This window comes from Achromobacter insolitus (assembly GCF_002209555.1).
GTDB lineage: Bacteria > Pseudomonadota > Gammaproteobacteria > Burkholderiales > Burkholderiaceae_B > Achromobacter > Achromobacter insolitus.
This window is the reverse complement of the sequence record NZ_NJIF01000002.1, coordinates 112,629-339,531: the sequence shown is the minus strand read 5'-3', so window position 1 is coordinate 339,531 and position 226,903 is coordinate 112,629. Positions and strand designations below refer to the sequence as shown.

General features: G+C 65.1%; 211 protein-coding genes, 2 tRNA genes and 1 pseudogene (2 of these 214 only partly in view). 126 read left to right on the top strand and 88 right to left on the bottom strand.

Going from position 1 to position 226,903, the window contains the following annotated elements; translation table 11 throughout:
• On the top strand, window positions 1-1,042 hold the 3' portion of the coding sequence (locus tag CEY08_RS07060; protein WP_042795643.1) for an S-(hydroxymethyl)glutathione dehydrogenase/class III alcohol dehydrogenase. The gene continues 68 nt to the left of window position 1, outside the view; 1,042 of the gene's 1,110 nt are visible here — the last part of the coding sequence; the start codon falls outside the window, past its left edge; it ends in the stop codon at window positions 1,040-1,042.
• Window positions 1,043-1,206: 164 nt separating this feature from the next.
• Window positions 1,207-3,129, top strand: a complete 1,923-nt coding sequence (locus CEY08_RS07055) for a bifunctional metallophosphatase/5'-nucleotidase (RefSeq protein WP_076817058.1) — start codon at window positions 1,207-1,209, stop codon at window positions 3,127-3,129.
• A gap of 22 nt (window positions 3,130-3,151) precedes the next feature.
• On the opposite strand, the gene CEY08_RS07050 is transcribed toward CEY08_RS07055, so the two are convergent.
• Together CEY08_RS07050 and CEY08_RS07045 are read right to left on the bottom strand one after the other, a co-directional pair.
• On the bottom strand, window positions 3,152-4,276 hold the full coding sequence (locus CEY08_RS07050) for a glycosyltransferase family 4 protein (RefSeq protein ID WP_076817055.1): 1,125 nt from the start codon (window positions 4,274-4,276) through the stop codon (window positions 3,152-3,154).
• Entirely contained in the window at window positions 4,273-5,265 is a 993-nt protein-coding gene (locus CEY08_RS07045; protein WP_042795646.1) for a hypothetical protein, read from the bottom strand. Before CEY08_RS07045 ends, CEY08_RS07050 begins: the two co-directional genes overlap by 4 nt.
• Window positions 5,266-5,608: 343 nt before the next feature.
• Between CEY08_RS07045 and panB the strand changes: the two genes are divergently transcribed.
• The 3 genes from panB (at window position 5,609) to CEY08_RS07030 (ending at window position 8,027) form a co-directional block, all read left to right on the top strand.
• Complete coding sequence (panB, locus tag CEY08_RS07040) at window positions 5,609-6,460, top strand: 3-methyl-2-oxobutanoate hydroxymethyltransferase (protein WP_042795648.1); 852 nt, start codon at window positions 5,609-5,611, stop codon at window positions 6,458-6,460.
• A 55-nt stretch (window positions 6,461-6,515) separates the two neighbouring features.
• Window positions 6,516-7,625 carry a YcjF family protein gene (locus tag CEY08_RS07035; RefSeq protein ID WP_063639249.1) on the top strand — a complete coding sequence of 370 codons (1,110 nt, stop codon included), beginning with the start codon at window positions 6,516-6,518 and terminating at the stop codon, window positions 7,623-7,625.
• 189 nt (window positions 7,626-7,814) lie between these two features.
• Window positions 7,815-8,027, top strand: a complete 213-nt coding sequence (locus tag CEY08_RS07030; protein ID WP_042795650.1) for a DUF1059 domain-containing protein — start codon at window positions 7,815-7,817, stop codon at window positions 8,025-8,027.
• A 94-nt stretch (window positions 8,028-8,121) separates the two neighbouring features.
• Here CEY08_RS07030 and CEY08_RS07025 read toward each other — a convergent pair whose 3' ends face one another.
• The gene (locus CEY08_RS07025) at window positions 8,122-9,162 is read right to left on the bottom strand and encodes an ornithine cyclodeaminase (RefSeq protein WP_063961300.1); all 1,041 of its coding nucleotides are present in this window, start codon (window positions 9,160-9,162) and stop codon (window positions 8,122-8,124) included.
• 124 nt (window positions 9,163-9,286) lie between these two features.
• Here CEY08_RS07025 and CEY08_RS07020 point away from each other — a divergent pair, with 124 nt between their 5' ends.
• From CEY08_RS07020 to lhpI, 3 genes are all read left to right on the top strand, one after another.
• Window positions 9,287-9,712, top strand: coding sequence for an Lrp/AsnC family transcriptional regulator (locus CEY08_RS07020; RefSeq protein WP_042795652.1), 426 nt, complete (start codon window positions 9,287-9,289; stop codon window positions 9,710-9,712).
• Window positions 9,713-9,966: 254 nt separating this feature from the next.
• Window positions 9,967-10,899, top strand: a complete 933-nt coding sequence (locus CEY08_RS07015) for an N-carbamoyl-D-amino-acid hydrolase (protein ID WP_170946319.1) — start codon at window positions 9,967-9,969, stop codon at window positions 10,897-10,899.
• Window positions 10,900-10,997: 98 nt separating this feature from the next.
• On the top strand, window positions 10,998-11,948 hold the full coding sequence (gene lhpI, locus CEY08_RS07010; RefSeq protein WP_063639247.1) for a bifunctional Delta(1)-pyrroline-2-carboxylate/Delta(1)-piperideine-2-carboxylate reductase: 951 nt from the start codon (window positions 10,998-11,000) through the stop codon (window positions 11,946-11,948).
• Between the two features lie 34 nt (window positions 11,949-11,982).
• Here the strand turns inward: lhpI and CEY08_RS07005 are convergent.
• Window positions 11,983-12,639: pseudogene (locus CEY08_RS07005) on the bottom strand (hypothetical protein).
• A 180-nt stretch (window positions 12,640-12,819) separates the two neighbouring features.
• On the opposite strand from CEY08_RS07005, the gene dkgB reads away from it, so the two are divergent.
• The 6 genes from dkgB to CEY08_RS06980 all read left to right on the top strand — a co-directional run bounded on the left by dkgB (window position 12,820) and on the right by CEY08_RS06980 (window position 21,903).
• Window positions 12,820-13,623: a 2,5-didehydrogluconate reductase DkgB gene (gene dkgB / locus CEY08_RS07000; RefSeq protein WP_076817053.1), complete on the top strand. Its 804-nt coding sequence runs from the start codon at window positions 12,820-12,822 to the stop codon at window positions 13,621-13,623.
• Between the two features lie 395 nt (window positions 13,624-14,018).
• A complete protein-coding gene (locus CEY08_RS06995) occupies window positions 14,019-16,022 on the top strand; it encodes a C1 family peptidase (protein WP_076817050.1) in 2,004 nt (667 codons plus the stop codon).
• Window positions 16,023-16,068: 46 nt separating this feature from the next.
• Window positions 16,069-17,640, top strand: a complete 1,572-nt coding sequence (locus tag CEY08_RS30130; RefSeq protein WP_076817048.1) for a PAS domain-containing protein — start codon at window positions 16,069-16,071, stop codon at window positions 17,638-17,640.
• Entirely contained in the window at window positions 17,637-18,896 is a 1,260-nt protein-coding gene (locus tag CEY08_RS30125; RefSeq protein ID WP_076817046.1) for a hypothetical protein, read from the top strand. Before CEY08_RS30130 ends, CEY08_RS30125 begins: the two co-directional genes overlap by 4 nt.
• A 12-nt stretch (window positions 18,897-18,908) precedes the next feature.
• On the top strand, window positions 18,909-20,540 hold the full coding sequence (locus CEY08_RS06985; protein WP_042795658.1) for a CHAT domain-containing protein: 1,632 nt from the start codon (window positions 18,909-18,911) through the stop codon (window positions 20,538-20,540).
• 22 nt (window positions 20,541-20,562) lie between these two features.
• Window positions 20,563-21,903: a hypothetical protein gene (locus CEY08_RS06980; protein ID WP_076817043.1), complete on the top strand. Its 1,341-nt coding sequence runs from the start codon at window positions 20,563-20,565 to the stop codon at window positions 21,901-21,903.
• Between the two features lie 21 nt (window positions 21,904-21,924).
• Here CEY08_RS06980 and CEY08_RS06975 read toward each other — a convergent pair whose 3' ends face one another.
• The 9 genes from CEY08_RS06975 to CEY08_RS06935 all read right to left on the bottom strand — a co-directional run bounded on the left by CEY08_RS06975 (window position 21,925) and on the right by CEY08_RS06935 (window position 29,324).
• Window positions 21,925-22,575, bottom strand: a complete 651-nt coding sequence (locus tag CEY08_RS06975; RefSeq protein WP_088607619.1) for a DUF799 domain-containing protein — start codon at window positions 22,573-22,575, stop codon at window positions 21,925-21,927.
• Window positions 22,572-23,060 carry a DUF4810 domain-containing protein gene (locus tag CEY08_RS06970; RefSeq protein WP_063639240.1) on the bottom strand — a complete coding sequence of 163 codons (489 nt, stop codon included), beginning with the start codon at window positions 23,058-23,060 and terminating at the stop codon, window positions 22,572-22,574. Before CEY08_RS06970 ends, CEY08_RS06975 begins: the two co-directional genes overlap by 4 nt.
• Before the next feature lie 10 nt (window positions 23,061-23,070).
• A complete protein-coding gene (locus CEY08_RS06965) occupies window positions 23,071-23,748 on the bottom strand; it encodes a CsgG/HfaB family protein (protein WP_042795660.1) in 678 nt (225 codons plus the stop codon).
• A gap of 172 nt (window positions 23,749-23,920) precedes the next feature.
• Entirely contained in the window at window positions 23,921-24,688 is a 768-nt protein-coding gene (locus tag CEY08_RS06960) for a fused MFS/spermidine synthase (protein WP_076817041.1), read from the bottom strand.
• Between the two features lie 108 nt (window positions 24,689-24,796).
• Complete coding sequence (locus tag CEY08_RS06955; protein ID WP_076817039.1) at window positions 24,797-25,216, bottom strand: universal stress protein; 420 nt, start codon at window positions 25,214-25,216, stop codon at window positions 24,797-24,799.
• Between the two features lie 23 nt (window positions 25,217-25,239).
• Complete coding sequence (locus CEY08_RS06950) at window positions 25,240-26,223, bottom strand: TerC family protein (RefSeq protein WP_076817037.1); 984 nt, start codon at window positions 26,221-26,223, stop codon at window positions 25,240-25,242.
• Between the two features lie 169 nt (window positions 26,224-26,392).
• On the bottom strand, window positions 26,393-27,169 hold the full coding sequence (locus tag CEY08_RS06945; RefSeq protein ID WP_042795663.1) for an SDR family oxidoreductase: 777 nt from the start codon (window positions 27,167-27,169) through the stop codon (window positions 26,393-26,395).
• A 12-nt stretch (window positions 27,170-27,181) separates the two neighbouring features.
• Entirely contained in the window at window positions 27,182-28,096 is a 915-nt protein-coding gene (locus tag CEY08_RS06940; protein WP_063639236.1) for a beta-keto acid cleavage family enzyme, read from the bottom strand.
• A gap of 4 nt (window positions 28,097-28,100) precedes the next feature.
• Window positions 28,101-29,324 (bottom strand): ABC transporter substrate-binding protein, encoded by a 1,224-nt coding sequence (locus tag CEY08_RS06935; RefSeq protein ID WP_372341481.1) that lies wholly within the window; start codon window positions 29,322-29,324, stop codon window positions 28,101-28,103.
• Between the two features lie 139 nt (window positions 29,325-29,463).
• Between CEY08_RS06935 and CEY08_RS06930 the strand changes: the two genes are divergently transcribed.
• Window positions 29,464-30,213, top strand: a complete 750-nt coding sequence (locus CEY08_RS06930; RefSeq protein ID WP_088607618.1) for a Crp/Fnr family transcriptional regulator — start codon at window positions 29,464-29,466, stop codon at window positions 30,211-30,213.
• Here the strand turns inward: CEY08_RS06930 and CEY08_RS06925 are convergent.
• Window positions 30,210-31,409 (bottom strand): MFS transporter, encoded by a 1,200-nt coding sequence (locus CEY08_RS06925; RefSeq protein ID WP_232033779.1) that lies wholly within the window; start codon window positions 31,407-31,409, stop codon window positions 30,210-30,212. The genes CEY08_RS06930 and CEY08_RS06925 overlap by 4 nt on opposite strands.
• Window positions 31,410-31,423: 14 nt before the next feature.
• Here CEY08_RS06925 and CEY08_RS06920 point away from each other — a divergent pair, with 14 nt between their 5' ends.
• Window positions 31,424-32,191 carry an AraC family transcriptional regulator gene (locus tag CEY08_RS06920; protein ID WP_042795664.1) on the top strand — a complete coding sequence of 256 codons (768 nt, stop codon included), beginning with the start codon at window positions 31,424-31,426 and terminating at the stop codon, window positions 32,189-32,191.
• A 30-nt stretch (window positions 32,192-32,221) separates the two neighbouring features.
• Here CEY08_RS06920 and CEY08_RS06915 read toward each other — a convergent pair whose 3' ends face one another.
• The 12 genes from CEY08_RS06915 to glmS form a co-directional block, all read right to left on the bottom strand.
• Window positions 32,222-33,574, bottom strand: a complete 1,353-nt coding sequence (locus tag CEY08_RS06915) for a type II toxin-antitoxin system HipA family toxin (RefSeq protein WP_076817034.1) — start codon at window positions 33,572-33,574, stop codon at window positions 32,222-32,224.
• Between the two features lie 4 nt (window positions 33,575-33,578).
• Window positions 33,579-33,836 carry a helix-turn-helix domain-containing protein gene (locus CEY08_RS06910; RefSeq protein ID WP_042795666.1) on the bottom strand — a complete coding sequence of 86 codons (258 nt, stop codon included), beginning with the start codon at window positions 33,834-33,836 and terminating at the stop codon, window positions 33,579-33,581.
• A 188-nt stretch (window positions 33,837-34,024) separates the two neighbouring features.
• Window positions 34,025-35,245 carry a pectate lyase family protein gene (locus CEY08_RS06905; RefSeq protein WP_042795667.1) on the bottom strand — a complete coding sequence of 407 codons (1,221 nt, stop codon included), beginning with the start codon at window positions 35,243-35,245 and terminating at the stop codon, window positions 34,025-34,027.
• Between the two features lie 12 nt (window positions 35,246-35,257).
• Window positions 35,258-37,162 (bottom strand): tetratricopeptide repeat protein, encoded by a 1,905-nt coding sequence (locus tag CEY08_RS06900; protein ID WP_076817032.1) that lies wholly within the window; start codon window positions 37,160-37,162, stop codon window positions 35,258-35,260.
• A complete protein-coding gene (locus CEY08_RS06895) occupies window positions 37,155-38,186 on the bottom strand; it encodes a KpsE/RkpR family capsule polysaccharide export protein (protein ID WP_042797454.1) in 1,032 nt (343 codons plus the stop codon). The genes CEY08_RS06900 and CEY08_RS06895 overlap by 8 nt, the downstream gene beginning before the upstream one ends.
• 121 nt (window positions 38,187-38,307) lie before the next feature.
• A complete protein-coding gene (locus CEY08_RS06890) occupies window positions 38,308-39,027 on the bottom strand; it encodes a P-loop NTPase family protein (protein ID WP_063639232.1) in 720 nt (239 codons plus the stop codon).
• A 9-nt stretch (window positions 39,028-39,036) separates the two neighbouring features.
• Window positions 39,037-40,377, bottom strand: coding sequence for an ABC transporter permease (locus CEY08_RS06885; RefSeq protein ID WP_063639231.1), 1,341 nt, complete (start codon window positions 40,375-40,377; stop codon window positions 39,037-39,039).
• Window positions 40,378-40,384: 7 nt separating this feature from the next.
• A complete protein-coding gene (locus tag CEY08_RS06880; RefSeq protein ID WP_042795673.1) occupies window positions 40,385-41,539 on the bottom strand; it encodes a polysaccharide biosynthesis/export family protein in 1,155 nt (384 codons plus the stop codon).
• A 41-nt stretch (window positions 41,540-41,580) separates the two neighbouring features.
• Window positions 41,581-43,635, bottom strand: coding sequence for a glycosyltransferase (locus tag CEY08_RS06875; protein WP_076817030.1), 2,055 nt, complete (start codon window positions 43,633-43,635; stop codon window positions 41,581-41,583).
• A complete protein-coding gene (locus CEY08_RS06870) occupies window positions 43,632-46,112 on the bottom strand; it encodes a hypothetical protein (protein ID WP_076817027.1) in 2,481 nt (826 codons plus the stop codon). The genes CEY08_RS06875 and CEY08_RS06870 overlap by 4 nt, the downstream gene beginning before the upstream one ends.
• A 39-nt stretch (window positions 46,113-46,151) precedes the next feature.
• Complete coding sequence (locus CEY08_RS06865; RefSeq protein WP_042795676.1) at window positions 46,152-47,411, bottom strand: nucleotide sugar dehydrogenase; 1,260 nt, start codon at window positions 47,409-47,411, stop codon at window positions 46,152-46,154.
• Window positions 47,412-47,993: 582 nt separating this feature from the next.
• A complete protein-coding gene (gene glmS, locus CEY08_RS06860) occupies window positions 47,994-49,826 on the bottom strand; it encodes a glutamine--fructose-6-phosphate transaminase (isomerizing) (RefSeq protein ID WP_042795677.1) in 1,833 nt (610 codons plus the stop codon).
• 152 nt (window positions 49,827-49,978) lie between these two features.
• On the opposite strand from glmS, the gene CEY08_RS06855 reads away from it, so the two are divergent.
• Window positions 49,979-50,467, top strand: coding sequence for an Lrp/AsnC family transcriptional regulator (locus tag CEY08_RS06855; protein WP_076817025.1), 489 nt, complete (start codon window positions 49,979-49,981; stop codon window positions 50,465-50,467).
• An 18-nt stretch (window positions 50,468-50,485) separates the two neighbouring features.
• Here the strand turns inward: CEY08_RS06855 and CEY08_RS06850 are convergent, their stop codons facing one another.
• The 6 genes from CEY08_RS06850 to CEY08_RS06825 all read right to left on the bottom strand — a co-directional run bounded on the left by CEY08_RS06850 (window position 50,486) and on the right by CEY08_RS06825 (window position 57,322).
• Window positions 50,486-51,544 (bottom strand): glycosyltransferase family 4 protein, encoded by a 1,059-nt coding sequence (locus CEY08_RS06850; RefSeq protein WP_042795679.1) that lies wholly within the window; start codon window positions 51,542-51,544, stop codon window positions 50,486-50,488.
• Window positions 51,541-52,863, bottom strand: coding sequence for a UDP-glucose dehydrogenase family protein (locus CEY08_RS06845; RefSeq protein WP_076817023.1), 1,323 nt, complete (start codon window positions 52,861-52,863; stop codon window positions 51,541-51,543). Before CEY08_RS06845 ends, CEY08_RS06850 begins: the two co-directional genes overlap by 4 nt.
• Window positions 52,864-53,010: 147 nt before the next feature.
• Complete coding sequence (locus CEY08_RS06840; RefSeq protein ID WP_076817021.1) at window positions 53,011-54,423, bottom strand: MFS transporter; 1,413 nt, start codon at window positions 54,421-54,423, stop codon at window positions 53,011-53,013.
• Entirely contained in the window at window positions 54,396-55,769 is a 1,374-nt protein-coding gene (gene glmU / locus CEY08_RS06835; protein ID WP_042795681.1) for a bifunctional UDP-N-acetylglucosamine diphosphorylase/glucosamine-1-phosphate N-acetyltransferase GlmU, read from the bottom strand. The genes CEY08_RS06840 and glmU overlap by 28 nt, the downstream gene beginning before the upstream one ends.
• A 75-nt stretch (window positions 55,770-55,844) precedes the next feature.
• Complete coding sequence (locus CEY08_RS06830) at window positions 55,845-56,615, bottom strand: PhaM family polyhydroxyalkanoate granule multifunctional regulatory protein (protein WP_063639226.1); 771 nt, start codon at window positions 56,613-56,615, stop codon at window positions 55,845-55,847.
• A 44-nt stretch (window positions 56,616-56,659) separates the two neighbouring features.
• Window positions 56,660-57,322 carry a glycine zipper 2TM domain-containing protein gene (locus CEY08_RS06825; RefSeq protein ID WP_063639225.1) on the bottom strand — a complete coding sequence of 221 codons (663 nt, stop codon included), beginning with the start codon at window positions 57,320-57,322 and terminating at the stop codon, window positions 56,660-56,662.
• A 131-nt stretch (window positions 57,323-57,453) separates the two neighbouring features.
• Between CEY08_RS06825 and CEY08_RS06820 the strand changes: the two genes are divergently transcribed.
• Window positions 57,454-57,672 (top strand): DUF3717 domain-containing protein, encoded by a 219-nt coding sequence (locus tag CEY08_RS06820; protein WP_042795684.1) that lies wholly within the window; start codon window positions 57,454-57,456, stop codon window positions 57,670-57,672.
• Between the two features lie 35 nt (window positions 57,673-57,707).
• On the opposite strand, the gene CEY08_RS06815 is transcribed toward CEY08_RS06820, so the two are convergent.
• From CEY08_RS06815 to CEY08_RS06795, 5 genes are all read right to left on the bottom strand, one after another.
• The gene (locus CEY08_RS06815) at window positions 57,708-58,313 is read right to left on the bottom strand and encodes an SCO family protein (RefSeq protein ID WP_042795685.1); all 606 of its coding nucleotides are present in this window, start codon (window positions 58,311-58,313) and stop codon (window positions 57,708-57,710) included.
• A gap of 17 nt (window positions 58,314-58,330) precedes the next feature.
• Window positions 58,331-59,224, bottom strand: coding sequence for a heme o synthase (gene cyoE, locus CEY08_RS06810; RefSeq protein WP_042795686.1), 894 nt, complete (start codon window positions 59,222-59,224; stop codon window positions 58,331-58,333).
• Window positions 59,225-59,237: 13 nt separating this feature from the next.
• The gene (locus tag CEY08_RS06805; protein WP_076818074.1) at window positions 59,238-60,272 is read right to left on the bottom strand and encodes a COX15/CtaA family protein; all 1,035 of its coding nucleotides are present in this window, start codon (window positions 60,270-60,272) and stop codon (window positions 59,238-59,240) included.
• Window positions 60,273-60,494: 222 nt separating this feature from the next.
• Window positions 60,495-61,076 carry an SCO family protein gene (locus CEY08_RS06800; RefSeq protein WP_076817019.1) on the bottom strand — a complete coding sequence of 194 codons (582 nt, stop codon included), beginning with the start codon at window positions 61,074-61,076 and terminating at the stop codon, window positions 60,495-60,497.
• Window positions 61,077-61,166: 90 nt separating this feature from the next.
• Window positions 61,167-61,973, bottom strand: coding sequence for an SURF1 family protein (locus tag CEY08_RS06795; RefSeq protein WP_063639223.1), 807 nt, complete (start codon window positions 61,971-61,973; stop codon window positions 61,167-61,169).
• Window positions 61,974-62,012: 39 nt separating this feature from the next.
• Here CEY08_RS06795 and CEY08_RS06790 point away from each other — a divergent pair, with 39 nt between their 5' ends.
• On the top strand, window positions 62,013-62,213 hold the full coding sequence (locus tag CEY08_RS06790; protein ID WP_006224570.1) for a twin transmembrane helix small protein: 201 nt from the start codon (window positions 62,013-62,015) through the stop codon (window positions 62,211-62,213).
• A 104-nt stretch (window positions 62,214-62,317) separates the two neighbouring features.
• Here the strand turns inward: CEY08_RS06790 and CEY08_RS06785 are convergent, their stop codons facing one another.
• The 5 genes from CEY08_RS06785 to coxB all read right to left on the bottom strand — a co-directional run bounded on the left by CEY08_RS06785 (window position 62,318) and on the right by coxB (window position 66,492).
• Window positions 62,318-63,193 (bottom strand): cytochrome c oxidase subunit 3, encoded by an 876-nt coding sequence (locus tag CEY08_RS06785; protein ID WP_042795688.1) that lies wholly within the window; start codon window positions 63,191-63,193, stop codon window positions 62,318-62,320.
• A gap of 38 nt (window positions 63,194-63,231) precedes the next feature.
• The gene (locus tag CEY08_RS06780; RefSeq protein WP_013390978.1) at window positions 63,232-63,456 is read right to left on the bottom strand and encodes a DUF2970 domain-containing protein; all 225 of its coding nucleotides are present in this window, start codon (window positions 63,454-63,456) and stop codon (window positions 63,232-63,234) included.
• Between the two features lie 9 nt (window positions 63,457-63,465).
• Complete coding sequence (locus CEY08_RS30060; RefSeq protein ID WP_042795689.1) at window positions 63,466-63,591, bottom strand: cytochrome oxidase small assembly protein; 126 nt, start codon at window positions 63,589-63,591, stop codon at window positions 63,466-63,468.
• 31 nt (window positions 63,592-63,622) lie between these two features.
• A complete protein-coding gene (gene ctaD / locus CEY08_RS06775) occupies window positions 63,623-65,230 on the bottom strand; it encodes a cytochrome c oxidase subunit I (RefSeq protein WP_042795690.1) in 1,608 nt (535 codons plus the stop codon).
• 104 nt (window positions 65,231-65,334) lie between these two features.
• Window positions 65,335-66,492 (bottom strand): cytochrome c oxidase subunit II, encoded by a 1,158-nt coding sequence (gene coxB, locus CEY08_RS06770; RefSeq protein WP_042795691.1) that lies wholly within the window; start codon window positions 66,490-66,492, stop codon window positions 65,335-65,337.
• 289 nt (window positions 66,493-66,781) lie between these two features.
• Between coxB and CEY08_RS06765 the strand changes: the two genes are divergently transcribed.
• Window positions 66,782-67,594: an NUDIX hydrolase gene (locus CEY08_RS06765; RefSeq protein WP_042795692.1), complete on the top strand. Its 813-nt coding sequence runs from the start codon at window positions 66,782-66,784 to the stop codon at window positions 67,592-67,594.
• On the opposite strand, the gene CEY08_RS06760 is transcribed toward CEY08_RS06765, so the two are convergent.
• The gene (locus CEY08_RS06760; protein WP_076817016.1) at window positions 67,591-70,281 is read right to left on the bottom strand and encodes a cation:proton antiporter; all 2,691 of its coding nucleotides are present in this window, start codon (window positions 70,279-70,281) and stop codon (window positions 67,591-67,593) included. The genes CEY08_RS06765 and CEY08_RS06760 overlap by 4 nt on opposite strands.
• A gap of 184 nt (window positions 70,282-70,465) precedes the next feature.
• Between CEY08_RS06760 and cpdA the strand changes: the two genes are divergently transcribed.
• Window positions 70,466-71,305, top strand: a complete 840-nt coding sequence (cpdA, locus tag CEY08_RS06755) for a 3',5'-cyclic-AMP phosphodiesterase (protein ID WP_042795694.1) — start codon at window positions 70,466-70,468, stop codon at window positions 71,303-71,305.
• A 445-nt stretch (window positions 71,306-71,750) separates the two neighbouring features.
• On the opposite strand, the gene rpoH is transcribed toward cpdA, so the two are convergent.
• The 3 genes from rpoH to fghA form a co-directional block, all read right to left on the bottom strand.
• Window positions 71,751-72,635, bottom strand: coding sequence for an RNA polymerase sigma factor RpoH (gene rpoH / locus CEY08_RS06750; protein ID WP_042795695.1), 885 nt, complete (start codon window positions 72,633-72,635; stop codon window positions 71,751-71,753).
• 168 nt (window positions 72,636-72,803) lie between these two features.
• On the bottom strand, window positions 72,804-73,493 hold the full coding sequence (locus CEY08_RS06745) for a hypothetical protein (protein WP_088607617.1): 690 nt from the start codon (window positions 73,491-73,493) through the stop codon (window positions 72,804-72,806).
• Between the two features lie 96 nt (window positions 73,494-73,589).
• Window positions 73,590-74,456, bottom strand: a complete 867-nt coding sequence (gene fghA / locus CEY08_RS06740; protein ID WP_076817014.1) for an S-formylglutathione hydrolase — start codon at window positions 74,454-74,456, stop codon at window positions 73,590-73,592.
• 232 nt (window positions 74,457-74,688) lie between these two features.
• On the opposite strand from fghA, the gene CEY08_RS06735 reads away from it, so the two are divergent.
• The 4 genes from CEY08_RS06735 to CEY08_RS06720 all read left to right on the top strand — a co-directional run bounded on the left by CEY08_RS06735 (window position 74,689) and on the right by CEY08_RS06720 (window position 82,864).
• Window positions 74,689-75,453 (top strand): hypothetical protein, encoded by a 765-nt coding sequence (locus CEY08_RS06735; protein WP_076817012.1) that lies wholly within the window; start codon window positions 74,689-74,691, stop codon window positions 75,451-75,453.
• Between the two features lie 347 nt (window positions 75,454-75,800).
• Entirely contained in the window at window positions 75,801-80,540 is a 4,740-nt protein-coding gene (locus CEY08_RS06730) for a glutamate synthase-related protein (protein WP_042795697.1), read from the top strand.
• An 8-nt stretch (window positions 80,541-80,548) separates the two neighbouring features.
• Complete coding sequence (locus CEY08_RS06725) at window positions 80,549-82,015, top strand: glutamate synthase subunit beta (protein WP_063639216.1); 1,467 nt, start codon at window positions 80,549-80,551, stop codon at window positions 82,013-82,015.
• A gap of 210 nt (window positions 82,016-82,225) precedes the next feature.
• The gene (locus CEY08_RS06720) at window positions 82,226-82,864 is read left to right on the top strand and encodes an OmpW/AlkL family protein (protein WP_063639215.1); all 639 of its coding nucleotides are present in this window, start codon (window positions 82,226-82,228) and stop codon (window positions 82,862-82,864) included.
• Between the two features lie 39 nt (window positions 82,865-82,903).
• On the opposite strand, the gene CEY08_RS06715 is transcribed toward CEY08_RS06720, so the two are convergent.
• Window positions 82,904-83,776, bottom strand: a complete 873-nt coding sequence (locus CEY08_RS06715; protein WP_042795698.1) for a LysR family transcriptional regulator — start codon at window positions 83,774-83,776, stop codon at window positions 82,904-82,906.
• A gap of 65 nt (window positions 83,777-83,841) precedes the next feature.
• On the opposite strand from CEY08_RS06715, the gene CEY08_RS06710 reads away from it, so the two are divergent.
• From CEY08_RS06710 to CEY08_RS06585, 26 genes are all read left to right on the top strand, one after another.
• Window positions 83,842-85,086: a YbfB/YjiJ family MFS transporter gene (locus tag CEY08_RS06710; protein WP_076817010.1), complete on the top strand. Its 1,245-nt coding sequence runs from the start codon at window positions 83,842-83,844 to the stop codon at window positions 85,084-85,086.
• Window positions 85,087-85,101: 15 nt separating this feature from the next.
• Window positions 85,102-86,079, top strand: coding sequence for a Bug family tripartite tricarboxylate transporter substrate binding protein (locus CEY08_RS06705; protein WP_063639213.1), 978 nt, complete (start codon window positions 85,102-85,104; stop codon window positions 86,077-86,079).
• 18 nt (window positions 86,080-86,097) lie between these two features.
• A complete protein-coding gene (locus tag CEY08_RS06700) occupies window positions 86,098-87,159 on the top strand; it encodes an NAD(P)H-dependent flavin oxidoreductase (protein ID WP_076817008.1) in 1,062 nt (353 codons plus the stop codon).
• 242 nt (window positions 87,160-87,401) lie between these two features.
• The gene (locus tag CEY08_RS06695) at window positions 87,402-88,238 is read left to right on the top strand and encodes an ABC transporter ATP-binding protein (protein ID WP_042795699.1); all 837 of its coding nucleotides are present in this window, start codon (window positions 87,402-87,404) and stop codon (window positions 88,236-88,238) included.
• Complete coding sequence (gene mlaE / locus CEY08_RS06690) at window positions 88,235-89,023, top strand: lipid asymmetry maintenance ABC transporter permease subunit MlaE (RefSeq protein WP_042795700.1); 789 nt, start codon at window positions 88,235-88,237, stop codon at window positions 89,021-89,023. The genes CEY08_RS06695 and mlaE overlap by 4 nt, the downstream gene beginning before the upstream one ends.
• Before the next feature lie 12 nt (window positions 89,024-89,035).
• Window positions 89,036-89,533 carry an outer membrane lipid asymmetry maintenance protein MlaD gene (gene mlaD / locus CEY08_RS06685; RefSeq protein WP_042795701.1) on the top strand — a complete coding sequence of 166 codons (498 nt, stop codon included), beginning with the start codon at window positions 89,036-89,038 and terminating at the stop codon, window positions 89,531-89,533.
• A gap of 81 nt (window positions 89,534-89,614) precedes the next feature.
• Window positions 89,615-90,433: an MlaA family lipoprotein gene (locus tag CEY08_RS06680; protein ID WP_042795702.1), complete on the top strand. Its 819-nt coding sequence runs from the start codon at window positions 89,615-89,617 to the stop codon at window positions 90,431-90,433.
• Between the two features lie 39 nt (window positions 90,434-90,472).
• Window positions 90,473-91,102: an MlaC/ttg2D family ABC transporter substrate-binding protein gene (locus CEY08_RS06675; protein ID WP_063639211.1), complete on the top strand. Its 630-nt coding sequence runs from the start codon at window positions 90,473-90,475 to the stop codon at window positions 91,100-91,102.
• Between the two features lie 169 nt (window positions 91,103-91,271).
• Window positions 91,272-92,084: an ABC transporter ATP-binding protein gene (locus CEY08_RS06670; RefSeq protein WP_063639210.1), complete on the top strand. Its 813-nt coding sequence runs from the start codon at window positions 91,272-91,274 to the stop codon at window positions 92,082-92,084.
• The gene (locus CEY08_RS06665) at window positions 92,081-92,893 is read left to right on the top strand and encodes an ABC transporter permease (protein WP_042795704.1); all 813 of its coding nucleotides are present in this window, start codon (window positions 92,081-92,083) and stop codon (window positions 92,891-92,893) included. Before CEY08_RS06670 ends, CEY08_RS06665 begins: the two co-directional genes overlap by 4 nt.
• A 5-nt stretch (window positions 92,894-92,898) precedes the next feature.
• Window positions 92,899-93,144, top strand: coding sequence for a BolA family protein (locus CEY08_RS06660; RefSeq protein WP_013390953.1), 246 nt, complete (start codon window positions 92,899-92,901; stop codon window positions 93,142-93,144).
• Window positions 93,144-94,412 carry a UDP-N-acetylglucosamine 1-carboxyvinyltransferase gene (gene murA / locus CEY08_RS06655; protein WP_076817006.1) on the top strand — a complete coding sequence of 423 codons (1,269 nt, stop codon included), beginning with the start codon at window positions 93,144-93,146 and terminating at the stop codon, window positions 94,410-94,412. Before CEY08_RS06660 ends, murA begins: the two co-directional genes overlap by 1 nt.
• 76 nt (window positions 94,413-94,488) lie before the next feature.
• Window positions 94,489-95,166, top strand: a complete 678-nt coding sequence (gene hisG / locus CEY08_RS06650; protein WP_042795705.1) for an ATP phosphoribosyltransferase — start codon at window positions 94,489-94,491, stop codon at window positions 95,164-95,166.
• Between the two features lie 52 nt (window positions 95,167-95,218).
• Window positions 95,219-96,523, top strand: a complete 1,305-nt coding sequence (hisD, locus tag CEY08_RS06645; protein ID WP_063639208.1) for a histidinol dehydrogenase — start codon at window positions 95,219-95,221, stop codon at window positions 96,521-96,523.
• Window positions 96,520-97,686 (top strand): histidinol-phosphate transaminase, encoded by a 1,167-nt coding sequence (gene hisC / locus CEY08_RS06640; RefSeq protein ID WP_232033778.1) that lies wholly within the window; start codon window positions 96,520-96,522, stop codon window positions 97,684-97,686. The genes hisD and hisC overlap by 4 nt, the downstream gene beginning before the upstream one ends.
• A 1-nt stretch (window position 97,687) precedes the next feature.
• Window positions 97,688-98,275 carry an imidazoleglycerol-phosphate dehydratase HisB gene (hisB, locus tag CEY08_RS06635; protein WP_042795706.1) on the top strand — a complete coding sequence of 196 codons (588 nt, stop codon included), beginning with the start codon at window positions 97,688-97,690 and terminating at the stop codon, window positions 98,273-98,275.
• Between the two features lie 34 nt (window positions 98,276-98,309).
• Window positions 98,310-99,005 carry an imidazole glycerol phosphate synthase subunit HisH gene (hisH, locus tag CEY08_RS06630; RefSeq protein ID WP_076817001.1) on the top strand — a complete coding sequence of 232 codons (696 nt, stop codon included), beginning with the start codon at window positions 98,310-98,312 and terminating at the stop codon, window positions 99,003-99,005.
• 56 nt (window positions 99,006-99,061) lie between these two features.
• A complete protein-coding gene (hisA, locus tag CEY08_RS06625) occupies window positions 99,062-99,802 on the top strand; it encodes a 1-(5-phosphoribosyl)-5-[(5-phosphoribosylamino)methylideneamino]imidazole-4-carboxamide isomerase (RefSeq protein WP_008160451.1) in 741 nt (246 codons plus the stop codon).
• Complete coding sequence (hisF, locus tag CEY08_RS06620; protein ID WP_076816999.1) at window positions 99,799-100,617, top strand: imidazole glycerol phosphate synthase subunit HisF; 819 nt, start codon at window positions 99,799-99,801, stop codon at window positions 100,615-100,617. Before hisA ends, hisF begins: the two co-directional genes overlap by 4 nt.
• Window positions 100,618-100,899: 282 nt before the next feature.
• On the top strand, window positions 100,900-101,304 hold the full coding sequence (gene hisI, locus CEY08_RS06615) for a phosphoribosyl-AMP cyclohydrolase (RefSeq protein WP_042795709.1): 405 nt from the start codon (window positions 100,900-100,902) through the stop codon (window positions 101,302-101,304).
• Window positions 101,301-101,651: a phosphoribosyl-ATP diphosphatase gene (locus CEY08_RS06610; protein WP_042795710.1), complete on the top strand. Its 351-nt coding sequence runs from the start codon at window positions 101,301-101,303 to the stop codon at window positions 101,649-101,651. Before hisI ends, CEY08_RS06610 begins: the two co-directional genes overlap by 4 nt.
• A gap of 17 nt (window positions 101,652-101,668) precedes the next feature.
• The gene (locus CEY08_RS06605) at window positions 101,669-102,037 is read left to right on the top strand and encodes a histidine triad nucleotide-binding protein (RefSeq protein WP_042795711.1); all 369 of its coding nucleotides are present in this window, start codon (window positions 101,669-101,671) and stop codon (window positions 102,035-102,037) included.
• A 14-nt stretch (window positions 102,038-102,051) separates the two neighbouring features.
• A complete protein-coding gene (tatA, locus tag CEY08_RS06600) occupies window positions 102,052-102,279 on the top strand; it encodes a Sec-independent protein translocase subunit TatA (protein WP_042795712.1) in 228 nt (75 codons plus the stop codon).
• A gap of 71 nt (window positions 102,280-102,350) precedes the next feature.
• Complete coding sequence (gene tatB / locus CEY08_RS06595) at window positions 102,351-102,875, top strand: Sec-independent protein translocase protein TatB (RefSeq protein ID WP_076816997.1); 525 nt, start codon at window positions 102,351-102,353, stop codon at window positions 102,873-102,875.
• The gene (gene tatC, locus CEY08_RS06590) at window positions 102,872-103,663 is read left to right on the top strand and encodes a twin-arginine translocase subunit TatC (RefSeq protein ID WP_042795714.1); all 792 of its coding nucleotides are present in this window, start codon (window positions 102,872-102,874) and stop codon (window positions 103,661-103,663) included. Before tatB ends, tatC begins: the two co-directional genes overlap by 4 nt.
• Window positions 103,664-103,740: 77 nt before the next feature.
• Window positions 103,741-104,130, top strand: coding sequence for a helix-turn-helix domain-containing protein (locus tag CEY08_RS06585; RefSeq protein ID WP_076816995.1), 390 nt, complete (start codon window positions 103,741-103,743; stop codon window positions 104,128-104,130).
• Here the strand turns inward: CEY08_RS06585 and CEY08_RS06580 are convergent.
• Window positions 104,127-105,287 (bottom strand): trypsin-like peptidase domain-containing protein, encoded by a 1,161-nt coding sequence (locus CEY08_RS06580; RefSeq protein ID WP_076816993.1) that lies wholly within the window; start codon window positions 105,285-105,287, stop codon window positions 104,127-104,129. The genes CEY08_RS06585 and CEY08_RS06580 overlap by 4 nt on opposite strands.
• A gap of 19 nt (window positions 105,288-105,306) precedes the next feature.
• Here CEY08_RS06580 and CEY08_RS06575 point away from each other — a divergent pair, with 19 nt between their 5' ends.
• The 3 genes from CEY08_RS06575 to CEY08_RS06565 all read left to right on the top strand — a co-directional run bounded on the left by CEY08_RS06575 (window position 105,307) and on the right by CEY08_RS06565 (window position 108,365).
• A complete protein-coding gene (locus tag CEY08_RS06575; RefSeq protein ID WP_076816991.1) occupies window positions 105,307-106,083 on the top strand; it encodes a Nif3-like dinuclear metal center hexameric protein in 777 nt (258 codons plus the stop codon).
• A gap of 274 nt (window positions 106,084-106,357) precedes the next feature.
• The gene (locus tag CEY08_RS06570; RefSeq protein ID WP_076816990.1) at window positions 106,358-106,984 is read left to right on the top strand and encodes a glutathione S-transferase family protein; all 627 of its coding nucleotides are present in this window, start codon (window positions 106,358-106,360) and stop codon (window positions 106,982-106,984) included.
• A gap of 49 nt (window positions 106,985-107,033) precedes the next feature.
• Complete coding sequence (locus CEY08_RS06565) at window positions 107,034-108,365, top strand: MFS transporter (protein WP_076816988.1); 1,332 nt, start codon at window positions 107,034-107,036, stop codon at window positions 108,363-108,365.
• 35 nt (window positions 108,366-108,400) lie between these two features.
• Here the strand turns inward: CEY08_RS06565 and CEY08_RS06560 are convergent, their stop codons facing one another.
• Window positions 108,401-109,423: a helix-turn-helix transcriptional regulator gene (locus CEY08_RS06560; protein ID WP_076816986.1), complete on the bottom strand. Its 1,023-nt coding sequence runs from the start codon at window positions 109,421-109,423 to the stop codon at window positions 108,401-108,403.
• A 145-nt stretch (window positions 109,424-109,568) separates the two neighbouring features.
• Here CEY08_RS06560 and CEY08_RS06555 point away from each other — a divergent pair, with 145 nt between their 5' ends.
• Entirely contained in the window at window positions 109,569-110,336 is a 768-nt protein-coding gene (locus tag CEY08_RS06555) for an aldolase (RefSeq protein WP_076816983.1), read from the top strand.
• 122 nt (window positions 110,337-110,458) lie between these two features.
• Here CEY08_RS06555 and mscL read toward each other — a convergent pair whose 3' ends face one another.
• On the bottom strand, window positions 110,459-110,905 hold the full coding sequence (gene mscL / locus CEY08_RS06550; protein WP_076816981.1) for a large conductance mechanosensitive channel protein MscL: 447 nt from the start codon (window positions 110,903-110,905) through the stop codon (window positions 110,459-110,461).
• Window positions 110,906-111,045: 140 nt separating this feature from the next.
• Between mscL and petA the strand changes: the two genes are divergently transcribed.
• The 6 genes from petA to CEY08_RS06520 all read left to right on the top strand — a co-directional run bounded on the left by petA (window position 111,046) and on the right by CEY08_RS06520 (window position 115,392).
• Window positions 111,046-111,681 (top strand): ubiquinol-cytochrome c reductase iron-sulfur subunit, encoded by a 636-nt coding sequence (petA, locus tag CEY08_RS06545; RefSeq protein WP_042795721.1) that lies wholly within the window; start codon window positions 111,046-111,048, stop codon window positions 111,679-111,681.
• A 74-nt stretch (window positions 111,682-111,755) separates the two neighbouring features.
• Entirely contained in the window at window positions 111,756-113,144 is a 1,389-nt protein-coding gene (locus CEY08_RS06540) for a cytochrome b (protein WP_042795722.1), read from the top strand.
• Between the two features lie 23 nt (window positions 113,145-113,167).
• Complete coding sequence (locus CEY08_RS06535; RefSeq protein WP_042795723.1) at window positions 113,168-114,019, top strand: cytochrome c1; 852 nt, start codon at window positions 113,168-113,170, stop codon at window positions 114,017-114,019.
• A gap of 154 nt (window positions 114,020-114,173) precedes the next feature.
• On the top strand, window positions 114,174-114,785 hold the full coding sequence (locus tag CEY08_RS06530; protein ID WP_006388039.1) for a glutathione S-transferase N-terminal domain-containing protein: 612 nt from the start codon (window positions 114,174-114,176) through the stop codon (window positions 114,783-114,785).
• A gap of 13 nt (window positions 114,786-114,798) precedes the next feature.
• Entirely contained in the window at window positions 114,799-115,248 is a 450-nt protein-coding gene (locus CEY08_RS06525) for a ClpXP protease specificity-enhancing factor (RefSeq protein ID WP_042795724.1), read from the top strand.
• A 68-nt stretch (window positions 115,249-115,316) separates the two neighbouring features.
• Window positions 115,317-115,392, top strand: a tRNA-Thr gene (locus CEY08_RS06520).
• 62 nt (window positions 115,393-115,454) lie between these two features.
• On the opposite strand, the gene CEY08_RS06515 is transcribed toward CEY08_RS06520, so the two are convergent.
• Both CEY08_RS06515 and CEY08_RS06510 read right to left on the bottom strand, forming a co-directional pair.
• The gene (locus CEY08_RS06515; protein WP_042795725.1) at window positions 115,455-116,420 is read right to left on the bottom strand and encodes a Bug family tripartite tricarboxylate transporter substrate binding protein; all 966 of its coding nucleotides are present in this window, start codon (window positions 116,418-116,420) and stop codon (window positions 115,455-115,457) included.
• 31 nt (window positions 116,421-116,451) lie between these two features.
• Complete coding sequence (locus CEY08_RS06510) at window positions 116,452-117,873, bottom strand: amidase (protein WP_063639544.1); 1,422 nt, start codon at window positions 117,871-117,873, stop codon at window positions 116,452-116,454.
• Window positions 117,874-118,019: 146 nt separating this feature from the next.
• On the opposite strand from CEY08_RS06510, the gene CEY08_RS06505 reads away from it, so the two are divergent.
• The 5 genes from CEY08_RS06505 to CEY08_RS06485 all read left to right on the top strand — a co-directional run bounded on the left by CEY08_RS06505 (window position 118,020) and on the right by CEY08_RS06485 (window position 121,806).
• The gene (locus CEY08_RS06505) at window positions 118,020-118,841 is read left to right on the top strand and encodes an IclR family transcriptional regulator (protein ID WP_076816979.1); all 822 of its coding nucleotides are present in this window, start codon (window positions 118,020-118,022) and stop codon (window positions 118,839-118,841) included.
• Between the two features lie 66 nt (window positions 118,842-118,907).
• A tRNA-Asn gene (locus CEY08_RS06500) sits at window positions 118,908-118,983 on the top strand.
• 129 nt (window positions 118,984-119,112) lie between these two features.
• Window positions 119,113-120,021, top strand: a complete 909-nt coding sequence (gene gcvA / locus CEY08_RS06495; protein ID WP_063961242.1) for a transcriptional regulator GcvA — start codon at window positions 119,113-119,115, stop codon at window positions 120,019-120,021.
• Between the two features lie 97 nt (window positions 120,022-120,118).
• Complete coding sequence (locus CEY08_RS06490) at window positions 120,119-120,592, top strand: RidA family protein (protein ID WP_063639200.1); 474 nt, start codon at window positions 120,119-120,121, stop codon at window positions 120,590-120,592.
• Window positions 120,593-120,609: 17 nt separating this feature from the next.
• Window positions 120,610-121,806 carry an aminotransferase class V-fold PLP-dependent enzyme gene (locus CEY08_RS06485; protein WP_076816977.1) on the top strand — a complete coding sequence of 399 codons (1,197 nt, stop codon included), beginning with the start codon at window positions 120,610-120,612 and terminating at the stop codon, window positions 121,804-121,806.
• Between the two features lie 11 nt (window positions 121,807-121,817).
• Here the strand turns inward: CEY08_RS06485 and CEY08_RS06480 are convergent, their stop codons facing one another.
• Entirely contained in the window at window positions 121,818-122,720 is a 903-nt protein-coding gene (locus CEY08_RS06480; RefSeq protein ID WP_042797459.1) for a DMT family transporter, read from the bottom strand.
• A gap of 143 nt (window positions 122,721-122,863) precedes the next feature.
• Here CEY08_RS06480 and CEY08_RS06475 point away from each other — a divergent pair, with 143 nt between their 5' ends.
• From CEY08_RS06475 to CEY08_RS06440, 8 genes are all read left to right on the top strand, one after another.
• On the top strand, window positions 122,864-123,754 hold the full coding sequence (locus CEY08_RS06475) for an AraC family transcriptional regulator (RefSeq protein ID WP_076816975.1): 891 nt from the start codon (window positions 122,864-122,866) through the stop codon (window positions 123,752-123,754).
• Window positions 123,755-123,841: 87 nt separating this feature from the next.
• Entirely contained in the window at window positions 123,842-125,284 is a 1,443-nt protein-coding gene (locus tag CEY08_RS06470; protein WP_076816973.1) for a DUF2868 domain-containing protein, read from the top strand.
• Window positions 125,277-126,665 carry a GTPase/DUF3482 domain-containing protein gene (locus CEY08_RS06465; protein WP_063639196.1) on the top strand — a complete coding sequence of 463 codons (1,389 nt, stop codon included), beginning with the start codon at window positions 125,277-125,279 and terminating at the stop codon, window positions 126,663-126,665. Before CEY08_RS06470 ends, CEY08_RS06465 begins: the two co-directional genes overlap by 8 nt.
• 358 nt (window positions 126,666-127,023) lie before the next feature.
• Complete coding sequence (locus tag CEY08_RS06460; protein WP_042795732.1) at window positions 127,024-128,631, top strand: ABC transporter substrate-binding protein; 1,608 nt, start codon at window positions 127,024-127,026, stop codon at window positions 128,629-128,631.
• Window positions 128,632-128,750: 119 nt separating this feature from the next.
• Window positions 128,751-129,722: an ABC transporter permease gene (locus CEY08_RS06455; RefSeq protein WP_042795733.1), complete on the top strand. Its 972-nt coding sequence runs from the start codon at window positions 128,751-128,753 to the stop codon at window positions 129,720-129,722.
• Window positions 129,723-129,813: 91 nt separating this feature from the next.
• A complete protein-coding gene (locus CEY08_RS06450; RefSeq protein WP_042795734.1) occupies window positions 129,814-130,740 on the top strand; it encodes an ABC transporter permease in 927 nt (308 codons plus the stop codon).
• Between the two features lie 7 nt (window positions 130,741-130,747).
• The gene (locus CEY08_RS06445) at window positions 130,748-132,475 is read left to right on the top strand and encodes an ABC transporter ATP-binding protein (protein ID WP_076816971.1); all 1,728 of its coding nucleotides are present in this window, start codon (window positions 130,748-130,750) and stop codon (window positions 132,473-132,475) included.
• A 25-nt stretch (window positions 132,476-132,500) separates the two neighbouring features.
• On the top strand, window positions 132,501-133,709 hold the full coding sequence (locus CEY08_RS06440; protein WP_063639194.1) for a metal-dependent hydrolase family protein: 1,209 nt from the start codon (window positions 132,501-132,503) through the stop codon (window positions 133,707-133,709).
• 94 nt (window positions 133,710-133,803) lie between these two features.
• On the opposite strand, the gene CEY08_RS06435 is transcribed toward CEY08_RS06440, so the two are convergent.
• Entirely contained in the window at window positions 133,804-135,276 is a 1,473-nt protein-coding gene (locus tag CEY08_RS06435; RefSeq protein ID WP_042795738.1) for a YdgA family protein, read from the bottom strand.
• A gap of 303 nt (window positions 135,277-135,579) precedes the next feature.
• Here CEY08_RS06435 and CEY08_RS06430 point away from each other — a divergent pair, with 303 nt between their 5' ends.
• From CEY08_RS06430 to CEY08_RS06415, 4 genes are all read left to right on the top strand, one after another.
• Window positions 135,580-137,106 carry a DEAD/DEAH box helicase gene (locus CEY08_RS06430; RefSeq protein WP_063639193.1) on the top strand — a complete coding sequence of 509 codons (1,527 nt, stop codon included), beginning with the start codon at window positions 135,580-135,582 and terminating at the stop codon, window positions 137,104-137,106.
• A gap of 32 nt (window positions 137,107-137,138) precedes the next feature.
• A complete protein-coding gene (locus CEY08_RS06425) occupies window positions 137,139-137,768 on the top strand; it encodes a LysE family translocator (RefSeq protein WP_042797460.1) in 630 nt (209 codons plus the stop codon).
• A gap of 109 nt (window positions 137,769-137,877) precedes the next feature.
• Complete coding sequence (locus CEY08_RS06420) at window positions 137,878-139,485, top strand: peptide chain release factor 3 (protein ID WP_042795739.1); 1,608 nt, start codon at window positions 137,878-137,880, stop codon at window positions 139,483-139,485.
• Window positions 139,486-139,509: 24 nt separating this feature from the next.
• A complete protein-coding gene (locus CEY08_RS06415) occupies window positions 139,510-140,193 on the top strand; it encodes a hypothetical protein (protein WP_170946311.1) in 684 nt (227 codons plus the stop codon).
• Window positions 140,194-140,269: 76 nt separating this feature from the next.
• Here the strand turns inward: CEY08_RS06415 and bfr are convergent, their stop codons facing one another.
• Together bfr and CEY08_RS06405 are read right to left on the bottom strand one after the other, a co-directional pair.
• Complete coding sequence (bfr, locus tag CEY08_RS06410) at window positions 140,270-140,746, bottom strand: bacterioferritin (protein WP_042795741.1); 477 nt, start codon at window positions 140,744-140,746, stop codon at window positions 140,270-140,272.
• Between the two features lie 375 nt (window positions 140,747-141,121).
• A complete protein-coding gene (locus CEY08_RS06405) occupies window positions 141,122-142,036 on the bottom strand; it encodes a DMT family transporter (protein ID WP_042795742.1) in 915 nt (304 codons plus the stop codon).
• A 130-nt stretch (window positions 142,037-142,166) separates the two neighbouring features.
• On the opposite strand from CEY08_RS06405, the gene CEY08_RS06400 reads away from it, so the two are divergent.
• Window positions 142,167-143,024 (top strand): LysR substrate-binding domain-containing protein, encoded by an 858-nt coding sequence (locus CEY08_RS06400; RefSeq protein ID WP_042795744.1) that lies wholly within the window; start codon window positions 142,167-142,169, stop codon window positions 143,022-143,024.
• Window positions 143,025-143,054: 30 nt separating this feature from the next.
• On the opposite strand, the gene CEY08_RS06395 is transcribed toward CEY08_RS06400, so the two are convergent.
• Together CEY08_RS06395 and rpoN are read right to left on the bottom strand one after the other, a co-directional pair.
• A complete protein-coding gene (locus tag CEY08_RS06395) occupies window positions 143,055-143,336 on the bottom strand; it encodes a (2Fe-2S)-binding protein (protein ID WP_042795745.1) in 282 nt (93 codons plus the stop codon).
• A gap of 133 nt (window positions 143,337-143,469) precedes the next feature.
• Window positions 143,470-144,897, bottom strand: a complete 1,428-nt coding sequence (gene rpoN / locus CEY08_RS06390) for an RNA polymerase factor sigma-54 (protein WP_456298154.1) — start codon at window positions 144,895-144,897, stop codon at window positions 143,470-143,472.
• Window positions 144,898-144,913: 16 nt separating this feature from the next.
• Here rpoN and CEY08_RS06385 point away from each other — a divergent pair, with 16 nt between their 5' ends.
• Both CEY08_RS06385 and leuA read left to right on the top strand, forming a co-directional pair.
• On the top strand, window positions 144,914-145,543 hold the full coding sequence (locus CEY08_RS06385; protein ID WP_042795747.1) for a hypothetical protein: 630 nt from the start codon (window positions 144,914-144,916) through the stop codon (window positions 145,541-145,543).
• Between the two features lie 508 nt (window positions 145,544-146,051).
• Entirely contained in the window at window positions 146,052-147,764 is a 1,713-nt protein-coding gene (leuA, locus tag CEY08_RS06380) for a 2-isopropylmalate synthase (RefSeq protein ID WP_042795748.1), read from the top strand.
• Window positions 147,765-147,867: 103 nt separating this feature from the next.
• Here the strand turns inward: leuA and CEY08_RS06375 are convergent, their stop codons facing one another.
• The gene (locus CEY08_RS06375) at window positions 147,868-149,196 is read right to left on the bottom strand and encodes an amidase (protein ID WP_042795749.1); all 1,329 of its coding nucleotides are present in this window, start codon (window positions 149,194-149,196) and stop codon (window positions 147,868-147,870) included.
• A 316-nt stretch (window positions 149,197-149,512) separates the two neighbouring features.
• Here CEY08_RS06375 and CEY08_RS06370 point away from each other — a divergent pair, with 316 nt between their 5' ends.
• From CEY08_RS06370 to CEY08_RS06345, 6 genes are all read left to right on the top strand, one after another.
• Window positions 149,513-150,526, top strand: a complete 1,014-nt coding sequence (locus CEY08_RS06370; RefSeq protein ID WP_042795750.1) for a LacI family DNA-binding transcriptional regulator — start codon at window positions 149,513-149,515, stop codon at window positions 150,524-150,526.
• A 40-nt stretch (window positions 150,527-150,566) separates the two neighbouring features.
• The gene (locus CEY08_RS06365) at window positions 150,567-151,364 is read left to right on the top strand and encodes a phosphodiesterase (RefSeq protein ID WP_063639188.1); all 798 of its coding nucleotides are present in this window, start codon (window positions 150,567-150,569) and stop codon (window positions 151,362-151,364) included.
• 116 nt (window positions 151,365-151,480) lie between these two features.
• Complete coding sequence (locus tag CEY08_RS06360) at window positions 151,481-152,536, top strand: ABC transporter ATP-binding protein (RefSeq protein WP_042795752.1); 1,056 nt, start codon at window positions 151,481-151,483, stop codon at window positions 152,534-152,536.
• Window positions 152,537-152,563: 27 nt separating this feature from the next.
• Window positions 152,564-153,859, top strand: coding sequence for an ABC transporter substrate-binding protein (locus CEY08_RS06355; protein WP_042795753.1), 1,296 nt, complete (start codon window positions 152,564-152,566; stop codon window positions 153,857-153,859).
• Window positions 153,860-153,875: 16 nt separating this feature from the next.
• Complete coding sequence (locus CEY08_RS06350) at window positions 153,876-154,751, top strand: carbohydrate ABC transporter permease (RefSeq protein ID WP_063639187.1); 876 nt, start codon at window positions 153,876-153,878, stop codon at window positions 154,749-154,751.
• Window positions 154,748-155,548 carry a carbohydrate ABC transporter permease gene (locus CEY08_RS06345; protein WP_042795754.1) on the top strand — a complete coding sequence of 267 codons (801 nt, stop codon included), beginning with the start codon at window positions 154,748-154,750 and terminating at the stop codon, window positions 155,546-155,548. Before CEY08_RS06350 ends, CEY08_RS06345 begins: the two co-directional genes overlap by 4 nt.
• 76 nt (window positions 155,549-155,624) lie before the next feature.
• On the opposite strand, the gene CEY08_RS06340 is transcribed toward CEY08_RS06345, so the two are convergent.
• Window positions 155,625-155,942: a hypothetical protein gene (locus CEY08_RS06340; protein WP_042795755.1), complete on the bottom strand. Its 318-nt coding sequence runs from the start codon at window positions 155,940-155,942 to the stop codon at window positions 155,625-155,627.
• Window positions 155,943-156,032: 90 nt separating this feature from the next.
• Window positions 156,033-156,380, bottom strand: a complete 348-nt coding sequence (locus tag CEY08_RS06335) for a DUF1840 domain-containing protein (protein ID WP_042795756.1) — start codon at window positions 156,378-156,380, stop codon at window positions 156,033-156,035.
• Window positions 156,381-156,714: 334 nt separating this feature from the next.
• On the opposite strand from CEY08_RS06335, the gene argS reads away from it, so the two are divergent.
• From argS to CEY08_RS06310, 5 genes are all read left to right on the top strand, one after another.
• Window positions 156,715-158,412, top strand: a complete 1,698-nt coding sequence (argS, locus tag CEY08_RS06330; RefSeq protein ID WP_042795757.1) for an arginine--tRNA ligase — start codon at window positions 156,715-156,717, stop codon at window positions 158,410-158,412.
• A 9-nt stretch (window positions 158,413-158,421) separates the two neighbouring features.
• Entirely contained in the window at window positions 158,422-159,174 is a 753-nt protein-coding gene (locus CEY08_RS06325) for an SPOR domain-containing protein (RefSeq protein ID WP_076816966.1), read from the top strand.
• Between the two features lie 81 nt (window positions 159,175-159,255).
• On the top strand, window positions 159,256-159,885 hold the full coding sequence (locus tag CEY08_RS06320) for a thiol:disulfide interchange protein DsbA/DsbL (RefSeq protein ID WP_042795759.1): 630 nt from the start codon (window positions 159,256-159,258) through the stop codon (window positions 159,883-159,885).
• A gap of 136 nt (window positions 159,886-160,021) precedes the next feature.
• Window positions 160,022-161,233: an ABC transporter substrate-binding protein gene (locus tag CEY08_RS06315; protein WP_076816964.1), complete on the top strand. Its 1,212-nt coding sequence runs from the start codon at window positions 160,022-160,024 to the stop codon at window positions 161,231-161,233.
• Entirely contained in the window at window positions 161,212-162,177 is a 966-nt protein-coding gene (locus CEY08_RS06310; RefSeq protein WP_076816962.1) for an alpha/beta hydrolase, read from the top strand. Before CEY08_RS06315 ends, CEY08_RS06310 begins: the two co-directional genes overlap by 22 nt.
• 22 nt (window positions 162,178-162,199) lie before the next feature.
• Here CEY08_RS06310 and metC read toward each other — a convergent pair whose 3' ends face one another.
• Together metC and CEY08_RS06300 are read right to left on the bottom strand one after the other, a co-directional pair.
• Complete coding sequence (metC, locus tag CEY08_RS06305) at window positions 162,200-163,393, bottom strand: cystathionine beta-lyase (protein WP_042795762.1); 1,194 nt, start codon at window positions 163,391-163,393, stop codon at window positions 162,200-162,202.
• An 82-nt stretch (window positions 163,394-163,475) separates the two neighbouring features.
• On the bottom strand, window positions 163,476-164,201 hold the full coding sequence (locus CEY08_RS06300; protein WP_076816960.1) for a nitroreductase: 726 nt from the start codon (window positions 164,199-164,201) through the stop codon (window positions 163,476-163,478).
• A 137-nt stretch (window positions 164,202-164,338) separates the two neighbouring features.
• On the opposite strand from CEY08_RS06300, the gene CEY08_RS06295 reads away from it, so the two are divergent.
• Window positions 164,339-164,965 carry a LysE family translocator gene (locus CEY08_RS06295; protein ID WP_042795763.1) on the top strand — a complete coding sequence of 209 codons (627 nt, stop codon included), beginning with the start codon at window positions 164,339-164,341 and terminating at the stop codon, window positions 164,963-164,965.
• Window positions 164,966-165,035: 70 nt separating this feature from the next.
• Here the strand turns inward: CEY08_RS06295 and CEY08_RS06290 are convergent, their stop codons facing one another.
• Window positions 165,036-166,103 (bottom strand): MBL fold metallo-hydrolase, encoded by a 1,068-nt coding sequence (locus CEY08_RS06290; protein WP_042795764.1) that lies wholly within the window; start codon window positions 166,101-166,103, stop codon window positions 165,036-165,038.
• A gap of 72 nt (window positions 166,104-166,175) precedes the next feature.
• On the opposite strand from CEY08_RS06290, the gene CEY08_RS06285 reads away from it, so the two are divergent.
• Both CEY08_RS06285 and CEY08_RS06280 read left to right on the top strand, forming a co-directional pair.
• Window positions 166,176-166,556, top strand: a complete 381-nt coding sequence (locus CEY08_RS06285) for a MerR family transcriptional regulator (RefSeq protein ID WP_076816958.1) — start codon at window positions 166,176-166,178, stop codon at window positions 166,554-166,556.
• Between the two features lie 10 nt (window positions 166,557-166,566).
• Complete coding sequence (locus CEY08_RS06280) at window positions 166,567-166,899, top strand: YnfA family protein (RefSeq protein ID WP_076816956.1); 333 nt, start codon at window positions 166,567-166,569, stop codon at window positions 166,897-166,899.
• Between the two features lie 395 nt (window positions 166,900-167,294).
• Here the strand turns inward: CEY08_RS06280 and CEY08_RS06275 are convergent, their stop codons facing one another.
• Window positions 167,295-168,266 carry a Bug family tripartite tricarboxylate transporter substrate binding protein gene (locus CEY08_RS06275; protein ID WP_076816954.1) on the bottom strand — a complete coding sequence of 324 codons (972 nt, stop codon included), beginning with the start codon at window positions 168,264-168,266 and terminating at the stop codon, window positions 167,295-167,297.
• A gap of 58 nt (window positions 168,267-168,324) precedes the next feature.
• Window positions 168,325-169,500 carry a M20 aminoacylase family protein gene (locus tag CEY08_RS06270; RefSeq protein ID WP_084738690.1) on the bottom strand — a complete coding sequence of 392 codons (1,176 nt, stop codon included), beginning with the start codon at window positions 169,498-169,500 and terminating at the stop codon, window positions 168,325-168,327.
• A 246-nt stretch (window positions 169,501-169,746) separates the two neighbouring features.
• Here CEY08_RS06270 and CEY08_RS06265 point away from each other — a divergent pair, with 246 nt between their 5' ends.
• The 10 genes from CEY08_RS06265 (at window position 169,747) to CEY08_RS06220 (ending at window position 182,617) form a co-directional block, all read left to right on the top strand.
• Window positions 169,747-170,925 carry an isovaleryl-CoA dehydrogenase gene (locus CEY08_RS06265; RefSeq protein WP_042795767.1) on the top strand — a complete coding sequence of 393 codons (1,179 nt, stop codon included), beginning with the start codon at window positions 169,747-169,749 and terminating at the stop codon, window positions 170,923-170,925.
• A gap of 9 nt (window positions 170,926-170,934) precedes the next feature.
• A complete protein-coding gene (gene aceK, locus CEY08_RS06260; RefSeq protein ID WP_042795768.1) occupies window positions 170,935-172,791 on the top strand; it encodes a bifunctional isocitrate dehydrogenase kinase/phosphatase in 1,857 nt (618 codons plus the stop codon).
• 35 nt (window positions 172,792-172,826) lie between these two features.
• The gene (locus CEY08_RS06255; RefSeq protein ID WP_042795769.1) at window positions 172,827-174,008 is read left to right on the top strand and encodes an acetyl-CoA C-acetyltransferase; all 1,182 of its coding nucleotides are present in this window, start codon (window positions 172,827-172,829) and stop codon (window positions 174,006-174,008) included.
• Window positions 174,009-174,222: 214 nt separating this feature from the next.
• The gene (locus CEY08_RS06250; protein WP_042795770.1) at window positions 174,223-175,830 is read left to right on the top strand and encodes a carboxyl transferase domain-containing protein; all 1,608 of its coding nucleotides are present in this window, start codon (window positions 174,223-174,225) and stop codon (window positions 175,828-175,830) included.
• 56 nt (window positions 175,831-175,886) lie between these two features.
• On the top strand, window positions 175,887-177,911 hold the full coding sequence (locus CEY08_RS06245; RefSeq protein WP_088607615.1) for an acetyl/propionyl/methylcrotonyl-CoA carboxylase subunit alpha: 2,025 nt from the start codon (window positions 175,887-175,889) through the stop codon (window positions 177,909-177,911).
• Between the two features lie 87 nt (window positions 177,912-177,998).
• The gene (locus tag CEY08_RS06240) at window positions 177,999-178,415 is read left to right on the top strand and encodes a VOC family protein (protein ID WP_042795772.1); all 417 of its coding nucleotides are present in this window, start codon (window positions 177,999-178,001) and stop codon (window positions 178,413-178,415) included.
• 133 nt (window positions 178,416-178,548) lie between these two features.
• Window positions 178,549-179,661, top strand: a complete 1,113-nt coding sequence (locus tag CEY08_RS06235; protein ID WP_042795773.1) for a hypothetical protein — start codon at window positions 178,549-178,551, stop codon at window positions 179,659-179,661.
• 30 nt (window positions 179,662-179,691) lie between these two features.
• On the top strand, window positions 179,692-180,270 hold the full coding sequence (locus CEY08_RS06230) for a UGSC family (seleno)protein (protein WP_042795774.1): 579 nt from the start codon (window positions 179,692-179,694) through the stop codon (window positions 180,268-180,270).
• Between the two features lie 59 nt (window positions 180,271-180,329).
• Window positions 180,330-181,562 carry a CaiB/BaiF CoA transferase family protein gene (locus CEY08_RS06225; protein WP_042795775.1) on the top strand — a complete coding sequence of 411 codons (1,233 nt, stop codon included), beginning with the start codon at window positions 180,330-180,332 and terminating at the stop codon, window positions 181,560-181,562.
• A 38-nt stretch (window positions 181,563-181,600) separates the two neighbouring features.
• Complete coding sequence (locus CEY08_RS06220) at window positions 181,601-182,617, top strand: Bug family tripartite tricarboxylate transporter substrate binding protein (protein WP_076816947.1); 1,017 nt, start codon at window positions 181,601-181,603, stop codon at window positions 182,615-182,617.
• A 3-nt stretch (window positions 182,618-182,620) separates the two neighbouring features.
• Here CEY08_RS06220 and CEY08_RS06215 read toward each other — a convergent pair whose 3' ends face one another.
• Window positions 182,621-183,553: a LysR family transcriptional regulator gene (locus CEY08_RS06215; protein ID WP_063961203.1), complete on the bottom strand. Its 933-nt coding sequence runs from the start codon at window positions 183,551-183,553 to the stop codon at window positions 182,621-182,623.
• Window positions 183,554-183,733: 180 nt separating this feature from the next.
• Here CEY08_RS06215 and CEY08_RS06210 point away from each other — a divergent pair, with 180 nt between their 5' ends.
• Entirely contained in the window at window positions 183,734-184,954 is a 1,221-nt protein-coding gene (locus tag CEY08_RS06210; RefSeq protein ID WP_063639176.1) for an MFS transporter, read from the top strand.
• A gap of 22 nt (window positions 184,955-184,976) precedes the next feature.
• Here CEY08_RS06210 and CEY08_RS06205 read toward each other — a convergent pair whose 3' ends face one another.
• The 5 genes from CEY08_RS06205 to CEY08_RS06185 form a co-directional block, all read right to left on the bottom strand.
• Window positions 184,977-186,293 (bottom strand): NAD(P)/FAD-dependent oxidoreductase, encoded by a 1,317-nt coding sequence (locus tag CEY08_RS06205; protein WP_076816945.1) that lies wholly within the window; start codon window positions 186,291-186,293, stop codon window positions 184,977-184,979.
• A gap of 27 nt (window positions 186,294-186,320) precedes the next feature.
• Window positions 186,321-187,091, bottom strand: coding sequence for an ABC transporter ATP-binding protein (locus CEY08_RS06200; RefSeq protein ID WP_372341639.1), 771 nt, complete (start codon window positions 187,089-187,091; stop codon window positions 186,321-186,323).
• A gap of 20 nt (window positions 187,092-187,111) precedes the next feature.
• Window positions 187,112-187,882, bottom strand: a complete 771-nt coding sequence (locus CEY08_RS06195) for an ABC transporter permease (protein WP_042795779.1) — start codon at window positions 187,880-187,882, stop codon at window positions 187,112-187,114.
• 74 nt (window positions 187,883-187,956) lie between these two features.
• The gene (locus CEY08_RS06190; RefSeq protein WP_042795780.1) at window positions 187,957-188,958 is read right to left on the bottom strand and encodes an ABC transporter substrate-binding protein; all 1,002 of its coding nucleotides are present in this window, start codon (window positions 188,956-188,958) and stop codon (window positions 187,957-187,959) included.
• Between the two features lie 20 nt (window positions 188,959-188,978).
• The gene (locus CEY08_RS06185) at window positions 188,979-189,950 is read right to left on the bottom strand and encodes a LysR family transcriptional regulator (protein WP_042795781.1); all 972 of its coding nucleotides are present in this window, start codon (window positions 189,948-189,950) and stop codon (window positions 188,979-188,981) included.
• Between the two features lie 264 nt (window positions 189,951-190,214).
• On the opposite strand from CEY08_RS06185, the gene CEY08_RS06180 reads away from it, so the two are divergent.
• The 3 genes from CEY08_RS06180 (at window position 190,215) to CEY08_RS06170 (ending at window position 194,261) form a co-directional block, all read left to right on the top strand.
• The gene (locus tag CEY08_RS06180) at window positions 190,215-190,760 is read left to right on the top strand and encodes an RNA polymerase sigma factor (RefSeq protein WP_063639540.1); all 546 of its coding nucleotides are present in this window, start codon (window positions 190,215-190,217) and stop codon (window positions 190,758-190,760) included.
• On the top strand, window positions 190,757-191,734 hold the full coding sequence (locus CEY08_RS06175; protein ID WP_082884464.1) for a FecR family protein: 978 nt from the start codon (window positions 190,757-190,759) through the stop codon (window positions 191,732-191,734). The genes CEY08_RS06180 and CEY08_RS06175 overlap by 4 nt, the downstream gene beginning before the upstream one ends.
• A gap of 100 nt (window positions 191,735-191,834) precedes the next feature.
• Window positions 191,835-194,261, top strand: a complete 2,427-nt coding sequence (locus CEY08_RS06170; protein ID WP_076816943.1) for a TonB-dependent siderophore receptor — start codon at window positions 191,835-191,837, stop codon at window positions 194,259-194,261.
• 35 nt (window positions 194,262-194,296) lie between these two features.
• Here CEY08_RS06170 and CEY08_RS06165 read toward each other — a convergent pair whose 3' ends face one another.
• Window positions 194,297-195,688 carry an MFS transporter gene (locus tag CEY08_RS06165; protein WP_076816941.1) on the bottom strand — a complete coding sequence of 464 codons (1,392 nt, stop codon included), beginning with the start codon at window positions 195,686-195,688 and terminating at the stop codon, window positions 194,297-194,299.
• Between the two features lie 218 nt (window positions 195,689-195,906).
• On the opposite strand from CEY08_RS06165, the gene CEY08_RS06160 reads away from it, so the two are divergent.
• The gene (locus CEY08_RS06160) at window positions 195,907-196,812 is read left to right on the top strand and encodes a hypothetical protein (RefSeq protein ID WP_082900629.1); all 906 of its coding nucleotides are present in this window, start codon (window positions 195,907-195,909) and stop codon (window positions 196,810-196,812) included.
• A 2-nt stretch (window positions 196,813-196,814) separates the two neighbouring features.
• Here CEY08_RS06160 and CEY08_RS06155 read toward each other — a convergent pair whose 3' ends face one another.
• The gene (locus CEY08_RS06155) at window positions 196,815-196,913 is read right to left on the bottom strand and encodes a short-chain dehydrogenase/reductase SDR (RefSeq protein ID WP_076816938.1); all 99 of its coding nucleotides are present in this window, start codon (window positions 196,911-196,913) and stop codon (window positions 196,815-196,817) included.
• A 152-nt stretch (window positions 196,914-197,065) separates the two neighbouring features.
• Between CEY08_RS06155 and CEY08_RS06150 the strand changes: the two genes are divergently transcribed.
• Both CEY08_RS06150 and CEY08_RS06145 read left to right on the top strand, forming a co-directional pair.
• On the top strand, window positions 197,066-197,641 hold the full coding sequence (locus CEY08_RS06150; protein WP_076816936.1) for a cysteine hydrolase family protein: 576 nt from the start codon (window positions 197,066-197,068) through the stop codon (window positions 197,639-197,641).
• Window positions 197,642-197,700: 59 nt separating this feature from the next.
• Window positions 197,701-198,186, top strand: a complete 486-nt coding sequence (locus CEY08_RS06145) for a hypothetical protein (RefSeq protein ID WP_232033777.1) — start codon at window positions 197,701-197,703, stop codon at window positions 198,184-198,186.
• Between the two features lie 28 nt (window positions 198,187-198,214).
• Here CEY08_RS06145 and CEY08_RS30365 read toward each other — a convergent pair whose 3' ends face one another.
• Window positions 198,215-198,529, bottom strand: a complete 315-nt coding sequence (locus tag CEY08_RS30365) for a YdcA family protein (RefSeq protein WP_076816933.1) — start codon at window positions 198,527-198,529, stop codon at window positions 198,215-198,217.
• A gap of 144 nt (window positions 198,530-198,673) precedes the next feature.
• Between CEY08_RS30365 and CEY08_RS06135 the strand changes: the two genes are divergently transcribed.
• On the top strand, window positions 198,674-199,396 hold the full coding sequence (locus CEY08_RS06135; RefSeq protein ID WP_076816931.1) for a hypothetical protein: 723 nt from the start codon (window positions 198,674-198,676) through the stop codon (window positions 199,394-199,396).
• 15 nt (window positions 199,397-199,411) lie between these two features.
• On the opposite strand, the gene CEY08_RS06130 is transcribed toward CEY08_RS06135, so the two are convergent.
• The 3 genes from CEY08_RS06130 to CEY08_RS06120 form a co-directional block, all read right to left on the bottom strand.
• Entirely contained in the window at window positions 199,412-199,807 is a 396-nt protein-coding gene (locus CEY08_RS06130) for a YkvA family protein (RefSeq protein WP_042795787.1), read from the bottom strand.
• A gap of 80 nt (window positions 199,808-199,887) precedes the next feature.
• Window positions 199,888-200,370, bottom strand: coding sequence for a hypothetical protein (locus CEY08_RS06125; protein ID WP_232033776.1), 483 nt, complete (start codon window positions 200,368-200,370; stop codon window positions 199,888-199,890).
• 21 nt (window positions 200,371-200,391) lie between these two features.
• Window positions 200,392-201,054: a hypothetical protein gene (locus CEY08_RS06120; protein ID WP_076816927.1), complete on the bottom strand. Its 663-nt coding sequence runs from the start codon at window positions 201,052-201,054 to the stop codon at window positions 200,392-200,394.
• Window positions 201,055-201,261: 207 nt separating this feature from the next.
• Here CEY08_RS06120 and CEY08_RS06115 point away from each other — a divergent pair, with 207 nt between their 5' ends.
• The 4 genes from CEY08_RS06115 to CEY08_RS06100 all read left to right on the top strand — a co-directional run bounded on the left by CEY08_RS06115 (window position 201,262) and on the right by CEY08_RS06100 (window position 206,676).
• A complete protein-coding gene (locus CEY08_RS06115) occupies window positions 201,262-201,762 on the top strand; it encodes a sigma-70 family RNA polymerase sigma factor (RefSeq protein ID WP_042795790.1) in 501 nt (166 codons plus the stop codon).
• A complete protein-coding gene (locus CEY08_RS06110) occupies window positions 201,759-202,703 on the top strand; it encodes a FecR family protein (RefSeq protein ID WP_076816925.1) in 945 nt (314 codons plus the stop codon). The genes CEY08_RS06115 and CEY08_RS06110 overlap by 4 nt, the downstream gene beginning before the upstream one ends.
• A gap of 83 nt (window positions 202,704-202,786) precedes the next feature.
• Entirely contained in the window at window positions 202,787-205,150 is a 2,364-nt protein-coding gene (locus tag CEY08_RS06105; protein WP_076816923.1) for a TonB-dependent siderophore receptor, read from the top strand.
• A 155-nt stretch (window positions 205,151-205,305) separates the two neighbouring features.
• Entirely contained in the window at window positions 205,306-206,676 is a 1,371-nt protein-coding gene (locus CEY08_RS06100; RefSeq protein WP_076816921.1) for a Fic family protein, read from the top strand.
• Window positions 206,677-206,699: 23 nt separating this feature from the next.
• Here the strand turns inward: CEY08_RS06100 and CEY08_RS06095 are convergent, their stop codons facing one another.
• Entirely contained in the window at window positions 206,700-207,668 is a 969-nt protein-coding gene (locus CEY08_RS06095) for a Bug family tripartite tricarboxylate transporter substrate binding protein (RefSeq protein ID WP_076816919.1), read from the bottom strand.
• Between the two features lie 12 nt (window positions 207,669-207,680).
• Window positions 207,681-208,202 (bottom strand): GAF domain-containing protein, encoded by a 522-nt coding sequence (locus CEY08_RS06090; protein ID WP_232033775.1) that lies wholly within the window; start codon window positions 208,200-208,202, stop codon window positions 207,681-207,683.
• 91 nt (window positions 208,203-208,293) lie between these two features.
• Here CEY08_RS06090 and CEY08_RS06085 point away from each other — a divergent pair, with 91 nt between their 5' ends.
• Window positions 208,294-209,259, top strand: a complete 966-nt coding sequence (locus tag CEY08_RS06085; RefSeq protein ID WP_076816914.1) for a LysR substrate-binding domain-containing protein — start codon at window positions 208,294-208,296, stop codon at window positions 209,257-209,259.
• Here the strand turns inward: CEY08_RS06085 and CEY08_RS06080 are convergent.
• From CEY08_RS06080 to CEY08_RS06065, 4 genes are all read right to left on the bottom strand, one after another.
• A complete protein-coding gene (locus CEY08_RS06080; RefSeq protein WP_076816912.1) occupies window positions 209,252-210,442 on the bottom strand; it encodes a M24 family metallopeptidase in 1,191 nt (396 codons plus the stop codon). The genes CEY08_RS06085 and CEY08_RS06080 overlap by 8 nt on opposite strands.
• 22 nt (window positions 210,443-210,464) lie before the next feature.
• Window positions 210,465-211,451 (bottom strand): Bug family tripartite tricarboxylate transporter substrate binding protein, encoded by a 987-nt coding sequence (locus CEY08_RS06075; RefSeq protein ID WP_063639162.1) that lies wholly within the window; start codon window positions 211,449-211,451, stop codon window positions 210,465-210,467.
• 243 nt (window positions 211,452-211,694) lie between these two features.
• Complete coding sequence (locus tag CEY08_RS06070; RefSeq protein WP_076816910.1) at window positions 211,695-212,045, bottom strand: helix-turn-helix domain-containing protein; 351 nt, start codon at window positions 212,043-212,045, stop codon at window positions 211,695-211,697.
• 260 nt (window positions 212,046-212,305) lie between these two features.
• Complete coding sequence (locus CEY08_RS06065; RefSeq protein WP_063962565.1) at window positions 212,306-213,499, bottom strand: acetylornithine transaminase; 1,194 nt, start codon at window positions 213,497-213,499, stop codon at window positions 212,306-212,308.
• 210 nt (window positions 213,500-213,709) lie between these two features.
• Here CEY08_RS06065 and CEY08_RS06060 point away from each other — a divergent pair, with 210 nt between their 5' ends.
• Window positions 213,710-214,675, top strand: coding sequence for a Bug family tripartite tricarboxylate transporter substrate binding protein (locus CEY08_RS06060; RefSeq protein ID WP_042795801.1), 966 nt, complete (start codon window positions 213,710-213,712; stop codon window positions 214,673-214,675).
• Window positions 214,676-214,829: 154 nt separating this feature from the next.
• On the opposite strand, the gene CEY08_RS06055 is transcribed toward CEY08_RS06060, so the two are convergent.
• Window positions 214,830-215,105: a hypothetical protein gene (locus CEY08_RS06055; protein ID WP_076816908.1), complete on the bottom strand. Its 276-nt coding sequence runs from the start codon at window positions 215,103-215,105 to the stop codon at window positions 214,830-214,832.
• A gap of 155 nt (window positions 215,106-215,260) precedes the next feature.
• Here CEY08_RS06055 and CEY08_RS06050 point away from each other — a divergent pair, with 155 nt between their 5' ends.
• From CEY08_RS06050 to CEY08_RS06040, 3 genes are all read left to right on the top strand, one after another.
• Entirely contained in the window at window positions 215,261-216,808 is a 1,548-nt protein-coding gene (locus CEY08_RS06050; RefSeq protein WP_076816905.1) for a helix-turn-helix transcriptional regulator, read from the top strand.
• A gap of 140 nt (window positions 216,809-216,948) precedes the next feature.
• Complete coding sequence (locus CEY08_RS06045; RefSeq protein WP_042795802.1) at window positions 216,949-217,134, top strand: CsbD family protein; 186 nt, start codon at window positions 216,949-216,951, stop codon at window positions 217,132-217,134.
• Between the two features lie 54 nt (window positions 217,135-217,188).
• Window positions 217,189-217,317, top strand: a complete 129-nt coding sequence (locus CEY08_RS06040; RefSeq protein WP_042795803.1) for an entericidin A/B family lipoprotein — start codon at window positions 217,189-217,191, stop codon at window positions 217,315-217,317.
• A gap of 89 nt (window positions 217,318-217,406) precedes the next feature.
• Here CEY08_RS06040 and CEY08_RS06035 read toward each other — a convergent pair whose 3' ends face one another.
• Window positions 217,407-218,786, bottom strand: a complete 1,380-nt coding sequence (locus tag CEY08_RS06035) for a DUF6630 family protein (RefSeq protein WP_076816903.1) — start codon at window positions 218,784-218,786, stop codon at window positions 217,407-217,409.
• A gap of 6 nt (window positions 218,787-218,792) precedes the next feature.
• Window positions 218,793-219,932 (bottom strand): DSD1 family PLP-dependent enzyme, encoded by a 1,140-nt coding sequence (locus CEY08_RS06030; RefSeq protein WP_063639156.1) that lies wholly within the window; start codon window positions 219,930-219,932, stop codon window positions 218,793-218,795.
• A 254-nt stretch (window positions 219,933-220,186) separates the two neighbouring features.
• On the opposite strand from CEY08_RS06030, the gene CEY08_RS06025 reads away from it, so the two are divergent.
• The 4 genes from CEY08_RS06025 to gluQRS all read left to right on the top strand — a co-directional run bounded on the left by CEY08_RS06025 (window position 220,187) and on the right by gluQRS (window position 225,051).
• Window positions 220,187-221,149 (top strand): TAXI family TRAP transporter solute-binding subunit, encoded by a 963-nt coding sequence (locus tag CEY08_RS06025; protein ID WP_063961590.1) that lies wholly within the window; start codon window positions 220,187-220,189, stop codon window positions 221,147-221,149.
• Between the two features lie 215 nt (window positions 221,150-221,364).
• Complete coding sequence (locus tag CEY08_RS06020; RefSeq protein ID WP_076816901.1) at window positions 221,365-223,389, top strand: TRAP transporter permease; 2,025 nt, start codon at window positions 221,365-221,367, stop codon at window positions 223,387-223,389.
• 240 nt (window positions 223,390-223,629) lie between these two features.
• Window positions 223,630-224,088, top strand: a complete 459-nt coding sequence (locus CEY08_RS06015; protein WP_042795808.1) for a Smg family protein — start codon at window positions 223,630-223,632, stop codon at window positions 224,086-224,088.
• 45 nt (window positions 224,089-224,133) lie between these two features.
• Complete coding sequence (gene gluQRS, locus CEY08_RS06010; protein WP_076816899.1) at window positions 224,134-225,051, top strand: tRNA glutamyl-Q(34) synthetase GluQRS; 918 nt, start codon at window positions 224,134-224,136, stop codon at window positions 225,049-225,051.
• On the opposite strand, the gene CEY08_RS06005 is transcribed toward gluQRS, so the two are convergent.
• Window positions 225,038-226,903 carry the 3' portion of a GDYXXLXY domain-containing protein gene (locus tag CEY08_RS06005; RefSeq protein ID WP_063639153.1) on the bottom strand. The gene runs 765 nt beyond the window's last position, so only the last 1,866 of its 2,631 coding nucleotides appear in the window; its start codon lies off the right edge, out of view — the gene reads right to left on this strand; its stop codon occupies window positions 225,038-225,040. The genes gluQRS and CEY08_RS06005 overlap by 14 nt on opposite strands.

Below are 226,903 nucleotides of genomic sequence, written 5' to 3'. Positions count from 1 at the left end.
GCCGCCGCAACGCGGCGAAGTGCTGGTGAAGATCACGCACACCGGCGTCTGCCACACCGACGCGTTCACCCTCAGCGGCGACGACCCTGAAGGCCTGTTCCCCGCAGTGCTGGGCCACGAAGGCGCCGGCGTCGTGGTGGAAGTCGGCGAAGGCGTCACCTCGCTGAAACCGGGCGACCACGTCATTCCGCTCTACACGGCCGAATGCCGTGAATGCAAGTTCTGCCTGTCCGGCAAGACCAACCTGTGCCAGAAAGTGCGTGCCACGCAGGGCAAGGGCGTCATGCCCGACGGCACCTCGCGCTTCAGCTACGAAGGCAAGCCGCTCTACCACTACATGGGGTGCTCGACCTTCAGCGAATACACGGTCGTCAACGAGATCTCACTGGCCAAGATCAACCCGGCCGCTCCGCATGAAAAGGTCTGCCTGCTGGGCTGCGGCGTCACGACTGGCCTGGGCGCGGTGCATAACACCGCCAAGGTCAAGGAAGGCGATACCGTCGCCGTGTTCGGCCTGGGCGGCATTGGCCTGGCCGTGATCCAGGGCGCGGTGCAGGCCAAGGCCGGCCGCATCATCGCCGTGGACACCAACCCCAACAAGTTCGTGCTGGCCAGCGCCATGGGCGCCACCGACTGCATCAACCCCAAGGACTACGACAAGCCCATCCAGGACGTCATCGTCGAAATGACGGACGGCGGCGTGGACTTCTCCTTCGAGTGCATCGGCAACGTGCACGTGATGCGCGCCGCGCTGGAATGCTGCCACAAGGGCTGGGGCGAGAGCATCATCATAGGCGTGGCCGGGGCTGGCCAGGAAATCAGCACCCGTCCGTTCCAACTGGTTACCGGCCGCGTCTGGCGTGGCTCCGCCTTTGGCGGCGTGAAGGGCCGCACGCAACTGCCCGGCATGGTCGAAGACGCCATGAGCGGCAAGATCGACCTGGATCCGTTCGTGACGCACACGCTGCCGCTGGAGCGCATCAACGAAGCCTTCGACCTGATGCACGAAGGAAAATCGATCCGCACCGTCATCCACTTCTAAGAGCCCAGTAGCAAACACGGGCCCGGCGCGGCATGCGCCGGGCCCGTTGCGTTTGCATGACAGGCGTGCGACATGTCGCACGCGACATGACAGCACTGTCATTCATTTCTGCGTCATCTTGACCCGCGACCATTCGCCCTCCGATGACAGAGGGACACACGCGAATGAACACGTGGAAGAGGAACGCGGGCGCGGCCATGCTGAGCGCCCTGACGCTTTTGGCTGGCTGCGGCGGCAGTGACGATGACGACGACACGCCAGTCGAGCAACCCGAGCAGCCGGCGCCCGGCCGGCCGATGGAACTGACGATCCTGCACATCAACGATCATCATTCCAACCTGGACAGCAAGAAAAAAGACCTGAAGCTCAAGACCGCTTCCGGCTCGCGCGTCGCCGTGAATGCCGATACCGGCGGTTTTCCGCGTGTGACCGGCGCGATCAACGCGCTGGCGGCGCAGTCGGCCAACGTCCTCAAGCTGCACGCGGGCGACGCCACCACCGGCACGCTGTACTTCAACCGCGCCGGCGAGCCGGGAGAGGCCGACGCGGCGATGATGAACACGGTCTGCTTCGACGCCATGACCTTGGGCAACCATGAGTTCGACAAGGGCGATAGCGGCCTGAAGCGCTTCATTGACCTGCTGCACACGGGCGCCTGCCAGACACCCGTGCTTAGCGCCAATGTCACGTTCGCCGCCAACTCCGCACTGAATCCGGCGCGCGCGCCCGGCATGGTCAAGCCGGCCGTGATCCTGAAGCGCGACGGCCAGGACATCGGCCTGGTCGGCCTGACCATCGCCGCCAAGACCCAGCAGTCGTCCAGCCCGGACACCGGCACCGTGTTCTCGGACGAAACGGCGGCGGCGCAACAACAGATCGATGCGCTGCGCGCGCAGGGCGTGAACAAGATCGTGGTGATGAGCCACATCGGCTACGACTACGACAAGCAGGTGATTGCGCAACTGAGCGGCGTAGACGTCGTCGTGGGTGGCGACTCTCACACCCTGCTGGGTCCCGCCTCCATGGCGGACTATGGCGTGGGCACGCCCGCAGGCGCCTACCCCACCGTGCTGCAGGACAAGGATGGCAAGCGTGTATGCCTGGTGCAGGCCTGGGAGTATTCGCAGGTAGTCGGCGAGCTTAAGGTGAGCTTCGACGCCAACGGCGACGTCACCGCCTGCGCGGGTACGCCTCATGTACTGATGGACGGCCCGCTGAAAGTGGCCGGCGTCGCGCCCTCGGCAGCCGACGAAGCCGCGATCCAGGCCGACGTACAGGCCAGCGGCTTCCTGCGCATGCAGACGCCGGACGCGCCGTCCATGGCCGTGCTGCAACCTTTCAAGGCCAAGGTCGATCAGTTCAGCCGCAGCCTGGTTGCGTCAGTGCCGCAGGAGCTATGCTCCCGCCGCGTGCCGGGCGGCCCCGGTTCGCGCGACTACAGCCGCTCCAGCGCGGCCTGCAACACCCTGGGCAGCGTCAGCCTGCGCGGCGGCGACATCCAGCAACTGGTGGCCCAGGCCTACCTGGACGTGGCCAACGCCAGCTATGGCGGAGCCGACATCTCGCTGCAAAGCGGGGGTGGCGTCCGCGTGCCGCTGCTGGGCAACGTGACCGCGGCCAACGTGATCGAGGTGGTGCCATTCGGCAACATGCTCTGGCGCCTGGACGTGACCGGCGCCGAGGTCAAGAGCATGCTTGAAGACGGCATGCAGGCCGTCTATGGCGCAGGCGGTTCCACCGGCCCGTATCCGTATGCTGGCGGCCTGCGTTGGGACGTGAACGCGGCTCAGGCCCAAGGCAACCGCGTGTCGAACGTCGAGGTCCGGGACCAGGCCAGCGGCAACTGGGTGCCGCTGGACGCGAGCCGCAGCTACAAGCTGTTCGTGCTGAGCTTCAATGCCACCGGCGGCGATGGCTACAAGACCCTGGCCAACGTTCCGGCCTCGCGCCGGCAGGATATCGGCGTGCTGGACGCCGACGTGCTCCAGGCCTATATCGACAAACAGGCCAAAGATCCGGTCAGCGGGTTGCCGGTGCTGAACCTGCTGCCCACCAGCCTGTACAGCACCAAGACGTACAGCGAATAGCGGTGAACGCCGGGCGCGGCGGCTAGGCCGGCTGCGCCCCGCTTTCCCGGTAGACGCGTTCCGTCTTGCCGACGAACGTCGTCAACGAGAACTCGCGCAGCGCCGTGCTGCGCGCTTCGGCGCCCATGACGCGCAAGACCTCGCGGTTTTCCAGGATCTTCGACAAGGCCTGCACCAGGCTGTCCACCGAAGCCGGCGGCACCACCCAGCCATCGCGGCCATCGGTGACGTTTTCGGGCAATCCGCCCACGGCGCTGACGATCACGGGCTTGCCGGCCGCCATCATCTCGCGGCAGGCGAAGGATATCGTCTCCAGCCTTGACGACAGCACGAAGCCTACGTCCAGCGCCGACAGGAAGGGTCCGACGTCGTCCAGCAACCCGGTGAATACCACATGGTCCGACATGCCGAGCTCGGCGACCCGCCGCAACTGGTCCGCATCCGGCAGCTTGCCCGCGATCAACACCACCACTTGCCGCCGCTGGCTTTCAGGCAACATGGACACGGCGGTCACCATGTCCAGCCAATTCTTGTAGACGGCCGTGCCGGCATTGCTGCCGATGACCAACCGGCCCTGCATGCCGTCGGGAAGCAGGCTGTCGCGCGCTTGCGTCGCCTCTCGGCGCGAAGCCGGACTGCACTTTTCCGTATCCACGCCGTTGTGGACCATGCGCAGGTCTTCGTTGCGAAAGACGGACTGCTTCATGCGTCGGAATGTATGGCTGCACACGCAGATGACGCGGTTCGTACCCCATTTGGCGCGGACCCTCGCACCCAGGCTGTTGGCGCTGCGGTCATTATGCTGGGTGTAGACCATGAAAGGGCGCTTGGCGCCCATTCCCACTGTTGCCAGCATGCATAGGCGGTGATCGGCTGAGCCATTGGCGTGGACCACGTCGAAGTGCTCCTCTCGCAACAATGCGCGCAAGCGGCGCAGCGCGCGCAGCTGCTGCAGCAGACGGCCCTTGAACTCCAGGGCCAGCGTGCGCACGCCGGGCAGAGCGGCGGCCTCGGCCAGCAAGCGGCTGCTGGCAGGCGCGGCGACGGTCACTTGCGACTTTTCGCACAGGATGCGCGCCAGAGACATCACGTAGGTGGTGTGGCCACCGCCGTCGCCTTGGTGGAAATTGGTGTACAGAATCTTCATAGAGTCACATTCGAAATCTGCTGCGCGGGCAGCAGGCAGCTCCAGTCGCGCTTCTCGAACACGTCGTCTCCCAGCCGGCTGGCGGAAGACAGGTTGTAGACCTTGACCCCGCGTTCGCCCAGCAGCTTGCTGGCTTGCCGAAACGCAGGTTCTATGTGTCCAGAGAATTGCCGGTCCAGCGCGGTGGATAGCTGCGATGCCGCGCTTTCATAAAATCGGGGTCCCGCAGAAGCCGTCAGGTCCAGGCCGTGCAGGTAAATGGTCTTCGCGCCCAGCCACGCCAGCAGCTGCAAGCCCGTGTAGGCTACGGTGCCGCCGCCAAACAGCCCGCGCGGCGGATCCAGGCTGAAGCCGTGCGCATGCACGGGATTGCGCGCGTCAAACAGCACCAGTTCCGGATCGCCTGCCAGCCGCGCCTCCAGCTCCTCGGGACGCGCGCGGGGCTGCAGCGCGCGCTGGTGCACTTCCTCGAATAGCGCGATGCGGCAGCGCACGGCCCTGCTGTCGAACAGAAAGCCGATCCAGCGGTAGACCTCGGGTGTGACGAACAACGTCAGATCCTGCGCCAGCACTTCCGCCACCAGCTCGCGCCTGCGGTTGACGAAACCCGCATCCAGCATCGCGTAGTAGTCGAAGCGCAAGGACGGATGCTGCCGCCGCAGCGCGATCGAGCCATTGACTCCCATCGTCACGTCCAGCCGGCAACGCGCATAGTCGATCTGGGCGACGGAAGGGCCGCTGAGTATCAGGTGGGCGTCGCCGGCAATGCCGCGCGGCAATTGTTCAAGCGGAGTAGTCCCAGGTCCCTGCACCCCGCGCAGTTCGCAACCCGCGAGCCGCTCCTGCGAATCACGCTGCACGGTCACGAAAGGCCACAGCGTTTCGTTGTGTCGGTATGCTGCGGGCCGCGTGTGCCGATAGAAGTAGCGCAGGCCCTTGGTCAGCGGGCGAGAACGCAGCAAGCGTGGAATGAGCCCGGGACTATGCATGAGCAATGTTGCGCGGAAGCCGCGAAATAACCTGATGAGCGGCAAATTCTACGCAGTGCATTCGTCCGAAAACGCGATAGAACCCGTGAAGATGTAACGCTTTTGCGGACACTGCAAAACGTCCCCAAATACATTGAACGCAGTTTCCACAGAGCGCGGCGCAATGTGCCCTCCAGATTCCGATTACGTTTTGCGGCAAAGGTTAGAGCCTGTTCACACTAAAAGCGGCCGTTTGGTGCCTGCGTCCACGACGCCTTGCGGCCGCGCGCCGGGCTTCCGCTACGATGCGGGTATCGCAATATCCCGATTCAAGTACTGCAACCCCTGGATAGGAAGGATTTCGATGTCTACGACCGCCACCCTGAACGCCGCCGCGGCTACGGGCAGCCCGCCCCGCCTGACGGTGCCCGCCTTCCGGGCCCGCAAGCGCCAGGAACCCCTGGTGATGCTGACGGCCTACACGGCGCGCATGGCTGAATTGCTGGATCCGCATTGCGACGCCCTGTTGGTGGGCGACAGCCTGGCGCAGACGGTCTACGGCCTGCCTTCCACCGTGCCCGTCACGCTGGACATGATGATCGCGCACGGCGCCGCAGTGGTACGCGGGGCGCGCCGCGCGCTGATCGTCGTCGACATGCCCTTCGGCAGTTATGAGGAAAGCCCCGAGCAGGCCTTCCGTTCGGCGGCGCGCATCATGAAGGAGACGGGCGCGGGCGCAGTCAAGCTGGAAGGCGGCCAGAGCATGGCGCCGACCGTCGCGTACCTGTCTGCGCGCGGCATTCCGGTCATGGGCCACGTGGGCCTGACGCCGCAGGCCGTGAACATACTCGGCGGCTATGGCGCACGCGGCCGCGGTGAAGCCGAGTACGCCCGCATCGCCGCGGATGCCGAGGCGATCGCCAATGCGGGCGCGTTCTCTCTGGTAATCGAAGGCGTGGTCGAACCCCTGGCGGCCTCGATCACCGAGGCGGTCGCCTGCCCGACCATAGGCATAGGTGCCTCGGGCCGCTGCGACGGCCAGGTGCTGGTGGTGGACGACATGCTGGGCATGTTCGAACGCACGGCGCGCTTCGTGAAACGCTATGACGATCTGGCGGGCCGCATCCAGCAGGCGGCACAAACCTATGCGGGAGAGGTCCGGACGCGGGCGTTCCCCGAATCGGGCCATCTTTACGGCGTGACCGGCGGCGTCTGATGGCAGCCCGCATTTCTCGCTAGAATCGTCCCATGCCTTTCTTCCCACATACCTCATGAGCACACCCCGCATGGACACGCCCCAGTTGCAGGACGCCATCGCGGACGCCATCAGCACCGCCACGCGCGGCGCGGGCCGCGTGAACATCCTGGTTGCGGGCAAGACAGGCGTGGGCAAGAGCACGCTGATCAACGCCGTGTTCCGGGGCGACCTGGCCAAGACGGGCGCAGGCAAACCCGTCACCCAGAGCACCCAGGAATTCACCCGCGCCGGCCACCCGCTCACCATTATCGACACGCGGGGCCTGGAAGTGGGCGACTACGAGCGTTCGCGCCAGCAACTGGCCGACCTCATCCAGGAACGCTCCGCCTCCGACGACCAGGACAGGCATCTGCATGTGGCCTGGCTCTGCATCCAGGACAGCAGCCATCGCGTCGAAGACGCGGAAATCGAACTGTGCGACATGTTGTCCAACGCCGGTATCCCCGTCGTCGCGGTGCTCACCAAGGCGCGCAAGAACAGTCCCTTTGTCGACGAAGCGCGCAAGCTGCTGCCGCGCGCCAAGCAGGTGGTCGCCGTGCGCGCGCTGCCGGAATGGATCGAAGAACTGGACGCGGAATTGCCGCCCATGGGGCTGGACAACCTGATCGAAGCCACTGCCCTGCACATTCCCGAGGCGCAGCAACGCGCCTACGCCAACGCTTTGTCCACGCGCAACAAGAAAGCCCTGGAAGTAAAAAAAAAGCGGGCTGAAATAGAGGTCAACGTGGCCGCCGGTCTGGCCGCCTCGGCCGCCGCCGCACCCATTCCATTCTCGGACGCCTTTGCGCTGGTGCCCATCCAGGTCGGCATGATCGCCAAGATCGGCATCACCTTCGGCATGGAACTGGACACCACCGCCATCACCACGCTGGTCACCTCCACGTTGGGCGCGTCCGCCGCCACGCTGATTGGGCGATCGGTCGTCTCGGGACTGCTGAAGTTCATTCCGGGAGCCGGCAGCGCGGTGGGCGGCACCATCGCCGCCACCACCGCAGGCACCATCACCAAGCTGCTGGGCAACGCCTACGTCGCCGTGCTGTACGACTTCTGCCTGAAAAACCCGGGCAAGGACATCGACATCGCGATGATCGCCAAGGCGCTGAAGCAGCGCGTCACCTTCTGAAGCGCCTGCGCACCAGTGCCTGCGTACTAGTGCGCGCCGCGGCGTGCGATTTGCGCCGCAACCGCCGCGCCAGATCTATACTTTTCAGACCGCCCCCGCCGCTGCGACGCGCCAACGGCCTGGACGTCCCGCGCCGCGCGCCGGATGCTCTTGCGCAGGCACTGACCGCCTGCGCGCAGGGAGACCCTTATGACTCGCAAATACATCGATTGCCGCGAGTACCCCAGCGAGATGAACTGCTCGGTAGCGCTGGCGGCGGATTCCGAAAACGAACTGCTGGAAGCTGCCGTGCAGCACGCCACCACGGTGCACAAGCACGCCGACACGCCCGAGCTGCGCTCGCAACTGAAGTCGCTGTTCCGCGACGGCACGCCTCCGGTTGAAACGCCAAGCCGCGCCTGACGATGGCTGCCGGCGCTTGCGCAGCCGGCATCGGAAAAGCGCCGGCGCGGTCCGCCGCGCCGGCGCCAGCAACCGGAGAAGCGGCGCAGGGACGCTAGACCCGCGCCAGCATGGGTTGCGCCGCGCGCACCACCTCGAAGAGGTTTTTCGGATCCTGCGATTGCGGAGCGACCTCGATACGGGTGCCGACACCGTGGCGACCGGCGGCATCGCGCAGCCAGCGCAGAGCCGAAAAATCCTCCAGCGCGAAGCCCACTGAATCGAAGATCGTCACCTCTTCGGCCCTCTGGCGGCCGGCGGATTGGCCCGTCAGCACGCGCCACAATTCCGTCACGGCGAAGTCCGGCGGCATCTGCTGCAGATCGCCTTCGATGCGCGTCTGCGGTTCGTATTCGACGAATACCGGTCCGGCGCGCAGCACATCCGCGTGCAACTCCGTCTTGCCCGGGCAGTCGCCCCCGACCGCATTGATGTGCATGCCCGGCTCCACCATGTCGGCGGTCAGGATGGTCGCGTAGGTTTTGTCCGCGGTGACGGTCGTGACGATATCCGTGCCCTGGACGGCATCCGCCGCACTGTCGAAGCGCACCACGCGCAAGCCGGGCACTGAAGCCAGATTGCTTTCAAGCTTGCGTGTGGCGCCTGCGTCCACGTCATAGACGTGCAGCGTGTCGATGCCCAGGATGTAATGGAACGCCAGCGCCTGGAACTCGCTTTGCGCGCCGTTGCCGATCAACGCCATCTTGCGCGAGTCTGGCCGCGCCAGTGCGCGGGCCGCCAGTGCGGACGTCACGGCCGTGCGCAAGGCGGTGGTCAGGGTCAGTTCGCTGATCAGCAGCGGCTCGCCCGTGCTGACCTGCGCCAGCGCGCCAAACGCCATCACGGTGGACAGGCCGGCCAGCGGATTGCCGGGATGGCCGTTCACGTACTTGAAGGTGTAGAACTCGCTATCGGCGGTGGGCATCAATTCGATCACCCCGGTCGCCGAGTGGCTGGCGACCCGCGCGCTCTTGTCGAATTCCTGCCATCGAAGAAAGTCCGACAGCAGATAGTCCAGCATGCCGGCAAAGACCTGTTGCGGGCCTTGCAAGGCCACGATCTTCGCCACGTCGGAAGTTGAAAGCAGCGTCGTCAATTTGTTCTCCCCGAGTTATGGAATAGAAATTCTGGGGGATGGGCAAACCAATTAATAGTGACAATAATCCACACAAAACGCTAAGATTCTGCCATTCTGACAGCCGAAATTAGCACTTTTAACAATGGACACGCTCGATCAGAACCTGCTGGGGCTGTTGCGCGCCGATGCCCGCATGTCGGTTGCCACGCTGGCCAAGAAGCTGGATGTCTCGCGCGGCACCATCGACAACCGCATCCGGAAACTGGAAGAGCGGGGCATCATTCTGGGCTACACCGTGCGGCTGCGTCCGGAAGTGGAAACCGAGGACATCGTCGCCTGGATGAGCATCGCCGTCGAAGGCCATGAAACCCGCAAGATCGTAAGCCTGTTGATGGGCGAGCCCAGCGTGGCGGGCCTGCACGACACCAACGGACGCTGGGACCTCCTGGCCGAACTCCGTGTGCCCACGATCGACCAGCTGTCCGAAGTCCTGGACCGCCTGCGCACGCTCAAAGGCATCGCCGCTACCGAAACCAGTATCCATCTCAAGACCTTCAAGGCTCTCTGAGCGCGGGCATACGGGGAAACCCGATATAAAACTTTGCATGGACTCCATGACGCCTCGTTATGCATGGCGCCCGCATGCTGACTGCGTGGCTGGCCGAATGTCCCGCTGAATCATGGCTTTAGCAAAAAAAAGCCAGCTTGGCGCTGCCTGCGGCCCCGGCTCCGTCCGCGGTTCCGGATTTCAGTCCGCGCGTGCATGCTTGCGGCTTCAGCCTGGAGATCCACATCGTGAGTAATGCATACCCCGCCCGCAAGATGGGCCTGGCGGTCGCCCAGATGGGCGCAGTGAACCTTGCCGATTCGCGTGCGGCCGTGGTGCGCCGCCTGGTCGAAATGATGCGCGAAGCCGCCGCGCGCCGCGCGGAGTTCGTCGTCTTTCCCGAGCTGGCGCTCACCACCTTCTTCCCGCGCTACTGGATGGACGACGCCGAAGCCGTGGAGCGCTACTTTGAAAAAAGCATGCCCAACGCAGACGTGCAGCCGCTGTTCGATACCGCGCGCGAACTGGGCATAGGCTTCTACCTGGGTTATGCCGAACTGACACCGGAAGGCCGCCAATTCAACACCGCCATCCTGGTTGACCGCAGCGCCAGGATCATCGGCAAGTACCGCAAGATCCATCTGCCAGGCCATTCGGACCACAAGATCGGCGCACCGTTCCAACACCTGGAGAAAAAGTTCTTCGAAGTCGGCGACCTGGGATTCGGCGTGTGGGAAGCCAATGACGTGAAGATCGGCATGTGCCTGTGCAACGATCGCCGTTGGCCGGAGACCTATCGCGTCATGTCGCTGCAAAGCGCCGAATTGATCGTGCTGGGATACAACACGCCGTCCCTGAACATCCACTGGAACGAACCTGCGCACCTGCGCACCACCACGCACGAGATCGTGCTGCAGGCCAGCGCCTACCAGAATGCGGTCTGGGTCGGCGCCGCGGCAAAGTGCGGCCACGAGGACGACCACCACATGATCGGCAGTTCCATGATCGTCGCGCCGTCGGGCGAGATCGTGGCGCGCTCCAGCGGCGAAGAAGACGAAGTAATCACCGCCCGCATCGATCTGGCCATGGGCCAGGCCTTCCGCGATCACGTGTTCAATTTCGCCAAGCACCGCAACCCGCAGCACTACAAGCTGATCGTCGAGCGGACCGGGGCGGGCGATCCGCTGCCCACGGGGGCCATCGACTAAGACGCATGCCTGTCCGCGGCGGCGCGGGCAGGCGCCGCCTGCGCTGCTAGACTGCCTGCTGGCCCCCAGATCGACCGAACCGCCGCAGGCAAGAACCCATGCGCTTTATCGACACCGAACAGACCCGCAACGCCCTGTCCTTCGACGCCGTCATTCCCGCCCTGCGGGAGGCCTTCCGCGGCAGCGCCACCGTGCCACCCCGGCATGTCCACGCCATCCAGTCCGGCAATGCGCACGGCACCTCGCTGATCATGCCGGCCTGGAGCGACCGCGGCTACTTCGGCGTGAAGATCATCAATATCTTCCCCGAAAACACCCATCAGGGTCTGCCGGGCCTGCACGCCACCTATAACCTGTACAGCGCCACCACCGGCGTGCCCATTGCCCAGGTCGATGGCGACGTCGTCACGGTCTACCGCACGGCGGGCGCGGCTGCGCTGGGCGCGGATTACCTGGCGCGGGCCGATGCCAGTACGCTGCTCATCGTGGGCTCTGGCCGCATCGCCGGCCTGGTGGCGCAAGCCATGCGCGCGGTGCGCCCGATCCGGCGCGTGCTGGTGTGGAACGTGCGCCCGGCCGGCGCCGAAAAGCTGGCCGGCGAACTGCGCACCCTGGGCTTCGACGCCCAAGCCGCCGCCGACCTGGAAAGCGCCGCTCGCCAGGCCGACATCATCAGCTGCGCCACCCTGTCCACGGTGCCCCTGATCCACGGCGCCTGGCTGCGCCCCGGTGTGCACCTGGACCTGATCGGCAGCTTCAAACCCGAAATGCGCGAAACGGACGCGGCCTGCTTCGACGGCACTTCCGTCTACGTGGACACCGGCGAGGCGCCCACCAAATCCGGCGACCTGCTGGCCGCCTTCGAGGCCGGCACGCTCAAGCGCGAGGACATCCGCGGCGACCTGCACCAGCTGGCCGCGGGCCAACTGCCTGGTCGCCGCGACGACCAGGAAATCACCGTATTCAAGGCAGTGGGCAGCGCGCTGGAAGACCTGACGCTGGCCACGCTGGTGTATGAATCGGTGAACGGCACCGGCCCCGCATCGTAGATCGGACGGGCTTGCCGCAAGCGCCTCGTTTGTCCTACGGGTGCCGGTCCTCGCCCAGGCCCAGGCCCATCATCACGCCGCCGCCACCGGCGCCGCCTTCTCCGCCGCCTGCGCCCGATTTCGCGCCGCCTTAGCCCTTGCCGCGCGCCGATGAAGACGGCCGCGCCGGGCCTTGCCGGGGAATATCCAGCGTGGGCGGCACCGGCTCCAGGTCCAGCACCCGGCGGATGAATTCACGCAACGACACCACCAGCTCGGCCGTGTGCACCGGGCGTCCTTCGACCAGGTCGCTCGCCGCCTTGGCTGCCAGGCGAACCTGCTCTTCGGTACCCAGCAGAATGATGTCGGAGAGCGCGGCCTCGGTGGCGTCGCGCATGCGGCGCGCGCGGTCCCCGCTGGGCCGCAGCGGCACGGGCCCACTGCCTTCGGCGGCCGCCGCCTCCTCGCGTTTCAGGTCACGCAGATGCCTGGGATCCACCGCCAGATTGCCGGTGAACGACCCGCCCAGTGTCTTGTACGCCGCGATCAGAGTTCGCAGGCGTTCGTTGATCTGCCGGTTCTCGCGGGCGCGGCGCTGCTGGATGGTCTGCATGACCAGCAGGCGCACACCGACGCCGATCAAGGTAATCAGCGCCAACCCCAGCAACGTGGAGAGCAGGCCCTGCCAGGAAGTGAAATCCAGATTGCGCATGCGACGAACCCCTTTTACTCGAATCCGCGGACCTGCATTTCGTCGAGTGTCGTCTTCATTTTTGCATGTATATCAAAAGTCTTTCATGCATATCGGCCTTTTTCCGCAAGTATCCGACGGGCACACTGCATGCATTCCCGGGCGCCATTGCCCGGACCCATGACCCCAAAGGAGTTTCACATGAGCATCCCCACTTTCGGCGTCGGCACCTTCCGCCTGCAGGGCCAGACCGTCGTCGATTCCGTGCGCAACGCGCTGGACCTGGGCTACCGCGCCATCGACACCGCGCAGATCTACGAAAACGAAGCCGAGGTCGGACAGGCGATCGCCGAATCCGGCGTGCGTCGCGACGACCTGTTCGTCACGACCAAGATCTGGGTCCCCAACTACGCGCACGGCAAGCTCATTCCCAGCCTGAAGGATAGCCTGGCCAAGCTGCGCAGCGACTATGTCGACCTGACCCTGATCCACTGGCCAGCCCCCGGCAACGGCGTTTCCATCGACGAATTCATGACCGCGCTGGCCGAGGCCAAGACGCAGGGGCTGACCCGCCAGATCGGGATTTCCAACTTCCCCATCGCTGAAACCCGCGCCGCCATCGCCGCCGTGGGCCGCGAACAGATCGCCACCAACCAGATCGAACTCAGCCCCTACCTGCAGAACCGCAAGCTCACCGCCTTCCTGCAGGAGCAGGGCATCCAGGTCACGTCATACATGACGCTGGCCTACGGCAAGGTGCTGAAGGATCCGGTCATCGGCCAGATCGCGCAACGCCACGACGTCACGCCTGCGCAGGTCGCGCTGGCCTGGGCCTTGCAACTGGGCTACGCCGTGATTCCGTCCTCGACCAAACGCGAAAACCTGGCCAGCAACCTGCTTGCCCAGGACCTGCGCCTGACGGACGAAGACATGGCGCAAATCGCGGCGTTGGAATGCGACGGCCGCGAAGTCAATCCCCAAGGGCTGGCGGCGGCATGGGACTAAGCCTTCAATAGTGCTCATGCACTATTGCAAGTTCACGGAGTAGTCCTTTCGGATACTAGCGATCTGGTTTAGGCGCGCCTATATATCGCAGCTACGGGCGCAATCATCACTGTCGTCATGTCGTCTTGCCTGGAAAACGCCGCCCGTTTCGAGGATACAAGCAATGGCACGGTGTCCGTTCGCGACTTGGCGACCCCTCTCCGGACCTCCCGGACCGCATCTGGGCGGCCCCCATAAGATCGTCCATCACGCCATGGAAGGCAGCAGCGCCCACGGCGCGATGGCTGCCTTCCGGCAGAACCGCTCCGCCCCGCACTTCATCGTCGACGGGAGCGCCCTCTACCAGCATGTCGATACCGCGGAAGGGTTGAAAGCCCTCCCCATTGGAGTACGCCATGGCTGCAAAGAAGCAAGCAGGGCGTGCCGCCCCGGCACGCAAGACGTCGGCAAAGCGGCCGGCCGCGGCATCGGAGCCCCGGCCGGCTGCGGCGCGCAAAAGCCGCAAGCAGCCCCCCGTACTGCCATTTCGCCGCACGGCCAAGCCGGACGCGTTCGATGGCCGGGACATCCCGTTCCATCCCAACATCTCGGTCACGCCCAAGACCGAAATGATTCCGGCAATGGGATTGACCGTGAAGCATCAGGAAGACACCTCGGCCTGCACCGGCTTCGCCCTGTCCACCGTGGTCGAATACCTGCTGCGCAAATCGGAGCGCGAACCGCGCCCGGCCATCTCGCCATTCATGCTGTACTCCATGGCCAGGCGCTACGACGAGTTTCCCGGATCCGTCGATGACAACGGATCCAGCCTGCGCGGTGCGCTCAAGGGCTGGTTCAAGCATGGCGCATGCGCCCAGGAACTGTTTCCGACCCTGACCATGCCGGCGGCAGCCAACGACACTGCCGACGACTGGTGGCTGGATGCCGTCAAACGCCCGCTGGGAGCCTACTACCGCATCGACACGCGCAACATCGTCGAAATGCACGCGGCGCTCAACGAGGTCGGCATCCTCTATGCCAGCGCGGGCTGCCACACCGGCTGGGACGAGGGCCACGGCGTCACCCCGCTGAAGGCGCCGTCCACACCTGGCGCCCAGCCCTTCTGGATCATTCCACCCGACAAACAGGACACCGCAACGGACGGCCATGCCTTCGTCATCGTCGGCTACACCCAGGACGGTTTCCTGATCCAGAATTCCTGGGGCGAGGAATGGGGCACCCACGGCATGGCGGTGCTGACCTATGACGACTGGATGCGCAACGCCATGGATTGCTGGGTGGTCCAGCTGGGCGTGGTCACGCATGAGCACACCAAGATCTCGAACAGCATCACGCTGCGCACCGAGGGAAAAAGAGTCACCCTGGCCGCGGGAACAGTGCTGCGCAACCGCGAGATCTCTCCCTTCATCGTCAATGTGGGCAACAACGGCAAGCTCAGCAACAGCGGCGCGTTCCGGACCACGCCCGATGATCTGCGCGCCATCGTGGACGTGCACATGCAAGCCGCGCGCGAGAAGTGGGGCCTGAAAGACAAACCCATGGACGTATGCGTCTATGCGCACGGTGGACTGGTCGGCGAAGAGGACGCGGCAGAGGCCGCCGCCGAATGGATACCGCTGCTCTATGAAAAGCAGATATTCCCGGTCTTCCTGATGTGGGAGACGGATTTCATCACCACGGTGAAGAACATCATCCAGGATGCCGCCCACAGTGTTCCGCGCACCACCGGCGGCCTGGGCGAGCGGCTGGAGCGCTGGTGGAACCAGCGCCTGGAACGCTGGCTGGCGCGGCCCGGCACGGTGATCTGGGGAGAAATGAAGCAGAACGCCCAGGCCATGAGCGAGCCCGCCCCCAAGGGCATGGCGCAGGAAGAGGCGGCCATGATCATGCTGTACAAGCATTTCAAGGCGCACGTCAGCCAGGGACACGTGCGCTTGCACATCGTCGCCCATTCGGCGGGCGCCATCGTCGCCAGCCACTTCGTGCACCGGCTGGCGGCCGATGGCGGCGAACTGGAATCGCTCAACCTGATGGCGCCGGCAGTCACCTTGGAGACCTTCCGCAGACTGGTCGTTCCAAACCTGAAGACCCGGGTAAAGCGCTATCAGCAATTCCATCTGTCCGACCGGGCCGAGGAAGACGATCCCACCTGCGGCCCGTACCGCCGTTCGTTGCTATACCTGGTGAGCGAGTCCTTCGAAGGGGGCACCACCACGCCGCTGCTGGGGATGGAGCGGTATTTCCGCGACGCCGGTCTTCCTTGCGATGCCGTGCACGTCTCGCCCGCTGGCAGTGCGTTGCCCGGATCCGCCAGCCCGCCAGTGGCCGCCAGCACGCACGGCGGCTTCGACAACGACAAAGGCACCCAGCAGCAGATCATTGCGTTCATCAAGCGTTGAGCCGGCAGCCGCGCCATGCACGGCGGCAGGCAGGGAGGGCTTCGATATGTTTGAGATTCCGCAGGCACAAACAGACCTGGAGAATGGCAAGCAAGTGCGCGTGCCGACGTCCGGTTCAATTCCGGGTGACCCGGCAGAAATGCTGCAGTTGATGTCTCGAGCGGGCGTGCCATGCCTTCTGCTGGACCGGGGCGGAGAAATTCTCGGCGTCAGCGATACCCTCGCCCCCAGCGCCCAGGAGTTTCGCGGCCGCAGCGCCTCCGAGGCCTACGGCCTGGGCGAGCCGCTGACGATGGGCCGCGGCGCGGTGGGTGGCATCTACCAGGCCAGGGACGGCGCGCCCGTGCCGGCACAACTGGTGCCATTGTGCGAAATGGAAAACGGCGAACTCGTTGTGCTGGTCAACGACGGCACGCCTTTCAGGAAAGCGGAGTCACGCCGATTCGAACGCACGCCCTATGCCGTCTTCCGACTGGATCTTGAAGGCGTGGTGCGGTTCGCCAACCGCGAAGCGGCGCGCGCATTGGGCCAGAAACTCGATGAAGTTTGCGGCGAGCCGCTGGCCCGCCATTTCCGCAAGAGCGATGCGCCCCGCATCGCCGATGCCATCCGGTGCTGCGCCCGCAACCAGGAAGGCGATTCCATGGTGGCCGTGATCGTCGCCATGCCAGGCCTGGGCGGCGAAGAAAGGCTATTCCAGCTGGTGATGACGCCAGATCCCGCACCCAATGGCGAATTGCTGGGCGTGATTGCCATCATCCAGTCGCGGGCGTTGGAATCAGCCCGCGAAGAAATCCGGCGCATCGCGCTGGACCCCGCCATCGCTGGCTGGCGTGCAAAACTCGATGCCATCCTCGAGCAGATCCGCCCGCTGGTGCCATTCGAGCATGCCGTGTTCGGCATCTACGATCGACAGGTGTCGCTGTTCCGCGCCATCGCGGTACGCCCGGAAGGGGTGGAACTGTGGCCGGCGCGCTGGATGAAACTGCCGCCCACGATCCGATCCTTCCTGGATTCCGGACAGACCTGGATCGAGGACATGAACCGCTTCGTCAGCGACCAGGAATTTGATCCCGCAAACGAGGTGGTGCGTCGCTACCGCGACATGGGCATGCAGGCCAGCGTGACCCTGCCCATCACCCGTCAGGGCGGCTACAGTTCGGCGCTGAGCCTGTGTTCGCGCCAGGCGGCGCAATATGGCCAGCACCACCTGGAAATACTGCGCGCCCTGGACCTGGAGCCGGTGCTGATGCGCTTCGAGAAGGAGCGCGATGACGAGCGCGCCGCGTTCGCGGAATCATTGCGGCAGACGATCATGACGGCCGCTTCCTTGCGCAAGGCCGCGGAGGACATCGTGCCCAGACTGGCGCAGTTCTTCTCCTGGGATTACGTGGCGCTTTTCCGGGTGAACCGCAAGGAAAGCCGCTACGAGATCGTGACACAACACAGCCTGGCGCCGGAGTTCGCCCTGCCTGCAGGCTACCTGCAACCCATCGAACGCGGCATGCTCGGCCAGACATTGCGGCAACGGCAACTGCTGTCCCTGGACGATGTGGGTGATCCCGCGGTCCCAGGAATGACTACACCGGGCCGCCCCGGCCGCTACGTTCGGCCATGACGGTGCCGATCCGCCTTAACGGCAGGATCCGCTGGCTGCTGGACGTGGAGTCTTCCGTGTCGCATGCGTTCAAAGGTCCCGACGCCGACGATCTCCTGGAAATCATCGCATCGTTGGAAGAGGGACTGGATCAGCATCTGCTCAGGCAGACCAAGCAGAGCCTGATGGCCGAAACCGAACAGGCCGTCGTGTTCGTGGGCCGCGAAGGCTCCATCATCGAAATGAACCGCGTCGCGGCCGACATGCTGGGCGCCGAACCCGGCCGCTGCCTCGAAGGCGAAACGCCGGTGTCTATCACAGCGTTCGCGCTGCCTGACGACGCGGCGGCGCACGCGCTGCTGACTTCGGAAACCGCTGTGCGGCGGGAACGCATCGAGCTGCGTGGCGTGGGCGGACAACCCCGTTCAGTGCTGGCCACCCGGACGGACCTGGATCCCAGCCTGGACATGGCGATCTGGTTCTTCACCGACATCGCGGACATGAAATGGGCGCGCGATATGCGCTTCCTGCGCGAAACCGTGGCCGAGATCGCCGACCAGACCCGGACGTCGCTGGCGCTGGCCTGCAGCCTGACCACGCAGACGGCGCTGCTGCACGAGGATGCCGCGCGTGGCGAACAGCCCGAGGCCATCGTTACCCGGGCCCACGCGCTCAGCCAACGCATCGTGGCGGAGATCGGCAAGGCGGACATTACGTTCGAGCGGCTGGCCAGCGCCAGCGAGGCGCGCCGCCAGGCCCCTCCCGAGCATGCCCGCCTGGCATTGCAGGAACTGCTGACGCGGGTCATCGCGGCGTTCCCGCAACGGGATCAGGACCGCATCGCGTCCTTGGGTCAGGCTCGCGCCGGCGGCGGTCCCATGGTGCATGCCGATAGCGAGGCGCTGTCCACCGCATTCCGATCCATTCTTGCCTATCTGCTGCGATGCCGCTCCGACGAGGCTCGCGTGGAAATCGTCATCAGCGATGATCCCGACGGATGCTCGGTACGCCTCGGCCTGAGCGCCGAACAACATTGGGACACAGAGCAGCGCGCGTACGCGGTGCCCGACGACGCCTTGCTGAACGCGGAGCGCGCGGCACACGACGGCGCCGGCCTGGCCATCGAGCAGATCGTGCGCACCATGCAGGCCCATGGCGGCACATTGGCCACGGAGCCTTCGCTGGCGGAATCCTCCGCGGCTCCCTCCGAGGCATACGAATCGGTCCTGCCGCCATGGCGCTCGTTCACCATGCGCTTTCCTTCCCGTTCGGGGTAAAGGAGACATACGATGGAACAGGCAGCACAGAACAGCAACTGGATCCTGCTTGCGGGTGGAGACGATTCCGACGAGGAATGCTGGGCCGACCGTATTCAACAATTGCGCCGGCACGAGCAGAAGCTCCCGCGGATCAAACCTTTCGTCAGCGCCCCGTTCCGGCACGTCTTTGATGTAGAGAACGCGCGACAGGAAATCGAGCGGTATGGAACCCCGCCGGGTCTGATCATCGTGGACGCCAAGCCGCCCCCGACCCCCGGAAAGAAAAAGAGCGGCGCGGCGGTCGTCGAGCTCCTGAACTGGTTGGCCGAGCACGCTCCCGTGCCCGTGCTGGTCGTGACGGAGAATCCATCCGAGGCTGTACAACGCTGTGTGCTGGAACGGCCCGAGCGCCTCATGTGGAGCAACGAGATCGGAAAAAAGCGCGACGGCGGCGCAGACCTCGCCCTGGTGCTGGACAGCGTGGCTGCGGCGACCCAACGCCGCCGCCTCGTCATAGAAGTCGCCGAAAAAGCAGTCCGATACCGGATCCAGTTTGGCCCACATGAATTCAAGTCGCCGGAAATGCCCTACAAGCGGCAATCCGACATCGAATCGTTGCTGATACGCGTGGCCAAATTCTCGCCTTATCTCGACAATCAGAAGGTGGCCGATTGGCTGGAGTCGCTCAGCGAAATGGGCAGGCAGGCGTTCGACGTCATGGTGGCTGAAACGGTTGGCCCGCCTATCGCGACGCTGATCCAGCGCGCACGCGACCAGGACGGCGTCTTGCCCGGCGACGGCTTGGCCTGGATGGACTTGCGATTCGATTTCAACGTATCGGACCGCCAGAGCGCGGCCTTCTTCAGCCTGCCGTTCGAGTTGAGCTGCAACACCAACCTCACTGCCAGCGACCGGCGCTACCTGTGCCAGCGGATTCCCATGGCCAGGCGCCTGCACATAGATGGCATGGACTCCGCCAGCGATTGGAGCCAGCCGGAGCCGCGCCCGGCGGCTCCCCTGCGCCTGCTGTTCATCGGCGCAAACTTCAGCGGCACGATTTCATTCCAGCCCGAAGACGGCAACGACGACATGCCGAACGTCACGCTGCCGCCCCTGGAATCCGTCGCCGATGAACTCGCGAATCTGCAAACCCTGGCCAAGCGCCTGGACGGGCGGCTGGTGGTCGAGGACGTCCCGCCGCTGACTGGCTACGCGCTGCAAGACTACCTGGAAGACAAGGTTACGGGCGGCGGCTATGACATCCTGCATTTCTCGGGCCATTCCCATTCGATCCGCGACAGCACCATGCTGGTGTTGCCAGGGGAGGAAGAGGGCGAAGGCCTGCAATTGTCGATACGTCTGGTCGGCCGCTGGATGAAGGCCGGCAACTGCAAACTGCTGGTGCTTTCCTCATGCAGCGGCGCATCGGTGCGAACCGCGCTGGAAGTCATGCGGGCCGGCGCCATGGGCGTGCTGGCCTTCCGCTGGCAAGTCGAGGAAAAAACCTGCGCCCGCTTCATCAGGCGCTTCTATGCGGCCTACTTCGACGCCTCCAACACCCAGGGATTCGCGGAAGCTTACCGGCGCGCCTGCGCCGGCTCGCACGATGAGTCAAGGGGATCTCCCACCTGGGCTTCCGCACTGGCAGTCGTGCGTGACTGACTGCGACCAAGGATCGGACACCATGGCTTCATTATTCGGCATGCTGCGCAAGATTGGAGATCTGGGCACCTCCACGGATGGCGTGGGCGCATTGATGGCGACGGTGCCCGCAGGGCGCAACTACTACGCCGAGATCGATCCGCCGCCCGCCGGCGCGGCCCCGGTCGTGCGCGGGCTCAACGGCGAAGCCTTCGTCCCCGGGCAGTGCTATTTCAGCGTGCGCGTGGTCGAAATGCGCCTGACCGATGCGGGCAACTACATCGCGGCCTTCCTGCCCCTGTGCGCCTTCTTCTTGCGCTATACCGAGGCGGGCACGCAGCGCGAGATTCCGTATGTCGTGGGCTATGACGCAATCCAGCAGGCGATGGGAGCGGCGGCACCCCAATCAGGCGGGGGCAGGGTGATGTTCCGCGACGTTTATATCGCGCGCAACGTACCCTACAACAGCGACGGCCTGGAAATGTTTGCGGCGCTTTGCCGCTTCAGTGACAGCAGCCTCACTCGCGGCATACTCGACTTCGTCGCAACTACCGTCAGCATGTTCGGCGGCGCGGTGGGCGGCGCCGTCGTCAAGGCAGGCGAAGGCCTGCTCAAGCCCCTGAGCAAGCTCTTCGGCACCGATGGCGTCAGCATCCGTTTTGGCATCTTCGACGGCGCGGCGCTACGGCGCAGCGGCTATCGCGTGCTGGCCGGCGCCGACTCTCAGGACAAGCTGCAGGGCCTGCAGCTGGTGGACGGCGTACTGCACCGCCAGAATGGCAGCGGCGCCCTGGAGCCCGTAAACGACGTGGATTACCTGGTGCTGGCTTTCGAGCAACGCCCCACATTGGGAGAGGACATGTTCAGCGCCGCCGCGGCACTGCCATTCCACCGCAAATGGACCGAGACGACCACCGCGCTGCTGAGCGACAACGCCGTGGCCGCGCGCGCCGCATTCCAGTCCCTGGCCGTAGATATCGCGGGTTCGCCTTTGCTGATCGAACGCGACCGCTTCGCGTTGCTGGCGGCCTATTCAAGCGAAAGGGAAAAATGGAAGGCCAGGAAAAAGTCCCTGAAGTCAGCCGGCGCCAATAGCAAGGGTCCGGACCTGATGTCCGCCATCGCGGACCGCATCAAAGCCGCTGCCGGCACAAACAACCCGGCCGCGGAACCACTGGAAGCCGCAAAGCGGCTCCTGGCGAAAGCGGCGGGCACGGGCATAGGCAAACCCGTGCCGCAATCCGACGCATCGCTGACCCAGGCATTCTCGTCGCTGATCGACTCGCTGGAGCCCGCCGGGAAAGGCAAGGCTCCAGCCGCGCCCACAGCCTTGTCCGGCGCATCGCGGGAGATGCTGTCGGCGATCCTGCGGGAGACGTCGTAGCGGCCGCCAGCCGGGGCCGGCTTACTGCGTGTCGTACCGTGGCGAACGCGGCCCGTACAACATGCCGCCAGGCTGTCCAGCGCTGAGCAGCAAATTGTTTGTCATGCCTGCCACGCCGTAGCTGCGGTCGGAGAGCGTATTGACGACCTGATCCACCACCGCCTGGATCAGCATGCCAAGCAAGCCGCCGCTGCTGCTGCTGGCCTGTACCACCTGCTTGCTGCCGCTCCACAATTTGGCGCCGTTGCGCAGGTCAATCAGTTCGGCGTCCACCGCCACCGTCACCGAGCTGGACACCACGGCGTAGGTCGATCCGTACTGCTTTACGGTCATGTAAAGCGCGGCGTCCGCCCCGAAGATGTCGCGCAGCTTGGCCGCCGGCAGCTCCTGGATCTCGTCTGCGGAACTCAAGCCGTTCTGCTTGAAGGTCTCGTCCATCACAGCCACGGGCACGACGTAATAGCCGGATTCAGCCAGCGGCAGCGTGGCCTGGGACAGCACGGCCGCGGTAGCGGCCACGTCCACCGACGTGTTCACGGGCGGCAAGACCAGGATGGACGCCGGCTTGCTTTCCCGGAAAGCGGTGTAGTCGACATTCTGCTGCGGGACTGCGCAGCCTGCCAACAGCGCGACGGCCGCCAGCATGCCCATTCGAAATAAGCTGGACATCATGATCCTTTCTTCGACGTGAGAGTTTCCGTGGGAGCCGCGGGCTGCGCGGCAGGCGCCTGGGCGGCGGGCGCAGCGCTCAGTTGCTGCCCGGCCGGCGGCTTGCCAGCATTGCGCATCAGGAAATCCATGAACGGCGCCGATTCGGGGAAAGCCACCTTCTCGCCTTGCAATTGCTCCAAGGCCTTGTCGCCGTCGCCTATCTTCAGGTACAGCATGCCCAGATGCGCACGAAAGCCTGGAGGAAGCTCCGTGCTGGCGGCACGCGCGGTTTCGACGTTCTTCTCCAGCGCCTGGGCTTGCACCGCATAGTCCGCGCCATCGTCCTTCAAATACGCGTAGACGGACGGCTGGTAGGCCTGCCAGCTATACATGGGCTTGGGCTGCTGCACGCACGCGCCCAGCAGCCCCGCGCTGGCGCCGATCACCAGGCAGCGGAAAACACGCGCGGGAATGCGCCCGGAACGCCGGGTCCGAGAATTCGACATGACGCTCTCCTCAATTGGCCGACGGTTGCCAGGCGCCTTGCTCGATACCGTCGACCAGGCGGTCGACGGCTTCCCGGATGGCCAGGTCCAGGACCTTGCCATTGAGCGTGGAGTCATAGCCGGCGGTGCCGCCAAAGCCGACGACCTCCCGGTTGGACAAGGCGTATTCGCCAGCGCCCGACGCCGAATAGACCACCTCGGATGTCACGACGTCGACCACGTTCAGATCGACCTTGGCGTAGGCCACCTGCTCTTTGCTGCGACCCAGGATGCCGAAGAGCTGCTGGTCCCCCGTGACCTTGCGACCGAAGGCCGTCACGTCGCCGGTAACCACGTAACGCGCGCCTTTGATCTGGCTTGCCTTCTTGTTGAAGCCCGCCTCTTGTGCAATTTCCGAAAGGTTCTCGCGGTCCATCACCTGGAACCGGCCACTGCGCTGCAGGTGGCTGACCACAATGGTCTTGGCCTGGCCGCCCAGGCGATCCACGCCATCGGAGAACACGCCGCGCAGATAGTTCGTCCGGTTGTCGAACTTGCCTACCGAAATTGGGCTGCGCACCCCCTGGTAGGGTTTGCTTGCCGCCGCCACGGCGGGCACGGCCAAGGCCTGCGAACGCTCTGTGGCGCAGCCCGCCACAACCGCCGAAAGAATGGCCAATGCCCCGATTCTCACTACTTTGTTCAACATTGCTCTCTCCAGCCGGCTCCGCTTGCAAAGCGCAAGACGGCATCCCTCTCTATTTGATCGAGCCTGGATTATAAATAAATGAACAATTTAGATACGAATTGAAATATAGGGGATTGGTCCTCTTTTTCTGCTCTTTCTGTCGGCGCGAAGCCGGCCGGGGCGCCAACGCCGCTTATCGAAGTACCAGCGTCGCCCCGATCACCCGCAAGGTCGGCATCAATTGTCGCCACGCATCCTTGGGAATGGCGGCCGGCCGCGTGAGGGCCGTGGCCGCCGGGTCGTCCAGCAGATCGCCCTTGCATGCGAAGACGATGCTGTTGGTCATGTCATCGTCCACCACTTCGAACATCGACGGTCCGAACGACGCGCGCACCCGGTCCATGTATTCGTGATGGTCCGGGTGGTTCAAGTGGAAGTTGATGACCAGCATGCCATTCTCCCGCAGGGCGCGGAAGCAGTCGGCGTAGAACTCGGCGGAACAAAGGGGCTCGGGAATTCCGCCTACGCCGTACCCATCCAGGAAGATAACGTCGGCATGCTCCTCGACATCCCGAAGATATCGGGCGGCATCGGCCTGGATCACCTGGAACCGCTCGCCGTCCGGCGGGACCATGAACGCCTCCCGCAAGGCGATGACGTCCGGATCGATCTCGATCACCTCGACTTCGGTGCGCGTCAGGTAGCGATGGCAGAATTTCGGCAGCGATCCGCCGCCCAGGCCGACCATCAGAATGCGGGCGGGTTCGGGATTGAACAGCACGAAACCCATCATCATCCGCGTGTACTCGAGGTCGAGCGCATCGGGGCTGAGCAGGGACATACTGCTCTGGATCTCCTTCTCGGTGAAATGCAGGGTCCGCTTCGTGCCGGAATCCAGGAAGAAGGGCTTGGGGCTGCCGGGCGGCGGCGGTGGAGCGGCGGGGATACGGACGTCGGACATGGGGTGTAGCGGATTACCAAGGAATCCGAAGAAGATAACACCCGCCGCATCGCGAGGCCGGATCCCCCCACGCCAAAGCCCCGCCGGGGCGGCCGCGTGCGCGCCGTTCTATATCAGCAGCACGGGGCAGGGGGCATTCTGCACGATCCGCCCGCATGTGGACCTCAGCACGGCGTCTAGGAGTTGGCTGCGGTGGTGCGAACCCATCACGATCACGGCTGCGTTCACCTTGGCCGCATACTCGACGATTTTTTCCGCCGCATGACCGGTGAGTTCGTGGCATTCGAACGCCACGTTGCCCGCGGCCAGAATGCCGACCGCCGACCTCATCGCCTTGTCGCTTTCCTCGTGATGCCAGGCGTCGATGTCTGCCTGCCCGATGAAGGTCTTGACGTCGCCGGTCACGTCGGGCTCGCAATGCAATATGTGCACCGTGAAATCCCGATTCAGCAACGGGCCCTCCACCAGATAGCGCGCAGCAGCGTCGCTGTGGCTGGACCCATCGGTGGCAAGAATGATCGTGTTCATGACAGATCTCCGGTTCGTGGAACTCAACCCTTGGTACGCGCGGCCTTCGCCGCGGCCCGTCTGGGCAGGATCAGGCTGGCACCCACGGATGCCAGCAAGATTAGGCCCACCGCCCCTAGCGACCATTGCACCGGCACATGGAACCATGGCGCGGCCAGCATCTTGCCGCCGATGATGATGAGCACCGCGGCAAGTCCGTGCTTGAGGTAGCGGAAGCGCTCCCGCATGTCGGCCAGCAGGAAGTACATCGCCCGCAGGCCCATGATGGCAAAGATGTTGGAAGTAAACACCACGAACGGATCGGTGGTGACGGCGAAGATGGCGGGAATGCTGTCGACCGCGAACACGACATCGCTCGCCTCTATCATCAGCAACACCACGAACATGGGGGTGGCATACCGCAGCCCGTCGATGCGCACGAAGAAGGATTCTCCGTGATAGTCCTTGGTGATGCGCATGGATGAGCGCAGCAGGCGCACCAGTGGATTTCGGGCGATGTCCGGATGGTGGTCCGCCTTGGCCAGCATCCTGGCCCCCGTGAATACCAGCAGCAGCCCGAACACGTAGAACAGCCAGTCGAACTTCGACAGCAGCCACACGCCGGCCAGGATCATGCATACCCGCATGACGATGGCGCCCAACACCCCATACAGCAATACCCTGCGCTGCAACTCCATCGGCACCACGAAGTAGCCGAAGATCAGCGAGAACACGAACATATTGTCCACGGACAGGGACAGTTCGATAAGGTAGCCGGTGTAGAACTCCAGCGCTTTCTGGTGCGCCACGGTTCGCCCCAGGGTGGCATCCAGGTACCACCACATCAGGGCGCCGAACAAGGCGGCCAGCGTCATCCACACGGCTACCCAGAACAGGGCTTCCCGGGGCCGCACGCGATGCGCATGCCGACCGCCCAGCACGTACAGATCCAGCGCCAGCACGACCAGCACAAACCCGACGAACCCCGCCCACATAGGCATGGTGGCAAAGGTCTCGACCTGACTCATCAGGACCTCCCGCCGTCGCTGCAAGACTGCTATGCGACAGCCAGCGGTACACAGTGCATGTACGAATCCAGTCTAGAACTTTCGGAAACGCCGAACAATTCGTTCAAAGCGAACTGATGGTCAGGTTTTTTGGAACCGTTGGAGGCGCCGCGCGGCGCCTCCGATGCGCTTACCCCAGATACTCCACATTGCCGCATACGGAGATGCTCTGCCCGCTGATGATGGCCCCTTCGTCGGAACACAGGAAGACCACCTGGTTGGCGACGTCTTCGGGACTGGTCATGCGACGCAACGACACCTTGTCCACAAGTTGCGCCCGCATCACGTCGTTGCTCACGCCGCCGGCGGCGGCACGCGCGGCGATGATACGTTCCACCCTGTCTCCCGACACCACTCCCGGCAGCACGGAATTGACGCGGATGTTCGAGGGGCCCAGCTCCATGGCCCAGGTCTGCGTCAGGCCCGCCAGTCCGAACTTGCTGGCGCTGTACGGCGAGCGCAGCGAGAAGCCCAGGCGGCCGGCGACGGAGGAGATATTCACGATGGAACCGCCGCCCGCGGCGCGCAGCAAAGGCACTGCGCTGCGCGCGCACAGGAAGGTTCCAGTCAGGTTGACGTCCAGCGTGCGCTGCCAGTCATCCAGCGCGGTCTCTTCCAGCCGGCTGGTCGGACCGGATACGCCCGCGTTGTTGACCAGGGCATCGAGCTTGCCCCATTTGTCCGACAGCGCGCCGAACATCGCCTTGACCTGCGCTTCGCTGGACACGTCCGTCACGCTGACGTCCAGGCCTGGATGCGCCGCAGCCGCGGCCTCGCAAGCCGCTACGTCCACGTCGCAGATATGCACCGCCGCGCCCGCCTCGAGAAACTTCCGCGCGGTCGCCAGGCCTATGCCCTGCGCCCCGGCGGTGATGAGGACGTGCTTTCCTTGCAATGACTTGCTCATGGCGTGTCCTTGTCAGAGCGCAAACTCGGGCCGGATCCCGCGCTTGCCCGGCAGTCCCAGGATGTCGCGCGCTTCGGCGGGCGTGGCGGGTTCCATGTCCATCTCCCGGATGATGCGCACGATGCGCTCGGTCAGCTGGACGTTGGTGGCCAGCTCCCCGTGCCGGTAGTACAGGTTGTCCTCCAGGCCGACCCGCGCGTGTCCGCCGAGGAGCAGGGCGGCGATGTTGGCCTCCAGCTGCGCCGGCCCGATACCGCTGACGCAGAAAATGCTGTTCCTGGGCAGCAAGTCCACCATCATCTGCAAATGCCGGACAGAGAACGGCATGGCGTTCTGGAAGTTGCGATGGACGTTCATGACCAGATTTATGAAATGAGGGCCTTCGTCCAGCCCCTCTTCGATCAGCGTCGTAGCGTCCTGCAGGATGTGCGTAGGGCTGAAGACCTCCCATTCGGGCTTGATGCCGCGCGCCTGCATGCCGGCGGCGAGCTCGCGCGCCTTGGTGAGCGGCGTGTTCATCAGGTATTCGCGGTCACCGAACGCCAGGTTCAGCGTCGTGGCGTCCAGCGTGCACATCTCGGCGCCGGCGTCCATGCCCTTTATCCGCTCTTCCCACAGGATCTCCCACGTGCCCGGCGACGTTTCCTTGACCATGTCGCCATGCACGCCGCCTCCGGTGGAGTTGTTCAGCACGATGTCGCAGCGGTCGCGGATAAGCCGGTTCATTTCCCGGTACACGGAGGCATCGCAGGTCGCCTGATCGTCGGGACGGCGCGCGTGCAGCGCCACCACGCTGGCCCCGGCGTTGTAGCAGCGGTACACGTCTTCCGCGATCTCCAGCGGCTGCGTCGGCAGGTGCGGATTCTGGGTCTTGAACGCCATGCCGCCGGTCGGGGCGATGGTCACGATGACTTTGCGTTTGCTCATGAGGTCACTTCCAGAGCGCGCAGCGGCTCTCTTCCTTGGTGGTGAAGGCTTGGTTGCCATCGATGGCCTGCACGACGTTGAAGTAGTCCCAGGGCTCCTTGGACTGTTCCGGCGTCTTGACCTGCAGCAGGTACATGTCATGCACGACGCGTCCGTCTGGCCGGACCACGCCGTCCTTGATGTAGACGTCGTTCAGCTTGTTTTCGCGCAAATAGGCCAGCACGCGGTCGGCGTCATCGGTGCCGGTGGCCTTGACGGCGCGCAGGTATTGCAACGCCGCGGAGTAATCCGCGGCCTGAAGGGACGAGGGCATGGCCTTGCGCCGCTCGAAGAACTTCCGGCTCCAGTCGCGGGTTTCGTCCGAGGCGTTCCAGTACCAGCTGTCGGTCAGGTACATGCCCTGCGCGGCTGGCAGCCCGATGGCGTGGATGTCGTTGATGAACATGATCATGCCCGCCAGCCGCATGGTCTTGGTGATGCCGAACTCATTGGCCGCCTTGATCGAATTCGTGGCATCCGCGCCGGCGTTGGCCAGGGCGAGGATATCGGCCTTGCTGCTTTGCGCCTGCAGCAGGAACGACGAAAAGTCGCTCGCAGAAAGCGGATGCTTGACCGATCCCACGACGCTGCCGCCGCCCGCCTCCACGACCTTCGTCGTGTCCGCCTGCAAGGCGTTGCCGAAGGCGTAGTCCGCGGTCAGGAAGTACCATTTCTTGCCACCCGCCTTGACCACCGCCGCGCCGGTGCCGCGCGCCTGTGCCACCGTGTCGTAGGCGTAGTTCAAGGTATAGGGCGTGCACTGCTCGTTGGTCAGCGCGGGAGCGCCCGCGCCTACCACGATGATGGGCCGCTTCTTGTCGGCCGCCACTTTGGACATGGCCAGCGCCGTGCTGGAATTCGTGCCTCCGATCAGCATGTCCAGGCCCGCCTGGTCGAACCATTCGCGCGCCTTGGCCGAGGCAATGTCCGCCTTGTTCTGGTGGTCGGCTGTCAGCAGCTCGATCTTCTTGCCGTTGATCTCACCGCCCATTTCCTGAATGGCCATCTTGATGGCTTCGGCGCCACCGGGGCCATCCGGCCCCGAGTACACGCCGGACATGTCGGTGATGAAGCCGATTCGAATAACATCGTCTGATATCTGCGCTTGGGCCGCTGGGGCGTGCAGCAACGACACGGCCAGGCCGCAGGCCATGGCGGTGCGGGACATCGTGCCTTGCATGGGCAACATGCCTGTCTCCTCTTGTTGGTTTTGGCGTCTGGGACCTCGAGTATTCTGGTACCGGCTCCGGGACGCGGACAGTCATCATGGTGACAAAGCGCCCTAGGGTTTACCTGAGCGGCGCCCCACGGCTACGAAGGAGGAAAACATGTGCGAACGGCTTGCCGACGCCGGTGACGAACCCTTGAGCGCGAGACGGCGGCGCGTGCAAGGCGCGGTGGACAGGATGCTCGACGTGGTCCCTTGGTACAAGGGCCTGCCTGAGCTCGAACGCAACCTGATCCGGGCCGAACTGCGCGTCGTTTCGCTTGCGGCGGGCGAATTCCTGTTCCGGGCGGGGAACCGGTCGCCCGGCTGGTATGGCGTGGTGCAAGGGCTGGTGAAATGGTCCTCACCCAACGCCGACGGCAAATCCCTGTCCCTTGCCGGGTTCAGCACTGGCAGCTGGTTCGGCGAAGCCACCATGATCCGCCGCGAGCGGTTCGAGTACGAAGTCGTCGCGCTGAGGCCCAGCCAGATCGTAATATTGCCGCGCGAGACGTGTGAACGCCTCTGGAACAACAACATCGAGTTCACCAAGGCGCTGATGACGCACCTGGCGCAACGGGTGGACTGGCTGATGAGCAGCTACACCTCCAACGTGCTGCTCGATGTCGACACGACGGTCGCGCGCGCGGTCGCTGCGCAGTTCAACGCGGAAAGGCATTCCGGCACGAACGGACGCCTGAAAGTTTCCCAGGAGGAAATCGCGAGCCTGTGCGGCATTTCGCGCCAACGCTGCAATGCAGCACTGGCCAGGCTCGCGCGCGCCGGCGTGCTGGAAACCTACTATGGCGGCCTGGCAATTCTCGACGTGGAAGCCCTGCACAGATTCGCCAATACCAAGGCGCAGTCCTAAGGCTTGGCCGCATACGCGGCGAGCGCAATTACGGCGCAACATCCCAGCAGCAGGTCCAGTCTCTGCCCCATGCCCGCCACGACCAGCGCGGCGCCAAGCAAGTTGTAGTAGAACAGGCTCAGGATGGCGCCAGCAGTGCCGGCAGCGCCGGCATATGCCTGCAAGGCATGGGCGAGAATGTTTGGAATCGCAATCGCATAGGCCGCTGCGATCAGGGCCATGCCGAGCAGGAACGCCGCGCTCTCTATCAAGGCCGCGACCAGGCCGGTCCCCAACGCCAGCAGCACGATGCCCAACAGCACCAGACGTTCGGGTCCCCATCCGCGCCGCAGCAGCGCCGTGTTCAGGAAAGCCCCGCATAGCGACGCCGCAGCCAGCGCCAGACCGCTTTCTCCGAAGCCCAGCCAGGACGGCTCCAGCCGGGTGAAAAGAAAGGGACCCAGCTGGTAATACCCGAAGATCGCCAGGTTGAAGATGGCGACGAGCGCCGCGCTGCGCCAGACGGCCCGGTCCCGCAGCATGGCCCGCAGCGTGGGTACGAAAGGCGGCGGCGAGGCAGAGGCCGGCCGGGTTTCGGCCCAGCGCCGCACGCTCGCGCCGAACAAGCCGATGGCAAGCAGGACCAAAGCAGCGAAGATGCCCTTGGCGCCGCCCAGCGCCGCGATCTCCTGTCCGGCATACATGCCGACGGCGGGACTTACCGCCAACGCGATCCCCAGCAACGAAAAGACGCGGGCCAGGTCCCGGCCCCGGTAGCTATCGCGCAAGGCGGTCTGCGTTACGATTGAGCCCACGGCCGCGCCAAAGGCGGAGATCAGCCTGGCGGCGAGCAACTGCCAGAAATCGCCCGCCATCATGGCCCAGCCCGCGCCCAGTGCATACAGCACCAGTCCGGCAAGCAACGTCGGCCTGCGGCCCCAGAGATCGCACAGGCGCCCCCAGACCACCACGCCGAAGGCGAAGGCCACGAACCAGAACGACAGCGTCTGCGCTGCGTCCTCGGGCGTGGCTTGGTAGGCTGCGGCGATCAGCGGCAGCGCCGGGCTGTATATCGTCTCGACGATCTGCGGAAAACTCAGCAACAGGATGAGTAGCGGCAAAGGCGGGCGGCGGAACATGACGGCATCGGTGAACGGAGAGCCCGTTTTGTAGCCGGCCGCCGGCATCGCCGTTGTAGCAGCGAAGACAAAAAACATCGGAACTCGGACAAATGGCCAGGCTTGCCCCCACCGACGCATTCAACCCCGACACGATGGCGCAACCGGTGACGGGTATCGCGTCGCGCCTGATACAGCACGATTCCGGGATGCACCTTCACGACCGTGGGCAACTGCTATTCGCCTATGCGGGATCCATCCGTCTTGCCATGCCGGGGCTGATGGCGGTGCTGCCTCCGATCCGCGTAGCGTGGATTCCGCCTGGCGTTGCGCACCGCGTCCAGATTCGTGGCGAAGTCGAGTACCGCTCGATTTATCTCGACCCCGCCCGTATCGACGCTCCCGTCACCGGCCCTGCCATTTTCTCGATGACTGCGCTGCTGCGCGAGGTGTTCGAGCGCATCAGCCTGGAGCCCTTCGACACGGACTGGTCCGCGGGCGCCCCGCGGAATCTGCTAGCCGTCTGCATGGACGAACTGCGCGCGGCAAGGCAGGAACCCATGTTGCTGCCCGTGCCCACCGACCGCCGCCTGGCCGCCCTGGACCTGGGGGAACTGCCACCGGAACTCGAAGCGTTGTCCCGCCGCGTCGGTGCCAGCGCCCGTACCATCACCCGGATATTCCAGCGCGAGACCGGCATGAGCTATCAGGCTTGGCGGCAGCTCTGGCGCCTGCTGCGCGCGGTGGATCTGCTGGCCTGCGGCCGCAGCGTGACCTCGATCGCGTTCGATCTCGGCTTTGCCAGCGACAGCGCATTCATCGCCTACTTCCGGCAGATGACGGGCGAGACGCCGGGACGGTATGTGCTCAGCGAGCCATGAGTGGCGGCAGTCGCTTCGCGCGCCGCGAAGCTACGCGGCGAGCCTGTCCGCCGCGGCCTGCAAGCCGTCCAGGATGCTGTCCGCCAGCACCCGCGGAAATCCTTGCGGCAATCTGGCGCGGACCGCACGCACGACCTCTGGCGTACGCGCGATCAAATCGTCAACGACGAATTGGACTCCCTTGCCGTCCGGCGTCACGACGCCATGTCGCGCGCCCACCGTCAACCAGTGGCGCCGCTGGATATCGCGCATGCGCCAATGCGGGTTCTTCGAACGCACGGCCATCGCCATCTTCGCTCGAACGGGCGACAGCTTGCCTGGTCCCTCGCCCAGGATCGGATAGGCGGACAGCACGTCGTATAGCGGTGTAAGTTCGTAGGCCCCGCCCGGCCGCAGGAACAGGCTGAAGTTCTTCGCGTGGCCGTCCGTCGCGCACAGCATCCAGAACAGAACCTGCGCCTGGAAGAACGTTCGCCGGTCGTGCTCTGAGCGACGCGAGGTTTCGAGCAGACCCATGATGCGGTCGATGCCGGGTCCGCCGTCCGCCTCGTACTTCAGGTGTGGCGGGGTGCCGGTGGCCTGGCACATGTCTTCCTGGGGCAGGCGGACTAGACTGCGCTTTCCGTCTTCGCCGTCCCACCAGCGGCGGTCGAAACGTTCGACGGCGAGCACCTTCATGTCTTCGAAGCTCAGTACTTCCGCGCGCGCCACGGGCATGCCGTAGGCAGCCAAGATCTCCGAGCAGAGCCATTCGTTTTCCACCGATTCGCTCAGGTCGAACTTCATATTGCCGACCAGCCCCAATGGCAACTTCAGGATGTGAGTCGTCGGCGTGGCGCCTTGGGGCAAGCACCATTGGCCGTCTATCCGCAGCAAGGCGGTCTTCTCTTGCGCACCTGCGATGGAAATCCGGAAATCATCCTCAGCGATGGCCAGGCCGCCGAGAGGCGCCGGCGCCAGAACGCTGCGCAACAGCTGCGCAACCTGGGCATCGTTCAAGGGCGAGGCTTGCACCGACGCCACGTCTGCAGGCGCTGTTCCCGCAGGCAGGATCTGCAAGGCGCCCGCGCAATCGCGACCGATCTCGGCAAGCAAGGCGAACGCGTCGGTCGAGCCTGCCCGGAACCGGCGCGCAACCCGTTCGCGGATTTCCTTGCTGTCAGGCAGCAGATTTTCGAAGTATGCGCGGACGACGTCGCCACGATGCGGGCCATTGCCCGGCGTGAAGGGCAGGGACAGCGACAATGGCCTGCCCGGCGCGGAGGCGACCCAGTCCTTGTCGTACTGCAGGACCTCGCCGGCGTGGGGTCGATTGCTCCACTCTCCGACATAGGCGCCATTCATCCATAGGCCCAGGACCTGCGTGTGTGAACGTCGCCCCATGGCTTTACCAGCTGGGTTCGGATGTTGTTTCGGGTCCCGGCTGCGCCCCTTGCCGGCGCAAGACCATTTCGACTCCCAGGATGCTCAACAGCTGCAGCAGCCGGTCTGCGCTGACCTTGTCGGCATTGCGCTCCAGGGCGGACAAGGTCTGTTGTGTGACCCCAAGGCGCAAGGCCGTGGCCGCCTGGGTCAAGCCGGCCTCTTTGCGGAACCCCTGGAGCAGGGCTGGCAATTGTGTCGCGGTGCGTACGGTGAAATCCATAACACAAATCCCAAGCTGTATTTCAGATATACAAATTCTAGGCTGTTAACCTGAAATACACAACGCGATTTGCGGTTCTTTCACAGCTTATGATTTGTATTTCTAAAAAACAAATCATAAGCTGTATTTCAAGGATAGCGCCGAGCTTCAACCCGCATGGGCCGGCTCCGCTTCTACGAACCTCGGCACTACCGGCCTGCTGATCCCCCACAATCCGACCCGATCCTGGACACTGGCAGGGGCGTGTCGCCTCCCGTGTTCCCCGCGAACTTGCGGATCTTCTCCGCCAGCTCCGTCGTAGGCTTTTCGTAGCCGTAGCAGTATGGCGGCGTCGGCGCAGCCTCGGGCCGGTAATCCTGCAGCACCGGCTTCGCATCGCCCAGATAAAGGTTGTCCTTCAAGCGCAGAAAGGCCTTGTAGTCCCGGGTGTAGCCGTGCACAGCCTTGCGATCCTCGTAGGCGCCTCGATCCGATTCGCCGTTCTCCAACGCACTGCGCTTGGACGCGATGGGGATGTAATGGCAGTAATTGACATTGATGCCCTCCACCGTCGGGAAAAATTCAGGTTCCACGCATTTGCGCTGCGTGGAATTCTTGAATATGTTGCCTTCGACCAGTGCCTTGGCTTCCAGGCTGAAACTCATGCCGTAGAAGTCCCAATCTTCCAGCAGATTGTTAAAGAGGTGGAACGTGCCGAATTGCCCGCGCGGATTGCGCTGCACGGTATTCAGAAAATAATTGTGGTGCAGCGTCACGCGAGCAATCGAATCGCGGTCGTAGTTGGCGTAGAGGTTCTTCGAGGTAATGTTGTTGAGCAGCATCACCTTGTTCGAATTATGGAACTTGGTCCATGAGATGGTGACGTCCGTCGAACCGTTCTTCACGTTGAGCAACCGGTCCGACATGCGAGACAGATCCATGTGATCCACCCACACATCGCGACTGCCGTTGGCCACGTTGACGGCCTGCGTCAACCGGGACAGGCGTCCGTCTATCGTCAGGTGCGTGAGGATGACGTTCTTGCTGCCGTACACCCCCAGCCCGTCATCGATCAGGGTAACGCGCTTGCCACGCCCGTCTATCGTCGTGTTCGACGGCACGCGCAACTGCGACTTCAAGACGATGGTCATATCGGACGCGAAGCGGATCCAGGTTGGACCTTTCTTGGCCTGCGCCAGCGCCGCGCGCAAGGTCCCCGGGCCAGCGTCCTGGTCGGATGAGACCTCGATGAACTTTCCGCCCAGGCCGCCCGTGGCTTGGGCGCCATATCCTTCGCGTTGCTGCAACAGCGCCGCGACCGCCGGACAGCGTTCGTCCGGGCTCTGGCACGGCACCTCGGCCGCGGCTGTCCCGCCATACAGCATCGCCAGGGCGAGCAACCAATGCGCGGTTTTCATTGCGGCCTTCATCGGCAATCGCTCCTATTGCTGCGCCGACCGGTCGGCGGCAGTCACGTGACGCCAGATGCCTCCGCTCAGGCGCAGGTTCTCTGGAGGACCGGCCAGATGCTCTCTCAGCCGTTCGAAGTAGGCCTTTTGCCAACGCTGCGAGTAGGCGTCGGCGTCCTCGCCCGGCTGGACCGCTGGCAGCATCTCCAGCGTGTAGGCCACATGCCCATTCTCCCAGCGGGGCGCGTAGAACACCGAGGGCACGCCCATGCGATGCGCCAGATGGGACGCAAAGCTGGAGTACGTCACTTCCTGCCCTTCGAAGCGAGTGCGCGGCGCCGCGGGGTTGGCCGCACCGTCAATGGCCAAACACAGCACATAACCCGAGCTCAGCGCGCGCATGCAGGCCTTTGCGACTTGGGCCTCGCTCTGGTCCGCGGTGGAAATCAGGGCGGCGGCGTAGCTGCTCTGCGCGATGTTGGGCGCGGTCGCCAGCCAGCGTGACGGAATACCCACCAGCTCCAGGGCCATCAGCCCGGCATACATGGGACCGACATGCGCCGTCGCGACCACCACGCCCTTACCGGCCGCCAGCAGCGGCGCAAAGAAACGTTCGCCCGTGTCGAGTTCGCCCAGCACCTGCATGGCCTCTTCGACGCTTTCCTCGCGGCATTCGAGCCAATCGAACAGCAGATGGTCCACCAGATGTCCCCAACGGGCGCGGCGCTCCCATTGCCCGCGGTCGATGCCGGTGTCCCCACGCATCGACCAGGCCCAGTCCAGGCGAGCCTGCGGAATCGGCGCGCTGTCCAGCCGCTCCTCCAGCTGCGCCATTGCCTCCTGGAAAGTCGCCGGCAACCGCTTGCCGCGCTGCGCGACATACTTCCCGAACAGCGCCTCGGCCTCCTGTTTGCGCCCGGCTTGGGAAAGCGCGCTGATGGTTCCACGTTGCCAAAGCTGGCTTTCCGGGGATTTCTCCAACAGATGCATCATCTGGTCAGCGGCGGCATCGTACTGCTGCGTGTAACGCAACGCGCGCGCATAGAACGCGCGCGTCTGCTCCAGATCGGGCGCCAGGTCGATGGCCTGCTTCAGCGGCGCAAGCGCCTCTTTATAGCGCCCCGCCCGCAACAGGGTCTCGCCATGCAGCGTCAGCAGCCTTACATCGGCGGGCGCAGCGCTCAGCCCTGCCTCGAAATGCGCCACGGCATGCACCTTGCGGTCATCCTCGGTGCCGCGCCGCAGATGCGCAAGCCCCAAGGACGAACGCAGGGCTGCGCAGTCGAGGCCGGCATCCAACGCCTTGGCGCCGAATTGGATGGCGGCTTCCACCCTGGCATCTTCCAGCAAGGCGCGCACGGCCATGGTCGCCACCCGTTCGTTAGGCAGTTCGCGCGGATCCAGGAGCATCGCGATGCCTGCCGCAGCGGCCGCATCGCCATTGCGCACGAAAGCCAGCAACCAGGCATAGGCTTCGCCCGGCTCGCTCTCCGCCATGCTCCGGGTCGCGCTGGCGACCTCGGCGGCCTCGGCCGGCCGGCCGGCCTGCACGCGTAGCTGGATGCGCGCGGCATGCAGCGCCACATTGCCGGGCTCGATGCCCGCTGCGGCATCTGCCTCGGCAATGGCGCGATCCCACTGCTCCGTGCGTCCGAACAGGCTGGCGAGCAGGCGCCGTTCGTCCGCGCGCGCGGGATAGACCGCCACGAGTATCTCCAGCGCGGCGATCGCCGGCGCGAACTTTCCTTCTCGCACAAAGGGCGACACCAGCAAGCGGCGCGCATCGCGCCAGCCATCGGCGGCCTGCCGCAACGCCGGCTCCAGCATAGGCATGTCATGCAGCGGATCGGCCGAAGCATGGATCTGCTGGATCACGTCCCGCAACCGGGCGGTGGCCTCGGCGCCCGCAGGACGATTTGCAATTGCCACATCAACCATGGCGCAGCCCCCTCAACAAAGCCATCGCAACCCGGGCGATGAACATCAATACAAAGCCCAGCGCCAGCGCCTGCAGCAGCAGGATGCCCGTGCGCGGGCTGCTCGGGCGGTCCGTGGGCACCGGCTGCGCGATGATGGACAGGTAGCGCTGCAGGCGCAGGGTATCCGTCATGGCTTGCTGGTAGGTCTGCTGCGCCAGCGTCAGGTTCGAATCCGCGAAGGCCTGGGCATTCCTCAGCGCCTCGTAGGACTTGAGCTGTTTTGCTTCCGTATTGCCAGCGCCGCTCAAACGTTGGCGCACCGCCGCGATCCGCTTTTTCAGGGACGTCACCTGCATTTCCGCGGGCCGCAGCATGAAATGGTCCTTGTTGCCGAGCGCGCGGATCTTGTCGAGATTGATCTGCGCGGTGTTCAGTTCGCCTTCGAGCTGGCTGGAAAGGTTCAGCAGCATGGTCACCGTGGCCGTGGGGTCGATATTGCCGTGAGTGGTGCGCCAGGCCGTCAGCGTCTCCCGCGCGGCAAGGGCCTTCTGCTCCGCGAGCTTGACCGCCTCCTCGCTCACCTTCAACTTGTCGGCCACGCCCTTCTCGTTCATGGAGCTCACGAAGTTCTCCGCCAGCTCGATAAGCGCCCGGGACAGCAGCGCGGCGTCCTCCGAGGAAAAGGCGCTCACGCGCAGCACGTCGATCTGCTCCAGGGCATTGAAAGAGACCTTGACCGAGGCCTGGTACGCGCGGAACAGATCGTCTTCGCTGGAATCCTCGGCCAGATGGTTCATCGGGTCCATGCCACCGTGGATCAGGTATTGCCGCAGGCCGACCTTCTTGTCGAGCTGTTGCATGGCGTCACGCGACTTCAGGAAGTCGGCGACCGCCCAGCCGTCGACAAAGCCCCCCAGCATCCCGCCCGCGTTGCCCGTGGTCAGGAGGCTGGCCGCAGCGCCGCCCCCGCCTTGCTGGCCGGAGGCGGATTGCACGAAGAAGCGCGACTCCGCTTCGTAGCGAGGCGTGGCAAACCAGAGCACATAGACAAGAGCGCACACCACCGGCGCCAGTACAATGAGCACGTTGATCCAGCGGTGGCGGCGCCGCTCACGCAGCGCCGATTGCCGCTCGCGGCGGCGGCGTTCGATTTCCGAGCGGCTCTCAGATGCCAAACCCGGTTTCCTCGAAGCCGCCTCCGAGGACGTCGTCGCCTGCGCTGCCGGATTCGTTCCTTGATCGTCTCGGGGGGAACCTGCGGATGCACTGGTCGAGGTCGTCTTCGATGCTGAGTGCGCTTCGTTCATAAATCAAACCCTTGAAGCAATAGTCCGCCAACTGATTCTGGCGATAACTGGAAAGAATGAGTGTCCGGCCGACCAGCCTTTCTTCGAACAGGGCGAGCCAGAGGCGGGTGAAACGGCAAGGCTCGAAGGGGATGGCCCCTTCGATGACATAGACATCGAACGCCGGCGCCAGCGCCAGCGCGAAAGAGAACTCCTGCCGCGCGTACAGCGGCCAATGTTCCATGGGCTTGGCCAGGGTCCTGGGATCGCTGACCAGGTCGGCGACCAGCTCATGCGTGGCATCCGCGTCGATTTCATACATTTCACTGACGAAATCGATCATGCTCAGGCCGTTCGCCTTGCCGCGGATGAAGCCTTGACGGCCTATCGCCCATGACACATTGCCATCGTGCTTGACGAAACCCTGGCGCGGCGGACGCAGTCCGCACAACACATCGACGATCTGCCGGTGCAATTCGGGCGCGGGCGACAGCAGCGCATACCGCCCCACCGGAATTTCCAGATCGACATTCGAAAGCAGCGCTTGCCTGCTTCCGAATGCATAGGGCTCGTCAGTGACGCCATTGAGATGGATCATCCTTTTCCCCTACATCGGCTGCACGTTAGGACGGGCCAGACGCTCGGCCGCCAACGCAATCACCATCAAGAAAACCAAAGAGGTCAGGAAATACCCCAGGCTCGCGTCGTGCGAGGTGTAGGCCTCGAAGTAGGCCGAACGCAGCAACTGCATGCCATGCGCCAGCGGCAGCCACAGCATCCAGGGGCGCAGGTGCTCCGGCAACTGCTCCGAAACGAAGAACACGGCTGCAAATATCTGGAGGAATCTTTCGATGATCGGCGCCAGCCTGAGAAAGAAATGCCAGAAGGTCGCAATCGACCCGAACAACACGCCCAGCGCAACCCCGAAACATCCCATCAGTACGACATAGAGCAAGAACCCCGGCCAGCTTTTCGGCAACGTGATCAGCTCCAGGGCATGGCCCGCGCTGATCAGCACCAGGAACACCACCAGATACACCGACACGTAGATGAATGCCTGCACCAGCGCGCACATCAATGGCGTAACACCCTGGAAGTTCAGCAGGCCGCGCGCCGACACATAGGCAGTGCTGCTCCGGAAGACGATTTGCCGGAACATAATCCAGGTCGTCGCTCCCAACAGGGAAAATGTCTGCACGTCCATGCCCATGATGTAGTGCGTGCCCATCAGGATGTACAGGGACGAAATCAGCGTCAGCAGCACGACCGGGCCTACCAGCGCCCATACCAGGGCGATGCGGCTCTCGCCATGCATCACGCGCAGCTGGTAGATGAACATCGCCAACAGCGTGCGGCCGACCGGCCGGACCTTCACGGAATGGCTCGGGTCGTGCCCTTCATGCAGATCCCGCAGGCGTTCCCGCAGAATGGCAAGATCGCCGGCTTCATCCTCGGCCACCTCGACTTCCAGCGCAATGTCGTTGCGCGAAGCATGGCGACGCGCTTCACGCGCCTCGTCCTGCTTTCTGCGTTCCACGCGCCGCGCATGCGCGGCGGCCAGCCGTTCGTCCTCCGCCACCAGCTTGGCGGGCATGTATCCGGGCGCGAACACCTCGACGCCATCGCGGATGTCCATTTCCAGCAGGCGCACGATGACGCGCAGGCGGCGCCGCGAAAAATCGGCCAGCGTCTCGTCGACGTCACTGCGCTCGATCTCCGCGTCCAGCTCGGCCTGCACTGCGTCGTACACCGCCCGCCGGGCTGCCACGGAGTCGTGCGGCTCGCCCTGCAGGCGCGCGACCAGGGGCTTGAGCAGGACGGCCGGCGGCGCCTTCGCTTCAAACAGTGCCGCCGGGTCCAGACGCCAGGCCGCAACGCCGGCCCCAACCGCATAACTGCTGTCTTTTCGGCGCGAGCGCCAGCCTTTGATCCTGTCCTCGTTACTCATCGACACGCTATTGGCTTATGCCGGACGAGCCGCCCGAATCGCTGTCGATGGCACGCGTGGCGCTAAAGCCGGCACTCATCGTGACGCGGAACGCCGACAAGACCTTCTGCACCTGCGTAAACGGCGCGTCGGAGATGTAGATGGCCTGGCCTTCATGCACGGTGAATTCGCGCGCCAACGCCACCTGCTCCGGCCTCGTCAGGTCGAACTGGTACACCACGGGCAGCATGTCTGGCTTGCCCTCGACGCCAGCCTTGGCCGGCGTGAACAGGAACACGGAACGCGGGTCCGCCAGCTTGTCGTCCAGGCCGCGCGAATCCGCCAGCGCGTCCAGCACGCTGTAGTTGCGCTTGCTGATGGCCACGCGCCCCTGGGTGCCGGCCGCGCCCAGCACGGTCAGGTACTCCTTGGAGTCGTAGGCGGTAATGACATCGCCCGCGCGCAACAGGATGTCGTTGTTCTGGTTGCGGTAAATGTCCGACAGCCGCACCGACGCCACCTGATTGTCGCGACGCAGGCTGATGACCAATTGCTCAGGGTTCGTCTGCACCGGCGCGGCCTGTGCCAGCGCGCTGCTCAGCCGCTGCGAAGTCTGCGTGATCGGATACATGCCGGGCTTGGTCAGGTTGCCTTGAACGGTGACCATTTGTCCACGCGCATCCGCCGCGCGCGTCACGCTGACATCGGCACCCACGACCAGCTTGGCCAGGCGCGCAACAACGGCGTCATGCAGTTGTCCCAGCGTCATATTGGCCGCGTGGAATTTCCCGAGGATGGGAAAAGTCACATTCCCCGACGGGTCTATCTCCTGGTTCCCCAGGTCGCTCACGCCAGAGGGGTCCGCCGCGAACACACCCAGTCCGCCGCGCTCCCATACCTTCACGTTGATGCCGTCGCCTGGCACCAGGCGGTCGAATCCGGCCTGCGTCAGGTCGCGGTAGCGCACGGGAAAATCAGCCACTTCGGGCACCCGGCTGGCCTGAACCAGTTCGCGCGACGCGGGCATCACGATGACGTCCTTGTCATCGTGCGCGCCCGTCATCTCGCTCAACATCGGGCCGGAACGGGGCAGCTGGCACCCCGCGAGAGTCAGCGTGGCAAGAACCACCATGGTCAGGGCTGCTTTGCGCCGCAGCCCTGAACCCGGGACGTACATATGCATAAGATCCTTTCGTTTCAGCAGCGGGATCGGATGGGCGCCGATCAGGCTTGCATCAGGCGCACGGGTTCGATATCCATGCGTTCGTCGTTCTCGGACACCACGGGCATGCACAAGCCCATGAACTTGGTCAGCATCGCATCCAGCGAGAACAGCTTCTGCGCGCGGTGACGGCTGTGCTCCCTCAACTGCTCGTTGCTGCGCACCTGATCCACCATGGATGCGACTTTCTCGCATGCCTCGTGCAGATCCGGGTGATCGACGCAGCCGAGCAGATGGCCGGTTTCGTTCTCGACAAAACACTCGCCAGCACCGCCAGCGGGAGTCGATATCACCGGCACGCCCACGAGCTGGGCTTCAATCAGCACGTTGGGCAAGCCCTCGTAGCGGGACAGCAGGACGCTCGCATCCATCTGCGAATACCAATAGCCCACATGGTTGGAAAGACCGACCAGCAATAGCCTGCCCGTCACGTTCAACTCTTCGGCCAGCGCCTCGATGTTCTCTCGAAGGCGTCCATCGCCCACGATGACAAAGCGCGCTTGAGGCCGCTCTTTCAGATACATCGCCGCCAGCTTTATCCATAGCTGAGGACGTTTGTCGGGCTCCAGTCGAAACACGCCGCCGATCGTCTCCGTCGCATCGCTCGTGCTTTCCTGGAACGCCTTCCACTTTTCCTCGTCCGTGGCCGAAGCCTCCGTGGATAGATCGGGCACGCCGTTGTAGAGAATGTGGAAACGCGTGATCGGAATTCCCAACCATTCCGAATAGGCTTCCGCGGCCTTGCAGCTATTGCTGACGAACACCACGCCCGGCACCTGTGCCAGGGCCTGGTACAGCTCGGGATACTCTTCGCGGAAACGATCCTTGCGGATGTTGGGAGGCAAGCCGCGGAACACCAGGTGTATGGTCGGCGCCCCCGCCAGCAGCGCGGCCAGCGCGCCAAACAGGCAGGTTCCGTCCTGCCACAGGCTCACCACGTCAAAGGGGTTCGCCCGCAGCACCGGCGCAAGCCTGGTCACGCCATAGTGAACGGGAGGCGGCAACTGCTCCAGCAGACGGCTCAGGCTGCCCTCGGGAACCGCCTGATGAGCGACTGAAACCGCGGGCAGCTTGTTGATTTCCGTGACCGGAATCTGCGCTTTCACCAGCACGGGCAGGAAGAAATCCAGCCCCTGCTTCTTGGTGGAGCCCGCGGGTTCCGTGTGCTGCTTAACCATGACTTCGACTTTCTTCGGCATCATGATTACATCGGCCGGCCGGCGCTCCGGGCATTCCGCCAAACGGGTCAGCTCGCCGGCCAGCCGCGTCAGCTGGCGCTCGGCGCCGCCAGGCCCCAGGCTACCCGTCACCAACGCTACCGATACCGGTTTCTCAGCCGATTGCTCGACGATCTTCCGGTTGCGGAAGTGCAGGATCGCATGCTTCATGGACAAGATCCTGACGTCCCTTCCGGCCAGCTCTTCGTCGGACGCAAAACGTTGGTAGAAGGCGTAGTCGCTGGCCAGGTCATTTGCCAATTCCGCCGCCTTGCTTCCCGGAGCCAGGTGCTTCGCCACCGGCGCAATCGCATCGAACGCATCTGCCAGCAGACCGCGCTTGCGCAGGCGCTTGGCGAACTCGACACGCATATTGCGGTCGGTGTTCTCCGAGATCAGCCGGCGAAACAGCGCGTCCGACTGCTCGTGGGCGCGGATGTCGCTAAGCAGCTTGGCGCGGGCGAACAGGCGGTTCGGATTCTGCGTCGAAGGCGGCAGATGGCGGTCGACAAGCGCCAAAGCCTCGTCGATCTTCCGTTCCTTCACCAGGCGCGTCGCGCAGTAGCGGACAATCTGGAAGTCGTCGGGGCATTCTTCCAGCAACGTGGCCCACTGTTCAGCCATGCCCTCGTTCAGGCCCGCCGACTCCTTCAGCCTGAGAAGCAGGAAGCGGACCTTCGAGTCTGCCATGTGATCGCGCGCCAACGCTTGTGCACGGCCCAGGTTTTCCTGCGCGACCTGCACCCTCACGGACGCAGCGACGATTTCCTCCAATTGGGCTTGCACCCTTTCGAGATCGGACGCCGCCTCCTCCTGCTCGGAAATCAATGGGGGATTCATGCTGCCTTCCTCCTGTTGATCTTCTCGATCCACACGAGGCAGCGTTCAATGTAGTGATCGAACTGCGCGGGATTCTCGGACCGCTCCTGCAGCTTGCGCCAGTACGGCAGAGCCTGTTCGAAGCGATGCAGACGCATGGCGCCCACGGCGGCCAGGCGCAGGCCGATGGGGTCCTCCGGAACCAGCTTCAGGATCCGCTCGCCCAGGGCCAGGCGTTCGGTCGTGCTGGCCGAATCCAGCGCGCGCGCTTCGGCGTACAGCACGGCAATGATGCGGCGCTTTTCATGGTCGACTTCCGACATTCCGGGCCACGACTGCGCGACACGCTCCAGCAGGTTCCAGGCCGCCTGATGGTCGCCGTTCGAGAGAATCTCCCGAGCGCCACGGATGGCGCGGGGACCGAGCCGGCCCAGTTGACGCTGCGCTTCGTCCTTCGCGCTCTGATCCGCGCCGTTGTGTTCGAGCACCGCCTTGTAGGCGTCGATGGCTTCGCCGTACCAGCCGCCGTGGAAGGCGACGCGGGCAAAGTGCAGCTGCGTGCTGAACGACGCGGATTCGCCCGCGGCGGCCTGCTCGAGGTGCCGCATGGCGGTCTTCTTGTCGCCAAGCGCGTCGGCCGCGCGGCCACGCATGGCGTGCAGCTCGGGAAAATCGATCTGACTGTCGATCGCGATGTCCGTCAGGTCGATGACTTCCTTGTGATTGCCAGCGACGAGCGCGGCCCGCACTCCCAGGCGCATGGCACGCTCGAACGCACGTTGCGCACGCACGCCGGCCAGTGCATCGGGCGTCAGCAGACGATGCGCGCAAATGCGCTCCGCCGCATCGCGCAAGCGCCCTTCTTCCAACGCGCGGTTGCCTTCCTCGGCCCACGCCTGCGACTGTCCATGCAGCCAGGCGACGATATCCTCCTGCTCGCTGCTGGCCAGCTTGCAAGAGACAGCCAGCGTGGCGGCGGCCATGATGCAACCACGCCACGAAGCTTCCTTGACGAGCTCCAGGGCGTCCACGTCGTTGAGTGCGGGTGTTTCGGAAGCCAGGTTGCGCAGTTCCGCGCGATCCCCGGCCAGCAGGCGGTCGCGCCACAGCGTGGCGAAGCCCCGGCCATAGGCGGGCATGGCCGCGCGGACCTCGTGAACCCAACGTAGGGCGGCCTCCATGTCGCCACTGGCCTGCAGCAGTGCGAGCACCGTGTCAGCCGCTTCCACCGCGCCCGCGTCCTGCGGCGAAGAAATACGGAACAGCTGCTTCCAGTTGCCCAGGGTCTCGTCCACATAGCCCAGGTGGCCCGCCGAAACGGCCGCGATTCGGACGATTTCCGGGGTTTCGATTTCGTCGCCCAGCAGCCCCGCGGCAAGCGAGTAAGCCACGTCGAAGCGTCCCAGCTTGAACTGGTTACGCATCAGGATCTGTTCGGCCTTGCTGCCGGAAGCCACCGCGCCGTCGGCGCTGCTCAATAGCGCCAGCGAGCCTTCGTAGTCGCCCAGCTCCTCCTGGATGCGTGCAAACAGCAGCGTGTGGTCGGGCAGGCCGGGGTGGCGGCGCAGCACCTCGCGCACCCGGCGCGAAGCTTCGCGCAGTTCGCCCGAATCCCAGAGCTTCTCGATGCGGTCGGCGCTTTCGTCGGCGGCAAGCTTGGGGACGGAGGGCTGCGTGGTAGCCGCGCTCATGCGCGGACGCATAAAGGTCTTGAACCATTCGGCGCACAGGCGCTCGGCAAAGACCGGCGTGTAGTGGGTAAGGTCGAGCCCGCCGTCTTCCATCGCCTCGGCTTGGCCGATCTTGTTCATCAACGGCGTCGGGTCATAGCAAGGCACGCCGATACGCTGCGCGCTGGCGGTGACCGCGGCAATCAGCTGCTCGCGCTGCTCGATCGGCACGTTGTCGGGCGTCAGGGCATTGACGTGCGTGACGAACACCACTTTGTCACGGCCCAGCAGATCGACGATCTGCTGCATTTCCCGCTCGATTTCTTCGTCCGTTTGATCGCGCTTGACGATGCGGGCGAGCAGTTCGCGGTCATCAGGGGTCAAGCCTTTGTAGACCGGATCCTGATCCAGCAGGGCGCGCCGCTCGGCAAGACGCTCGGCGTGAGCCATCGACCAGAACATCCGGGTGCGCGTGCGGTCGGCGAAGAATTCGCTGAAGTAACGCACCAGATAGTTGGACTGAATGGGGTAACCGTCTATGGTCAGCAGCTTGCGCGAGGACAGTTCGACCACGTAGAGGTCAGCCGGCTTGTGCGCGCCTTTGCGCGCCTGCTCGCCATTCGAGGGCCGGAAAATCACGCGCTGGACGTCGGCCGGAATGTCACTTTGGCCAAACATGAATCGCGCCTGCTGCAGCGCCTCGGCGCTGGTGTGCACGAAACCGTAGTTGCGGCCGAGTTGCAGCTTGATCGGGTAGCGGCCCACGGCATCGCGCAGCGGCGTATGGATGCGGCAGGTGCCAATCGGAGCGGTGGTAAAAGCAGCCATTCGGAGGCTCTCCTCTAGTGATCGATAGTGAGCCTGAACTTAAAGAGTCCAGTACAGGAGGTCGGACTGAAGCCGTTTGCTGTCCAGCACGGACTTCAGGTCGCACACCATGCCGCCGCTCTTGACCAGGGCAGGCATGTCGTCCCAGATGGAGTCCATGGTTTCGCGGTGCGGGACCGCCAGGATCAGTACGTCCATGTCGCGGAACTGATCGCGTTCGACCAGCTTGATGCCGTACTCGTGCTCCATCTGTTCCGCGTCGGCCATGGGGTCGCACGCAACCGGAGTAATGCCGTATGCACCAAGGGCGTTGTAAAGATCGACCACCTTGGAGTTGCGGATGTCGGGCACGTTTTCCTTGAACGTCATGCCCAGGATGCCGACGCGGATCGTGGCGTTGAGGCGGCCGTTGCGCGCCAGCGTCTGGACAACGCGCGAAGCGACGTGGTTGGCCATGCCGTCATTGATCCGGCGGCCCGACAGAATGACTTCAGGGTGATAGCCGAGCTCCTGCGCCTTGGACGTCAGGTAGTAAGGATCGACGCCGATGCAGTGGCCGCCGACCAGGCCGGGCGAGAACTTGAGGAAATTCCACTTGGTGCCGGCGGCCGCCAGCACTTCCGAGGTGCGGATGCCGACCAGATCGCAGATCTTCGACATTTCGTTCATCAGCGCGATGTTGATGTCGCGTTGCGTGTTCTCCAGCACCTTCGCAGCTTCCGCGACCTTGATCGATGAGGCACGATGCACGCCCGCGTCGATGATTTTCTCGTAGACGCCGGCGATGGTTTCCAGCGATTCCTCGTCCTGCCCGGAAACGATCTTGACGATCTTCTCCAGCGGATGCTCGCGGTCGCCCGGATTGATCCGCTCGGGGCTATAGCCCAGCTTGAAATCGGTGCCGCAGCGCAGGCCGGAGGCCTTCTCCAACTCCGGTCCGCAGATTTCCTCGGTGGCGCCGGGGTGCACGGTGGATTCAAAAACGACGATGCAGCCCGGACGCAGCACCGGTCCGATGGTGCGGCAGGCGCGCACCAGCAGCGAAAAATCCGGGTTGTTCTTCTCGTCCACGGGGGTCGGGACGGCCACCACAAAGAAATCGCAGCCCTCCAGTTCCGTTACCTGGTCGGTGAACTGCATGGGGGAGGCAAGCAATACGTCGCGTTCGATCTCGCCTGTCCAGTCATCACCCTCTTTCAGCCGTGCGATTCTCCGCTTGTCCACATCAAAGCCGATGACATCAAAGCGCTTGGAAAATGCGACGGCTACGGGAAGGCCGACATATCCAAGGCCACACACTGCGATTCTCTTTACCACGGGGGACCTCACTGTTTTCGTCGTGTCGTAGACACTAGAAATCGACGCCCTGAGACATGAAATCGACTCGAAATCGAGTACGTTTGCCCCAGTTTGGGCGGGTGTATTGCTTAAGAATATTTACAGCTCGATACGCGCTTAAACGTGCAAAGCGACGAGCCAACGAATCGTATAGGGCGCAGACAGCAAATTTCTTTCTAAATATTTTCGTTGCTGTGGAAATAAATCAGATTCGCCGCAATAAACCCAGGGAAATCCCTCAAATAATTACATTCATTACATGGACCGCAACATGGGCCGGATCCGAGGTTGTTAGCAAATATATAAAAGGGTTTTTCTTGGTCCGGTTTAACCAAAATGAAAAAACATAATCCCCATAAGGGGGTTATTTATTAATCACCCAAGGATATGTCATATTCCAAAACAGGCTGGCTACAGTCATTATTCAGAAATAACAAAGCCTGACTCCAGCGTTCGGTGCAGTGAGTATTCGCACACACAGTCCCACAAAAGCAAAAAAGCCCACCGCATGCGGTGGGCTTTTGCTCGCTACTGCCGCCGGCCTTACTCGACCGTCACGCTCTTGGCCAGGTTGCGCGGCTTGTCCACGTCCGTGCCGCGGGCGCATGCCGTGTGGTACGACAGCAGCTGCAGCGGGATCGTGTGCAGGATGGGCGACAGCTTGCCGTAGTTCTCGGGCATGCGGATCACGTGCATGCCTTCGGCGCTCTGGATCTTGCTGTCGGCGTCCGCGAAGACGTACAGCTCGCCGCCGCGGGCGCGCACTTCCTGCATGTTGGACTTCAGCTTTTCCAACAGTTCATCCTTGGGCGCGATGGTGACGACGGGCATATGCTCGGTCACCAAGGCCAGCGGGCCGTGCTTGAGCTCGCCGGCCGGATATGCCTCGGCGTGGATATAGCTGATCTCCTTGAGCTTCAGCGCGCCTTCCAGGGCGATCGGATAGTGCATGCCTCGGCCGAGGAACAGGGCGTTTTCCTTGGAGGCGAAACGGTCGGCCCAAGCCATGATCTGCGGCTCCAGCGCCAGCACCGAACCGATGGCCACGGGCAGGTGGCGCAGCGCCTTCAGGTGTTCGGCTTCCTGCTCATCGCTCAGGTGACCGCGCACCTGCGCCAGCGTCAGCGTCAGCAGGAACAGCGCCGTAAGCTGCGTGGTGAAAGCCTTGGTGGAGGCCACGCCGATCTCGACGCCGGCGCGCGTGATGTACGACAGCTTGCACTCGCGGACCATGGCGCTGGTGGACACGTTGCAGATGGTCAGCGTGTTGTCCATGCCCAGCGAACGGGCATGCTTGAGCGCAGCCAGCGTGTCGGCGGTTTCGCCCGACTGCGAAATGGTGACCACCAGCGAACGCGGGTTGGGCACGCTGTCGCGATAGCGGTATTCGCTGGCGATTTCCACCGCCACGGGAATCTTGGCAACGGATTCGATCCAGTACTTGGCGGTCAGGCCGGCGTAGTAGCTGGTGCCGCAGGCCAGGATCAACAGGGAATCGATGTCCTTGAAGATCTTGTAGGCCTGGTCGCCGAAGAGTTCGGGCGTGATGGCCTCGATGTCCTGCAGCGTGTCGCCGACGGCGCGCGGCTGCTCGAAGATTTCCTTCTGCATGTAGTGGCGGTAGGGGCCGAGTTCGGCCGCGCCCGTGTGCACGTGCACCGTGTGGACCTCGCGGTTCACGTTCTTGCCGCTGGCGTCCACAATCCAGACGCGCGAGAGCTGGAGGTCGACGACGTCGCCGTCTTCCAGATAAATGATCTGGTCGGTGGTGCCGGCCAGGGCCAGTGCGTCCGAAGCCAGGAAGTTTTCGTTCTGGCCCACGCCCACCACCAGCGGCGAGCCTTGGCGTGCGCCGACCACGCGATGCGGTTCGTCGCGGCAGAACACGGCAATGGCATAGGCGCCATGCAGGCGGCGCACGGCGTTCTGCACGGCTTCGAACAGGTCTCCGGCGTACAGGTGGTTGACCAGGTGCGCAATGACTTCGGTGTCGGTCTGGCTTTCGAAGACGTAACCCACGGCCTGCAGCTCGGCGCGCAGTTCGTCGTGGTTCTCGATAATGCCGTTATGGACTAGCGCGATGCGCGGTTCGTCGTTGCCCAGATGCGAAAAGTGCGGGTGGGCATTGTGCGTGGCGGGCACGCCGTGGGTGGCCCAGCGGGTGTGGGCGATGCCGGTGAAACCGCTGACCTTGTCCTGCGCCACTTGCTCGGCCAGTTCGGCCACGCGTTGCGTGCTGCGCGTGCGGCGCAGGTGGCCGTCAGCGTAGACGGCGACGCCGCAAGAGTCATAGCCGCGGTATTCGAGGCGCTTGAGGCCTTCAACAAGAATCGGGGTGATGTCGCGCTGGGCGACGGCGCCAACAATGCCGCACATAGGATAGTGCTCCGAGAAGTTCGTGTACGGACGCATTGTGCTCGTCCCTGCAAGAAATTTGATTTCTTTATGTGGCAACAAATGGAAGTTAATTCCCTTACATGTTTGTGATTAAATAATATTTCTTCATTGTCTGATTTTTGAAATTAATCATGCAAAACGCACCAATTCCGCTGCCGGAGCTGGACGATCTGGACCGGCGCATTCTTGAACAGTTACAAGAAGACAGCTCGCTGACCAACCAGGACCTGGCGCAACGGGTGCACGCCTCGCCCCCGACCTGCCTGCGGCGGGTACGGAGATTGGTGGACGAAGGGGTCATCGACCGGCAGGTGGCCATCCTGGCGGCGGAAAAACTCGGCAGCACGCTGACCGCGATCGTCGAAATCACGCTGGACGTACAGGCAGCCGAGAGCCTGGACGCGTTCGAGCAAAGCATGTTGACCGAGCCCGTGGTGCTGCAGTGCTACCGGGTGTCGCCCGGGCCGGATTTCGTGGTGATTGCGCAGGTGAAGGACATGCCGGCCTATCATGCGCTGGTGCACCGCGCTTTCACCGCGCAGGCCAACGTGCGCAACGTGCGCACGTTCTTCTCGGTGCACCGCGCCAAGTTCGAAACGCGGATAGACGTGCGGGCCTGAACCCGCACTGGCCGTGGACTAGGCGCGGCCCACCAGTCGCTCGAATTGCGCCAGGTAGCGGTTACCCATTTTCTGCACGTCGTGCTCGTTGCGGACGTATTCGTAGGCGCGCTCGGTGACTTCCTGGCGGAAGGCCGCGTCGTCCAGGCAGCGCGCCATGCCCTGCGCCATGGCATGGGAATCGCCCACGGCGACCAGCACGCCGCGCCCGTCGGCCAGGCTCTCTTTCAAGCCGCCAGCGTCGGTGGACACCACAGGCACGCGTTGCAGGAAGGCATCCAGCACGCTGCTGCCCAGGGCTTCTTCCTCGGAGCTCATGACGAACACGTCGAGGATGCTGTAGAAATCTTCCACGCCCTTGCGAAAACCGGCAAAGCGGTAGACGTCCTCGATGCCGAGCTTGCGGGCTTCGTCCTTGGCCTGCTGCTCGCGGTCGCCGCCGGCGCCGAAGTGCAGGAATATGAAATCGCGGCGCGTCTTGGCCAGTTCGCCCACCGCGCGCACCAGCGTGACCGGATCCTTGTCTCGGATCAGCGCGGCGGAGGTCGCCATGACTTTCTTGCCAGTCAGGTCGAATTCGCGGACCAGATTGGCGACGTTCTCGGCGTTGATCTGGTGCGGCTCGACCGCACTGCGGATGATGACGGGCTCGATTCCCAGGCGGCGCGGCTCGCCGGCAGCCATCTCGCTGATTGCCACGAACAGATTGGCATGGCGCCACTTGAAGCCGGTCTTCCATTCATCGCCGGGTTTGACCACGAAAGAAGTGCGGCGGGAAAAAACGACCGGACGGCGATGCAGCCATTTGGTCAGCACCGCCCAGGTAATGGTGTTGGCGGTCTGGGCGTGGATGATGTCGTAGCGGCCGGCGCCAGCCAGGAAGGCAAGCTGTCCGGGCACATTGCGGCGGGTGTGGGCCACGAACCCTTCCTGCCGCGCGCGCTCGGCCAGCGGCGCGCCTTCGCGGCACATCACTTCGACGTCGTGGCCGGCCTTGCGGAACGCCCGCATGCAATACAGCGTCTGCCGTTCGCCGCCGCGCCAGCCCTTTTCGAAGTTCAGTTGCAGGATCTTCATGCGCGGCCGATACCCGAATACTCAAAGCCCAGGACACGGACGTCCGCGGGCGTGTAGAGGTTGCGGCCATCGATGATGAGCGGCGTCTTTAGCAGGGCCTTGACGCGTTCGAAGTCGGGCGCGCGGAAGACCTTCCATTCGGTCGCGATCAGCAGTGCGTCGGCCCCGTCCAGCGCGTCGTACATGTCGGTGGCGAAGCTGATGCCGGGCTTGCCAGCGAGCACGCGGGCCGCCTCGTGCATGGCGACGGGGTCGTATGCGCGCACCTCGGCGCCGCGACGCGTCAGCTCGGCGATGGCCGTGAGGCTGGGCGCTTCGCGCATGTCGTCCGTGTTGGGCTTGAAGGACAAGCCCCACAGCGCGATCTTGCGGCCTTTCAGGTCTTCGCCGAAACGCGCGACCAGCTTTTCGGACAAGCGGAACTTCTGCGCATGGTTCGCGGCCTCGGCGGCCTCGATGACGCGCATGGGCAAGGCATTCTCGGCAGCCGTATTGACCAGCGCCTGCACGTCCTTGGGGAAGCACGAGCCGCCGTAGCCCGCGCCGGGGTATAGGAAGTGGTAGCCGATGCGGGGATCCGCGCCGATGCCTCGGCGTACCTGTTCGATGTCCGCGCCCAGGGCTTCGGCCAGGTTTGCCATTTCGTTCATGAAGGAAATACGCGTGGCCAGCATGGCGTTGGCGGCGTACTTGGTGAGCTCGGCGGACCGCACGTCCATCACCATCAGCCGGTCATGGGTACGCTGGAAGGGTTCGTAGATACGGCGCATGACGCCGATGGTGTAGTCGTCGTCCGCACCGACCACGACCCGGTCCGGGCTCATGAAGTCGTTGATGGCAGCGCCTTCCTTCAGGAATTCGGGGTTGGACGCCACGCTGAACGGAATATCCACGCCACGCGCGGCCAGCTCGCGGGCCACCACGTCGCGCACCTTGTCGGCGGTGCCCACCGGCACGGTGGACTTGTCCACGATGAGCTTGCGCGCCGTCATGTGGCGCGCGATGTTCTGCGCCGCAGCCAGTACGTATTTCAGGTCGGCGGAGCCGTCCTCGCCGGGCGGGGTCCCCACGGCGATGAACTGCACGTCCCCGAATGCCACGCTCTGCGCGACATCATCGGTGAAATGCAGCCGGCCCGCCTGCACGTTCCGCCGCACCAGGTCTTCGAGACCGGGCTCGTAGATGGGAATGCCGCCCTGGCGCAGCAATGCGATTTTCGCTGCGTCCACGTCCAGACACATGACGTCGTTGCCCATGTCGGCCAGGCACGCCCCCGACACCAACCCCACGTAACCGGTACCCACGACCGTGATCTTCATGCCTGAACGCCTTCAAAATAGGTAATCGTTGCGCCGGATAACGGACATCCAGCGCCGGCCGTCATTATAGAAGCGGCCGGGGACAGGGCCCGCGCCGGCGCCACAAGGGTATGCCGCGCGGGCCCGGACGGTCCTCGGGACAGGCCGTCAGGTCCGCAGCTTGCTGAAGCGGACGGTATTGACCACGACCGCCAGCCCGGCGCAGATGGTCCCCAGCACCAGCGCCAGGCCCGGGCCGTGGGCCAGGCTGATGCTGAACGCAATCGCGACCAGCGCCGTGCCGAAGCTCTGCCCGAACACCCGGGTGGTGGCCTGCAAGCCCCCGGCAGCGCCGCTGCGCGAGCGGGGCGCCGCCGACAGCATGGCCCGGTTATTGGGCGTCTGGAAGAAGCCAAAACCCATGCCTGCCACGAACATGCCCGCGATGATGGGCCAATTCGATACCGTGGCGGGCAACGCCGCCAGCCACAGCATGCCGACCACCATTGCCGCCGCGCCCACGCCGCTGAGCGTGGCCGCCGAGTAGCGGTCGGACAACCGGCCCGCCAGCGGGGCGATGATCGCGGTGCCCACGGGCCACGCGCCCATCAGCATGCCGACTTCAAGGTAGGGCCGGCCCAGCACCTGCTGGAAATAAAACGGCAAGGACACGTAGGACGCCATCTGCGCCGCGAAGGTGCAGGCCGAGGCGCCCACCGCGAAAGCCAGCGGGCGGATGCGCAGCAGGTCAACCGGCACCAGCGGCGCCGGCTGCTTGCCGACGCGACGCACCAGCACGAAGCCGATGACCGACGCTATGGCCACCAGACCGATGCCGCGCAACAGGTCCATGCCCATCATGTCCACGCCCGAAATGAAGATGCCCAGCGTCAGCATGCACAGCAGGGCGCTGACCCAGTCCAGCTTCACGTTGTTGCGCGGCACTTCCGGCAGATGGCGCAGGCCCAGCATCGTCAAAGCGCAGATCGGCAGATTGACGGCGAAGATCCATGGCCAGGGCGCCACCGACAGGATGGCAGAGCCTATGGTCGGCCCCAGCACCGACATGATGGCCACCGTGGTGGCGTTCAGGCTGATCCCGCGCCCCAACAGCTTCAGGGGATAAATATTGCGCACCAGCCCGCCGAACATGCACATCAGCGACGCCGCCCCGATGCCCTGGAACACCCGCGCCGCCGTCAACTGCCAGAGCGTGCCGGCAAGGGCGCAGCCCAGCGAGGCCAGCGTGAACAGCATCAGTCCGAAGGTGAACATGCGGCGAAAGCCGATGCGCTCGGCCAGCGCCGACAATGGCAGCAGCATCGTCACCACCGCCAGGTTGTAGGCGTTCACGATCCAGACCGCCTGGGCCGGGGACGCGTTGAGGTCAACGGCAATCGTGGGCAGCGCCACGTTGGCGATGGTGGTGTCCAGGACCGACAGGCTGATGCCTGTCATCACGGTTGCCGCCGCCCAATAGCGGCGCGGCGTAGGCAGGCCGTCGGGCTGGGCGGGCTTGGCGCCGCTTGCCGGCGCCTCTCCGCTCTGCCCCGTCACGATTTCTTGACCGGGCGCTGCCATCCGTCGACGGAGACCTGCTTGGCGCGCGATACCGTCAGTTTTTCGGCCGGCGCGTCACGGGTCAGGGTCGTGCCCGCGCCGAGCGTGGCGCCGCGGCCGACGCGCACCGGCGCCACCAGCTGCGTGTCGGAACCGATGAAGGCGTCGTCCTCGATGACGGTACGGTGCTTGTTCACGCCGTCGTAGTTGCAGGTAATGGTGCCCGCGCCCACGTTCACGCGCGCGCCGATGTCGGCGTCGCCGATATAGGCCAGGTGATTGGCCTTGCTGTCCTCGCCCAGCACGCTCTTCTTGATCTCGACAAAGTTGCCGACGTGGCTGCGGTCGCCCAGTTCGGCGCCCGGGCGCAAGCGCGCGTAGGGACCGACGCGCGCGTCGCGGCCCACCTGGGCCTGCTGCAGATGGCTATAGGCCTCGATATGCGTGCCCGCGCCGACGCTGACGTCGCGCAACACGCAGTGCGGGCCCACGCGCACACCGTCGGCCAGGGTCACCTGGCCTTCGAAGACGCAGCCCACGTCGATGAACACGTCGCGGCCGCAAGTGAGCGAGCCGCGCACGTCGAAGCGCGCCGGATCCGCCAGCGTGACGCCGGCTTCCAGTTGGCGGCGGGCCTGCTCGGCCTGCCAGCGGCGCTCGAGTTCGGCCTGCTGCACACGGCTGTTCACGCCCAGCGTTTCCCAGGAAGCGCCCGGCTGCGCCGCGCCCACCGGCACGCCGTCGACCACCGCCAGCCCAACCACGTCGGTCAGGTAGTACTCGCCCTGGGCATTGTTGTTGTCGATGCGGGACAGCCAGTCCTTCAGCTTTGCGGTCGGCGCGGTAAGAATGCCGGTGTTCACTTCCTTGATTTCGCGTTCGGCTTCCGAAGCGTCCTTGTGCTCGACGATGCGGCACACGTTGCCGCTGGCATCGCGCACGATGCGGCCATAACCGGTGGAATCCGCCAGCACCTCGGTCAGCACGGCGGCGCCGGCGCCACGCGCTTCCAGCAGGCGCCGCAGGGTTTCGGGCTGCACCAGCGGCACGTCGCCGTACAGCACCAGGGTCACGTCATCCTTGCCATCGCCTTCGAGCAGCAGCGGCACGGCCTGCTGCACGGCATGGCCGGTTCCTTGCTGCGGTTGCTGCAACACGAAATGCAGGTCCGACTGGCCCTCGTAAGCCTGTTTGACGCGGTCCGCGCCATGGCCGACCACGACGATGATGCGCCCCGGCTTCAATTGGCGCGCGCTGTCCAGCACATGGCCCAGCATCGGTTTGCCAGCCAGTGTGTGCAGAACTTTGGGGAGGTCGGACTGCATGCGCTTACCCAGTCCGGCGGCAAGAATTACTACGTTAAGCATAGGTTCCATTATGTTGAGTGACGCCCGAGCGGCCTTGCGGCCGTCTCGCGCGACGATTGATCGAGAGGACCGCCGCTAGCTAGCGTCCGGTCCGGTTTTCTTGGCGGCCTTGCGGGGCGCCGCCGACTTGCGGGCCGCGGGTTTGGACGCCTTGGCTGCAGGCGCGGCCGCGGCCTTGGACTCGCCCGGCTTGGGCTTGGCCGCCGCATCGGCTGGCGCCGCGGCAGGTGCCGCAGGCATGGACGCCGCGGTGGCGGCGGCGATCTGGTTGAACTGCTGCTGCAACAGGTCCCACCAGGCCTTGGATGCCGATTGCGCCGCAGCGCCCATCTGCTCGCTCATGCCCGGCGTGGCGGATTGCTGCTGACCTGCCGCGCTGGCGGAGGCTTCATCCTTGGCCTTGCCGCCATCGGCGGCAGGACTCGACGGTCCGGGTTTCGCGCTGGACTTGGGCCCGGGCTTCAGGCCCAGCACCACCTCCAGCGGCGAGGCCGCGCCGCTGTCCTGGAAGGCGCCCATATCCAGGTTGGCCGCGCTGTCGACAAAGGCGCGGAGCGTGCTGATGGTGGAACGTTGGACTTCCATGCCCTGGATCGTGCTGGACAGCATGGAGAGGTTCATGCGCAGCCAGTTTTCCACCGAACGGAGTTCGGCAATACGGCGATCCAGGTCTTCCAGGTTCATCGGGGGGGCCATGGGCAGACTGCTGGCCAGCCCGCCAGGCCCGGTCAGGCCAGCCCAGGCCTGGCGCATCATTTCCATGCTGGCCAGGAGCGGATTGCCCGAAAGATCGGAATTCTGGCCCATACCGGGCAGGACGAACGGGTTGGTGTGTTGGTCGCTCATTCCTGGTCTCCCCTAAGACAGATGATGGTCGCCGGCAGGCGGGATCATCCGCGCACCAGCTGATTGTTCTCCACGCGCACATGGTCGCCGGACGCAAAGGCGAAAGGCTGCGCGCTGCGGAACTGGCGCGTGCTGCCGTCGCTCATGCGCACCGTAAGCTCATAGTGCGTCACCGTTTGTTGCTGTCTGATATTACGCTCAACTTCACGGCCTGCCAAAGCGCCGCCCACCGCGCCCAGCACAGTCAGCGCCGTCTTGCCGCTGCCGCCGCCGAACTGGTTGCCCACGACGCCCCCGACCACGCCGCCGCCGATGGTGCCGATAAGGTGGTCGCTATTGTCCTTGACGGGCACCTGCACTTGCCGGATCGACTCCACCACGCCGCAGGTCTGGCAGGCCTGAGGAGGCGGCGCCTGCGTCTGGGCTTGAGCCTGGGCTTGCGGGCGCGGCGCGGGAGCGGCTGGCTGGCGTCCTTGCTGGGCAGGCGGGGGCGGCACGGCGGCTTGCGGCGCGGGTGCCAGGTTGGCGCCTTCCGGGCCGGCCTCCGCCACGGGCTCGTCCGCATGCGGATTGGCCGAAGGCGAGGGCAGCCAGCCCATCACGGCGGCCACGCCCACGGTACACATGACGATGACGGCGATTGCCGCGGCGGCAACCAGAGGATGGAGGCCGCGGCGCGCGGCTTCGATTTTCGAGGATGTATTCATGACGATGCTCCATCGTTACTAACCGGCAGTGGTATAGCACCCGGGCGCGGTTTCGGCGTGTTGCGATGGTGACGCTTCTTTGCAGGAAGCCGGCGGGTGGACAGCCCCTTCCATTCGTGGACAATAGACGGATGGATCCCATTACCCTGCCCCAGCTCGAACAGGCCATCAACTACTGGCGCAACATTTCGCCGTCGGTAGGCGACGAATCCCGCCTGTGCCCCGAAGCTGCCGCGCTGGCCACGCCCTACGCGCTGATGATCATGGCGCACCGGCGCGAGATCTCCGCCACCGAACTGAGCGACCAGGCCCGCGCCGCGCTGGCCGGCTGGGCGGCCGCGGGCAAGTAAGCCAGGCCGCCACCACCACAGGGTGGCCTGGCCGCTCAACCCTTGAGCAGAGCCTTGATGTCCTGCGTCAGGGCATCCACCCCGATATTGTTGTTGGCCAGCACGCGCGATTCGCCCTTGCCGTCCAGCAGGTAGAACGCGGCCGTGTGATCCATCGTGTAGCTGCCGTCCTTGGTGGGCGCCTTGGCGTAATAGGCCTTGAACGAGGCAGCGGCCTTCTTGACCTGATCGGGCGAGCCCGTCAGTCCCAGAAAGCGCGGATCGAAGGCGGTGACGTACTGCTTCAGGACTTCAGGCGTGTCGCGCTCGGGGTCCACGGTGATCAGCAGCACCTGCACGCGGTCAGCATCCGGGCCGAGCTTTTTCATGACTTCGGTCAGTTCGGCAAGCGAGGTGGGGCACACGTCCGGGCATTGCGTGAAGCCGAAGAACACGACGACTACCTTGCCAGCGAAATCCGACAGTTGACGCGTCTTGCCGTTGTAATCGACCAGCTCCATGCCGCGGCCCAACTGCGTGCCGCTGATGTCGCTGCCCTTGAATACGGGAGCGCTGTCGCCGCAGGCGGCCAAGGCAGCGGTAAAAGCGGCGGCAGCGCCCAGGCGCAGGACCAGCCGACGGCTGGTGGAAAACACGGACATCGACAACCTCCAGGGGATCAGCGCAACAGGCCGACCCAGTGGTCCACCAGCAGGGCGCCAAACAGCAACGCCAGGTAGAGAATGGAAAAACGGAACATGCTGCGCGCCAGCTCGTCGCTGTAGGCGCGATACAGCCGCCACGCGTAGGACACGAACATGCCGCCCAGCACCAACGCCGAAGCCAGGTAGAGTTCGCCGCTCATGCGGATGGCGTACGGCAACAGCGTCGTGGCAACCAGCGCCACGCTGTACAAGAGGATGTGCAGGCGCGTGAACTGGTTGCCGTGCGTGACCGGCAGCATCGGCAGGCCGGCCTTGGCGTAGTCGTGGTTGCGGTAGAGCGCCAGCGCCCAGAAGTGCGGCGGCGTCCAGATGAAGATGATAAGCACCAGGATCCAGGCTTCGGCCGGTACCGAATCCGCCACGGTGGCCCAGCCCAGGGCCGGCGGCATCGCGCCCGACAGACCGCCGATGACGATGTTCTGCGGCGTGCGCGGCTTGAGAATGACGGTATAGATGACGGCATAGCCCACGAAGGTGGCGAACGTCAGCCACATGGTCAGCGGATTGACCAGGTGATAGAGCACGAACATGCCGGCGCCGCCCAGCAGGCCGGACATGCTCAGCACCTGGAACGCCGAAATCGTGCCGCGCGCCGTGCCGCGGCGTGCGGTGCGCAGCATGCGGGCGTCGATTTCCTGTTCGATCAGGCAATTGATGGCGAAGGCCGCCGCGGCCAGCAGCCAGATACCCAGCGTGCCGAACAGCACGCGGCGCATGTCCGGAATGCCCGGCGCCGCCAGGAACATGCCGATCACGGCGCAAAACACCGCCAATTGCGTCACACGCGGCTTGGTGAGGACGAAATACTGGCGGAACAATCCGGGCTGGGGAGCGGCAATACTGGTCATAGTGGGCCCTATTTTAAACGCGCACCGAATTGGGGTCGTAGCCCCCGGCCGGCGGGCGCCCTGCCGTGGACAAACGCACCATCAAAACCACCGCGGCCAGGGTCAGGCCGGCGGCCCCTCCATTGTGCAGCACCGCGATCAAGAGCGGCCACTGGAAAAAAATGGTGGTCAGGCCTGTCAGCAGCTGCGCGCCCAGCAGCGCCAGCATCAGCGTGGCCGGCCCCCGCAGGCCGGGCTCGGCGCGCAGGCGCGCGGCCAATATGCCCAGATACAGGAACACCACGAAGGCGAAGTTGCGGTGGACCCAGTGGATGGCGGTCAGCGCCGGTTGGGAAATCATTTCGCCCGACGGCAGTTCACCCAGGGCGCGGATGATGGAATAGCCGCCATGGAAATCCATTTCCGGCACCCAGGCCCCATGACATTTGGGGAAATCCATGCAGGCCAGCGCGGCGTAATTGGTGCTGACCCAGCCGCCCAGCGTTACCTGCGCCAGCAACAGGGCGAAGCCCCCGGCCACCCAGGGCTTCCAGCGCGCGGCCGCTGCCGCCACGGCCAGATGCGGGCGTTCGCGCGCCGACAGCCAGGTCATCAGGGCCAGCACCGACAACCCAAACACCAGGTGCGAGGTCACGACGACGGGCATGAGCTTGTGCGTCACGGTCCAGGCGCCGAACGCACCCTGCACGCAAACAGCGATCAGCGTCACGATGGCCAGAGCCGGCGAGCGACCCAATTGGCGGCGGTAGCGCCACGCCATGTAGACGATGCCGATGATCAGCATGCCCAGGATGGTGCCCACATAGCGGTGAATCATCTCGATCCAGGCCTTGGACAACGTAACCGGACCGAAAGGCATGGCCTGGGATGCTTCATGGATGTCGCCCATCGCGCCTAGCGGCGTCACGCTACCGTAGCAGCCAGGCCAGTCGGGACAGCCCAGGCCCGAATCCGTCAGCCGCACGAAGGCCCCGAACATGATCAGGTCCAGCGTCAGGAACCAGGTGAAGAAAACCAGCTTGCGATACCGCGATTTGATGCGTTCCATTTCCATAAACCATGACTCTGCCGCGCGGATTCCGCGGCACGAAAAACCAGCAGCCCCCACCGCCGCCACACCGGCAAGCCGCAAGCGGCCATCCCGCTCTCTCCCTCGCACCATGCCCCCCGCATGCAAACACCATCTCCCAATCAGGGCCGCGCAGATCCGGCTCCGCCGGTCTGCTGCGGCGCCCCCTGGGGGGGAAGCGCCGCAGGCGCTCCGGGGGGGTCACCCTATCCTCGAGCTGTAGACCAGCTTGCTGATGTCCTTGCGCACCTTCACCCCGTCAGCCTCGGCAGGGTACTGCATCATCAGATTGCCCAGTGGATCGATCACCCAGATCGGCGCCTCCAGCGGGGGCTGGCCTGCGGCCGTATCGCGCGCCAGCAGGAACCGCGCCAGCTGATCGGGGTTGGCGCGCACCATGATCGTGCCTTTGTAGGCTTCCAGCACCTTGTCCGGCACGGGCGCATCATCGGTAATGAACCAGACGCGCGCCAGCCGGTCGACATTCTTGCCCTGGCTGGCGTGGCTATTGCGCGCGATGAAGAGCTTGCGGGCGCAGCTTTCCGGGCAGGCGCCGCCATCCGCGGCCACCAGCAGCCATTTGCCCTTCAAGCTCTGCAGATCGAAGGGCTTGCCATCCAGCGTCGTCAGGCGCAGTTCGCCGGCCACGGGCATGGGCCGCTGCGGGTTCACCAGCGCGCCGTAGTTGCTGGATTCATCGGGCCACCATTGCGGATTCATGTAGACCACGACCGCCGCGACGATGGGCGCCAACGAGCACAGGAACACCAGCAGCATCGGCATCAAAGAGCGCTTACGTGCAGGCTTGGTAGAGGAAAGGTCGCGAGCCACTTTGTATCCTGTCGTCTTGCGGGTTAAGAGTCGGCGCCCCGGTCAGGCGCCTAGCGTGTTTTTTTCACGCCGCATGCGCCGGATGGCGCCCCCCAGCACCACCAGCCACGCGACGGCGGCAATCGAAGCAAAAGCAAACCACTGCACGGCGTAAGACGTGTTCTGCTGGAAATCCACGGACGGCTGCGGCCAGTCCCGCACCAGACCATCGTCCGCGCTGCCGTCGGCCTGCGACAGCACGGTAGGCAACAGGGCCAGGCCAGTAGCCCGGGCGTAGGCGTCCAGCGGCAGGTTCTGCACCTGCGGCAGCGCGCCGCCGGCCGCTGGCAGCGATGCCGGCAAGGCGGACTGCTCCGGACCGCCCAGCGACCAAAGCTCGAACAGTCGCGGGACCCGCGGCGACAGCTCGCCCGTCACCGTCTGCGGCCCTTCGGGCGTGGCGGGCAGCTGCGGTTGTGCGGGGCCCTGGCCCTGGACGCCCATGACACGCGGAATCCAGCCCCGCAGCACCAGCACCGCGCGACGCGCATCGGCATCCAGCAATAGCGGCGTGGCCAGCCAGTAGCCGGGCTTGCCGTCGTGGTTGCGGTTGTCCAGCAGTACACTGAATTGCGGCAGCCATACCCCGCTGGCCTGGGCCGAACGCCAAGCGGTCATCTCGGCGGGGTCGGTCGCCGGGGTCAGGGGCAAGGGCGCTTGCTTGCGGCCCGCTTCGATAGCGGCCAGAATGGCGCGTCGCTCGTCGCCGCGGCGCAATTGCCATTGCCCCAGCGATGCCAGAATGATCACGGCAACACCCAGCAGCAGCAAAGCGGCTACCGTGTATCGGGTTGAATGCGGTCGGGCCATATTTCTACACTAACTACTCTGATTCGTCCGGAGACCACCATGCGCGTTTTCGTCGTCCTGGCCTTTATCGGGATTCTGGCCAGCCTGGCATCGGCCCTGGTCTACCTGATGCGGGACAAAGGAACCACCAGCCGCACGGTCAACGCACTGACGGTGCGCATCGGATTATCGGTGGCCCTGTTTCTGTTCGTGCTGTTCGCCCATCACATGGGCTGGATCGAAAGCACAGGCCTTAGATAGGCATCCGGGGCGCGGGTTCCCGGCAATGCATGACGATTGCAGATGAGTAAAGCGCGCCAGTTCTCGCATAAGAACTGGCGCGCTTTATTTGTTCCGCGTAACGATCAGAACCAGTACACGAACAAGTACAGGCCCAGCCACACCACGTCCACGAAGTGCCAGTACCAAGCGGCGCCTTCAAAACCGAAGTGATGGTCGGCCGTGAAATGGCCGCGGATCAGGCGGATCAGGATGACCGTCAGCATGGTGGCGCCCAGCAGCACGTGGAAGCCGTGGAAGCCCGTCAACATGTAGAACAGCGAACCATAGGCGCCCGAATTGAACTTCAGGTTCAGCTCGGTATAGGCGTGGTGGTATTCGTAAGCCTGACAGGCCACGAAGACAAAGCCCAGCACGACCGTGGCCAGCAGCCAGAAGATCGTCTTGCCGCGATGGTTCTCGCGCAGCGCGTGGTGGGCGATGGTCAGCGTGACGCCGGAGCTCAACAGCAGTGCGGTGTTGATGGTGGGCAGCCAGAAGGGCCCGACGGTCTGGAAGTGCTCAACCACGCCAGCCGGGCCGAAGTTCGGCCACACGGCCTGGAAGTCGGGCCACAGCATCAGGCGGTGATCCATATCGCCCAGCCACGGCGTAGTGATCGTGCGCGTGTACCACAGGGCGCCGAAGAACGCCGCAAAGAACATGACTTCCGAGAAGATGAACCAGCTCATGCCCCAACGGTAGGAACCGTCGATGCGCTTGCTGTTCAGGCCGATCTCGGATTCGTGGATGGCGTCGCCGAACCAGTAGTACAGCACCACGATCAAGCCGATGAAACCTGCCAGCAGGGTCCATTTGGCCCAGCTGACGCCGTTGATCCAGGCCGCGGCGCTCAGGCCCATGAACAGCAGCGCCACAGCCGTACGCACGGGATGACCCGAATCGGCGGGCACGAAGTAGTACGGTGCCTCTTTACCTTGAACCGAGTGGCTTGCACTCATGGCTTTCTCCCTGGTACAGATTTATAGAATTAAGTGATTCAAGTCAGGCTGGAAACGGCCCAACGCACAATTAATACCAGCACAGTAACGAAGATAGCCGCTGCCAGCAGCCCCGCCACGATCACGTGGACCGGATTGAGCTTGGCGACGTCTTCCCGGTGGCCCGCCCCCTTGCGCACACCGAAGAACCCCCACGCCACCGCCTTCATGGTCTGAAGGAAACTCAGCTTGCGCTGGGAGGTTTCGCGCAGGTCGTCGCTCATGGCCTGCGCCTAATTGACGGCGACGCCGGACAGCAGGGCCGAGCCGCGCAGCACGGTCCAGGCAAACACGGCAATGACGAAAGCCAGCAGGACCAGACCTGCGATTTTGTTGCGGCGGCGCTGCTCGGGTGTCATTGCTGTGCTACCTGGAACATGAAAGGCTGCTTCACTTCACTTCGGGCGGGGTTTCGAAGGTGTGGAACGGAGCCGGCGAGGGCACCGTCCATTCCAGGCCTTCGGCGCCGTCCCACGGCTTGGCCGCCGCGGGCTCACCCTTGCCCATGTAGCAACGCACCATCGCCCACAGGAAGATCAGCTGCGACAGGCCGAACCAGAACGCGCCGATGGTGGCCATCTGGTGGAACGTCGTGAACTGGCCGGCGTAGTCGGCATAGCGGCGCGGCATGCCTGCCAGGCCCAGGAAGTGCATCGGGAAGAAGGTGACGTTGAACGAGATCAGCGTCGACCAGAAGTGCAGCTTGCCCAGCTTTTCGCTGTACATGCGGCCGGTCCACTTCGGCACCCAGTAGTAGGCGCCGGCGAACAGGGCGAACAGCGAGCCCGCCACCAGCACGTAATGGAAGTGCGCCACCACGTAGTAGGTGTCGTGGACCTGGATGTCGATCGGGGCCACCGACAGGATCAGGCCGGTAAAGCCGCCCATGGTGAACACGAAGATGAAGCCGATCGAGAACAGCATGGGCGTCTCGAACGTCATGGAACCGCGCCACATCGTCGCAACCCAGTTGAACACCTTCACCCCGGTCGGGATGGAGATGAGCATGGTGGCGTACATGAAGTAGAGTTGGCCCGTCACCGGCATGCCGGTCGTGAACATATGGTGCGCCCACACGATGAAGGACAGCACGGCGATGGAAGCCGTGGCGTAGACCATGGAGGCATAGCCGAACAGCTTCTTGCGGGCGAACGCGGGCACGATGGCCGACACGATGCCGAACGCCGGCAAAATCATGATGTAGACCTCGGGGTGCCCGAAGAACCAGAACACGTGCTGGTACAGGACCGGGTCGCCGCCAGCGGCGGCGTTGAAGAAGCCCGTGCCGAAGTGGCGGTCGGTCAGCACCATGGTGATGGCGGCGGCCAGCACGGGCATCACGGCCAGCAGCAGGAAGGCGGTGATCAGCCAGGTCCAGCAGAACAGCGGCATCTTCATCAGCGTGAGGCCGGGCGCGCGCATGTTCAGGATGGTGACGATGATGTTGATCGCACCCATGATGGACGAGGCGCCCATGATGTGCAGCGCGAAGATCGCCAGGTCCATGCCCGGGCCCATCTGCAGCGACAGAGGCGCATACAGCGTCCAGCCGGCCGCGGTGGCACCGCCCGGCACGAAGAACGACGCCGTCAGCATGATCGCGGCCACCGGCAGCAGCCAGAAGCTGAAATTGTTCATGCGGGCGAACGCCATGTCGGAGGCGCCGATCTGCATCGGGATCATCCAGTTGGCGAAGCCCACGAACGCCGGCATGACCGCGCCGAACACCATGACGAGGCCGTGCATGGTGGTGAACTGGTTGAAGAGTTCGGGGCGGAAGAACTGCAGGCCCGGCTCGAAGAGCTCGGTGCGCAGCAGCAGTGCCAGGGTGCCGCCTTCCAGCAGCATGACGAACGAGAAGATGAGATACATCGTCCCGATGTCTTTGTGGTTCGTGGCGAAAAGCCAGCGGCGCCAGCCGGTGGGGATGGCGTGGTGGTGGTCATCGTGACCGTGGCCGTGGCCCGGCGACACGTGGTCTACAGTGACGCTGCTCATGATGGACTCCTTCCTGCTGAGTGCCGGGCCCGATCCACGGGGCCGGCAGGGTATCTCTAACTAAACGGAACCGGTTCTGCGAGGGTGTGACTGGGCGCGCGCAATCAGCGCGCAGCCATCACGTCCTTCGGCTGAACCGTCGGGTCCTGCCCCTTGCCTGCGTTGCTCCAGGCATGGCGCGTATAGCTGATGACCGCTGCGATCTCGACATCGTTGAGCTGCCCGCCAAATGCCGCCATGGCGGTGCCGGGCTTGCCCTTCAGCACGGTGTTGATCTGTTCCGCCTTCGGGCCCAGAACAACCTTGTCTCCGTCGAGCGGGGGGAAACTGCCCGGGATGCCCTTGCCGTTGGCCTGGTGACAGGCAACGCAATTTGCCGCGAAAACCTTTTCGCCGCGGGCAACCAGTTCGGCTTCCGTCCACTCTTTATTGGGATCGTCGGCGTTTGCCGCCATCTTCTTCTTTTGGTCTTCAACCCACTTATCGTAGTCGGCTTGCGCCATGACTTCCACGACGATGGGCATGAATGCGTGATCCTTGCCGCAAAGTTCCGCGCACTGGCCGCGGTAGATACCGGGCTTGTCGGCGTTGAACCAGGTATCGCGCAGGAAGCCCGGAATGGCGTCCTGCTTCACGCCGAAGTCCGGAATCATCCAGGAGTGGATGACGTCGGCCGCGGTCAGCACGATACGGATCTTCTTGTTCACGGGGACGACCAGATGGTTGTCCACTTCCATCAGGTAGAACTCACCCTTGGGTTCGCGGTTCTCGATCTGGGCGCGCGGCGTCGACAGCGTGGAGAGGAACTTGATGCCGGTGGCCGAGCCATCGAGGTACTCGTAGCCCCATTTCCACTGATAGCCGGTGACCTTCACGGTGAGGTCGGCGCTGGAGGTATCTTTCATCGCCACCACCGTCTTGGTGGCGGGCAACGCCATGGCGATGACGATAATGAACGGGATGACGGTCCAGGCGACTTCTACGCCCAGATGTTCATGGAAGGTCGCGGCCTTGTGGCCACGGGATTTACGGTGCGCCCAGATGGAGTAGAACATCACTCCGAAGACGCCGATGAAGATCACGATACAGATCGTGAGCAACATCCAATGCAACCACATGATGTCGCGCGAGATTGCCGTCACGCCTTCATGCAGGTTGAGCTGATTGACCTTCGGGCCGCCGGGCATGTCTTGCACCTGAGCACCTGCCACGCTGCCAATCAGCATCGCACAAGCCCCCAGTATCCCTCTCCACTTCTTCATGCTTACCTCGAAACACGGCGCGAAGGTCCGTTCGCTAGTGGCGGAAGTCACCGGAACCGGGCAACGCGCAATTATTAGATGGTAGGGCGTGGCAGGGAGATAGAGCGGCCCCTGTCGTTCCCACTCGAAATCACAAAGAAACTGGCGGATTATAGCGGACGCGCAAATAGATGTAAGTTAGTGCCCTTGAATTCATCGGGCCTGCCCCCATCTGGCCGCGCCCCCTTGACCAAGCGCTGCAAACAGGGTGGCATAAAATCCTCGGCAACTTCATCACTACGGTTTCACGATGCCCAAGCAGTTGTCCGACCTGTACGCCGACTTGTGCGCTCGCGCGCAAGAGCCCGCCCCAGAAGGCGCGCGCGCTTTATATATAGCGGGGCGTCGCTGCGGCTGGGCCACGCATGCGGCATGCGACGCCTTGCGCGGCGCGCCCGGCATCGCGGCGGACGGTGACACCTTGCGCATCGGCTCGGACCTGCAACCCGGCGCAAGCCTGAATGACGTGCTCGAACAAGCCGCGCAACTGTTGCGCCAAGCCAACTGCCTGCGCGGCTGGCGCGACGAATTGCTGGACGTTCTGGACGGAGACGAACCGCTGGGCGTGATCGAACGCGCGGCCGTGCGCCCATTGGGTCTGCTGACCAAGGCCGTGCATCTGAACGCCTGGACCCCGGATGGCCGGCTGTGGGTCGCGCGGCGCGCGCTCAGCAAATCCACCGATCCCGGTATGTGGGACACCTTGGTCGGCGGGCTGGCGAGCAGCCGCGAAGACCTGGAGCTGGCGCTGGTGCGCGAATGCGGCGAAGAAGCAGGACTGGACGAACCCGACCTGACGCAGCGCTCGCCCTTGCGCACGATCCTGCGCATCCATCGCCGCCTGCCCGAGGGCTATCAGGTCGAAGACGTCCTCACCAGCACCTGCGTGCTGTCGGCCGACGTCCGACCCGCCAACCGGGACGGCGAGGTCATGGAGATCGCGACTATCGACGCGGCCACCGCCGTGCGCCAGGTCGCGGAAGGCGAATTCACGCTGGAAGCAGCGCTGGTGATCATCGAAGACATCATGCAGCGCCGCGCGGCCGGCGAAATCCCGGCCTAGGGCCGCACGACCCCGGGCTCTCCCAGCGATGGCGCGTCCGGCGCGCCGTTCTGGGCCGGCGCTTGCGCGTCGCGGACCTCGCTGGCCGCCTGCGCGTCGGTGCCGGACGAAGCCCCTGCCGCTTCGGCAGCCTCGGCGGCCTGGCCGGGGCTCGGCGCCGACACCGGCGGCGATACCGGCGCGGGCGCGGCATTGGCCTGCGAAAACTGTTTCCACACTTCAATCGCGCGCAGGCGCTGCTTGGCCACGACCTGGATGCGTTCGCGCAGGTGTTCATCGCGCGCCAGCAGGGCGTGGAAATCGCGCGAGGAGAGCATCAGCAGCTTGCTGTAGCCCAACGAGGTCACCTCGGGCATCAATTGTTCTTCGCCCAAGAGGCCCAGTTCTCCGAAGAATTCGCCGCTGCCCAGCTCAATCATGGTGTGGTCGGGCAGGTGCACCGCCACGGCGCCTGACGCGACGAAACACATTTCCTCGCCATGCCGGCCCTTGGTCAGCACGCGCTGGTCCGGCAGGGCCAGGCGCGGCTTGAGCAGCTTGCTGATGGCCCGCAGCGAATCGGCGGACAGGCCTTCAAACAGCGGCACGCGCTTGATCAGGTCGGCGGCGCTCATTTCAATGTCCAACGGCGGGTGCTTGTCGATATGCGCCCAGCGGCTCTTCAACTGCGCCATCAGGTCCGCATACACCTCGCCGCTGATCAGGAACTGTTCGAGCATGTCGCGGTAGCGGATACGTTCCATTTCGCGCGCCACGCGGCCCAGGTAGCTTTCCTGCAGCCACTGCGCGTAGGACGGATATTGCAGGTTCAGGGCCTGCATGGCGTTTTCTATCAGGTCCAGTCGGCGCTGGTGCAGGGACACGATGCGCTGGGTGGCTTCCTCGCCCAGCAGCGGTGTGATCTGTTCCCGCGCGAAGGCGATCAGGCGTTGCGCCACCGACCGCTTGCTCATGAGGTTGGCGAAGCGCTGGCCGAGTTCGCGCGCCAGCCAACCCTGGAAGCCGAACAGGTAATGCAGGCGCAAGGCCAGGCGGAAGCCGGTGGAATAGCGCACGTCGGCGACGATGGCCCGCTCGAAGCCCGGGATCCCGCCCAGCCGGATCGCATCCTCCAGCCGTTCCGCGCGCGCCAGCAGGGTTTCGGCCATGCGCCAGTCCACGATCTGCGCCTTGAGGATGTCGAAGAACATTTCCTCTTCGCGCTGAGCCACGATGGCCAGGCCCACCGCCACGCGCTGGTCGTCCGTCATCTGGCTGACCTGGCCGTCATGCACGCTGGTCAGGCTGGCGTCAAACACGGCGCGGATGCGATCGCGGACTTCGGTTCCGATATGCTCGGCCCGGGCAACATCCTCGGTCTTGCCCTGCAGGTCTTCCAACGCCACGGCCAGCGCCTGGTTGCGAATGGTGCGTTCCACCGGCGACAGCTGGTTCAGGCCCAGCATGCGAATCAGGGGACGCAGGCTGATGCCGTTGATGAACAAGGTCAGTAGCACGTAGCTGGTGGTGGCCACCGCAATGAACTGGCGCGCCTCTTCGGCCACGCCGGTCTGTTCCGTCACGGCCAGCGCCAGCGCCAGCGACACGGCGCCGCGCAAGCCCCCCCACAGCATGACCACCTTGTAGGGATTACTGACCTTGGTGCCCAGCCGGGTCAATCCCAACAAAGGCAATAACCCGAAAACGACGATAGCGCGCGCCACCAGCGTCGCCACGAACACCACCGCCACCAACGCCAATTCCTGCCAATCCGCGGCCGCCATCAGCTTGGGGATCAGCATGGCGGCGAACAGGAAGATCAGCGAATTGGCCCAGAACCCGAATTGCTCCCAGGCGCTGGACAGGTACTCGAAGGTGGTGGGCGACATGCGGGTGCGGCCGGTCGACCCCACCACCAGGCCGGCAATCACCGTCGCCACCACGCCCGATACGTTCAGATAGTGCTCGGAAATGAAGAAAGACAGATAGGCCAGGGTCAGCGTCAGCGTGATCTCCGCGGTGGGAAACCCGCGCAGCCAGGCGAACAGGAAGCACGCCAGCCGACCCATGGCGAAACCGGCGATGCCTCCGCCGATGAAATGCACAATGAAGTCGTTGAAAATACCGCTGGCAGTCAGTTCGCCATGGCCGCCCAGCACGGCCAGCAGCACTGAGTACAAGGCGATGGAGGCCGCGTCGTTGAAGAGGCTTTCGCCTTCGACCAATGTGGTCAAGCGCTTGGGCGCGCCCACCTCGCGAAAGATGCCCACCACCGCCACGGGATCGGTGGTGGCGACGATGGCGCCCAGCAGCAGGCAGACCACCAGGCCGTAGGACGAAATGGCGTCCAGCGTGACCCCGACCACCACGGTGCAGACCACCACGGCCACGATCGCCATCATGAGGATGGGGCCGATGTCGTCCATCAGGCGCCGCACGTTCATGGACAGTGCGGTTTCAAAAAGCAGCACCGGCAGAAACACCATCAGGAAGGTTTCGGACGAAATCTCGAAACGTTCCAGCGAATCCAGGAAATCGCCGATCCAGCTGGGCGCCCAGCCATGCACGTGCACGATGATGCCGAGCAGACAGCCGACGATAGCCAGCAGCACCGAGTAGGGCAGCTTGAGGCGGCCGGCCAGCGGCGGCATGAAACAGACCAGCGTTAACAAACCGGCCAAGCCGAATACGAGAAAACCTACATCCATGGTCTGTTGGTGGAGCTTGTGTGAAGTTTCACAAGAATAGCGGCTTTTTCCCGTCGGACCGGGCCGGAAACCGTCAGGAATCGTGGAGAATGCACGTTTCGTTACCCCAATGCGGACCTGCGATACGCGTCGGCCCATGTTTTTTGGGTAATGTGGAATCGCACAAACTTTGCAGGAGCGGCACTTGGCCCGGATCCATTCCCTGACCCGGCGCGACGACGCGCCCGCCATGCTGGTCCAGCTGACCGACAGCCATCTGTTCGGCGAGCCGGAAACCTCGATGCTGGGCGTCAATACGGACGCCAGCCTGCGCGCGGTGCTGCGCCAGATCGAAGCCGACGGCAAGCACCCCGATCTGCTGCTGGCCACGGGCGACATGTCCCAGGACGGCGAAGCCGCGGCCTATCGCCGCCTGGCGCGCGTCCTGTCCGAAGCGCCCGCCCTGGAGCAAGCCTGCATCCGCTGCCTGCCGGGCAACCATGACCTGCCGGCGGTGATGCGCCAGGAGCTGCCTGAATGGTCCGCTCCGGTGACCGACGTGGGCGCATGGCGCGTGGTCGCCCTGGACACCACCGTGCCCAACTCCAACGCCGGGCACCTGCCGCAGAGCCAGCTCGATCTGCTGGAGGCCGCGCTGGCCGAGGCTCCGGGCCGCCATACGCTGATCGCCATGCACCACAACCCCATGCAGATCGACAGCCACTGGCACGATTCGATGATGATCGACAACCCCCAGGCGCTATTCAAGCTGCTGACACGCTGGCCCCAGGTCCGCGTGCTGCTGTGGGGCCATGTGCACCACGAATTCGACCGTCGCCGCCACAACCTGCGCATGCTGGCCACGCCATCGACCTGCTTCCAGTTCAGCATCCGCGACGGCAAGCATGTGGTGGACAACATGGCCCCCGGCTATCGTTGGATCAAGCTGTACCAGGACGGTTCGATGGCGACAGGCGTGCGCCGCGTGCAGGACGCGCTGTGGCATCCCGCCTTGACCTCGCAGGACAAAGCGCAAGCGGCGTAGGCAGTGGAGACCTCCCAAGGCGCCCCCCTCGGGGGGCAGCAAGCAAGCAAAGCTTGCGCAGCGTGGGGACCAACACAGCCTCCGCAAAAATAGCCGGCCCGCCGCCGGGCCGCCCCAAGGCGGGCCAGCCCCCTCGGGGGGCAGCAAGCAAGCAAAGCTTGCGCAGCGTGGGGGCACCATAAAAAACGGGGCACCAGATATGCATGGTGCCCCGCAAGCATCCGTCTCATAGGGGAGGGGAAAGAGGAGAAGCCGAGACGGATGACAAGACGGCCAACCGAAGTTCGCGGTCTACATGAAGTTAGGCGGCGCCTTCCGCATTAAGTTTCTCGCGCCGCGCAAAATTTCCGCTCGAATTTGTATCAATTTATTCATGCGCTGCCGCCCTCTGTCCATAAAGCAAAAGGGCCGCGAATTGCGGCCCTTTGCGTGGGTCGATCAAGAATCAAGACGCGAGGTTGCCGCGCATCTTCTTCAAGGCGGCCGCTTCGATCTGGCGAATGCGCTCGGCCGACACGCCGAACTCCTGCGCCAGCTCGTGCAGCGTGGCGCCGCCGTCGTCTTGCAGCCAGCGGGCCTCGACAATGCGGCGCGAACGCGGATCCAGCGCTTCCAGCGCGTCGGTCAGGCCGGCGCTTTGCAGCTGGTCGCGGGCGGCACGTTCCAGCACGCGGGTCGGTTCCTGGCGGCCCTCGTCCGACAGATAGGCAATGGGCGCGTAGCTGTCATCGTCGTCGTCCTGGTTTTCCAGCGACATATCGCGACCGGACAGGCGCACTTCCATTTCGCTCACGTCTTCGCGGCGCACGTTCAGTTCGCGCGCAATGTGGTCGACCTGGTCCGGATCCAGCGTCTGACCGTCCGGGCGCATGCTGCGCAGGTTGAAGAACAGCTTGCGCTGGGCCTTGGTGGTCGCGACCTTCACCAGGCGCCAATTGCGGATGATGTATTCGTGGATTTCAGCCTTGATCCAGTGCACGGCGAACGACACCAGGCGCACGCCGCGCTCGGGATCGAAGCGTTTGACGGCCTTCATCAGGCCCACGTTGCCTTCCTGGATGAGATCGGCATGCGGCAAGCCGTAGCCCAGGTACTGACGGGCCACCGACACCACCAGGCGCAGGTGCGAGAGAATCAGTTCGCGCGCGGCGCCCAGGTCTTCCTGGTCGCGCAGACGGCGGCCCAGCTCGGTTTCGCGTTCCGCGGACAGGACCGGCAGGCGGTTAACCGCGGAAATATAAGCGTCGATCGTGCCAAGTGCGCCCGGATTGGCAATGGCCAACGCCAGAGCGTTGCCAGGAGCGGCCAACGAGGTACTGGGTTGCTTCATAGCGGGGATCTCCGGATGGCGAAGGGATAACGACATGGATTCGATGTTAGCACTCTAGTATTGGGAGTGCTAATTCGACTATTGCGGCGCGTCAAAGTTTCCTTTGACATTATGTGTCCCCATTTATTTTTTAGCGGCGGGGTGCCGCTGGCGCGATGCGCGCCTTCGCTACCATCCCAGGCGCTTCAGCCCTTCGGCAGTGGATTCGCCATCCGGGCGGATGAACAACGCCCCCCGCGGATCCATCAGGACCTGATAGCGGGCGCCATCGAACAGGGGCATGTAGGCGCCGCTGCCGAATTGGACGTCGACAAAGGGAAACCAGTTCGGGAAATTCTTCTTCAAGGAGGCCAGATCCGGTGCCGGCCAGTCGTCCAGCGCATGCACTGAACGCGTGGCCGAGGCTTCGCGCGCCGCATCGCTATAGCGGCCCGACAGCCGCTCCAGCCGGTACAGCGGGGGCACGCCAGCCATCAGTGCAGGCAGACGCCAGCGCACGACGCGCGCGTCGATCTGCCACTGGTCGCCGTAGAGCACGTACTGCTTGGTCCCGGTGCCAGGCGCGCTGGCGCTGACCTGGAATTGGCCGTCGGCCACCTGGCGGACCTCGATGCGCGCGACAGGCTCGTCCGTCGTCAAGCGGAAGAACTGCACCAGCGACAGCGCCAACAGACCGGATACGCATCCCAACAGCACCAGCATCAGGCCAAACAGGCGGCGCATCGGCCGGAACTGAAACATCCTGCGGCCACGTTCGTCGCGCGGGCCTCCGCGGCCCAGCAGCATGACGATCCCGGGCAGCAGGACGACCACGACACCCAGCAGGATCCAGACGAAGGGAGCGATACCGTTGATCAAATCAGGCGTTCCTCTTGAGCACAAACCGCGGGCGGCGCGCCGACGCACGCGCAGGCAAGCCCGCCTCGGCAGGCCCGCCAGTATAGAAGCGCGGCCTCAGGGCGCCGGTTTTCCAAGCCGCTCGACGTGAAACCGGATGTGATCCTCGATGAAGGTCGAGATGAAATAGTAGCCATGGTCGTAGCCCGGTTGGCGCCGCAGGTTCAGCGGCTGGCCCGCAGCGGCGCACGCCGCCTCGAATACCTCGGGATACAACTGTTCAGCCAGGAACTGGTCCGACTCGCCCTGATCGATGAGGATACCGGCCGGGAAGGGGTTCGTGGCGCCGCGCATCAGCTCGGAAGCGTCATAGGCGGCCCAGTCCTCGATCTTGTCGCCGAGGTAGGCGCCAAAGGCCTTCTTGCCCCACGGACACTGGCTGGGCGCGGCGATAGGCGCGAATGCCGATACCGAACGGAACTTGCCGGGATTGCGCAGCGCCAGGACGAGCGCGCCGTGTCCGCCCATGGAATGGCCGAAGATGCCGGTGCGCGATGCGTCGCCGGGTAGCGCTTCGCCCGTGACGATGCCGTGCAGCTCCTGCGTGACATAGCTGTACATGCGGTAATGGCCGCGCCAGGCGGGGGTGGTGGCGTCCACGTAGAAGCCCGCGCCCGTGCCCAGGTCCCAGCTTTCGTCCTCGCCGGCCACATTGGCCCCGCGCGGGCTGGTGTCAGGGGCAACCAGCATGACGCCGAGTTCGGCGGCCAGGCGCTGTGCGCCCGACTTGATCATGAAGGTTTCTTCCGTGCAGGTCAGGCCCGCCAGGTAGAACAGCACAGGAACCGGCCCCTGCTCGGCCTGCGGCGGGATATAGACGGAGAAGCGCATCGGCAGGCCGATCTCCGCGGACTCGTGGCGGTAATAGCGCTGCCAGCCGCCGAAGCAGCGATGCTGCGAAATGAGTTCCAGGGCGACTGCCATTGCTTTCCTCCGGTCGTAGATGGGAAAAAACGTCCGCGGACTAGGGGATACCCACGGTACGACGTTCCGTCGCCGAATGTTAACCTGGGCTTTATGGGGTACGAACGGCAGAAAAAAAAGCGATTTCATGCCCCGACCATGATCACGGGACTTGACCGGCGCCCACCGTGGCACTATTTATATACCGTGAGCGAAGACAACCCGTTCTTCCAGATACGCAAGTCCTGACACTATGGCCCGTCTGCCCCGTCTGTACGCCCCTGGGCTGCCCCAACTGGTGCAGGCCAATTTCATCCAGCCGCTGGCGGCGCCGTCGCAACCCGCGCCGGCCGACATCCTGAACCAGCTAGCCACGTGGCTGGGCGAATCCGCCCAACGCCATCGGGTCTCGGTTCACGGCTGGCTGCTGGCCAACGACCGCATCTTGCTGCTGGCCACGCCCGCGGACGAGGAAGGCCTGCCGCGCCTGATGCAGACGCTGGGCCGCAACCTGGCCGCGCGCCTGCGTGGTGGCCGGGTCTTCGCGGGACGCTACCGCTCCGCCTTGCTGGAGCCGGGCGCCTGGGTGCTGCCTTCCCTGGTCTGGCTCGAAACCTATCCGGTGCGCAGCGGCGCCTCCCAGGATCCCGATTCCTGGCCCTGGTCCTCGGCTTCCAGCCATACCGGCAACACCACCGCGGCCCCCGCGCAATGGCAGTCGGATCACGCGGACTACTGGGCCTGTGGCAACACCCCGTTTGACCGCCAAGCCAACTACCGCAAACGTCTGCAGGACGGCCTGTCGCGCGAGGAAACCCAGCGCATCGACCAGGCGGTCTCCGGACAATGGGCACTGGGCGGTCCCGCTTTCATTGCCAGCCTCGCCCATACCGCGAGCCGCCGGGTCGCCCCGGGCCAGCGCGGACGTCCGCGCAAAAAGCCTGCCGCCGCGACACCCGCCGACACAGAGCCGAACTCGTCGCCTCCGTCGACAACTCCCACGTCGACCTCATCCTGACCTTGAACCCGCCTCTCCGGCGGGTTCCGCATTTTCAATGGCGCACCTTTGCATTTACGCAACGGCCGGCGACTCCAAAATGCACTGAAAGCGCTTGATTAAATAGGGACGTATAAAGCCAAAAATGACCATTTGGCTGCTGCGGCCGCACCCACTTGGTGCAGACCCCCTTGGCAAAGCCCGTGTGGCGCGGCTCTTGATGCGTCACCGAATTTCTTGCCAATGACACATCCGAATTATAAATAGGGACACACCCTATTTATTCCTATTGCACCCTACTCGTGTCGGGGGTATTGTCCGTCTCCTGCACTGCAACATTACGACGCAGGCCCACTGCGGAGCGCGCCATGCCCCAAATTACCCCGATCGACTCCTGTCCCCCGCCCAAGGCGACCCCCATCGATGCCAGCCGCATCGGGCTGCCTTCCGCGCAGGGCCTGTACAACCCCAAGAACGAACATGACGCTTGCGGCGTCGGCTTCGTGGCCCACATCAAGGGCAAGAAAAGCCACGCGATCATCCAGCAGGGTCTGAAGATCCTCGAAAACCTGGACCACCGCGGTGCGGTCGGCGCGGACAAGCTGATGGGCGACGGCGCGGGCATCCTGATCCAGATCCCCGATACGCTCTACCGCGACGAACTCGGCCACCAGGGCATTACCCTGCCGCCTCCCGGCGAGTACGGTGTCGCCATGGTGTTCCTGCCCAAGGAAACGGCGTCGCGCCTGGCCTGCGAACAGGAACTGGAGCGCTCCGTGCGTGCCGAAGGCCAGGTCGTCCTGGGCTGGCGCGACGTGCCGGTGGACGTCGACATGCCGATGTCGCCCGCCGTGCGTGCCTGCGAACCGGTGATCCGCCAGCTGTTCATCGGCCGCGGCGCCGACGTGATGGTGCCGGACGCGCTGGAGCGCAAGCTGTACGTCATCCGCAAGACCGCCAGCCACGCCATCCAGAACATGCACCTGGCGCACGGCAAGGAATATTTCGTGCCCTCGGCCTCGGTGCGCACCGTGGTCTACAAGGGCCTGCTGCTGGCCGACCAGGTCGGCCGCTACTACCGCGACCTGGCCGACCCGCGCACGGTGTCGGCGCTGGCGCTGGTGCACCAACGCTTCTCGACCAACACCTTCCCGGCCTGGCCGCTGGCCCACCCGTACCGCATGATTGCGCACAACGGCGAAATCAACACGGTCAAGGGCAACTTCAACTGGCTGCGCGCCCGCGAAGGCATGATGCAGTCGGCCGTGCTGGGCGAGGACCTGAAGAAGCTGTACCCCATCGTCTACGAAGGCCAGTCGGACACCGCAACGTTCGACAACTGCCTCGAACTGCTGGTGAACTCGGGCTACTCGCTGGCCCACGCCATGATGATGATGATCCCGGAAGCCTGGGAACAACATACGCAGATGGACGAAAGCCGCCGCGCTTTCTACGAATACCACGCAGCCATGATGGAGCCCTGGGACGGCCCCGCCGCGGTCGCGTTCACCGACGGCCGCCAGATCGGCGCCACGCTGGACCGCAACGGCCTGCGCCCGGCCCGCTACCTGGTCACCGATGACGACATGGTCATCCTGGCCTCGGAAGCCGGCACGCTCTCGATCCCCGAAAACCGCATCATCAAGAAGTGGCGCCTGCAGCCCGGCAAGATGTTCCTGATCGACCTGGAACAGGGCCGCATCATCGACGACGCCGAGATCAAGCTGCAACTGGCCAACAGCCGTCCGTACCGCCAATGGATCGAACGCCTGCAGATCAAGCTGGAATCGCTGCCGGCCCCGCGCCAGGCCGCCGTCGCCACGCAGTCGTCCGTATCGTTGCTGGACCGCCAGCAGGCCTTCGGCTGGACCCAGGAAGACTACAAGTTCATCCTGGAACCCATGGCCACGACAGGCGAGGAAGTCATCGGCTCGATGGGCAACGACGCGCCGCTGGCCGTGCTGTCCGACCGCGCCAAGCCGTTCTACAACTACTTCCGCCAACTGTTCGCGCAAGTCACGAACCCGCCGATCGACCCCATCCGCGAACAGCTGGTGATGTCACTGGTGTCGTTCATCGGGCCGAAGCCCAACCTGCTGGACATCAACAACGTCAATCCGCCGCTGCGCCTGGAAGTCTCCCAGCCGGTGCTGGACTTCGCCGCCATGGCGCAGATCCGCGACATCGAGCAGGTCACGGGCAAGAAGTTCCGCAGCTTTGAGCTGGACATCACGTATCCCGCCGCCTGGGGCCCCGAAGGCATTGAAGCCCGCGTGGCCGCGCTGTGCGCGCGCGCCGTCGACGCGGTTCGCAGCGGCTACAACATCCTGATCGTGTCCGACCGGCTGGTCGACAGCGAACGCGTGGCCATCCCCGCGCTGCTGGCGACGTCCGCGGTCCACCAGCACCTGATCCGCGCCGGCCTGCGCACCAATACCGGCCTGGTCGTGGAAACCGGCTCGGCGCGTGAAGTCCATCACTTCGCCCTCTTGGGCGGCTACGGCGCCGAAGCCATCCACCCCTACCTGGCGCTGGAATCGCTGGGCAAGATGAACGACCCCGAAAAGGCGGTCAAGAACTTCATCAAGGCAATCGGCAAGGGCTTGAACAAGGTCATGTCCAAGATGGGCATTTCCACGTACATGTCCTACACGGGCGCGCAGATCTTCGAAGCCGTGGGCCTGCAGACCGCCCTGGTGAACAAGTACTTCACCGGCACTGCCTCCAACATCGAGGGCATCGGCATCTTCCAGGTGGCCGAAGAAGCGCTGCGCCAGCACCGCGCCGCCTTCAGCACCGATCCGGTGCTGGCCAACGACCTGGACGCGGGCGGCGAATACGCCTATCGCGTGCGCGGCGAAGAGCACATGTGGACGCCGGATTCCATCGCCAAGCTGCAACACGCCTCGCGCGCCAACAACTACCGCACGTACAAGGAGTACGCGCAGATCATCAACGACCAGAGCCGTCGTCACATGACCCTGCGCGGCCTGTTCGAGTTCCGCTTCGACCCGTCTCGGGCGATTCCGCTGGACGACGTTGAACCCGCCAAGGAAATCGTCAAGCGCTTCGCCACGGGCGCAATGTCGCTGGGCTCGATCTCCACCGAAGCGCACTCGGTGCTGGCCGTGGCCATGAACCGCATCGGCGGCAAGTCCAACACCGGCGAAGGCGGCGAGGACGAACTGCGCTACCGCGCCGAAATGCGTGAAGGCAAGAGCACCATCAAGGACGGCGACACGCTGGCGTCCGTGCTGGGCTCGGACCGCATCGAAGCGGACGTCGAACTGAAGAAGGGCGACTCGCTGCGTTCCAAGATCAAGCAGGTGGCCTCGGGCCGTTTCGGCGTGACCGCCGAGTACCTGTCGTCCGCCGACCAGATCCAGATCAAGATGGCGCAGGGCGCCAAGCCCGGCGAAGGCGGCCAGTTGCCCGGCCACAAGGTGTCGGAATACATCGCCAAGCTGCGCTATTCGGTCCCCGGCGTGGGCCTGATTTCGCCCCCGCCGCACCATGACATCTATTCCATCGAAGACCTGGCCCAGCTGATCCACGATCTGAAGAACGTGAATTCCAAGGCTTCGGTCTCGGTCAAGCTCGTATCCGAAGTGGGCGTGGGCACCGTGGCAGCAGGCGTGGCCAAGGCCAAGGCCGACCACGTCGTGATCGCCGGCCATGACGGCGGCACGGGTGCCTCGCCGGTGTCGTCCATCAAGCACGTGGGCACGCCCTGGGAACTGGGCCTGGCTGAAACGCAGCAGACGCTGGTGCTGAACCGCCTGCGCAGCCGCATCCGCGTGCAGGCCGACGGCCAGATGAAGACCGGCCGCGACGTCGTCATCGGCGCGCTGCTGGGCGCTGACGAATTCGGCTTCGCGACCGCTCCGCTGGTCGTCGAAGGCTGCATCATGATGCGCAAGTGCCACCTGAACACCTGCCCGGTGGGCGTGGCCACGCAAGACCCCGTCCTGCGCAAGAAATTCCAGGGCAAGCCCGAGCACGTCGTGAACTTCTTCTTCTTCATCGCCGAGGAAGTCCGCGAAATCATGGCCCAGCTGGGCATCCGCAAGTTCGACGACCTGATCGGCCGCGCCGATCTGCTGGACATGCGTTCGGGCGTGGAACACTGGAAGGCCCAGGGCCTGGATTTCGCCCGCGTGTTCCATCAGACCCAGTCCGACGCGGCAGTGCGCCAGACCGAAGAGCAGGACCATGGCCTGGCCGGCGCGCTCGATCACCAGCTGATCGAACGCAGCAAGCCCGCGCTGGAGCGCGGCGAAAAGGTTTCGTTCATCGTGCCGGTACGCAACCGCAACCGCACCATCGGCGCCATGCTGTCGGGCGCGGTGGCTGCGCGCTACGGCCATGACGGCCTGCCGGACGACACCATCCACATCCAATGCAACGGCACCGCCGGCCAGAGCTTCGGCGCATTCCTGGCCCATGGCATCACGATGGACCTGGTGGGCGAAGGCAACGACTACGTCGGCAAGGGCCTGTCGGGCGGCCGCATCATCGTGCGCTCGCCCAATGACTTCCGCGGTTTCGGCCCCGATCACATCATCGCTGGCAATACCGTGCTGTATGGCGCGCTGGCGGGCGAAGCCTTCTTCAACGGCGTGGCTGGTGAACGCTTCGCGGTTCGCAACTCGGGCGCCGCCACCGTCGTGGAAGGCACGGGCGACCATGGCTGCGAATACATGACCGGCGGCACCGTCGTGGTACTGGGCGCCACGGGCCGCAACTTCGCGGCCGGCATGTCCGGCGGCGTGGCCTACGTGTGGGATCCGGAGCGCACGCTCAAGCAACGCGCCAACCTGTCCATGGTTGAACTGGAAAGCATCGTGCCGCACGCCGAGCAGGTCGCCCAGAACAACATCGACGTCTGGCACAGCGCGCAGCGCGGCGGTGAACGCGAAACGGACGAAGCCATCCTGCGCCGCCTGGTGGAAGACCACTTCCGCTACACCGGCAGCTTCCGCGCCCGCGAAATCCTGGGCGACTGGGAAGCCTCGCGCGGCAAATTCGTGAAAATCATGCCGACGGACTACCGCCGCGCATTGGGTGAAATGTGGCGTGCAGCCAACCCGCAACAACTGGCTGCGTGAGGGATACCATGGGAAAGATAACCGGCTTTATGGAATTTCAGCGTCTGCAGGAGGCCTCCGAGGCCCCGCAGAAGCGGCTGAAGAACTGGCGTGAATTCGTGCTGCACCTGAGCGACGATCAGGCCAAGCAGCAAGCGGCGCGCTGCATGGACTGCGGCATCCCGTTCTGCAACAACGGCTGCCCGGTCAACAACATCATCCCGGACTGGAATGACCTGGTGTACCGGCAGGACTGGAAGCGCGCGCTGGACGTGCTGCACTCCACCAACAACTTCCCCGAGTTCACCGGCCGCATCTGCCCGGCGCCGTGCGAAGCCGCCTGTACCTTGAACATCAACAGCGACGCCGTGGGCATCAAGTCAATCGAGCACGCGATCATCGACAAGGGCTGGGCCGAAGGCTGGGTCTCGCCGCAGGTGCCGGCTCGCAAGACCGGCAAGAAGGTCGCGGTGGTGGGCTCCGGCCCTGCCGGCCTGGCTTGCTCGCAGCAGCTGGCCCGCGCTGGCCACTCGGTGACGCTGTTCGAAAAGAGCGACCGCATCGGCGGCCTGCTGCGCTACGGCATCCCCGACTTCAAACTGGAAAAGCACCAGATCGACCGTCGCATCTCGCAGATGGAAGCCGAAGGCGTGGAGTTCGCGCCGTCGACCTACATTGGCAATCCCAGCGACCCCGTGGCCGACGGCCTGACCGTCCGCACGCCGGAATCGCTGCTGGCCGAGTTCGACGCCGTGGTGATGAGCGGCGGCTCGGAAACCCCGCGCGACCTGCCGGTGCCTGGCCGTGAGCTCTCGGGCGTGTATTTCGCCATGGATTTCCTGCGCCAGCAGAACAAGGCGGTGGCGGGTGACCGGCTTACCAACCAGACGCTGGCCAAAGGCAAGCACGTGGTGGTGATCGGCGGTGGCGACACCGGCTCCGACTGCGTCGGCACCAGCAACCGACATGGCGCGGCCTCGGTCACGCAGTTCGAATTGATGCCTCAGCCGCCGGAGTCCGAAAACAAGGCCATGACGTGGCCGTACTGGCCGCTCAAGATGCGCACGTCCTCCTCGCACGAGGAAGGCTGCGAGCGCGACTGGTCGGTGACCACCAAGCTGCTTGCGGGCAGCAACGGCAAGGTCGAAAAGCTGGTCGGCGCGCGCGTCGAATGGTTCAAGGACGAAGCCACCGGCCAGATGAAAATGCGAGAGGTCGAAGGCTCGGAATTCGAGATCAAGGCCGATCTGGTGCTGTTGGCCATGGGCTTCGTATCCCCGGTTCAGACAGTGCTGGACGCCTTCGGCGTGGATCGCGATGCGCGTGGCAACGTGCGCGCCAATACCGACGACTACCGCACCAATGTCGAAAAGGTCTTCACGGCCGGCGACATGCGCCGCGGCCAGTCCCTGGTGGTCTGGGCCATCCGCGAAGGCCGCCAATGCGCGCGCTCCGTGGACGCCTTCCTGATGGGCAGCAGCGAACTGCCGCGCTGATTCCCGCCACCTGGCTTCAGCCAGAAGATCGCCGCCGAGCGCATGCGCCGGCGGCGATTTTTTTGTTTGCCGCCGCCCAGGCAGCGCTGGCCTGTTGCAGCATAACCACTTTTCGATTGCGGTCTTTTCACGATTTGACACACATCAAGCGGGCCGGACGCCAGGTTTGAGAACCTGTGGTCTCAACCACTGGAAAGATCGGAGAAGAGAATGTTTTCGCTGAACGGGCGTATCCGCGCCACCGCCATTGCCGGACTGATCGCTGCCGGCACGCTCGCCGCCCCCGCGCACGCCCACGAAGCAGGCGACGTGCTGTTCAAGGTCGGCGTGACGCAGGTCCGCCCCTCCTCCAACAACGGCACCGTGCTCAATGGCAGCGTCGGCCTGGACGTGAACAACAATGTGCGGCCCAGCTTCACGCTGACCTACATGGCCACGCGCAATATCGGTATCGAACTGCTGGGCGCCTGGCCCTTCCAGCATGACGTCAGCGGCAGCGGCCTGGGCAAGATCGGCTCCACCAAGCAATTGCCCCCGACCCTCAGCCTGCAATGGCACATCCTGCCCGACAGCATGATCCAGCCGTACATCGGCGTGGGCATCAACTACACCCACTTCTTCGACACCAAGGCGGAAGGCGCCCTCAAGGGTTCGGACCTGAAGCTGGGCGACTCCTGGGGCGTCGCGGCGCAACTGGGCGCGGACTTCAAGATCAACGACCGCTGGTTCATGAACGCGGATATCCGCTACATCGACATCCGCTCCAAGGTAAAGCTGGACGGCCAACACATCGGCACCGCCCGCATCGACCCATGGGTGGCGACGCTGGGCGTCGGCTACCGCTTCTGAAGCGCACGCCTCAAGGCCGCGCGCAGTGCGCGGCCTTCCTCAGCCTTGCAGCGCCTGGAGTTTGTGCCGCAGGGCCTGCAAGGCTGGCGTGTCGTCGTCGGCGCGCCAGACCAGCTGGGTGAGGGCCCGGCCATGCGAGCCGGACAGGGCGCCGACGCGCACGGTATGCTCCGCCCCCAGCACCGCCAGCACGGAACGCGGCACGATAGCCACGCCCGATCCCGCCGCCACGCAGGCGACGATAGCGTGATACGACGCGAATTCCATCACCTTGCCCGGGGCGATACCTTCCTGGTTCAACCAGGATTCCAGGATGCGCCGGTATGAGCATCCCGACGCGAATGCAATGACGCTGCGGTCGCCCAGATCGCGGGGACTTGCAATGGGGTCCCAGGCCAGCGGCGAAATCAACGCCAGTTCCTCCTTGAACGCATCCACGGCCGCCAGTCCTTCGGACGGAAAGGGCTGGGCCACGAACGCCGCCTCGATCTCGTAGCTGCGCACTTTGGCCGCCAGCGCCGCCGACGTGCCGGTCACGAGTTCAATCCGTACCTGCGGCCAGGCCGCGTGATAGGCCGCCAGAATAGGGGGCAGGCGCGCAGCCGCCGTGCTCTCCATGGTGCCAATGCGCAGCACGCCTTGCGGAGAACCGTCGCGCACGGCGGCCTGAGCCTCGTCAGCCAGCCGCAGCAGGCGGTCCGCGTAGGACAACAGCACGCGCCCCTGGTCCGACAGCACCAACCGGCGATTCTGCCGCCGGAACAGCGGGGCCTCCAGCGAAGCTTCCAATTGCTTGAGCCGCGTCGACACATTGGACTGCACGCGATTCAGGTGCGCCGCGGCGCGCGCCACCCCGCCCTGGTCGGCGACCGCCTTGAAAATCTGCAACGCATCAAGATCCAAATTTCTCATTTCAAGAACTCAAGTTCTTAATAATTCACTATTAAAGATATTAGTACAGCCGTAGAGTAGGGGTCATGTCAACGCCCATTTACCCTTCCGTCTCCCACTCGCGCAGCGCCGCGGCCCTGGCATGGCCGGCGGCGTTGGCCTTGGCGGCCGCCATGGGGATCGGCCGGTTTGCATTCACGCCTGTCTGGCCCTTGATGGCGCAAGAGGCCGGCCTGTCGCTCTCCGAGGGAGGCTGGCTGGCCTCGGCGAACTATGCGGGCTACCTGCTGGGCGCGCTGGCCGCCGTGGCCTGGCCCATCCGCCGGCCACGCGGCGCACTGGCGATGAGCCTATTGGCGGTTGCACTGCTCACCCTTGCCATGCCGCTCTGGCACAACATGGCGGCGTGGTGCGCCCTGCGCCTGGCCGCCGGTTACGCCAGCGCCAGCGCCTTCATCTGCGTGGCAGCGTGGCGGGCGGTGCCGGCGGGCGATCCCCGCGAAGCCGAGGCATCCGCCGTGACCTACGCCGGGGTGGGCGCGGGCATTGCGCTGACGGGGCTGGCCTGTCTGGCGCTGGCGGCGTGGGACGCGCGCGCCGACACGGTCTGGATGGTCCTGGGCGGCTTGGCGCTGGCGCTGTCCGCGGCAGCCTGGCCGGGACTGCGCCGCCAGGCTGCGCCAACCCCTGCGCGGAAGGCAAGCGCAGCGCCCGCCGCCCGGCTGCCGCGGGTTATCCCCGCCCTGGCGCTGCACTATGGCGCTTTCGGGGTCGGCTACATCATTCCCGCCACCTTCCTGCCCGCGATGGCCAAGGAAATCATTCCCGACCCGGCCATCTTTGGCTGGGCCTGGCCGCTCTTCGGCCTGGCGGCCGCGGTGTCCTGCCTGCTGGTGCCGCGGCTGGCGCGGGGCGGCGACAGCGTGCAAATCTGGCGCGCCGCGCAGGCCCTGATGGCGCTGGGCATGCTGACCGTCGCCGTGTGGCACCACATTGCCGCCGTGATCCTGGCCGCCGTGCTGGTGGGCGGCACCTTCATGGTGATCACGCAAGCGGGCATGCTGGCGGCCAGGCGTGCGGCGGGCGCGTCGGGACCGCGCGCAGCCGCCCTGATGACCGCGGCCTTTGCCGCCGGCCAGATCCTGGGTCCGCTGGCGGCGTCCTGGGCAGCGCACTGGGGCGCGGACCTGCCACAAGCGCTGGCGGCCAGCGCCGCGCTGCTGGCATTGTCCGCATGGCGTTTGGGAAAGATCACGACAGATGGCAATGGCGCTGGGCATAATGCGATCGCGAGCGGCCCGCGGGGCTGCGCGCACCAGAACCATAACTAACTAGGAGTCATCTGGATGAAACCGTTACGCCCCCTGATTGCCGTCCTGGCGGCGGCTGCCGCTTTCAGTGGCGCCGCCCAGGCCCAGACCGCTGATTGGCCGGCCAAGCCCATCACCATGATCGTTCCCTACGCGCCGGGCGGCTTCGCCGATACCCGGGTACGCCTGCTCGCGCGCAAGCTGGGTGATACGCTCGGCCAACCCATTGTGGTCGAGAACAAGGCAGGCGCGGGCGGCGTGGTCGGAACCAACCTGATCGCGCGCGCCGCGCCGGACGGCTACACCATAGGCACGGGCAATCTGGCGCCCATGGCGGTCAACCCGACGCTGATGAAGGACATGCCCTACGATCCGCAAAAGGATCTGGCCCCCATCATCCTGATCGAGAACAGCCCGCTGGTGCTGAGCGTGAATAACGACCTGCCCGTGAAGACGCTTGCGGATCTGATCGCGCTGGCCAAAAAGGAACCCGGCAAGCTGTCCTTCGGCTCGTCCGGCGTGGGCGGCGCCCACCACCTGTCGGGCGAAATGTTCCGCGAACAGGCCAAGATAGACATCGTCCACGTCCCCTACAAGGGCGGCAGCCTGGCGGCAACCGACCTCATGGGCGGCCATATCTCGATGATGTTCGAGATGGGTTATTCAGCGCTGCCCGCGATCCAGGGCGCCAAGATCCACCCCATCGCGGTCACGTCCGCCAAGCGCCTGGCCGTGTTGCCCGACGTGCCCACCATGGCCGAATCCGGACTGCCGGGCTTCGAGTCCTATAACTGGCAGGGCATCGTCGCCCCGGCCGGCACGCCCGCGCCCATCATCGCCAAGCTGAACGCCGAGTTCAACCGCATCCTGAAGGAACCGGATGTGCAGAAGGCCATTGCCGACACCGGCAGCCAGGCCGGCGGCGGGACGCCCGAGGAATTCGGCGCTTTCATCAAGAGCGAAACCGAGAAGTGGGCCCACGTCATCAAGGCTGGAAACATCCAGCTTCAGTAACCTTCCAGGAGTACTTCCATGGCTTCCCGTCTGATTGATCTGCTCAAGCTGCACCATCCCATCGTCCAGGCCCCCATGGCTGGCGGCGCCACGACGGTGGAGCTGGTATCCGAAGCATCGAAGGCGGGAGTCCTGGGGTCGCTCGGGGCGGCCTACATGAGCCCCGAGCAGATCGAAGCGGCCGCGCGCGACATTCGCGCGCGCACGCCGCTGCCATTCGCCATCAATCTGTTCGCGTCGGTGCCGCAAGAACCCGTGCGCGGCGACACGGATCGAATGCTGGCGCTGATGGCGCGCTACCACCAGCAATTGGGGCTGACGCCTCCCACCGCGCCGGGCCCGCAGGCGGACCCCTTGCGGGAACAGATCGAAGCCATCCTGCGCGTGCGTCCGGCCGTCTTCAGCTTTACTTTCGGCCGCATGCCGGCCGCCGCCATCGCGCGCTGCCGCGAACTGGGCATTCTGACCGTGGGCACCGCGACCACGGTGCGCGAAGCGGTCGCGCTCGAGCAGGACGGCGTGGATGCCATCGTCGCGCAGGGTGCCGAAGCCGGGGGCCACCGCGGCACATTCCTGGGCGGTTTCGAGGAATCGCTGATCGGCACCATGGCGCTGGTACCCCAAGTGGTCGATGCGGTTTCCGTCCCCGTTATTGCATCTGGCGGCATCATGGACGGCCGTGGCATCGCTGCCGCGCTGGCCCTGGGCGCCGATCTGGCACAAATGGGGACGGCCTTCCTGACCACCGAGGAATCCGGCATCAATGAAGCCTACAAGGCCCTCTTGCCCGCCTCCCGGGCGGAGCAATCCCGCGTAACCCGGGCCTTTTCGGGGAGACCGGCCCGCGGCATCGAAAACGCCTTCATGCGCGAGGCCGACGCCATCGCGGCCGACATCCTGCCGTACCCGTTGCAGAATGCGTTGACGCGTCCCATGCGCACGGCAGGCGGCAAGGCGGGCGACACCGAAGTGCTGTCCCTGTGGGCCGGCCAGGGAGCCCCGCTGGCGCGACGCGAGACCACCGCCGACCTGGTCCGGCGACTGGCGCGCGAGACCGCTACGGCGCAGGCTCGCCGCTGAGCGTATTGTTCCCGCAACCGAAAACACTGTTCCACTAACGCCCCCCCGCGTTGTGATTGCGTAGCGGCGGGCTACAATGGCGCCTCGCCGCTGGGAGCGCAGGCCCGACCTCGCCCCTGGCATATGAGTAACAGGGCGCTTCCCGACGCCGCCTGTCTTCGCCGCGCCGGCCGCATGCATTGCCGGACGCGTCGACCGGACAGCAGGGCAAGCTCCGCCGCCGAAACACCCTTTCGTTGCCCATGCCCGCTCAAACCAGCAAGACCACGGAATTCGCCCTGCGCCTGGAAGGTGTGGCGCTAGGCTACGGTGATTTCACCGTCTTGCGCGATATCTCCATGGACGTGCGCGCCGGCCAGGTGGTCGCCATCATGGGCGGCTCGGGTTCCGGCAAGACCACGCTGTTACGCGCGGCCACCGGTCAGCTCACCGCGCAGCGGGGCCGGGTGCTGGCCTTCGGCCAGGACATGGCCAACGTCACCCGCGCCGAACTGCAATCGCTGCGCACGCGCATGGGCGTGCTATTCCAGCAAGGCGCGCTATTCACCGACCTGAACGTGTTCGAAAACGTGGCGTTCCCGCTGCGCGAACACACGCAACTGGCGGAACCGGAAGTCACCGAGCGCGTGCTGGACAAGCTCGACGCCGTGGGCCTGCGCGCAGCCGCGCATCTCAAAGTGGCGGAGATCTCCGGCGGCATGGCCCGACGCGTAGCCCTGGCCCGCGCCGTGGTGCTGGAGCCCGAACTCATTCTTTACGACGAACCGTTTGCCGGGCTGGACCCGATCTCGCTGGGCATTACCGCCCGCCTGATCCGCAGCCTGGCCGACCGTCTCGGCTGCGCCTCGGTGTTGATTACGCACGACGTGCAGGAATCCTTTTCCATCGCGGACCAGGTGTACCTGGTCGGCCAGGGCAAGCTTGCCGCCGCAGGCACGCCGGAAACGCTATCGGCCTCGCAGGACCCCTACGTGCAGCAGTTCCTCAAAGGGGAGCCCGACGGCCCGGTCGCGTTCCAATACCCGGAAACGCCCGCTTTCAAGAAGTGGCTTTCGCAACAGGAGGGCCGCCGCGCATGAGCGGATCCAACAATGCCATCGGCGCGCTGGGCGGCTGGGTACGCACCCGCGTTTCCGGCATCGGCTACTTCACCCGGTTCTTCGGCGCCATGCTGGCGCGCAGCGGCATAGCGCTGTCGCGTCCGCGCCTGGTGTCGCAGCAGGTCCATTTCATCGGCAACTATTCGCTGCTGATCATCGCCGTGTCCGGCATGTTCGTGGGCTTCGTGCTGGGCCTGCAGGGCTATTACACGCTGAACCGCTATGGCTCCGAAGAAGCGCTGGGCCTGCTGGTAGCCCTGTCGCTGGTGCGCGAACTGGGGCCCGTGGTCACGGCACTGCTATTCGCGGGCCGCGCGGGCACATCGCTCACGGCGGAAATCGGCCTGATGAAGGCCGGCGAACAACTCGCGGCCATGGAAGTCATGGCCGTGGACCCCATACGACGCGTGCTGGTGCCACGCCTGTGGGGCGGCATCATCGCCATGCCCATCCTGGCGGCGGTGTTCTCCATGGTGGGCATACTGGGCGGCTGGGTCGTGGGCGTGCTCATGATAGGCGTGGACGCCGGCGCGTTCTGGTCGCAGATGCAGAACGGCGTGGACGTCTGGGCCGACGTGGCCAACGGCGTCATCAAGAGCCTGGTCTTCGGCGTCACGGTGACGCTGGTCGCGCTCTACGAAGGCTGGCAGGCCAAACCCACCCCTGAAGGCGTTGCCCGCGCGACCACGCGCACCGTGGTGGTGGGCTCCCTGGCGGTACTTGGGCTGGACTTCCTGCTCACCGCCTTGATGTTTGGAAATTGATACGGATCGATCATGTCTCGCGAAAAAACCGACTTCTGGGTAGGCCTGTTTGTATTGCTGGGCGCGGTCGCGCTGGCATTCCTGGCGTTGCGTGCCGGCAACTTGAGCACCTTTTCTTTCGCTCCGACCTATACGCTGACGGCCAACTTCGATAACGTAGGCGGCCTCAAGGTGCGCGCGCCCGTCAAGAGCGCCGGGGTCGTCGTGGGCCGGGTTGCCGGTATCTCGTTCGATGACAAGACCTTCCAGGCGATCGTTTCGGTCAACCTGGAAACGGCCTACCAGTTCCCCAAGGACACTTCGGCGTCCATCCTGACGTCTGGCCTGCTGGGCGAACAGTACCTGGGCCTGACCGCGGGCAGCGAAGAGGAAAACTTTGCCGACGGCGGCAAGATCCGCTACACGCAAAGTGCCGTGGTGCTTGAACAACTGATCAGCCAGTTCCTGTACGGGTCGGCGGAGAAGCAAGGCTCGAACGCGCCGGAACCCGCCGCGAAAACGCCAAATTAAAGACAATGCGACAGACGCGGTAACAGCTGCGCGTCCAAGGTACGCAATATCATAAGAATCGTTGATAGGGATGCCCTGATCATGAATAAGAAAGCTATTTGCAGGATTGCCACCGTCGCCGCCGCGGGCGCGCTGATGGCAGGCTGCGCCGCGCCGCAGAACCCGGATCCCCGCGACCCCTGGGAAGGCTTCAACCGGGGCGTCTACAAGTTCAACGATACGGTCGACCGCGCCGTCTTCAAGCCGGTGGCGCAGGCCTACACCTTCGTCACGCCGCAGCCGGTGCGCAGCTGCGTGCACAACATCTTCAGCAACGTCGGCGACCTCTGGTCCGGCGCCAACAGCTTCCTGCAAGGCCGCGGCCACGACTTCGTCAACACGCTGGGCCGCTTCCTGTTCAACACCACCATGGGCGTGGGCGGCTGCTTCGACGTTGCCTCGGCCAATGGCGCGCGCCGCATTCCGAACGACTTCGGCACGACGCTGGGCGTCTGGGGCTTCAGCCAGGGTCCGTATCTGGTGCTGCCGTTCTTCGGCTCGTCGTCCGTACGCGACGGCGTCGGCCTGATGGGCGACTACGCCGGCACGACCTACGGCTACATGGGCGTGGACTCCATCGACAACGTCCGCCTGCGCAACTCGCTGTGGGGTCTGCGCGTGGTCGACACCCGCGCCAGCCTGCTGAGCGCCACCGACACGATCGACCGCGTTGCGCTCGATCCCTACAGCTTCGTGCGCGACGCCTATCTGCAACGCCGCGCCGCCATGGTGCTGGGCCAGAAGGTGGACGACGAGTCCACGCTGCCCAACTATGAAGACGACGAGGACGATGCCGCCCCCGCTGCGCAACCGGCTGCCCAGCCGGCCGCGCAACCCGCGGCGCAACCTGCGGCCAAGTAAGCCGCAGCGTTGCGTCATCAGTGCAAGTAAGGAGTTTTGATGCGAGTTTCCTTTGTTTCCCTGCTGCAGCGTCTGGTTTTCGCGGGCCTCCTGGGCCTGGGCCTGACCGCGGGCGTGCAGGCCAAACCCGACCCCAACGGCCCTCCCGAGCAATTCGTGCTCGCCGCTGCCAATGAAGCCCTGGACGTGCTGAAGGCCGACGGCGCCGTCAAAGCCGGCAACACCGCCCGCATCAACCAGGTCGTCAACGAGCACATCCTGCCCTACGTCAACTTCCAGAAGACCACGCGCCTGGCCACCGGCCGCTACTGGCGCCAGGCCACCGATGTGCAGAAAAAGGAACTGGCCGAGGCCTTCCGCGGCACGCTGGTGCGCACCTACAGCGGCGCGCTGACCCGCGTCACGTCCAGCACCACGGTGCGCGCACTGCCGTTCCGCGGCGATCCCAAAGCCGACGACGTGGTCGTGCGCACCCTGATCTCCCAGGGCAACGACCAGCCGGTGGGCGTCGACTACCGCCTGGAAAAGACGGCCCAAGGCTGGAAGATCTATGACATGAACGTCGAAGGCATCTGGCTCATCGAGAACTACCGCAACCAGTTCGCGCAGCAGATCAACCGCGACGGCATAGACGGCCTGATCAAGGCGTTGAACCAACGCAACCAATGATCGGCCTTGCGGCTGTCGCGGCCCGGCGCGCCCCAGTGGCCCGCCGGGCCGATTCTTTTAGGGACAGACCATCTGGATACCCGGGGGAATGCCAGGGCTACCGGCCGGAACGGCAGCGACGCGCTTATATAATGATCAATTCGCTCTTTTCGGGCCATCTCCCCCCGTCATGTCCGCCGTCAGTCTAGAAAACGTCTCCAAAATCTACTCCCCGCGCCAGCGCGGCTGGCAGAAGCTGCTGGGTCGCGCGCCCGCCGCCGGCTTCCAGGCGCTGAACGATGTCAGCCTGAACATCGAGCACGGCGAGTTTTTCGGCCTGCTCGGCCCCAATGGCGCCGGCAAGACCACGCTGATCTCGATCCTGGCGGGCCTGGCGCACGCGACCTCGGGCCGCGCCACGGTCTGTGGGTATGACGTCGTGGCCGACTACAAGTCGGCGCGACGGGCGTTGGGCGTGGTGCCGCAAGAGCTGGTCTACGACCCGTTCTTCACGGTGCGCGAGACCTTGCGCATTCAGTCCGGCTATTTCGGCCTGCGCAAGAACGACGACTGGATCGATGAAATCCTGTTCAACCTGGGGCTGGCCGACAAGGCCAACTCCAATATGCGGGCGCTGTCCGGCGGCATGAAGCGCCGCGTGCTGGTGGCGCAGGCGCTGGTGCACCGACCGCCCGTGATCGTGCTGGACGAGCCCACCGCCGGCGTGGACGTGGACCTGCGGCGCACGCTGTGGGAGTTCATCTCGCGCCTGAACAAGGCCGGCCACACCATCATGCTGACCACCCACTACCTGGAAGAAGCGGAAGCCCTGTGCGGCCGCATCGCCATGCTCAAGCGCGGCCGCGTCGTGGCCCTGGACACCACCCAGGCCTTGATGGCCCGCGTCGGCGGGGTCGATCTCGAAGACGCCTTCGTGCGCATCATGCACGAAGGCGACGAGAAGCCCGCGCCCGCCCTGGAACCCGAAGAGATCTCGTCATGACCCAGCCCGCAGCGACCGCCAGCCAGCCGCTGGTGCAACCCCGCCTGGATGCGGGGTCCGGCTTCCCGACCTTGCTGCGCAAGGAACTGCTGCGCTTCTGGAAGGTCAGCTTCCAGACCATCGCCGCGCCCGTCATCACGGCCCTGCTGTACCTGCTGGTCTTCGCCCACGTGCTGGAAGGGCGCGTCATGGTGTACGGCAGCGTGCCCTACACGGCGTTCCTGATTCCCGGGCTCATGATGATGAGCATGCTGCAGAATGCCTTCGCCAACCCCTCGTCCTCGCTGATCCAGAGCCGCATCACGGGCAACCTGGTCTTCATGCTGCTGCCCCCGCTGTCGCACCGGGACATCTTCGCCGCCTATGTGCTGGCGGCGATCGTGCGCGGCCTCGCGGTCGGACTGTGCGTGTGGGTAGTGGCGCTGTTCTTTGTGTCGCTGATTCCGGCCCACCCGCTGTGGCTGGCCGTCTTCGCGGTGCTGGCCTGCGGCATCATGGGCGTGCTGGGCCTGATCGCCGGCCTGTGGTCCGAAAAATTCGACCAGCTCGCCGCCTTCCAGAATTTCCTCATCATGCCGGCCACCTTCCTGTCCGGCGTGTTCTATTCCATCCATACGCTTCCCGCCTTCTGGCAGGGCGTGTCCCACTGGAACCCCATCTTCTACACCATCGACGGTTTCCGCTACGGATTCTTCTCGGTGTCGGACGTCTCCCCCTGGCGCAGCCTGGCGGTGGTGACGGGGGTGTTCCTCGCGCTATCGCTCTATGCGCTGCGGCTACTGGCCAGCGGCTACAAACTCAGGAACTGACGTCCATGCTTCCCACTCCCGCGCAAGTCCGCCAATACATCGCGGACGGCCTGCCCTGTGAACATCTCGACGTGCAAGGCGACGGCTCGCATTTCGACGCGGTCATCGTCAGCACCGCCTTCGAAGGCAAGCGTCTCATCCAGCGCCATCAATTGGTCTATGCCGCCCTCGGCGACCGCATGAAGGCCGAGATCCATGCTCTGTCCATGCGCACCCTGACTCCCGCCGAATACCAGCAAGCAGGCAAATAATGGACAAGCTACGCATCACCGGAGGTTCGCGCCTGCACGGCGAAATCTCCATCTCCGGCGCCAAGAATTCGGCCCTGCCCATCCTGTGCGCCGGCCTGCTGACCTCCGACGCGCTCTCCCTGAGCAACGTGCCGCACCTGAACGACACGGCCACCATGCTGCGCCTGCTGGGCCGCATGGGCATGCGTGCCGAGCGCGGCGCGGACGGCACCGTCACGCTGCAGGCCAACCAGGTAGACAAGCTGGAAGCCCCCTATGAACTCGTCAAGACCATGCGGGCTTCGATCCTGGTACTGGGTCCGCTCCTGGCGCGCTTCGGTGAGGCCCGCGTCAGCCTGCCCGGCGGCTGCAGCATCGGCCAGCGCCCGGTGGACCAGCACATCAAAGGCCTGGCGGCACTGGGCGCGGAAATCAGCATCGAACACGGCTTCGTGGTGGCCCGCGCCAAACGCCTGAAGGGCGCCTCCGTGCGCACCGACATGGTCACCGTCACCGGCACTGAGAACCTGCTGATGGCCGCGGTACTGGCCGAGGGCCAGACCGTGCTTGAGAACGCCGCGTGCGAACCCGAAGTGGTGGACCTGGCTGAATTGCTCATCAAAATGGGTGCGCGCATCCAGGGGCACGGCACCGGCCGCATCGTTATCGATGGCGTGGATCGCCTGCATGGCGCCGAACACCGCGTCATCTCCGACCGCATCGAAGCCGGCACTTTCCTGTGCGCCGTGGGCGCGGCCGGCGGCGACATCGTCCTGCGCAACACGGACGCGGGCATCCTCGGCGCCACCCTGAACAAACTGACCGAAGCCGGCCTTGCCATCGAGACCGGCCCGGACTGGATCCGCTGCGCCATGTCCTCGCGCCCCCGCGCCGTGGGCTTTCGAACGCTGGAATACCCGGGCTTCGCCACCGATATGCAGGCCCAGGTCATGGCGCTGAACGCCGTGGCGGAAGGCACCTCGGTGATCGTCGAGACCATCTTCGAAAACCGCTACATGCACGTGCAGGAACTGCGCCGCATGGGCGCGGACATCGACATCGACGGCCACACCGCCATCGTGCACGGCGTGCCGAAGCTGTCGGGCGCCACGGTCATGGCCACCGATCTGCGCGCCTCGGCCAGCCTGGTCATCGCCGGCCTGGCGGCCGACGGTGAAACCCTGGTGGACCGCATCTATCACCTGGACCGCGGCTACGACCAGATGGAAGTCAAACTGCGCGCCTTGGGCGCGAACATCCAACGCGTTACCGGCAAGGAACAGGCATGAAAAGTAATAGCCTCCACGCTGCGCCTTCGGCTTACTGCGCCCCGATGGGGAATGTCTATCTTGAGGCGGCTCGGCGATGAACAATGCCCCCGTCATCCCCCCCCTGACCCTGGCGCTGTCCAAAGGGCGCATTTTCGAAGAGACCATGCCCCTGCTGGCGGAGGCAGGCATTGAAGTTCCCGAGAATCCCGAAAGCTCCCGCAAGCTGATCCTGCCCACCAGCGACCCCGGCCTGCGCCTGATCATCGTGCGCGCCTCGGATGTGCCCACCTACGTGCAGTATGGCGCGGCCGACCTCGGCATCGCGGGCAAGGATGTGCTCATCGAGCACGCCAAGGAACAGCCCGGCGGCCTGTACCAGCCCATCGACCTGAACATCGCCAAGTGCCGCCTGGCCGTGGCCGTGCGCAAGGGCTTCGACTACGAAGGCGCCGTCCACCAGGGCGCGCGCCTGCGCGTGGCCACCAAGTATGTCCAGTCAGCCCGTGAACACTTCGCGGCCAAGGGTGTGTACGTGGACATCATCAAGCTGTATGGTTCGATGGAACTGGCGCCGCTGGTGGGACTGGCCGACTGCATCGTGGACCTGGTGTCCACCGGCGGAACCTTGCGCGCCAACGACCTCGTCGCGGTGGAAGACATCATGCCGATCTCCTCGCGCCTGATCGTCAACCAGGCCGCCCTCAAGACCCGCGGCGACCGCCTGCAACCGTTGCTGGATGCCTTCGAGAGAGCCGCCTCCCGCAACGCCTGACCTTCGCCCGCCGCGACGCGCGGCGGCCGCTACCTGCTTGCCCCATGACGCCATGGCCCTGATCAATCGTCTCGACTCCCGCGATCCCGGATTCAAATCCGCCCTGTCCACGCTGCTGGCCTTCGAGGCCACCGAGGACGAATCCATCGACCGCGCCGCGGCCGGCATCCTGGCCGACGTGCGCGCCCGCGGCGATGCCGCGCTGGTGGAATACACCCAGCGCTTTGACCGCATGCCCGGCGCATCGGCCCAGACGCTGGAGATCCCCAAAGCCGAATGGCAGGCTGCCCTGGCCGCGCTGCCGGCCGCGCAACGCAACGCGCTGGAAGCTGCCGCCGATCGCGTGCGCAGCTATCACGAACGCCAGCGCGCCGAGACCTGGACCTACACCGACGCGGACGGCACCATGCTGGGCCAGCAGGTGACGCCGCTCGACCGCGTGGGCCTGTACGTGCCGGGCGGCAAGGCTGCCTACCCGTCCTCGGTGCTAATGAACGCCATTCCGGCCAAGGTCGCGGGCGTGCAGGAACTGATCATGGTCACGCCGACGCCCGACGGCGCGCGCAATCCCATCGTGCTGGCTGCCGCGGCGATCGCCGGCGTGGACCGCGTCTTCGCCATCGGCGGCGCGCAGGCCGTGGGCGCGCTGGCCTACGGCACCGCCACCGTGCCGGCCGTCGATAAAATTGTCGGCCCGGGCAACGCCTACGTCGCCGCCGCCAAGCGCCGCGTGTTCGGCGTGGTCGGCATCGACATGATTGCCGGCCCCAGCGAAATCCTGGTCATCTGCGACGGCAAGACGCCGGCCGACTGGATCGCCATGGATCTGTTTTCGCAGGCCGAGCACGACGAACTCGCCCAATCCATCCTGCTGTGCCCGGACGCCGCCTTCATCGAAGAAGTCCAGGCCTCGATCGAACGCCTGTTGCCCACCATGCCGCGCGCCGACATCCTGCGCGTCAGCCTGGCCAACCGCGGCGCGCTGATCCTGGTGCAGGACCTCGAAGAGGCATGCCGGATCGCCAACGACATTGCGCCCGAACACCTGGAAATCTCCACCGAGCATCCCGAGAAATGGACCGCGCAGATCCGCCATGCCGGCGCGATCTTCATGGGCCGCTTCAGCTCCGAATCCCTGGGCGACTACTGCGCCGGCCCCAACCACGTGCTGCCGACCTCGCGCACGGCCCGGTTTTCGTCGCCGCTGGGCGTCTACGATTTCCAGAAGCGATCCAGCCTGATCCAGGTTTCGCATCAGGGCGCCCAGAAGCTGGGCCGCATCGCCGCCGAACTGGCGCTGGGCGAGGGCCTGCAGGCGCATGCCGCCAGCGCCCAGTACCGGATCGACCAGCCATGAGCCTGCCAGGCCGCCCCGAAGGCGACTACCGGAATGCGCCACACGAAGGCAGTCCGGTGAGCGCCGCTTCCGCGGCAGGCATCGCCGGCCGCATTGCCGGCACCGTCCGGGCGGACATCCGCGAGCTGGCCGCGTATCCCGTGGCCAATGCCGAGGGCTGTATCAAGCTCGACGCCATGGAATGCCCCTACGAGCTGCCCGAGGCAGTACGCGAGGACATCGCCCGCGCCGTGCGCGACACGCCGCTGAACCGCTATCCCGCCGCTGATCTGTCGGCGCTGGAGCAGGCCGTGAAAGCCGCCTTCGGCGTGCCCGACGCGGCGGACGTGCTGTTTGGCAATGGCTCGGACGAGCTCATCCACATCATCGTCCAGGCCTGCTGCAATCCGGGCGACGCAGTGCTCTCGCCCTGGCCGTCGTTTGTCTACTTCGACATGGCCGCGCGCTTCGACCACGCCCGCTTCATCGGCGTGCCGCTGACAACTGACCTGACGCTGGATTTGCCGGCCATGCTGGCCGCCATCCGCGAACATCAGCCCAAGGTCGTGTTCCTGGCGGTGCCCAACAACCCCACGGGCGGCCTCTGGTCCGACGAGGACGTGCAGGCCATCATCGCCACCGCTCCCGGCCTGGTCGTGCTGGACGAGGCCTACCAGCCTTTCGCGGACCGCACCTGGATGCCGCAGGTGCTGGACGCGCCCAACGTAGTCGTCATGCGCACGGTGTCCAAGATAGGCCTGGCCGGCCTGCGCTTTGGCTACCTGGCCGGCCACCCGGCGTGGATCGCGGAACTGAATAAAGTCCGCCCGCCCTACAACCTGGACGTGCTGACGCAGGCCACGCTGTCCGCCGTATTGCGGCACAAGCCGGTGCTGGACGAACAGGCCGCCCGCCTGCGCGCGGACCGCGGGCCGCTGGCGGCCGCGCTGGCCCAGTTGCCCGGCGTGCGGGTATTCCCTTCCGCCGGCAACTTCGTTCTTGCCCGCTTTTCCGGCAAGCTGGACGGCAACGCCGTGCATCTTGCCCTGAAAACGCGCAAAATATTGATTCGCAACTTCTCCAACGCCCATCCGCTGCTGGCCGACTGCCTGCGCATCTCGGTGGGCGCCCCGGCTGAAAACGCCGCCTTGCTATCCGCCTTGCAAGAGATTTTGAGTGCTTAACATGCGTACCGCAGAGATCACCCGCAACACCAACGAAACCCGCATCCGCGTGGCCGTCAATCTCGACGGCACCGGCAAGCAGACGATCGACACCGGCGTGCCCTTCCTGGACCACATGCTGGACCAGATCGCGCGCCATGGCCTGATCGACCTCGACATCAAGGCGGAAGGCGACCTGCACATCGACGCGCACCATACCGTCGAAGACGTAGGCATCACGCTGGGGATGGCCATTGCCAAGGCGGTGGGCACCAAGGCCGGCCTGCGCCGCTACGGCCACGCCTACGTGCCGCTGGACGAAGCGCTGTCGCGTGTGGTGGTGGACTTCTCGGGCCGTCCGGGCCTGGAATACCACATCCCCTTCACCCGCGCCCGCATTGGCGATTTCGACGTGGACCTGACCCGCGAATTCTTCCAAGGCCTGGTCAATCACGCGCTGATCACGCTGCACATCGACAACCTGCGTGGCGTCAATGCCCACCATCAGGCGGAAACCGTCTTCAAGGCCTGTGGCCGCGCCCTGCGCATGGCCATGGAAGTCGATCCGCGCATGGGCGACGTCGTGCCCTCCACCAAGGGCGTGCTGTAACGTCCGCCATCCCTCCCGCAGCAGGCAGAAAGAAGTGACCACTATCGCCATCGTCGACTACGGAATGGGCAATTTCCATTCCGTCGCCCGCGCCCTGAAATACGCCGCCCCCGATGCCGACATCCGCATCTGCAGCCAGCCCCAGGAAATCGCCGCGGCCGACCGCGTCGTGTTTCCCGGCCAGGGCGCCATGGCGGACTGCATGCGCACCCTGAATGAATCCGGCCTGCGCGACGCCGTCGTGCGCGCCGCGCGCGAAAAGCCCCTCCTGGGGGTCTGCGTGGGCGAACAGATGCTGTTCGACTCCAGCGAGGAAGGCGGCACGTCCTGCCTGGGGCTGTTCCGCGGCGTGGTGCGCCGCTTCTCGGGCCCGGGTTTCGCGGAGCCCGTGGGCAGCGACGACGCCTGCGTGGCCGACACCGGCGCGGCCGGGCTGGCCGATACCCGCCCCGAACGCCTCAAGGTTCCGCACATGGGATGGAACAAAGTCCGCCAGACGCGCTCTCATCCTATCTGGGCCGGTATTCCGGACGACACCCATTTCTATTTCGTCCATAGCTACTACGCCGACCCGGAAGATCCGGAGCTGACTGTTGGTGAAACCGAGTATGGCCTCGCCTTTACCTGCGCGGTGGCGGCAGCTAACATTTTCGCGGTGCAGTTTCACCCCGAAAAGAGCGCCGAGCACGGTTTGCGCCTGTATCGCAATTTTGTAGACTGGCAGCCGTAGGCTCCGAGCCCACGCCCGCCAGCCCTTTCAACCCCTATATTTTTTCGCTGCCCACCATGCTGCTGATCCCCGCCATCGATCTCAAAGACGGGCGCTGCGTGCGCCTGCGCCAGGGTGACCTGGACGATGCAACGGTGTTCTCTGAAGACCCCGCCGCCATGGCCAACCGCTGGCTGGACCAAGGCGCGCGCCGCCTCCATCTGGTCGACCTGAACGGCGCCGTCGCCGGCAAACCGAAGAACGAAGCCCCCATCAAGGCGATTCTGGACGCTGTCGGCGACGACATCCCCGTACAGATCGGCGGCGGCATCCGCGACCTCGACACCATCGAGCGCTATCTCGACGCCGGCATCTCCTACGTGATCATCGGCACGGCCGCGGTCAAGAACCCCGGCTTCCTGCAAGACGCCTGCGGCGCCTTTCCGGGCCAGATCATCGTCGGCCTGGACGCCCGCGACGGCAAGATCGCCACCGACGGCTGGAGCAAGCTCACCCGCCACGACGTGCTCGACCTGGCCAAGAAGTTCGAGGACTACGGCTGCGAAGCCATCATCTACACCGACATCGGCCGTGACGGCATGCTCTCGGGTGTCAACGTCGAAGCCACGGTCCGCCTGGCCCAGCACGTGCGCATCCCCGTTTACGCGTCGGGCGGCATCGCCGGCATCCAGGACATCGAAGCCCTGTGCGCCGTCGAAGAAGAAGGCGTCGAAGGCGCCATCCTCGGCCGCAGCATCTACGAAGGCACGCTCGACTTCCAGGCAGCGCAGGCGCGCGCCGACGAATTGGCAAAATGACCACCTCCAGCAGCACCCCCGCGGGCAGCGCGCCCACGCAAAGCGCGCTGACCCGCCGCATCATTCCCTGCCTTGACGTTACCGCGGGCCGCGTCGTCAAAGGCGTGAACTTCGTCAACCTGCTCGATGCCGGCGACCCCGTCGAAATCGCGCGGCGCTACAACGAACAGGGCGCCGACGAACTCACTTTCCTCGACATCACCGCCACCAGCGACGGCCGCGACCTGATCCTGCCCATCATCGAGCAGGTCGCGTCGCAGGTCTTCATTCCGCTGACGGTAGGTGGCGGCGTGCGCCAGGTGTCCGACATCCAGCGCCTGCTGAACGCGGGCGCCGACAAGATCAGCATCAACAGCGCCGCCGTGGCCAATCCGGAGCTGGTCCGGGCTGCCTCGGACTACCACGGCTCGCAATGCGTGGTGGTAGCCATCGACGCTCGCCGCGTGTCGGCCGAAGGCGAACCCGCCCGCTGGGAAGTCTTCACGCACGGCGGCCGCAAGGCCACCGGGCTGGACGCCGTGGCCTGGGCCCGCCGCATGGCCGCCTATGGCGCCGGTGAAATCCTGCTGACCAGCATGGACCGGGACGGCACCAAGTCCGGCTTCGACCTGGAACTCACGCGCGCCGTCTCGGACGCCGTGCCCGTGCCCGTGATCGCATCCGGCGGAGTGGGCAACCTGCAGCATCTGGCCGACGGCGTCACCACCGGCCGCGCCAGCGCGGTCCTGGCCGCCAGTATCTTCCACTTCGGCCAGCACACCGTGGGCGAGTGCAAGCGCTTCATGGCTGGGCAGGGCATCCCCGTGAGGATGTGACCGCCCCGAAGCGCCTGCGGCGCTTCCCCCCAGGGGGGCGCCGCTGCGGGCCGGCAGAGCCGGATCCACGCGGCCCCCGCTCCGGCGGCACCTCGAATTACTTAGGCCAGATTGCTTGGCACGCAATGAAAAACCCGGCTCGGCCGGGCTGAATTGGGGATAGTCTGGATCAGTTTGGGACGCCCCTCTCAGGCGTGCAACAAGGTATTGCCGTAAGATTATGAGTCCCCACGCGCCAGTGGCGGCCTGCAAGGCGCCGCGCGAGGACAACGGATGAATGAGATGAGCAACGAACCCGCCTGGATGGCCGACGTCGTCTTCGACGAAAACGGCCTGATACCCGCCATCGCGCAGGACGCCGAAAACGGCCAGATCATGATGGTGGCCTGGATGAACCGCGAATCGCTCGCCGAAACGGCCGCCACCGGGCGAGCGGTCTACTGGTCGCGTTCGCGCCAGCGCCTGTGGCGCAAGGGCGAGGAATCCGGCCACGCCCAGGAGGTCCATGAACTGCGCCTGGACTGCGACGGCGACGTCATCCTGCTCAAGATCCACCAGCAGGGCGGCATTGCCTGCCATACCGGACGCGCCAGCTGCTTCTACCGCCGCCTGGAAGGCCAGACCGACCAGGCCTCCTGGATCACGGTGGACCCCGTGCTGAAAGACCCCGAACTGATCTACAAATGACCGCTCAAGCCGCAAGCGCCGCCGAAATCCTGGCGCGCATCGCCGATACCCTGGAAACCCGCCGCCCTGAAAACGGCGGCGATCCCCAAGCCTCCTATTCGGCCAAGCTGCTGGCCAAGGGCCCGGACGCCTTCCTCAAGAAAATCGGCGAGGAAGCCACCGAACTCGTCATGGCCGCCAAGGATGGCGTGCCGGACCGCATCGTCAGCGAAACCGCCGACCTGTGGTTCCATTGCCTGGTGGCCTTGACGCATTTCAGGCTGCGGCCCGAAGACGTATTGGCCGAACTGGCCCGCCGCGAAGGCCTGTCCGGCCTGGTGGAAAAGGCCAGCCGCCCGCAAGACTGAACACGGAACCCAGAAAAATGAGCGACAACTGTATCTTCTGCAAGATCGCCGCTGGCGAGATCCCGTCCAAGAAAGTCTACGAGGACGAGGACTTTGTTGCGTTCCACGACATCAATCCGGCCGCGCCGGTACATTTATTGCTGATCCCTCGACGTCATGTCACATCCATGCAGGATATTAAGGGGGAGGACGCAGAATGGTTGGGTAGAATGATGTCGTTAGCGCCGCGGCTAGCCGCTGAAAACGGTTGCCGTCCGGGCCCTGATGGCGGATTTCGCATCATGATCAATTCTGGCGTCGAAGGCGGCCAGGAAGTCCCGCATCTGCATTTCCACATCATCGGCGGCTCGCGTCCCTGGAAAGGGCGCGTGGCCCCCACCGCGTAATTCGGAGAAACATCATGGGTAGTTTCAGCATCTGGCATTGGTTGGTTGTCCTGGTCATCGTGGCGCTGATTTTCGGCACCAAAAAGCTGCGCAACATCGGTTCGGACCTGGGCGGCGCGGTCAAGGGCTTCAAGGAAGGCATGAAGGACGCCAACGGCGACAAGCCGGCCGAACCGATCGCGCAGCAGCGCGTCTCCGGCGAAACCATCGACGTGCAGGCCAAGGAAAAATCCAACTCCTGAGCGCCTGCTCGGCTCCCGGGCCGTCCTGAACAGGCCGGCCCTTATTGCATCCACTCCCGAGCGGCCGTCGAATGTTTGATGTCAGCTTCACTGAACTGATGGTGATCGGCGTCATTGCCCTGATCGTCATCGGCCCCGAACGCCTGCCCAAGGTTGCCCGCACCGTCGGCCACCTGCTCGGGCGCGCGCAACGTTACGTCAATGACGTGAAATCCGATATCCAGCGGGAAATCGAACTCGACGAACTGCGCAAGTTCAAGAGCGAGATGGAAGATGCCGCCCAGGGCGTGCAGAAGTCGCTGAACGAAACCCAGGCCTCGCTGCAGGAACCCGTCCAGCAATTCCGCGCGGAACTCGACGAAGTCGCGCGCGAAGCCAGCGTCAAGACCGAGCCTGCCGCCGCCAGCGCGAGCCCGGCCGAACCCGAACGCAGCATCGCGCCCCCGCCCGGCCAGAACCATAGCCTGGATCTGGACCTGCCTGCGGTGCAGACGCCTGCCCCCGCTGCCACTGAACAACCCGCGCCCAGCGCGCCCAAGGCCGACGACGCCGCGCCCGCCGCCAAGCCCGTCGCGCCCTCCGGAACCCCGACGTGACCCAGGACGCCTCCCAAGAAGAAGGCCAGCAGGAGACCTTCATCTCCCACCTGGTCGAGCTGCGCACCCGCTTGCTGCGCGCCGCTGCCGCCGTGATCGGCGTATTCATCGTGCTGTTCATCTACCCGGGCGCGTCGGCCATCTACGACGTGCTGGCCCAGCCCATGCTGGCTTCGCTGCCGGAAGGCACGCGCATGATCGCCACCGGCGTCATCACGCCATTCATGGTGCCGGTCAAGGTCACGATGATGGCCGCGTTCATCGTCGCGCTGCCCGTGGTGCTCTACCAGGCCTGGGCCTTCGTGGCACCCGGCCTGTACCGGCACGAAAAGCGCTTGGCGCTGCCGCTCATCATCTCCAGCACCTTCCTCTTCATCGCGGGGATGGCGTTCTGCTATTTCGTGGTGTTCCGCACGGTGTTCCACTTCATCGCCACGTTCGCCCCGCAATCCATCACGCCGGCGCCGGATATCGAGGCCTACCTGAGCTTCGTCATGACGATGTTCATGGCCTTCGGCATCACGTTCGAAGTGCCCGTGGCAGTGGTGCTGCTGGTGAAGATGGGCGTGGTCGAACTATCCAAGCTGAAGGCCGCTCGCGGCTACGTGGTGGTCGGCGCCTTCATCATCGCCGCCGTGGTCACCCCGCCCGACGTGGTCAGCCAGTTCATGCTGGCCGTGCCGCTGTGCCTGTTGTATGAAGTCGGCTTGATCTGCGCTCGCATGGTGACGCCAAAACCGGATGCGCAAAGCGAGGCCGGTTCGGACTCGCTGACTGAACGCCACTGACCTGCACCGACGGTCCTGCCCACAAAGCAGGACCGTTTCACCTTGTGGGCGACCCGCGGCGAATCTACATTGCCCTCATGTCACTCGCCCAACGGCTGCACACCCTGATGCGGTGGCGCGGCATCAAAAGCCAAAATCAATTGGCGCGCATCTCCGGCGTACCGCAATCGTGCATTCATCGGATCCTCGTGCGCGAGGATCGCTATTCGCCGTCGCGCACCACCTTGCTGCGGCTGGCGCGCGCGCTGGACACCAGCGTGCCCTGGCTGACGGATGGCGTGGGTCCGGAAGGGGACGCGCCTCCCTGCAGCGCCAATCCCCTGGACATCGCCACCGACGGCTACCTGGCGGAAATCTCCGCGCTGCTGCGGCATCAGCCCGACAGCATCAAGAAAACCATCCTGTCGGCGGTGCGCCTCATGGTGAAGCCGCCCGCCGCACCCGCTCCTGGGCCAGGCTCGTCCTAGCGTGGTTTTCCGGGACGAGTCCCCACCACTACCGCCAGCTCTGCCGGCTTGCCCGCGCGCAATATGCCCAGCGTGGCGCTCTGGCCGGGCGGCAGCTGCGCAATCTCCGACAACAGGCTGGTAGTGTCGGCCATGCGCTTGCCGTTGACGGATTGCACGATGTCGCCCACGCGCAAGCCGCCGCGCGCCGCGGGTCCGTCGCGCATCATCCCCGCGATGATCACGCCCGTCGTATCGCGGTCCAGCCCGAAGGCGCGCGCCAGCTCCGGCGTCACGTCCTGCGGCTCCACACCCAGCCACCCGCGCTTGACCCCGCCCGTCCTGACGATCTCATCCATGACCTTGCGCGCAATCTCGATGGGCGTGGCGAAGCCTATGCCCATCGACCCGCCCGATTCCGAATAGATGGCGGTGTTGATGCCGACCAGGTTGCCCGCGGCGTCGACCAGCGCGCCGCCCGAATTGCCGGGATTGATCGCCGCATCGGTCTGGATGAAGTTCTCGTATGTATTCAGGCCGAGCCCGTTACGGCCAAGCGCCGACACGATTCCCTGAGTCGTCGTCTGTCCCACGCCGAACGGATTGCCGATGGCCAACACCACGTCGCCCACACGCAAGCCCCGATCCGGCGCCAACGTGGCCGCGGGCAGGGCGCGCAAGGTGGCAAGCTTCAGCACGGCCAGATCGGTGTCCGGGTCCGCGCCCACCACCTTCGCGGCGTCGCGGCGACCGTCCGCCAGCGCGACCTCGATCGCGTCCGCCGCCTGCACCACGTGATAGTTGGTCAGTACGTAGCCGTCCTGGTTCACGATCACGCCGGACCCCAGGCTCGTCGAGGCCTGGCGCCGCGTCACGCCCGGCACCTGGCCGAAGAACTGGCGCAGCACCGGATCGTCGGGCAAGGGGATCAATGGCACGTTCACGTGCTTGGTGGTGTATACGTTGACCACGGAGGGCGCCGCGCGAGCCACGCCATCCGCATAGGACGCCGCGGCGGTGGCGCGTGTGGCAGGCGGCCTTGCCGCGGCGGCTGCGGGCTGGGGGCCGGCCGCCGGCCCTGCCAGGCGCAGCAGGTCGGGCCGCAAGGTCGTCACCACGAATAGAATACCCAGGCAGACCGTGACGGCCTGAGCGAAGATCAGCCAATATCGGCGCATGATTCTGATAGGACTAGCTATGAGTAAAGTGGACTCCCACGTCCTGGCCAATTGGCTGGACGACACCCTGCAAGCGGCGCGCTTCAAAGACTATTGCCCCAACGGGCTGCAGGTGGAAGGCCGATCCGAAATCGCACACATTATCGCCGGAGTCACGGCCAGCGAGGCCCTGCTGCGCGTGGCGGTCGAGCGCGGCGCGGATGCGGTGCTGGTGCACCACGGCTGGCTCTGGCGCAATGAAGATCGCCGCGTCATCGGCACCCGCCGCGCGCGCATGGCCCTGGCCCTGAAAAACGACCTCAATCTGTACGCCTACCACCTGCCGCTGGACGCGCATCCCACGCTGGGCAACAACGCGCAGTTGGCGCGCGTGCTGGGCCTGACACCCGCGCTGCGCGACGATGGCGCGCCGCAAACCTGTGGCCCCGACAACCTGATCTGGCTCGGGGCTGCCGACGGCGTGGCTACGCTGGGGCAATTGGGCGAACGCGTGGCCGAGCGCCTGGGGCGCCAGCCGCTGGTGGTGGGCGATCCCGGCCTGCCGCTGGCGCGCGTGGCCTGGTGCACGGGCGGCGCGCAAGGCATGCTGGGCGACGCCGTGGACGCGGGCGCCAGCGCCTACATCACGGGTGAAGTCTCCGAATCCACGGTCCATCTCGCGCGCGAAACCGGCGTGGGCTTCATCGCGGCGGGCCACCATGCCACCGAGCGCTACGGCGTACAGGCATTGGGACAAGCGGTCGCGGAGCGCTTCGGCATCAAGGTCGAATTCGTCGACATCGACAACCCGGCCTGACAGGCACCGCCCACAACCCGCCAACCGCCCCCGCAAGGGGGCGTTTTCATTTCATGGCACCCAGGGTGGCCTGGACCGCCTCGCCGCCCGAATCGGCCCGACTCAGCTACGGGAAAACCAGAGTGCGCGATCAATGCAACGCCTGTGCGTCGCATCTGGTCAATCGCGGTTCTCTCCCTGTCAATTCCGGCCGCAATCCGCCGCCCTAGCATTCCATGCAGCCGCCCGCGGCCGGGCCTGTCCCGGCTGGGCATCCTCCCTGCGGAGCCATTGAATGCTGACACTCTACGACCACCCACGCTCCGGCAACTGCTACAAGGTTCGCCTCTTTCTTGCGCTCATCGGTAAAGGCTACCAAAGCACCTTCGTCGACGTGCTGGCCCGCAAGAACCAGACCGATGCGTTCGAGCGCATCAGCGCCTTCCAGCAGATCCCCGCGCTGACCGACGGTGACACCGCCATCTGGGACAGCCACGCCATCCTGCTGCACCTGGCGCATCACTACGCCCCCCAGTGGCTGGCGCCGCTGTCCCGCCTGGGCGCCATGCATGCCTGGATCTCGGTCTCGGCCAACGAAATCGCAAACAGCCTGCAGCCGCTGCGGTTGACGCGTGTCGTCAGCAACGCCGAAGCGGCCCATCACCTGGGCGTCAGCGACGCGCTGCTCGACGTGCCCGGGATGCAGGCCCGCACGGACCGCGTCCTGGGCCGCATGGAAAAGCGTCTTGCGGAGAACACCTGGCTGGCTGGCGGCGATGCGCCGACCGTAGCCGACATTGCCTGCTACGGCTACACGGCGCTGGCGGAAGAAGCCGACATCGACATGACCGCCTATCCCGCCATCGCGGCATGGCGCAAGCGCATTCAGCAGTTGCCCGGGTACGTGCCGCCGGGCCCGTGAGCCCGCGCGCTACGACAACAACCATTACGACAAGACAAGAGGGAATGACATGGACGCCATCCAGGCCGCGCAGCCTATTGCCCAATCACATCGAAAACCGAACCTGTTCCGGGTCGCCGTGGCGACCGTCATCGGCACCGCCGTCGAAGCCTTCGACTTTCTCGCCTACGGCACCGCCGCGGCACTGGTGTTCAACAAGATCTTCTTTCCGCAATTCGACCCGGTGACCGGCACACTGGCCGCGTTCGGCGCGTTTGCCAGTGGCATGCTCGCGCGGCCCATCGGCGGCATCCTGTTCGGCCACTTCGGCGACCGCATCGGCCGCAAGTCCATGCTGACCCTGAGCCTGCTGCTCATGGGCATATGCACGGTGCTCATCGGGCTGCTGCCGACCTACGAACAGATCGGCATTTCGGCGGCGGTGCTGCTGGTGGTGCTGCGCATCGGCCAGGGGCTGTCGTTCGGCGGGGAGATGGGCGGCGCGATGTTGATGGCCGTCGAACACGCGCCGCCAAAATGGAAGGCGTTTTTCGGCAGCCTGCCGCTGGTGGGCGCGCCCTTGGGCATCCTGCTGTCGGTGGGCTCCTTCGCGCTGGTGACGCGATTGCCGGAGGAGGACTTCCTGTCCTGGGGCTGGCGCCTGCCATTTCTCGCCAGTGCCGTGCTCATCGTGGTGGGCCTCTTCATCCGCCACGGTATCGACGAGTCGCCTGAGTTCGAACAGGTCAAACGCGAAAAGGCACAGTCCAGGCAGTCGCTGGAAGACAAAATGCCGCTGGGAGAATTGCTGCGCGCGCACGGCAAATCGCTGCTGCTGTGCATAGGCTGCAAGATCGCCGAAGTCACGCTGATCTATACCTTCCTCGTTTTCTCGGTGTCCTACGCCGTCTCCAAGCTGGGATTCAGCCGCGCCGACGCGCTGCATGCCCTGCTGTATGGCGCCGGTGTGCTGATGTTCACCATTCCGCTGTTTGGCGTGCTGGCCGACCGCATTGGCGCGCGTCGCGTCTGCGGCTGGGGAGGAATGTTCCTGGGTGTCATGGCCATTCCCATTTTTCTCGCGGTGGGCAGCGGGTCGCTGGTGGCATACAGCCTTGCCGTGTTCATCGCCATGGCCTTCAACTACGCAATCATGATCGCGCCGCAGTCCAGCCTTTACAGTGCCCAGTTTCCCGCGGACCTGCGCTATTCCGGACTTTCCATCGGCGTCCAATTCTCGGCAGCCATCGGCGGCGGCCTGGCGCCGCTGATCTCGGCCACGCTGGTCCAGAAGTTCGACAGCATCCTGCCGGTCGGCGTCTATCTCGCGTTCCTGGGTATCGTCGCGGGCACCTCGGCCTTCCTCATGAAGCCCACGCAACAAGACCTGCGCCGCGGCTGACGCGCCGGATCCGGCCCTGTGCCGGCGGCGCGAAACTACGCGCCGCCGCTTCCGGCCGTCTTGCGATACACGGCGGGGGACATGCCGAAACGTTCATGGAAGCGCCGGATGAAATGGCTCGCATGCTGAAAGCCGCAAGACGCAGCGATTTCCTTGATCTCCACGTGCGAGCGCCGAGGATCCTCCAGCGCTTCCCGCGCAAGTTGCAGGCGGCGTTCGCGCACATAGCTGGTGTATTGCAGCGACCGCATCTTGAACAAGCGGTGCACCCAGCGCGTAGTCACGCGCAGCACATCCGCCACTGCCTGCACCGAGAGTTCCGGATCGGTGATATGGGCGTCGATATAGCTGGCAAGCACCTGCCAGTTATCCGCGGGCGCGCGCGCATCTCCCGGTATCTTTTCCAACGCCTGGCTGGTGTAGATGGACGCCAGCAAGGCCAACAATGCCTGTTCGGCGAACACCGACGACGTGGGATTGGATTCCGCCTTGTCGAAGAACACATGATGCAGGCAGCGATGGGCGGTTTGCACCATGGGCAGGCCGGCCACGCCGCGCTGCGCGGTGAACTGCGACATCGCCAGGCTGTGCGCGCCCAACAGGCGCGACAACGGCCCCTTGACCACCACGATGCGCGAATCGGTGTACATCCGGATCTCGGACGGCAGCGCGGTCGTCCGGAAAATAATGTCGCCAGGTTCCAGCGGCAGGGTGGCCTCGTTCTGGACGATGACGCCGTGTCCCGCGATCACGAAGCTTGCGAGGAATTCCGCATGTTCCAGATCAGCCGCGTGCTCCGCGCGGTGCTGCACGCTGATCGGCGTGGACTCCAGGCTCACCACCAATCCGCCTGCGCGCAGGCGACAGGCCTGCAATTGCAGGCGCGGATGTTCGGTCAAGGCCCGGAATTCGCCCGGCAGCACCAGCTTGTCCAGTTCGCGCTCGTAGCCGGCAATCTCCTGCGCATAGAAAGGGCGGAATTGCGGCGCGAAGTTAAGGTCCGCCTCGGTACAGGCGGGCCGGACGGAATGAGGGGCGGTGTGGCTGGCGCGTGGCATGCTCGGAACACTCGATCGGGCCGGCCAACAATGGCCGAAAAGCGCCCACTGTCCTGTCGCTTTCGATCAACCCACGTTCGTGATCGGTCAATCGCCGGCAGCGGAGGCGGGCGTGTAATTAAGCCATTATCCCCAAGGAGACCCCATGCTGGAAAAACAAGCCCATGCCGACGCCTTCTTTGCGCGCTCCGCGAACAAGCTCGACTTCGGGAACTGGGGCGAGAAGGAAAAGGTTGCCCTGAGCTGCCGCATTCTCGCCAGTGAAGGCCATTCAGAAACCCTGGCGGGCCAGATCACCGTGCGCAAGGAGGACGGCACGTTCCTGACAACGCCCATGGCCCAGGCCTTCGATGAAGTTGTCCCGGACTCGGTCATCCGCATCAATGAGCACATGGAAGCGCTCGAAGGCCCGGGCACGCCCAACCCGGCCGTGCGTTTCCACTTCTGGGTCTATCGCCAGCGGCCCGACGTGCAATGCATCATCCACACGCATCCACCCTATGTCTCGACGCTGTCCATGACGGGCCAGCCGCTGGTCGTCGCGCACATGGACGCCACGCCATTCCATAACGATTGCGCCCACCTGAAGGAATGGCCCGGCCTGCCCATCGCCGACCAGGAGGGTGAAATCATTTCCGCGGCGCTTGGCGACAAGCGCAGCATCCTGCTGGCCAACCACGGCTTTCTGGCCGCCGGATCCTGCATCGAGGAAGCGCTGTACCTGTCGGTGCTGATCGAGCGCGCGGCCCGCAACCAATTGCAGGCCGCCGCCGCATATGGCGAGGTGAAGCCGGTGAACGATGCGCTGGCAGCCGAATCGCACGACTTCCTGCTGAAGCCCAGCATCGTGCGCGCAAGCTTCGCCATGTTCGCGCGTCGCATCGAACGGCAAATGGCTGCGGGACGGGACTGACGGGGAAAAAGACCAGGCAGCGTGTCGTTCAGCGGAGGCCGGCATGCGCCGGCGGGAACGACCGCTCGCCGAGGCCCGGACCCGCGCGTCTGCGCCGAACCCGGGCCTGCGGCATAGTCGAATCAGGGCTTCTTGAGCAGGTCGCGGATTTCGCGCAGCAGGGCCACGTCTTCGGGCGTGGCAGCGGGCGCCGGCGCCTCTTCGGCCTTGGTGCGGGCCTTGTAGATGGCCTTGACCATCCAGAAAATCACGAAGGCCAGCAACACGAAGTTGATGATGATCGTGACGAAGTTGCCCCACGCAAACACGTTGGCGCCGGCCTTGGTGAGATCGGCGTAGGTCATGGGGCCGTTGTAGCCGGACGGCATCGACAGAACCAGGAATTTGTTCGAGAAATCCACTGAGCCGCCGAGGATGAAGTTGACCAGCGGCATGACGATGTCCTTGACCAGCGAATCGACAATCTTGCCGAACGCCGCGCCGATGATGACACCGACCGCCAGGTCCACTGCGTTGCCTTTGACAGCGAAATCTCGAAATTCTTTGACGAAACCAGTCGCTTTGCTCATAAAAGCACTCCCTTCGTGATACGCCCGTGAGTGGGCTGGCGCTATAATACGCGGTTGCTATGTTGTTACAAATTCCCGCGAACCCGATGCCGCAGAGGTGATGCTACTCGTAGAGCGGGCGCATCAACAAGGATAGGAAGATGAGTCAGGATACGCTGGTGCACGATGATGACGGTGCGGTTGATCCCAACCTGCCACCTGATCCTTCGCGACGTTTCTGGGTTACCACCGCCTGTGCTGTGGGTGGCGTAGCAGGTGTCGCAACGGCAGTGCCGCTTGTGAGCACGTTTTCTCCCTCCGAAAAAGCCCGCGCTGCCGGGGCTCCCGTTGAAGTGGACGTCGGCGATATTCCCGTCGGCACCATGAAGACGGTTGAATGGCGCGGAAAGCCGGTCTGGATCATCCACCGGTCTCCTGAACAACTCGCCGGCCTGAAGACTCAGGACCCGCTGCTTGCCGACCCCGAGTCCAAGCGCCCCGGCTTCACTCCCAAATACGCCGAAAACGAAGGCCGCTCGCGCAAGCCTGAGATCTTCGTCTGCGTCGGCATCTGTACCCATCTGGGCTGCTCGCCCACGGCTCACTTCGAAAAAGGCGGCGGCCTCGGCGCCGACTGGCAAGGCGGTTTCCTCTGTCCTTGCCACGGCTCCACCTTCGATCTGGCAGGCCGTGTCTACAAGAACAAGCCCGCGCCTGACAACCTCGAAGTCCCGCCGTACCAATATCTCACCGACACCCGCATCATCGTGGGCGTCGATGAAGACAACAAGGCCTGACGCTCGCGTCGCGCTATTTTCCCGAATTACGTAAGTAAATCCGCATTACGCCACGTGAGAGAAGGAGCCGTTACATGGCTGGCGAGAAAACCGTCGAGACGACAGGCCTGTTGGGCTGGCTGGACCGGCGCTTCCCGGTGACCTCCACCTGGAAAGCCCATTTGTCCGAGTATTACGCGCCGAAGAACTTCAACTTCTGGTATTTCTTTGGCTCACTGGCCCTGCTGGTGCTGGTGCTGCAGATCGTGACCGGCATCTTCCTGGTCATGCACTACAAGCCGGACGCCGAACGCGCGTTCCAGTCCGTCGAATACATCATGCGCGAGGTCCCGTGGGGCTGGCTGGTGCGCTATATGCACTCCACCGGCGCGTCGATGTTCTTCGTCGTCGTGTACCTGCACATGTTGCGCGGGCTGCTCTACGGTTCTTACCGCAAGCCGCGCGAACTGGTGTGGATCTTCGGCGTCGCGATCTTCCTCTGTCTGATGGCGGAAGCCTTCTTCGGCTACCTGCTGCCCTGGGGCCAGATGTCCTACTGGGGCGCCCAGGTGATCGTGAACCTGTTCGCGGCCATTCCCTTCATCGGCCCTGAACTGTCCATCTGGATCCGCGGCGACTACGTCGTGTCGGATGCCACGCTGAACCGCTTCTTCGCCTTCCACGTCATCGCCATCCCCCTGGTGCTGGTGGGCCTGGTCGCGGCTCACCTGGTGGCGCTGCACGAGGTCGGCTCGAACAACCCGGACGGCATCGAGATCAAGCAAGGCCCGAAGGACAAGTACGGGCGTCCCAAGGACGGCATCCCGTTCCACCCGTTCTATTCGGTGCATGACCTGATGGGCGTGGCCGGCTTCCTGCTCGTGTTCGCGTTCATCGTGTTCTTCGCGCCGGAAATGGGCGGCTACTTCCTCGAGTTCAACAACTTCATCCCCGCCGACTCGCTGAAGACGCCTCCGCACATCGCTCCGGTCTGGTACTTCACGCCGTTCTACTCGATGTTGCGCGCCACCACCGACGAGTTCACCTGGGTGCTGGCGGGCGCTTCCGTGCTGGGCGCCATCGCGCTGCTCGTCAAGAGCAACCTGAAGGGCTTCATGCGCATCGCCGTCCCCGGCATCCTGATCGTCGTGGCCGTGCTGCTGCGCGTGATCGACGCCAAGTTCTGGGGCGTGGTCGCCATGGGCGGCACGGTCGTCATCCTGTTCTTCCTGCCGTGGCTGGACCATTCCCCGGTCAAGTCGATCCGCTACCGTCCGACCTGGCACAAGTGGATCTACGGCATCTTCATGGTCAACTTCCTGGTGCTCGGCTACATCGGTACGCAGCCGCCCAGTCCGCCGTTGAACGTCACGTCGCAAATCGGCACGCTGCTGTACCTGGCATTCTTCTTCCTGATGCCGGTCTGGAGCCGCCTGGGCACTTTCAAGCAAGTGCCTGACCGCGTCACGTTCCACGCCCACTGAGCCCACCAGATAACGGATTAACCATGATCAAGAAGCTGATTGGTGCCGTGGCCTTGATGCTCACGTGTACCGCCACCCTCGCCGCCGGAGGCGGCTATCCCCTGGACAAGGCCCCGTACCGCGTCAACGACATGGCGTCGCTGCAGAACGGTGCCAAGCTGTTCGTCAACTACTGCCTGAACTGCCATAGCGCGTCCTCGATGCGCTACAACAAGCTCAAGGACATCGGGCTGACCGACCAGCAGATCAAGGAAAGCCTGCTGTTCACCGGCGAAAAGGTCGGCGACATGATGAACGTCGCCATGAACCCGAAGGACGCCAAGCAGTGGTTTGGCACGACGCCCCCGGACTTGTCCGTGATCGCGCGCGCCAAATCCGTGAACGCCGGCCCCTCGGGCGCCGACTACATCTATACCTACCTGCGCACCTTCTACCGCGACACGTCGCGTGCCACGGGCTGGAACAACCTGGTCTTCCCGGCCGTGGGCATGCCCCACGCGCTGTGGGAAGTGCAGGGTCCGCGCGAGCTCACGACCGTCGCCATGCATGAGGTGGAAGGCAAGGAAGGCGCCCCCAAAACCTGGGAACGCGTCACCACGGTGTACGATGCACAGGGTTTTTCCACGGTCAAGGCCGAGCCGGTAGCCAACTACCACGGCCATGCCACCTTCGATGCCAAATTTAAGGCCGCCAACCCGGCCCAAGTCGCAACATACGACAACGACGTCGCCGACCTGACGGCGTTCATGTCCTGGATGGCCGAACCCGTCCAGACATTCCGCGTCCGTCTCGGCGTCGGTGTCATGTTGTTCCTGCTGCTGTTCTTCCTGGTTACCTGGCGCCTCAATGCCTCGTACTGGAAACACGTGCGCTAACCGCAACGCCCCGCCAGGTTTTTATCCGTCCCCCATTGCAAATGGGGACGGTATCGGCGGATAGGGCTGTACGCCTATCCCGCCTGGCAATTGGGGCCAGCGCCTGCTAGATTAAGGCGCTGGCCTTTCGTTTTTCAATAAAGGACTTACCGCCATGATGGTGCTCTATTCCGGAACCACGTGTCCGTTTTCGCAACGCTGCCGCTTCGTGTTGTTCGAAAAAGGCATGGATTTCGAGATCCGCGACATCGACCTGTACAACAAGCCCGAAGACATCTCGGTGATGAACCCGTACGGTCAAGTGCCCATTCTGGTCGAACGCGACCTGGTCCTGTACGAGTCGAACATCATCAACGAGTACATCGACGAGCGCTTCCCGCATCCCCAGCTCATGCCCGCCGACCCGGTCATGCGCGCCCGCACCCGCCTGTTCCTCTACAACTTCGAGAAGGAACTGTTCGTGCACGTCTCGACGCTGGAAGACCGCAGCGCCAAGCCCGACGAGAAGAAGCTCGCCAACGCGCGCCAGAACATCCGCGATCGCCTGGCCCAACTGGCCCCCATGCTGCTGAAGAACAAGTACATGCTGGGCGAGGAATTCTCCATGCTCGACGTGGCCGTGGCTCCGCTGCTGTGGCGCCTGGACCATTACGGCATCGAACTGCCCAAGAATGCGGCTCCGCTGCAAAAGTACGCCGAGCGCATCTTCTCGCGTCCGGCCTACATCGAAGCGCTGACGCCTTCGGAAAAAGTGATGCGTCGCTAAGGCTGGTTGCGTGATGGGTGAAACTTCGACCAAACCGTACCTGATCCGCGCGCTGCACGAATGGTGCACCGATAACGGCTACACGCCCTACATCACCGTGCAGGTCGACGAGCACACCATGGTGCCCGTCGCCCATGTGCGCGACGGCCAGATCACGTTGAACGTGGGCACGCTGGCCACCAACCGCCTGGTGCTGGGCAACGAATTCATCGAATTCCAAGCCCGCTTCAGCGGCGTGACCGAAAACGTCTACGTTCCCGTGGGTGCCGTCAGCGCCATCTACGCGCGCGAAACCGGCGCCGGCATGGGCTTCGAAGTGCAGCCCTACGAACCGCCGGAAGCGGGCGCCCAAGGCGCCACGGTCACCGCCGCGCCGGAAGGCTCCGACGCCGACGCAGCTCCTGGCGACGGTGGCGGTGACGACGACGAACCCAAGCGTCCGCGCCTGACCATCGTCAAATAAGTCATCCCACGCAGGACCTGCATTTTTTTCATTACAATGCAGACCCTGCGCGTGCCCCGGCACGCAGCGCCGGTGTAGCTCAGTTGGTAGAGCAGCTCACTTGTAATGAGAAGGTCGAGGGTTCGATTCCTTTCACCGGCACCAAGATTGAATGAAAAGGCCGACTCCCCGAGTCGGCCTTTTCTTTGCCCGCGTGGGCGCCTGGTTCAATCCGGCTTGATTCCCGCGGCCTTGATGATGGCCACGTTGCGTTCCAGTTCGGTTTCGACCTTGCGGCGAAACGCTGCGGGATCCGCGTATGTGGCGTCGAATCCCAGCTGTTCCAGCTTGGCCCGCGTATCGGGTTCGGCCATGACCGCCTCGATCTCCTTGGACAAGCGCGCGACGATAGGCGCCGGCGTGCCTTTCGGCAGGACCACGCCGAACCACGTCTCGAAGTCATAGTTCGCGAGGCCGCTTTCCGCGACCGTGGGCACGTCGGGCACCAGGGCGGAGCGGGCGCTGCCGGTCAAGGCCACCGCACGCGCCTTGCCTGCCTTGATCTGCGGCAGGCCGGCGACCAGCGTGTCGATCGACAGCGGGATCTGGTTGCCCAGCAGGTCTGCCATCGCGGGCGCGCTGCCGCGGTAGGGCACGTGCAGCAGCTTGGCACCGGTGCGCTGGGCCAACGATTCGCCCGCGATGTGCGGCGTGGAGCCATTGCCGAAGGAACCGAAGCTCAGTGGTTGAGCGCCGGATTTGCTCTTGATGTCGGCAACGGTGCTGATGCCTGTTTGCGCATTGGTGAGGATCACGAAAGGCGTACTGCCGGCGATCGCCACATACTCGTAGCTCTTGATCGGGTCGTAGTTCAGATTTGGATACAGCAGCGGATTGAGCGTAAAGGTAGGCGCCCCCGTAATCATGAACGTATAGCCATCAGGCGCGGCTCGCGCGACTGCCGCAGCGCCGATTCCGGTGTTGGCGCCGGGTTTGTTCTCGACCACGACGGTCTGCCGCAGGCGCTCGCCGAGCTTGGCGGCGAAAAGGCGGCCAATGACGTCCGTGGAGCCTCCCGGCGGGAAGGGCACGACCATCGTGATTGGCTTGCTTGGGTAGTCCTGGGCCGGCGCCAGGGCCGGCACGGCGGCCAGACCACACAAGAATGCGGCCTTGGCTAGGTGCTTGATCATGCGAAATCCCCCTTGTGTAGGTTATGAGTATTCAGTCAGCCAGCACCGGGGCCCGGCGCCAGCATTGCGTGGCCTGTTCGAACGCATGCGCCATTTGCAGCAATGCGCGCTCCTGGCGATACCGTCCGACGATCTGGATGCCCACGGGCAGCCCCTCTGCCGTGAACCCGCAGGGCACCGAAATGGCCGGGTGGCCCGTCAGCGACAAGTAGTAGCCCGAACGCATCCAATCGATGTAATTGCGCATGTGCGTGCCCTCGATGCTGCTGACCGTCTCCTGTTCGACGGGAAAAGGCAGTACCTGGCTGACGGGGCCGACAACGAATTCATGGGTCTGCATGAATGCATGCATGCGCGCGAAGAGCGCCGCGCGATCCCTTTCGGCCTGCACCACGGCGGCCGCCGGCTGTTGCAGGCCGAGTTCGATATTCCAGACCACCGTGTCCTTCAACAAATGCCGGTGCTCGCGCAGCGCGGTCTCATAACCCACCGCGAAGGTCTGTCCGCGCAATGCCTGGAACGAAGCGTCCGCGCCGGTGAAGTCCGGGCAGGCGTGCTCCAGATGCATTCCCAGCTCCGCGAAGACCGGCAAGCTCTGTTCCAGCGCGTCGACTACGCCAGGTTCCACCGGCAAGCCTCCCCAGTTCGGCGCATAGGCAACGCGCACTCCTTTGAAATCGCGCTCCAGGCTGCCCAGGAAGCTGGCGGGGTCCTGGTCGATGGCGAGCGGATCCCTGGTGTCCGGCCCAGCGGTGGCGGCGAGCAGCAGGGCTGCGTCAGCCACCGTGCGCGCCATCGGACCTGCCACGGTCAGCGTGTTGTAGGGACTTGCCGTGGGCCATTGCGGCACGCGCCCCGGCGAAGGCCGCAGGCCCACCACATTGCAGAAGGACGCCGGATTGCGCAGAGAGCCTCCCATGTCGGTGCCATCCGCCAGCGGCACCATGCGGGCGGCCAGCGCGGCGGCCGCGCCGCCGCTGCTGCCGCCAGCGGTCAAGCGCGGGTCGTAGGGGTTGCGGGTGGCACCGAACACCGTATTGAAGGTCTGCGAACCCGCGCCAAATTCGGGCAGATTGGTCTTGCCCAGGGTGATGGCGCCGGCGGCGCGCTGACGGCTGACGATCAGGCTGTCACGCTCCGGAACGAAATCCCGGTATAGCGGAGATCCATAGGTGGTGCGCATGCCCGCCGTCAGGAACGAATCCTTATGCACGACGGGCAGGCCATGCAGTAAGCCCAGGATCTCGCCGCGAGCCTGGCGCTCGTCGGCGCGGGCGGCGTTGGCCAGCGCGCCTTCGGCATCCAGCGTCACGATGGCATTGATTCGCGGGTTCCAGGTCTCGATGCGCTGCAGGTGCGCTGCCACGATTTCGCGGGCGCTCAAATGCCCGGCTGCGATTTCTGCACGCAAGGCGACGGCAGTCATGTCGCACAGGTTCGATTGAAATGTCATTTGTCCCGCATTAGTATTGCTATGCAATACAAAGTATTGAATAATCAACTTTATAGTGGGAATTCCTGTACGGGACAATTCGGGGAAACTAGCGCTGGCGGCCACTCGCGGCGGCCAAATCGCTTCCCCGCATGCGAGAAACCCTCATGAAAACGCGCCAGCCCTCCAGCACCCCCGCCGAATCGACGGCATCGCTGTCTCCGGCCGATCCAGCGGACGATCCCCTGTACGTCGCGTCGCTTGAGAAAGGCGTGCGCGTGCTGGAGGCGTTCCGGGACGCCAATGACTCGCTGGGCCTGACCGACATCGCCACGCAGACGGGACTAGGCAAGAGCGCCGCGCAGCGCTTCGTGCATACCTGGGAACGCCTGGGCTATCTGGTCAAGGACGCAGCGTCGCGCCGTTACCGCCTTGGTCCGCGTGTGGTCGAACTGGGCTACTTTTTCCTGCGCAGCGACCGCCTCGTCTCCATGGCCGCGCCGCATCTGGTCGCACTGCGCGACCGCTGCGGATTGGCGGTGCACATGAGCGTGCTGGCGGATTGCGACATGGTCTATCTGCTGCGTCTGCCCAGCCGGCAAATGACCCTGGCGGAAATGCTGCCCGGCCGCCGCATGCCTGCGTGGTGCAACAGCGCGGGACGCATCCTGCTCGCGCAGCGCGACGACGCGGCGGTACGCCAGGCGCTGCTGCGCGCACCGCCGCGCGCCTTCACCCCGCGCACCGTGGTCGAACCGGAAGCATTGATGGCGTTGATCCGCCAGGCCCGCGATGACGGCTATGCGTTGACCGAAGACCAGGTGCTGCAAAACCAGGTCGGCGCCGCCGTCCTGCTGCGCGACGCACAGTCTTTGCCCCTGGCCGCGATCAGCGTCAGCGCACCGCGCCACGACTACCCCGTCGACCGCCTGCTGCGCGACATCGTGCCCCAGCTCTTCCGCACCGCGCAGGCCATACAGGGCACTTGAATCGGCGCAGCCAACCCGTTTTGCATTCTTTCGATTTTTTGTGCATAATTCGCCCCCTCTACCTGTTCCCCGATAGCTCAGTCGGTAGAGCGACGGACTGTTAATCCGCAGGTCGCTGGTTCGAGCCCAGCTCGGGGAGCCAAAGAATGCAGTACTGAAGGGCCCGCAACTTGTTGCGGGCCTTTTGCATTTGGACGCGGCGCTTCGGCCCATTGGCGCCGCGCGCGGCGTACGATGGTGCGCACTTCATCTCACCACTACCGCTAGTCCCATGCGTTCTGTGCGATCCCTGCCTGCGTTGGTCTCCTTGCGCGCCTTTGAAGCGGCTGCGCGGCGCATGAGCTTTTCACTGGCCGCGCAAGAACTGTTCGTGACGCAAAGCGCCATCAGCCACCATATCCAGCGCCTGGAAGCCGAGCTTGGTGTTGCGCTATTCGAGCGGCGCACACGAGCCGTGGCGCTGACCGCGGCCGGGCAGTCCTACTACGAACGCGTGCATGCGGCCTTCGAACTGCTGCGCCAGGGCACCGATGAGATACGCGCTCCCGAAGCGGTGCGCCAGACGCTGCGTGTCGGGCTGCTGGCCTCGTTCGCCACGCGTTGGCTGGCGCCTCGCCTGGCGGCGTTTAGCGCCGCGCATCCGGACATCGATCTGCAATTGCAGCCAGACATTGGCCTGGCGGACGTCGCGGGCGGGGAGGTCGACGTGGCCATCCGCTACGGGCGCGGCGTATGGCCCGGCGTGCGCGCGCGGCTGATCATGACCGAGCGGCTGTCGGTGGTCTGCGCCCCCGCGCTGATCGCGGGCAGGAAACGTCCGCGCACGCCGCAGGATCTGCTGCGCTTCCCGTTGCTCGCCTCGCATGCCCGCCATCCTTTCGAATGGGACGCGTGGGCCCGGCACCATGGTGTCGACCTGGGGCGAGTACAGCCCGTGCGGCTGCACGACTACAACATCGTGGTGGAAGCCGCCCTCGCGGGGCAAGGCATGGCGATGGGCCGCCACCGCCTCATAGGCGCCCAGCTCGCCAGCGGCGCGCTGGTGGAGGCCCTGCCGGGGACCACGCTGGAAGCTCCCCGCATCGGCTGGTGGTACGTGACGCCCCGCGGCGCGCTGGGCGTTGCGGCCCAGCGCTTCCATGCATGGCTTACGCAAGCGGCCCAGGACGAAACACATTAGTTTTACTCATGCGTACTGCGTGAAAATTGATTGGTCAGGCTCCGTCACGGCCGATAGCATGGGGGTTGCCCTTTTTTTCCCAATCCAGGAGTCCCTCATGACCCGCTCGATCTCCGGCCGCGTGGCCGAACTTGGCCTGACCCTCGAAGCCGCTGCCGCGCCGGCTGCCAACTACGTGCCGTTCGTGCAGGAAGGCAACCTGCTGTATATCTCGGGCCAGATATCCCGCAAGGGCGGCAAGGCAGCGTATCTGGGACGCCTGGGCGACCAAGTCTCGGATGCCGACGGCGTGGAAGCCGCGCGCCTGTCGGCGCTGGGCCTCCTGTCGCAAATTGCCGCCGCCACCGGCGACAAGCTGGATCGCGTGGCCCGCGTCGTGCGGCTGGGGGTGTTCGTGGCCAGCACGCCGGACTTCAATCGCCAAAGCGCCATCGCCAACGGCGCCTCGGACCTGATGGTCGAGGTCTTCGGCGACGCAGGCCGCCATGCGCGCAGCGCCGTCGGCGTGGCCTCCCTGCCGCAGGGCGTGGCAGTGGAAGTCGAAGCCGTGATCGCCCTGACGCAAGCCTGATTCCCGCCGGAGCCGCCATGTCCGCCCCCTTGACCGCCAGCACCATAGAGGCGTTGCGTGCCCAGACGCCGGGTACGCAGACCACCGTCCACTTCAATCATGCAGGAGCATCGCTGCCCTCGGCGGCGACGCTGCAGGCCATCCAGGCGCACCTGCAACGCGAAGCCACGCAGGGGCCCATGGAAGCGGGCGTGGCATCCCGCGAACTGACGGAGAAAGCCCGCGCACTGGTGGCGAGACTGCTGAACGCGGACCCGGCCGAAGTCGCTCTGACGGGTGGCAACTCGCCCGGCTGGGGAGCGGCGTTCGCGGCGCTGGAACCCTGGCTCCCGGGCGACCGCATCCTGGTTGGCCGCCACGAATGGGGCGGCAACCTGGCCGTCATGCGGCTCAAGGCGCAGCGCGCTGGCGCCACGCTGGAGACCATCCCTTCAGACGATAGCGGCTGCGTCGACGCCCAGGCGCTCGAAGCCATGCTGGACGAACGGGTGCGCTTGATCGCGCTGACCTGGCTGCCGGCCAATGGCGGCCTGATCAATCCCGCCGCCGCCGTCGGCAGCGTGGCACGCCGCCACGGCATCCCGTACTTCGTGGACGCGGCACAGGCGGTCGGCCAATTGCCGGTGGACGTGGCCCAGATCGGTTGCGACGTATTGAGCGGCGCGGGCCGCAAGGCTTTGCGCGGCCCGCGCGGCACCGGCCTGCTGTACGTGCGGCGCGGCTTCCTGGACCGGCTCACACCCGCCTTCGTCGACACTCACTCCGCGCCTCTGGGCGCAGACGGCGAGCCTGTGCTGCGCCCGGATGCCGCTCGCCTGGAATCCGCGGAAGCCTCGCTGGCGCTGCGCTGCGGCCTGGCCAACGCCTTGCAGGAAGCGCTGGACATCGGCCTGCCAGCCATACGCGCGCGCATCGACGCCACGGCCGAGTCACTGCGAACGGAACTGGCCGCCATCCCGGGCATCACGGTTCTGGACCAGGGCCAGGAACGCTCGGGCCTGGTGTCCTTCAACGTAGCCGGCCAGGACGCGGTATCGGTCCAGCGCGCCATGGCCGCGCAGGGCATCACCATCGGCAGCAACGGCGTGCCCTACACCCCGCTGGATATGCAAGCGCGAGGCTTGACGCAGATCGCGCGGGCGTCGGTCAGCTACCTGACCAATGACGCGGAGATCGACCGCTTGCTGCAAGGCTTGCGCACGTTGGCCCGCTAGCCTGCGCGTGCCTATGCATCGCAGGCCGCGGTGCGCCGCGCGTAGGGCGTCCACTTGGTAAAGACCAGCAGGTTGCCCAACATCACCAGCGCCAGGCCCAGCAGGGCCGGCGCCGTCCACTGATATCCTTCGGCAAAGGTGGACACGCTCAGGGCCACGACCGGAAACAACACGGTGCAGTAGGCTGCGCGCGCCGGCCCCATGCGGCCCACCAGTGTCAGATAGGCGGTGAAGCCGATCACGGACCCGGGGATGGCCAGATAAAGCAGGGCGCCCACGTAGGAAGCCGAAGTATCGAATTCGAACGGCAGGCCGGCAGCCAAGCAGCCCACCAGCAGGATGGTCGCGCCGTAAAGCATGCTGTAGGCATTGCCGGTCAAGGGCCGGATGCCCGCGCGCTGTTGCAGGGATGACAGCATGTTGCCCGTCGAAAAGCAGAATGTGCCCAGTAAGGCGAAGCCCAGGCCCAGCAAGGTTTCATGGCTGGCCTCCTGGCCTGCCAGTTCCGGCCAGAACAACAACACCAGCCCGGAAAAGCCGAGCCCGCCGGCCACCATCACCCGTGGCGCAATGCGGGTGCCAAACCACAGGCGGGCGTTCAACGCATTCCATAGCGTCGCCGCCGAGAACACCACCGACACCAGGCCGCTGGGGATCCATTGCGTCGCCGTGTAAAAGCACAGGAAATTCAGGCAGAAGAGACACAGCCCCTGGCCCACGCACAGGCCATGGCCGCGCCGGTCCATTTTCTGGAGCTTGCGGGTCAGCGCCAGGACCACGAACAGGACCATGCCTGCCAGCGCAAACCGGTAGAAGATGGAGACCGGAATGGCCACCACGCCCAGTTGAAGCTTGATGGCGATCCAGGTGGTACCCCAGATGACGACGGTAAGAAAATACAGGAAGAGGTTCACGATGCTGTGCTGAAACAGGGACGCGGAAGGGCGGTCCGGGAAGCCAGTGTGCACCCGCCCGACTGGCCAGGATTGCCGGTTCTTGCGGTTTTCTTGCTTGCGCGCGCGCGTCGCGCGCGAGATCGCAGTAGCATTCCATCCATATGGCTACCGTCGCTTCGGCTCCGGCCGATTTCTCTGTTTTCCGCACCCTGTCGAGCTCCACCGCGACGCTGGGGCGCGCCGCCACGCTGGGCGAGGGCCTCGCCATCTCGCAATGGTCGCGCAGCGCCCGCGAGACGCTGGGCTACGACAACCCCGGCCATCACACCTTGTCGCTCTACCTGCACGGCGGCGACAAGTCGTTCCGCGTGGGTCAGGACACCCTGCATGGCGGCGCGGGCAAGTTCTGCGTGCTGCCCTCGGAGCACTACTCGCGCTGGAGCATGAACGACACCGTGCACTTCCTGCACCTGTACATCGCGCCGGAACGCCTGGCCCGCGAAGCCGTCATGCGATTGGACTGCGAGCCCCGCACGCTGGAGCTGCGCGACCGCACCTACATCCATGACGAGTCGCTGATCGACGTGTGCCGGCAACTGATGGGCACCGACTGGAACCAGCCCGCCGACCGGCTGGCGGCCAGCAGCGCGGCCGAAACCGTGCTGCACCACTTGCTCAACCAGGGCGTGGCACGCAAGCCTGGAGCACCGCTGCGAGGCGGCCTGGCGCCTGCCGTGCGCCGGCGCATCATGGACTATGTCGACGCGCATCTGGCCGAACCGCTGACTCTGGACGAATTGGCCGGCGTGGCGGCGCTCTCGACCTACCATTTCGCCCGGATGTTCCACACCTCTTTCGGCGAGCCCCCGCACGCCTGGGTGCGGGCACGGCGGCTGGCGCACGCGCGCACACTGCTGGAGGCTGGCAAGGGCGACCTCGCCGGCATCGCCCAGGCCAGCGGCTTCGGCAACGCCAGCCACTTGGCGCGGGTCTTCCGTGACGCCGTGGGCGTCACGCCTGGACAATACCGCAGCGCGCGCGCCAGGCACTGAGCCGGCGCTACGGCCCCGTTTCCCGGCCCGCCCGGTCTACAATGGTCCACCGCCCCCAGGGGCCTGACCGTACCGCTGCCCGACGCGATGCCGTCTACGACCTCTCGCGATTCCATCCCTACGGCTGACCCCGTCAACGCCGGCCCCGTGCGCGCGCACTGGCTGGCCGAGTTGATCCGCCTGCGCGAAGCCCATTGGGGACCGCTGGAAGACGCGGACGCAGTGCGCCGCGTGCGGCAGCAGGACATTGATCTGCCCTCGCGCATCCTGGCGCGCGCTGCGCTGCTGGCGCAACGCGACAACCTCATATCCCTGGTCAACACCTGGCGCCGCAGCGCCCTGGCCATCCTCGCCGCCCTGTTCCTGCTGGCCGCGCTTTCCGGCGCCGGCGCCGCGCTGGGCGCATTGGGCGACGGATCACGGCCGGTCAACGTATTGTGGGCGCTGGGCGCATTGCTGGGCCTGCATGCGGTCACGTTTGTGCTTTGGCTCGCCAGCTTCTTGCTGCGGGCCTCGTCCATCACGGGACTGGGGCGCGTCTGGCTCTGGGCCACGCGCAAGCTGGCCCGCGGCCCCGACGGCGCGCTCGTGCCGCAGGCCTTCCTGAACCTGCTGGCCCGCGCGGGCGCGTTGCGCTGGCTATTCGGCGGCATCAGTCACCTGTTGTGGCTCACCGCCTTGTGCGCCGCGCTGGCGGTCCTGCTGGCCGTGCTGTCCACCGCCAGCTACCGCTTCATCTGGGCCACCACCTTGCTGGCGCCCGACACCTTCGTGCGCCTGACACAGGCCATAGGCTGGCTGCCGGCGCAGTTGGGATTTCCGATGCCGGACGCGGCCATGATCCGCGCCAGCGACGGCGCCCAGACCCTGCCCGCCCAAGCGCAGGTGCAGTGGTCGCTCTGGCTGATCGGCGTGCTGGTCGTCTACGGCATCCTGCCCCGCCTGCTGGCTGGCGCGTTATGCGTGGCCGGCTCGCTGCGCGCCCTGCGCGGCCTTCGCATCGATCCGTCCTTGCCTGGCTTTTCCGCCTTGCGCGACCGTCTGGAACCGCCCGCCCTGTCCACCGGCATAGACCGCCCGGTCGACCCCTTGCACGAACCGCGAGTCGGCGCGCCATCGCTGGCGGGCCTCGGCGGCCAGCCCGTATTGCTGGGTCTGGAGCTCCCGCCAGACCTGGCATGGCCGCCCGCCGATATGCCGGGCGGCATCCAGCAGGCCGGCAATCTGGACACCCGCGAAGAACGCAACCGGGTGCTGGACGCGCTGGCCAGCAAGGCCGCCACGCGCATGCTCATCGCCTGCGATGCGCGCCAGACGCCGGACCGCGGCACACTGTCCCTGATCGCCGAACTGGCCGCGCATGCGGAGCAGACCCGTGTGTGGCTGGTCTCGCCGCGCGCAGGCGCCGATGCGCCGCCCACCCGCGCAGCGTTATGGCGCGAACGCCTGCTTGCGCTCGGCCTGCCTGCCGATGCCGTGTTGCAAGCGCCCGTCGCCCCGTTCGGCTGGCTGGAGTCCGGCCATGGCTGAAGAGCTCATCAAAATCGCTGTGGTCGGCCATACCAACACCGGCAAGACGTCGCTGCTGCGCACCCTGACGCGCGACACCACTTTCGGCGAAGTGGCCGACAGTCCCGGCACCACGCGCCACGTCGAAGGCGCGCGCCTGCGGCTTGAAGGGCGGGCCGTGCTGGAATGGTTCGACACGCCGGGCATGGAAGACAGCATCTCGCTGCTGGAATACCTGGAAAAACTGGACAGCCCGCAAGAGCGCCTGGACGGACCGGCGCGCATCCGACGCTTCCTCGATACGCCCGAAGCTCACGGCCGCTACGAACAGGAAGCCCGCGTGCTGGCCAAGATGCTGGACTGCGACGCCGCGCTGTATGTCATCGACGCGCGCGATCCGGTGCTGGGCAAACACCGCGACGAGCTCGCCATCCTGGCCGCCTGCGGCCGGCCTCTGCTGCCGGTGCTGAATTTCGTCAACGCTCCCGCGCATCGCGCCGACGAATGGCGCGCCGCCATGGCGCGCTTGGGCCTGCACGCCGTCGTGGAGTTCGACACCGTCGCGCCGCCGCTGGATGGCGAACAACAGCTCTACGCCAAGCTCGGCGTGCTGCTGGACCGGCACGCCCCCGCGCTGGCCCGGTTGTCCGCCAGCCTGGCCGCGCAGCGCCAAGCGCGCCGCAACGCGGCTTACGAGCTGCTCGCCGATCTGCTGATCGACGTGGCGGCCCTGCACGTATCCAGCGCCAGCGACGACACGGCGCTCGCCGCCGCATCGGGCAAGCTGCGCGATCACGTGCGCCAGCGCGAACAGACCTGCGTCAATGCCCTGCTGGCGCTATATAACTTCCGCGCGGCGGATTTCACCGACGACGCGCTGCCCCTGCAAGGCGAGCGCTGGGGCATGGACCTGTTCCATCCCCAGGCGCTGAAGGACATGGGCGTGCAGGTCGGCATGGGGGCCGCCGCCGGCGCCATGGCCGGAGCCGCCGTGGACCTGTTCAGCGCCGGCCTGAGCCTGGGCACAGGCATGCTGATCGGCGCCGCCGCCGGCGGCCTGTGGCAAGGCGTGGAAAAGCTAGGCAAGCGCGTGGCCGGCAAGCTGCGCGGCTGGCGCGAAATCAGCGTGGATGACGCGGTGCTGCGCCTCCTGGCCCTGCGCCAGCGCCAACTGATCGAGGCACTCGAGCGCCGCGGCCACGCCGCGCGCGACCCATTGAGACTAGACCATCCGGAGGACGAAGCCTGGCGCAAGGGGCCCTTGCCCGAAGCGCTGAAAGAAGCCCGCAGCCGGCCTGAATGGTCCGCCTTGGGCGAGCACTACGAAGACAGCGACCGCCGCAAGCGCGTGGTGCGCGAATTGGCGAAAACCCTTGCCGACGCGCCGCCGCCAGGCGCCTGAGCGCGCAAGCGCACGTCTTGGCGCACGCACCATTCCCCGCCGCCGGCAAGCAAGGACTAACCCCAATCCAAACCGATTGACGCTTAAACGAATGGGTCTATAAGATTCGTTCTGCATCGGCGTGGGTCCGTCCCCGTCATGATAATCACAAGGGGTTGGGTCTATCGTGAAGTCGAAGTCCTGCGCAGTGATTCCCGGCAGCGCCATCGTAGGCGGCCCGCGCGCGGCTGGCGCCGCGTCTTGTCAGACCCCGATCCGTATTTCGTCGTAAGCAGCAACGCCATGCCCCGGTTCCCCATGGGGCCGGGGCCCTGTCACTTCTGTCGCGCTATCCGCGCACCAACGGAGCATGAGGGCTATGCGTACTATTCCCCACCTGAAGCAAGCTGCGCTCGCCGCCGCCGTCGCCGCCTCGCTGGCATTCAGCGCCGGCGCGGCCGCCAAGACCTTTCATTGGTCCTACCAAGGCGATGCGACGTCCATGGATCCGATGGCCCTGAACGAAACGTTCACGCTCGGCTTCCAGGGCAACATCTACGAAACGCTGGCCGGCTACGACGGCAACCTGAAACTCACTCCATTGCTGGCGGAAAGCTGGGAAAACCCAGAACCCACCAAATGGGTGTTCAAGCTGCGCAAGGGCGTGAAATTCCACGACGGTTCGCCGTTCACGGCGGACGACGTCATCTTCTCCTGGAAGCGCAGCCTGACGCCGGGCTCCGACATGAAGGGCTATGGCGCCAAGGCCTCGGACATCAAGAAGGTCGACGATTACACCATCGAGGTCACCACGCCCACGCCCAACCCCATCCTGCCGCGCGAATGGGTGTTCCTGTACATCATGAGCAAGTCGTGGGCTGAAAAGAACAAGACCACCGAAGCCACCAACGTCAAGGGCGACAACCAGGGCAACTACGCCAACCTCAACGCCAACGGCACTGGCCCATTCATGCTGGTCTCGCGCCAGCCCGACGTGAAGACGGTGCTCAAGCGCTACGACGGCTACTGGAACAAGAACATCAAGACCAACGTGGACGAGGTCATCTTCCAGCCGATCACGCAGGAAGCCACCCGCGTCGCGGCGCTGATCTCCGGCGAAATGGACCTGGTGCAGCCCGTGCCCGTGCAGGACTGGAAACGTCTCGAAGACGCCAAGGGCGTAAAGCCGCTGACCGCGCCCGAAGCACGCGCCATCTTCATCGGCATGGACCAGGACCGCGACGAACTGCTGTTCTCGGACGTGAAGGGCAAGAACCCCTTCAAGGATCCCAAGGTGCGTGAAGCCGTGGTGCTGGCCGTGGATACCAAGGCCATCAACGAGAAGATCATGCGCGGGGCGGCCAAGCCGCTGGGCTCGCTCATCGCCACCGCCATCAACGGTTATGACGATTCCTTCGGCGCGCCGTACAAGCCGGATCCCGAACGTGCCAAGAAGCTGCTGGCCGAAGCAGGCTATCCCAAAGGCTTCACCGTGACCATGGACTGCCCGAACGACCGCTACGTCAACGACGAAAAGGTCTGCCAGGCCGTGGCCGGCATGCTCGCGCGTGTGGGCATCAAGATCAACCTGCTGGCGCAGACCAAGTCCAAGTACTTCGGCAAGATCCTGCTGCAGGCCGGCAACCAGACCAGCATGTACATGCTGGGTTGGACGCCCAGCTCCACCGACGCGCACAACACGCTGCTGAACCTCACCTCGTGCCGCAATGCCAAGACCGCGGCCGGGCAGTTCAATCTGGGCGGCTACTGCAACAAGAAGGTCGACGAGCTCACCGACAAGATCGGCGTGGAAACCGACCAGGCCAAGCGCAACGCGATGATCAAGGAAGCCTTCGGCATCGTGCGCAGCGACTTCGGCTACCTGCCGCTGCACCAGCAACCCATGTCCTGGGGCGTGAAGGACAACATCAAGGTCATCCAGCGCGCCGACGACGTGCTCGACCTGCGCGACGTCGTCCTGCCGTAAATCCCTGACGATGTGAGCCCCGGACGGCGCAAGCCATCCGGGCGCGCCCGGCCCAGCCCCGCTTCCCGCTTGCAACGGAAACGCGGCCCGGCGTCATCTGCAAACGAGGGCTCCCGATAATGCTTTCCTTTATTGCGCAACGGCTTATCCAGTCGGTGCTGGTGATGTTGACGGTGGCGCTGATCGCGTTCTCCATGTTCCGCTATGTCGGCGATCCGGTAGCCAGCATGGTCGGCCAGGACACCACGCCTGAACAACGCGCGCAACTGCGCGGCGAACTCGGCCTGGACGACCCTTTCGTGGTCCAGTTTGCGCGCTTCGTCGGCAACGCTGCGCAAGGTGATTTCGGCATTTCATACCGCCAGCGCCGACCAGTCAGCGAACTGCTTGAAGAGCGCATGCCCGCTACGCTGGAACTGTCGTTCGTCTCCGCCGTCATGGCGCTGGCGCTTGGCATCCCGATGGGCATCTACACCGCGCTCAAGCGCCACGGCGTGCTGTCCAAGACTTTCATGGCAATTTCACTGGCCGGCATCTCACTGCCCACGTTCCTTATCGGCATCCTGCTAATCCTGGTCTTTGGGGTGCAGCTGCGATGGCTGCCAAGCTTCGGGCGCGGCGACGTAGTCAGCCTGGGCTGGTGGACCACGGGGTTCCTGACCAAATCCGGCTGGCTGGCGCTGATCATGCCGGCCATCACATTGGCGCTTTTCCAGATGACGCTGATCATGCGCCTGGTGCGCGCAGAGATGCTGGAGGTGCTGCGCGCCGACTTCATCAAGTTTGCGCGCGCCCGCGGCCTGCCGGAACGCCTGATCAATTTCCGCCATGCCCTGAAGAACACGATGGTCCCCGTGATTACGATCACGGGGCTGCAGCTGGGCTCCATCATCGCTTTCGCCATCATCACCGAGACGGTGTTCCAGTGGCCCGGCATGGGGCTGTTGTTCATCCAGGCCATCAGCATGGTGGACATCCCCGTCATGGCCGCCTACCTGGTGCTGATCGCCTTCATGTTCGTGCTCATCAACCTGGTCGTCGACCTGCTGTACTTCGCCGTGGACCCGCGTCTGCGCGTGCAGAGCAAATGATGAATAACCCCCACGCCGCGCCTGCGGCTTGCTGCCCCCCGAGGGGGCGCTTTTTACCTTGGGACGGCCCGGCGGTAAAAAAGGAAATCATATGATTGCTCGCATCGCTCCATTCTTCACCCGCGCGGCGGACAGTGACCTCTGGCACAGCTTCAAGCGTTCGCCGGGCGCGATCATCGCCGCGATCGTCACGCTGGCCATCTTGCTGGGTGCGCTGTTTGCGCCTGTCGTCGCGCCGCACAACCCCTTCGACCTGGCGTCCTTGAGCATCATGGACGCCAACACGCCGCCGTCGTGGGAAGAGGGCGGCAGTCCCGACTTCCTGTTGGGCACCGACGACCAGGGCCGCGACATCCTGTCGGCCGTGCTGTACGGTTCGCGCGTGTCGTTGCTGGTGGGCTTTGCCTCAGTGCTGTTCTCTATGGTGCTGGGCGTGACGCTGGGCCTTATCAGCGGCTACGCCGGCGGCCGCGTGGACAGCTTCATCATGCGCATCGCCGACGTGCAGCTGTCGTTCCCTGCCATCCTGGTAGCGCTGCTGATCGACGGCGTGGCGCGGGGCCTCTTGCCGCGCGACATGCACGACCAGTTGGCGCTATACGTGCTGATCTTCGCCATCGGCATCTCCGGCTGGGTGCAATACGCCCGCACCGTGCGCGGTTCCACGCTGGTGGAACGCAACAAGGAATACGTGCAGGCAGCCCGCCTCATCGGCATTGGTCCCTTCACCATCCTGCGCCGGCATATCCTGCCCAACGTCATGGGGCCGGTGCTGGTCATCGCCACCATCCACCTGGCCATCGCCATCATCACAGAAGCCACGCTTTCGTTCCTGGGCGTGGGCGTGCCACCCACGGCGCCGTCGTTGGGCACATTGATCCGCATCGGCAACAGCTACCTCTTCTCCGGCATGTGGTGGATCTCCATATTCCCCGGCATCGCGCTGGTGGCGCTGGTGCTGTCGGTCAACCTGCTGGGCGACTGGCTGCGCGACGCGCTCAACCCCAAGCTGCGCTGAGGACGCCATGGCCCTGTTGAACATTGAAGACATCCGCATCGAATTTCCCAGTCGCCGCGGCACGCTGGTGGCCGTGGACGGCGTCTCGCTCTCGCTGGAAAAGGGCGAGATCCTCGGGGTGGTGGGCGAATCGGGCGCCGGCAAGTCCACCATAGGCAATGCCGTGATCGGCCTGCTGGAAGCGCCGGGCCGCCTGGCCGGCGGCGCCGTGCTGCTGAACGGCGAACGCATCGACACGCTCAATCCCGCGCAAAAACGCAAAGTTCGCGGCCGCCGCATCGGCATGATCTTTCAGGATCCGCTGACCTCGCTTGACCCGCTGCAGACGGTGGAAAGCCAGCTGGTCGAAACCATGCAGGTACACCTGAACCTGTCGCAGGCCGAAGCGCAAAAGCGCGCCGTGCAGTTGCTGGCGCAAGTCGGCATCGACAAGCCGGAGCTGCGCGTCAAACAGTACCCGCATCAATTCTCCGGCGGCATGCGGCAGCGCGTGGTGATCGCGCTGGCACTGTGCTGCGAACCCGAAGTCATCATTGCCGACGAGCCCACCACCGCGCTCGACGTGTCCATCCAGGCTCAGATCCTGGAACTGCTCAAGAAGCTTTGCCGTGAAGAGCAGGTCGGCATGATCATCATCACGCACGACATGGGCGTGATCGCGGACGTGACTGACCGCGTGGCGGTGCTGTATCACGGCAAACTGGTCGAACAGGGTCCTACCGCCAAGATCCTGGGCGATCCCGACCATCCGTACACCCGCAGCTTGATCTCGGCCGTGCCGCGTCCCGATATCAAGCTCAAGCGCTTCCCGCTGGTCACTTACATCGAGGACGTGAAGAAGCCCGCGCAACCGCTGGACCTGGCCACGCACTGGCTCGGGCAGCGCCGCGACTTCGGCGCGCGCACTGACGGCCCGCTGGTGCAGGTGTGCGACTTGAGCATGCGCTTCGTCTTGAAGAGCGCGCTGCTCAAGCGCAACCAGCGCACGCTGGACGCGGTCAAGCGCGTCAACTTCTCGATTGGCGAGGGCGAGGTATTCGGCTTGGTGGGCGAGTCCGGTTCCGGCAAGTCCACCGTCGCGCGGCTGATCTCCGGCCTGTACACGCCCAGTGAAGGCTCGGTCAATTTTGGTGGCACCGACCTGACCGCGCTCAAGGGCGAAAAGCAGCTGAACCCGTTCCGGCGGCAGATCCAGATGATCTTCCAGGATCCGTTTTCCTCGCTCAATCCGCGCATGCGCGTGCTGGACATCGTGGCCGAACCGATCCGCTTCCACAAGCTCGCCGCAAATGAAGCGGAAGCACGCCGCATCGTGGCCGACTTGTTGGACGTGGTAGGCCTGGGCGACCGCGCCGCCGAACGCTTCCCGCACGAATTTTCAGGCGGACAGCGTCAACGCATCTGCATCGCCCGCGCCCTGGCCACGCGCCCCCGCTTCCTGATCTGCGACGAACCGACCTCGGCGCTGGACGTCTCGATCCAGGCGCAGATCCTGAATCTGCTGAAAGACCTGCAAGAGGAACTCGGCCTGACCATGCTGTTCATCAGCCACGATCTGCCGGTGATCCGCCAGATGTGCGACCGCGTGGGCGTAATGCGCTATGGCGAGCTCCTGGAAGTGGCAGATACCGAAGACCTCTTCGAACGCCCGCAGCATCCCTACAGCCAACACCTGCTTGGCCTCATGCCCCGCCTGCAATCCATGTCCCGCGAGGGCCTGGACGTGGCGGAGTAGCGCCAGGCGCAATCCGGAGCGAGACATGACGGCAACACGACAGACCCTGTTCATAGGCGGCCAGGTTTTCGACGGCAAGGGCAAGCTGCTGCCCAACCACGGCGTGCTGGTCGAAGACCGGCACATCGCGCGCGTGGCGCCGGCCGGTGAGTTCTCCGGGTATGCGGGCATCACCGTACGCACCGACGGCATGACCCTGATGCCCAGCCTGGCCGACTGCCACGTCCACCTGGTCTACACGGGCGGGGCCGATCCGAACGCCCAACTGAGCAAGCAGGGTCCGGCCCAGATCACGCTGACCGCGCTGGAAAACGCCCAGGCCAGCCTGCGCGGCGGCGTCACCGCGCTGCGCGATTGCGGCGGCAAGGACTACCTGGAGTTCGGTGTGCGCGACGCCATCGCGCGCGGTGTGTTTCCAGGGCCCACGATCAAGGCCTCGGGCCGCATCATCTGCATGACGGGCGGCCACGGCAACCGCATCGGCCGTGTCGCCGATGGCTGTGAAGACGTGATCAAGGCCGTTCGCGAGCAGGTGCACGCCGGTTGCGACCTGGTGAAGATCATGGCCACGGGCGGCGTCATGACGCCGGGCGTCAGCCCCATGGACGCGCATTACAGCTTCGATGAAATGAAGGCTGGCGTGCATGAAGCCAAGCGTTTCCGCAAAAGCACCGCCAGCCATGCGCAAGGCACGCTGGGCATTCTGAATGCGGTGCGCGCCGGCATCGACTCGATCGAACACGGCATCTTCATGGACGATGAGTGCCTGCGCGAGATGCTGGACGCCCAGACCTATCTGGTGCCCACCATCGCAGCCGTGCGCAACATCATCGCCAATGCCGACAACGGTATCCCCGCCTATGCCGTCGAAAAGGCGCGCGCGGTGGAACAGCGCCACCGCGAATCGTTTCAGATGTACTACAAGGCAGGCGGACGCATCGCACTGGGCACCGACGCCGGCACCCCGTTCAACCTGCATGGCGAGAACGCCATGGAACTTGCCTACATGGTGGAGTTCGGCATGACGCCCGTGGATGCCCTGATTGCCGGTACGTCGCGCGGCCACGACTTGATGGGCATGGACCTGCACGGCGCCATCGCCGATGGCAATGTGGCCGACCTGCTGCTGGTGCAGGGCGATCCCACCGAAGACATCACGAAAGCGGCCGACAAGCGCTTCCACGTCGCAGTGCTGCGTAACGGGGAAGTCGCGGCCGGCGCCTTGCCGCTCTGAGCCGACCCCGGCCCGGAACCGCAAATGAAAAAGCCGCCGCGCCCTGGGCGCGGCGGCCTTCGATACCGCCTCTGCTGCGGACGGTTCGCCCGGTTTAGCGAGCGCCGCCCATCGCGCCGCTCATCACCATCATCAGGAACTGTTCAACAGGCATCTTCTTGCCATTGAAGTCGACCTGGCCGTCGGCGTAGTTCAGGTAGGTCACGATGTTGTTGTTCTCGACCTTGGCCATGCCCATGGCGGTAGCCATGGTGCCCACCATTTCAGCCTGGCCCTTGGCGGTTTGCTGAGCCTGCTCGGCCGGCACGCCACGCACCTGCGGCTCGATGGCCATCAGGTCGCTCAGGTTGCCCTTGGACAGCACCAGCTTGGCGTTGAGCTTGCGGATCGTCTGCATCAACGTATCGGCGAATTCGCCGTCCAGCGAGGCCGGCTTGGCCATGTCCAGGTCCAGGTTGAAGGTCGACGTGCCATTGGCCGTGCGCACTTCCAGCGGCGACACCGCCAGCGTCGGATTGCCAGCCAACAGCAGTTCGACGTTGGTCTTGATGACCTGCTTTTCCTCATCCGTGAACTGGGGAGCCTGTTCCTCGTCCTTGCTCTGCATCATGCGGCGCGACGCGGCTTCATAGACATCGTTCAACGCCTTGAAGGCCTTCGAATCCAGCTTCTGGGCGTCCAGGACCAGCTTCAGGCCGGCCATGTCCTTGTCCTGCACGTTGATCATGCCGAAATCCATGGCCATCTTTACGCCCATCAGCGAGTTGGCTTCCGTCATGTCGACGGTGATGGCGGTGTCCTTGAGCTGGACCGGCGGCTTTTCCTTGGAGGTGATCGTCCAGTTCTTGAGGCCGACCTTCTGGCTGCCCACGTACATATCGTTCGAGGCCGGCGTCATGTCGCTGGTCAAGGTCAGGCCCGACATGGCCATGCTGACGATGTCGCTGTCTTCGGATTCGCCCGCCAGCACCAGGCTGTCGGCGTTCAGCGCAACCGTGCCGTGCTTGCTGCCGGTGGCGTAGGTCACATCGCCCTTCATGCCCGAGAACTTCAGGCTATTGGCGTCCTTGGCGAATTCCACCGGAGCCATGTCGAAATTGCCGGTGATGTTCTTGGCGTAGCTGACGCTATAGGCGCCGGACAGGGGCGCCGCGCCCTTGGCGGCGGCAAACCATTCCTTGACCAGGGGCGTCTCTTCCAGCTGGAAGCGGCTGGCCACCATGGCAGGAGCCAGGGAGCCCGACTTCAGGTTGGACAGCGGGAAAGGACCATGGTCCAGGTGCTCGACGAATACGAGTTCGTGATCCTGGGCCGGCTTGCCGTCGGCAGCCGGCTCGGTGAACTTGACGCGGTAGCGCTCGGTGGACGTAAACACGCCGCGGTCGAACGACACCAGCTCAACCACGGGGGTCACACCCCATTTTTCGCCGAACTTCTTCAGTTCAACATTGGCTTGCTCGATCGATTGCTTGACGAAAGCCTCGGCCTTCTGGCCCGTGTACCAGGCCGTGCCGGTCCAGACCGCGCCCAGCGCGACGACAAGGCCCAAAATTGCCGATTTTTTCATTGCAATCCTTTATTCTTCAAATGGATGAAAGCGGACGGATTATAGGTATTACAGCCTAGGGAAAACACTTATTTCGTGCAAAGGCGCTGCAATATGTTGCTTATTGATACAGGGCCATCCCTCCCGGGCGGTACCGCCACGCCACATCAGCTACAATCGCCTCGTGTGCTTTGCCAATCTGCACACGTCCGCTAGGCCCTTCGCTGCCAAGCTTCGCCCATCAGGGCGCTTCCCTTTTCTCCTTATTCGTCCGCCTGGATTGGAGTCTCTCAACTTGAGCGACGGGCTGCCGCTGGAGTTGTTTTGACTACCTCTTCCCCTTTTGCCGACCTCGGGCTGGCTGATTCCCTGTTGCGCGCCATTGCCGAGACCGGCTACACCGCACCCACTCCCATTCAGGCCCAGGCCATTCCCCAGGTCCTCAAGGGTGGCGATTTGCTCGCCGCCGCGCAGACCGGCACCGGCAAGACCGCCGGCTTCACGCTGCCCATCCTGCATCTGCTGATGCAGAAAAAACCCGAGCAGCGCAAGCCTGGCCGGCCGCGCTGCCTGATCCTGACCCCGACGCGTGAATTGACCGCGCAGGTCGAGGAATCGGTGCAAACCTACGGCAAGTACACCCCGCTGTCGTCCATGGTGATGTTCGGCGGCGTCAATATCAATCCCCAGATCTCCGCGCTGAGAAAGCCGCTCGACATCCTGGTCGCCACGCCCGGCCGCCTCTTGGATCATTGCGGCCAGAAGACGGTGGACCTGTCCGGCGTCGAGATCCTGGTGCTGGACGAAGCCGACCGCATGCTGGACATGGGCTTCATCCGCGACATCCGCAAGATCCTCGCTCTCTTGCCCAAGCAGCGCCAGAATCTGCTGTTCTCGGCAACGTTCTCCGACGAAATCCGCACCCTCGCGCGCGGCGTGCTGAACAACCCCGGCGAAGTGTCGGTCACCCCGCGCAACACCGCGACCGAGCTGGTCACCCAGACGGTGCACCTGGTGGAACAGCACCACAAGCGCGACCTCATCAGCCACATCATCCGCGAAAGCGGCTGGCACCAGGTGCTGGTATTCACCCGCACCAAGCACGGCGCCAACCGCCTGGCCGAAAAGCTGGTCAAGGATGGCCTGACCGCCGCCGCGATCCACGGCAACAAAAGCCAATCGGCCCGCACCCGCGCGCTGGCCGGCTTCAAGGACAACACCGTGACGGTGCTGGTGGCGACCGACATCGCCGCGCGTGGCCTGGACATCGACCAGTTGCCACAGGTGGTGAACTTCGAACTGCCCAACGTCCCTGAAGACTATGTGCACCGTATCGGCCGCACCGGCCGTGCTGGGTCCACCGGCGCCGCGATCTCGCTGGTCGACAATAGCGAAATCAAGCTGCTCAAGGACATCGAGCGCCTGATCAAGAAGCCTATCGAACGCAAGGCCGTGGAAGGCTGGACGCCGCCGGCCACGACCGCCGCGGCCTACGACCGCCAGGAACGCGACGAAGACAACCGCAGCCCGCGCGGCGGCGGCGGCCGCAATGGCGGTCGCGGCGGCAATGGCAACGGCGGCCGCTCGCGTCCGGCGCAAAGCCAGGGCCAGGGCCAGCCACGCGCAGCTTCAGGCAACCGCGCCCCGGCGCCGGCCCGTGCCGGCGGCGAAGGCCGCGCCAGCCACGGCCCCCGCGACGGCAAGCCCGCCGACCGTCCGGCCCACGCTGGCCGCAACGAAGGCCGTCCGCAGCAGAACCACCGCCGTCCGGAAGGGTCCGCCCGCCCGGCAGGCAATGGCGGTTCCGGACGTCCTGCCGGCACCCCGCGTGCCGCGCTGCTGAGCAAGTAATATCCCGCTACCGCTACCCACGGATCCGCGCCATGCCCTTATCCACCTGGTTGACGTTCTTCCTGGCCTCCTGGGCCATTTCGTTCTCGCCTGGCGCGGGAGCGATCTCGGCGATGTCGTCCGGCCTGAAATACGGCTTCGCGCGCGGCTACTGGAACACGGCCGGCCTGATCATGGGCATCCTGTTCCAGTTCGTGGTGGTGGCGGTGGGCCTCGGTGCCGTGCTGGCCACGTCCGAAATGGCCTTCAACGTGGTCAAGTACCTCGGCGTGGCTTATCTGATTTACCTGGGCGTGCGCCAGATCCGCACGGACGCCGCGCCGGTCGCGGTGGACGCGGGCGATCCCAAGCGCGCCTCGATCCGTGAACTGGTCCTGCGCGGCTTCCTGATCAACACCATGAACCCCAAGGGCACGGTGTTCCTGCTGGCCGTGGTGCCGCAGTTCGTGGACACCTCGCTGCCGCTGGTGCCTCAGTACGCGGCCCTGGCCGGCACGCTGGCGTTCACCGACCTGGTGGCCATGGGCGTCTACACGCTGCTGGCGGCGCGCGTGCTGCGCCTGCTGCGTGACGCCAAGCATATTCGCTGGATGAACCGCACCTTCGGTTCGCTGTTCATCCTGGCAGGCGTGTTCCTGGCATCGTTCCGCCGCCATTCCTGAACCTACGCGCGGGGCATGCGCCGGCGACGGCGCATGCCCCGCGCCTTTTCATGCCCGATACCGGACCGCGCCGGGCGATACAGCGGCGCCAAGTAAAATCCTTCCGATCATGAACATCCCTCACGAAGTAGCGCGGCGCCGTACGTTCGCCATCATTTCCCACCCCGACGCGGGCAAGACGACACTGACCGAAAAGCTGTTGCTGTTCGCAGGCGCGATCCAGATCGCCGGCAGCGTCAAGGCGCGCAAGGCATCGCGCCATGCGTCATCCGACTGGATGGAAATCGAAAAGCAACGCGGCATTTCCGTGGCGTCCTCGGTGATGCAGATGGAATACCGCGATTGCGTCATCAATCTGCTCGACACCCCGGGGCACCAGGACTTCTCCGAAGACACCTACCGCGTGCTGACCGCCGTGGACGCCGCGCTCATGGTGATCGATGCCGCCAACGGCGTTGAACCTCAAACCATCCGCCTGCTGCAGGTCTGCCGGGCACGCAACACGCCCATCATCACGTTCATCAACAAGATGGACCGCGAAGTGCGCGAGCCGCTGGAGCTGCTGTCCGAGATCGAAGGCCACCTGGGCATGGACGCGGTGCCGTTCTCGTGGCCCGTCGGCATGGGCAAGGCGTTTGGCGGCGTGTTCGATATCCGCCGCGATCGCATGCGCGTGTTCCGCCCTGGGCAGGAACGCCGTTCCGACAACGACGACTTCATCGAAGGCCTGACCAATCCGGAAATCGCGCAGCGCTTCGGCTCGGCGTTCGAGCAGGCCAGCGGCGAGATCGAGCTCATCAACGAAGCCGCGCCCGCCTTCGACCGCGACCAATTCCTGGCCGGCAAGCAGACGCCCGTGTTCTTCGGCTCCGCCATCAACAACTTCGGCGTGCAGGAAGTGCTGGATGCGCTGGTAGAACAGGCGCCGCCCCCTGGCCCGCGCACGGCCATGCAGCGGGAAGTGCAGCCTGAAGAACCCAAGTTCACCGGCGTCGTGTTCAAAGTGCAGGCCAACATGGACCCGGCCCACCGCGACCGCGTTGCATTCGTGCGCGTCAGCTCGGGCCGCTTCGAGCGCGGCATGCGCCTGAAGGTCGCGCGCACCAACAAGGAAATGCGCCCCAACAACGTGGTGTCGTTCCTGTCGCAACGGCGCGAGCTCCTGGATGAGGCCTATGCCGGCGATGTGATCGGCATTCCCAACCACGGCGTGCTGCAGCTGGGCGACGTGCTGACCGAAGGCGAGACGCTGCAGTTCACCGGCCTGCCGTTCTTTGCCCCCGAGTTGTTCCAGGCGGTGGAAGTAAAGGATCCGCTGCGCACCAAGCAGTTGCGCACCGGCCTCACCCAATTGGGCGAGGAAGGCGCCATCCAGGTGTTCCGTCCCGAGGCGTCCGGCGGCTCCCTGCTGCTGGGCGCGGTCGGCCAACTGCAGTTCGAAGTGGTCGCCCACCGGCTGAAGACCGAGTACGGCGTGGACGCGCGAATGATGCCTTCCCGCTACACAATGGCACGTTGGATTACGTCTGAAAACCCCAAGGCGCTGCGCAAGTTCATGGATGCCAATGCCGCCCATATCGCCTATGATGTTGTGGATGCGGCGGCGTTTTTGATCGGTTCTCCCGCGCAGTTGCGCGTAGCCGAAGAACTGTATCCCGATGTGAAATTCCATGCCATGCGGGAGCACGGCGGCAAGGTTTTCGGAGACAAAGCGTAGACCCGTTCGGGTTCCGCACGGCAGATGAGGGTAGCAATGTCTTGGCGTTTCTTATTCGCAACGCTCCTGATCGCGCTTGGCGCGTCGGCCTGGGGCGGTATTCAATTGGGTGATTGGCTGGTGGCGCATGCGCCGGTGGCCGCGCCTGCTCCTGGCCAGGATGCCGCGGCTTCCCAGCAGCCCGTGCTGGATGCCAATGGCCGTCCTTATGTGGCCCAGCCTCCGCAACCGCGCATCGACGGTACCTTGGGCGTGCCCGACAAACCCGCCGACCGCGAATGGCAGGTCAATACCGTTTCGCTGTTCGACACCGTCAGCGATCCGTCGGTGAAGATCTCGCGGGACCGCATCAGCCCCGACCAGGCCCGCGAAATCGCGGCGGCTTCGCACGTGCCGCTACCCTCGGGCCCTTCGGATGTCAGCACGCTGGATCTGCAAGCGCCGGGCACGTCCACCGCCATCAACGGCGGCGGCCAGGTCCAGGCCAGTGGCTACGGCACGCCGCAAATGGTCCAGGCGCCGCCCCCCAACACCGCGCAGGCGCCTGGCGCCCTGGGCTGGCAAGATGCGCTCAAGCGTGAACTGGCGCATTGCGCCACGCAGGGCTTCTTCGAGCGCCCGTCGTGCTCTTGGGCCGCGCGCAACAAGTATTGCGGCCCCAACCGCGCCTGGGGCACCATGGCCGAGTGCCCGGCCCGCCCGCAATAAGGCCGGCCTGCGGCGCAACGCGCGCAACACCAAAAAAATGGCGCCCCGCGGGGCGCCATTTTTCATGACCGGAACATTACTCCGGCACGGACATCTGGCTTTGCAGGTAGTTCTGGATACCGACCTTGTCGATCAGGTCGATCTGCGTTTCCAGGTAGTCGATGTGCTCTTCAGTGTCGTCCAGGATATCCTGGAACAGATCACGCGAAACGTAATCTCGGACCGATTCGCAATGCGCGATGGCTTCCTTCACGGTCGCCTGGGCGCCTTGCTCCAGCTTCAGGTCACAAGCCAGCAATTCCGGCACGTCTTCGCCGATCAGCAGCTTGTGCAGGTCTTGCAGGTTGGGCAGGCCGTCCAGCATGAAGATGCGTTCGATCAGGCGATCCGCATGCTTCATTTCGCCGATGGATTCTTCGTACTCGTGCTTGCCCAGCTTGTCGAAACCCCAATGGTTCAGCATGCGGGCATGCAGGAAATACTGGTTGATGGCCGTCAGTTCGTTGGTCAGTTGCTTGTTCAGAAACTGGATGACGGTTTTGTCGCCTTTCATGATGGACTCCTTGCAGTCAGGCGCGACGCAGATGCATCGCGACAAAGGAGCGCACGATGCCGCGCGTACGCAACCCCGGCAGACTACCACCAGCCGGAGGGCCGCGCCTAGCCTTGCGCTGCATTTGGTAAACCGCTTTAGGACCACAAGAAGAAAGCGTTAGGAAAATGAGAATGAGTATGCGTGCGTGATACCTTGCATGCACTGCACAGCATCCATGCGGCCTGTGCGCGGGCAAGTCTGCGGATTGCGCCTCGGAATGCCGCGAGATCCGGCCCCAATCAGCGGCGGCGCCCGCCGGAAAGGGCGCGCGACACGCGCGGGCCCTTTCGTTGCAGATCGACAACTGCGCGGCAACGGTGCGGCAACTCCACGCTATGCAGCCCGCCGCGTCGCAAGCCAGATGCCGAATGCGATCGGCACGATGCCCAGCAAGTCCAGCCACGACACGTGTTCGCCCAACACCAGCCATCCGAACAGCAGCCCCAGTGGCGGCATCAGGAAGTGCAGCGCGCTGGCGGCCGTGGCGCTGGCACGGCCGAGAATCATGAACCACAGGTAGTAGCCGCCCATCGAGACCGCGACGATCATGTAGGCCATGCTCCAGAACAGGCTGGCGGTCATGCGCGCGTCGCCGATGCTCTCGTGCATCAGCGCAAAGGGCAGCAAGGCCGCGGCGCCCGCGAGCGACTGTATGCCCGTGGATGTCCATAAGCCCGAGGAGGGCTTCAGACGCTTGTAGAGCAGCGTGCCAGCCACCAGCGCCACCAGGCCTCCCGTCACCAGCAACGTGCCATGCAGGTCCTCCTGCATGCCCGACAGCCGCGAACGCAGCACCAGCGCCACTCCCGCCAATCCCAGGCACAGGCCGAGCAGCTTGCGCCAGCCCAGGCGCTCACCCAGTACCGGGCCTGCCAGCACGCCGATCAGCAGCGGGTTGGTGCTGATCAGCACCGCAGTGAATGCGGACGACACCGTTGTCATGCCTGACCAGCTCAGCCCCAGGTATAGAGCGTTGTTCAGCACGCCCAGCAGGATTAGCGCCACCAGATCGCGCCCGCCCGGCATTTTCCAGCGGCCGCTGGCCGCTGCCAGGCCCAGCATCAGGGCGCCCGCGATCAGGAAGCGGATGGTCAACAAGGTCAGCGGCGGACAGTCCCGCACCGCGATCTTGGCTGCCGCGAACGCCGAGCTCCAAAGAAAGCAGAAAGCCGCGATGGGAGCCCAGCTGATGCCCGGCGAGGCTGGGGCGGATATGGCGGTGGCAGACAGGGTCGAGGTGGCCTTCATGGGGGGAATCCGAGGTGGACGCGCTGCCGCAGTTGCGGCGGATGTAGGAATTCTGCGCGGCCCCTCATCCATTGACAAACTCTTTATTCGGATCGAAAGTATTTGAAAAATGAATGCATTGAGCACGCAGATGCCAGATCTCGACCTTTTGCACAGCTTCGTGTCCGTGGTGGACGCCGGCGGCTTCACGGCGGCCGGCGAACGGGTGCACCGCAGCCAGTCCACCGTCAGCCAGCAAATCCGCAAGCTCGAGGAAATCCTCGAATGCGCGCTGTTCATCCGTGAGGGTCGGCAGGTTTCGCTCACCGAGGATGGCGAGCGCCTGCTGGGCTATGCGCGGCGGATGTTGGCCCTATCAACCGAAGTCCGGGAAGCCGTCAGCGGGCGCAAGCGCGTGGACGTCATCCGGCTGGGCGTGCCGGACGATTTCGCGGCCGACAAGCTGACCATGGTGGTCGCGGAGTTCGCACGGTCCCGGCCGGGCGTGCGGCTATCGGTCCGCTGCGACCTGACCTCCGCGCTCACGCGCGCGCTGGAACGGGGCGACCTGGACGTCGCGCTGCTCAAGCGTGAGCCGGGCGCTGGCGCCGCCTTGGCCGCCTGGCCCGAACATTTGCATTGGATCTGCGGCCCCGGCCTGAACCTCGCACCGACCGAGCCGGTGCCGCTAGTGGCATTCCCGCAGGGCTGCATCTACCGCAACCGTGCCATCCACGCCCTGGAAGCCGCGGGCCGGCACTGGCGGATCGCCTACGAAAGCCCGAACCTCATGGGCTTGCAGGCTGCATTGACGGGGGGACTTGGGGTGGCACTGCTGGAGCGGCGTTGCCTCTTGCCGGACCATCGGATCATCGATGCAGGACTGCCACCGATACCGTCGACCGAACTGGCGCTATGCCTCGCCGACACGGTGCGCGAGCCTGCACGCCAATTGGCGATGACCGTCCGGGAGTTTTGCGAGAAAGAAGCAATGCGGCTCGCTGCGTGACGGCAGCGAGCCGGAGATAGACGACGATCCTCAGGCGGTAGCGACGAGGGGAATCGGGAAGCTGCTGTTGGCAGCGGGCGCGCCCGACTCGACCAGCGTGGCCGGAGGATTGACCGGAACGGCAATGGAGCGCACGTCGCACACGCTGGAGCAGCGGCCGCCTGGCAGGTATTCGGTAGCGGTAGCCGCACAGCAGCCGCAGCACGTGGCTACGCCCAGCTCGAATTGCAGGTCGGAAAGCGTCGTCGCGCCTGCGTCCACGCTAGCGCGGACTTGGCGTTCGGTGATGGCATTACATACGCAAATGTACATGAGAATAATTATCGAAAATTATTCTGCTACTGGCAAGCCCCGCGCGCAAATAAATTTGCAACCGAAGTGTCACGCAAGTCATTGAAAATAGGGACGAATTTCCGCTATTCCGTCCCTGATTTCCGAAGCATGCTCAACGGGCGGCCGCCTGGGCCTTGCGCAATGCCGCCGGGGCTATCCGCAGCGCTTCGCGGTACTTTGCCACCGTCCGACGGGCGATGACTATCCCCTGATCGGCCAGCTTTTGCATGATCTGGCTATCGGACAAAGGCTTGGCCCGGTTCTCCTCCGCCACCATCTGCCGGATGAAGGTCTGTATCGCCGTGGCCGAGGTGGCATCCCCGCCGTCCGTCGACACGCCCGTGCCAAAGAAGCGCTTGAGCTCCAACGTGCCAAACGGAGTGAGCATGTACTTCTGTGTTGTGGCCCGTGAAATCGTGGATTCGTGCAAACCGAGCTCGCCAGCGATGTCCTTCAGGATGAGCGGCCGCATGGCGGCAGGCCCCTGGCTGAAAAAAGCCGTCTGGTGCTGCACGATGGCCTGGGCTACGCGCAGGATGGTGTCGAAGCGCTGCTCCACATTGCGGATCATCCAGCGTGCCTGCTGCAGCTGCGATTGCAGCCCCGCGTGCGCGGATTCCTTTTGGTTCCCCAGCATCTGGGCGTAGAGCCCGTTAATCTGCAGCTTGGGCACGGCGGCGCTGTTCAGGGTCACCTGCCAGCCGCCGCGGGTCTTGCGCACGATGACGTCGGGCACGGCGTAGTCGGCCGCGGGCACGGTCCAGGCGCGCCCCGGACGCGGCTCCAGGCGCCGGATCAGCGCATGGGCCGAACGGAACGTGGCTTCATCGCAGCCCACGGCGGCGCACAGGCGCGCGGCGTTGCCCGTCGCCAACAGGGCCAGGTGCTGCGCGCAGATCTGGCGCGCACAGGCCAATACCGCGGCATCCGCCGCTTCAGGCAGGTGTTCCAGGTCCGGGTTGCGCAGCTGCAACAGCAGGCATTCCGCCATGTCGCGCGCGCCGATGCCTGGGGGATCGAAGGACTGGAGCAGCGACAGGGCCGCCTTCAGTTCATCCAGGTCCGGCTCCAGTTCCGCCGGCAACCAGTCCAGGATTTCCTCCAGCGGCGATCCCAGGTACCCGTTCTCGTCCAGTTCGTCGATCAGGAGGCCGGCCAGCGCGACGTCCCTCGGGGCGGCCCGCGTCAGCCCCAGTTGGCCCAGCAGATGCTCGCGCAGCGTGTCAGGGCGCGCGGCCTCGGGCCGGCTGGAGTCCTCGTCGGGATAGACGCCGCCGGAACCCGGCATCTCATCCACTGGCGTCTCGCGCTCAGCGGCGGGTTCGTCGTCCTGCACGGAGGATTCGCGGTCGGATTCCGCTGGCGCCTCGGCCGACGGCGCTTCGTCCTGGCGCTCCAGCAGCGGGTTCTCCGCCAGCACTTGCGAGATCTCGGCTTCGAGGTCGAGCGTGGACAGCTGCAACAATCGGATCGATTGCTGCAGTTGTGGCGTCAGCGTCAAATGCTGACCAGGTCGCAGTTCTAAAATTGGGCGGGTCATAGGTACAATATTTTGCATGATGAATCTGACTTCGCCCGCAAGCGTCCGCCAGGACTGCCGCCTGATCGGCCAGACCCTGCTCAAACTGGCGCTTCCTCGACTCATACTGCGTGCGATTGTCATCGCCGTCGCCCTGGTCGTCTGGTATCTGGCCGCCAACTGGATACTGAATTTCGGACGCACCGTGAACTACGAGTTCCTGCATTCCCTGGGCCAGCCGACCATGGACATGGTGCAGAAGGTCAACCCCTATATTTGGTGGGTGGTGGCCGGCATCTGGACCCTGATCGTGTTCTTCACGCTGCGCGCCTGGCTGTCCGCCAGCCTGGCTTCCGGCAGCGCCACGCCGGTCGAAACCAGCGTGCTGGCGGACCTGGCGCCCAACCTGTCCGAGGAGACCCTGGGCGTGCTGCGCTGGACGTGGGGCGACCGCCAGGAACCCTTTACGGTGGGCGATCTGCGCCGCGCCCTGTCTGAAATTCGCCACAATCGCGCCGGCAAGATCGCTATGGTTGCGGAACAGGCCCGCATCCTGGAATTGTCCGACCGCGCGCCGCGTGATCCTCGCGACGAAGTCCGCCGCGAAGCGCGCACTGAAGGCCGCACCGAACGTTATGTGGAACCGCGCATCGGTCCAGCCCGGTAAGTTCGTCCTCCCGCCTCCCAAACCAGGCCGCCCACGGGCGGCCTGTTTGTTTTGGTCCCTTGCCCCCATAGCGACGCGTAAGCCGAAGACTATCCAACCCCGTTTTTGCTGAATTTTCTTCAGCGAAATGGCCTACCTGCAGCCTGTATCTCACCCCCACACAAAAGAGCATTCAGTTGCGCTTGCGGCAAAAATATGTTTGACTAGCAACCTATGGCCGCTCACCGCACCCCCTTCGCGATTGCCACCGGACGCTTCGACGCTCCGGTCGCCGGCCTGCGCGCTCGTTCCTCCGCCATCGCGCTATCGCTATACCTACCGATCGGTTGCCGGGCCTAGTGTCCCCGTGGTAGCTCGGCAGCCACGCTTGCCACACGCGATTTCCCCCTTTTATCTCTGAATCCTGCCGGTCAATCACGGCAAATCCTGGCACAAGACCGCCATCCGGTCGCGCAGCCGCCGAGGGTAGTACTCCCGGGATTCAAAAGAAACCGATCGAGGTGTAGTAATGATGCTTGCCAACCCCGCTACCAAATACGTCCCCTTCGCGCCCTTTACCCGCGACTACTCCGAACGCACCTGGCCCAGCCGCCGCATCACCAAGGCGCCGATCTGGATGAGCACGGACCTGCGTGACGGCAACCAGGCCTTGATCGAACCGATGAGCGTCGAGCGCAAGCTCCGCTTCTTCGAGCAGTTGGTGAAGATCGGCTTCAAGGAAATCGAAGTGGGTTTCCCCTCGGCCTCCCAGACCGACTTCGATTTCGTGCGCAAGCTCATCGATGAAAAGCGCATCCCGGACGACGTCACCATCATCGTGCTGACCCAGTCGCGCGAAGACCTGATCAGCCGCACGGTGGAATCCGCCGCGGGTGCCAAGCAAGCCATCGTCCACTTGTACAACGCCTGCGCGCCGGCGTTCCGCAAGGTCGTGTTCAACATGAGCAAGGACGAAATCAAGAACATCGCCACCACCGGCACGCGCCTGGTGAAGCAGTACATGGCGCAGCATCCGGAAACGCAATGGCGCTACCAGTACTCGCCCGAAGTCTTCAGCACGACCGAACCCGAATTCGCGCTGGAAGTCTCCAACGCAGTGGCCGACGTATGGCAGCCCACGCCCGAGTGCAAGATGGTGTTGAACCTGCCCGCCACCATCGAAGCCACCAGCCCCAATCTGTACGCTGACCAGATCGAATGGATGCACAAGAATCTGGCGCGACGGGACAGCATCGTACTCAGCGTGCACCCGCACAATGACCGCGGCACCGCCGTGGCCGCCGCTGAATTCGCCGTGATGGCTGGCGCCGACCGCATCGAAGGCTGCCTCTTCGGCAGCGGCGAACGCACCGGCAACGTCGACCTCGTCACGCTGGCCTTGAACCTCTACACCCAAGGCGTGCATCCGGAACTGGACTTCTCGGACATCGATGAAGTGCGCCGCTGCGCCGAATACTGCAACCAATTGCCGGTCCACCCGCGCCATCCGTATGCGGGCGACTTGGTGTTTACCGCATTCTCGGGCTCGCATCAGGACGCGATCAAGAAGGGCTTTGCCCAACAGAAGGCCGACGCCGTCTGGGAAGTGCCGTACCTGCCCATCGATCCCGCCGACCTCGGCCGCAGCTACGATGCCGTCATCCGCGTGAACAGCCAATCGGGCAAGGGCGGCGTGTCGTACCTGCTCGAGCAGGAACATGGCCTGGTGTTGCCGCGCCGCCTGCAGATCGAGTTCAGCCGCGCCATCCAGCGCGTCACGGACGAGACCGGCCGCGAAGTCACCGCCGACGACGTGCACACGATCTTCAACCGCGAATACCTCGAACAGAAGTCGCCCTGGAAGCTGGTGCGCCACCGCATCGACGGCAATCCGGCTGCCGGCGAGGGCCAGCACTTCAGCATCGAAGCCGAACTGGAATACAACGGTGAACGCCGCATCGTGACGGGCAAGGGCGACGGCGCCATCTCGGCCTTCGTGGCAGCGCTGGACGTGCCCGTGCGCATCATGGACTACCACGAGCATGCCATCGGCACCGGCACCGACACCCGCGCCGCATCCTATGTGGAACTGCGTGTCGGCGAATCGAGCACCGGCTTCGGCGTGGGCATCGACCGCGACATCGTGACGGCCTCGTTCCAGGCCGTGCTGAGCGCCGTGAACCGCCACATCAATGCCGGCGCGGTGACCGCAACCGAGCAAGAAACCGCTGAGACCGCGTGATCTGCAACCCGGCGTTAAAAAAGCCAGCCTTATCGGGCTGGCTTTTTTCTTTGGGCGCGTGCCGCGCAAGCGCAGTCCACGCCCGCGCGCGGACGGCCGACGCTCAGCCGCGCGGCCAGATGTCGGAGGCGCCGATATCCGGCGCGGTGGCCGCCAGCAGCCGCTGATGGACCCATGCCGCCAGCGCCAGCGTCCGATGGTCGCTGTAGCGCGCGCCGACCAGTTGCAGCCCGACAGGCAGGCCTTGCGGGCCAGTGGCGAACGGCAGGCTCAGACTGGGATGGCCGAATACCGTCCAGGCACGCGAGAACTGCGGATCGCCCGTGCCCAGGTCGGCAAACGGCGCCTCGCCGCTCGCACTCGGCGCCAACAGCACATCGTATTTGTCGAACCAGGCATCCACGCGCGCGCGGGATTCGGCAACGCGCATCAGGTTTTTCTGGTGCTCTTCCGACGTAATCCGCGAGCCCGCTTCCAGGATGGCCTGGATCTTGGGGCTGAGCTGCGCCGCATGCTCCAGACGTTCATAGGCCAGGGCCTGCGACGCTTCGAACGCCATGATATCCGCATGCAGCTGCACCAGAACGCAGTGCTCGGGCGGCAGCGGCAATTCTTCGACCACGGCGCCGGCGCGCGACAGAATGGCCGCGGCCTGTGCGTAGGCCTCTTTGGTTTCGGGCAATGCATGCCGCCATTGCAGGCTGCGGTACATGCCGATGCGCGGCTTGCCGTCGTATGCGAGGTCCAGCATGCGGGGATCGCGCATCAGTACCGAAGCGAACAACGCCACGTCCGGCACCGAACGGGCAAAACCGCCGATGGTGTCCAGGGACTCGGCCAGGCTTTTGACGCCCGCGCGCGAAATACTGCCGAAGGTGGGTTTGAAGCCCACGATGCCGCAATAGGAAGCGGGCCGGATGATGGAAGCCGCGGTCTGCGTGCCCAACGCGAAGGGCACCATGTCGTCGGCCACCGCCGCGGCCGAGCCGCTGGACGAGCCGCCGGGCGAGTAGGCTTCGTTGCGCGGGTTGCGCGTGGGGCCCGCCTGATAAGTGGCGAATTCGGTCGTCACGGTCTTGCCGACGACGATCGCGCCTGCGCCGCGGCACAGCGCCACCGAGGCCGCGTCCAGGCCCGGATGGTGGCGTTCATAGATGGGCGAGCCGTAACGCGTGGGCAGGTCGACGGTGTCGAACAGGTCCTTCACGCCCATGGGCAGGCCATGCAGCACGCCACGCAGTGCGCCGCGATCCAGTTCCTGCGCGCGATCCAGCGCGGCCTGCTTTTGCAGCGCGGTCCAGGCATGGATGGTGCTTTCGCGTTGCTCGATGCGCGCAAAGCAGGCGCGCACCAGCTGCTCCGCGGTCAGTTCGCGCCGTTGCAGCTTGCGCGCGGCTTCCAGCGCGCCAAGTCTGTTCAAGGCAGTAGACATGGTCCTTTCCTCTTTACCGGTACCGCGCGTCTTGCACGGCAGCAAAATACGCACCCGGTCCCCTTTGACCGAGGATCCGCCGTTATGCGCGGCATATTGCCGCGCAGTCCGGTTGGACCGACTCCTGCCACTGTGCGCGTCGCGTCAATTAGGAAAAACACCAAAAAATCCGCATTTTCCCGGGAAAAAACGCGTGCCGCGCCATGGCGATTTATTGTTGCGTCGGTATCAGCATAGCGCAAACCCGTGCAACACAAAGGTCATATTTGTCGAGTAAGATGAAATCGTTTTCACGAAACCCGACAGCAATCCTGCCATGGCTTCGCGCTCGTCGCCCCGCTTTTCCATTATTGAAGTGGCCCGCAAGGCCGGGGTTTCCCCGGCGACGGTTTCGCGCGCGTTCAACCAGCCCGAGATCGTGCATCCCGACACACTCGCGCACATCCGCAACGTGGCAAAGCGCGCGGGCTTCCGACCCAATCGCGTGGGCCGCAGCCTGCGCTCGGGCAGCACGCGCACCATCGGCCTGATACTGCCCACGCTGTCCAATCCCGTGTTCGCTGAATGCTTCGAAGGCGCGGAGCGGCGCGCGCGGGAATCGGGCTATAGCGTCATGCTGACCGCCACCGGCTACGATCCCGCGGTGGAATCCGCGGCGGTCCAGGGCCTGATGGACCACCAGGTGGATGGCCTGATCCTGACGGTCGCGGACGCCGCCAAAAGCGCCACGCTGGACGACCTGGACCACGCCGGCATTCCCTACGTGCTGGTCTACAACGAGTCCGGCGCCCATCCCTTTGCGTCCGTCGACAATCGCGCGGCCGCCAGCGACATGGTGGCCCATCTGGCCGCGCTGGGCCACCGCCGCATCGCCCTGGTGACAGGCCCGCTGACCGCATCGGATCGCGCCCGCCGCCGCTTGACCGGCGCGCGTGCCTGCGCCAAGCGGCTGGGCCTGGATGACATCCAGCACATTTCCATGAGTTCGCACACAGGCAGCGACCTGGAGGCCCTAAAGGCCGCGCTGCGCGGCAAGCAGGCGCCCACCGCCCTGTTCTGCTCCAACGATCTGCTGGCAACCGCAGTCATCGCCGACCTGGTGGGTCTGGGGCTTTCCGTGCCCGCCGATATCTCGGTATGCGGATTCGACGGCATGCGCTTCGGCGCCTTGCTCACCCCGCCCCTGACCACCGTGGCCCAACCCAGCGACGGCATCGGGGAAACGGCTTGCTCGAATTTGCTGGCGCAGATACAAGGCCAGCCCCCACACTCGGACCGCCTGCCGCATTGCATCGTCGTCGGCGGCACCGCCGCGCCGGTGCGCCGTTAAGGCATATCCCTACAACAACCATTTTTCTTGTCTACGCGTCATGCTCATCGCACAAATCACCGACCTGCATATGCGCACCCCTGGCGACAAGGCCTACGGCATCATCGATCCCGCGGCCTTCCTGGCGCCGGCAGTGCGCGCGCTCAACGCCTTGACGCCGCGGCCCGACTGCGTGTTGATCACAGGCGACCTGACGGACCTGGGCCGTCCGCACGAATACCAGGCATTGCGGGACCACCTGCAAGCGCTGGAGATTCCCTATTTCCTGCTGCCCGGCAACCACGATGACCGCGCCCAGTTGCGCGCTGCCTTCCCTGACCATGGTTATCTGCAAGGGGAAGGACCGTTTATCCAGTACGCCATAGAAACCTATCCGCTGCGCATGCTGGCCTTGGACACCGTGGTGCCCATGAAGAGCCATGGCGAGCTCTGCCAGGACCGCCTGGACTGGCTGGCCGCCCGCCTGGCGGAACAACCTGAGCGCCCTACGTTGGTCTTGATGCACCACCCGCCGTTCCTGACCGGCATCGAGCACATGGACGCCATCGGCCTGCTGGCGGGCGCGCCTGAACTCGAACGCATCGTGGCGCGGTTTCCCAACGTGGAGCGCGTTCTTTGCGGCCACCTGCACCGCACGATATTCCAGCGCTTCGGCGGCACGATCGCATCCACCTGTCCGGGTACTGCGCATCAGCTCGCGCTGGAGCTGGGACCGCGCCCGACGCTGCAATACATCATGGAACCGCCGGGCTATCAGCTGCACTGGTGGCAGGGCAAGAACCTGGTCACGCATCATGCGGTCATTGGGGAATACCCCGGCCCATATCCTTTCGCCTGAGGCCATAGACTACGAAAGTTTGCCTTGCCATACATCCGTCATGTTTGCGCTGCACAATGAAAAGGTTTTCATAACAGGCAACAATGCGGATCTAACTATTAGATCTTCGAGACAGCATGTCATCCATCGTCCTGGATAACCTCACCAAACAGTACGGCAACGCCGCCGCGATCCACGGAGTGAGCTTTACGGTTCCCGCCGGCAGCTTCACGGTCCTGCTGGGACCGTCGGGCTGCGGAAAATCCACCACCTTGCGCATGATTGCCGGACTGGACACGCCGACCTCCGGCACCATACGCATCGGCGACCGCGACGTCACCCAGCTGCCGCCCGCCAAACGGCGCATCTCGATGGTGTTCCAGTCGTACGCCCTGTTTCCGCACTTGTCCGTACGCGAGAACATCCTGTTCGGGCTCAAGGTGCGCAAGGAGCCGGCGCGCGATTACGACCGCCGCCTGCAGCGCGTGGCGGGCCTGCTGGGCCTGAATCACCTGCTTGACCGCAAGCCCTCGCAGTTGTCGGGCGGACAGCAACAGCGCGTGGCGCTGGGCCGCGCCGTGATTTCCGAAGCGCCGGTCTGCCTGATGGACGAGCCGCTGTCCAACCTGGACGCGCAGCTGCGCCATGAAATGCGCCGCGAAATCCGCGCGTTGCAGCAGGACCTGGGCATCACCATGGTCTACGTGACGCACGACCAGACCGAAGCGATGAGCATGGCCGACCAGGTGGTGCTGCTGCGTGGTGGCAAGATCGAGCAGCACGACACGCCTGACGGCCTGTATGCGCGTCCCGCCACCGAATTCGCCGCGCGCTTCATCGGCACGCCTCCCATGAACCTGATCGGCCTGGCCCCTGCGCAGGGCGCCATGGTCATCGCGGGCACACAAAGCCCCGCCATCTCTGGCGCCCCCACAGGCGCCGTGAAACTGGGCGTGCGCCCCGAACACATCCGTATCGACGCCAACGGCATTCCCGCCACCGTGGAAAGCGTGGAGTACTTCGGCGCCGATTCCATTCTGGTGTGCCGCGTCGGCGACACCCGCGGCGTGGCCGTGCGCGTGGGCGGCCATCTGCGCGCCAGCGTGGGCGAAACACTGGGACTGTCCTGGCAAGACAGCCAGCAGCACTTCTTTGCCGCCGACACGGCGGTCATCAACTCCGCCGGCCGCTAGGGCCCGTACACAGGAAAGGAAACCAACATGCGTCGTACCGTACTGAAAACCCTGGCCGCCAGCCTGGCCGCCGCCTGCCTGTCGCTGCCCGCGCAGGCGCAGAATAAGCCCGTCGAAGTGGAGTTCTACTACCCCGTTGCGGTCGGCGGCCCGATCACCAAGATCGTCGACGACATGGTGGCGGATTTCCACAAGGAAAATCCGGACATCAAGATCAAGCCGATCTACGCCGGCTCCTACCAGGACTCCATCGCCAAGGCGCTGACCGCGCTCAAGGGCGGCACGCCGCCGCAGCTGGCGGTGCTGCTGTCCACCGACATGTTCACGCTGATCGACGAGGACGCCATCGTTCCGATCGACAGCCTGGCCAAGAGCGACGCCGATAAGAAGTGGCTGGGCGGCTTCTATGACGCCTTCATGCAGAACAGCCGTACCGGCGGCCACACCTGGGGCGTGCCGTTCCAGCGTTCGACCATCGTCATGTACTACAACAAGGACCTGTTCAAGGCCGCCGGGCTGGATCCCGAACGCGCGCCGGCGACCTGGGCCGAACTGGTCGACTATGGCAAGAAGCTGACCAAGCAGGATGCTTCCGGCAACACGACGCAATGGGGCATCGAGATTCCGTCGGGCGGCGCGTTCGCCTATTGGCTGTTCCAGGCGCTGACCACTCCGAACGGCGCGATCCTGATGAACGAAGCCGGCAACGAGGTCTACCTGGACAAGCCGGCCGTGGTGGAAGCCGCGCAGTTCTGGCGCGACCTGTCCGCCAAACACAAGATCATGCCGACCGGCACCATCGATTGGGGCACCACGCCCAAGGACTTCCTGGAAAAGAAGGCCGCCATCGTCTGGACCACGACCGGCAACCTGACCAACATCCGCAAGAACGCCGACTTCCCCTTCGGCGTGGCAATGATGCCGCAGCAAAAGCGCGGCGGCAGCCCCACCGGCGGCGGCAACTTCTACATCTTCAAGAGCGGCACGCCGGCGCAGCAGCAGGCCGCGCTGAAGTTCGCGCAATGGGTCACCACGCCCGAGCGCGCCGCGGACTGGAGCATCGCCACCGGTTACGTGGCCGTGACCCCGGCCGCCTGGCAGACCGAAAAGATGAAGAAGTACGCGCAGGAAGTACCGGCCGCCGCGGTCGCGCGCGACCAGCTGGAAGTCAGCGTGGCGGAGTTCTCCACGCATGAAAACCAGCGCGTCACCAAGACCCTGAACGACGCCCTGCAAGCCGCCCTGACCGGTTCCAAGACGCCGCAGCAGGCCCTGACCGACGCGCAACGCGAGGCCGATCGCATACTGCGTCCCTACAAGTAAACAGGCCGTAAGCACGATGAGCCGCTCTTTAAACGCGCTTTATGGCTGGCTGCTGTTGCTGCCAGCCATCGTGCTGCTCGCCGCCTTCACGCATTACCCGGCGGTGGCGACGCTATGGCACAGCTTTTTCTCCACCCCCAAGGGCGCGCGCCCCGCGCGCTTCGTGGGGCTGGACAACTACGCCGTCATGCGCGATGACCCGGTGTTCTGGCAATCGCTATGGAACAACCTGTGGTTCGCGCTGGGCACCATCCCCACCTCGATCGGCATCGCGCTGATCATGGCGCTATGGGTGAATCGCAACCTGCGCGGACGCGGTTTCCTGCGCATGGCCTATTTCACGCCCACGGTGCTGCCCATGGTGGCGGTGGCCAATATCTGGCTGTTCTTCTACACGCCGCAGTACGGGCTGATTGCGCAGGTGATGCAGCTGTTCGGCTCGCCCGGCCCCAACTGGCTGGGCAACCGCGAGACCGCATTGCCCGCGCTGATGCTGGTGACGGTCTGGAAGGAAGCCGGCTTCTTCATGATCTTCTACCTGGCTGCGCTGCAGACGGTATCGCCGTCGCTACGCGAGGCCGCGATGCTCGAGGGCGCATCGCGCTGGCAGTATTTCCGCCGCATCCTGTGGCCGCTGCTGATGCCCACCACGCTCTTTGTGCTGATCAACGCCCTGATCAACGCATTCCGGCTGGTGGACCATGTGGTGGTCATGACGCGGGGCGGGCCCGATAACGCCAGCACGCTGCTGCTGTACTACATCTACCAGGTGGGTTTCAGTTTCTGGGACACGGCTTACGCCGCCACGCTGACCGTCGTGTTGCTGGTGGTGCTGGCGCTGACCGCGCTGATCAAGTTCCGCTGGCTGGACCGCAGGACGCACTATCAATGAAAGACAAGCTCGATACCCTGGGCGCCTGGGCGCTCGGTCTCTTGTGGATCCTGCCCCTGGCTTATGCCATGTGGGCGGCGTTCCATCCGCCCGCCTATGCGACCCGCTTCGACCTGTTCGCGCCGCTGACGCTGGACAACTTCGTGCGCGCCTGGCACGCGGCGCCGTTCCCGCGCTATTTCCTCAACACCTTCCTGCTGGTCACCATGGTGCTGGCGGCGCAACTGGTGCTGTCGACCCTGGCCGGCTACGCCTTCGCGCGCTTCGAGTTCCGCGGCCGCGACTTCGTCTTCATGCTGGTGCTGCTGCAGCTGATGATCATGCCGGACGTGCTGCTGGTGGAAAACTACCGCTCCATGAGCCAACTGGGCATCCGCGACACCGTGTTCGCCATCGGCCTGCCGTACTTTGCGTCGGCCTTCGGCATCTTCCTGCTGCGCCAGACCTTCAAGACGGTGCCGCGCGAACTGGAAGAGGCCGCCCGCATGGAAGGCGCCAACGCCCTGCAGGTCCTGTGGAAGGTGTATGTACCGCTCGCCAAGCCGATATACGTGGCCTACGGGCTGGTGTCGGTCAGCCACCATTGGAACAACTTCCTGTGGCCGCTGATCATCACCAATTCGGTCGAATCGCGGCCGTTGACGGTGGGGCTGCAGGTGTTCTCGTCGACCGACCAGGGCATCGACTGGTCGGTCATCACCGCGGCCACGCTGATGTCGGCCGCGCCGCTCCTGATCGCCTTCCTGCTGTTCCAGCGCCAGTTTGTGCAGTCGTTTATGCGCGCAGGCATCCGCTAGAACGCACGGACGGGATCGGCCCAAATGAATACTGCCCCTTCCGGGGCAGTATTTTTTTGAAATGAGCCCTGGTTGCTCAGTAGCCTACGGTCAGCCCAGGCAGATCCACGGTAATGCGCGGGCGCTCCAGCGCCAGCGCCAGGTGCTCCGCGAACTCGCGGGCTTCCTTTTCGTCGGAGGAGAGGGTCTCGTAGCCCAGGGCATCGGCCACGCCCAGCACCTTGTCCAGCAGCAGGACCTTGCCGCTGGGACGCAACGGCTCGCAACCCAGCGTTTCCCAGGCGCTGTCGAACCAGTCGCGCGCGTCGCTCTGGCGCTGCGGCGAGGGCTCGACGCTGGCCGAGAGGTCGAGCGAACGGCGGGAGTCGAAAACGATGGTGATATCGCTGCGCATGTTGTGATTCCTTGGGGGTGGCGTCAGCCGAGTAGGGTAGGCAAAAAACACCGGGCAGATTGTCCGCCCGGCGACATTGGGCTCGCCGGCTTACCAGCCGCGCGACACCTCCCAGGTGACTTCAGCGTTTGCCGCCAAGGATTGGCGCATCATGTCCAGCAGGGGGAAGGCGCGTTCCTTCAGGCCCACCATGCGGGCCATGGGCGATGCCGGGGCCTTGTCGTCGTCTTCTTCCTCGGTGCCGTCATGGGCGGTCTGGTAGTCCTCGATCGCGCGTTCGATGCCGCTGATGGCCGGCCCCAGTTGCTCGACGGTGAAAACGCCGCGTTCCGGGATCTTGTCCTTGAACGACTTGCCCGCCGCCTGCAGCAACGCGCCAGCATGGTCGGTCAGCATCAGAACCTCGGCCACGACCTTGGAATGAAAGGTGATCAGCATATTCCAGTCTCCCACATTGATTACTTACATACACTACCGCAACACCCGGGGGCTGCCAACTGGCCTGGGGAACCGGGTCCGACGGCCGTCGTGATCCGTCCCCAAGACCAGCCGGCGCCGGGCGTCGGGCTTGGGTCCGGGCCGGATCAAAGGCCAAATCAAGCTATCATTCAGGAGATTCCCGTGACAGCGGGGCCTGACTCGGCCATGAATCCGCGGCCATGAATCCGGCACGCGCGGTCCGCCCGGCCATGCCGCCCCCTGTCCGCTCCGCCCGACAGGCTTGACCTGTGCGGGCGCGTCCGTCACTAACTCAGAACTTCTCCAGACGCCCATGCTCCTCGAGCAACAAAAACAGCTTATCTCCCTGATCCAGGCCGCCGTCGCGCAAAGCCTGCCCGATGCCCAGGCCGATACGGCCCGGGCCAACGTGCTTCTGGAGCGCCCCAAGGTCGCCGCCCACGGCGACGTCGCCACCAACGTGGCCATGCAACTGGCCAAGCCCGCCCGCCGCAACCCGCGTGAACTGGCCCAGGCCATCGTCGACGCCTTGATGGCGCAGCCTGGCGCCGTCGACCTCATCGAGGCCGCCGAGATCGCCGGCCCTGGCTTCATCAATCTGCGCATCACCCCCGCCGCGCGCCAGGCCGTCATCGCCGCCGTGGCCGAGCAGGGCGCCGCTTTCGGCCGCTCGCCGCGCAACGGCGAGAAGATCCTGGTCGAGTTCGTGTCGGCCAATCCCACCGGCCCGCTGCACGTGGGCCACGCCCGCCAGGCTGCGCTTGGGGACGCCATCTGCCGCCTGTACGACGCCATCGGCTGGGACGTCACGCGCGAGTTCTATTACAACGACGCCGGCAACCAGATCCAGAACCTGGCCATCAGCGTGCAAGCCCGCGCCCGCGGCCTGACGACCGATTCCCCCGACTGGCCCGCCGACGGTTACAAGGGCGATTACATCGCCGATATCGCGCGCGATTTCCAAGCCCGCGCGACCATCCAGTCCGACGGCGTGGCCGTCACCGCCACGGGCGATGTCGACAACCTCGAAGACATCCGCGTCTTCGCCGTGGCCTATCTGCGCCGCGAGCAGGATCTGGACCTGCAGGCCTTCGGCCTGGCGTTCGACAATTACTACCTGGAAAGCTCGCTCTACACCTCCGGCCGGGTCGAAGCGACCGTCAAGGCGCTGATCGCCGGCGGCCATACCTACGAGGAAGGCGGCGCCCTGTGGCTGCGCACCACCGAACTGGGCACGGGCGACGACAAAGATCGCGTCATGAGGAAGAGCGAAGGCGGCTACACCTACTTCGTGCCTGACGTGGCCTATCACAAGGCCAAATGGGAACGGGGCTTTCACCGCGCCGTGAACATCCAGGGCAGCGACCACCACGGCACCGTGGCGCGCGTGCGCGCCGGCCTGCAGGCGCTGGAAGAGGGTATTCCCAAGGACTACCCCGCCTACGTGCTGCACAAAATGGTCAAAGTCATGCGGGGCGGCGAAGAGGTCAAGATCTCCAAGCGCGCCGGCAGCTATGTGACCATGCGCGACCTGATCGACTGGGTGGGCCGCGACGCGGTGCGCTACTTCCTGATCCAGCGCCGCGCCGACACGGAATTCGTGTTCGACGTGGACCTGGCACTGTCCAAGAGCGACGAGAACCCCGTCTATTACATCCAGTATGCGCACGCCCGCATCTGCTCGGTGGTGAACAACGCCGCCATGCCGGCCGCCGACGTGGCCCAGGCCGATGCCGCGCTGCTGACCGCGCCGACCGAATTCGCGCTGATGCAGCGCCTGGCCGAATTCCCCAGCGTCGTGGCGCTGGCGGCGCAGGATCTGTCGCCGCACCATATCGCGTTCTGGCTGCGCGACTGCGCCTCGGATTTCCATGCCTGGTACAACGCTGAACGCGTGCTGGTCGACGACACGGCCCTGAAGCTGGCGCGTCTGCGCCTGGCCTCGACCACGCGCCAGGTGCTGGCCAACGGCCTGGAACTGTTGGGCGTGTCCGCGCCCGAGCGGATGTAACATCGGTTCATGGCAACCAAGCGCAAAACCACCCGCCGGTCCTCCGGCGAAAGCGGCAGCACCCTGTACGGCGCGCTGGCCGGCTTGCTCCTCGGCCTCATCGTGGCCGCCGTCGTCGCCTTCTACGTCACCAAGGCTCCCGTGCCATTCGTCGACCGGGCCAGCCGCCAGGGCGACAACGGCAAGCTGCCCGACCCGCGCCAGGCGCCGGACCCCAATGCCGGCCTGTACGGCCGCGCTGGCGCCGCCGGCGTCCCGTCCACCGGCCCGACCGCCACCGCGCCCGCGCCGCTGCCGGGTGCAGGCACCGGCCCGGCCACGGCTCCCACCGTCTCCAAGGGTGATGACACGCCCGCCAAACTGGACGACCTGGGCGCGCTGATCGCTACCCTGCCCAGCACCAGGGCGCCTGCCGTGGCCTCCGCGCCGCCTGCCGCCGCGCCCAGCCAGGCGCCTACGCCGATCTCCAAGTCCGCCCCCGCCGCGGCGCCCGCGCCTGCCCCCAAGCCGGCGGCCACCGCGTCCGCGGCCAACGGCACGTACTACCTGCAGGCCGGCGCGTTCCGGGGTGAAAACGATGCGGAATCCCTCAAGGCCCGCATCATCCTGCTGGGCCTGCCGGTGGCCGTGCAAAAAGCCGAAGTGAACGGCAAGCCCATCAACCGGGTCAGGGTGGGGCCGTTCGCGCGCCTGGACGACATGAATCGCGCCCGCGGCCGCCTGGGCGAAAACAAGATCGAGACCGCCGTGGTGCGCCAGTAATGCGCGCCGCCACGGACACGAGCATTGAACTTATCCGGCCCTGGGTCGGTCTGTAACTTTTTACTCAGGAACCTCTCATCCATGCTGTCCCCCAAGATAATCCGCATCCTGGCCGCGGCCGCGCTGACCGCCACGGCATTCTTCAGCCCGGCAAGCCACGCGCAAGGCGCGCAGCAATTCGTGCCCATCAATCCGCCCCTGCCGTCGGATACCCCGGGCAAGATCGAGGTCCTGGAATTCTTTGCCTACACCTGCCCGCACTGCGCCGCCATGGAACCCATGGTTGAGGACTGGGCCAAGACCGCGCCCCCGGACGTGGTGCTCAAGCAAGTGCCGATCGCCTTCAACGCCGGCATGAAGCCGCTGCAGCAGCTCTACTACACCCTGCTGGCCCTGGACCGCCCCGACCTGCACGCCAAGGTCTTCACCGCCATCCACGGCGAGCACAAGCGCCTGTTCGACAAGAAGGCGATGGGCGAATGGATCGCGACCCAGGGCGTGGACCGCGAGAAATTCGACTCGGTCTTCGACTCGTTCAGCGTGCAGACGCAGGTACAGCGCGCCAACCAGCTGGCCGATGCCTACCGCATCGACGGCACCCCGTCGTTTGCCGTCGGCGGCAAGTTCATGACCTCGCCGGTCATGGCCGGCAACAGCTACGAGGGCGCGCTCAAGGAAGTGAGCCGCCTGATCCCGATGGCGCGCAACTGACACGCTGCAACCGGAATCCGCAACGCCCCGAGCCGCCAGGCCGGGGCGTTTTTATTTGGAGCCCCGGCCAGGGCCCGCGCTACACTTTCCCCACAACAAATCGCCGCGACAGCGGCACACAATGGGTGGAAGACAAATGAAGCAGCGATTCCCGCGCAGCCGCGCGATGCTGAGCCTGTGCCTGGCCGTGGCCGCCAGCCTGGCCCAAGCCAATGAAGCCGATGGCGTGAAGATCGGCGTACTCACGGACATGGCGGGCGTCACCGCCGACGCCACGGGCAAGGGTTCTGTCGAAGCCGCCCGCCTGGCCATCGAGGAAATGGGCGGCACCCTGCTGGGCAAGCCCATTTCCCTGGTCTCTGGCGATCACCAGCACCGGCCCGACATCGGCAGCGGCATGGCCCGCAAGTGGTACGACACCGACGGCGTGGACGTGATCGTGGACGTGCCCAACTCGTCGGTCGCGCTGGCGGTGCAGGGTATCGCACGCGAAAAGAAAAAGATCGTGCTGTTCTCCAGCCCCGGCACCACCGCGCTGACCCAGGCGCAGTGCTCGCCCTATGGCGTGCAATGGACCTACACCACGTACGCGCTATCGCGCGGCACGGCGACGGCAGTAGTCAACGAGGGCAATAAGCGCTGGTTCATCCTGGCCTCCGACTACGCTTTCGGCAAGCAATTGGCAGCCGACACCGAAACCGTGGTCAAGGCCAATGGCGGCGAGGTCGTCGGCACCGTCTTCCATCCCCTGAACGCATCCGACTTCGCGTCCTTCCTGCTGCAGGCGCAAGCCTCCAAGGCGCAGATCATCGCCATCGCCAATGCGGGTGGCGACACGATTTCGGCCATCAAGCAGGCGGCGGAATTCGGCATCGGCGGCGCACAGCAGCTGGCCGCCATGCTGCTGCTGATCACCGACGTGCACAGCCTGGGCCTGTCGGCTGCGCAGAAGACCTACCTGACCGTTCCATCCTACTGGGACATGAACGAAGGAACGCGCGCGTTCGCCAAGAAATTCGAGGCCCGCGTGGGGCGTCCGCCGACCTTTTTGCAGGCCGGCGTCTACGGCTCGGTGCGCCATTATCTGCAAGCCGTAAAGGCCGCCGGTACGGTGGACGCCGATGCCGTCATGGCAAAGATGAAGTCGCTGCCCATCGACGACCCCTTCAGCCTGAATGCGCGCATCCGCGAAGACGGCCTGGTGGTGCGCGACATGATGCTGGCGCAGGTGAAGACGCCGGAGCAGTCCAAGGCGCCCTGGGATTACTACAACATCGTACGCAACATTCCCGGCGCCACGCTGGCCTGGCCCTTGTCGGAAAGCCAATGCCCGCTGGTCAAGCCATGACGCAGCCGGTGACGCTGGCCGACTTCGGCAGCTTCTACGCGGGAGGCCGGCAGGTGCGCATCGGCGGCCTCCCGGTGCGCGACATCGCGTTCACGCAAAGCGCGTCGCTCGCCTATGACCCGAACGGCCTGTATCACTTCGAGCAAGCCTACGTGCAGTACTTCATCCCCGCCCGGCTGGCGCATCCGCTACCCATCGTGCTGCTGCATGGCGGCGGCATGACGGGCGCAATGTGGGAGCAGACCCCCGACGGCCGGCCCGGCTGGATGCAGCATTTCTTGCGCCAGGGGCATGCGGTGTACGTGGTGGACAACGTCGAGCGCGGGCGCGCGGGCTGGGCTCCTTTCAAGGAAGTCTGGCCCGAGCCGCCCATCATCCGCAATGCCGAGGAAAGCTGGACGCTGTTCCGCTTCGGGCGCGCCGAGGACTACCCGGCGCGCCATCCCTTTGCGGGCCTGCGCTTTCCGATCGATGCGTTCGACAGCTTCATCCGCCTTGCGGTGCCACGCTGGTTGGGCAACAACGATGCTGCATTACGGGGATTCTGCGCGGTGCTGGAACGCGTCGGACCATGCCTGGTAATGGCGCACAGCCACGGTGGCGAGGTCGCCTATCGCGCGCTGCAGGCACGGCCCGATCTGGTGCGCGGCGTCATCGGCATCGAGCCGTCGGGCTTCTCGTCCGAGGTGGCGGCTGGCGCCGTGGCCGACAAGCCCTTCCTGTTTGTCTATGGCGACTACCTGGACGCAACGCCGCTTTGGGAGAAGCTGTGCGCCACCGGCCAAGCCTATGCAGACGAGCTGGCGCGGCAGGGCGCGCGCGTGGAAACATGGCGTCTGGCGGACATGGGCATTGCCGGCAATTCGCACATGCCCATGATGGACGACAACAGCGACGATATCGCCGCCCGCATCGGCGCCTGGATACGCGGCGCGGCGGCCTGAGCGCGCCGCGCCGGGCGGAGGCTCAGCCCTGGACGGCCGCGGCCTTCTCCAGCGCCTGCGTCAGGTCCGCGATGATGTCGTCCGGGGATTCCAGGCCGATGTGCAGGCGCACCAGGGCGTTGTCGCCTTCGCCCCAGTAGCGGTGCTTGGCCAGGTCCTTGCCCGACACCAGCTGCACCAGGCTTTCGTAGCCGCCCCAGGAAAAGCCGATGCCGAACAGGGTCAGCGAATCCACGAACACGCGCGCGGCCGCCGGCGACAAGCGCAGTTCGACCGACAGCATGCCATTGGAGCCGGTGCAATCGCGCTGCCACAACGCGTGGCCCGGATCCTGCGGCCAGGCCGGATGGAACAAGCGCACCGTCTCGGGGCGGCCTTTGAAGAATTCGCACACCTGCATGGCATGGCGCGCGTGCTGCGCCATGCGGATGGGCATGGTACGCACGCCGCGCAAGGCCAGCCAAGCGTCGTCCGCGCTGATGGAATAGCCCATGGCGTACTGCGTGCGATTGAGCTTGCGGGCGACCTGTTCGTCATTGGTGACGACGGCGCCCAGCATCAGGTCGGAGTGCCCGCCCACGTACTTGGTGCCGGCGATGACGGACACCTGCGCGCCCAGCGTCAGCGGTCGGTAGATGTAACCCGAACCCCAGGTATTGTCGGTCGCCAGCACCAGGCCGTGGCTCTGCGCGAAGGCCGCCATGGCGCCCATGTCCAGCATCTCGAACAGCAGGGATCCCGGCGATTCCACGTACAGCAGCTTGGTATTCGGACGCACCAGTTCTTCGAGGTCTTCGCCGGCCGCGAAATAGGTGATCTCGATGTTCATGCGCTTGAGCACCGCGTCGTCCAGTTCGCGCATCGGGCCGTATACGCAGTCCGAAATCAATGCGTGGTCGCCAGCCGAGCAAAGGGCCAGCATGACCATGGTCATGGCCGACAGGCCCGAGGGCGCCAGATAGCAATGCGTGCCGCCTTCGAGCTGGGTAAAGACCTGCTCCAGCGCGGCATGCGTGTCCATGCCCATGCGCCCGTAGGTAGAGGCGCGTCCGCCTGCCGCCTTGCTGCGCTGGGCCTTTTCGAGCGCGGCAAGGTTCTCGAAGCGCACGGTGCTGGCGCGCATGGGCGGCAGAGGCACCGGCGCCGTGCCGGTTTCGGGATTGAACGGGGCGGTGCCTGCGTGCTGCAGAAGCGTATCGATGTGTTTGCTTGGCATCTTCAGAGGACTGCTTGCGAATGGACAGGAGCGGGATAGAAGCGATCAGGGTGAACCATATCAGGCCGGGCGCGGCCTGTCCTTACTCGCCGACCCAGGTAACGGTCTCGGACTGCGGCGCCCGGCTGGTGCGGTAGCTGTTGGCAGGGTGCTCGGTGTCCGCATAACCAAAGGAAATGCCGCAGACCACGCGGCGATCGGCCGCAATGCCGAGTTCCTCGCGCAGGACTTCCGGGTACATGGCCAGCGACGCCTGGGCGATGGTGGCCACGCCGTTGGCCTGGGCCGCCAGGAGGAAATTGGCCACATAGCCGCCGCAATCCATGGCGCCGTACTCACCCAGCGCCTCGTCGGTGGTGACGATGGCCACGTGCGGCGCGTCAAACAGCTGGAAATTGCGCATTTCCTGGCGGCGGTATGCCTCGCGGTCGCCGCGCGCCACGCCGACCGCGCCGTAAAGCTGAAAGCCCGATTCACGCCGGCGGGCCAGGTATTCGCCCTGGTATTCGCGTGGAAACGGGAAATCCGGAGTGAAGCCGGACTGTTGCGCCCGGCGCTGCAACGCGCCGCGCAAGCGTTCCGTGCCCGCGCCTTCGGTGATCGTTACCTGCCAAGGCTGGCAATTGCACCAGGACGCGGCGCGCTGCGCCAGCGCCAGGATGCGTTCGATGGTGCCGCGCGCGACCGGCTCGGGCAGGAAGGCGCGGCAACTGTGGCGCGCATGCAGCCACGCTTCGAGCGCGGCATCGGGGCGCGCGTCGCCGTCCTGCTGGGGTTCCGGGGATCGCGGCATGGCGGTGGGGGGCATGGCGGTTGTCTCTCCTGGTCGGTTCGCAGGCGCCCCGTCCGGGGACGCATGCGCATGCATGATGGGCACGTCTTTGCCTTTATGATGCCACTTCCGGCCTCCCCAGGGGCCGGCCGAACCGTTCCAGGCGAACCCTCATGCTGCCCATCGATACCCTGATCGCATTCTTCGGCATTGCCGTGCTGCTGGCCCTGACTCCGGGGCCGGACAACCTGTTCGTACTGATGCAGTCCGCCATCTGGGGCCGCAAGGCCGGCATGTTCGTGGTGCTGGGGCTGTGCACGGGGCTGCTGGGACACACAGCCGCGGTGGCTGTCGGATTGGCCGCTGTGTTCGCGGCTTCGCCCATGGCCTTCACCGTGCTCAAGCTGGCCGGAGCCGCGTATCTGGCTTATCTGGCCTGGCAGATCCTGCGTGCGCCGGTCGGCGCCGAGGACGGCAAGCGCCCCGAACCCATGAAGCCCGGCGCGCTGTACCGCCGCGGCATCGTCATGAACCTGACCAACCCGAAGGTGCTGCTGTTCTTCTTCGCCTTCCTGCCGCAGTTCACCTCTCCGGCGCTGGGGCCAGTGGGCCTGCAGACCATGCAGCTGGGCGCGGTATTCATGGTGTCCACGCTGCTGGTGTTCGGCGCCATCGCATTCTTTTCGGGCGCGTTCGGCGAACTGCTGCAACGCTCGGTGACGGCAAAGCGCTGGCTGAACCGGATCGCCGCGCTGGTATTCGTCGGCCTGGCCGTGCGGCTGGCGACGGCCTCGCGCTAAGGCTTGGCGCTGGGGTTTGGCGTATGGCGGCGGCCCAGGCGCCGCCTTGCCTTCCGGCCGCCTGGCGGACTCAGACCGCCGAAAACCGCACGATGCCATCCGCGCCTTGCGCGCGCTTGAGCTTGCCTTCGAAGTACAGGGCATGCAGGTGCGCCAGCGCCTCGCCCATGGCAAAGGTCAGCTGGTGCAGGTCCAGCTTGCGCTTGAACAGCACCGGTACGATGTCCGTGGTCGATTGCGGCTGGACCGCACAGGCCTCCAGCACTTCCGCCAGGCGGTCGCGGTGGTGTTCATGCTGTTGCGCGATGCGCTCATGCAGGCCCTTGAAAGGCCGGCCGTGTGAAGGCAGCACCAGCGTGTCTTCGGGCAGGTCGGCATAGCCGTCCAGCGAACGCAGGTACAAAGGCAGGGGATTCGCGTCCGGCTCGTAGTCGAACACGCTGACGTTGGTGGAGATGCGCGGCAGCACCATGTCGCCGGAGATCAGCACGCGCAGGTCGGGAGAAAACAGCGAGGCATGCTCGGGCGCGTGTCCATAGCCCACGATCACACGCCAGTCGCGCCCGCCTATGCGCACCGCGTCGCCGTGCAGGATGCGCGTGTAACGCGCAGGCATGGCCGGCACCAGGTTGGGGTAATAGTTGGCGCGCTGGCGGATCTGTTCCTGCGCGTCCGGGTCGGTCAAGCCATGGCGCGCGAAGTGGTCCACCGCCGACTGGCCGCCGGGACCGGCGCCGCCTTCGCCGCGCCGCGAAGACCATAACGAGGCCACCATGAAGTCCGTCATCGTCATCCACAGGCGAGCATCCCAGCGTTCGCACAGCCAATGCGCCAGGCCCACGTGATCGGGGTGCATGTGGGTGACGATCACGCGCAGCACCGGCAGGCCTTCCAGCTCGTTCTCGAACACCGCTTCCCACAGCGTCTTCACTTCGTCGCGCGTGATGCCGCAGTCGACGATGGTCCAGCCGTCACGGCCGTCGATGTTGTCGCGCAGCAGCCAGAGGTTGATATGATCCAGCGCGAACGGCAGAGGCATCCTGATCCACTTGACCCCTTCCGCCACCACGTGCGAACGGCCGGCTTCAGGCTGGAAATCAGCCCAGGGGTACTGCAGTTTCTGCTCGTTGGGGTTCATTGCCTCTTCTCCACGCTTGACGATCGGGTCAAGTCATCATAATTTACGTTTACGTAAACTGCCACACGTCGCATGTCCCCGTCAACCTGGACCATCTCTGAACTCTCACGCGAGTTCGACGTCACGCCCCGCACGATCCGCTTCTACGAAGACCAAGGAATCGTCAGCCCGGCGCGCGAAGGACGCAACCGCGTCTTCGGGCCGCGCGACCGCACGCGCCTGAAGCTGGCTTTGCGCGGCAAGCGCCTGGGCCTGCAGTTGTCCGAGATCCTGACCTTGATCGACATGTATGACGGGCCGGGCGATACCGAGGTCCAGCTGCGCCAATACCTGACCGTGCTGGAACAGCATCGCGCGACGTTGGAACAACAGCGCCGCGATATCGAGGATACCCTGCGCGAGATCGCGCAGCAGGAACAGCAATGCCGCGAGCTGCTCGCGCAAAAGCCTTAAGCACGCCGACATGGGCGTTTTGCAGACCCTCACGCTGTTCATCCTGACGGCGCTGGCCGAAATCGTCGGCTGCTATCTGCCTTATCTGTGGTTGCGCAAGGGCCATTCCATCTGGCTGCTCGCCCCAGCCGCGGCCAGCCTGGCGCTGTTCGCCTGGCTGCTCACGCTGCACCCCACGGCTTCGGGCCGCGTGTATGCGGCGTACGGCGGCGTGTACATAGGAATGGCGCTGCTGTGGCTATGGGCCGTGGACGGCGTGCGGCCCAGCATGAGCGACTGGCTGGGCGTAGGCCTGTGCCTCGCCGGGATGCTGGTGATCATGTTCGGGCCGCGCAGCGGGTAGGGGGAGCCCCCACGCCGCGCCCGCTGCGCGGGCTAGCTGCCCCCCAAGGGGGCGCTTTTTGCCTTGGGGCGGCCCGGCGGCAAAATGGGCCCCCACGCCGCGCCCGCTGCGCGGGCTAGCTGCCCCCAAGGGGGCGCTTTTTGCCTTGGGGCGGCCCGGCGGCAAAATGGGCCCCCACGCCGCGCCCGCTGCGCGGGCTAGCTGCCCCCGAGGGGGCGTTTTTTTGCCTTGGGGCGGCCCGGCGGCAAAAAAGGGCCCCCACGCCGCGCCCGCTGCGCGGGCTAGCTGCCCCCCAAGGGGGCGCTTTTTGCCTTGGGGCGGCCCGGCGGCAAAAAGGGCCCCCACGCCGCGCCTGCTGCGCGGGCTTGCTGCTTTTTTAGCGGCTGGGGACAGGCTTATTCGGCCTTGATGTTGCCTTCCTTGATGATCCGCGCATTGTTCGCGAATTCAGCCTGCACCTGCTTGGCGAAGGCTTCGCCCGTGGCCGTGCCTGGCTGCAGGTAGGACTTGGCCAGCAGATCCTGGAACTCAGCGCTGGCGACTGCCTTGGCCAGCGCGGCCTGCAGGGGCTGGGCGACCGTGGCGGGCAGCTTGGCGGGCGCGAACACGCCGAAGTTCGAGTAATACTGCGCCTGCGGCATCTTCAGTTCGGCCATGGTGGGCACGTCGGGCCAGGCGGCCAGGCGTTGCGGCGCCATCACAGCCAGCGGCTTGAGCGCGCCGCTGACCACGTGCGGCAGCACCACGTCGCTGTTGACCACCAGCAGCTCGACTACGCCGCCCAGGCCGTCGGTCAGCGCTTGGCTGTTGCCGCGGTACGGCACGTGCAGCATCTTGGTGCCGGTTTGCGCCGTCACGGCCGACATGCCGATGTGGGCCACGGTGCCTTGGCCCGGCGTGCCATAGCGCACACCGTCCGGATGGGACTTGGCGTATTCGATCAGGCCGGCGAAGTCTTGCACCGGGAGAGCCTTGGTGGCGACGATGGCGACGGGCGCAACGGCTACGCTGGCCACCGGCGTCAGATCCTTCATCGGGTCGTAGTTGGTCTTGGCCAGATGCGGGAATATCGTCAGCGGGCTGGTGGAGGCCAGCAGCAAGGTGGTGCCGTCCGGTTGGGCGCGCGCCACGAAGTCCGTGCCCACGGACGCGCCCGCGCCGGGCTTGTTCTCGACGATGACCGTTACGTTGCTTTCCTTGCGCAGGACGTCGCCCAGGCGGCGTCCGATCGCGTCGGCGCTGCCGCCAGCGGTGTAGGGAACGACCAGCGTGACGGGCTTGGCCGGCCAGTCTTGCGCCATTGCGCCGCTGGCCATGATCGCCAAGGCCGCCCCCGCGGCCTTGATCAGCAATGTCTTCTTTTTCATATCGTCCTGGTTATGTTGCGTGGCACTGCGTCGGATAAAACGAGAAACGTGAAGCACATCAGGCCAGGTAGCGTTGCGCCAGGCGTACCCAGTACGACGCGCCAGCCGGAATCAGGGAATCATTGAAGTCATAGCTGGCGTTGTGCAGCATGCAGGGACCCAGGCCGTGGCCCGCCATGCGGTGCTCGCCGTCGCCATTGCCCAGGAACACATAGCAGCCCGGCTTTTCCTGGAGCAGGAAGGCGAAATCCTCCGACGCCATCGCCGGCTCGATGACCTGCGCGCGGTCCTCGCCCACCACCTCGCGCATGACTTCCATGCAGAATTCGGTCTCGGCCACGGTGTTCACCAGCGCCGGATAGCGGCGCTCGAAGAACACGTCCGCTTCGCAGCCATGCGCGGCCGCGATGCTGCCGGCGATTTCGTTCATGCGGCGTTCGATCAGGTCCACCACGGCGGTGCTGTAGGCGCGCACCGAGCCGCCTAGCCAGGCGCTGTTGGGAATGACGTTGATCACGCTGCCGCCAGCCTGCACCTGCGTGATCGACAGCACGGCGGCGTCCAGCGGACGCTTGCTGCGCGTGAGGATGGTTTGCAGCGACTGGCCGATGGCAAACAGCGCCGGCACCGGGTCGTTGCAGTCCTGCGGCGCGGCGGCGTGGCCGCCCTTGCCGCGGACAGTGATCTTGAAGCCGTTGGCGGCGGCCATCATGGGGCCGGCGCAGACGCCGAAGGTCCCGGCGGGCAGTCCTGGCCAGTTGTGCATGCCGAATACCGCTTCACAAGGGAAGCGCTCGAACAAGCCGTCCTGGATCATCGCCCGACCGCCCGCGCCGCCTTCCTCGGCTGGCTGGAAGCAGAGATACACCGTGCCGTCGAATCCGCCTTCGGTCTGCAGATGGCGGGCCGCGGCCAGCAACATGGCCGTGTGGCCGTCGTGGCCGCAGCCGTGCATCTTGCCGTCGTGGCGAGAGCGGTGCTCGAACTGGTTTTCTTCCTGCATGGGCAGCGCGTCCATGTCGGCGCGCAGCATGATGGCGCGGTCCGAGGTGCCGCGCTTGATCACGCCGACCACCCCGGTCTTGGCGATGCCGGTGTGCGTCTCGATGCCCCAGCCTTGCAGCGTGTCCGCCACGACCTTGGCCGTGCGGTGCTCTTCATAGCAGAGCTCCGGATGCATGTGGATATCGCGCCGCAGCGCCACAATTTCGTCCAGATTGGATAGTTCGAGCACGGCAGACTCCATCGCAATGATTCAGGATTCAAGGATCGGCTGGCATATTACTCAGCGCAACTCCCTCGGCAGCCCGCAATTACCTAGGGATAACCCGACTCCAATTTACGTTTACGTAAACGTAATATTTGCGGTGCATCATTGCGCAGCGATGGCCGATCGGCGCATCATGAGCCACGCGCGGCAATCCGGCGCCGGAGACTGGCGCCCACAAAATAGTAAGTACCTACTATCACGGAGACAGCGATGAACCTTCCCGGCCTGAACTTCGACCTGGGCGAAGATCTGGACATGCTGCGCGATGCGGTGCGCAATTTTGCGCAGGCCGAAATCGCGCCGCGCGCCGCAGAAGTCGACCGCAGCGACCAGTTCCCCATGGACCTCTGGCGCAAATTCGGCGATCTCGGCGTGCTCGGCATGACGGCCGGCGAGGAATACGGCGGCGCCAACATGGGCTATCTGGCCCATATGGTCGTGATGGAGGAAATCTCCCGGGCCAGCGCTTCCATCGGCCTGTCCTACGGCGCGCACTCCAATCTGTGCGTGAACCAGATCAACCGCAACGGCACGGCGGCCCAGAAAGCCAAGTACCTGCCCAAGCTGATTTCGGGCGAACACGTGGGCGCCCTGGCCATGAGCGAGCCGGGCGCCGGCTCCGACGTGGTCAGCATGAAGCTGCGCGCCGACAAGAAGGGCGACCGCTACGTGCTCAACGGCAGCAAGATGTGGATCACCAACGGCCCCGACGCCGACACCCTGGTGGTCTATGCCAAGACCGATCCCGAGGCCCACCAGCGCGGCATCACCGCCTTCCTGGTGGAAAAGGGTTTCAAGGGCTTTTCCGTGGCGCAGAAGCTCGACAAGCTGGGCATGCGCGGCAGCCATACCGGCGAGCTGGTGTTCCAGGACTGCGAAATCCCCGAGGAAAACGTGCTGGGCCAGGTCAACGGCGGCGTCAAGGTGCTGATGAGCGGCCTGGACTACGAGCGCGCCGTGCTGTCCGGCGGACCGGTGGGCATCATGCAAGCCGTGATGGACGTGGTCGTCCCCTATATCCATGACCGCAAGCAGTTCGGCCAGGCCATCGGCGAATTCCAGCTGATCCAGGGCAAGGTCGCGGACCTGTACACCACGCTGCAGGCCAGCCGCGCCTTCTGCTATCAGGTCGGCAAGAATCTGGATCGCCTGGGCACCGAACACGTGCGCCAGGTGCGCAAGGACTGCGCCGCGCTGATCCTGTACACGGCCGAGAAAGCCACGTGGATGGCGGGAGAGGGCGTGCAGATCCTGGGCGGCAACGGCTACATCAACGAGTATCCGGTGGGCCGTCTGTGGCGCGACGCCAAGCTTTACGAGATCGGCGCCGGCACCAGCGAAATCCGCCGCATGCTGATCGGCCGCGAGCTGTTCAACGAAACCGCCTGAGCCCCCGCCATGATCCGCATGTCCGACGTCCAGCACATCGAGCAGGCGCCCGCTCCCGGGCCCTTGCCGCTGGACGTCGCGCGGCTGATCCTGGCGGGCTTTGACCGCCATTACGCGCTGTTCCGCTATAGCGCCCAGCGCGCCAAGGCACTGTTCGAATCCGGCGATTGGCATGGCATCCAGCGCCTGTCGCGCGAGCGCATCGAGTACTACGACATGCGGGTGCGCGAATGCGCCACCCAACTGGAAGGCGTGCTGCGCGGCCGCCCGGAAGGCGCGGTGGGCGCCAATGGCAGCGCCGCGCCCGCCCTGAGCGATGAGCAGACTGCGTTTTGGCAGCAGATCAAACAGGAATTCGTGGGATTACTGGGCGATCACCGCCAGCCCGAATGCGCCGAGACCTTCTTCAACTCGGTGTCTTGCCGCATTCTGCACCGCGACTACTTCCACAACGCGTTCCTGTTCGTCCGCCCGGCCATCGCCACCGATTACCTGGACAGCACCATCCCGTCGTATCGGGTGTACTACCCGGCCACGGACGGACTGGAGAAAAGCCTGATCCGCATGGTCGCGGACTTCGGCCTGGCGCTGCCCTTCGAAGACCTGCCGCGCGACACCCGATTGCTGGCACGCGCCGCGATCAAGCAGTTGCGCGCCATCCTGCCGCGCCACGTCGGCCGCCGCATCGCCAGCGACTGCCAGATCCATGCGCTGGGCTCGCTGTTCTTCCGCAATAAAGGCGCCTATATCGTCGGCCGCCTGATCAACCAGGGCACGGTGTATCCCTTTGCCGTGGCGCTGATGCGCAACCCCGCGGGCCAGGTCGTGCTGGACGCGCTGCTGCTGGGCGCGGACGACCTGAGCACACTGTTCAGCTTCACGCGCGCCTACTTTCTGGTGGACATGGAAACGCCCGCTGCGGTGGTGAACTTCTTGTCCAGCCTGCTGCCGCGCAAGCCCAAGGCCGAGCTCTACACCATGATCGGGCTGCAAAAGCAGGGCAAGACGCTGTTCTACCGCGACTTCCTGCATCACCTCGCCCATTCGCGCGACGCCTTCGACATCGCGCCCGGCATCAAGGGCATGGTGATGTGCGTGTTCACGCTGCCGTCCTATCCCTACGTGTTCAAGCTCATCAAGGACCGCATCGACAAGGACGGCATGGACCACGCCACCGTGCGGCGCAAGTACCAGATGGTGAAGCTGCACGACCGCGTCGGCCGCATGGCGGACACCTGGGAATACTCGCAGGTCGCGCTGCCGCGCGCGCGTTTCGCGCCCGCGCTGCTGGAAGAATTGCGCAGGCTGGTCCCCAGCCTGATAGAGGAATCCGGGGACACGGTGGTCATCCGCCATGTCTACATCGAACGGCGCATGACCCCCCTGAACATTTATCTGCGCCAGGCGCCCGACGCGCTGCTGGACCCCGCCGTGCGCGAATACGGGGACGCCATCCGCCAACTGGCGGCAGCCAATATCTTCCCTGGGGACATGCTGTACAAGAACTTCGGCGTGACGCGCCTGGGCCGGGTCGTTTTCTACGATTACGACGAAATCCAGCGCATGACCGAAATGAATTTCCGGCGCATCCCGCCCGCCCCCAACGAAGAGGCGGAACTGGCTTCCGAGCCCTGGTACGCCATTGGTCCGAACGACGTCTTCCCCGAGGAATTCGGACGCTTTTTGCTGGGCGATGCGCGCGTGCGCGGCGCCTTCATGCGTCACCATGCCGACCTGCTGGAACCGGAGTGGTGGCAGGCCTGCCGGGCCCACGTGGCGCAAGGCCGGATTGAAGAATTTTTCCCTTACGATACGGACAGACGCCTGCGTCCGGAACGCCCTCCAGGCGCCCACGCGGCCTCGTAACCCCAGAGCTGTCCCGACCCTCACAGGAGCTAGCCATGTCAGATCCCATCGTCATCGTTTCCGTCGCCCGCACGCCCATGGGCGGCATGCTGGGCGCCTTGTCCGGCCTGGCCGCGCACGAGCTGGGCTCGATCGCCATCAAGGCCGCCGTCGAACGCGCCGGCATCAAGCCCGAGCAAGTCGAAGAAGTCATCATGGGCAACGTGCTGCAAGCCGGCCAGGGCCAGGCCCCGGCGCGCCAGGCCGCGCTGGGCGCAGGCCTGCCGCTGGGTGTGGCTTGCACCACCATCCACAAGGTCTGCGGCTCGGGCCTGAAGGCCGCCATGTTCGGCCATGATCTGCTCGCCGCGGGCTCCGCCAACGTCGTCGTCGCCGGCGGCCAGGAAAGCATGAGCAACGCCCCTTACCTGCTGCTCAAGGGCCGCCAGGGCTACCGTTACGGCCACAACACCGTGTACGACCACATGGCCCTGGATGGCCTGGAAGACGCCTACGACAAGGGCAAGGCCATGGGCGTGTTCGCTGAAGATTGCGCCACCAAGTATTCCTTCACGCGCGAACAGCAGGACGCGTTCTCGCTGGAATCGCTGCGCCGCGCCCGCGCCGCCACGGAAGACGGCAGCTTCAAGTGGGAAATCACGCCCGTCACCGTCGCCGGCCGCAAGGGCGACACGGTGATCGACACCGACGAAGCCCCCACCAAGGCCATGCCGGAAAAGATCCCCACGCTCAAGCCCGCCTTCAAGAAGGACGGCACCGTCACCGCCGCCAACTCCTCGTCGATTTCCGACGGCGCGGCCGCCATGGTGCTGATGCGCGCATCCACCGCTGAAAAGCTCGGCGTCAAACCGCTGGCGCGCATCGTCGCCCACAGCCAGCACTCGCAAGAGCCGAACTGGTTCACCACCGCCCCCGTGGGCGCGCTGAAGAACCTCTTCGCCAAGACCGGCTGGAAGGCCGAGGACGTGGACCTCTACGAAATCAACGAGGCCTTCGCGGTGGTCACCATGGCCGCCATGACCGACTTCAAGCTGCCGCACGAGAAGGTCAACATCCACGGCGGCGCCACCGCCCTGGGCCACCCGATCGGCGCGTCCGGCGCCCGCCTGATGGCCACGCTGGTCGGCGCGCTGCGCAAGACCGGCGGCAAGCGCGGCGTGGCCACGCTGTGCATCGGCGGCGGCGAAGCCGTGGCGATGGCAATCGAGATGATCTAAGGCCTGGCGCTGCGCGCCTGCAAATGTGCTGTGGCGCGCAGCGCGAAACCTCCGCAAGAATTGCCGCCCCGCCGCGGGGCCGCCCCCTCGGCGGGGCAGCAAGCGCGCGAAGCGCGCGCGGCGTGGGGGTTTCATCCTTCCGCCCACCGGGCAACGAGACAAACCGCTCCACGAGCGCCTACAAATTTCCAACAAGCAGGACGGGTGGAACCCCATGCCCATCATCGAATCCCGCATCAATCCGCGGTCGCAGGACTACACCGACAATGCGCAGGCCATGCAGGCGCAGCTGGACGATCTGAATCAGCAACTGGCCCATACCGCGCTGGGCGGCAGCGAAGCCGCGCGCGCCAAGCACGTGGCGCGCGGCAAGCTCCTGCCGCGCGACCGCGTCGAACACCTGATCGACCCGGGCACGCCGTTCCTGGAACTGTCGCCCATGGCGGCACATGGCATGTATGGCGGGGAAGCGCCCGGCGCAGGGGTCATCACGGGCATTGGCCGCGTGGCGGGAACGGAATGCGTGATCGTCTGCAATGACGCCACGGTCAAGGGCGGCACCTACTACCCGATGACGGTCAAGAAGCACCTGCGCGCGCAGGAGATCGCCGCGCAGAACCATCTGCCCTGCGTCTATCTGGTGGATTCGGGCGGCGCCAACCTGCCTCAGCAGGACGAAGTCTTCCCTGATCGCGAACACTTCGGCCGCATCTTCTACAACCAGGCGCAAATGTCCGCGCAGGGCATTTCGCAGATCGCCGTGGTGATGGGGTCCTGCACCGCGGGCGGCGCCTATGTGCCCGCCATGAGCGACGAGTCCATTATCGTCAAGAACCAGGGCACCATCTTCCTGGGCGGCCCGCCGCTGGTGAAGGCGGCCACGGGCGAAGAAGTCAGCGCCGAGGACCTGGGCGGCGGCGACGTGCACACGCGCCTGTCCGGCGTGGCGGACCACCTGGCCGCCAACGACATGCACGCGCTGCAGCTGGCCCGCAACGCGGTCGCCCGGCTCAATCGCAAAAAACCCCAACCGCTGGCCACCGTCCCGGTGCGCGAGCCACGCTACGACCCCAGCGAGCTGAATGGCATCATCCCCGCCGACACCCGCAAGCCCTATGACGTGCGCGAAGTCATCGCGCGCATCGTGGACGGCTCGGAGTTCGACGAGTTCAAGGCGCGCTTCGGCCCCACGCTGGTCACGGGCTTCGCGCACATCCACGGCATGCCCGTGGGCATCGTGGCCAACAACGGCATCCTGTTTTCGGAGTCCGCCCAGAAGGGCGCGCACTTCATCGAACTGTGCGCGCAGCGCAAGATCCCGCTCGTGTTCCTGCAGAACATCACGGGTTTCATGGTGGGCCGCAAGTACGAAAACGAAGGCATCGCCCGCCACGGCGCCAAGATGGTGACGGCCGTGGCCACCGCCAACGTGCCCAAGTTCACGGTGCTGATCGGCGGCTCGTTCGGCGCCGGCAACTATGGCATGTGCGGCCGCGCCTATTCGCCGCGCATGCTGTTCATGTGGCCCAATGCCCGCATCTCGGTGATGGGCGGCGAACAGGCCGCCAGCGTGCTGGCCACGGTGAAGCGTGACGGCATCGAAGCGCGCGGCGGCCAGTGGTCCACGGACGAGGAAGCCGCCTTCAAGGCGCCCATCCGCGAACAATATGAACGCGAGGGGCATCCTTACTACGCCACCGCGCGGCTGTGGGACGACGGCATCATCGCGCCGGCCGACACGCGGCGCGTGCTCGGACTGGCGCTGTCGGCCGCGCTGAATGCCCCCATTGAAGACACCCGATTCGGTGTGTTCCGCATGTAGGGCGGCGCAGCCGTCCGCAGCGCAGTTCAAGAATAATTTCAGCCTGGATGACATCCATGTTCGACACTTTGCTGATTGCCAACCGCGGTGAAATCGCCTGCCGCGTGGCCGCCACCGCCCGCCGCATGGGCATCCGCACCGTTGCGGTGTATTCCGACGCCGATGCCAACGCCCGCCACGTCGCCGCCTGCGACCAGGCCGTGTATATCGGCGGCTCGGAACCGCGCGCCAGCTACCTGCGCGCCGACGCCATCCTGCAAGCCGCGCGCGACACGGGCGCAGGCGCCATCCACCCCGGCTATGGTTTCCTGTCGGAAAACGAAGCCTTCGCCGAAGCCGCTGAAAAGGCCGGCATCGCTTTCGTCGGACCGCCGGCCTCGGCCATCGCCGCCATGGGCAGCAAGTCCGCCGCCAAATCGCTGATGGAAAAGGCCGGCGTGCCGCTGGTGCCGGGCTACCACGGCGACAACCAGGACCCGCAATTCCTCAAGTCCCAGGCAGACAGCATCGGCTACCCCGTGCTGATCAAGGCCAGCGCCGGCGGCGGCGGCAAGGGCATGCGCGTGGTCGAATCGTCAGGCGCTTTCCTGGACGCGCTGGCCTCCTGCCAGCGCGAAGCCGCGTCCAGCTTCGGCGATGACCGCGTGCTGATCGAACGCTATCTGCAAAAGCCCCGCCACATCGAGATCCAGGTGTTCGCGGACAAGCACGGCAATTGCGTCTACCTGTTCGAGCGCGATTGCTCCGTGCAACGCCGCCACCAGAAGGTCATCGAGGAAGCTCCCGCGCCCGGCATGACCGAAGAGCGCCGCCGCGCCATGGGCGAAGCCGCCGTGGCTGCCGCGCGCGCCGTGGGCTATGTGGGCGCGGGCACGGTGGAATTCATCGCCGAACCTGACGGCCGCTTCTATTTCATGGAAATGAACACGCGCCTGCAGGTCGAGCACCCGGTCACCGAAATGATCACGGGACATGATCTGGTCGAATGGCAGTTGCGCGTGGCCGCCGGCCAGCCGCTGCCGGCGCGCCAGGAAGACCTGCGCATCCAGGGCCACGCCATCGAGGCCCGCATCTACGCGGAAAACCCCGAGAAGGGCTTCCTGCCGTCCATCGGCACGCTGGCCTATCTGGGCCTGCCGGCGCACACGGCGTTCGCCAACGGCGATATCCGGGTCGACGGCGGCGTGCGCATGGGCGACACCATCACGCCGTTCTACGATCCCATGATCGCCAAACTGATCGTGCACGGCGCCGACCGCGACCAGGCGCGCGCCCGCATGCTGCAAGCCCTGGCCCAGACCCAGGCCGTCGGCGTGCAGACCAACGTGGCGTTCCTGTCCCGCCTGATGCAGGACAGCGCCTTCGCCGCGGCCGACCTGGACACGGGCCTGATCGAACGCCAGCGCGCCACGCTGCTGCCCGAACCCCAGCCCGCCCCCCCCGCCACGCTGGCGCTGGCTTGCGCCGCCGTACTGGTGCGCCAGGGCTTGGCGCAGCCCGGCGCGCTTGGCGGCAAGCAACCTGCCGATCCCTGGGACGCCCGCGACGGCTGGCGCCTGGGCGGCCGCTACACGCGCCAGCTGCAATGGGTGGACAACGGCGAAACCCGCCACGCCACCGTCGCCCGCCAGGGCGGCGCCTGGACCCTGGACATCGGCGCGGGTCCGCAAGCTTTCCTGTGGCGCGCCCACGCCAGTGCCAACCCCAACCTGGCCTACGGCCTGCGCATCACGCTGGACGGACACGAAAGCGCCGGCACGGTCGTGCTCCATGCGGACCGCGCCCACGTCTTCGGCGGGGCTGGCGTACACGTGTTGGACCTGTACGATCCCCTGGCGCATTCCCAGGACACGCAGGGCGATCACGGCGGCGGCCTGACGGCGCCGATGCCCGGCAAGATCATCTCGATCTCGGTCAAGGCCGGCGATGCGGTGGAAAAAGGCCAGCCCCTGCTGGTGATGGAAGCCATGAAAATGGAGCACACCATTTCCGCGCCTGCGGATGGCAAGGTCACCGAGGTGTTCTACGGCGTGGGCGATCAGGTGACGGAAGGCGCGGAGCTGGTCGCCATCGGCGAATAGGCCGGTCGGGGTAACAAATCGTCAACCCCCCGCGCCATGCGCGGGTTCATCATGGGCCATTCCTTGTGCTCGACAGGAGGGCCCGTGATGAACGCAAATTCTTCCGAAGCCGCTGCGCCCCGGCTGTTTCCGACCATGCGCTGCCGCGATGCGGACGCGATGATACGGTGGCTCACCAGCGTGGTGGGATTCACTGAACACGCCGTCTATCGCGAAGGCGGCGCCGTGCTCCACGCCGAACTCGCCTACGGCAGTTCGCTCATGATGCTGGGACAACACCGCGACGACGACTACGGCAAGCTGGTGGGCGACCTGCAAGGCCGCCGCACGGATGCGTTGTACCTGGCCGTCGACGACCCTGACGCCTTGCATGAGCAGGTACGGGCCGCAGGCGCCACCATCGAAACCCCGCCGTATGACACCGCCTACGGCAGCCGCGAATTCGCCTGCCGCGATCCGGAAGGCAATCTATGGAGCTTCGGGACATACTGGCCCAAGGTGTAGCGCGCGGCGCCTGCGCGTTCCGCGACTTATGCGTTTTTCGCAATCATTTATCGAAATAGATTGTCCTTGTTATCAATAAGCAAGGACTCCTATGCTCGTCGCAAGGTCATTCGACAGCCACGAGGAGATTTCGATGAGTGCGGTTCTGCAAGCGAAGACGTCGCCGGTGACGATGGTGCCTGCCGGCGTGGACCTGGTGGAGTACTACTACGAACGCGGCTTCACCGACGGCCTGCCGGTGGTTCCGCCGACTCAGGAGAAGATTGACGAGATCGTGGCCCGGTTGGGCGGCGACGCCAGCTTTGTCGAAGCGCGGGTGGCGCCGCGTTGGGGCGAACTGACGCGCGAGGTGCTGGCCATCAACATGGTGATGGCCGGCTGCAAGCCCGAGTACGCGCCGGTGGTGCTGGCAGCAGTAAAGGCCATTACCGATCCTGCCTTCAACCTGAATGGCGTGCAAGCCACCACGCACGTCGCTTCCCCCTTGCTCGTGGTAAACGGGCCGATCGCCCGCGAAATCGGCATGAATGGCGGCGTCAATGCATTCGGTTCGGGCAACCGCGCCAATGCCACGATCGGCCGCGCGCTGCGCCTGATCATGCTCAACGTGGGCGGCGGCTGGCCAGGCGACCTGGACAAGAGCACGCTGGGGCACCCCGGCAAGTACACCTACTGCGTCTGCGAGAACGAACTGCAAAGCCCGTTGGCTCCTTATCACGTGGAGCATGGCTACAAGGCTGAGGATTCCACGGTGTTCGCCCTGGCGGCCGAGGCGCCGCACAGCGTCACCAACCACATATCCAACGACCCTGAGGGCATACTCGACACGATGTGCTCGGCCATGAGCACCATCGCCTCCAACAGCGCGGTGCTGGGCGGCCACATCGCGGTCGTGCTGGGCCTTGAGCACGCACAGACCATCGGTAAACACGGCTGGTCGCGGGCCGACGTGCGCAACTATCTCTACGTCAATCACGGCAACCGCTTCATCGACCTGGCTTACGGCCACCGCTACGGCAAGGTCTACAACCGCAACCTGCCCAAGTACTACAAGCGCGAGGACGATACCCGCATTCCCATCGTGCACAGTCCCGAGCACATCCACCTTTTCGTGATGGGCGGCGAAGCCGGCCGCTTCTCCGTGCTGATCCCGGGTTGGGGCAGCATGAGCACGCCAGTGCTGCGCGCGATAGACGGCGCAAACGCCGAGAGCGCCGATTGCACCAGCGGCGCGTGCGCCATCTAGGGCGGCAGCCCGCAAAACCAGGAGAGAGACATGTTGATGAACGATGCGGAAAAAGTTGCGGTGTTTGATCCGCGCGGTGCGCTGCGCTTCGAGGACGCGCCGGTATCGGCGCGCAAGAAAGGCCTGGCCGGCCTGCGCCTGGGCATTCTGGACAATTCCAAATGGAACGCCAACAAGCTGCTGCGCGGCGCCGCCGCCGCCCTGGGCGAAGAGATTGGATTCGCCGAGGTGAACTACTACGTCAAGCACAGCTTTTCCAAAGACGCAGCGCCTGAACTGATCGAGCGCATCGCGGCCGAGAACGACATCGTGCTGACCGCCATCGGCGATTGCGGCTCGTGCTGCTCGGCTTGCGTACGCGACTCCATCGCGCTGGAACGCCTGGGCCTGCCCAGCGCGGTCATCATTACCACCGAGTTCGCTCGCGAAACCGAACTGACGCGGCAGGCCATCGGCATGAAAACGCTGGAGCCCGTGGTCATCGCGCATCCGGTCAGCTCCATTACTGCCGATGAAATCGCGCAGCGCGTGGCGCAGATCAAGGAACAGGCCCAACAGGTCTGGCTGGGCACCAAAGCGCCGATGGCGCTGCGCGTGGCCCTTCAATAGCGGCGGCGTCGTTACGTAGCGGCGCCGTTTGCGGCGCTACGCAAACGGGGAGGGGAACAATGGGCGCACTGTCGCATTTGCGGGTGCTGGACCTTTCGCGCGTGCTTGCCGGCCCCTGGGCCAGCCAGTTGCTGGCTGACCTGGGCGCGGAAGTCATCAAGATCGAACGCCCGGGCCTGGGGGACGATACTCGCGGCTGGGGACCGCCGTGGATCAGCGATCCGCAATGGGGCGACGTGGCGCAATCCGCCTACTTCGCGGGCGCCAACCGCAATAAGAAATCCGTCGCCGTCGATATCGCCATGCCCGAAGGCCGGCGCCTGGTGGCGGCGCTGGCGGCGCAGTGCGACGTATTCATCGAGAACTTCAAGGTAGGCGGACTACGCGCCTACGGCCTGGACTACGACACGCTCAAGCGCCAGCATCCAGGCCTGGTGTACTGCTCCATTACGGGCTTTGGGCAGAGCGGGCCTTATGCTTCCCGCCCCGGATACGACTTCCTGGTCCAGGGCATGGGCGGCCTGATGAGCATCACCGGGCGCGAAGACGGCCAGCCCGGCGCCGGGCCGCTGAAGGTGGGCGTGGCGCTCACTGACATTCTGACCGGCTTGTACGCCACGGCGGGGATCCAGGCGGCGCTGGCGCATCGCGACCGCACCGGCGAGGGCCAACACGTGGATGTGGCCTTGCTCGACGTGCAGGTCGCCGTGCTGGCTAACCAGGCCATGAACTTCCTGGCCAGCGGGCGCGAACCAGCGCGCCTGGGCAATGCCCACCCCAACATCGTGCCGTACCAGGACTTCGCCACCCGCGACGGCTACGTCATCGTCACCGTGGGCAACGACACGCAATTCCGCAAGTTCTGCGGCGCGCTCGGCCTGCCGGACCTCGCGGACGATCCGCGCTACGTCAACAACACCGCGCGGCTGGCTTCGCGCGGCACGCTGATCCCGTTGATCCAGGAACGGATGGCGCTGCACCCCAGCGCGCACTGGCTGCGCGAGCTGGAGGCGCTAGGCGTGCCTTGCGGTCCTATCAATGGCCTGGCCGAGGTATTCGCCGATCCGCAGGTCCTGCAACGCGGCATGCGCGTGCCGATGCCGAACGCGCAGGCGGGCTGCGCCGACCTCGTGGGCAATCCGCTGCATCTTTCCGCGACACCCGTGGAATACCGCAGCGCTCCGCCGGTGCTGGGTTCCCACACGGAACCCGTGCTGCGCGAAGTGCTGGGACTGGCGCCGCAGGCGCTTGCCGAACTGCGACGCGATGGCGCGATCGCGGTCGGCCCCTGAGCTGTTTCTACACAAGAAAGCGACAAGGGAGACAAACCATGGAACCATCCGTTCAAACAAAGGCCGTCGTCAGTCCCGCCAGGCGCCGCCTGCTCATCGGCACCGCCGGCGCGGCACTCGCCGCGATCGGCGGCGGCGCCAGGGCGCTGGCGGCAACCGATTATCCGTCCAAGCCGCTGCGGGTCGTCATCCCCTATCCCCCGGGCGGCCCGACCGATATCGTGGGGCGCATCGTCTCGGCCACGCTGTCCGATAAGCTCGGCCAATCCGTCGTTATCGAGAACCGCCCGGGCGCCAGCGGCATGATAGGCGCGGACATGGTCGCCAAGGCCGCGCCTGACGGCTATACGCTGCTCATCAATGTATCGGGGCAGCTGATCAATCCCGCGCTGTACACCAACATGTCGCATGATCCGTTGAAGGACTTCAGCGGCATCACCAATCTGGCCTCCACGCCCATCCAATTGATCGTCAGCGCCAATTCGCCCGTGCGTTCGGTGGCGGACCTGATCGCCCTGGTCCGCTCTCAACCCGGCCGCCACAATTTCGCATCGTCCAGCAATGGCACGCCCGGCCATCTGGCCGGCGAAGCGTTCAAGGCCGCCGCCAAACTCGACGTCACGCATGTGCCGTACAAAGGCAGCGCCCCCGCGCTGACGGATGTCGTCGGCGGCCAGGTCACCTATATGCTGGACTCCATGCCGTCATCGATCGCCCTGGTGAAGGGTGGCAAGCTGCGCGCGCTGGCGGTCACCGCGCCGCAACGCGTGGCCGCGCTGCCGGAAGTGCCGACTTTTGCCGAACTCGGCTACCCGACCGTCAATCTCAGCACCTGGTATGGCATGTGGGTGCCGGCGAAAACGCCCCCGGATCTGATCGCGCGCCTTTACCGCACTGTCAGCGGCATACTGGAGCAACCCGACGTGCGCGCCCGCCTGATCGAGGCGCAGGCCATGCCGATAGGCGATACGCCGGAACACTTCGACGCGTACTGCCGCAGCGAGGCCCAGCGTTATGCGGAACTGGTGAAACTTGCCGGCATCCGGTTGCAATAGCGCTTAGCGGCGCCGCTTACGCGCTGGCGCAACAACCTGAACCCAATCGCTGCGCAGTTGCGCAAGAAAGCCGTTGGCGCTTGGGGTCAGGCCGCGTTCCTTGAGGAACACCACGCCAATCGCCTGACTCAGGGCCGGCCTGGTCAACGGGCGGGCCACCAGGTCAGCGCTAAGTGCAGCCGGCACCGCGCCGCCCGGCACAATCGCCACGCCCACGCCCGCCCACACAAACTGCATCACGGTCGCGAACTGGCTCACGGTAACCGTGTGCCGCAAGGGAACGCCAGCAATCGCGGCATGGCTGTCGATCAGCCGGCGGGTCTGGGCTTCGCGCGGCAGCGACACCTGGGCGTACTCCGCCAGCGCTTCCAGCGTCACCCCGGCCCGCGCGGAAAGCGGATGATTGCGCGGCATCACCACATGAAAGGCCTCGCGGCCCAGTGATACCACCGCGAATTCGGTGGGCACGTCGTCGATATAGGTAATCCCCATGTCCGCAACGCCGCTACGCACGTCGTCCATGACCGTGCCGTGCACGCCTTCGCGCACCTGTAGTTCGATGCCCGGACGCGACTCGCGATACCGGGCGACGATGCGGGGCAATTGCGTATAAGCCACCGACATCACCGCCGACACGATGCTGCGGCCACGCAGTTCGTCGGAGATTTCGCGCATGTTCTCCACCGAGATGCGCAGATCGGCCAGCACCCGTTGCGCGAGCGTCACGAATTCCTGGCCCGCAGCCGTGGTCTCCACGCGCCGCGTGGAACGCTGGAACAGCGCAACGCCCAGCACCTTCTCCACCCGCTGCACCATGCGCGTGAGCGCAGGCTGTGAGACATTCATCGTCAACGCCGCGGCGACAAAGCTGCCGCATTCGGCGAGCGTGCAAATTGCCTGCAGCTCGCGAGAACGCAGATCGGGAAGCGTGACCATGGCTGGATTACCCATCGGAAGTGGCAATGCGCGACATCGCAGTATAGGCACACAAGCGCCATCTCACGCATAAATCCGGCCAGGAACCCCGGTACGCCCTGAGTCTCTTAGTTTCCCGTCAGCGAATTGTCCCTAGAATGCCGGATCCGGCCCAGCCGCCAAATCCCTGCCCACCCTTCCATGCCTGCCCCCGACTCGCCCAGTCCGCTTCAACGACCCGCCTTCCTGCACTACCTCTTTGCGCGTATCGGCGCATCGCTGGCCTTCCAGATCGTCTCGGTCGCGGTGGGCTGGCAGATCTATGCGTTGAGCGGCAGCGCCTTGGACCTGGGGCTGATCGGCCTGGCGCAGTTCCTGCCCATGGCGGTGCTGACCCTGGTGGTCGGCCACGTGGCCGATCGCTACGACCGCCGCAAGATCGTGGCGGTGTGCATGGCGCTGGAAGCGCTGGCCACGCTGGTGCTGGCAATCGCCGCCCTGAATGGCGTAGGCGGCAAGACGCTGATCTACGCCACCATCATCATCATGAGTTCGGCACGCGCCTTCGAGGCGCCCACCCTGGCCACCCTGATCCCCGCCGTGGTGCCGCGCGAGTGGCTGCCGCGCGCGACCGCGCTGGCATCCTCCGGCGGCCAGATCGCGCAGATCGCGGGCCCGGCGCTGGGCGGCGTGGGCTACGGGCTGGGCGCCGGGTGGATCTATTGCGTGGCCGCCGCCTTGTACCTGTCCGCCTTTGCGTCCATTGCCACGCTCGTCATCGAGCGCGCGCCGCCGCGCAAAGAACCCACCACGTGGCGCACCCTGTTCGCCGGTATCACCTTTATCTTCCAGCGGCGCCTGCTGCTGGGCACTTTGTCGCTGGACTTGTTCGCCGTGCTGCTGGGCGGCGCCACCGCGCTCTTGCCCATTTTTGCCAAGGACATCCTGAACGCCGGCCCGTGGGCGCTGGGCGCGCTGCGCGCCGCTCCTGCCTGCGGCGCGGCGCTGATGTCGCTGACCCTGGCTCGGCTGAGCCTGGGCGAGCACGTCGGCCGCCTGCTGTTCGGCGCGCTGATCGTGTTCGGTCTGGCCACCACGGTCTTCGGCCTGTCTACCTCGATCCCGCTGTCCATCGCGGCGCTGGTGGTATTGGGCGCCGCGGATGCGGTCAGCGTGGTCGTGCGTTCGTCGCTAGTGCAGCTGAACACGCCAGACCACATGCTGGGCCGCGTCAGCGCGGTGAACACGCTGTTCGTAGGCACGTCGAACCAGCTAGGCGAGTTTGAATCCGGCGTCATGGCGGCGATGTTCGGCGCGGTGCCTGCCGTGGTGATCGGCGGTATCGGCACCATTGCCGTGGCCGGCCTGTGGATGCGCTGGTTCCCGGAACTGCGGAAGCTGAAAAGCCTGCACGCGCCCTGAGCGGGCGCGCCGCCCGGCCGGATCAGCGCTCCAGCCCCGCCTTCTTGGCCTGATTGGCGATGGCAATCATGACCCCGATCCGGCGCAGCGGATCGGGCGGCAGCCAGTTCGGCTTCTCGAATGCTTCCAGGTCGTCCAGCATGGGGCTGCGCCTGCCGGCGATGAGCTCGCCCAGCAGCTTGCCGTGGATGGTGCCCTTGATCACGCCCGCGCCGTTGCATCCCACGGCCGCATACAGGCCCGGACGCACCTGACCGACGAAGGATGCGCCATTGCCCGTCAACGCCGTGGATCCGCTCCAGACGTACTCGAAATCATGCGATGCCAGCTCCGGGTAGCGACGCTGGAATGAATCGCGCAGCAACTGCTCCATGCGGTCCAGGGGCTGTTCGGCCTCGTACGAATACGCGCTGCGCACCATGAAACGGCCACCACGGATGCGGCGCAGCGTGGTGCCCAGGCGGTTGGCCGGAATGACGCCCCACTGGTCGCGCTGGCCCAGCAGCGCAAGCTGCGCGGGACTCAGAACGGGCGTAACCCCGGCGTAGGTGAAGATGGTGACCAGCCGGCTGCGCAGAAAGCCCAGCTTGCGCGCAAAGGCGTTATTGGCCAGTACCACGTTGTCCGCGGTGAAATCGCCGCCGCGGGTGCGCACGGTGTACGGACCGGCGCCATTCACCGCCAGCACGGGGTTGTTTTCCATAAGCCAGACATTCTCCGGCAGCGTATCGGCCAGGCCTCGGATCAGCGCGGCCGGCTGCACGAAGACGTTATTCATCGAGTGGTAGCCGAACTCGTAGTAACGGGTGCCCAGCTGTTCGTGCAGTGCGTCCTGGTCCAGTTCGGTATACGCGACGCCCCAGTCGCGGTATTGCGCCAACGATGCGCTCAGGGTGCTGCGCCCGAGCTTCGTTGCCGCGGCGTGATACTTGCCGGCAATGTCCCAGCCACAGTCGAAGCCCCCCCGTTCCGACAGTTCTGCCAGCCAGTCCAGCCCGGACTGGTACATCGCGATCTGTTTGCGCGCCACCTGCAGCGGACTGTGATGGCCGCTCATGCGAGTGTTGTGCGGCAGGTTGATCAGGAAGCCGGAGTTTCGGCCCGCGGAACCTTCCCCGGCGGCAGTGGCGTCCAGCACCAGGATGCGCTCCTGCGGCTGCAACTCGGCCAGCCGGCGCGCGGCTGCCAGGCCCGTATAGCCGGCGCCGATGATCACGTGCTTGTAACGGGTGTGCGGCGGCGCGGCGGCGCGCGGAGCGCGTTCGGGCAGCATGGCGTTCCAGCCCGAGCCGCTCTGGTATTGAGGATAAGTCTGCGATTGCCCTGAGGGGTGAGACATGATGGGTTCAGTGTTGCGGTTGGCGAATCATTGGTCGGCGCGGGCCTGGAGGCTGCGCATGACTTCGTTCTGCACGATCCCCCAGATCTGCGACTTGAGTTCGATGTAGCGAGGCGAAAGCTGCACGTCGGCGTTGCGCGGATAGGGCAGGTCGTTGGGAATATCGCAAGCGACGCGGCCAGGCCGCGCGCTCATGATGACCATGCGGTTGGACAGCAGCAGCGCCTCGTCGATGGAGTGCGTGATGAAGATGATGGTCTTGCCGCTGCGTTCGTAGATGCGGGTGAGTTCTTCCTGCAGCACCTGGCGGGTCATCGCGTCCAGCGCGGCGAAAGGTTCGTCCAGCAGGATGACGTCCGGATCGTTGGCCAGCACGCGCGCGATGGACACGCGCTGGCGCATGCCGCCGGACAAGGCCTTGGGATAGGCTTCCTCGAAACCTTTCAGGCCGACCATCTCGATGAACTTCTGTGCGGTCGCGCGGCGTTCGGTGGCGGGCACGCCCTTGAGCGTCAGGCCGAAGGCCACGTTCTCCGCCACGGTCAGCCAGGGAAACAGCGCGTACTGCTGGAACACCATGCCGCAATGCGGATCCACGTCGCGCACTTCCCGGCCGTTGACCACGATGCGTCCGGCGCTGGGCTTTTCAAAGCCGGTGATCAGGTTAAGCAGCGTGGACTTGCCGCAACCCGAGGCGCCGAGCACCACCAGGAACTCGCCGCGCTTGACCTGCAGGTCCACGCCCTGCAGGGCATGAAAGGACCCGAAGGACTTGGAAATGCCTTCGATCGAGATCATCGTATCGTTCTCCGCGTGGTTTATCGCGACCATGCCAACACCCTGTTTTCAATGATTCGGAAGACCACGTCGGTCACCAGCACGGTGACGCTGATAAGCGCCATGCCCAGCACCACGGTGTCGGTCTGGAAGAATTCCTTGCCGTTCATGATGAGAAAACCCAGGCCTTCCTTGGCGGCGACCAGCTCGGCGGAGATGACGCAGGTCCACGACAGGCCCAGGATCACCTTGAAGCCGCTGAAGATCTGCGGCAGGCTCGCCGGAAGAATCACCATGCGCATGACTTGGGGGCCCGTGGCGCCCAGGTTGCGGGCGGCGCGGATCAGCAGCGGATCGATGTTGCGCGTGGCTTCAATGACGTAAAGCAGCGCGGGCGCGAAGGTGCCCATGAACACGATGCTGTACTTCTGCGTTTCGGTGATGCCGAACCACAGCAGCGACAACGGAATCCAGCTCATCGAAGGCAGCGGCCGCAGGAACGACAGGATGGGGTCGAAGGCCGCGCGGGCGCGCAGCGAGGTGCCCAGGAAAATTCCCAGCGGAATCGCCAGCGCCGTGGCGGCGGCAAAGCCCACCATGACCCGGCGCGCGGAGGCCAGGATGTGGTCCATCAACGCCCCCTGCTCCCACATGCCGGCCATGCGGGCGAAAACGGACGAGGGCGGGGGCAGGAACAGCGGATCCACCCATTGCAGGCGGCATACGCCTTCCCAGAACAGCAGCAACGCGATCACGGACACACTGCTGATCAGCAGCAGGTCCGGACGACGCTGACGTTGTGATGCATTCATCATTCAATTCCTGACAGAAAGTAGGGCGGGCGGCGCGCCCGCCGTTGACGTCCAGGCGTCTGGCGCCTTCCCGATTACAGATAGGCGGGATCGACCCAGTCGCGCACGGCCGGCGCCTTGTCGATCTGTCCGTAGCGCACCATCATTTCCGCCAGCTTCTGCAGGCCGTCGATGTACTTGCTGCCCGGCGCCAGCAGCTGCCCTTGCTCCGATGCGCCATACCAGTCGGCGCCCTTGACCATTTCCAGCTGGTCCGCGGGCGCGAGCTTGGTCAGTTCCACCAAGGCGGCCACCGTGCTGTCGGGCTGTGCGCGCAACTGCTCGTTGGCGCGGAAGTACGCCTTGAGGAAGCGCTTGACGGCCTCGGGATGCTTTTCCAGGAAAGCGCGGCGCGCGACCAGCACGTCGGGTCCCGGCGTGACGCCGTATTCCTTGTAGAGCGAGAACTGCGTGTCGTCTGCCAGCAGGCGCGCGCCCGGCATGCTGCGGATGGCGTTGAACTGTGGCGTCCAGGCTGCCGCGGCGTCGATCTGTCCCGCCTGGAAGGCCGCGGGCATTTCCGGCGCGGGCACGTTCAACACCGTCACGTCCTTGCCTGCCTTCAGGCCGGCTTCGTCCAACAGGTTCAGCACCAGCAGATGCGCGCTGGAGGCGAAGGTGACGCCGATCTTCTTGCCCTTCAGGTCCTGCAGGCTTTGCACGCCGTCGCGCACGATCAGCCCTTCGACGCGGCCGAAATTCTCGGGCACGCCGATGATGGCGAAGTGGCGCGAGCCGCGCGACATCACCGCCAGCGCGGCCGGCGCGGCGGTGACCGCCATGTCGATGTTGCCTGAGAGCAGGGCGCTGACGCGAGCCGACGTGGTGCCGAAAGACTCCCAACCCACGTCGAGCCCTTCATTCTTGAAGTAGCCGGCCTGGATCGCCAGCCACGCTGGATAGTGCCCCAGCCAGGCCGAGCCGCCGTAGCGCACGGTCTGGACGTCCGCTGCCCAGGCCCGTCCGGCCATCGGCAGCGCCAGTGCTGCGGCGCTCATGGCGGCGCCTTTGATGAATCTACGTCTGGTCTCCTGCATGTCCTTCTCCTTTTTTGTGGTCAACAAAGCCGCATCTGCCGTCCGAGCCAGGGCAGATGCGCACTTACCTGCGGAAAGATCTCCGTCTCCAGCGCCTTGCGGCTGATTTGCCAGAACATGTCGGCCATCTCCTCGAACTCGTCCTGCCGCGACACCTGGTGCAGCGTGCGCGCCAGGCCCGGCCCCGGCAGCGGCAGCACCGCCACCTGGTCCAGCCAGGAACGCCCCTGCAACAGGCATAGCGGCGTCATCAGCGCCCACCCCAGATTGGCCGCGATCATCGCCATGACCACGTCGCTGGTGTCTATTTCCAGGAACGGCGGCGCGGTGACGCTGCAGCGGCGCAGGTGGCGCTCGATCATGGCGCCGAAATGCGAGCGGCCGCTAAAGCGGATGAAAGGCGCGGCCTGAGCAATCTGGCGCAGATCCATGCGCGCAAACTCGTCGGCGCGCGCGGCTGGCACCACCAGCGCAAAGGGCTCGGTCAGGATGGCGCGACGCGCCAGACCGTCCACGTCGTCGAGGGCATCGGTGGTGACGATGATGTCGACCTGCCGGTTCAGCAGCGCCTGTGCGTGGCCATAGGCCAGCCCCGACCACACCAGCACCTGGCTCGCGCTCTGTGTCAGGCGCTTGACGATGGCCGGGCCGGTGGTCGCCGCGAAGGAATCGATCATGCCGATCCGGATCGCCGGCCGGTTCATCAGATCGGCCTCGCGCACCTGCGAGATCAGGCGGTCCACATCTTCGACGATCTGGCGCGACTGCCGGTGCAGCGTCACCCCGGCCGGTGTCAGCCGGTACGGCCTGCGCGACCGGTCCAGCACGCGCATGCCCAGCGTGCTTTCAATCTGCGAAATCGTCTGCGACACGGCCGACTGCGTGATGTTCAAGGCCTGCGCCGCCGCCGACAGGCTATCGGCCGCCGCCACCGCGGCGAAGATGCGCAGCATGCGGATATCCAGGCTGGAATCGTTTTTTAGTGCGCCCATGTTGTCTCCTATCAGTGATGCTAAGAATGCTCGGAAGACCGGTCAAAGAACCGCCCGCACCTTAAGCAAATCTAATAGTCGACATTAGAGAGGATGAATTGCCCATGCCCTCCGGCGGCGCCACGGCCATGCAGGCATGCCCCTCGCGGCCCTGCGCTACGCCGCCGGATATTATTGATACAATAAGAATCATTATCATTTAATTAAAGCCATGCCTATGCGTCCCGGACATTGAACCGGGCGCCGGACATCGACAGGGGCATCATGGGGGAGCGGTTCTTCGGCGTGATCGCCGAGGCATACAAGGCATGGAACGCGGAGCTGGTCGGTTTCCTGAACCGGCAGCTCAAGCGTTCGCCGGAGGCCGCCCAGGATCTGGCGCAGGAAACCTTCGCCAAATGGCTGGCGGCGCACAAGGGCGCCGAGCCGCCGGACAAGCCGCGCGCCTATCTGTATGAGATCGCGCGCAATCTGCTGCGCGACCACTGGCGCCGCGAGAACGTGCGCGACGAGCACGTGGTGGCCAGCCTGGACGACCAGGGCTTTGAGTCCACGGCCATCGGCCTGGCCGCCCCCGCCGGCCTGCAACCGGAAGTGCGCGCAGACGCCAGCCAGCGCCTGCGCCTGCTTCAGGCCGCCATCGACGAGATGCCGCCGCGCCAACGCGAGGCCTTCCTGCTTTATCGGTATGATGAGCTGCGTTGCGAGGACATCGCGCAACGCATGGGCATTTCCGTGCGGGCGGTGGAAAAGCACCTGCAACTGGCGCTGGCGCATTGCAAGCGCCGCGTCCACGGCGAAACGCCATGACCCGATCCTCACCCTTGTCCGCTGTCGAAGAGGCCGCGAGCGCATGGTTCATGCGCCGCCGGGCGCGCGCATCCGACGCCAGCGCCGAACAGGCCTTCCAGTCCTGGCTGCAAGCAGCGCCCGAGCACCGGCGGGAATACGAACGGCTGGAACAGGTCTGGGAAGACATGGCGGCCCTGCCGCGTCCAGCCGCCGCGCCTGCTCCCAAGCGGGAACCGGCTCTGGTCCGGACGCCTGCCCAACCCCGCCGCCCGGCCTTCCTGCGCTGGGGCGGCGCGCTGGCCGCCCTAGTGCTGACGGCCGCGGCCGCCTACCAGTACGTGCCTGTCAGCTACGAATCCGTGGCCAACGCGTCCACCCAGACGCGCAGCCTGGACCTGCCCGACGGCACCCGCCTGCATGCCAACGTAGGCACCCGCGTGAGCGTGCGCTACACCTTGGCCGAACGTCATATCCGCGTCGACGCCGGCGAGGTCTACATCGATGCCGCGCCCGACCGGCGGCCGCTGATCGTGGCCGCGGGCGAAGCGGAACTGCGCGACATCGGCACGGAATTCAACGTGCTGCTGCTGCCCGACGTGCTGCAGGTGGGGGTGCGCAGCGGCGAAGTCCGGCTGAACGCCCAGGGCGCAAACGCCCCGGCCGCGCAGACCCTGCGGGCCGGCGACACGGTATTGCTGTCGCGCGCGGATGCGCGGCTCTTGCGGCGCCAGCAGGTATCCGCCAGCGAGATCGGCGCCTGGCAGGGCGGCGTGGCGGTGATGCATGAGGCCACGCTGCAGCAACTGGCCGGCTACCTGGCCCTGTACCGAGATGCGCCGCTGCGCTTTGCCGACGAACGCGCCCGCGCGCTGCGCCTGTCCGGCACGCTGGACCTGCGCCAGCCCGACGCCGTCCTGGACATGCTGCCCGGCCTGCTGCCTGTGACGCTGACCCGGCGGCCGGATGGCGCCGTGGTGATCGGCAGCCGCTGATCATCGGAATTAAGAATTATTTTTAATTCGACAGGTTCGGGTTTTGGCGGCTGGCGCGTCTTCCCCGTTTGAAGATCCACTTCCAGACTGGGGAAAGTCCATGGCGCAGAGCCATTTCCATCGCCGGCTGAGCGCCGGCCGTTACGCGCTGCTGTGCGCGCTGTCCATGAGCGCCGTCTTGGCGGTCCAGGCGCTGGCGCCATCCGCCGCGCATGCGCAAGGCGCCGCCGCGCAAACCTTCGATCTGCCTGCCGGCAGCCTGGCCGACGCGCTGGTGGCGCTGGGCCGCCAGGCGCAACTGCAGGTGCTGTTCAGCCCCGACGTAGTGGCCGGCCTGAGCGCCCCCGCCGTGTCCGGCGCCATGACACCGCAGGCCGCGCTGAACCGCCTGCTGGCGCATAGCGGCCTGGTAGCCGTGCAGAGCGGCTCGGGCTTCGTGGTGCGGCGGCCGGCCGGGCAATCGGCCACGGATGCCACCACCCTGGCGCCCGTGACGGTCACCGGCCGCGACCTCGCCGTGACCGAAGGCACGGGCTCGTACGCCGCGTCCGCCGTCACCATCGGCAAGAACGCGCAAAGCCTGCGCGAGATCCCGCAATCGGTCTCGGTGGTGACGCGCCAATTGCTGGACGACCAGAACCTGACCAATCTGGACGACGCCATGCGCACCGTCACCGGCATTACGGTGGAAGCGGGCAGCATCGGCGGCAACCATGGCAATTTCTACTCGCGCGGCTATGCGCTGGACACGATCCAGGTCGATGGCGTGAATACGCCGGCCAGCACCGGCAATGACCTGTCATCGGGCTTTGGCCTGGCCATCTATGACCATATAGAAGTGCTGCGCGGACCGTCTGGCCTGTACCAGGGCGCGGGCGATCCCGGCGGCACGGTGAACCTGGTACGCAAGCGCGCGCAGAAGGAATTCGCCTTCAGCGGCCAGGTCATGGCCGGTTCCTGGGACCGCTACTACACCGAAGCCGACATCACCGGCCCTTTGGACAGCGACGGCCGCCTGCGCGGCCGCCTGGTCGCATCCTATGACGACCGCAAATCCTTCATCGATGGCGTCTACACCGAGAAGCCGCTGTTCTACGGCACCCTGAGCTTCGACCTGACGTCCGACACGGTGCTTACCGCCGGCGCCACTTACCAGCAATACAAGGGCCGCCCCTTCTTCGGCCTGCCCGGCTACACCGACGGCCGATTGCTGGACGTGCGCCGGTCCACCAACCTGGACCCCAGCTGGAACCACATCACCGAAGAAATCACCGAGTACTTCGCGGACGTGGACCACCGCCTGGCCAACGGCGGACGCATCAAGATCAGCGGCGTCTACCGCGAACAGGACGAGCCCAGCCGCGAATTCGGCTGGTCCGATTGCGCCGTGGATCCGATCACCGGCGACACCTGCCTGGTCAGCTGGAAGTACCGCAGCCACTGGAAAACCTACGGCCTGGACGCCTTCGTGGCCACGCCGTTCGAAGCCTTTGGCCGTCAGCACGAGCTGACCGTGGGCGCCGACTACCGCAATGTCCACAAGAACTTCCAATACGGCGGCGGCGACAACGCCGACACCAATCTGTACCACCCCAACAACAACATCCCCAAGCCGGACTACCAGTTCACCAACGGCAACGACAGCAAGACCGACCAGTACGGCCTGTATGCGCGCACCAATCTGCGCGTGACCGACGCCGCCACTATCATCGCCGGCGGTCGCTTCACCTGGTGGGAAAACCGCACGCAGAACCGCAACGCCTACTTCAACCAGTTCACCGACACCAGCGACAAGATCAACGGCAAGTTCACGCCCTACCTGGGCCTGGTGGTGGACCTGAACGAGCAGTTGTCGGCCTATGCCAGCTACACCAGCATCTTCACGCCGCAGACGACCACCGACGTCAACGGTCAGTTGCTCGCCCCGCGCACCGGCAAGCAGTTCGAAATCGGCCTGAAGGGCGAGTTCCTGGACAAGCGCCTGAACGGCCACGCCGCGCTGTTCCGCATGGAAGACGAGAACCGCGCCATGACGGACCCGGATAATCCGCTGTTCTCCATGGCGGCAGGCAAGATGCGCAGCCAGGGCTTCGAGGCCGAGATCAGCGGCAGCCCCGCGCCGGGCTGGGACATCACCGCGGGCTATGCCTACACCACCACCAAGACCCTGAAGGGCACGGAAGAGCAGAAGTCGCAGCAGTACGCCTTCATTACGCCGCGCCACACCTTCAATCTGTGGACCAAGTACACCTTCGCCACGGGGTCGCTGGAAGGCCTGTCGCTGGGCGCGGGCGTGCGTAGCGTCAGCAGCATGTACCGTCTGAACGGCCCGGTGAAGTTCGAGCAGCGTCCATACACCACCGTGTCCGCGCAAGCAGGCTACCGCTTCAACAAGCACCTGGAAGGCACGCTGACGGTGAACAACCTGTTCGACAAGGTCTACTACCAGCGCGTGTGGGCCGCCTATGGGTCGAACTACTACGGCGAGCCGCGCAGTGTGATGCTGAACCTGCGGGCGACGTACTGACGCGCGAAGGCGGGGTCTTGAAAGGGATGCCCGCCTTACTCGCGCGCCAGCACCCTCAGGAAACTCACCACGCACGCAACGCCGGCGATCAGCGCGCCTATCCATAGCGCGACGCCGGCGCCGCCATCGCCCGCAAGCGTGAAGCACGCGGCCACCAGCGCTGCCCCGCTTGCCTGCCCGATCAGGCGGGCGGTGGGGATGACCCCGCTGGCCGCACCGCTGCGCTCCGCGGGCGCGCTCATGGTCAGCGCCTTCAAATTGGGCGCCTGGAAAAACCCGAAGCCCGCGCCGCACAACGCCAGGCGCCAGATGATGTCTGCGTCCGACGCCTGCGCCGGCAGCAGCGCCACCAGGACCATGCCCAGGCACAGCACGAAAAGCCCGCCGCCGCCCAGCAGCGCCACAGAGCGCTTTTCCGACAGATAGCCGGCTATGGGCGCGACGAACGCCACGACGATGGGCCAGGGCGTAAGCAACAGGCCTGTCTCCACGTCCGTACGGCCCAGGCTCATCTGCAGCAGAAAAGGCAGCGCCACCAGCGCCAGTCCCTGCGACGCATACGACAGGATCGACGTCAGCACCGACATGGCGAAGAGCGGCCGGCGCAGGAGATCCAGCGGCAGCATGGGCGCGGGATGCGCGCGCTGCCGGCGCAAGAGCAGCGCGCAGCACAGCACCGCCGCGCCGGCCTCCAGCAGAACGCGCGGCCAGCCCGCAAGGTGCGCCGCATCGCCAAGCGCCAGCACGGCCAATGCAAAAGTCGCCCCCAGCAACAGCGCGGCCAGGCCATCGAAGCGCGAAGGCGTGCGGCGCGGCGCGTTGTACGGCAACGTGCGCCACGCCATCGCCATGCCCAGCACACCCAGCGGAATGTTGATCAGGAACAGCCAATGCCACGTGCTGACGGCAAGAATGGCCGACGCGACGGAAGGCCCGACGACATACGACACCGCCACCGTCAGCGCATTGAGCCCCTGGGCGCGGCCGATCTGGCTGCTGGGGAAAGTCAGGCGTATCAGCGCGGCGCTGACGCCCAGAATGCCCGACGCGCCCACGCCCTGAAAGGCGCGGGCGGCGATCAGCATCGGCAGGGAATCCGCCAGCCCGCAGGCAACCGAAGCCAGCGTAAACACCAGCACCCCATAGAGATAGATGCGCCGATGCCCCACAATGTCGCCTAGCGCCGCAAAAGGCAGCAAAGTGGCTACCATGGCGATCTGATACGCGTTGATGATCCAGATCGAGTCATCGGGCGTGGCGCCCAGATCCGCCGCTATCGTCGGCAATGCGGTATTCGCAATGGAAGTGTCCAGCGTCGCGATCGCGCTGCCCAGAATCAATGTGGAGATCGCCCACAGGCGCTGCCGTACCGGCAGGCCATCGCCAAGCGAGGATGGGACGGTGGTGCTTTCAGCAAGCGATGGCATGCGGAACGGCTCCTGGGCGGCGTCCCGCGCCACGGCAAACGTTGCCGTGCGGGACTCGGGCGTGGCAATCTGCTGTAAGGCTGGACCAGAGCATAGCAAGGCGGGCGCCTTTGCAGTCCGACACAATTGGCAAATTGTTGTCCGATGCAGGCAGCGGGAGCCCATTAGCATGACGCCGCGCACAGCGGCACGCCGTCATCAGGACCCACAACGAAAACATGAAAACCACTCTGAAAGCCAACTCCTCCTTCAGCACCCGCGGCCGCCTGCGCCGCACGGCCATGACCTGCCTGCTGGCCAGCACCCTGGCGGCCGCGTTCGGCCCGGCCGCAACGGCCGCTGAACCGGCCGGCGCCGCCGCGCTGCCGCCCACCGCCAATGCCGCCGCCCTCGCCCCGCCCGATGTGTCCACGGTGATGTATTCCATCTACCAGATCGACGGCAAGGGCGCCGACTCCTACGAAGTCGCCAACGGCAGCATCGCCACCTTCTGGTTCGGCCACGCCTTCGAACTGGGCGGCACCCGCTACTACACCGGCTTCACCTGGGACACTCGCGAAAGATACGGCAAGCCCGGCGAAGACGAAGTCGGCCCCGGCACCCAGGTCAACCTGGCCGAAGCCACCTACACCCAGACAGGCTCCTCGCCCGAACGCCCCTGGCAGTTCCGCGGCATGAAGCACTCCGTCGGCGAATTCGGCGCCTACGAGAAACCCGAGGACGTGGACACCCGCCGCAAGCCGGTGGACTTCCGCACACCCGGCGGCAAGCTGCTGCTTGCCGTGCCCACCGAAGGCTTCGACAACGGCATCAGCTTTACCGGCTATGCCTTGCTGGTCTTCAATCCCGCGGGCCCGGACGAAGGCGCGGGCTGGACCTATGTGGGCAGCATCAATACCGGCGAAGACAATAGCGCGGCCTGCGCCGAAGGCGACGTCATGCCCTGCGTGGCCAGCTCGGGCGAACTGGTCTTTTCCGCGCATGGCGGCAGCGATATGCCTCGCGTGACGGTCAAGCGCAGCGGCACCGAGATCGCCGGGCCGGACAAGACCCGCCAGCTTGGCGCGGGCGATACGCTCACCTACGCCTACGACACGGCCACCAAGAAATACGTGGAAAAGTAAGGCTAGGTCAGGTTGAGTCCGCCATCGGAAAGCAGCACCTCGCCGGTCAGGTAATCCGACGCCAGGGCTTCGCCGGCGTCAACCGAGCGCCGTGAATGCACGAATACCGCATAGCCGTCCCGCGACAGACGGCGGGGGGACTACAAATTACCACCGGCCTCCCGCGACGCGCTGGACATCGTTTCGCCGGTAGCCGCCGTGGTAGAGTCGTGCGTCATTCCCGTCGCACCTCTATCCTTTTGCGGAGCGGAGCATGAACACCCAGACCCCGGCTATCACCCCGGCGCGTACCGCCTTGCTGGTCATGCACTACCAGACCGACATCATGGACCTGTTCCCGTCGGTCGCGCCCGGCTTGCTCAGCAACACGCAGCAACTGTGCAACGCCGCACGGCGCGCCGGCGTCAGCGTCTACTTCGCCAAGATCCACTTCAGCCCGGGCTACCCCGAAGTCAGCCCCCTGAACAAGAATGGCCAGGGCATCAAGCAGCTGGGCCTCTTTGTTCATGACCGCATCTCGCCCGAACTCGGCCGCCGCGAAGACGAACCCGTCATCATCGCCCACCGCGCCAGCGTGTTCTTCGGCACCGACCTGCAACCGCGGCTGTCGGCGCAAGGCATAGACACCCTGATCATGGTCGGCGTCGCCTCCACCGGCGTCATGCTGTCGTCCATCGCGCATGCCAGCGACGCGGACTACCGCCTCTTCACGGTCAAGGACTGCTGCTACGACCCGGACCCGGTCGTGCATGAACACCTGTTCGCCACCGCCTTCGAATCGCGCACCACTGTGCTGTCGCTGAACCAGGCCTTGTCCTTGCTGGCCTAGCGGACTGCCGGAAGCGTATTTCCCTCGGGAATCATAAAGACCAGCCCTCGCCGCAAATCATGCCGCTACCCACCATTCCCGCCGAGCCCTACGCCCCGCGCCGCATGGCGTTCCTTGATCAATGGAACGAAGACGGCCTGGCCATCAAGGCCTATGCGATACAGCGCAATCCGGATCCGACCGTGCCCCTGCTCTCGCCCGAGGTAGCCGCAGCCGCCCGCAAGACCGCAATGGCCACGCTAAAGCACAACGCCCGCGACGCGCGCGCCACGGGCCTGGGCTTTTGCATCGTCCACGTTGGCGAAGAAGCCGTCTGGCTGCTGGTGGACTGGTGGATTTCTGGCGGCATCCTGTGCCAACAGATGTATTCCGCAGCGCTGGACGAACCGGACCGGTTCCGGCCCGTGCAGGGGCCATTCATTGCATGCGTATGGGAACTGCAAGTGACCGCGCACGAGCGTGGGGCCTGGATGCGGCATGTGTTGCGCGAGGATCCGGATACCGCCGCCTATTTGACGGATGTGATGCCTGCGGGCAGTTATTGAAGTAGCTTCCCGCAGCGTGTCGCGGCGCTCATTTCCTGAGATAGGACTTTTTCCCGCTGTCGGTATAGCAAAAGGTTCCGCCCCGCGGTCCGGTGCAATATTTGCCGTCACGGCAACTGCACGCGCCATTCGAACCGGAAGCCGAGGGCTTGGATAAGAGTGGCGACGCGCTGGTCTCCGAAGTGGAACAGACGCGTTTTGACGCGCTGATAGACCCGTCGCGGCACAGGAACTGTTCTCCAATGCAACGCTCCACACCGCCCTTCTTTCCGGAGCAGGGATAGTTCGCGGCATGAGCGGCCGTAGCGAACAACGCAACCACCAACAGCAAGCCAAGACGCATCGTCATTCCTATTGCAAGCCGACAAGGACAGTGCCGGGGGCCGGACGACAATCCGCCATCGCAACGGCCCGTGGGCGCAATGTTCTACAAAAATGGTGTCAGACTACACTTTCCCGGGCGCAATCATATTCCGACACCTGACCCATGAACAAAACCGAAGGCGCAACCTTTCTGATGGCGTACGACAAGGGCAACTCGCAGTTCAGCGATCTGCACTTTCACGACTGCGCCTTCGACAACTGCGCCCTGTCCATGGTGAAGTATCCCCAGCGCATGTCGCGGGTACGGAACGTGCGACTGTCCAAATGCCGCGCCGTGAACTCGATGATCCACCCCTGCCTCTTCGAAGACGTGCTGATAGAGGACCTATCCACCAACCCCATCCTGCTGGTGTGGGCCTCGTTCTTCCGGCGCGTCAAATTCACAGGCAAAATCGGCAAGCTCAACCTCAACCTGACGCCCACCGCGTTCTGCCAGGACGAACGCCTTCTCGAACAATTCGCAATCGCGCGCGCCGCCTTCTACGCTGAGACGGATTGGGCCCTGGACATCAGCGAAGCCAAGCTGCTGGGCCTGCGCTGCGAAGGCGTGCCCCTGCACCTGATCCGGCGCGATCCGCACACGCAAGTCATCGTCGACAAGCAGGGCTGCTACCCCGGATACCAAGCCCTGGGCGCGGACTTCGTCAAGGCATTCCCGGGCACCGCCAGCGTCCTGCAAAGCTTCGACGAATCTCCCCAGCAGTCCATCCTGCTCACGGCATCGCTGGCCGCGCCCAAGGCACGGCGGGACGAAGAGAAAGGCGCAATCACGGAACTCCGCGCGCTGGGATTCGTGGAAGAGGGCGCGACGCCGGCAGGCGCGTAGGCTGCAATCAGCGCGCTATCGAAAGTACGGCGCAAGCCAGAACCACGCCGCAATACTTATCCCCACCCAGAGCAACACGATCATCACCGCCCCGCCCAGGCTGCGCGGTCTCTTGCCCTGCGACTGCATCCAGGCATCCGCCTGGCTCCGGCATTCCTGCAGCACGTCGGGCGGCAACAGCTTGATCGCCAGCCAGATCAGGCCGGGCAATAGCAACACGTCATCGACGTATCCCAGCACGGGGATGAAGTCGGGGATCAGGTCGATGGGACTGAGCGCGTAGGCCACCACGAACAGGCCCAGCGCCTTGGCGTACCAGGGCGTGCGGGCGTGCTTGCCGGCAAACCATAGCGTCAGGCCGTCGCGCTTGATGCGTTTGGCCCAGGTTTTCAGGCGGTCGCTGAGGTTCATGCGGAAAGCGGGTGCTCGTACCCAATAGCCGTGAATGGGCGTAGTCTGACATACCTTTTCCGCTCATGTGGCGCGCTGCTTCAAGGCTTGCGGTCGATGACAATCCGGTCGCCATCCCGGCTGCACGTCAACGTATCCCGATGCGCCGCGCATAGTTTGTCCACCAGCGCGGACCAGCAGGCGCCGCTGACCGGTTGAGAGATCACCACGGTCTCAGCTCCCCCCTTCAACAGGATATCGGCGCTGGAATTCCGGCGTAGCCCTTCGGCGATGGAACCGAGTGTGCGGGGCGCCCCTGAGAATTCTTCCGCGTTGGCGGGGAATCTGCTGTTCAACTGCCAATAAAGCCCTCCAAACATGGCGATAGACAGAAGTATCAAGAACACGCCGGCAGGCCCTTTCAAGCCATATTTGTCGATGGTCGTTTCCACCTCATGCTTGGTGTTTGGTGTGGGGGAGGGCCTGGGTCGAAGCAACAAGTAAATCCCAAGCACAAACAAGATCAGGCCCACCACCACGGCAACAAGCAGCACGGCCCAATCCAATCCGGGCAGTTCTCGCATGCATGTCAAATCCATGGCTGATCACCGTTTCTCGTCGGAGAAGAACAACACTAGCAATTGCGACGCTTGCTTGTAATTCATCAGCACATAGCCTCGCCCGATCTCAAACTGGAAGTCCTCCGTCCATGTCACCGAAAGCGGCGGCCTTTTTCCTTGGAATACTTCCGCTATGACGTTGCTGTACTTCCTGGAGAAAACAACGATCTCGTTATCAATCTGCTTGACTGGCAACTCCGCGATGACGACGGCCTGTCGAAACAAGCTGCCTCGCGCCAGGACTGGCAGGGCGCTCTCAATGAAGCCGCTCTCGCTCAAGGCCGACGTGTCTCCCGATTGCGCAAACGCCAGATAGCGGGGGAAGATCTGCGCCGCGGATTGCAGCTGCGCTTGGTACGCGTCCTGTCCAAGGATGGAAGTAAGAACCGCCGGATTGGCCCCGATACCCGAGAAACCGTATTCGCACTTGCGTCCGCCGGCATAGCGTTGAACGGTGCATGTCCCGTTGACGCTATAGGCCTCGTATTGCCCGGATGAGAAGCGGCATTCGCAGTATTTCGCTGGCGCCAGCGGCGTTGGAACCGGGGCGTTCTGCCCAGTGCCTTGTGCTTGAGCGGTGGCGCCCAACGCCATGAACAAGGCCCCAGTGGTGGCCAAAGCGTGCTGGATGAATCGAGTGTGCGGCATAGGTACACCTCGCTTTATTCAACCACCTGAACGGGATAGTGGGGCTTGCCGCACATTTAATAACGAACCCGCGCGGTCTGGGCGAGGATTAATCCATCAGGAGTGAACCAAATGTGAGCCCCCTGCGCGCATAAGTCCCCCCTTTGGCTTTCCAGAACCCATCATGCAATAATTGATAACGATTCCCATTTATTCACAGCACAAGCCGTGGACTCAACGCGTGACACCTGCTTCTCCAGCATCTACAAAAGCGACCATCCCTGGCTGGAGCGCCGCCTCCAGAACGGCCTGCGCAATCGCGAGGATGCCGAGGATGTCGCCGGAGAGACCTTCACCCAGTTGCTCTGCCTCCCAGCACTGGAGCAATTGAACGAACCCCGCGCGATGCTCATCACCATTGCGCGGCGCATCACATGGCGGCTGTGGCGCCGGCGTGAACTCGAACAAGCGTGGCTGGAGATGCTGCGCCTGCAGCCCGAACCCCTGGAGCCCTCGGCCGAAGAGCGGGTACAGACCCTGCAGTCCTTGCAGGCGCTCGACACGGCGCTGGACGGTCTTTCTTCCAAGGCCAGGATGGCTTTTCTCTACAGCCAGCTCGACGGCATGACGCATGTGGAGATCGCCGCAAGGCTGAAGGTTTCTCCCACCATGGTCCGCAAATACATCGTCCAGGCCCTGCGCCGTTGCTGCGAGGTGTTTGGCGTATGACACCCTTGGACATGCGCAGCCGCGAGGCCGCTATCGAATGGCAGGTCTGTCTGTCCAGCGGCCAAGCCAGCGATGCCGACCGCAGGGCCTTCGATCAGTGGCTGGCGGAAAACCCGAGCCACGGCGCGGCCTGGCAGCGGCTGAACGCGGCGCTGGACGGCACGCTGCATCGCCTGCGGCCCGGACTGCTGGCCGACGGCAACCCGCTACGGCGTTCGCTGGTCGGGCCGCAACTCGCGCAGCGCCGCAGGCTGGGCAAGCTCGTCCTGGCGGGCGGGACCGTGCTGCTCGGCGCCGGTGCCGCGGACCGCTATGTGCCGCTGCGGCATCTGACGGCGGGCTATGTGACCCGCACCGGTGAACGCCGGCGCGTGGCCTTGCCTGACGGCAACATGATGGAGCTGGACGCGCGCAGCGCCGCCACACTGGACGGGCAGTATGGCGTACAGGTGTCTTCTGGGACCGCCATCTTTGAGGTGGCGGCAGGCCAGGGGCTGCAAGTGCATCTGCCCCATGGCGCAGTCCGCCTCGCCCAAGGCCGCGCCATGGTGCGCTGCGCGTCCGAACGCAGCTTCTGCCTGGCCCTGAGCGGAACGGCCCAGGTCTCCACACTTGCCGGTATCCACCGGCAATTGGCGCCTGGCCAGAGCGTCTGGTTCGACGCGCAGCAGATCGATGCGGTGCAGGACAACCAGGGATACGCCGCCGCCTGGAGCAACGGCGAGCTTGAAGTCCACGACGAACCGTTGCAGACCGTGATCGCTGCTCTGGCCCGCTATCGGCCGGGTTGGCTGCGAGCCTCACCCCAGGCGTCCCGCCTGCGCGTCACCGGCCTGTTCCCGCTGGACGATAGCGACCGCGCCCTGGCGGCGCTCACGCATACGCTGCCCATCCGGCTGCAACGTCTAAGCAGTTGGTACGTCATGATCGACCTTGCTTGAAAATTTTTTCTGCGCCAGGTGTTTTTTTGCCAGCGCCGATGCACATACAGGGAACGCGTGCTCACGCATCCACGGAGTGTTCCATGCTTTCCCTGAGGTTTCCGGCCGCCTGCGTCATCGCAGCCGCCGCCTGCACCGCCCATGCCCAGGCGCTGCGCCAATACGATTTGCCCGCGGGCCGGCTGGATGTGGCGCTGACCCAGATCGCGCGCATCGCGGGCGCGGTGATCTCGTTTCGCGCCGAACTGGTGGCGGGCAAATCCGCGCCGGCCATCTCCGGCCGGTTGACCGTCGACGAAGCCACCGCTCGCGCGCTGACCGGCAGCGGGCTGGAGTTGCGGCGCACGCCGGACGGCAGCCTGACGGTGGCGCCCGCCAGCACGACGACGCTCTCGCCGGTGACGGTCGAGGCGGCCACGCTGGGCGTGACGGAGGGCACCCATTCCTACACCACGCCGGTCATGTCCACGGCCACCAAGTTCGCGCTGTCTCCGCGCGAGACGCCGCAGTCGGTCAGCGTGGTGACGCGCCAGCAGATCGAAGACCGGGGGTTTCAGTCGCTGGACGATGTGGCGCGCGACGCGACCGGGCTGACCACGCGCCAGATCGGCGGCGGGGAGCGCACGCAGTTCTTCTCTCGCGGTTTCGAGATCAGTTCATTCCTGGCTGACGGGGTGCCGCTGGGCTACGACTACGACACGCAGGGCGTGGCGACGCTGGCCATGTACGACCACATCGAGGTGCTGCGCGGCGCGGCCGGGATGATGACGGGGGCCGGCAATCCCTCGGGCACGATCAACCTGGTGCGCAAGCGCGCCACGGCGGTGCCGCAGTTCTCGGTGACGGCCAGCGCCGGCAGTTGGGACAATTACCGGGGCGAAGTGGACGGCTCGGGCCCGCTGAACGAGGCCGGCACCTTGCGCGCCCGGGGCGTGGTGGCCTATCAGGATTCGAATACCTTCAAGAAGGCCTACGAGCACCAGCGCCAGCTTTTCTACGGCACCATCGAGGCCGATCTCACGGCCAACACCACGCTCAGCATCGGCGGCTATTACAACCGCGAAGACAATCCGGGCGCGGATTGGAATGGGCTGCCCACGCGCCGGGACGGCAGCTTCTACGACTTCAATCGCTCGATCCGCTTGTCGCCGGACTGGGCCTATTGGAACAAGGAAAACACCAGCTTCTTCGCCGAGCTCGATCACCGTTTCGAGAACGGCTGGTCCGGCAAGCTGACCGCCCGCACGTTGCGCGCCAAGATGAACATGCTGGGCAGCTATCTGTACCCCCTGGAAGACTCGACGTTCTTCGGGCAGGGCCTGGGCCAGTATGCCTATGACAAGACCCAATACAGCGTGGATGGCTACCTGAGCGGCCCCTTCACGCTGCTGGGGCGCACGCATGAACTGGTGCTGGGCGGCAGCTTCCTGAAGAACGAGGACGACGACGGCCCCGGCGGCTGGCCCTTGGACTACAACATGACGGTCGACCCGGAACACTGGGACTCCAGCGCCGTGGAGAAGCCCGCGTTCGTCTACCCCTGGTCGCGCAAGGGATACCAGCGCCAGATGAGCGGCTACGCTACCACCCGCCTGAGCCTTGCCGATCCGCTGACGCTGATGCTGGGCGCGCGGCTGGACTGGTATGAATACGACATGACGCTGAAGTCCGGCGACTACGTCAACCCGCCCGCGGCCTACAAGGTCAACCACGAACTGACACCCTACGCGGGCCTGATCTACGACCTGGACCGCCACCATTCCGTCTACACCAGCTGGACCAGCGTGTTCCAGCCGCAAAACTACCAATCAGCCAGCGGCGCCCCGCTGGATCCGGTCATCGGCACCAATCTGGAAGCAGGCATCAAAGGCGAGTATTACGACGGCCGGCTCAACGCCAGCGCGGCGGTGTTCCAGATCCGCCAACGCAACCGTCCGGTTGCACTGGCCACGTCCGCGTGCGGCCCGGGGGTGATCGAATGCTATGCGCCGTCGGGCAAGGTGCAAAGCCGGGGGGTGGAGTTCGAAGTGGCGGGCGCGATCACGCCGGGCTGGCAGGTGTCGGCCGGCTATACGTACAACCAGTCCAAGTACCTGGAGGATTCGGGCAGCCTGCGGGCGGGCGCGGCCTACGACACGCAAACCCCGCGCCATCTGTTAAAGCTCTCGACCATGTACACCTTGCCGGGCGCGCTGAATGCGTGGCGCGTGGGCGGGGCGGTGCGCGTGCAGAGCGCGATCAGCTTGCCCGCCTACAACGTGCGCCAGCCCGGCTACAGCGTGTGGGATGCGGTGGTGGCGTATCGGGCGTCGCCGAATCTGGATCTGCGGTTGAATGTGTACAACCTGTTCGACAAGTATTACTACCAGGCCATAGGCAGCACGCAGGACAACAACCACTTCGGCGCGCCGCGGTCGTTTTTGTTGACGGCGAAGTACGCGTTCTAGGAACTGGGGGCGACGCCGACATCCCAGGGTGCCGGATGATTGGGTCGAAATCAGCTCACAATCAGACCATTTCAGCTCACTAAAGCCCATAGATGGCTAATTTCATGAGCTGATTGCTGCTAAATTGAGCTGATTCGACCTGGCTTGGGCACATCATGACCGTCCCCGAAGACATACTCCAGATGCTCCGCACCCGACAGCGGGACGCGCGTCCGTGGCTCAGTTCCAGCGAACTGGCCAACGGAATCGACGCAAGCTGGTCCACGGTGAAGCGCCAACTGGACGTCTTGCTCAAAACCGGCATGGTGCAACGCGTTGGGCGCGGCCGAGCTACACGCTACCGGATCGCGGACCCAACGTCCGCCGGGGCGCTCCCGACAGCCAGCATCGTCACACGGCTGGCTGAGCCGGCACCAGACGCCGGCGGAATGATCTGGTCCGAACCCGGGCAAGCGCTGCTGGCCCACCTCCGGCAACCGTTGGCGTCACGCGCGCCGGTCGGCTACCAGCGCAGCTTCGTGGATGAATACGTGCCGAACCACAGTTCCCTGCTGCCTCCCGCCTTGGCCCAGAGCCTGGCCGACGAGGGCCGCATGCAGGGCCAGCAGCCTGCCGGCACCTACGCGCGCCGCGTGCTGGAGCCGTTGCTGCTCGACCTGTCCTGGTCGTCTTCGCGGCTGGAAGGCAACCGGTATTCGCTGCTGGCCACGCAAGAACTCTTCCAGCGCGGCACGGCGGACAATGATCTGGACGCCGTGATGCTACTCAACCACAAGGCCGCCATCGAGTTCATGGTCGACGCGGTGCCCGTGTATGGCCTGGCGTCCGCCATCGTCGGCAACCTGCACGCGATCCTGATGCAGAACTTGTTGGCCGACGCCGAAAGCCTGGGCAGCATCCGCCAGACCGTAGTCAACATCCGCGACACGACCTACCTGCCCATCCAGGCGCCCTTGCTGCTGCGGGAAATGTTCGACCGCATCGTTGAAAAGGCGCGGCTGATCAAGAACCCCGTGGAAGCGGCGTTCTTTCTTTGGGTGAACCTTGCCTACTTACAACCTTTCGAAGACGGCAACAAGCGTACCAGTCGCCTGTCCGCCAATATCCCACTGATGCTCTACAACTGCGCACCGCTGTCCTTCCTGGACGTGGACGCGCAGGATTATGCCTACGCCATGATGGGCATCTACGAACGCTGCGACGTGGCGCTGGCAGCGGACCTGTTCATCTGGGTCTATCGGCGCTCGATCCGGAAGTACGCCATTCAACTCGACGCGGCGGGCGTGCCGGATCCCGTGCGGCTGCGATTCCGCGAAAAGCTGAACGAAGCGATCGGCCGGGTAGTGCGTGCGCGGCAGACCGCCGATGCTGCGCTGGCGGCCCTGGCCTTGTCTGAAGACGATGCGCGCGTGTTTCGCCCGATGTTGGCGGAGGAGTTGCGGGTGCTGGATCTGTACAACTGCGCGCGGTATCGATTGGCGATGGACCAAGTGCAGGAATGGATCGAGGCGGGGCGGCCGCAGTAGGACGGGCGCTTCCCGCAGACCGGTCAGTTGGGCTTCAGATCGATATCACGGGCCACTTGCCCCAGCAGGGCATAGTCCGTGCGAGCCCGTTCAGTGGCCTGCTGCGACGTATTCCCCACGATCACCCAGCCCAGTTCCTTGAGCTTGCGCTGCATCTCGGCATCCTTAAGGCTCGCGGCCACCGCCCCCTGTATCTTTTCAACGACCGCGGGCGGCGTATCCTTGGGCGCCGCCAGACCAAACCACCCGGTCGGAACCAGCCCCGTGATGCCCAGTTCCTTCGCAGTGGGCACCCGGGGATAACCGTCGAACCGATAATCGCTGGTGACGAACAACGCAGTCGTCTTGCCCGATGTGACGTACGGGATTTGCGAGGCGGCGTTGTCCATCATGGAATCTACGTGCCCGCCCAGGATGTCGTTGACGGCGGGCGCGGCTCCCTTGTAGCCCAGGATGCTCAGGTTCACCCCAGCCAGCTTGGCAAAAGCCGCTTGCGTCAGGTGCGCCTGGGTGCCGAGCCCGGCGTTCGCCGACGAGAGCCCGCCGGGCTTCGTGCTGCTTAACGCCTTGAATGCCGCGTAATCCTGCGCCGGGAAATTCTTGCCCACGACAAACACGAACGGGACTTCCACGGCGATCGAAATCTGCGCCAAGTCCTCGACGGGGTTGTAGCGCAGTTTGTAGATATGCGGATTGACGGCGATGGTGCCGCTTGCGCTGAGCAGCAGCGTATAGCCATCGGGTGCGGCGCGCACGACGTGCTCGGTGGCGATCGAGCCGCCCGCGCCGGGTTTGCCGTCAACGATCACGGGCTGCCCCAGGCGCTTGGACATCGCTTCTGCCAGCAGGCGGGTCATCGTGTCGGACGCGGACCCCGGCGCGTAGGGATAGATGATCGTGATCGGTTTGGCGGGGTAGGCGTCCGCGGCATGAGCCGGCGTCAGTCCCACCGACAGCAGCAATGCGGTGATAGCGGAGCAAAGGCGTGTCATCGTTTTCTCTCCCTACGGGCGGCTGGTATGAATGATCTTTTGAATGATGGGAATGGCCATCGCGGCGTATCCGCTCAGTTCCGGCAGCATGTCCTGGCGATACCAGCCGGCCTCGTGCAGCAGGTTCAGCGATGCAATGGTCTGGCCGTCCCATCGGACCGGCACGTTCACGGCGCTCTCGCAGCCGAGTGAATGGATGAGCTCATGGTCTGGAAATGCGCGCACGCATTCCGCGCGGTCGATGCAGATCCGCGCCTTTCCCTCAAGCACGACAGTGGCGTAGAACTCGCTGTTTTCGCGGATGGGCTTGGCGCCGCCTGGCGGGTAGGCCTCGGGTTGGCTTGAGAAATACCGCAGGCTCTGCTCCGCCTCTCGATCCAGCACCAACACCGTAAACAGCCGATAGCCGATCCGCGCGGCCAGCGCGCGGGCCAGCGCCTGCAGTCCGCATTCGGGTTGGGGCGCGGCGGCCAGGGCCTGCGCCATGTCGCTCAACGCCCGCGTCTGCGCCATGTTTTCTGTTGCGTTCGTCACCGCTTGCCTCGTCTATCGGGAAAGGCATTTTGGCTGCCAACGGCCATACGAGGCTAATGAATAAACCTGAGAGATCCATTACCATTTCCGCATGGACGCCACCTCGATCGACCCGCCCTGGACCCGCCGGCTCAAGCTTCGGCACTTGCAGGTGCTGGCCGCCCTGGAAACCGCGCGCAGCGTCACCGGCGCCGCCAAAGCCATGCACATGACGCAGCCCGCGCTGTCGCATTGGCTGAGCGACATGGAAGACCTGGTCGGCACACCGCTGTTCCTGCGCGGCCGGTCGCTTGAACTGACGGAAGCCGGGCGCGCGCTCTGGCGCTATGCGTGCCGCGTGCTGGGAGACACCGCGCGCACCGGCGAGGAGATCGAAGCGGTCAAGGGAGGGGTGGCCGGCCATCTGCATATCGGCACCATTCTTTCCGCGGCACCGGTCTTGTTGCCGCGCGCCATCGCCGCGCTGCACCAGCGTTCGCCGAACGTGCAGATCGAACTGGTCGAGGGCTTGCTCGAACCCCTGATTGAGCGCGTGGAACGCCGCGAGATCGACCTCATCATCGGGCCGTTGGACGTGCGCGCCAGCCGTTCCGGCCTGTGCACCGAATGGCTGATGACCGACACCTTCAGCGTGGTGGCCAGGCGCGGGCATCCGCTGGCGGAGCTGGATACGCCCTCCTGGGAGGACGCCCAGCGTTATCCGTGGATCTTGCCGCCGCTGGGCACGCTGTCGCGCGCACGGCTGGATCAGGCCGTGGCGGATGCGGGTATGCCGCCCCCGAAGCCTTCCGTCGAGACCAGTTCGCTGGTTGCGCTGTTGTCGATGCTGCAGGACCGCGACTACATCGCCACCTTGGCAAGCTCCGTCGCGCACATGTACGAACGGCTTCAGCTCATCAGCATCGTGCCCGCGCCGTCCCGCCTGGAGTTCGGGCCCATCGGCATGTTGTGGCCGGCCGACTCGCCCAGCATCGTGCTGCCGGCCTTGCGTGAAACGCTGCGCCAGGAGGCGCAGCGCACCTCCCAGGGCAGCGCCGCCAGCGACGCGGCTACTTGACGGTCGCGTACTCCAGCGTCTTGGGCGTGTGGGTCAGCACACATGGCGTGCTTCCGACCACGACCGTGTCGTCCAGGCGGAAGCCGCCGATGCCGTAGGCGTAGATGCCCGGCTCGGCCGAATACACCTCGTTCTCCAGCAAAGGGCGTTGGTTAAAGGCCATGTCTTCCGGGTACTCGTGGTGAATGATGCCCACGGCATGTCCGGTGCGATGGCGAATGAAGTCCGCGTACCCGGCCTTCTCGATCTCGGCCTGCGCAGCCGCGTCGATCGCGCAGACGGGGTTGCCCGTGCAGGCGGCGGCGATGGCGGCCTCGTTGGCCGCCTTGGCCGCGGACCACAGCCGCACCTGCTCGGCCGAGGGCGTGCCGCAAAACCAGGTGCGCTCGTTCTCGATCGTCAGGCCGTTCAAGCGCGGAATGACGATGTTCACCAATACGTCGCCTTCCCGGATCCGCGCGCCGCATGACGCGCCATCGCCATGCGGCGAGGCCGACGCGGGGCCGCTCAGGGTCCAGCAGCGGATCACCTCGAAGTGCTCGCCCGGAAAGCGCTCGGCGGCCTCCTGCACGAACAGCGACGCCATGGCGAAGTCCAGTTCCTGCACCAGCCGGCCGGGCCGGATGTTTTCGCGGTAGCGGTCCTGAATCCAATCGGAGATGGACGCGGCGGCCGCCATCACGGCAAGCTCTTCGTCATGCTTCTGCCAACGCAAGGCGCGGCACTCGGGTGTGGCGTTGCGCAAGACGAGGTCGGGCAGGAAGCGCGCCAACTGCGCCAGCACCGGGCTGCCGCCTTCGACAGCGATGCGCGACCGCGCCAGGCCCGCCGCCTTCAACCTGGCCGCCAGCACCTCGGGCAACTGCGTAATCAATGGCAGCCGGTTCTGCACGCGTGGATGTTCGGCGTAGTAGCTGATGTCAGTGATCCAGACCTTGCCCTGTTCCTGCGAAAACTGCATGTGATGCGTCGACAGTTCGTTCATCACCAGAAAGGGCGTGCCGTTGCGGGGCACGACGGCAAAGATCGGCCGTTCCCAGGGCAACACATCGGTGTGGAAATTGGTGGCGAACTGGAAAAAGTCCGCCGACGTGAAGATGACGGCATCGACGGCCAGCTCGTCCATCATGGACGTCATCTTGTCGAACCGGTACTGCCAGACAGCCTGGGTGAGTTTGGGCATGGTGTGTCCTTTGTCGTGGTGTTCAGTCGTTGCTCAAGCCCAGCTGGCGAATCAGCGGGCCCCAGGTGGCGCTATCGCGCGCGGTCCATTCGGCTACGGTCTCGGGCGACGAGGGCAGGGGCTCAAGCTGAAGCTCCTGCAAACGCGCCTTGACCGCGGGATCGTCGAAGAAGCGCCGTGTCTCGGCGTTGAGGCGCGCAATGGCCTGCGGCGGCGTGCCCTTGGGCGCCACCAGCGCATACCAGCCCGGCATCGGAAAGTCCTTGAAGCCAAGTTCGGCCAGCGTGGGCACGTCCGGCACGCTTGCCGCGCGCTTGTTGCCCACCACGGCCAAGGGCACCACCTTGCCCGCGTTGGCCTGCACGGCGCCCGTGTTCAGCACGTCGGCCATCACTTGGGTCTGGTTGGCCATCACGCTGGTCAGCCCGGCAGCCGCGCCGTTGTACGGAACATGCGTGAGTTTCATGCCCGTCTTCTGTGCCAGCATCTCAACGACCAGATGCGTGGAGTTGCCCTTGCCCGCCGACGCGAAATTCAGCGAATCGGGCTCGGCCTTGGCGCGAGCGACCAGTGCGTCCAACGACCGGATCCCCGTCTGCGTACCGGCGACCAGCAAGAAGGGCGTATTCACCAAGAGGCTGACACCGTCGAAATCCCGCGCCGGCTCATACGGCATGTTCTTGTACATATGCGGATTGAAGGCCAGGTACGACACCCCGCTGACCAGCACCGTGTATCCGTCGGCCGGCTGTTTGGCGACGTAGCTGGATGCCAGGATGCCGTTGGCACCCGGCCGGTTCTCAACGACCACCGGCGTCTTGAGCTGCCGTGCAAGGTAGTCCGCCCACAAGCGGCCGATCACATCCGTGCCGCCGCCGGCGGCCTGCGGCACGACCAGCTTGATGGGCTTGTCCGGATACCCGGCCGCGGCGCCTGCGCTGACGCCTGCGAAAAGCAGGCACGCGATTCCTGCTGCGACGCCGCTGCGTCCCAGTAATGTCCTCAACATGTCATCCCCATGAATCATCAAATGCGTCGCGAATGGACGGCTGGCGTTTGAAGCCAGCGGGACGATTATGGGGAGATCGGGCATGTACGCCCAATGAATAAACCTGAGGTTTCTATAAGTGTTTTGACATGACGGGATAGCGACGGTTCGTCGTAATAATGGTGTCGGACTGGACTAACCCCGATTTCCCGGACACTTTGGTTAAGGCAGAGAGGCCCGGCGGGCCTCGGCTTGTTGGGCCGCCTAGGGTTTGGGCTTGGTTGAGACGGTTGGTAGAAGATAGACTTCCGCCAGCCGCTCCACTGTGTCGGGAAATTTCGCCACCAGACGAATCAGCAGTGCGGCCTGGGCATTGGGCTTGGCACGGCCCTGCTCCCAATTTTCCACAGTGCGAGGATTGGTGCGCAGGTAGTGTGCAAACACTTGGCGTGACAGATGCAGCCGTTCACGTAGCGCGAGCAGCTCTTCGGCGGTTACTTCGGGAGCCGGCTTGACTTCCACTTTGTGCGTGCGCAGTGTCCGCTTGCCCTTGCGCGCGCTGGACAGTGCGTCAAAGCCCTCGGCAATCTCCGCATAAAGATTCCGTTTTTTCATCGTCTAGCCTCTCGTTCTGCTTCCAGCATATCCTTGAGCGCCTTCTTTTCCCTGGCGTTCAAATCCTGCACAGGAAAGAACCGCCGAGTGGCACAGCACTCGTGCCAAACCAGCATCTGTTTTTCCCGCCAGTCATTGTGTCGAGACGTTCGACGTCTACGCACGAAACAGCATCGATATCAGACGACTGGCTGACAGTCCCAATAGATAAGGGCCGCATTACGCGGCCCCCTTCGTCACTGCTTAACGAATCGCTTCAATCAAGCCTTACGCACCTGCGCAATCAAGCCATCCAGCTGCGTCAGCATCGTGTCGATTTCCTCAGCCGTCACATTCAAGGCCGGCATGAAGCGCAGCAGGTTGCCGCGCGGCGCGTTCAGCAGCAGGCCGTTGGGCGACAGGTTGCGCGCAGCCTCGACGATGGCGGGGCCGTCGTCGCGGTCCATGACCAGCGCGCGCAGCAGGCCCATGCCGCGCTCGCCCTTCATGCCGTACTTGGCCGACAAGGCCAGCAGGCCTTCGGACAGTTGCTTGGCGCGGGCGTTGACGGATTCCATGAAGCCCGGCGCGGCCAGCGCGTCGAACACGGCGACGCCGACGGCGGCCATCAGCGGGTTGCCGTTGTACGTGCCGCCCTGGTCGCCGTGCGAGAACACGCAGACTTCCTGGCGCGCCAGGAGAGCAGCCAGCGGCACGCCGCCGCCGATACCCTTGGCCAGCGTCATGATGTCCGGCACCACGTCGGATTGCTGGTAGGCGAACATGGTGCCCGTGCGGCCCATGCCGGTCTGCACTTCGTCGACGATGAAGAGCAGCTTGTGCTCGTCAGCCAGCTTGCGCAGGCCTTGCATGAATTCCTTGCTGGCGGGGATGACGCCCGCTTCGCCCTGAACGGGTTCGAGCATGATGGCGACGGTCTGGTCGTCGATCAGCTTGCGCACGGATTCCAGGTCGTTGATTTCGGCCTTGGGGAAGCCTTCGACCTGCGGGGCGAACATCTTGTCCCAGCCCGGCTTGCCCGACGCGGACATGGTTGCCAGCGTGCGGCCATGGAAGCCGTGGTTCATGGTGATGATCTTGTAGGCGCCCTTCTTGTTGACCTGGCCCCATTTTCGCGCCAGCTTGATGGCGCCTTCGTTGGCTTCGCCGCCGCTGTTGGCGAAGAACACGCGGTCAAACACCGAAGCGCCGGTGAGGCGCTCGGCCAGCTCGATGGAAGGCAGGTTGTAGAACGCCGGCGAGGGGTTCATCAGCAGCTTGGACTGTTCCAGCAGGGCCTTCTGCATTTCCGGGGCGCAGTGGCCCAGGGTGTTGACGGCCCAGCCCTGGACGAAATCCAGGTATCGCTTGCCCGCGTGATCCTCCAGCCAGGATCCCTGGCCTCGCACGAACACGAGGTCCGGGCGGGAGGTGATCTCCATGAGGGCGTTGGTGTTGAACTGGCTGAATTCCATGGCGGTTCCTGCGGAATGAGAGAACAGGGGTTAAAAGTGATTGGACGATGCCAATAGGCGAATTTAGCACCGACGGGGGGATGCTATCGTGACGCACCCCCTGCCGATCCGCCCCGGGCCGCCTCAAAAGGGCCGCCAGCGCGGGCGCTCTATTTTATGCAACAGGCGCGCCCCCGCGCGCAGCCCTTTGTCGCTTTTTACTGACCAATCATGAAACGTATTCTTTCCAGTCTTGCCGCCGGCCTGGCGCTGGCGGCGGCTACCGCCACCGCGCATGCCGATTACCCCGAGCGCCCCATCCGCCTGATCGTGCCGTTCCCGCCCGGACAGGCCACCGATATCTTTGCGCGCGCACTGGCCGAAAAGCTGGGCGCGGCCGTGAAGCAGCCGATTGTGGTGGAGAACCGCGCGGGCGCGGGCAGCAACATCGGCATGGAACAAGCGGCGCGCGCAACGCCGGACGGCTACACCCTGGTGATCGCGGGCAGCGCGGCGGCCGTCAACCAGACGCTGTACAAGACCATCAACTACAGCCTGACCAAGGACTTTGCGCCGGTGTCCGGGGTGTTCTCGGTGCCGCTGATGTTTTTGGCAACGCCGGCTTCGGGCATTACGTCGCTCAAGCAACTGGTGACGCAGGCGCGTGCCAATCCGGGCGAGCTGGCCTACGCCAGCGCAGGCATCGGCGGCACGCAGCATTTGTCGGCCGAGATGTTCAAGGCAGCCGCGAATATCGACATCCGCCATATCCCGTACAAGGGCAGCGGCCCGGCCCAGGCGGATTTCCTGGGGCATCAGGTGCCGTTGATGGTGGATTCGGTGACCGCGGGCCTGCCGCATGTGCAGAACAAGAAGGCGGTGGCGCTGGCGGTCACGACGGCCAAGCGCCTGCCGCAGCTGCCGGACGTGCCGACCGTGGCGGAATCGGGTTATCCGGGTTTCGAGGCCATCGGCTGGGCAGCGGTGTTGGCACCGCGCGATACGCCGGCCGAGGTGACTGGCTACCTGAGCAAGCAGATCGGCCAGGTGCTTAATTCGCCGGACATGCAGAAGTTCTTCCGCGACCGCGGTGCCGAACCGATGCCGCAGACGCCCGAAGCGACCGGCACTTTCATTGCGGGCGAAGTGAAGAAGTGGGGCGAAGCGGTGAAGCAGTCGGGCGCCCAGGTCGACTGATATAGACGCGCCAAGCGCCACGCCCGCCGCAAACCGCCAGCGGGCGCAGGCGCGGGTTGCCGGGCGCGGCGTGACGTAACCGCGCGCCGTAACCTTAAGCGACCCAGTCGCGTACGGCGTCGGCCGCGCTCAATGCAGCGCAGCCGCCCCCGGCTCAGGCCGGATCGCCGGGTTGGCCCGGACGCCCGGGCTCACCGGGTTGCCTGGGCTTCTCTGAAGGTTGCCCCGGATTGCCGGGCACTTCCGGCGGCGTGCGGCCGGGGTCGGGGTCGGGGTTGGGGTTGGGGTCGGTATCGTCCGGCCCGGGCTTGCCGGGCACCTGACCGGGCGCCTGTTTTTCCGGCGCGTCGTTCGGTTCCTGGCCGGGACGCGGCGACGGGTCGATACCGGGCTGGGTGGCGGGATCGCCGGGATTCTGGTTCGGGTTCATGGATGTCTCCTGAAGATTCACGTGTAGCGCTACACGCGCAGCGGCACGCGTATCGTGCAGTTCCACAATAGAAGCCATGTTCGCGCCCGCCCAGATCACGCGAGACGACTTTATCTAGTACTTTCTTCCTATCTCTTGCTGAACCAGGAGCCTGAATGAAGAAGACTGCAACGGCGTTCACGACGGAACGCCGCCATCTGCTGGAAATCATCGATGGCCTGATCGAAGGCATCATCCTGCTGGATCAGGACAAGCGTATTGTCTGGGCCAACGACACCGCGCTGGCCATGCACGGGGTGACGAATCTGGCTGCGCTGGGCGGCACCGCCGCCGGCTACCGCAAGGCATTTGCGCTGCGCTATCGCAACCATCGGGCGCTGCGCGCGGCGCAGTATCCACTGGACCGCGCGCTGGCGGGCGAAGCCTACAAGGATGTGGTGGTGGAAGTGACCAGCCGGCGCGATCCGGCGTTAACCCGCATGCATCAGGTGCGCAATCTGGTGCTGCGCGATGCGCAGGGCGCCACCGAAGGCATGGTGCTGGTGTTGTTGGACGTGACCGAGCAATTCAACGCGGAAGAACGCTTCGAACGCACCTTCAACGCCAACCCCGCGCCCGCCGTGATCTGCTCGTTGGCGGACCTGCGCCACATCAAGGTCAATGACGGTTTTCTGGCCATGACCGGCTACACGCGCGAGCAAGTGCTGGGCAAGACGCTGCGCCAACTGGATGTGCTGGGCGATACGCCGCAGCGTGAAGACGCACTGCAGCGGCTGGCGGAAGGGGGGACCATTCCGCAAACGGAAACCATCATCGCCGTGCGGGATGGCGGCACCAAGCTGGTGGTGGTGGCGGGTCAGCCCATCGAAGTCGCGGAGCAGCCCTGCATGCTGTTCACATTCAATGACCTGGAAGCGCGCCGCAAGGCCGAAACCGCGCTGCGCGATAGCGAGCAGCGCTTCGCCACGGCGTTCCGGCTGGCGCCGGTGCCGATGACGCTGAGCACCACGGAAGGCGTCCTGCTGGAGGTCAACGACGCGTTCATCGCCACGACGGGCTATGACGCCAAGACATTGGCGCGCGACGAGGATGCGCTGGCGCAGTTGTGGACCGACCCGCAAGCCTACGACCGCGCCATGGGGTCGCTGGAACAGGGCGCCAGCGTGCGCAGCCAGGAAATGACGCTGCGCACGCGCGACGGTGCGCTGCTGGACTGCCTGGTGTCGGCCGCGCCGGTGTCCATCCAGAACCAGTCCTGCGTGCTGGCGGCGATCCAGGACATCACCGAGCGCAAGCGCAGCGAGGTCGAGCTGATGGAGGCCATCGAAACGGTCATGCAGGACACCTCCTGGTTCAGCCGGACCGTCATCGAAAAGCTGGCGCAGATCCGCGCCCCGCAAGGCGCGCCGCAGGGGCAGGGCGAACTGGCCGACCTGACGCCGCGCGAGCGCGAGATTCTGGGCCTGATGTGCCAAGGCCATACGGACGCGGAAATCGCGTCCAGCCTGCATTTGTCGCGCAACACGGTGCGCAACCACGTGGCCGCGCTGTACAGCAAGCTGGACGTGCACCGGCGCAGCGCCGCGATCATCTGGGCGCGGCAGCGCGGCATCGTGGGGTACGAAAAACCAGCGCGCAAGCCGGCGCAGACACAGGCGCAAAAGCCCGCGCAGAAGCGAACGCCGCCCCGCAAGAACCGGTAGAAAAGTACCAGCCCATCTGATGCGCGCGCTTCTTACGCGCGCGCCATGCGCTTCCTATAGTGGTTTCGTCCGCCGCCGGAGCCCCAGGCCCGTAGGCCTGTCCGGCGCGGTTTCACGCAACCTGAATCGAGGAGCGACACATGGACAACGACCGCATCAAGGGTGCTGCCAAGGAAGTCAAAGGCACCATCAAGGAAACGGCTGGCAAGCTGACCGGCAACCGCGACACGGAAGCCGAAGGCAAAGCCGAGAAAACCGTGGGCAAGGTGCAGCGCAACGTAGGCGAGGCCAAGGATCAGGCACGGGACTTGCTGAACAAGAAATAGCGCGGCTGCCTGTCGGCACCCCGCTATGCCCCTGATCGCCCTAAGGAGAAAAAAATGACTCGTCGAATCTGGCTTGCGCTGATGCTGGCAATAACCGCCATCTCGGCTGGCTGCAACACGATGGAAGGCGCTGGCAAGGACATCGAACGTGGCGGGGAAAAGATCCAGCAGAAAGCCCAGTAAGTCCCGTTCCGGTAGCCTGCCTTGACGGCCGGCGCGCCGATGGCGCGCCAGCCGTTTTTGCGTCTGCGTTTTGCGTCTGCGTTTTGCGTTTACGGCGCGCTTGCCACCAGGCGGCCCAGCAGGGCGTCGAAACGACCCAGCCGCGCGTACCGGGTCTGACCGCCCACCACGACCTCGCCCCCGGGCAAGTCGATCCAACTTTGGATGCCGCTATCCAGATCCAACGCGCCGTAGCGGATTCGAAGCGTCTGGCCCGACGCCGGATGCCAAAGCTGACCCAGGTCCAAGCTGCGATGCGGCGCATGCCAGTGGCCCAGCAACAGCCAACCGCCTTGCAATGATTGCAACGTCATGCCGCCGGCCGGCAGATGCTGCACTTTGTGTTCGTGAACCATGCCTTCGTCCAGGTTCGCGTGGCAAAGCCTGTCGTCCTCCAGCCACGCAATGGCACTGTCGCCCAAGGCCGAGGGATGCGAGATGTCGCCCGACAATGGGGCGGAGTAAGTCAACGCCAAGAGCTGGAGGCGGCCCTCGCGGAACTCCAGCAGTTGGCCACGGCACAGCACGCAACTGCGGCCGTCCGGCGTCTGGATGACGGCCGACCTGTCGCTGACGGGACGACGCTGCTGTGGCGCCGTGTGCAGCAGCGTCGGCTCCGCCGCGGCATCTCCTGTTTGCTGCGCGTAGCCCGGATAAAGAAAGACCATGCCGCGATCCACCAGCAGCAGATTGTCCCCCGCAAAACCCAGGCTGAACTCCGGCGTCCGGCGCTGCGCTTGCGCGGCACGCGGCGGCAATGGCGCGCCAGGTTGGTTTGAAGCCGGCAGGTTGACCTGGGCCGCATGCAATAGCCGCGCATAGGGTGTGCTGGACAGTCCGTCCGGGCCCTGCTCGATCCAGGCATGCGCGCCATCGGAATTGACGCACGAAGCCAGCAGGCCGCGCCGCGCTGGAAACTTGCCGGCGACCGCGCCCAGTACCGGCCATGCGCGCAGGTCGGTCAGCGTCGGAGTATCCCAGTCCGCCGTTATGGCGCAGGCCCATCCCGGCGCCACCACCACCAGATAGGGGATATCCAGATAATCCTCAGGACCGCACAGCGGGCCCGAGGCCGGCTTGGGCAGAGCAGCCAGGACGCCTGGCGCTGCGCCTTCCTGGCGATGCGCGACGGCCTGCCAACCCAACGCATGTATCCGCGTCTTGATGCCGTCCGCCTCGGCCTGTGGCACGACCAGCAGACGAATGGCGTCGTCCTCTTCGCGCTGTTCGATGAGCGCCAGCCCCAACGCCTCCAGCTCCTGGCCCAGCACGGGCAGGAAGTCGTCGGCGCGGTCGTCGCGCATGGCGGAGCGCAACAGGTCCAGGCGCGCGGACGCGAGCGCCGGATAGCGGACCGAGTAGAGTTTCCTGAGCGTGCCCAGCACATCAGACAGGGATATCTTCCAATCGAAGGAGACGGGCTGCTGCATCACGGCTCAGCGCGAGAAACCGCGCGCGGAAATCTCCCAGATGTCCTGCACCACCCCGTCCTTGAACACCACCAGGCCGTCATGCAGATTGAAGGTGGGATCCACGTGCGCGGGTACCAGGCGCAGCACGCTGCCCAGGGCGGGCGCGGCGGCGCCAGCTTCCACGCGCACCACGCTGTGCTCGTCATTGATGGCGATGCAGGTCAGGCCGGATTCGCCGTAGACGGCGGGCGGGCCGCATTCAGCCGAGGCCGACTTTAGGCCCGCGTCCAGCACCACGCGGTCAGGCGTCGGCGTGCTCATCACGGTGGACAGCAGGAACAGGCTGTTCTGGAAATTGAGCGGACCACCCCATTCGTTGGCGCCGTAATCGCCATCCATGAAGGCATAGGAACCCGCCTGCAATTCCGTATAGACGCCACTGGCCGCATCGAACTCCACGCTGCCCGTGCCGCCCCCGGTAATGGTGTCGCAGGCGATGCCGCTTTCGCGCAGCAGCTGTGCATAGGACGCGGCAATGCGCGCGGCCTGTCGGGATACCGTGGCGCGTTCTTCGCGCGTGCGGTAGTGCTGCACTGAACCGTGGTATGCCTGCAGCCCCGCGAAATTCAGGCCCGGCAAGGCGCGCGCCTGCTGCGCCAGCGCCAACACCGTGGCGTCGTCGGACACGCCGCAGCGGCCCTGGCCGACGTCGACTTCCACCAGCACGTCGATTTCAACGCCAGCCTGCACCATGGCGGCCGACAGTTGCGCCAGGTTCTGGGCGCTGTCCACGCAGACGCTGATCTTGGCGGCACGCGCCAGCTGACCCAGCAGCGTCATCTTGGCGGGGCCCACCACCTCGTTGCTGATATGGATGTCGCGGATGCCCGCGGCCACGAAAGGCAGGGCCTCGCTGACCTTCTGGCAGCAGATGCCGCGCGCGCCCAGGGCCACCTGCCGCAGCGCGATCTGCGGGCATTTGTGCGCCTTGGCGTGCGGCCGCAAGGCCACTTCGTGGCGGTCCGCCCAGGCTTGCATGGCGCGCAGGTTGGCGTCGAAGGCCGTCAGGTCCAACGCCAGGCTGGGCGTATCGACGCGGGCGAGGGGATCGCCCGGCTGGGCGGCGGGGGGCAGCGCTATGCCGCGTATGACTTCCTGGGACATCTTGGCAACTCCGTTATCAGCACTGCAGGGATGTAACCGCACACATAACCAAAGCGGGACCACCCATAACCTTGGGCGATGTCACCCCCTGGAAAACGATAGCCCTGTAATCATTGGCTACAGGGGGTGGGCATGACAGAATTTCATCATAAAGAAAGCCCCCGAGGGGAGGCGCGTTTTTGCCGGTGCCGCGATGCGTTCCGGCAAAAACGAAACAACATTCATACCGTCAGCAAAATCACGGAGAAGCCCGCATGAAACTGAAGCACTGGATCACCACCCTGACCCTCGCGGTTGCCGCCGTCGGCGCCGTCGGCACTGCGCAGGCGCAGCAATTCTTCCGCATCGGCACCGGCGGCACGGCCGGCACTTACTACCCGATTGGCGGCATCATCGCCAACGCGGTGTCCCAACCGGGCAAGCTGGTCGCCACGGCGGTTGCCTCCAATGGGTCGGTGGCGAACATCAACGGCATCATGGGGGGCTCCTTCGAAGCCGGCTTCACGCAATCCGACGTGGCTTTCTGGGCCTACAGCGGCACCGGCACCTTCGAAGGCAAGCCCAAGGCCCAAGACCTGCGCCTGATCGCCACGCTGTACCCGGAGAGCATCCACTTGGTGGCGCGCAAAGGCGCAGGCATCAAGAGCGTGGCCGACCTCAAGGGCAAGCGCGTGTCCATGGACGAGCCGGGCTCCGGCACCCTGGTCGACGTGCGCCTGATCCTGGGCGCCTACGGCATGACCGACAAGGACATCAAGGCCGAATACCTGAAGCCTAACCAGGCGGGCGACAAGCTCAAGGATGGCGGACTGGATGCATTCTTCTTCGTGGGCGGTGCCCCCGCAGGCGCCATCGCCGAACTGGCGTCCAGCGGCGCCGGTATCGAAATCGTGCCGTTGGTCGGCCCCGAGATCGATGCGCTGCGCGCCAAACAGGAGTTCTTCACTCCCGACACCATCGCGGCCAATACCTACCAGAACGTGGGTGAAGTGAAGACCATTTCGGTCAACGCACAGATGGTCACCTCGGCCAAGCTGCCGGAACAAGTGGTGTACGACGTCACCAAGGCCCTGTACAGCGACGCCACCCGCAAGACCCTCGATAACGGCCACGCCAAGGGCAAACTCATTACCCGCGACAACGCGATCAAGGGCGCCGGCATTCCGTTCCACCCGGGCGCCGAGAAGTTCTACAAGGAAATTGGCTTGCTGAAGTAGGCCCACCCCCGAGGCGCCTGCGGCGCCCCCCCTCAAGGGGCGCCGCAGTGGACCGGCAGAGCCGGATCCACACGGCCGCGCTGGGGGCGATGAGGTAATGCGGCCGACGTGCCGCGTGGCGCGGGAGCCAAATTGAAGTGCGTATGCCTGCGCTGCAACTGAGTAGGGCCGCCATGAGCGGCCCTGCTTGTTGAATCATCCTGAGAATCACCGCGATGGAAATAGATCACGAAAAAACCCAGCAGTTGGCGGAGAAATACGACTCGGAAATCCGCTTCCGGCCGCTGGACAAGACAGCTACCTGGATCGTCTCCGGCCTGTTGGTCACGCTTTCGATCTTCCACTACTACACGGCTGGCTTCGGCCTGCTGCGCGAGGCCACGCACCGGGGGGTCCACCTGGCCTTCGTGCTGAGCCTGATTTTCCTGGTCTTTGGTTTTTCCAAGTCGCATTACACGCGCGAGCCCAAGTCCACCTGGTACGCACCCGGCGGCATTCCGCTGTACGACTGGATCATCGCGATCGCACTGGCCCTGTCGGTGCTGTATATCCCGTACATCTTCGAGGATCTGGCCTTCCGCGTCGGCAATCCGCTGCCCATTGACGTGTTCATGGGCTCGATCCTGCTGATCGGCCTGCTGGAAGCGACGCGGCGCGCCATGGGCTGGCCGTTGCCCATCATTGCGCTGGTATTCATGGCCTACGCCATGTTCGGTCCGTATTTCCCTGGACTGCTGCAACACGCGGGTAATAACTGGTCCCAGATCGTCAACCACATGTACCTGACCAGCCAAGGCGTGTATGGCGTGGCGGTGGGGGTGGTGGCGACCTATGTGTTCCACTTCGTGCTATTCGGCGTGCTCGCGACCCGCATTGGCCTGGGACAGCTGTTCCTGGACGTCGCTTCCACCATCGCCGGACGCTATGCCGGCGGCCCGGCGAAGGTATCGGTGTTCGGCTCGGCCATGTTTGGCATGCTGTCGGGCTCGTCGGTAGCCAACGCCGTCACGGTGGGTTCGCTGACCATCCCCGCCATGATCCGCATCGGCTACCCGCGACACTTCGCTGCTGGCGTGGAAGCCGCCAGCAGCACGGGCGGGCAGATTACCCCGCCCATCATGGGCGCCGCGGCCTTCCTGATGATCGAATTCCTGGGCATTCCGTACCAGCAGATCGCGATCGCGGGCATCTTCCCGGCCTTCCTGTATTTCTTCGGCATGTTCATGCAGGTGCACTTCGAGGCCAAGCGCGAGGGCCTGCGCGGGCTCACCGAAGAAGAAATGCCCAAGCTCAAGCAATCGTTCAAGATGCGCTGGCCCACGCTGATCCCGCTGATCCTGCTGATCGGCGTGCTGGCCAGCGGCCGCACACCCTACCTGGCGGCGTTTGCCGGCATCACGGGCTGCATCATCGTGGGCCTGCTGAATCCGTTCCAGCGGCTGCGCTGGCGCGACCTGTACGAAGCCTTCGAAACCGGGGCCAAGTACGCGCTGGCGGTGGGCGCGGCGGCGGGCACGGTAGGCATCGTGATCGGCGTGGTGACGCTGACGGGCGTGGGCTTCAAGATCTCGTACATCGTGATCTCGGCCGCCCAGGCGATCGCAGGCGGCGCGGCCACGGTGATTCCGGACGCCATCGCCAATATGCAGACGCTCACGCTGATCGCGGCGCTCATCATGACCGGTATCGTCTGCATCCTGATGGGTTGTGGCATTCCCACCACTGCCAACTACCTGATCATGGTGGCCGTGGCCGCCCCCACGCTGGTCCAGCTGGGGGTGCAGCCCATCGCAGCGCACTTCTTCGTGTTCTATTTCGGCATCCTGGCGGACATCACGCCACCCGTGGCGCTGGCGGCCTATGCGGCGGCCGGCATGGCGGGCAGCGATCCGTTCAAGACGGGCAACACGGCCTTCAGGCTGGGCATCACCAAGCTGATCGTGCCCTTCGTGTTCGTGTTTTCGCCGTCATTGCTGATTTCGGTGCAGGGCTTCACCTGGTACGACTTCTTCGTCACGCTGTTTGGCTGCATGGTCGGCCTGGTGCTGCTGTCGGCGGCGTTCTCGCGCTACATGCTGGTGGGCATGAAGAGCTGGGAGCGCTGGCTGTGCACCATCGGCGCCTTGCTGACGATCCTGCCGGGCCTGACCAGCGGCCTGGTCGGGCTGGCGATCTGCATCCCGGTCTTCATGCGCCAGCTGGCGCAACTGAAGCTGGAGAACGCGCCCAAGACCGCTTGACGGATCCAGCCGCATAAAAAAAGGGGCGGACCCCAAAAGTCCGCCCCTTTTTATGTTGAATCATGAATATTGGCAGCATTTAGGGCGAAAATGCGGACCTGTTGCGGCGGGGTGACGCCATACAACATTCCACCTTCCGGCCGGTTGCCCGGCCCTATAAATCAGCGTAAAGTAAAATTCATGTTTGCTGGTCTGCCGATATGCGGGCCGACTGTGCAAACAGGCACAAAACTGCGCCATATGTTCGATATCCTGGTTTATCTGTACGAGAATTACTACACGCCGCAAGCCTGTCCTGCGGCCGACGTGCTCGCAAAGCGGCTCGCCGCCGCCGGTTTCGAGCACGAAGACATCGACGACGCGCTCGGCTGGCTGTATGGCCTGGCCGAAACCACCGAACGTTGCGTCGATCTCGCCCAGGCTCCCGCCACTGGCACCCGGATCTACACCGACAACGAATATCAGCAGCTCGGCACCGAATCCATCGGCTTCATCGCCTTCCTGGAATCGGCGGGCGTGCTGCCCGCGCCGCTGCGCGAGATCGTCATCGACCGGGGCTTGGCTTCGCCCGAAACGCCCGTGCCGCTGTCCAAGATCAAGATCATCGCCCTCATGGTTCTCTGGAGCCAGGAAGCCGAGATCGACAATCTGGTCCTGGAAGAGCTGCTGGACGAAGACGGCACGCGCTTGCTGCACTGACCGGCATCTCCGTCGCTTGATGCCGCTTGCCCATACCCGCGCGCAATGCCGCGCGGGCGTCCCATCGTGATTTACGTCGGCCGCTTTGCCCCCAGCCCCAGCGGCCCGCTGCATGCGGGCTCGCTGGTTGCCGCGCTGGCCAGTTGGCTGGACGCGCGCGCCCAGGGCGGACGCTGGCTGCTGCGCATCGAAGACGTGGACACGCCGCGCACGGTGCCGGGCGCGGCCGAGGTCATCATGGGCCAGTTGAACGCGCTGGGCCTGGTCTGGGACGGCGACATCATGTGGCAGTCGCGCCGCGGCGATGCCTACCAGGCCGCCTTCGACTCCCTGATGGCACAGGGCCTGACCTACGGCTGCGGCTGCACCCGGCGCGAAATCGCCGATTCGGCGCTGCGCGGCCAGACCTCCCCCGGCGCCGACGGCGAGCGCCCATATCCCGGCACCTGCCGCCACGGCCTGCCGGAAGGGCGCCAGGCCCGCGCCTGGCGCGTGATAATGCCAGACGGCGTGGAACATTTCGTGGACCGCTGGCTGGGACCGCAGGAACAGAACGTGGCGCAGGCCGTAGGCGACATCGCCTTGCGGCGGGCCGACGGCCTGTGGGCCTACCAGTTGGCGGTGGTGGTGGACGACGCCGCGCAAGGCGTGACCGATGTGGTGCGCGGCGCGGATCTGCTGAGCTCCACCGCGCGCCAGCGCGTGCTGGGCCGGCTGCTGGGGCTGCAGCCCGTGCGCTACCTGCATGTGCCGCTGATCCTGGACCCCGCCAGCGGCCTGAAACTGTCCAAGCAGAACGGCGCCCCGCCCATCGACACCAGCGCGCCCCTGGCGGCGCTGATAGCCGCCTGGCGTGCCCTGGGCTTCGGCGCCATCGACACCTCGGACCCCAGCCATTTCCTGCGCGAAGCCACCGCGCAGTGGGCGCGGCGCTTCCCGTTGCCCGCCGCTACAGCGGCTTGAGGTCCTGGTCCAGCATCCGGACGAGCAGCGCCTCGCCGTTTTCCGCCACGCGCAACTCGCCGTATTTGGCGACCTGATAACGCTCGGCCTGGCCTTCCGGGAAGAAATAGGCGTTGGTCACGATGCGCACACTGTTGTCACGGATGCGGTAACGCAATGGCACTTCCGTCTCGGTATGCGGATGCGTGTCCGGCTGAATGCGTAGGGGCTGGCCCACGCCGCGTGCGTCAGTCACCAGCATCACGTAGCCATCCGGCTCGTAGCCCATGACCGATTCCTCGGCCTGGGGACGTTCGCCCCCCAGCCGCAAGCGCGTGACTTCCCGGCTGGCCGCGAAGTTCAGCGCCATGTAGTCCCCCTGCATGAGCGACCGGGGATCCACGGGCGCCAGTTCCAGAATGACCACCTTGCCCGAGGCCAGCAGTTTTTCGCGCTGCCAGATGCCGCCGTTGGCGACCGCGAGCACCAACGCCAGACCGCCCAGGATGGCCAGCGTGCGCCAGCGCAACGGAGCCGACACCGGCGGCAATGGCGCGCGCCGGCTGGGCGGCAAGGTGCGCATCAGGCGCGGCACCAGCCACACCATCGCGCGCAGCACGAAGAGCAGCAACGCGGCGCCGCCCAGCCACAAAGCCTTTTGCAGCAGCGGCACGTCCAGCTGGTAATAATAGACACCCAGATAAGCCAGCAGGCTGATCACCCCGAAGACGACCACGCGCGACTGGTTCAACCCGAAGCCCAGCAGCAGCCAGGCCAGCGCAAAGCCGACGCCGGGACTGGGCAGCCAGAACAACGACAGGATCAGCAGGCCGATCGGAACGCCCCAGGTGACGCCCGGCGTCAGCATGTGGCGGCGCGGCCAGAGCACCGCGAAGGCAGCCGCCACGGGCAACAGCGCGCCAGCCGCGACGAGCACCGCCGTATGTGGATTCAGCTGCCACATGGCGGGCAGTTGCTTGATGGAGATACCGCTAGCCAGCCACACCATGCCTTGCACCGAAAGCAGGAACGCCCAGCCCAGCGGTTGCAGCGCATGCGCGCGCTTGCCGCCCAGGCGGTGGCTGACGGTAAAGATGACGGCGGTGGCCCAGGCCCCGGTCACGGCGATCGGCAGCCACAGGAAGGTGGCGCGCAAGGCATCGAAGGCCATCCAGGCGTCCAGCAGGTCCTCCTGGCCCAAGTCGGGCGACAGGACGCGCCAGATCAGGCCCGCCCCCGCCGCGGCGATCAGCAGGCCGCTCAGGAAGCGCAGGATGACGTCGGGGCCCACGGCGTAGATCGTGGCGGCCATCAGCAGCACGAAGACGCAGGCGCTGGCGAACGAGGTCGAACTGGACAGCCCGAAGATGATGAGGATCTGCCCGGCGAAGGCCATGGCCGTGCCGCACTGGCGCCAGAACGGGCCGGCGTCGCTGCGCAGCACCGCCACGCCGGCCGCGCATAGCACCAGCCCGGCGACCAGCGCGCCGCCTTCCGTGGTGATGAAGCCCGAAAAGGCGATGAACACCAGCAGCAGCAAGGTCGACAGCCAGGCGCTCAGGCCCAGCAGGCATTGCACATACCAGGGGGGATCCGACTGCGGCGTCGGCGTGGGGGCAAGTTGCGCCACGGGCGCACCGGTATCCGCCGGGTCCACCGCATTGCCGGCCGAAGCCGCGGCGGGCTCTGCGTCCGCGACGGGCGCCACGGCCGCCTGCGGATCGCCGGCCAGCCGGCGCAGCCAGCGCGCGGCCCAGACGGCTTCGGCCATGAGCAGCGCCGCCAGCGGCAACGCAGCCCACACGCCGGGTTCCAGGCGCAGCAGCCATTCGCCCGCCACCCGCAGCGACACGCAGATGACGCCGGCGGCCAG

Coding starts and splice junctions, on each gene's coding strand:
- CEY08_RS07055 (WP_076817058.1), top strand. CDS start 1,207: ATGAACACGTGGAAGAGGAACGCGGGCGCGGCCATGCTGAGCGCCCTG.
- CEY08_RS07050 (WP_076817055.1), bottom strand. CDS start 4,276: ATGAAGATTCTGTACACCAATTTCCACCAAGGCGACGGCGGTGGCCAC.
- CEY08_RS07045 (WP_042795646.1), bottom strand. CDS start 5,265: ATGCATAGTCCCGGGCTCATTCCACGCTTGCTGCGTTCTCGCCCGCTG.
- panB (WP_042795648.1), top strand. CDS start 5,609: ATGTCTACGACCGCCACCCTGAACGCCGCCGCGGCTACGGGCAGCCCG.
- CEY08_RS07035 (WP_063639249.1), top strand. CDS start 6,516: ATGAGCACACCCCGCATGGACACGCCCCAGTTGCAGGACGCCATCGCG.
- CEY08_RS07030 (WP_042795650.1), top strand. CDS start 7,815: ATGACTCGCAAATACATCGATTGCCGCGAGTACCCCAGCGAGATGAAC.
- CEY08_RS07020 (WP_042795652.1), top strand. CDS start 9,287: ATGGACACGCTCGATCAGAACCTGCTGGGGCTGTTGCGCGCCGATGCC.
- CEY08_RS07015 (WP_170946319.1), top strand. CDS start 9,967: ATGGGCCTGGCGGTCGCCCAGATGGGCGCAGTGAACCTTGCCGATTCG.
- lhpI (WP_063639247.1), top strand. CDS start 10,998: ATGCGCTTTATCGACACCGAACAGACCCGCAACGCCCTGTCCTTCGAC.
- dkgB (WP_076817053.1), top strand. CDS start 12,820: ATGAGCATCCCCACTTTCGGCGTCGGCACCTTCCGCCTGCAGGGCCAG.
- CEY08_RS06995 (WP_076817050.1), top strand. CDS start 14,019: ATGGCTGCAAAGAAGCAAGCAGGGCGTGCCGCCCCGGCACGCAAGACG.
- CEY08_RS30130 (WP_076817048.1), top strand. CDS start 16,069: ATGTTTGAGATTCCGCAGGCACAAACAGACCTGGAGAATGGCAAGCAA.
- CEY08_RS30125 (WP_076817046.1), top strand. CDS start 17,637: ATGACGGTGCCGATCCGCCTTAACGGCAGGATCCGCTGGCTGCTGGAC.
- CEY08_RS06985 (WP_042795658.1), top strand. CDS start 18,909: ATGGAACAGGCAGCACAGAACAGCAACTGGATCCTGCTTGCGGGTGGA.
- CEY08_RS06980 (WP_076817043.1), top strand. CDS start 20,563: ATGGCTTCATTATTCGGCATGCTGCGCAAGATTGGAGATCTGGGCACC.
- CEY08_RS06975 (WP_088607619.1), bottom strand. CDS start 22,575: ATGATGTCCAGCTTATTTCGAATGGGCATGCTGGCGGCCGTCGCGCTG.
- CEY08_RS06970 (WP_063639240.1), bottom strand. CDS start 23,060: ATGTCGAATTCTCGGACCCGGCGTTCCGGGCGCATTCCCGCGCGTGTT.
- CEY08_RS06965 (WP_042795660.1), bottom strand. CDS start 23,748: ATGTTGAACAAAGTAGTGAGAATCGGGGCATTGGCCATTCTTTCGGCG.
- CEY08_RS06960 (WP_076817041.1), bottom strand. CDS start 24,688: ATGTCCGACGTCCGTATCCCCGCCGCTCCACCGCCGCCGCCCGGCAGC.
- CEY08_RS06955 (WP_076817039.1), bottom strand. CDS start 25,216: ATGAACACGATCATTCTTGCCACCGATGGGTCCAGCCACAGCGACGCT.
- CEY08_RS06950 (WP_076817037.1), bottom strand. CDS start 26,223: ATGAGTCAGGTCGAGACCTTTGCCACCATGCCTATGTGGGCGGGGTTC.
- CEY08_RS06945 (WP_042795663.1), bottom strand. CDS start 27,169: ATGAGCAAGTCATTGCAAGGAAAGCACGTCCTCATCACCGCCGGGGCG.
- CEY08_RS06940 (WP_063639236.1), bottom strand. CDS start 28,096: ATGAGCAAACGCAAAGTCATCGTGACCATCGCCCCGACCGGCGGCATG.
- CEY08_RS06935 (WP_372341481.1), bottom strand. CDS start 29,324: ATGTTGCCCATGCAAGGCACGATGTCCCGCACCGCCATGGCCTGCGGC.
- CEY08_RS06930 (WP_088607618.1), top strand. CDS start 29,464: ATGTGCGAACGGCTTGCCGACGCCGGTGACGAACCCTTGAGCGCGAGA.
- CEY08_RS06925 (WP_232033779.1), bottom strand. CDS start 31,409: ATGTTTTTTGTCTTCGCTGCTACAACGGCGATGCCGGCGGCCGGCTAC.
- CEY08_RS06920 (WP_042795664.1), top strand. CDS start 31,424: ATGGCCAGGCTTGCCCCCACCGACGCATTCAACCCCGACACGATGGCG.
- CEY08_RS06915 (WP_076817034.1), bottom strand. CDS start 33,574: ATGGGGCGACGTTCACACACGCAGGTCCTGGGCCTATGGATGAATGGC.
- CEY08_RS06910 (WP_042795666.1), bottom strand. CDS start 33,836: ATGGATTTCACCGTACGCACCGCGACACAATTGCCAGCCCTGCTCCAG.
- CEY08_RS06905 (WP_042795667.1), bottom strand. CDS start 35,245: ATGAAGGCCGCAATGAAAACCGCGCATTGGTTGCTCGCCCTGGCGATG.
- CEY08_RS06900 (WP_076817032.1), bottom strand. CDS start 37,162: ATGGTTGATGTGGCAATTGCAAATCGTCCTGCGGGCGCCGAGGCCACC.
- CEY08_RS06890 (WP_063639232.1), bottom strand. CDS start 39,027: ATGATCCATCTCAATGGCGTCACTGACGAGCCCTATGCATTCGGAAGC.
- CEY08_RS06885 (WP_063639231.1), bottom strand. CDS start 40,377: ATGAGTAACGAGGACAGGATCAAAGGCTGGCGCTCGCGCCGAAAAGAC.
- CEY08_RS06880 (WP_042795673.1), bottom strand. CDS start 41,539: ATGCATATGTACGTCCCGGGTTCAGGGCTGCGGCGCAAAGCAGCCCTG.
- CEY08_RS06875 (WP_076817030.1), bottom strand. CDS start 43,635: ATGAATCCCCCATTGATTTCCGAGCAGGAGGAGGCGGCGTCCGATCTC.
- CEY08_RS06870 (WP_076817027.1), bottom strand. CDS start 46,112: ATGGCTGCTTTTACCACCGCTCCGATTGGCACCTGCCGCATCCATACG.
- glmS (WP_042795677.1), bottom strand. CDS start 49,826: ATGTGCGGCATTGTTGGCGCCGTCGCCCAGCGCGACATCACCCCGATT.
- CEY08_RS06855 (WP_076817025.1), top strand. CDS start 49,979: ATGCAAAACGCACCAATTCCGCTGCCGGAGCTGGACGATCTGGACCGG.
- CEY08_RS06850 (WP_042795679.1), bottom strand. CDS start 51,544: ATGAAGATCCTGCAACTGAACTTCGAAAAGGGCTGGCGCGGCGGCGAA.
- CEY08_RS06845 (WP_076817023.1), bottom strand. CDS start 52,863: ATGAAGATCACGGTCGTGGGTACCGGTTACGTGGGGTTGGTGTCGGGG.
- CEY08_RS06840 (WP_076817021.1), bottom strand. CDS start 54,423: ATGGCAGCGCCCGGTCAAGAAATCGTGACGGGGCAGAGCGGAGAGGCG.
- glmU (WP_042795681.1), bottom strand. CDS start 55,769: ATGCTTAACGTAGTAATTCTTGCCGCCGGACTGGGTAAGCGCATGCAG.
- CEY08_RS06830 (WP_063639226.1), bottom strand. CDS start 56,615: ATGAGCGACCAACACACCAACCCGTTCGTCCTGCCCGGTATGGGCCAG.
- CEY08_RS06825 (WP_063639225.1), bottom strand. CDS start 57,322: ATGAATACATCCTCGAAAATCGAAGCCGCGCGCCGCGGCCTCCATCCT.
- CEY08_RS06820 (WP_042795684.1), top strand. CDS start 57,454: ATGGATCCCATTACCCTGCCCCAGCTCGAACAGGCCATCAACTACTGG.
- CEY08_RS06815 (WP_042795685.1), bottom strand. CDS start 58,313: ATGTCCGTGTTTTCCACCAGCCGTCGGCTGGTCCTGCGCCTGGGCGCT.
- cyoE (WP_042795686.1), bottom strand. CDS start 59,224: ATGACCAGTATTGCCGCTCCCCAGCCCGGATTGTTCCGCCAGTATTTC.
- CEY08_RS06805 (WP_076818074.1), bottom strand. CDS start 60,272: ATGGAACGCATCAAATCGCGGTATCGCAAGCTGGTTTTCTTCACCTGG.
- CEY08_RS06800 (WP_076817019.1), bottom strand. CDS start 61,076: ATGCCGATGCTGCTGGTGTTCCTGTGCTCGTTGGCGCCCATCGTCGCG.
- CEY08_RS06795 (WP_063639223.1), bottom strand. CDS start 61,973: ATGGCCCGACCGCATTCAACCCGATACACGGTAGCCGCTTTGCTGCTG.
- CEY08_RS06790 (WP_006224570.1), top strand. CDS start 62,013: ATGCGCGTTTTCGTCGTCCTGGCCTTTATCGGGATTCTGGCCAGCCTG.
- CEY08_RS06785 (WP_042795688.1), bottom strand. CDS start 63,193: ATGAGTGCAAGCCACTCGGTTCAAGGTAAAGAGGCACCGTACTACTTC.
- CEY08_RS06780 (WP_013390978.1), bottom strand. CDS start 63,456: ATGAGCGACGACCTGCGCGAAACCTCCCAGCGCAAGCTGAGTTTCCTT.
- CEY08_RS30060 (WP_042795689.1), bottom strand. CDS start 63,591: ATGACACCCGAGCAGCGCCGCCGCAACAAAATCGCAGGTCTGGTCCTG.
- ctaD (WP_042795690.1), bottom strand. CDS start 65,230: ATGAGCAGCGTCACTGTAGACCACGTGTCGCCGGGCCACGGCCACGGT.
- coxB (WP_042795691.1), bottom strand. CDS start 66,492: ATGAAGAAGTGGAGAGGGATACTGGGGGCTTGTGCGATGCTGATTGGC.
- CEY08_RS06765 (WP_042795692.1), top strand. CDS start 66,782: ATGCCCAAGCAGTTGTCCGACCTGTACGCCGACTTGTGCGCTCGCGCG.
- CEY08_RS06760 (WP_076817016.1), bottom strand. CDS start 70,281: ATGGATGTAGGTTTTCTCGTATTCGGCTTGGCCGGTTTGTTAACGCTG.
- rpoH (WP_042795695.1), bottom strand. CDS start 72,635: ATGAAGCAACCCAGTACCTCGTTGGCCGCTCCTGGCAACGCTCTGGCG.
- fghA (WP_076817014.1), bottom strand. CDS start 74,456: ATGGCAGTCGCCCTGGAACTCATTTCGCAGCATCGCTGCTTCGGCGGC.
- CEY08_RS06735 (WP_076817012.1), top strand. CDS start 74,689: ATGGCCCGTCTGCCCCGTCTGTACGCCCCTGGGCTGCCCCAACTGGTG.
- CEY08_RS06730 (WP_042795697.1), top strand. CDS start 75,801: ATGCCCCAAATTACCCCGATCGACTCCTGTCCCCCGCCCAAGGCGACC.
- CEY08_RS06725 (WP_063639216.1), top strand. CDS start 80,549: ATGGGAAAGATAACCGGCTTTATGGAATTTCAGCGTCTGCAGGAGGCC.
- CEY08_RS06720 (WP_063639215.1), top strand. CDS start 82,226: ATGTTTTCGCTGAACGGGCGTATCCGCGCCACCGCCATTGCCGGACTG.
- CEY08_RS06715 (WP_042795698.1), bottom strand. CDS start 83,776: ATGAGAAATTTGGATCTTGATGCGTTGCAGATTTTCAAGGCGGTCGCC.
- CEY08_RS06710 (WP_076817010.1), top strand. CDS start 83,842: ATGTCAACGCCCATTTACCCTTCCGTCTCCCACTCGCGCAGCGCCGCG.
- CEY08_RS06705 (WP_063639213.1), top strand. CDS start 85,102: ATGAAACCGTTACGCCCCCTGATTGCCGTCCTGGCGGCGGCTGCCGCT.
- CEY08_RS06700 (WP_076817008.1), top strand. CDS start 86,098: ATGGCTTCCCGTCTGATTGATCTGCTCAAGCTGCACCATCCCATCGTC.
- CEY08_RS06695 (WP_042795699.1), top strand. CDS start 87,402: ATGCCCGCTCAAACCAGCAAGACCACGGAATTCGCCCTGCGCCTGGAA.
- mlaE (WP_042795700.1), top strand. CDS start 88,235: ATGAGCGGATCCAACAATGCCATCGGCGCGCTGGGCGGCTGGGTACGC.
- mlaD (WP_042795701.1), top strand. CDS start 89,036: ATGTCTCGCGAAAAAACCGACTTCTGGGTAGGCCTGTTTGTATTGCTG.
- CEY08_RS06680 (WP_042795702.1), top strand. CDS start 89,615: ATGAATAAGAAAGCTATTTGCAGGATTGCCACCGTCGCCGCCGCGGGC.
- CEY08_RS06675 (WP_063639211.1), top strand. CDS start 90,473: ATGCGAGTTTCCTTTGTTTCCCTGCTGCAGCGTCTGGTTTTCGCGGGC.
- CEY08_RS06670 (WP_063639210.1), top strand. CDS start 91,272: ATGTCCGCCGTCAGTCTAGAAAACGTCTCCAAAATCTACTCCCCGCGC.
- CEY08_RS06665 (WP_042795704.1), top strand. CDS start 92,081: ATGACCCAGCCCGCAGCGACCGCCAGCCAGCCGCTGGTGCAACCCCGC.
- CEY08_RS06660 (WP_013390953.1), top strand. CDS start 92,899: ATGCTTCCCACTCCCGCGCAAGTCCGCCAATACATCGCGGACGGCCTG.
- murA (WP_076817006.1), top strand. CDS start 93,144: ATGGACAAGCTACGCATCACCGGAGGTTCGCGCCTGCACGGCGAAATC.
- hisG (WP_042795705.1), top strand. CDS start 94,489: ATGAACAATGCCCCCGTCATCCCCCCCCTGACCCTGGCGCTGTCCAAA.
- hisD (WP_063639208.1), top strand. CDS start 95,219: ATGGCCCTGATCAATCGTCTCGACTCCCGCGATCCCGGATTCAAATCC.
- hisC (WP_232033778.1), top strand. CDS start 96,520: ATGAGCCTGCCAGGCCGCCCCGAAGGCGACTACCGGAATGCGCCACAC.
- hisB (WP_042795706.1), top strand. CDS start 97,688: ATGCGTACCGCAGAGATCACCCGCAACACCAACGAAACCCGCATCCGC.
- hisA (WP_008160451.1), top strand. CDS start 99,062: ATGCTGCTGATCCCCGCCATCGATCTCAAAGACGGGCGCTGCGTGCGC.
- hisF (WP_076816999.1), top strand. CDS start 99,799: ATGACCACCTCCAGCAGCACCCCCGCGGGCAGCGCGCCCACGCAAAGC.
- hisI (WP_042795709.1), top strand. CDS start 100,900: ATGAGCAACGAACCCGCCTGGATGGCCGACGTCGTCTTCGACGAAAAC.
- CEY08_RS06610 (WP_042795710.1), top strand. CDS start 101,301: ATGACCGCTCAAGCCGCAAGCGCCGCCGAAATCCTGGCGCGCATCGCC.
- CEY08_RS06605 (WP_042795711.1), top strand. CDS start 101,669: ATGAGCGACAACTGTATCTTCTGCAAGATCGCCGCTGGCGAGATCCCG.
- tatA (WP_042795712.1), top strand. CDS start 102,052: ATGGGTAGTTTCAGCATCTGGCATTGGTTGGTTGTCCTGGTCATCGTG.
- tatB (WP_076816997.1), top strand. CDS start 102,351: ATGTTTGATGTCAGCTTCACTGAACTGATGGTGATCGGCGTCATTGCC.
- CEY08_RS06585 (WP_076816995.1), top strand. CDS start 103,741: ATGTCACTCGCCCAACGGCTGCACACCCTGATGCGGTGGCGCGGCATC.
- CEY08_RS06580 (WP_076816993.1), bottom strand. CDS start 105,287: ATGCGCCGATATTGGCTGATCTTCGCTCAGGCCGTCACGGTCTGCCTG.
- CEY08_RS06575 (WP_076816991.1), top strand. CDS start 105,307: ATGAGTAAAGTGGACTCCCACGTCCTGGCCAATTGGCTGGACGACACC.
- CEY08_RS06570 (WP_076816990.1), top strand. CDS start 106,358: ATGCTGACACTCTACGACCACCCACGCTCCGGCAACTGCTACAAGGTT.
- CEY08_RS06565 (WP_076816988.1), top strand. CDS start 107,034: ATGGACGCCATCCAGGCCGCGCAGCCTATTGCCCAATCACATCGAAAA.
- CEY08_RS06560 (WP_076816986.1), bottom strand. CDS start 109,423: ATGCCACGCGCCAGCCACACCGCCCCTCATTCCGTCCGGCCCGCCTGT.
- CEY08_RS06555 (WP_076816983.1), top strand. CDS start 109,569: ATGCTGGAAAAACAAGCCCATGCCGACGCCTTCTTTGCGCGCTCCGCG.
- mscL (WP_076816981.1), bottom strand. CDS start 110,905: ATGAGCAAAGCGACTGGTTTCGTCAAAGAATTTCGAGATTTCGCTGTC.
- petA (WP_042795721.1), top strand. CDS start 111,046: ATGAGTCAGGATACGCTGGTGCACGATGATGACGGTGCGGTTGATCCC.
- CEY08_RS06540 (WP_042795722.1), top strand. CDS start 111,756: ATGGCTGGCGAGAAAACCGTCGAGACGACAGGCCTGTTGGGCTGGCTG.
- CEY08_RS06535 (WP_042795723.1), top strand. CDS start 113,168: ATGATCAAGAAGCTGATTGGTGCCGTGGCCTTGATGCTCACGTGTACC.
- CEY08_RS06530 (WP_006388039.1), top strand. CDS start 114,174: ATGATGGTGCTCTATTCCGGAACCACGTGTCCGTTTTCGCAACGCTGC.
- CEY08_RS06525 (WP_042795724.1), top strand. CDS start 114,799: ATGGGTGAAACTTCGACCAAACCGTACCTGATCCGCGCGCTGCACGAA.
- CEY08_RS06515 (WP_042795725.1), bottom strand. CDS start 116,420: ATGATCAAGCACCTAGCCAAGGCCGCATTCTTGTGTGGTCTGGCCGCC.
- CEY08_RS06510 (WP_063639544.1), bottom strand. CDS start 117,873: ATGACATTTCAATCGAACCTGTGCGACATGACTGCCGTCGCCTTGCGT.
- CEY08_RS06505 (WP_076816979.1), top strand. CDS start 118,020: ATGAAAACGCGCCAGCCCTCCAGCACCCCCGCCGAATCGACGGCATCG.
- gcvA (WP_063961242.1), top strand. CDS start 119,113: ATGCGTTCTGTGCGATCCCTGCCTGCGTTGGTCTCCTTGCGCGCCTTT.
- CEY08_RS06490 (WP_063639200.1), top strand. CDS start 120,119: ATGACCCGCTCGATCTCCGGCCGCGTGGCCGAACTTGGCCTGACCCTC.
- CEY08_RS06485 (WP_076816977.1), top strand. CDS start 120,610: ATGTCCGCCCCCTTGACCGCCAGCACCATAGAGGCGTTGCGTGCCCAG.
- CEY08_RS06475 (WP_076816975.1), top strand. CDS start 122,864: ATGGCTACCGTCGCTTCGGCTCCGGCCGATTTCTCTGTTTTCCGCACC.
- CEY08_RS06470 (WP_076816973.1), top strand. CDS start 123,842: ATGCCGTCTACGACCTCTCGCGATTCCATCCCTACGGCTGACCCCGTC.
- CEY08_RS06465 (WP_063639196.1), top strand. CDS start 125,277: ATGGCTGAAGAGCTCATCAAAATCGCTGTGGTCGGCCATACCAACACC.
- CEY08_RS06460 (WP_042795732.1), top strand. CDS start 127,024: ATGCGTACTATTCCCCACCTGAAGCAAGCTGCGCTCGCCGCCGCCGTC.
- CEY08_RS06455 (WP_042795733.1), top strand. CDS start 128,751: ATGCTTTCCTTTATTGCGCAACGGCTTATCCAGTCGGTGCTGGTGATG.
- CEY08_RS06450 (WP_042795734.1), top strand. CDS start 129,814: ATGATTGCTCGCATCGCTCCATTCTTCACCCGCGCGGCGGACAGTGAC.
- CEY08_RS06445 (WP_076816971.1), top strand. CDS start 130,748: ATGGCCCTGTTGAACATTGAAGACATCCGCATCGAATTTCCCAGTCGC.
- CEY08_RS06440 (WP_063639194.1), top strand. CDS start 132,501: ATGACGGCAACACGACAGACCCTGTTCATAGGCGGCCAGGTTTTCGAC.
- CEY08_RS06435 (WP_042795738.1), bottom strand. CDS start 135,276: ATGAAAAAATCGGCAATTTTGGGCCTTGTCGTCGCGCTGGGCGCGGTC.
- CEY08_RS06425 (WP_042797460.1), top strand. CDS start 137,139: ATGCCCTTATCCACCTGGTTGACGTTCTTCCTGGCCTCCTGGGCCATT.
- CEY08_RS06420 (WP_042795739.1), top strand. CDS start 137,878: ATGAACATCCCTCACGAAGTAGCGCGGCGCCGTACGTTCGCCATCATT.
- CEY08_RS06415 (WP_170946311.1), top strand. CDS start 139,510: ATGAGGGTAGCAATGTCTTGGCGTTTCTTATTCGCAACGCTCCTGATC.
- bfr (WP_042795741.1), bottom strand. CDS start 140,746: ATGAAAGGCGACAAAACCGTCATCCAGTTTCTGAACAAGCAACTGACC.
- CEY08_RS06405 (WP_042795742.1), bottom strand. CDS start 142,036: ATGAAGGCCACCTCGACCCTGTCTGCCACCGCCATATCCGCCCCAGCC.
- CEY08_RS06400 (WP_042795744.1), top strand. CDS start 142,167: ATGCCAGATCTCGACCTTTTGCACAGCTTCGTGTCCGTGGTGGACGCC.
- CEY08_RS06395 (WP_042795745.1), bottom strand. CDS start 143,336: ATGTACATTTGCGTATGTAATGCCATCACCGAACGCCAAGTCCGCGCT.
- rpoN (WP_456298154.1), bottom strand. CDS start 144,897: ATGACCCGCCCAATTTTAGAACTGCGACCTGGTCAGCATTTGACGCTG.
- CEY08_RS06385 (WP_042795747.1), top strand. CDS start 144,914: ATGATGAATCTGACTTCGCCCGCAAGCGTCCGCCAGGACTGCCGCCTG.
- leuA (WP_042795748.1), top strand. CDS start 146,052: ATGATGCTTGCCAACCCCGCTACCAAATACGTCCCCTTCGCGCCCTTT.
- CEY08_RS06375 (WP_042795749.1), bottom strand. CDS start 149,196: ATGTCTACTGCCTTGAACAGACTTGGCGCGCTGGAAGCCGCGCGCAAG.
- CEY08_RS06370 (WP_042795750.1), top strand. CDS start 149,513: ATGGCTTCGCGCTCGTCGCCCCGCTTTTCCATTATTGAAGTGGCCCGC.
- CEY08_RS06365 (WP_063639188.1), top strand. CDS start 150,567: ATGCTCATCGCACAAATCACCGACCTGCATATGCGCACCCCTGGCGAC.
- CEY08_RS06360 (WP_042795752.1), top strand. CDS start 151,481: ATGTCATCCATCGTCCTGGATAACCTCACCAAACAGTACGGCAACGCC.
- CEY08_RS06355 (WP_042795753.1), top strand. CDS start 152,564: ATGCGTCGTACCGTACTGAAAACCCTGGCCGCCAGCCTGGCCGCCGCC.
- CEY08_RS06350 (WP_063639187.1), top strand. CDS start 153,876: ATGAGCCGCTCTTTAAACGCGCTTTATGGCTGGCTGCTGTTGCTGCCA.
- CEY08_RS06345 (WP_042795754.1), top strand. CDS start 154,748: ATGAAAGACAAGCTCGATACCCTGGGCGCCTGGGCGCTCGGTCTCTTG.
- CEY08_RS06340 (WP_042795755.1), bottom strand. CDS start 155,942: ATGCGCAGCGATATCACCATCGTTTTCGACTCCCGCCGTTCGCTCGAC.
- CEY08_RS06335 (WP_042795756.1), bottom strand. CDS start 156,380: ATGCTGATCACCTTTCATTCCAAGGTCGTGGCCGAGGTTCTGATGCTG.
- argS (WP_042795757.1), top strand. CDS start 156,715: ATGCTCCTCGAGCAACAAAAACAGCTTATCTCCCTGATCCAGGCCGCC.
- CEY08_RS06325 (WP_076816966.1), top strand. CDS start 158,422: ATGGCAACCAAGCGCAAAACCACCCGCCGGTCCTCCGGCGAAAGCGGC.
- CEY08_RS06320 (WP_042795759.1), top strand. CDS start 159,256: ATGCTGTCCCCCAAGATAATCCGCATCCTGGCCGCGGCCGCGCTGACC.
- CEY08_RS06315 (WP_076816964.1), top strand. CDS start 160,022: ATGAAGCAGCGATTCCCGCGCAGCCGCGCGATGCTGAGCCTGTGCCTG.
- CEY08_RS06310 (WP_076816962.1), top strand. CDS start 161,212: ATGCCCGCTGGTCAAGCCATGACGCAGCCGGTGACGCTGGCCGACTTC.
- metC (WP_042795762.1), bottom strand. CDS start 163,393: ATGCCAAGCAAACACATCGATACGCTTCTGCAGCACGCAGGCACCGCC.
- CEY08_RS06300 (WP_076816960.1), bottom strand. CDS start 164,201: ATGCCCCCCACCGCCATGCCGCGATCCCCGGAACCCCAGCAGGACGGC.
- CEY08_RS06295 (WP_042795763.1), top strand. CDS start 164,339: ATGCTGCCCATCGATACCCTGATCGCATTCTTCGGCATTGCCGTGCTG.
- CEY08_RS06290 (WP_042795764.1), bottom strand. CDS start 166,103: ATGAACCCCAACGAGCAGAAACTGCAGTACCCCTGGGCTGATTTCCAG.
- CEY08_RS06285 (WP_076816958.1), top strand. CDS start 166,176: ATGTCCCCGTCAACCTGGACCATCTCTGAACTCTCACGCGAGTTCGAC.
- CEY08_RS06280 (WP_076816956.1), top strand. CDS start 166,567: ATGGGCGTTTTGCAGACCCTCACGCTGTTCATCCTGACGGCGCTGGCC.
- CEY08_RS06275 (WP_076816954.1), bottom strand. CDS start 168,266: ATGAAAAAGAAGACATTGCTGATCAAGGCCGCGGGGGCGGCCTTGGCG.
- CEY08_RS06265 (WP_042795767.1), top strand. CDS start 169,747: ATGAACCTTCCCGGCCTGAACTTCGACCTGGGCGAAGATCTGGACATG.
- aceK (WP_042795768.1), top strand. CDS start 170,935: ATGATCCGCATGTCCGACGTCCAGCACATCGAGCAGGCGCCCGCTCCC.
- CEY08_RS06255 (WP_042795769.1), top strand. CDS start 172,827: ATGTCAGATCCCATCGTCATCGTTTCCGTCGCCCGCACGCCCATGGGC.
- CEY08_RS06250 (WP_042795770.1), top strand. CDS start 174,223: ATGCCCATCATCGAATCCCGCATCAATCCGCGGTCGCAGGACTACACC.
- CEY08_RS06245 (WP_088607615.1), top strand. CDS start 175,887: ATGTTCGACACTTTGCTGATTGCCAACCGCGGTGAAATCGCCTGCCGC.
- CEY08_RS06240 (WP_042795772.1), top strand. CDS start 177,999: ATGAACGCAAATTCTTCCGAAGCCGCTGCGCCCCGGCTGTTTCCGACC.
- CEY08_RS06235 (WP_042795773.1), top strand. CDS start 178,549: ATGAGTGCGGTTCTGCAAGCGAAGACGTCGCCGGTGACGATGGTGCCT.
- CEY08_RS06230 (WP_042795774.1), top strand. CDS start 179,692: ATGTTGATGAACGATGCGGAAAAAGTTGCGGTGTTTGATCCGCGCGGT.
- CEY08_RS06225 (WP_042795775.1), top strand. CDS start 180,330: ATGGGCGCACTGTCGCATTTGCGGGTGCTGGACCTTTCGCGCGTGCTT.
- CEY08_RS06220 (WP_076816947.1), top strand. CDS start 181,601: ATGGAACCATCCGTTCAAACAAAGGCCGTCGTCAGTCCCGCCAGGCGC.
- CEY08_RS06215 (WP_063961203.1), bottom strand. CDS start 183,553: ATGGTCACGCTTCCCGATCTGCGTTCTCGCGAGCTGCAGGCAATTTGC.
- CEY08_RS06210 (WP_063639176.1), top strand. CDS start 183,734: ATGCCTGCCCCCGACTCGCCCAGTCCGCTTCAACGACCCGCCTTCCTG.
- CEY08_RS06205 (WP_076816945.1), bottom strand. CDS start 186,293: ATGTCTCACCCCTCAGGGCAATCGCAGACTTATCCTCAATACCAGAGC.
- CEY08_RS06200 (WP_372341639.1), bottom strand. CDS start 187,091: ATGATCTCGATCGAAGGCATTTCCAAGTCCTTCGGGTCCTTTCATGCC.
- CEY08_RS06195 (WP_042795779.1), bottom strand. CDS start 187,882: ATGAATGCATCACAACGTCAGCGTCGTCCGGACCTGCTGCTGATCAGC.
- CEY08_RS06190 (WP_042795780.1), bottom strand. CDS start 188,958: ATGCAGGAGACCAGACGTAGATTCATCAAAGGCGCCGCCATGAGCGCC.
- CEY08_RS06185 (WP_042795781.1), bottom strand. CDS start 189,950: ATGGGCGCACTAAAAAACGATTCCAGCCTGGATATCCGCATGCTGCGC.
- CEY08_RS06180 (WP_063639540.1), top strand. CDS start 190,215: ATGGGGGAGCGGTTCTTCGGCGTGATCGCCGAGGCATACAAGGCATGG.
- CEY08_RS06175 (WP_082884464.1), top strand. CDS start 190,757: ATGACCCGATCCTCACCCTTGTCCGCTGTCGAAGAGGCCGCGAGCGCA.
- CEY08_RS06170 (WP_076816943.1), top strand. CDS start 191,835: ATGGCGCAGAGCCATTTCCATCGCCGGCTGAGCGCCGGCCGTTACGCG.
- CEY08_RS06165 (WP_076816941.1), bottom strand. CDS start 195,688: ATGCCATCGCTTGCTGAAAGCACCACCGTCCCATCCTCGCTTGGCGAT.
- CEY08_RS06160 (WP_082900629.1), top strand. CDS start 195,907: ATGAAAACCACTCTGAAAGCCAACTCCTCCTTCAGCACCCGCGGCCGC.
- CEY08_RS06150 (WP_076816936.1), top strand. CDS start 197,066: ATGAACACCCAGACCCCGGCTATCACCCCGGCGCGTACCGCCTTGCTG.
- CEY08_RS06145 (WP_232033777.1), top strand. CDS start 197,701: ATGCCGCTACCCACCATTCCCGCCGAGCCCTACGCCCCGCGCCGCATG.
- CEY08_RS30365 (WP_076816933.1), bottom strand. CDS start 198,529: ATGCGTCTTGGCTTGCTGTTGGTGGTTGCGTTGTTCGCTACGGCCGCT.
- CEY08_RS06135 (WP_076816931.1), top strand. CDS start 198,674: ATGAACAAAACCGAAGGCGCAACCTTTCTGATGGCGTACGACAAGGGC.
- CEY08_RS06130 (WP_042795787.1), bottom strand. CDS start 199,807: ATGAACCTCAGCGACCGCCTGAAAACCTGGGCCAAACGCATCAAGCGC.
- CEY08_RS06125 (WP_232033776.1), bottom strand. CDS start 200,370: ATGCGAGAACTGCCCGGATTGGATTGGGCCGTGCTGCTTGTTGCCGTG.
- CEY08_RS06120 (WP_076816927.1), bottom strand. CDS start 201,054: ATGCCGCACACTCGATTCATCCAGCACGCTTTGGCCACCACTGGGGCC.
- CEY08_RS06110 (WP_076816925.1), top strand. CDS start 201,759: ATGACACCCTTGGACATGCGCAGCCGCGAGGCCGCTATCGAATGGCAG.
- CEY08_RS06105 (WP_076816923.1), top strand. CDS start 202,787: ATGCTTTCCCTGAGGTTTCCGGCCGCCTGCGTCATCGCAGCCGCCGCC.
- CEY08_RS06100 (WP_076816921.1), top strand. CDS start 205,306: ATGACCGTCCCCGAAGACATACTCCAGATGCTCCGCACCCGACAGCGG.
- CEY08_RS06095 (WP_076816919.1), bottom strand. CDS start 207,668: ATGACACGCCTTTGCTCCGCTATCACCGCATTGCTGCTGTCGGTGGGA.
- CEY08_RS06085 (WP_076816914.1), top strand. CDS start 208,294: ATGGACGCCACCTCGATCGACCCGCCCTGGACCCGCCGGCTCAAGCTT.
- CEY08_RS06080 (WP_076816912.1), bottom strand. CDS start 210,442: ATGCCCAAACTCACCCAGGCTGTCTGGCAGTACCGGTTCGACAAGATG.
- CEY08_RS06075 (WP_063639162.1), bottom strand. CDS start 211,451: ATGTTGAGGACATTACTGGGACGCAGCGGCGTCGCAGCAGGAATCGCG.
- CEY08_RS06070 (WP_076816910.1), bottom strand. CDS start 212,045: ATGAAAAAACGGAATCTTTATGCGGAGATTGCCGAGGGCTTTGACGCA.
- CEY08_RS06065 (WP_063962565.1), bottom strand. CDS start 213,499: ATGGAATTCAGCCAGTTCAACACCAACGCCCTCATGGAGATCACCTCC.
- CEY08_RS06060 (WP_042795801.1), top strand. CDS start 213,710: ATGAAACGTATTCTTTCCAGTCTTGCCGCCGGCCTGGCGCTGGCGGCG.
- CEY08_RS06055 (WP_076816908.1), bottom strand. CDS start 215,105: ATGAACCCGAACCAGAATCCCGGCGATCCCGCCACCCAGCCCGGTATC.
- CEY08_RS06050 (WP_076816905.1), top strand. CDS start 215,261: ATGAAGAAGACTGCAACGGCGTTCACGACGGAACGCCGCCATCTGCTG.
- CEY08_RS06045 (WP_042795802.1), top strand. CDS start 216,949: ATGGACAACGACCGCATCAAGGGTGCTGCCAAGGAAGTCAAAGGCACC.
- CEY08_RS06040 (WP_042795803.1), top strand. CDS start 217,189: ATGACTCGTCGAATCTGGCTTGCGCTGATGCTGGCAATAACCGCCATC.
- CEY08_RS06035 (WP_076816903.1), bottom strand. CDS start 218,786: ATGCAGCAGCCCGTCTCCTTCGATTGGAAGATATCCCTGTCTGATGTG.
- CEY08_RS06030 (WP_063639156.1), bottom strand. CDS start 219,932: ATGTCCCAGGAAGTCATACGCGGCATAGCGCTGCCCCCCGCCGCCCAG.
- CEY08_RS06025 (WP_063961590.1), top strand. CDS start 220,187: ATGAAACTGAAGCACTGGATCACCACCCTGACCCTCGCGGTTGCCGCC.
- CEY08_RS06020 (WP_076816901.1), top strand. CDS start 221,365: ATGGAAATAGATCACGAAAAAACCCAGCAGTTGGCGGAGAAATACGAC.
- CEY08_RS06015 (WP_042795808.1), top strand. CDS start 223,630: ATGTTCGATATCCTGGTTTATCTGTACGAGAATTACTACACGCCGCAA.
- gluQRS (WP_076816899.1), top strand. CDS start 224,134: ATGCCGCGCGGGCGTCCCATCGTGATTTACGTCGGCCGCTTTGCCCCC.